Below are 180192 nucleotides of genomic sequence, written 5' to 3'. Positions count from 1 at the left end.
GCTGTATGTTAATAAAGGTTAAATATTGTTTAAGATAGCGTGTGGTGTGCTAACTATATTTTGAATTTGCTCGTGGTTAGATAATTTAAATGTAGTGATTAAATAAAATTCAACGTCAATGTGTGTGGTAAAGTCATTATCCTAGCTAGGCGTCTATGACAGAGGACGTTGCGATGTTTTATCTGAGTTTAAGTTAGTTTTTTCCTCATTTCTGCTAGTAATCAAGCGCTTTTATGAAGCTGGTAGCTTGATATAAAACATGATTGTGAGAAAGAAACCTGAATCTCAAAATAGCGTTGAATTTAAGTGCTGAGTAGTCGCAGTATAAGATGGAAAAGGTATACTACAAAATCGATTTCTCTTTTGATATTAGATAGTATAAGTCGTATGTTCTAATAGACCCCTTGAGTAGGTAAACGCCTGTTGAAAGGATAGCAGGTCTCCTATGACTGCTGGAAAAAAGTCTAGAGCTAATGCCTTATATCAGCCGACCATAACAAATGTTTTACGTTGAACACGATAAGGAAACAGTACGGTAGCATGGAGAAAAAATTCTTCACTGGACATCCTTATAAAGCCTAATAGTACTTATAGAACTTTGTTTGTACGATATAGTACAAACAGGTAAATAAATGGAAAGGATCGTTGATATGATCAAACAGACACCTGGTACGGCGTCATTTAAGGTCAATAAAGTCGCTCAGCAGGGCAGTTTGTCTGTTCATGTGGCGGATCAGTTAGAGGCGCTTATCACACAAGGCAAGGTGGCGGTAGGCGATAAACTGCCAACAGAAAATAGCCTTTGTGAATCCTTTGGTGTAAGCCGTACCGTTATCCGAGAAGCCATTACTCATCTAAAATCATTAGGGTTGGTAGAAACCCGACGTGGTGTAGGTACGTCCGTTCTGCGTTCTTCTAAATTGAAGGCGCTTCCAGCAGAGCGTATCAATCCCACTACGGTGGAAGATATTTTGCATCTTTTGGAGCTGCGCTTAACATTGGAGCCTGCGGCTGCCGAGTTGGCAGCCCTGCGCTACGATGAGGAAGACCGGCAGCGCTTGGAATTCCAACACCAAGCGTTTGCCAATGCTTATGAAACCAAGTCCCAGGCTCGGGAAGAAGACTATCTATTTCATTTTGCAATTGCTACGGCGACTAAAAACCCTTTTTTTCAATCGTTCTATGAGCAGTGGAGTCAAAGCGTGATTCCACGAGCCAAGCTTCTGAGTAATGATATTAATCCGCTTTCTTCTCAGCGCTATCTGGAGCGGGTGCAAGAGGAGCATGTCCAAATTCTCAATGCTATTTTATGCCGTGATGGCAATGCCGCACGAGAAATGATGCGTCAGCATCTTGGCCGGGCTCGAGATACCTATGCCCAGTATCGTGATTTAAAATAGTGCAGAGCATATCTATCGGCTCTTTCTATCTCACTCTATGGGCTGCAACTATGTGGCGTAACTGCCAGCGCGCCCATGGCAAGTGTCTATCCTTTACTGGGGCAGCGTTATGGTATGGGGAACGTGGCTGCCGGTGCATTGATGGCGAGCACGCTCATGTCCTTTGTCACCATCAGCGCCATCGTTGGGTTGATGACCTATTCTGATGTGTTGCCTTGATTGCCATTGGCGGCAATAAACGCTTTGGCTCTTGGATCCTGCAGATAGGCGATATTCAGGCGCAGCCATGACGTTGTTTGATTGTCAGGGAAAAACAAGTGGCTGGGCGATAGCATAATGTCAAAACGGCGTGCGCTTTCCATTAGTGCTTCCTTCTCCACCGGCGATTTAGCCCATACAAACATGCCGCCTGCCGGTTCAGTGAATACCTCCCAACCGACTTGCTTGAGCTGTGTAAGCGCCAGTGCCATCTGGTTGGAGAGCCGGGTTCTTAAGCGTTCAGTGAGCTTTCGATAGCTGCCGTTTTGAAGCAGCGTGATCAGCACCTGCTCAGCAAAGCGCGAGGAGGAAATGCTGGTTAACATCTTGATATCCACAAGCCATTGCACTAGTGAAGGCGGGGCGGCTATAAAGCCGACCCGCAGCGATGAGGTGAGCGTTTTGGAAAAGCTGGACAGGTAAATAACTCGTTTAAGACCATCCAGTGCGGCGAGCCGTGTGGTCGGGGTGTGCTGAAAGTCAGCGTAGATATCGTCTTCTATAATCGTGAAATCGTACTGCTCGGCGAGCTGTAAAACGCGATGTGCAATCGCCGGTGTGAGCGTACTGCCGGTAGGGTTTTGAAACACGCTGTTCACGTAAAAAAGCTTGGGACGGTACTCTGCTAAGAGGGCTTCCAAACGGTTAATATCCGGCCCATCAGCAAGGCGCGGTATTCCTATCACGCGAACGCGCTGTAAATGCAGCAAGCCGAATAGGTTGTAATAGCCCGGCGATTCCACAAACACCACGTCGCCGGGTTCAAGCAGCATTCTCACCAATAAATCCAGTGAATGGCTGCCGCCGCTGGTCATGACAATTTGCTCAGCACTTGCTGATATTGCGAGGGGGCGCAAGCGCTCCTGGATCAAGCTGCGAAGCTCCTGCAGTCCTTGGGGCGTGCTGTATTCAAAAATTCCTGATTGGCTTTTACGCGCCACTTGGCGAATGGCGTAGGTCAGGTCTTCACTCTCGCGCCAAGCATTAGGCAACCACCCGCAGCCCAGTTTTAACGAGTGCTCATTAGCGCTAAAAAGCCCCCACAGCCCATTGGTAACTTCTTGAAGAGGGATAGAGGCTAACGATGGTTGGGGGGTAACGGCAGTGCCATCAGCGATAAAGAATCCGGAGCCGGGTCTTGAGCGAATCAGGCCAATAGCCACCAACCGTTCGTAGGCGTCAATAACCGCATTACGGCTAATATCGAGCTCTGCCGCTAGGCGGCGTATGGAAGGTAAGCGACGCCCGCCCGCTCCATTCTCTTGAATCCAATGGCGAATACTCTCTTCAAGCTGCTGCGCAATTGGGGAAGCGGCATGTCGGTCGAGCTGAAGTTTCATAAACATCTCTGCTGCCGGCCACTGTTCTCAAAAATGCAGGAACAGTGCTTGGGTAATGATGGGTAAGTGTACCTTACCTCTAGGCGGGAAGGATGCGAGCGTAATGGCTTAACCCATGCCCCGTTTAGGAAAAAAGATGGACCGATATAACGCGCCCCGGTTGGCTTTTGCACTATGTATGATTACCACTGCGGTTAATTTACAGGCACCGCTTTACGATATCCTGGCGGCGAAAGCAGGCGTCGGCGTGGGCGCAGCCACTCTCGCGTTTGCCTGTTACGTCGCGGGTGTCATGCCGGTATTGCTGGGGCTTAATGGGCTGGCGGATCGGGTGGGTCCTAAACCGCTAATCATTGTCGCACTTCTGCTCTGTTTAAGTGCCACTGCGCTAACCCTATTAATGCCTGGCTTGATAACGCTGGGGGCTGCGCGCTTTTTATTAGGCGTTGGTACCGGGCTGACCTCAGCCGTCGCGCCTGGATATATGCATCGGTTACTTAATAGTGACGACAGTCGCATGGCAACGACGTACGTAACGTCCAGTACAGCACTTGGGTTCGGTTTGGGTGCGGCGGTTACCAGTTTGTTTATTCTCCATACGCCCAGTGTGACGCCGCCAAGCCTATGGCTGTATCTGGGCGTAGGCACCATTGCGTTAGTTGCAGTGATGCCACTAAAAAATATCGCACCTGCTGCTACCCAAAGTGCGATGTGGCGACTGCCAGGTTATCCGCCGGGAACACTGAGCTTTGGGCTGGCCATTTTACTTGCATGGGCAACCGTAGGGTTGGTGATTGCTGTATTGCCCTCTACGTTAAGCCAGCACGGTTTAACACCCTGGAGTGGTTTTGCCACGTTTGGCATTTGCAGCTGCGGAGTACTGTTTCAGCCTTGGGCACGCGCCTTGGTGCCCGTGAAGGCCACGATGCTGGGGTTGATGATTTTACCTCTCGCCTACGGATTAATTGCCTGGGGCGCCCTTCAGGGAAGCCTGGTAGCTGTGTTACTGGGAGCAGTTGCGGCCAGCAGCGCCTGCTATGGGTTTATCTATTTGGGTGGCTTAAGCGGAGTGCTAGCCATTGCTGGCCCGTCTTCTACCCAGGCAAGCGCTGGCTATTTTTTGATGGCGTATGTGGGATTTAGCCTCCCGGTAATGACAACGGGCGCCCTTGTTGATTCAGTCGGGCATGTAGCCGCATTGACGCTATTTGGCGTGGCGTTACTGGTGGGCGTCATTGCCACGGTTAGTTTGCTGCTCATCGGCCGGAACAAGCCTTCCAAGCGGTTGACGGCCATTCGCCAGCCATAAATCGTGCGCTTTGCTTACGTGTGTCGCTCAATCAGCAACCCACAAGAGGGCGCTGCCCACAGCGTGTCTGCGGTAAACACCACATCGCACACGACCGGTGCATAGCAGCGCCGCACCTGCTCATCAATCCGTGCGCGTAGGTCATCCTGAGCGGTTAACGACGTGGTGACGCCTTCATCAGGCAGCACCACGTGCACCATAACGTAAAGCAGGCGCCCTGGGCGTACCATACGCACACGGACTTCTTGGGTATGCGTTTCTGCCAGTGCCCGGGAAATAGCGTCGCGCACAGGGGCAGCAATGGCTTCTTCGGGCGTTTTATTGAGTAACTCCTTCAGCGCTTGGGAGGCCATGCGTACAGGCACGCCCAAGCACAGCACAACGACCGCAATAACCAGTACCGAATCGATATACGGCACTAGCGTGTTCAAATTTAACTGCTCAAGGAGTACTACCAGGCAAAATGCCGCGAGAACTGCTGCGGAAATCACGCTATTGACGATCCAGTTGAGTTTGTCGGCCGCGATCAGAGGGCTTGCGGTATAGCGTTGGCTGCGGTGCATTACCCAAGCGGTCAGCGAGCAGGCAAGCGTGGCAAACAGGGCATAGATGACCGCAAGGCCCGCTGCAATCTCTCGCCCGCCAGAGAGGAGTGCGACAATGGCATCGACCAAAGCAAAGATGGAAACACCCAGAATTAATAACCCTTTACACAGGTTAACCAGCGACTCGAAGTAACTGTATCCAAATGGATAAGATTCACTATCAGGACGGCTGGCTAATTTACTCACCTTGATCGTCACTAAAGCTACACTAAAGTAGATTAGGTTAAATAACCCATCGAGCAAAATAGCCTGGGAATTGGAGGCGAGTGTAGCGGTAATTCCGGCACAGCCAATCAAGAGCGCCATAAAGGCGGAAAATGCCAGTGTACGCGTTTCTGTTTTCATGGATATTTGGCCCCACCGCCAGTGATATAACCCGCAAGCATAGCAACATTTTTCATCTTTGAACCAACGAAAGCTATGCATTAAGGCCACAAAGGCGAGTGACAAAGTACTCACAAAGAGAAGGACGTTATGCGTCATGCCAAGGACTTAACCTTTTCGCTATTAACCCCTGAAGACGCTGTCGACCTGTTGGCGTTTGAAACCGCCGAACGTGCCTGGTTTGAGCAGCATATTGAAGCGCGTTATAGGCATTTTTATACGCCTCAAGGCGTCTCACAGCATATTGTTGAGTGCCTTTCCTTGAATGCCCAGCGTCGAATGAGCCCGCTGTTGATACGCAAGAGAGGAATGCTTATCGGCCGCGCCAATTTGCGCGATATTGACGAACACCAAGCGAAGGTAGGTTATCGCATTGCAAAAAGTGCCTGTGGTCAAGGAGTTGCTTATAGGGCGCTTAAGCATCTAATGGAGGAAGCGCGCGGTGTCTATGGTCTCACTACGCTAACGGCGATTGTTTCTGTCGAGAACGATGCCTCTCAGCATGTGTTGCAGAAAGCCAGCTTCGATGCCATGGATATCTTGCCAGCGCACTCCCAAGTGGCCGACAAGCGCGTTGATTGCCTGGTATATCAGTGTGCCTTGAAGGCAGTCTGCTGAAAGCGGCGTTATAAAGCCCAGCAATGCTCTGTGCTGCGTACCTTGGTAACGTTAAAAAGCGTGTACTACCTTGAAGGCATGCCGTTGATCAATACGCAGCCAATCAGGAGGGGCTAACGATGCCAGTGTTAAGCGCGGGTACAGAACAGGGAACGCCGGTAGAGATTTATTACGAGGTATACGGTGCAGGCAAACCTGTGGTGCTTATCCATGGATGGCCATTAAGCGGTCGTTCCTGGGAAAAGCAGGTACCAGCGCTAGTGAAGGCGGGTTATAAAGTCATTACCTATGATCGCCGCGGGTTTGGCAAGTCGACTCAGGTAGATGGTGGTTACAATTACAATACACTTGCGAGTGACCTGAAAAAGCTGATTGATAAGCTTGATCTCCACGATGCCACGCTAGTGGGTTTTTCCATGGGCGGTGGCGAAGTGGTCCGCTATCTTGGAAGTTACGGCACTAGCCGCGTGACAAAATGCGTATTTGCCGCTGCCGTTCCGCCGTATCTTTATAAGGCAGACGACAACCCGGAGGGTGGGTTGGATGACGCGACCATTAACGGGTTTTTGGAAGGTGTTCGCGGTGACCGGATCGCTTTTCTGGAAGACTTCACCAAAGATTTTTTCTCAACCTCTGATAACAGCGATTTGATCAGTGAGCCCAATCGGCTCTATCATCGCGATATCGCCGCCTTTGCCTCGCCGCTAGCCACCTATGAGTGTATTAAAGCGTTTAGCTATACCGACTTTCGCAAAGACCTGCCCAAAATCGATGTGCCTACATTGATACTCCATGGCGACGGCGATCAGATTGTTCCATTTGAGGTCAGCGGGAAACGCGTCGCCGAGCTTTTACCCAAGTCCCAAACGCATGTTATTAAAGGCGGACCGCATGCGATTAACACAACCCACGCTGACGAGTTTAATAAAGCGCTGATCGATTTTCTTAATGCTTAACGGTTAATGGTTGTAAAGCGCTTCTAACGCCGCCTATCAGGCGGCGTTTTCGTTGGGAAAACCAACAGGAGATTTCTTCAAAACAGAAAATCGGCTAAAACACTATATTGTATTTTTGGTTAATAAAGTGCAATTATGGCGCCTGAGATCGACTCATCAGTTAATAACGACAATCGTCAGATACGGCGGCATGAACTATGCACAAGCTTGAGAAGCTAACCCACTACACGCATGGCTATTTGACGTTCAAGGGCCATGATTACGCGATTATCGAACTGCCCAAATTACTCGGCGAGACGCTTCACAAGCTGCCCTATGTGCTGCGCCTTCTGCTTGAAAATATTATGCGTAATACGACGGGGGAGGAGCGCAAGCGCAGTGCTCAAGCGCTGTTGAGGTGGCTGGAAAACGGCACGAGCAGTGATGAAATCGCCTTTCAGCCGGGGCGGATATTGATGCACGATACAACGAGTACACCTGCGTTAGTGGATATTGCCGCTATGCGTGACGCGATACGTGAGGCAGGGGGTGACCCTGAAGTGCTTAAACCGCATTTACCGGTAGATGTTTCAGTAGATCATTCGCTTGCTGTAGAGGTGTTCGCCAGCAGCAGCGCCTCAGAAGACAACCTTCAGCATGAAATGCGCCGTAACCACGAGCGGTATCGTTTTTTACGCTGGGCCTCTAGTGCACTTGAAGGCGTGACCATTCATCCGCCGGGCACCGGTATTATGCATACGCTTAACCTTGAGCAACTGGCCACCGTCGTAACCACTCAAGAGCGTGGCAGCGAACGCTGGATGGTGCCCGATACGATGATAGGTACTGATAGCCATACGCCAATGATTAACGGCATTGGTGTATTGGGCTGGGGAGTAGGTGGCCTGGAGGCGGAAACGGTAATGTTTGGTGTCCCCACCATGCTACGCATTCCCGACGTGGTGGGGGTTAAGTTGACAGGCACACTGGCGCCGCAAGCACAGGCCACCGACTTGGCGCTGATAGTTACTCAGCGCTTGAGGGCGCTAAACGTAACGGGCAAGTTCGTTGAGTTTTTTGGGCCGGGCGTGGGCACCTTAACGGCCGGTGATCGTGCTGTCGTGGCTAATATGGCGCCTGAGTACGGTGCCACTACTGGTTTTTTTGCGGTGGATGAGCAAACCCTGCGCTATCTTGACCAAACAGGGCGTTCAAGAGAAGCCGTTGAACGGGTAAAGCACTACTGCAAAGCGACAGGGCTTTGGTTTGAAGCCGATGAGCAGCCTACCTATACACAGTGTATAGAGATTGATTTAAGCGGTATTGGTGTACAGGTCGCCGGGCCTACGCGACCCCAGGATGTGCATGACTACACCGATGTGGGAGAAGTGTTGTCACAGCTTGAATTTACGCCAAGTGCAGCACCTCACCGCGCAGTTTCAAACCTGCCCCGCCACCCCGTAGCGATTGCTGCCATTACTAGCTGCACCAACACGAGCGATCCACGCCTTATTATCACCGCAGGGCTATTGGCCAGAAAGGCTCGCCGCTATGGATTAACACCGCCTGCTTGGGTAAAAACCTCGCTTGCTCCAGGCTCACCAGCAGCCGCTACCTATCTCAAACGGGCAGGGCTAATGGAAGATCTGGCCGCTATCGGTTTTGATATCGTCGGGTATGGGTGTACTACCTGTATCGGTAACTCGGGGCCATTGCCCCCAGGGATCAGGCAGGCACAGGAAGCAGGCAACTGCCGTGCAGTAGCGATGCTGTCGGGGAATCGAAACTTCCCAGGACGCGTGCACCCAGATCTTGACCTGGGGTTTATCATGTCGCCTGCGCTGGTCGTGGGTTTTGCCTTGGCCGGTAATGCCGAGCATGATTTCAAAAAGCCACTGGCGGAGTATGAAGGTAGGAGTATCTACCTGCGTGACCTATGGCCTGCCAGGGAAGACGTCGATGCCGCGTTAGCCGAGGCGCTGAACGCTGCCGATTTTGCAAAAGATTTCAAACAGGCAAGCCGTAACACCCGTTGGGAGGCTCTGGATGCGCCTAAAACAGCGACCTTCCCATGGGAGGAAGCCTCTAACACGCTGCGCCGCCCACCGTTTGCTGCGGTATCCGAGGGCAGTCAGCTAGGCCATTACACTGCTTACCCGCTGCTGATAGTCGGTGATGATGTCACGACCGACCATATCTCACCTGCCAGCGCCATTCCGGCTGATAGCCGTGTCGCTGACTATCTGGTTGAGCGTGGTGAACGTCGTGACGATCTGAACGTTTTTGCCTCGCGCCGGGGCAATTGGGAGGTCATGGTAAGGGCCGCCTTCCACAGCAAGACGTTAAAAAACTATCTTGCCCCTGGTGCGCCGGTTGCACACACGCGTCATCTACCCAGCGGCGATGTTATGCCTCTTTTTGAGGCAGCCAGGCGCTACCGTGAAGCCAATGAATCCGTTGTGATCGTCGCGGGTGAGCGCTACGGTATGGGGTCATCGCGAGACTGGGCTGCAAAAGGTCAGCGGTTGCTGGGCGTTCGTGCGGTGCTCGCCACAAGTTTTGAGCGTATTCACCGCTCAAACCTGATCGGCATGGGAATTTTGCCGCTGAGCTTACCCGCGGGCGTTAGCTCAACCACGCTGAATATTGAGCCGGGTGATCAAATCGAGATTCAGGCGCAGGCCGATACGCTAACCCCTCGCGCTCGGATTACGGTTAATATTTTCAGAGAGCAAGGCGAGGTAGAGACGCTAATGGCTATCGCCCAGGTCGATACGCAGGCAGAAATTGCACTGCTTAAAGAAGGCGGCGTTATTCCCTCGCTACTGAAAAAAACATTGGCCTGAGTAATACTGGCCAAGCCTTTCATAAGGAAAGTGATAAGTGAACGATATTGACCGGTTAAGAGATCTAATGGCGCCCACCGGCGTGTTGCGCACCACTATTAACGTGGGTAACCCCATTTTGGCCGGGCTCGATGCCGATCAGCAGCCCTATGGTGTTTCGGTTGATTTGGCAAAGATGATCGCGCACCGGCTGGGCGTTGAGCTTGAGCTTCAAGTATATGCCTCCGCCGGTGAGGCCGTTGCCGTTGTCAGCGATGAAAAGGCCGATATGGGTTTTTTTGCGCTAGACCCCAAGCGTGCTGAAAGTATTCAATTTACCGCGCCCTATGTGCTGATTGAAGGCTGCTATCTGGTACGCGAGGACTCGCCAATTACTGATCAGCAAGAGGCTGACCGCCATGGTCAGAAGATCGTGGTTGGTAAGGGCAGTGCTTATGATCTTTACCTTAGCTGCGCTATTCAACACGCCGAGCTGGTTAGAGCACCTACTTCTCCGAAAGTGGTGGCGTTTTTTATTGAACACAAGCTGGATATCGCCGCAGGCGTGAAGCAGCAGCTGGAAGCGGGTATTGAGGAGTTTGGTGGTTTGCGGCTGTTGCCTGGGCACTTTATGACGATCCAGCAGGCGATGGGCGTTCCGAAAAACCGGCCTCAGGAAGCCGCCGCTTTTCTATCCGCGTTTATTGAAGAGGCAAAAGCGGAAGGAGAGGTCGCTCGCTTGTTAGCCAAGCATAATATTCAGGGTGCCTCGATCGCGCCAAGCGCTTAAAGGATGGGTCGTGGTTAATAGTGCATCACCTCTTACCGCTGAGCGTTTGGCAAAGCGTATTCACACGTTGATTAATGAAGAGGCTATACCCGTAGGGAGCCACCTGACGGAGGCGAGCTATGTAACGAAATTGAAGGTCTCGCGGACGCCCATTCGTGCGGCCTTCCAGCTTTTGGAAGAGCAGGGGGTGGTGAAGCGCCAGCCTAATCGCGGCTTCTTTTTAGTGGATACCAAGCGTGGGCTTTTTGCCGATGCTGACGAGCCGCTAGAGCAAGGCTCTTCAATCTCGCCACTGTGTTTTACGATTGGCGTCGATTATTTAAATAATCAGATTGCCGGAAAAATTACCGAGGCGGAACTTGCCAAAACATACACGCTTGGTCGCAGCACGATTCTTCAAGCGATGCATGCCATGGAAGCCGAAGGCTGGGTGTCCAGGCTGTTGGGCTATGGCTGGGAATTTAATGAGTTCTTAACCTCTCAGGCAACGTATGATCAGTGTTTTCGTTTTCGGTTACTAATTGAGCCCGCCGCGTTAAGAGAGCCTGGCTACCAGATTAATAAGAAAGTCTTCAAGCAGTTAAGGGAATCGTTAACGGAGGCCGTGTCTGAAGAAGGAAACACGATCTCTGAGCGTCAAATGTATATAAACGGCACCTACTTCCATGAAAGCATCGTTAATGGCTCAAATAACCAGTTTCTGATTGAGAGCCTTAAACGCGCTAACCGGTTGCGTCGCCTGATTGAATACCACGTTTATGCCCGGCGCGAATCGCCCGTGCCCGAGTATAAAGAGCATTTGGCGATTCTTGACCTGCTGGAGGCGGGAGATAATCAACAAGCGGCTGTTTATCTAACGGAACACCTGGAGCGCACGCGTCAGGAAAAAATGCGCATTGCCCAAGGTATTTTTGCCCGTTAACGGCACGGCAGAGAAAGATGAAGCTGCTTCTTGCATGGGCATCATCGCCTATGTGGCTGATTCCTCAATCCACACATCAGCTCCTTTAAAGCTCACCTTCCAGGTAGCTAGCGTGACGCTGCCGTCTTCCACGCACTGGCCATCTTCCAAACGAAAGTGCTGCTTGTAAATGGGGGAAGCCACCACGGCGGCGCCCTTTATATCGCCCACAATTCCGTGGGCAATCACATTGGCGTTGGAAAACGGGTCGTGGTGATCAATCGCGTAAAGCTCACGCTCAAAGCCCGGCAAGTAAAATAGCGCGACTTGCGTCGGCCCCTGTGGCGTTTCAAGCCACGCAGCAACCCCGGAAAACGCGACCAGGTCGGCTTTACTGCACAGTTTCTGGCCGGTCGGTGCCTTTCTGCTTTGTGTAACTGTTGCTTGCTTCATTGCGGTAGCGGTCATGGAGTAGCCCCTTTAAAGTGATGTCGATTAGTCTTTGTACGAAAACTGCTTGCGCTCGACCATACGGCGTTAAAAATCAGCTCAAAATACTCATTTACACTCGTAAACTCCGTTTTTTCGCTAATTTTTGCCTTGTCTGGTCTTCGCTCAGCGACTTTTCGTAACAAACCCTAGGCAGGCCGTAGCTGGCCGCGCTCACTGGTCATGATGATCGATGGATCTGGGCGGCTGTCGTTGACGTAGCTTCTAAAGCGCTTGAGCTTATCCGGGTCACTGATGGCGCCCGCCCATTCGCACTGATAGTTATCCACCACGGCTTGCATTTGGCGCTCGAGTTCCTCGCCCATGCCCAGGCGGTCGTCGAGAATTACCTCTTTCAGATACTCCAGCCCGCCTTCCAGGTTTTCCCGCCATACCGAGGTGCGCTGTAAACGATCCGCCGTGCGCACGTAGAACATCAGGAAGCGGTCGATGGTGCGGTAGAGGGCTTCATCGTCAAGATCGGTGGCAAACAGCTCCGCATGGCGTGGGCGCATGCCGCCGTTGCCGCACACGTAGAGGTTCCAGCCGTTTTCGGTGGCTATAATCCCGATATCCTTGCTTTGCGCTTCGGCGCACTCACGGGTACAGCCTGATACGCCAAACTTGATCTTGTGAGGTGCACGAAGGCCCTTGTAGCGGTTCTCAAGTTTGATCGCCATGCCCACGCTGTCCTGCACGCCGTAACGACACCAGGTGCTGCCCACACAGGATTTCACCGTACGCAGCGACTTGCCGTAGGCGTGACCGGTTTCAAAGCCGGCTTCGATCAGCTCGCCCCAGATCTCAGGCAGGTCTTCCAGGCGGGCGCCGAAAAGATCAATCCGCTGGCCGCCAGTGATCTTGCTATAAAGGCCATACTTTTGCGCTACCTGACCCAGCACCACCAGTTTATCCGGTGTGATTTCCCCGCCTGCGATGCGCGGTACCACCGAGTAGGTGCCGTTTTTCTGCATATTGGCCATGAAGGTATCGTTGGTATCCTGAAGCGGGATATGCGCAGTATCGGTAATCGGCTCGTTAAAGCAGGAGGCGAGAATAGAACCGACCGCAGGCTTGCAGATATCGCAGCCCAAGTGGTGGGTGCTAGGCGCGCCGTGCTTTTCGATCAACTCGCTGAAGGTCTTGATGCCCTCCACGCGCACGATGTCGTAAAGCTCTTGGCGGGTGTGCTGAAAGTGCTCGCAAATCGACTTGTCTACCTCAACGCCGCGTGCGGCCAGCTCATGATCCACCACGCTTTTCAAAAGCGACGCGCAGCCACCGCAGCCGGTGCTGGCGCGGGTGTCACCTTTCACGGATGCCAAGTCGCTGGCGCCTGCGTCAATGGCCGCGCAAATGCTGGCCTTGGTGACGTTATGGCAGGAGCAGATCATCGCTGTTTCCGGCAGGGCATCCGGGCCAAGTGCCGGGGCGGCGCCGCTTTGCGGTAAAATCAATGAGGCGGGCTCTTTGGGCAGCTCGATACCGTTGGCGTAGTACTGAAGCAGGGTGTCGTAGACGCTGTTATCGCCCACCAGCATGGCGCCCAGGAGCTTCTTGCCGTCGCTTGAGACCACCATCTTGCGGTAAATCTGGGTAAGTGGGTCAAGGTAGCGAAACATCCGCGCGCCGGGGTTTTGGTTGCCATGGGCATCGCCAATCGAGCCGACATCCACGCCTAACAGCTTGAGCTTGGTGCTCATATCAGCACCGGTAAAAGAAGCGTCGCCACCGGTGAGCGTCGAAAGCGCTGTCTTGGCCATCTGATAGCCAGGCGCCACCAGGCCAAAAATGCTCTGATTCCACAGCGCCACTTCGCCAATGGCTAAAATCGCCGGGTCGCTGGTTTGGCACTGATCGTTGATCACTACGCCGCCGCGCTCGCCGATTTCCAGGCCACACTCCCGGGCCAACTGATCACGCGGGCGAATACCCGCCGAGAACACGATCAGGTCGGTTTCCAGTATTTTGTCATCCTGAAAGACCATGCGATGGCGGCTGGTTGCGCCATCTTCAATGCGCTGAGTGGCCCGCTCGGTGAGTACCTGAACACCCAGCGCTTCGATCTTTTCGCGCAGCAGCTCGCCGCCCTCGCTATCCACCTGCATGGGCATCAGACGTGGGGCGAACTCGATCACCGCGGTTTCCAGATTTAAACCGCGCAGCGCGTTAGCTGCTTCCAGACCCAACAGGCCGCCGCCCACCACAACGCCGGTGGCCGCACTTTGCGCCGCCTCGCGGATGGCGTCCAGGTCGTCCAGCGTGCGATAGACTAGGCAGCCTTCGCGATCGTTACCGGGAATGGGCGGCACGAACGGGTAGGAGCCGGTGGCCATTACCAGCTGATCATAGGCGTAATGGCCGCGCTCGGTGGCTAGCGTTTTTGCCGCGCGGTCGATGGAGACCACCGCTTCGCTGCTGTTGAATGTCACGCCATGGCTTGCGTAGTAGTCGCCATCGCACAGGGCCAGCGCTTCGGCGTCGCGGCCCTTGAAGTATTCAGAAAGGTGCACGCGATCATAAGCACGGTGGCGCTCTTCGCCAAACACGGTGACGCTCATCTGCGACAAGGCGCCGTTTTCAACCAACTGTTCGACCAGGTGGTGGCCGACCATACCGTTACCAATAATAATTACGTTGCGTTTAGAGGTGGTGGACATGGCTAAGCTGCCTCCAGCGTCGATGAGGGAGTGGGTGGGGTATCAAGAAGCAGGGCGTTGGCATCGGCTTCACCGAACAGCAACGCTTGGCGGCAGGCGCCTAGATTGGTTTTGGCCAGCGCTTGGGCGAAATACCAGGGACCGGAATGGGTATCGCCATACAGCACCGCGCCTTCAAGTCTTTCGTTACGCAGTAACAAACGGCGGTAATCACCGCTTTCCGGGTCGCTGTAATGCAGTACTTCGTGTTCTGGCGCAGCCTCGGTGGGGCCAAACGCGTAAAGGGCCACGCCGCTGATTTTAAGCTTGGTGGCGGTCGGCGCCTCACTATAGCGGGCGCTGCCATCGCCACACAGCGTGTTGGCTAACACATCTACTTGGCGCCAGATTGGCTCGACCAGGCCGTAGGTGTGCTGCTCGAACTGGCAGCACTCACCCAATGCGTGAATACGCGGGTCTGAGGTGGTGAGCGTGTCATCAACCATGATGGCGCGCTGCGTTGCCAGGCCTGCCAGATGGCCCAGTTCTGCGTTAGGTGTAATACCGGTTGCCACGATGACGCTCTGAGCAGGCAGACGCTGGCCATCCCCGAGTACAACAGCGGCTAAGTTGCCTGCGCCATCGTCTTCAAAATGGCGGATGCGCGCATTGGTTAAGATGGTCAAGCCACGCAGGGTAAGCGTCGTTTCAAGCAGCCCAGCGGCCATGCTATCCAGCTGACGATTCATCAATCGCTCGCTGCGCTGTAGAACGCTGACGCTGGCACCCCGCTTGCGAAGCCCTTCGGCGGCCTCCAGGCCCAACAAACCGCCGCCGATTACGACACATTCGCCGCCCTGTAGGGCAAGCGTTGCGAGCGTGTCGGCATCTTGCAGGGTACGAAACCCATACACGCCGTTAAGGCCAATGCCGGGAACCTCGGGCAGCGTTGGGCGTGAGCCGGTGGTAATCACCAAGCGGTCATAGGTCAGCGTGCGGCAGGTAGTGACAACACGCTGCTCTTCGCGGTTGATCTCCAGCACGCATTCATTCAGGTGGAGGGTGATACCTTGCTTGGCGTACCACTGCGCATCCCGCAAGGTGAGGGCGCTAGGCGGCATTTCATCGGCGAGCAGTGGCGATAGCAGTATCCGGTTATAAGCGGGAGATGCTTCTGCACCAATCACCGTTATCTGCTGGGGTCGGTGAGGCAATTTAACGACCGCCTCTAGCAGACGCTGGCTCGCCATGCCGTTGCCGATAATGACCAAGTGATCATCAGACGAGCACCGAGAGATAGCGATCATAGGTTGCTCCTTACAGTTTAGCGCTTGGCTACAAATGCCTATCCACAAATACTCGGCAGCGCTGAAGAAAAGCCAATAAAAAAAGCCCCTGAGTCAGCGTCCCGGGCAAGTGGATTACCAGGAAAACCGTATCAGGGGCTTCGTTGCCCGGTAGCTGAGGCCAAACCCGTTTGTTGGGTTTCGCACAGAGCAGCCACCGTTGGCTGCCCGCTAAGCTTAAATTTATCTAACCAGTACAGGGCAATTAATCAGCCAAATATCGTTAATTATTTATTTTTATATTGATTATCAATGCTTTGGTTTAAAGAGGTAGATTGAAGGCAGCGCCTTTTCAGCCGCTTACGCTCAGCCTGCGCACGCTATTGGTGCGCTAAGCGGTAAGAATGCACCGTGAGTAGTCAACGTTAGCAAAAAACCTGCCTACAAGATAAGTCGAAAGATATTTTATTGGTTATTAACCTTCTGTTTAATTTGGTGTTTTTGTTTTAATGGGTTGGTTGGCGTAGGCCTTGCTATTACCTTGGCAACAAGCAACAAAGCACAAATGGGTTTATCGGCACAATAAAATGCAGCCATCGAGTTTGAGGGGCAAATAACAACGCTAACGCCATCAGACGACAGGCCATTAATAAGTATGTCCAATCCCAGCAGTGCGACATTTGGCACCGGTGCAGGTGTCCCTGAGACAACGGCGTCCAGGCAGGCTTTTTGTGAGGCTCGCTTGGGCGCTTTTTGCTTTTAAGCGGGAGGAAATCAGTATGTCCCAGGCCACACGCTCGGCTTGTAAAGCAAACACAACGTGCCCTTATTGCGGTGTCGGCTGCGGCGTAATCGCCACTGTGGCTAGCGGCACAATCAGCGCCGTTGAAGGCGACCGTGACCACCCCGCCAACTTTGGTCGGCTATGTGTGAAAGGCTCGGCACTTCACGAAACCCTCGGCCACCATGACCGGCTCACCACGCCCTGGGTCGATGGCCAAGCGGTTGACTGGAATGTGGCGTTAACCACCTTGGCAGAGCGGTTGCAAACAACTCGCGCAACTTACGGCGCTGAGTCAGTCGGTGCCTATCTTTCAGGCCAGCTATTGACCGAAGATTACTATGTGGCCAATAAGCTATTTAAAGGCTTTTTAGGCACGCCGCACCTGGATACCAACTCACGGCTCTGCATGGCCTCTGCCGTGGCGGCGTATAAACGTTCGTTGGGCGCGGATGCCGTTTCCTGCAACTATGAAGATATTGAAGAGGCCGAGCTGGTGGTGCTGGTGGGCTCGAATCTGGCCTGGAACCATCCAGTACTCTATCAGCGCTTGAAGGTCGCCAAAACGCGCAATCCGCTGATGCGGGTGGTGGTCATCGACCCACGCGTGACCGACAGCTGCGAAATTGCCGACCTTTACCTCGGCATCGCACCCGGCAGCGATGCGGTGCTGTTCAACGGTCTGCTGGCCTGGATGGCTGAGAATAACAAGCTGGATCAGCTCTATCTGGACCGCCATACACAAGGTTTCGACGAAGCGCTACTGGCCGCGAGCCACTGCGACATTAATGGCGTGGCGGCGATATGTGATATCGACCCAGAGCGGCTGGAGACCTTTTACTACTGGTTTGCCAGCCAACTCCATGTCGTGACGCTCTACTCCCAGGGCGTCAATCAATCCACAAGCGGTACTGATAAGTGCAACGCGATCATCAACTGTCATCTGGCGGGCGGCAAAATCGGCTTGCCGGGGGCGGGGCCTTTCTCGATTACCGGCCAACCCAATGCCATGGGCGGGCGTGAAGTGGGTGGGCTTGCCAACCAGCTGGCCGCGCATATGGATTACCACACGCCCGGCGCCCTCAGGCGAGTCACCCGCTTCTGGGCGACGGAAACGTTAACGCCTGAATTGCCCCAGGCGCCTGGCTATAAGGCGATTGAGCTTTTTGAAGCAGTTGAGCGGGGCGACATAAAGGCGCTGTGGATAATGGCCACCAACCCGGTGGTCAGCTTGCCGGATGCCGCCCGCGTGCGGCGTGCGCTTGAAAAGTGCCCACTGGTAATTGTGTCTGAGTGCGCCAGCCATACCGACCTGCTGGCGTACGCCGATATCATTCTGCCCGCGACGGGGTGGTCTGAAAAAGACGGCACGGTGACCAATTCCGAACGGCGTATTTCGCGCCAGCGTGGTTTGCTACCTGCGCCTGGCCAAGCGCGTCACGACTGGTGGATTATCTGCGAAGCCGCCAAACGGTTGGGCTTTCATGAGGCGTTTGACTATAGCCATCCCCATGAGATTTTTGATGAGCACGCGCGCCTTTCCGCCTTCGAGAATGAAGGGACGAGCAAACGGCTATTCGATATTTCCGGCCTGGTGGGGCTTGGGCGCGAGGGCTACGACGCGCTGGCGCCTATTCAGTGGCCGGTTACGTCTTCAGCACCTCACGGAACGGCACGGTTGTTTGACGACGGTGAATTCGCCACGCCTAATGGGCGAGCCAATTTCATCGCCATAACGCCGCGCTTGCCGGAGCAGCGCTTAAGTGACGACTACCCGCTGCGCCTGAATACCGGGCGTATTCGCGACCAATGGCACACCATGACGCGCACGGCACGCGCGCCCAAGCTAATGAATCATCGCCATGAGCCGTTTATTGAACTCCACCCAATCGACGCCGCGCGCTATGGCATTGGCGACCAGCAGCTGGCAGTATTGTCCGCCGCCAGCGGCGAGTACCGGGGGCGCGTGCGAATCTCGAATGCCCAGCGGCGTGGAGAGGTGTTTATTCCCATGCACTGGAGCGATGCGTTCAGTAAATCGGCGCGTAGCGGTGCCATGCTAAAAGCTTTGACCGACCCTGTGTCAGGCCAGCCAGAAGCCAAGCACGGCGCTGTGGCGCTGGCACCGCTTGAATCAGCCTGGGAGGCAACGCTGTTGATTGCCCATCCATTAGGGGATAATAGTCAGGAAGTGCCCCCGTGGTGCAGAAGCGATTATTGGGCACGCGTACCCATGCAGGGCTGTCAGCGTTGGCAGCTGGCTGATGCAAAGCCGGTACATGATTGGCTGGCGCTACTCACTACGTGGCTACCCGAAGGGGCTTCTTTGTGGTGTGAAGACAGCGGCAATGGCCGCTTGCGCGCTGCGGCTATTGTGCGGGGCAAACTGCGCTGGTGGCTGATGGTCGGCCCGCCGCGCGAATTGCCCGGGCTTGCCTGGCTTGAAGCGCGTTTTAACGAAACAGCCATCAGTGATAAGCAGCGGCGCCGGCTGTTGGCGGGGTGCGAAGATGGCGCTGCGGATGCCGGCCCCGTAGTATGCAGCTGCCAGCAGGTGGGCCAAGCGGCGATTGTTAATGCCATTCGGGCCGGCGATACCAGCGTTGAAGCATTGGGCGCACGGCTTGCCTGCGGAACCCAATGCGGTAGTTGTTTGCCTGAATTGAAGTCCCTGATTGAAGAGGAGCGTTCACATGCGCGTGCTAAGCAAGCGTCTACTACAGAAGTGGCCTGAGGCCACGTTGTGCTTTACGCAGCGCGTGCTGTCGCCGTTCCAGCGCTCCACGCGCAGCGCCTCAAGCACTCCTTCGCTTAAGCTACGCGGCGAATGCACGGCTGGGCATGTGTATCTGGTTGGTGCGGGCAGTGGTGATATGGAGCTGTTAACGCTGAAAGCTGCCCGGCTGTTAATGCAGGCCGATGCTATCGTGTATGACCGTTTGGTGGGTGACGATGTGCTGGGGCTGGTTCCGCTTTCCGCCGAGCGCTACTACGTCGGCAAGGCCAGCGGCCATCACAGCATGCCGCAGGCGGAAATTGGCGCTTTGATGGTCAAGCTGGCGACCGCCGGCAAATCGGTGGTGCGCCTTAAAGGCGGCGACCCCGGCATATTTGCGCGTATGGGTGAAGAGCTTGCCGCGCTGGCGGGCGCCAATGTGCCCGCGCACATCGTGCCTGGCATTACCGCGGCGTCTGCTGCCGCCGCAAGCCTGGGGATTCCGCTCACCGATCGGGGGCACTCTCAGCAGCTGCGTTTTATTACCGCCCAGCTATGCCGTGAGGGCGGCGCCCCCGACTGGCAAACCCTGGCCCGTCGCGATGAAACCTTGGTGTTTTATATGGGGCTTTCCAAGGTAGAGGCCATTTGTGCAGGGCTACGCCAGGCCGGGCTGCCCGATGAGTGGCCGATCATGCTGGTCGCCAATGCCAGCCTGCCCGAACAGCAGGCGTTGGTGGGTACGCTTAAAGATATGCCCCAACGCCTGGCGAATCATCCGCTGCCGTCACCCTGCGTGATTCTGGTAGGCAGCGTGGTGAGTATGGTCGCGAGCAGCCCCGCGAATGCGCTTGCTCCAGCGGGCATCATCGAAGCGGTCGACCCGGCGTAGCGTTGGGAACAGACGCATCCACAGGCCGACCACCGCCAGCGTGCCTACGCCGCCAATCACTGCGGCGGGCACTACGCCAAATCCGGCGGCCATGCTGCCCGCGCGAAACTCGCCCAGCTCGTTACTTGAGCCAATAAACAGCATATTGACGGCATTCACCCGGCCGCGCATTTCATCCGGCGTGGCCAACTGAATCACAGTGGTGCGTACATAAACGCTGATCATATCGGCCGCACCCGCGACCAGCATGGCGATCATCGACACCCAGAACAGGGTAGAGAACGCGAACACTAGATTCGCCAACCCGAACACGGCCACGGCGGCAAACATCACGTGCCCGGCGCGTCGCTTGATACCGCGAAAGCCAAGATAAAGCCCCATCAATAGCGCGCCCACCGCAATCGCGCTGCGCAATGCACCTAGCCCTTCAGGGCCCACATGCAAGACTTCCTGAGCGTAAATGGGCAGCAGTGCCACGACGCCACCCAGCAGCACGGCAAATAGATCCAACGAAATGGCGCCCAGAATAATCGGCTGATAGCGGATATAACGAATACCTGCGGAAAAACGCTTCCAGGCGGTACTTTCCAATACCTTGGCTTTCTCGACATAACGCACCGGTACCAGCACCAGTAAGGCAATCGCGACGATAAAGCAGCCCAAGCACACGGTATAGGCCAGGCTACCGCCGCCCATGGCGTAAAGCACCCCTCCCAGCAGCGGCCCGCTAATCACGGCGACTTTCATGATCGAGCTATTCAGCGCAATGGCCTGGGCAAGCTGAGCGCGGGGCACAATATTGGGCAACATGCTTTGCAGCGTGGGGCCGGTAAAGGCTCGGGCGCAGCCAAACAGGGCCAGCACGGCATAGAATTCAATAACGCTGCCATGGTTGGCCTGCGCCAATAAAAGCAGCAGGGCGCTACAAATACCCTGTACCGCCCAACTGAGTTGTAGGATGCGCTTGCGCGGAAAGCGGTCAACCACATCGCCTGCGGGCAGCAGTAAAATCACCATAGGCAGAAACTGTGCAAGCCCTACATAGGCAAGCGACATAGCATCGCGGGTAATGTCATATACCTGCCATGCCACCACAATGGCTTGAATTTGCATGGCAAAAACGGCTGCAAGGCGGGAGAGAAGAAAGCTTAAAAAGCCCGGCTGGCGGTGAATGGGAAGCAGCGGGGCATCGGTCGCTGCAAGCGTGTTGTTATCTGGGGGCATGATGGGCGTCTTTGTTAGCAAGCGAATTTTTATAATTCTATCGTTTTATAGGGCTGAACGTGGATCAAAATCCGAATCAATAGTCATTGTTTAACGCGCTATGAGTTCGAAGATTGACGTGCACCCTTTCCGACAAAACCACAATGAGTGCTGAGGAACCTTAAGCTTCTTATAATGTCTTAACGGTGCCTGTTTTAGCAGGCACCGTTTTTATAAATCCGCTTTACAGGAAGACTCCATGAAGCAACACAAGATTCGCGACAACGCGCTCAAAGCGCAGCTACGAACCCCCATGTTCAAGATGCAGCAGCAAACGCCTAAAAAAGGCAAAGGCAGCTACTCCCGTAAAGGGCGCAAGGCCCTGCGGGGGTATCGCCAAGCCGCTTGATCAAGCGTTTTGGCAATACCACTGCTTGGCTTTATCAAAACAGAACGCCCCGACCACTTCCTGTGGCCGGGGCGTTGGCTATGTCAACCGGCTCCCGCAGTGGGGACACGTTTCATAAGCATTGCGATTGTCAGCCTGATGACGCTGTGTGCGGGCGGCCGCTTCTTCTACTCCATGAATTGAGACCAGTTGGCCGTGCTCCCAACGTAAGCCGATATCGTTAAGCAGGTGAGCATCGTGTAGACGCAGGTCTGTAGGCAGGCGGCGCTGTATGCGGTGCTTTCTTATAATTTTTAACAGGTTACGGGTAAGAGTGATTGCCATGAGTTCGGTCTCCATACATTCATTGGGAGGCCGGACGGGCTTGCGGTCAGTCGTTAAGCGAAGGGCTGGTTTTAACTGAGACTGGCCGCGAGATCGTCGCGGCCAGTGATAACTCTCTTACTCTGGCGCACGATGACAATAAGCACTCGCCACGTTATGCATAACGCGGGGTAGCTTATTGGATCGTGTGACGCGGATTTGCCAGCGCATGATAGTTTCTCGGTTAATACAGCGAGTTAAAACAAAGAGGTTGCCTGCAGAAGGCAACCTCTTTGTTTTAACGTATTGATAAAAATGCTGCAACATTTACTTAGCGATAACCTTTCGCCTGAAGCTGAAATAAATGCGCATAACGACCATTGATAGCCAGTAACGCCTCATGCGTGCCGCGTTCAATAATTTCTCCTTGGTCAATAACCAGGATGAGATCCGCATTGCGGACGGTTGAGAAACGGTGCGATATGAGAATCGTCATTTTATTGTGGCTATGCTGCCGAAACCTTGTAAATACGTCGGCTTCAGCGGCGGCGTCCATCGCAGCGGTGGGTTCATCCAGCACTAAAATATCGGCCTCTTCGCGCATGTAAGCGCGCGAGAGCGCTATCTTTTGCCACTGCCCGCCAGAGAGTTCTTGTCCATCCTTAAACCAGCGGCCCAACTGAGTGTTATAGCCTTGAGGCATGCGTTTGATAAAACTGTCGGCCATGCCATTGCGAGCGGCCCGCTGCCAGCGCGCTTGATTATTAAACGCCTGGGTGTCGCCCACGCCCAGATTTTCGCCAACCGGCAATTGATAGCGGACAAAGTCCTGAAAAATAACCCCGACGCGTTTGCGTAGCGCACTGTTTTCCCAGTCACGAAGATCACTGCCATCCAGCAGAATTCGCCCCGTTGTAGGGTGATAAAGCCGCGTTAAAAGCTTAATGAGGGTGGTTTTTCCAGAGCCGTTTTCGCCGACCAGGGCAAGGCTTTGACCGGGAGACAGGTGTAGTGAGATATGCTGCAATACCTGCTTGCCGCCTGGGTAAGCAAAGCTTACATCTTCAAAGCGCAGCCCGTCGCCGGGAAGCGTGCCTTGCAAGCGCGTGCCGCCTTCCTGCTGGGTAGGTTGTTCCAGGTACTCGTAGAGGTTGGAGAGATAGAGATTGTCTTCGTACATGCCACTGATGGCGGTAAGGCTTGCAGAAAGCGCAGACTGGCCCTGTTTAAACACCATCAAGTACATGGTCATCTGACCCAGCGTGATAACACCAGCAATCGTTTCAACCACTACCCAGCCATACGCGGCGTAGAACGTTAGCGTGCCCAACAAACCAAGTAAGAAGCCCCAGCCCTCACGGCGGAGTGTCAATCGCCGGTCTTCGCGAAATAGCCGGTTGAAAATATCGCGATAACGTTGCAAAAAAAGCGGCTCAAGGCCAAACAGTTTGACCTCTTTAATGCTGTCTTCGCGGGCCAGTACGGTTTCCAAATAGCCCTGCATACGCGTTTCAGGTGAGCGCCTGCGAAACAAGCGAAACGCATCACCTGAAAACTTGGCTTCTGAAACAAACACCGGCAGGGCGCCTGCCGCTAGAATCAGCAGCGCCCAAGGGGAAAACTGCACAAGCAGTACACTAAAACTGACCAGTGAGATGGCGTTTTGTAGCAGCCCGAAGGTTTTATTAACCAGCGCTAAAGGCCGCGTGGAGGCTTCACGGCGAGCACGTGTTAATTGGTCATAAAGCTCTGAGTCCTCGAACTGGCTTAATGATAGCGTGCCTGCTTTTTCTAAAATCATGACATTGACTTTCTGGCCCAGCAGGGCGCGAAGCAGCGACTGCTGAGCAGAAAGCCCGCGTTGGGCCAGTGCGATCAAGGCGATGATGAGAGCCTCTAACGCCACAAGCTCAAGCACCGGCATAATAATAACCGTCAGGTTAGCGGAAGGGTTGTCGCGATAGGTGTCCATTGCATTGACGACGCCATCAACGATCAGTTGGCCCACCCAGGCACCCGCCGCAGGCAACACGCCAGCCACCAGCGTGCAAAGCGCCAGCCCGAACATCATCCAACGGGAGGTTTCCCAAACAAGGCCCAGGGCTCGCTTGCTGTAGCGAAACACGTTGAAAAAACCGTTAACCGACGGGGCGTTACCAGAGGTGGAAAACAGTGGAGGCATAGGGAGTTAGCATGAACCGAGAGCGAAAGAAGCTATTATGATGCGTGGGTTGCGTCGCAATAGCCACTTCAACCGCCGGCGCTTTAATAGCGCGCGACGGTTGAAGCAAAATAAGAAGATGAACACAGGCTCTTTTTGTACAAACCTTAGGGAAGGATAAAGGCACCGTACACAAGCGCGCCCATCACCACAAACGCAGGATGAACGCTGAACCGTACCAGCGCAATCGCGGCAATGGCGCCGATAATCAGCGTATGTACCCACCCCGCGCCATTAACGCCTTCAAGGAAAAAGCCCAACGTTAACCAAGCCATCATAATGGCGATTACTGGGCGTACCCATTGGCTCATACGCTTGACTTGGGGCGACTCGCGATGGCGGTACAAAAGCCCTAGTGCGGCAATCATCAGCAGTAGCGAAGGCACAACGGTTGCCGCTATCGCGACGGCGGCACCGCCGATGCCGGCCACTTCATAACCCACGTAGCCGGCCATTTTAGTAGCAATCGGGCTAGGCAGCGCGTTTCCAAGCGCAAGCGTTTCCGCAAACCCTTGAGACGTCATCCAGCCATAGCGGCCGACTACTTCGGCTTCAAGCAGGGGGATAATGGCTGGGCCACCGCCGTAGCCAACAATGTTCGGGACAAAAAATGCCAGGAAGAGCTGCCAATAAATCATGCTGAGCGCTCCGCTTTTTTAGCCGTGGAAGGGCGTAACAGCGCCGCCAGCAAAATCGCGCCAATAATAAAACCGGGGTGAATGCCCAGCCAATAAATCAATAGGCCAGCGGTAATCGCCATTAGACTACTGACAAGCCAGCCTAGCGCCTTTTGCGATTTATCAAAAAAGTCCCAGGCCAGTTGCCCCATCATCACCATGACGACGGGCACCACGGCTTGCCCCATCCCTCGAATCCAGGCCACATCCCGGTACCGACTAAAAACGCCCAGCATGACCACCATGGCAACTATCATAGGGAAGCAAACAGCAAGTACCGACGCTATACAGCCACTAATGCCGCCTACACGATAGCCGATATAACCAGGCATTTTAGTTGCGATAGGACCAGGCAAGGTGTTGCCAATGGCTAATACGTCGGCAAACTCTTCGTCCGTCAGCCATTGGTGGCGTGTAACGACTTCTGCATGTACCAGCGGTATCATTGAGGGGCCGCCACCGAAACCAAAAATACCGACGCGAAAGAAGGCCCAGAACAGGGCTGTCTGTTTCATCAGCGTGTCACGCTATGGTAGGCAGGCCGAAAACGGTAGTAGAAGCGTTGAAAAACCATATTTTCTCTTTATATCGTTTATATGTAATAAAATCGATTATTTTTCAGGGTAGAATAATATAATCAAGAGCGTTAGCAGGCGTCAAACGGAATAAGTGATATGCGCTCACCGGTGGATGAAAGGACCCTACCATGAACCAGTACGTTCAGCCCTCCACAACAACAGCATCTAGCCGTATTTACGATATTTTACGCAAAGACCTGGTTAATGGGCGTTTTGCTGCTGGCGAAAAGTTGGCAATCAATGCGCTTAAAGAGCTGTATCAAGTGGGCTTAAGCCCCTTGCGTGAAGCGTTAAACAAGTTGGCCGCCTATGGCCTGCTGATACAGGAAAATCAGCGCGGCTTTCGGGTGCCAACTCTTTCACGCAGTGAACTGGATGATATTGTAAAAACGCGCTTGGCCTTGGAAGGCATGGCATTTGAACAGGCAATTTCGCTGGGGGATGCGGCGTGGGAGGCAAACCTTCTCGCGGCAGAGCATCGCCTGAAATGTGCCGACATGACGCTGGATAATGACGATGAGTGGGAGCGATTACATACCCAGTTTCATCGCACGCTGGTCGCATCGTGCGGCTCTATATGGTCGCTGCGGTTTATTGAACAGCTGCACGATCAATTTGATCGGTACCGGCGCTTGGGCCCCAAAATGCCGGTCATTCGCCAGGAGTTGGATCAGCAGCACCATGAGCTAGTGGTGCTCGCTTTAAAGCGCGATGTAAAAGCAGCGCGAAAGCTTCTTGATGAGCATATCCTTAAATCCTATGAGGCTGCGCTAACGTGCTTTGCGCAGCACGGCTAAAAGCATCAGCTAAGCCATCAGCGATCAGTGTACACTGGCGTGTACTAAACACGATAAAGCGGATGTAAAAGAGCGATGCAATATTCAGATAGTGATGTCATTGAGCAAACGTTGAGCTGGGTGCGCAACTTTATTGTGGCTGAAAACGTATGTCCCTTTGCTCAGCGAGAAGTAGAGCGTGACACTATTCGTGTGGGCGTCGTACGCTCAAAAAAGCTTGAGGTGGCATTGGAAGAACTGATGGTCGAAGTGCAGTGGTTGGATGAGCATCCGGAAACAGAAACCACGCTGCTGGTCTTTCCCACGCTTTTTAAGCACTTTGACCACTATCTGGACTATGTAGAACTGGCAGAAAGCATGCTGGCCGAACAGGGCTATGAAGGTGTTTATCAGCTGGCGACTTTTCATCCGGACTACTGCTTTGAGGACGCCACGCCAGAGGACGCCTCGAACTATACCAACCGCTCACCCTACGCAATGGTGCACCTATTGCGCGAAGCGAGCGTTGAAAAAGCCATTGAGTTTTATGGTGATACCTCGGTCATCCCGGAACGCAATGTGGCCCATTTGACCACGATGGGAAGCAGTAGGGCAGAGCGCTATCTTCAGGATGCGTTAGCGCAACGGGCATCTCCGGGTAAAACGCCATAACGCCTTATTCGCGTTGTTTATGTAAAGCTCAAACGCCCTTGCTTTGGATCGATTGTTGCGCTTTTCTCTGCGGGTATTCCAAGCGCCGCCACTACCATCAACATGACAACGAGAAAACCTAATGCACCTGCCAGAGCGTGGTTCATTGGAGTGGTTGTGGTATTGATAAAACGTTATGAAAATTAATATGTTAGTCGAATAAGTTATAAGAATTTATGCATCACGTAGCTGTCTACGAGTCCTTGTGTTGCGTGACAATAAGCTTTCGGCACCGTACCCACAATACTAAATCCTAAACGCTGCCAAAGCGCTACCGCTGCCTCGTTCGTGGCAACGACAGCGTTAAACTGCATGGCTTTAAAATCATGGGTGCGGGCTAGTTGCTGAGAGTGTTCACACATCGCGCGCGCAACGCCTTTACCGCGGGCGGCAGCGGTGACCATATAGCCACAGTTACACACATGGCCACCCGGGCCTGCGGCATTGGCTTTTAGGTAGTAGCTTCCCACCAGTTCGCCTGCTGAATCTCTCACGGCATACGTGGCTTTGGGGGCTTGGCACCATAGTGAGTAGGCCGCCTCGTAGCTAATGTCGGGGTCAATGGCATAGGTGTGTTGTTCCGCCACAATCGCCTTAAAAGTGGGCCAGAAAATAGCGAAGTCGTCTTGCGTCATCAAGGTGAAGGTAAGTGTAGACATGGTTAATACCTGGTAGAGATAAGCCGAGTAGCATATGAGGGGCGTTAATGGTACCAGGCCGCAGCGATGCCTGCGGCTGTCAACATGGAAGGGGCATCTGCGCTTGAAGCCCCTTAAGTGGCTGTACGTTGCGCTTATTTTGCTACGTGAGCAACGATTTCGTAGCTGCGCACGCGGTCGGCATGATCAAAAAAGTCACTATTAATCATTAACTCATCGGCGCCTGTACGTTCCTGAAAGTCTTCAAGTCCTGCTTTAACTGTTTCTGGACCACCAATAATCGCGGCACCCAGGAACTGGTTGACTTGCGACTGCTCCATGGGTGACCAGTCCAACTGCTCTACCGGAGGCTGCGACTGAGTCGGCTTGCCACGGATCAGGTTCAGAAACTTCTGCTGGGCGGAGGTAGCAAGGTAGTGCGCCATGGCATCATTCTCTGCGGCCATCACCGGCAGCCCGACCATGGCATAAGGCTTATCCAGATGCTCAGACGGGCGGAAGTTATCGCGGTAGAGGCGTAACGCTTCAAATAGGTAGCCGGGTGCAAACTGCGCCGCAAATGCAAAGGGCAGGCCCAGCCTGGCGGCCAGTTGGGCGCTGTAGCCGCTTGAACCCAACAGCCAGATAGGCACGTTAGTTCCTTGGCCAGGTACCGCTTTCACCTGCTGGCCGGGCTCTGCATCGCCCAGGTAGCGACGCAGCTCGCTTAGTTGCTCGGGGAAATCATCTACGCCCGCATGCATGCTGCGCCGCATGGCACGCATAGTGGCACCGTCAGAACCGGGCGCCCGCCCAAGTCCCAGGTCAATGCGCCCAGGGTAGAGCGTTTCCAGCGTGCCGAACTGCTCGGCAATCACAAGCGGAGGATGATTAGGCAGCATTACCCCGCCCGAGCCCAGCCGTATAGTGGAAGTGTGGCCTGCCAAATGGCCAATCAAAACGGACGTGGCGGCACTGGCGATTCCAGGGATGTTGTGATGTTCGGCAAGCCAGTAACGGGTATAGCCTAACTGCTCGGCTCGCTGTGCCAGTGAAACGCTATCCCGAAACGTTTCAGCAGCGCTGCCGCCTTGGCGTATAGGGGCAAGGTCGAGTACAGAGAGCGCGGTCGAAGAGAGTTGGCTCATATTTCACCTACTAATAAAGACGTGGAGCATGCTTAAAGATTTGGACGCGTAGGCAATGAGACGGCACGCGGTTAAATCATTAGCACGCTTGTTAGTAGAGTGTATGCGGGCTATGAAGGCCAAATGCAAGGAGCAGCCCTTTTGGGCTGCGTAACCTGTTTGATCGGTTAGTCACTCGGCGGGGTGGGGCGAACCAGGATCTCGTTAACGTCGACATGAGCCGGTTGAGAGAGCGCATAAATAACCGCGTTGGCAATATCGCGAGCTTCCAGCGCCGTTTCAGGCGGTTCATCAAAAAAGGGCGTATCGACCATGCCGGGCTCAATCAAACGAGGTGACATCAGTGGATGGCCCGTTTAGCGTGAGTATGCTGGAGCCTCTTTGAGCATGGAGGAGAGGTCGAGAATGGCTTGCGCCATGTCTGCCATGCTTTTACTTTGATCCATTGATGTCTTGCGAAGGAAGCGGTAAGCCTCCTCTTCACTCATTGATTGGTGCGCCATAATAAGCCCTTTAGCGCGTTCAATAAGCTTGCGCTCGCGCAGTGCCTTACGGGTATTTTCCAGCTCATCGCTTAATCCTTGTAGGCGGCTGGACTGGGTCTGGGTTAACGCTATCAGGGAGCGGCCAAGCGGTGAGGTCAGCGCGCTGGCCGTTAAATCACCCAGCGGCTGAGGATGGTTAAGGGCCAGTAACGGTTCGCAAGGCGCAGGCTTATGCGCGCCATGCCCGGCTTTGGTCTGCTCAAGCGTTGCTTCTGCTTGGTGTATTTTTCGATAGCAAAGCGCGGCTAGCTGTGCGTTTAACGTATCTTCGACGCTTTTGATTGCGTCAATACGCAGCGTGGTTAGCTCGTACCAGGTTTCACCCAGCGGGTTAGACGCTATGTGCGGCGACGCTGGCTGGCAGGCAGCCTCGCGCAGCTGTTGAATGCCGGTTAGCGTGCTGGTTGAAACGGCTTGCTGCCAAGCCAGCGCGGCGTCTGGCGTAGCAAATTCGATAAAAGTGTCAAAACAGCGCTGCTGGTCGTTAACCAGTTGGCCGAGAAGTTGGCGGTGACTGTCATCAAAATGGCCAAGGGTATAGCCAAAGGCGCCACAGGCACGCTCTTGTCCGGCCAGCTCCTTGCCTTGCATGAGATGGAAAATAGCCACCAGCGCGAGGGTAATATCTGGATCGTCTGAAGTGTCGGCAGCTTCGAAGACAATCGCTAACAAACCGCCAATAAGGTGATTAAAGGCTTGGGTGGCGGCATCGGGAGAAATAGCAACGTTATCAATGGCGCTGCGCAGTGCGCTTAAGTCGTCCAGGGCGTTCCACATGGCGGCTATTCGGCGCAGCAGGCGCGCCGCTGCCTGTGGGCGTGCTTCCTGGCTTAGCGCCTCTAAGCGCCTGCGCATCAGCGCTTCGGCCTCTTTGCTCTTGTTAATATACGTCTGGCGGCGTGTTTTAAAGCGCTGACCTTGAGAGGCAAGGTAAATCGTTGAGGCACCGCGTTCGCGCTGAAGCACATGGATAAAACGGCTAATATCCGCAACGATTTCCGAGGCCGTCGCTAAATAACGAAAATTGTCGATATCGCAACGAATGGCGGTTAAGAGTAGCTGCTGGGCAGATGACATAACGATTTCCTTTTACTCGCCGCGTTGCCCCTTCTCTCATGGCTGGCTTGCGCCGGAGAGTAGGGGGCTGCTTGAGCATAATGCCTGGCGTTAACTTAATGCTTAGCGTTAACGTAATGAAAGGGCCCCCGCACCGGTATCATCGCCCACGGCGTTACGGTAAGCGTTTGCTTCTTGTGCTTCCGTTACGTCATTAAACCGGACGACTAATACACACGAGGCCAGTACCAGAACGGTCACGCCCAGGTAAAATAGCCCTTGTTGATAGCTTAAGCTTTCACTGCGAAACAGAAAGGCTGCCGAGACGGCGCCGACATTTCCGCCCGCACCCACAATCCCGGCAACTGCGCCCAAGGCTTTTTTATTGAGAAACGGCACGACACCGAACGTGGCGCCTTCGGCCATTTGTACGAAGAGGCTAAACACCAGCATGATGCCAATGGCCAGGCTTAGAATGTGCATTTGCGAAAAGGCGACCAGCGCAATGCCTTCACAAACCAGCGCAATAAATAGCCAGCGCACACGCCCTTTTAACCCGCCCTGTTTGGCGAACAGATCCGAGAAAACACCACCCAGCGTGCGGGCAAAAATATTCATCAACCCAAAAAGCCCTGCAATCATGCCAGCCATTGCCAGCGTTAAGTCGAATTTGTCGAAGAAGTAGATAGCCGCAATATTGTTGATCGTAAGTTCAACACCAAAACAGAGCCCATAAACGACAAACAGTGCCCAAACGCGGATGTCTTTCGCTGCTGCTAAAAAGCATTGAGTGGCGCTGTTCTCGCCCGTTGCCTCGGGCAATTCGCCTCGTGCGCGCAGGTCACTAAAGTTGCCGTCAGGCGCATCCTGCGTGAGAAACCAGTAACCGAGCCCGGTGATAAACATCACAACGCCGGGCACGACCATGGCAAGACGCCAGCCGAGCGCTTCGTTAACACCCAGCATCAGCATGCCCGCAAAGATAAGCGGCATAAGAATTTGCGTGGTACCGCCGCCCAGATTACCCCAGCCCGCACTCGTTGCATTAGCGGTGCCCACGACATTCGGTGCAAACATCATGGTGGTGTGGTACTGCGTAATCACGAACGAGGCACCGATAGCGCCAATAGCTAAGCGGGCAAGCAGGAACGTCTCAAAACTATTGGCAAAGCCGATGCCCATGACCGGAAGGGAACCTAAAATGAGCAGGCCCGTGTAGGTTTTGCGCGGTCCTAACCGGTCACACAGCAATCCGATCAGGAGCCGTACGATAACGGTAATCGCGACAGACGCGATGATCGTGTTGCCAATTTGTGTCTGTGTCAGGGAAAGGTCATCGCGCACCACCGCCATAAGTGGTGCGATGCCGAACCAGCCAAAAAAACAGATATGAAAAGCAAACCACGACAAGTGGAAGGCACGCATCTGAGGCGTGGAGAACGTTAGCAGTCGAATACGATTGGCTTTATTGCGTATGTCCATGGGATGGCCTCACAGGATCTTAACCAGTTGAGCATCACGCAACGCCAAATCGCTCTGTTGCGTTACGTGTTCACGAGAACATGCCTTCGTCATTGAAGGTCAGGCTCGACGCACTCGTACCCGGTTGGGCCTGGTCTACGCCTACCATCACAAGAGATAGTTAAGCAATTAATTCGCCATCGGGGATTTTTATAAGCCTTATCAGTTGGTTACTTTTTATAGGCCGAAGATTTACAGAAAGAGGAACAGCCCCATGCGCTGTTGATGGGCATGCCGTAGGCGGCATGCATCACAATAGTGCTGTTTAGTCGTGCAGGTAAACGGCGTCGATATCCAGCGTTGAGTGGTTGCCGATTGCCTCGAAGTGCTCATCCAGCCAGCGCTGCGCGGCGTCTCGGCCTTGTTCAAAAAGATGTGAAAGAAACGGCCATTCCGAATTCATCTTGCTGGAAACGGAAAGGTTTTCCAGCGCTTGCTCGCCGCTAATACGGTGAAAGAGTGCCTGCTGGTAACAGTTGTTGATCCCTTGCTCTTCCAGGGCGTGTTGCAGCAGCGCAATCATACGTATCTCTTTAATCAGTGCGGCGTTAAAGGTAATTTCATTAAGTCTGTTCAGGATGGATGACGCACAGGTCGGCACTGAGTCGCGGCTAATAGGATTAATTTGTACCAGCAGGATATCGCGTGAACTGCACTCCTCCATTAAGGGAAACAGCGCAGGATTGCCCATGTAGCCACCATCCCAGTAGGCCTCGCCATCAATTTCAACGGCCTGGAACACCAAGGGTAAACAGGCAGAGGCCATCACAGCATCAAGACTCATCTCTTCACGACGAAAGACACGCTGTTTGCCCGTGCGCACATTGGTAGCCGCCACAAACAGCTTAAGCTGCTCGCATTGGCGCACCCGCTCGAAATCAATGTGTGCATCAACGATGTCACGCAGTGGGTTAACGTTTAACGGGTTGAATTGATAGGGCGAGATCAGGCGCGTCATAAGGTCCATCGCGATATAGCCTGGCGAATGATCAAGGCTCCAGTTGCCGGTCCAGACATCCATCGGCGAACGACGTACCGGGCTTGCCATACCCGCGCGACTGACCGCCTGCCAAAAATCCGTCAGTGCTTGCCTGGCTAACGGCTTGCCGCCCCTGGTAAGGGCATCGGCCATCACCACGCCATTCATGGCACCGGCACTGGTGCCGCTAATACCTTCTATTTCGATGCGCTCATCTTCAAGCAGGCGGTCAATGACGCCCCATGAATAAGCGCCGTGTGCCCCGCCGCCTTGCAATGCGAGATCCAACTTCTTGACTTGAGTCATAAGGCCTCATGCGTTAGTTAGCTTATTCATGCTGCACTGCTTCTCAGCATGGCATAAGAACCGACACATGCCACCAGGCGCGAATTTAACGTTGCGCTAAATGGGGGGCACTTGGCGTTTGGCAGCGTAAGAAATTTGAGCTGGCGAGCCACTCCTCATCGGGGTAATAGGCAAACACATACTGATCATCTCTTAAGCTATCAATCAGCGGGTAAGTGATATCCTGGCGTACAGCGGGGCAGCCATGGCTGCGGCCGAGGCGGCCTGTTTGCGCGATAAAGTCATCGCTAACATAGTCGGCTCCGTGAATCACAATGGCACGCTCGTAGGCGAGGTCATTGACCTCGGGTTCCAGCCCGTTAAGCCTAAGGGAGTAGCCGTTGCGTCCGTAATAGCTATTCATGGTACGAAACAAGCCAAGACTTGATTGATAGCTTTCGGGGATATTCGAGAAGGCGTCGGCTTGCGCATCACCAGAACCCTGGCCATGGGAAACCAATTCCTCAAACAGCAGCGTGTGCTGGCGCAGATCAAAGACCCACATGCGCCGCTCGGTGGAAGGCAGTGAATAGTCGATAACTGCCAGCCGCTCGACATCGGGGTCCGCACAGCTAAGCGCTTGGGCGGCAAGGCGCAGCGCTTCTGGGGTAGCCGAAGGCGCTAATTGAAGCAACTGATGATTAAGCGATAACACACCGGGAGGGGGCGTTGAGGCGACATCAGAAAAGAAACTGCTCGCGTATAAAGGGAGGCTAATGAACGCGAAAGGTAAACAGCATGACAACGATAGTGGGCGCAAACGGGTTACCATACAGAGCAATCCTGCTGACAAGAGCGACGACGAAAAACAGTAAACGGCTATGATGAAAGTAAGCATGCCGCGAATGGGAATTCATAGTAACGCAAGGAGAGGGTGATGAACGAGATGCAGTCACTAAGACAATGGGCGATAGGGGCCGCTCTAGGTCTAGCACTGTCCCATATCCCTTTCGGTTTAACACCGGCGTATGCGGCCTCTGAGCCGCTTAAACAGGCACTTATACAGCGCTTGGCGGCTGAAGATCAGGCGTCGCTGCCGATCCGTGAATTTTATCAATTGCGTAATGAGCAGCTAGCCTGGCGCGAGGCTTCATCGGTTGAGGCGTTAGCCAATGCGCTTAACCTGCTTGAAAGTGATGGTTTGACCCCTAGTGACTACCGTGCCGATAGATTGTTGAGCGCCTTCCAGAGTAGCCAGAACGCTGGAGAGTCCGCTCAGGCTGCGTTTGATATTCAGGCAACGTCGTCGCTGTTGTTGGCGCTCGATCACCTGGAGCGTGGCAAGGTCAACCCGCGTGACGTTGAGCCGAATTGGGATGCCCCACGCCCTGAGCGTCGCTACTCGCTGGCTCGCGTTGCTCAGGCCGTTGATGACCAGGCATTGGAGCGCGCCTTTGAGCTGGCTCGTCCAGCCTCAAGTGAGTATCAGCAGTTGCGAGAGGCGCTCAGCCGCTATCGTCAGATGGCCACGCTAGGCAGCACCCCGTATTTGCCGTCGCGCGAAGACTCGCTGCGCCCGGGTGATAGGGATGATGACGTAATCCTGCTGCGCCAACGCCTGGCGATGTGGGGAGAAGATGGCCTGGTCTCGGCAGACAGCAGCGCCTATCCCATGATTGGCGTTCAGGCGCCAGGCGGCGATAGACGCACCTTTGATACTGAACTCGAAATGGCCGTAAAACGCTTTCAACGGCGCCATCAACTAACCGCCGATGGCGTCGTGGGCGATCGTACTCGCCTAGCGCTTAATGCACCTGCCGCCTCACGTGTTGATCAGTTGCGGGTTAATCTGGAACGTGCCCGCTGGATAGGCCCCCAGCAGTCTAGTGAGCCGCGGGTCTGGGTAGATATCGCAGGCTACCAGTTGCACTATATTCGGCCAAACGGCCAGCAGTGGAATGCCCGGGTGGTCGTTGGGTCGCCGCGCCGTGAAACGCCTATTATTCACTCATCCATCAGCCACCTAACGATCAATCCCAGCTGGACGATTCCGCCTACCATCCTGCGTGAAGATGTTCTGCCCCGGATACGTCAGAACACCGACTATTTAGCCCAGCATAATATGCAGGTGATCAATATGTCCGGTGCGCAGCTAGACCCCGCCGAGGTCGATTGGCAACGCCCTGGGGGCGTTATGTTGCGCCAGGTAGCGGGGAGCAGTAACCCTTTGGGTCGGGTAGTGGTGCGCTTTCCCAATAATGACATGATCTATTTACACGACACGCCAGCACAGGGGCTTTTCCAGCGTGATCAACGGGCATTGAGCTCGGGCTGCGTACGCGTCGAAGGGGTGCGCGAATTTGCCCAAATGCTTTTGCAAGATAGTGGCAGTCGTTACCAGCTCAGCACGCTAATAAATAGTGGTGGCAGCGACCGTAATGTGAACTTGCCTCAGCGCATTCCTGTCGCGCTACATTACTTAACCGCATGGCCCAACGCCCAAGGGGAAGTGGAGTTTCGCACGGATATCTACCGGCGAGATGCGTCACTATTGGCAGCACTCCAGCGTTCTGTATGAACGTAGAGGAGCAGGCCCGCGAGTAGATAGCGCAAGGTGCGTGGCTACCGTTCAGAGGGTAAAAACGACAATGCCGCCCTTGGGGGCGGCATTGTTATAGGGTGTTAAAGCTTGGATTACAAAACTTGGATTACAAAAAACCGGATTACTCAGTATCGCTTTCTGATTGATAGCCCGCCACGCTAATCGTGCCGGTTTCGCCACTTTCAAGCGCAGCAAGCATCGGCTCGGCCTGGCGTTGGAAGGCAATTAGTGTGTCGCCGTTTAAGCCCATGTTTTCAGGCAGGTCTATCGTCATTGCATTAACGGGCGAGTTATTAACGATGACCTCGTAATGCAGGTGAGGGCCTGTACTGCGGCCAGTGTTACCCGAAAGCGCGATGCGCTCGCCCATGGTGACGCGTTGGCCCTGGCTTACCAACTGCCGGGACAAGTGCAGGTAGCGCGTACGATAGCCATTGTCATGGCGGATAATAATATAGCGGCCTGCGGCTGGATGGTTGGCAATTTTCTCAACACGGCCATTGGCGGGGGCAGTCACCGGCGTACCAATAGGCATTGCAAAGTCAGTACCGTTGTGCGGGCTGATCCGACCCGTTACCGGATGTTTACGGCGTGGATTGAAACCGGAGCTAAGGCGGTAACTACCGTCAAAGGGGTAGCGTGCAAAAGAGGGATCCAGGCTATTGCCTTCGGGCGTATAGAAGTTATTGTCGGTGGCATTACGTACGACAGTGAGGTCCATGCGCTCTCCGGCATACTTTACTGCTAGTACGCGGGAGCCCAGCGTTTCTCCATCAATCATGTCGGACTCAACCAGCACCTGGAATTGGTCGCCACGGCGACTGTCCCGGCGAAAATCAAGTTTCTTCTCTAGCAAGTGAGTAAGCTCGGTAACCGAGCTACTGCTCAAACCAGTTGCCTGAGCTGAGCGGGCGAAACTACCGCTAACACTACCCGCAAAAAGGCGTTGAACCGGCTCACCCTGTCGCTCAATAGACGTAATGGCGAAACTGTCAGTATCGCTTTCTATTAATACCCCGTCGCGCATGTTTTTCATCATGCGAAGCGCAAGCAGGCGGCCGTCCTCATCTAGCTGGTAGTCGAAGCTGTGGCCTGCACGCCAGTTTGTCAGCATTTGAGATTCTGGCATGTCATCCAACAGTGCCAGTACTTCGCTATAGCCTAGCCCCAGCTCATCTTGTGCCAGAACGGCAAAGGTTTCACCTGGCTCAACAAGGTGGGTCTTCCATTCAGGGACATAGGGCTCTTCAGCAGCCAGTTCCAGCTCAAGAAAAGAGACGTCATCGAACAGATCAATGCCGTAATCTTCATAAGAAGTAGCATCTGCGATTTCGACAGAGGACGACGGATCGATATCGAGCATGCCGCTTGAGAGTGTGCCTACGACAATCGACATATGCAGTGCGCCGTTATCGATTGCGCTATCGTTGAGTACTGCACTGGGCGGCTGGTGTTCTGCTACCGCCGCATCCGCACTAGAGATAAGATCAAGATCAACGATTTCTGTTGCCGCTAAATCGCTAAGGGGAATATGTTCGCGGGTGGCATCAATGGCCCTTGAGGCGCGATTGATGGCATCAGCAACCGGCGCTCGTTCCTGACCAAGGGAAGGAAGACCTGGCGCTGAATCGCTGGGAAGCGGTACTAACACGCTTTCAAGCGGTGTATGGGGTTGGTTTAAATCGTGATACGTTGTAATTAATTTTTGTGCGCCCAGCACAGTGACCATTGTAGCCACAGGTAACAGTAACAACTTATGCGTGCGGGGCAGCGAATGAAGGATTCGCAACATGGGTAAATAGACCGCCGAGTTCGTGATCGAAAACGAATATGAAAGTAAACAAACCCCGGAACCATACCCCATGGAGCAAAAGGTGCATAGACTGTATATCTATACATAAAAGATACTTTTGCTATATGAGCATAAGTAAATGGCAGATATCACTGTTTGTGAACACTGTTTGCTAACAAAGGTAAATAAAAGCTTGGATAAAGCGAGTCGGCTACCTCTGTGTATTGCATACTTCTGATCATGAAAAACATGAGAATTACTAACCTAGTCATAGACAGGAAGGGAATGGTGTAGAGGTTTTGTGGCGGTTAGGAGTGTCGGGTAAGTAAGGTCTAATAGGAATTATTATTATTGTTGTTTGAAAACAAGCGCTTAAGCTATTGTTAATATTAGTTAAGAATTTTTAGGTTGGGCGAAGATAATACCGTGAGCCGTGGATACTGTCTGTCAGACTTAAGGCGGGGTTAATCTTGACGTTTTTTTTGTAACAAAAGGTTAATTGCGGGTTTTTTTAGCGTTTTAACGTGGTTAGGGCGTTGGCCAGACGAGCAATAGAGCGCGCTGCGTATTTGAGCGACGCAGATAAAACCAACATGCACTGGCAGGCCGGCTGTATTGTGCCGGATGGCGTAAATAAGCACTGAATAAGCGGTACTTTTTATTGATTACTGGCATTCTAGTGAGATTTTTTCGAAGATTAAGCGGATTGTATCGCTGTATAGCATCGAGGAAATCGAAATGTCCCGGGTAACACTTGCGCAATGGCAAATGCTGGCAGCCGTGGTAGACCATGGAGGATTTGCGCGTGCAGCGGAAGCGATCCATAAAAGCCCCTCTACGTTGAACCATGCCGTTCATAAGCTGGAAGAGCAGTTAGGTGTTCAGGTGCTTGAGCCGGTTGGGCGTCAGGTACGCTTGACGGAGGCTGGTGAGTTACTGCTGCGCCGCGCACGTCAATTGGTAGAAAGCGCAGCCTCTTTAGAAGATGTGGCGTCAAGGCTGGCGGCAGGCCTGGAAGCTGAAATTATCGTGGCAATCGAGCAGATATTCCCAGCGGCGGTCCAGGCGAAGGCACTAGAGCGTTTCTCGGAAGAGTATCCTCAAGTACGCGTGCAGCTATATGAGAGCGTACTCCACGGTGGAATTGAAATGCTCTATGACGGCCGCGCAGACCTCGTGGTTTCGGGTATATCGGCGCAGGGGTTTTTAGGTGAGCCTCTGGTGCTCGTTCGCTTTATTGCGGTTGCCCATCCGGACCATGCTCTACACCAGTTGGGGCGGTCATTGGACCTTCGCGATCTGGCACAGCATCGCCAGTTGGTGGTTCGTGACTCAGCCTTGCGTCAGCCTTTGGATGCAGGGTGGTTAAAGGCCGAGCAGCGTTGGACGGTAGGTCATTTGAACACCTCTCTGGATATGTTAAAGCGTGGCCTAGGGTTCGCTTGGATGCCTGAATCCCATATTACAGAAGAGCTAGCGCGTGGCGAGTTAAAGCCATTGCCGCTTCCGGCGGGTGGCACACGCGAAGTGCCTGTTCAGATGATTTTTCGGGATCGTGATCGTGCAGGGCCTGCCGCTCATGCTATGGCGGCTGCGTTAAAGCAAGCGGTCGAAGAGCTCTATTCCCATGGTTCGATTATCTCGAATGAAGCACCGTAAAACATCCGCTTGAGCATCTGCGCACCGGGGGTATGCTGAAGGTAGCGTCGTCAGATATTTATTACCCTTTTAGGAGATGCCTTATGGGCTTGCTTGTTAATGGTGAATGGCACGACCAGTGGTACGACACGAAAAAGAGCGGCGGTGAATTTGTCCGTGAGTCTGCTCAGCTGCGTGATTGGGTCGGCGATCAACCGGAAACTGACGGGGCCTGCTATCCCGCTGAAAAGGACCGCTACCATCTATACGTTTCGTTAGCCTGCCCTTGGGCGCACCGCATCCTCATAATGCGTAAGCTAAAAGGGCTGGAGTCGTTGATAGGTGAGTCGCATGTGAGCCCTTTGATGCTAAATAAAGGGTGGACCTATGAGCAGAATGAAGGCTCAAGCGGTGATGCCGTTAACGGCGTTGATTACCACTATCAGCTATACACCATGACTAACCCCACCTATACCGGTCGGGTAACGGTCCCGGTGCTCTGGGATAAAAAGCGAAGTGCCATCGTTAATAATGAGTCGGCCGACTTGTTACGTATATTGAATGTCGCGTTTGATGATCTTACTGGCAACCATTTGGATTTTTATCCGGAGGATTTGCGCGAACAGATCGACCAAGTGAATGCCGATGTCTATGACCATATTAACAACGGCGTTTACAAGACCGGTTTTGCCACCGAGCAGAATGTGTATGAAAAGCATGTTCATGCGCTGTTTGAAGCACTAGAGCGTGTGGAAAAACGTTTGGGTAACCAGCGTTATCTGGCGGGTGAGTGGCTAACAGAAGCGGATATCCGCCTGTTTACGACGCTGATTCGTTTTGATGCCGTGTATTACGGCCATTTCAAGTGTAATTTCAAGCGTATTGAAGACTTTCCCAATTTGTCCAATTATGTGCGCGAAATCTACCAATGGCCGGGGGTGGCTGAAACGATTGATATGGGCCATATAAAACGTCACTACTACTACAGCCACGATACGATTAACCCAACACGTATTGTACCTGCTGGGCCGCTGCTTGACTTTGAACGCCCCCATGATCGAGAGCGCCTGCCAGGGCGTGGGGTACGTTCTAAGCAGAGCGCTTAGGCAGCTTGTTCAGCACAGCCGGCCGCTGCAAACCAGAAGACCGCCGAAAAGGCGGTCTTCTGTTATTACGTTAGCTGATGATGGACGGTGTTAATCGTGATTTGATATGGCTTCACGTGTTGATTGCCAAGCGCTTTGTGCGCCATCGCGGGTAGTCTCCCACGCATCACGAGCATTTACTTTCGTTTGTTCCCACCAGTCATGGTTGTAGGTCGGAAATTCTTCAACTTCTTCGTGGGTTGCATCAAGAATAATGCGGTGCTCGGTATCCCCGTCGCTCTCAGTGTGGGTTTCAAGCGAGAAGTAGTCAGTGCCTACAACGATCTCACGACCACCAAGGCCTAATACGGCGCCACTCTCAATGACCAGCGCATTGATACGCATCTCTTCATCGAACAGGATATTATCGACTTCACCGATCTCATCGCCGGACCCGTTGTTGAAGTAGACGTCAGCGTCAAGGATATCTTTGGCGGAGTACATGCCTTGGGGCTCTTCTGACGCTTGCACTCCGAAGGCCAGGCTGCCTAACAGGGCGGTACCGATAGCGGTGGTTAACATTGTCTTACGCATAGCTTCTCTCCATGTGGCTAAAATACAGAATGGTCAACATTGGCTGCCCATTCATCGCTAGTCGCCAATAACTTGCAACGTTTGACTAAAACAGAAGTGAGTAGGCTTATGACGCTGACGGGTTATAGCGTGTTGGCCCAATCATCAGCACGTCTTTCAGCTTCTTCACGCGTCAGACCATATTTTTGCTGAAGCTTGCCCACTAGCTGATCTTTCCTGCCACCAATCTGATCAAGCTCATCATCGGTGAAGTCGCCCCAGCTAGTGCGTGCTTTACCTTTCATTTCCGTCCACTTGCCTTCAATTTGATCCCAGTTCATACATCACTCCTTGAATTGCTGAACGTGTTGAGGCATCTAATTAAGTTAGACGATATTTACACAAGTGCAAATGATGATGTTTGTTTTGGGTGAAGTAAAAAAGGTGTAGTAAAAAGGCTGGCCATTCATTATTTGAGGTGTTAGGATGCGCGCTCCTCGCATGTGTTGACCCCTCCATCACGACGATAAGCGATGTCTACGTAGTTTTATATTTGATGCGTAGCAAGGCTTGCGGGAACATCTCGCTGATTGCAGATGTTCATTGCTGTGAAGATGGCGCGCCTCCAGCATTTCACCAAACGGGTGAAATCGGCGCAGAAGGTCGCCACAGCGGTTGGCCCTTTGAGAATATATAGGTTTGCCAACCGTATGCCAGGTGCGACCGGCGTCTCCGACTCCACTGATGACATTATCCGCTTATTGACGGAACCTGTTTTTCGATGCTGCTTTTTAGCGCAACATCGTTGTCAGAGTCAGAGACGCTTACGATGCTCTTTTGCCGGTACTGCCGGCCTACCAAGGTGTGATTAATGACCTCGACTTCTGTCGCCTCGCCGAGCTTCGGCGATCTGGCTCTATTGCCTGCCGTTCTGTCTGCTGTTGAAGCACAGGGCTATGTAACCCCTTCACCTATCCAGGCGCAAACTATTCCTGCGTTGCTGGAAGGTCGCGATATGCTGGGCCAAGCACAAACCGGTACCGGTAAAACCGCAGCATTTGCTTTACCGTTATTGTCACGACTGGATCTTCAGCGTCGTGCTCCTCAAGTATTAGTCATGGCCCCAACCCGCGAGCTTGCTCAGCAGGTTGCAGCCTCATTTAGTAAGTATGGTCAAAACCTGCAGGGCCTTGAAGTGGCCATCCTGTGTGGTGGCCAAGAGTACCGTGAACAGTTAGGCGCGCTGAAGCGCGGTGCCCAGGTTGTTGTTGGCACCCCCGGCCGTATTATTGATCACCTGGACCGTGGCAGCTTGAAGCTGGACGGCCTGTCAGCACTCGTATTAGACGAAGCTGATGAAATGCTGCGCATGGGCTTTATCGACGACGTAAAACGCGTGGTCGCCGATACCCCGAAAGATGCACAGCGTGTGTTCTTCTCGGCCACACTGCCGACTGAAATTGAGCGCATTGTTAACCGCTATCTGGTTGACCCGGTAAAAGTGGCGATTGAGTCGCGCACGACCACTGGCGAAAACATTGAGCAGCGCATTGTACGCGTTGACGGCGGTGCCAAGCTTGAAGCGCTGGCGCGTATTCTTGAAGTCGAGCCGGTCGATGCCGCTATTGTCTTCGTACGTACTCGTGCCGCTTGTACTACCCTGGTTGAGCAACTGACGGCTCGTGGTGTCAACGCCGCTGGCCTGTCCGGTGACCTGGACCAAAGCCTGCGCGAGCGTACGATTACTCGCCTGAAGCGTAGCAAGGTTGACGTACTGATTGCGACTGACGTTGCTGCCCGTGGTCTTGACGTGCCGCGCATTACGCACGTTATCAACTACGATCTTCCGCAAGATGCAGAAGCGTATACGCACCGTATCGGCCGTACTGGTCGTGCTGGTCGTAGCGGCATCGCGATTACCTTTGCTGGTTTCCGTGAAGGCCGTAAAGTAGGTTGGATGGAGCAGGCAACTGGTCAGAAAATGGCCGAAATGCCGCTGCCGGACGAAGCTGCTATTCGCGCTCACCGTGACGAAGTGTTCCACCACCGTGTGGTGGCAGCGCTTACCAAAGGCGCCGAAGAGCAGCAGGCACTGGTAGAGCGTCTGGTAGAAGAAGGTCACGACGCTATTCAACTGGCCTGCGCCTTTGCTGCCATGGCACGTGCTGATGAAGCGCCGATTGGCCGCTTGCAAGCGCCGCGTAAAGAGCGTGCCCCGCGTGAAGGTGGCAGCGCCAAGCCAGGTGCTCGCCGTGAGCGTGGCGAACGTGGCGAGCGTCCGCGCGCACCTAGCGAAGGCATGACTCGCTACCGTGTATCCGTTGGCCATAAAGATGGCGTTAAGCCAGGCCAACTGGTTGGTGCGTTGGCGAATGAAGGCGGCATTGAAGGTGCGCGTATCGGTCGTATCGATATCCGTAACGCCTTCTCAGTGGTTGAGCTGCCTAGCGGTTTGCCTTCCACTATTCTGACCAAGATGGCCCGTGCTCGTGTCGCCGGTCGTCCGTTGGAAATCAGCGAAGACCGTGCGCCTGAGCGTGCTCCGCGCCGTCGTCGTGATGATGGCGATGCGCCGATCCGTCGCCGCGAAGCGTAATCGCTTAAGCATGCGATAGCGGTATTAACCGCGCCTAAAATGCCCTCGTACCGGTTTCCGGTGCGGGGGCATTTTTTTGCTACGCTAAAAGATGACACGCCAAAAAAGCGACAGGGAGTCGACAGTGAAAGCAGCCTTGCATGAATGGAACCTGGCGCCTAAAGAGGCTATCGCGCTTCAGAAAGAGCTTGCTACACGGTTAGAGTCTGATGACCGTATTGCGCCGGTAACGCACATCGCCGGGATGGATATTGGCTTTGAAGACAACGGAGATACCACGCGGGCAGCCGTGGTGGTGCTCAAGTGGGACCCACAAACAGCACCTGACTTAACGCTTGTTGAGCGCGTTGTTCATCGTGAGCCGACGCGAATGCCGTATATTCCAGGGCTGCTCTCTTTTCGCGAAATACCGGCGGCACTGGGCGCCTTTGAACGGCTCAATATACTGCCCGAATTAATCATGGTGGATGGCCAAGGGATCGCCCACCCCAGAAGGCTCGGAATCGCCGCGCACTTGGGGTTGTGGCTGGACCTGCCTACCATCGGCGTTGCCAAATCACGCCTTTACGGCAAGCACGATGAGGTAGGCGAGGTACGTGGGGATTGGGTGCCACTGCGAGCCGGTGACGAGACGATTGGCGCCGTCCTGCGCTCGCGTGACAAGGTGAAGCCGGTATTTGTCTCGCCTGGCCACCGAATTAGTCTTGAAACATCGCTTGATTGGGTAATGCGTTGCCTGGGGCGTACCAAGTTGCCAGAGCCTACCCGCTTGGCCGACAGGTTGGCTTCAAGGCGCGACCAGCATGTCAAAAAGCCACAGAATTCGCTGTTTTAAGATGTCTGGCTCACGTGACCATGTGATGAGCGTTTTATAAAAGCGTGATAAAGCGCTTGAGTAAGCTTGTAGCCTCCTGTGTTTCAACCACCTGAGCGGCAATTGCCTCTGCGTCTTGTTGCTGTTCAAGCAGCACTTCGCGCTGATGCGCTATATAAGCGCGCATGACAGGTACAGTGAACTCAGGGTGAAACTGCACGCTCCACTGGCGCGGTCCGTAACGCAGTGCTTGGTGCGCATCGTGGGAATTACAGGCCAGCACCTGGGTATTGGAAGGCAACCCTAACACAGACTGCGCATGGGTCAGGTGGGCCATAAAATGCGCGGGTAGCTGGCTAAACAGGGGGTCTTGAAGGCCCGCATCCGTCAGCGTAACGCTATGCGTACCCAGCTCACGCCCCTTGGGGTGGAAGTCGCTGACACCTCCAAAAGCCGCTGCCATTAACTGATGGCCGTAGCAAACGCCTAACATGGGAATGTCCGCTTGAAGCGCCTCCTGTAGCCAGGGTTTTAAGCGTTCGCTCCAGGGCTCTTGGTGGCTCACCATGCTGTGCGAACCGGTAATCAGAATGCCTGCCAGCGCGTTTAGCGGTAGCGGCGCAGACTCCTTTCGGGCGTCCCATACGCGAAGTGTTAAATGCTCAGGCAGCGTATCGTTTAGCTGTTGCTCAAAGAGGGTTTCAAAGTCACCGTGCTGTTCGACAACGTCAGAAAATGCATCGCCGGTTTTGATAATGACGACAGAGGCCATATTGATTCCTGTGAAAAAAGGCAGCTTGGTGCGCACACTGTTGATGCGAGCATCAAGGGGATAAAGCATGTCATTATGCGACAGGGCGAATAGGATGTAACCGCCATTCAGTGAGTAACGCCAATAATGAGCGATCCTGCTCATTAAGCTTTAACAAGGAGATGACAATGCAACACGTGACGCGTGCCGGTGAACCGATGGATGTAGCCGGGGTAATACCTTCCGTTGATCAAGCCGCGCCAGAGATGGTATTAACCGATGGCAATCTTCAAGACGTAACGCTGGATACCTACGCAGGCAAGCGGAAAGTCCTCAATATAATTCCCAGCGTCGACACGCCGACCTGCGCCATGTCGACACGGCGTTTTAATGAGCTTGCTTCTAATTTGGACGATACCGTGGTGTTGGTGGTGTCAGCTGATTTGCCCTTTGCCGCTCAGCGATTTTGCGGTGCGGAAGGGTTGGACAATGTTAAAACGCTTTCCACCTTCCGCCATCCCGAGTTTTTAGAAGCCTGGGGTGTCGCGCTGCGTAATAACCCTATGGAGGGCTTATGTGCACGTGCCGTGGTGGTGCTGGATAGCGATAATCGCGTACTGCATAGCGAGCTGGTCAGCGAAATCAAAAATGAACCGAACTACGATGCGGCACTGGCCGTACTTACGGCGTAGCTGACTGCTGACAACGTTTAGCGGCCTCCAGCAGCGCACTAATCAGGCGCTGCTGGGGTCGGTTAAATATCAGCCATTCGGGATGCCATTGAACCCCAATTAAAAAATCATGTTCGCGCGATTCGATGCCTTGCACCAGGCCATCACGGTCACGCGCGACAATCTCTATCCCTTGGCCCGCTTGGTTAACGGCCTGATGATGAAGGCTATTTACCCGGCACCAGGTGACGCCGAGTAGTTGATACAGTTGGCTTGCCCCCACGATATCGACCGTCTTACGGGGAAGTACCGTGCGTCGACGTTTTAAGCCTTCGTGGGTGGTGTAAATATCGGGGTCCAGCGTGCCGCCTAAATGCACGTTGATTAATTGCGCACCTCGGCAAATACCCAAAACGGGTGTGTTTAAGGGAATGAATCGTTCAAGTAAGGTAAGTTCCAAGGCGTCGCGTGCTGGGTCAAGGCGTACATCCAACTGGAGTTCACCGCCGTAAAGGGTCGCCTGAATATCATCGCCACCGCCAATAATTAACCCATCCAGATACGCTGGTAACGGGCGGGAAGGGGATAGCCGCAAGGGTTTTCCGCCATGCCGCCATACGGCAAACCAGTCAAACCACCAGGCAAGGTGGCTTTTATAATCCGAGGTGGTAATTCCAATAAGCGGCCGTTGCATTCAGATAGGTTCTCTTGAGTCGTCAAAAATAGCCGTGCTGCTGACATGGAACGCTGTCTTAACGGCGCATCCACGTTGTCAGTTTGTCTTTTAAGCGCATCATGAACGGTCGATTTTGCTTGGCGATATATTCATCGCAGCGTGTTTGAAGAAGCTGAGTGTCCGCCGCGAGTTGTTCCACTTCAACCCAGCGGTTCCATTCCACTACTGCCCCCCAGCCTGGCTGAGAGAGCTGTGCATTGGGTAATCGGTAATGAAACGCGGGACGCGGTTTTATAAGTTTGGTATGCAGCAGCGCGTGAGGATGCTCTGGACACAAATATGCAAATAATGGCAGTAGGTCAAACTCACGATTGCGCGTGGCGTTATAGTGCAGGTAATCGTTAATAAACGATGCAAGGTCTGGCTGGTAGCGCCTATCCAGCACCTTTAACGCGTACTCCTTGGGGAAAGGGTTAGCATGGGGCAGCACTTCACGGGTGATATCCACTTTGATCTCATCGCGCAGCCAATGGGCCAGCAAGAGATAAGCACGCAGCACCGCCAGCAGGTAGTCAACGTCCAGACGCGCTACCTCCAAATTAAGGTGCAAACCAAAACCATACAGCAGACTAGCATCTGTGCCTTTTGCACCCTGGTCGCGTAATGCCTGAAAAATAGTATCCAGCTCTTTAAGTTCATTCCACGGCACCGGCGGACAAATAAGCTCGGTGGGCACCAGGCCTGTTACCATGTCGCCAATAAATTCGCGGGTCTTTTGGTGAAATTCCAGGCGGCGCTGGTGCCGATGCCGCTCCCATTCGCTATCCTGGTTGGCCTGCTCTTCAAGCAATGCCTGATCGGGGTGGGCATACTGGGTGTCAAGCTCAATGCCAAATACACCCCAGCGGGTTCCCTCAACCAGTAGCCGGTGGGGGCTTACCACGTTAAGCTCACCTTTAAACAGATCGCGAACCACTAATGCAGTGTCGTGGGGTGGCAAACCGGCAAATTCGATCTCAATGCCCACACGGCGTGCCTTGCCGTCGCTATTTAACCGATTCGGGGGAGCTTGCAGCGTCATCTCGGCATCCTGTGAGGTGAACGTTTAGACTATCAGCCTATCATAGTCGCGCAGGTAGGCTGAGCGGATTCCGGGAGGCGAGAGGGAGTAGGCGCGGTGTCATTTTTGAATCCATTTTAGGAGCATGGTGTGCGACAGCACTGGATAATTAACACTGCCATTTACATTGCGTTAACGGTACTGGTCAGCGTAATGGCGACTCAGGTTCAGGCCCAGGTCGTCTCGCTTTCCGGTTTGAGTGGAAATGAGCCGAACCAGGAAGAAGAGGTCAGCAGTGATGAATTCCAACGCTCGCTGAATGATGTTATCGCCATGCTCGACAATGAAGAGCAGCGTACGGCGCTGCTTAACTCGCTGCGCGAGCTACAGGTAACAACGGATGCTACTCAAGAGGAAGGCATCGTACGCCAAGGGCTGCTGGGCGCACTTGCCGACACGCTAACGGATCTCGGCGAACAGGCCCAGGCAGGCAACTCACCGATTGATGAGTGGTCACGGCAACTGGTGCAAGGGGCCGCTGATCTGCGTGCCTTAAATGCTGGCACGGACCGCGGGCAGGCGATCCGTGAAGTTGTTGACGGCGCAGTGATGGGGATTATCTGGGTCACGCTGCTGGTACTGATGATTGCCTTTGGCCGCTTGGTTGCGACGCGCCGAGAGTGGCCCCTGGATTTGCCTCGTGATCCCAAGGCGTGGCTGCTGGCGGCGCATTTTCTACGCCGCATGCTGCCTTGGGCACTGGCCTTTGCGATTATTCTGGGCATTGCCCAACTGCTGCCCTACAGCCCAGGGCGCACGGTGGTGTTGGTTATTGCGTATGTCTGCCTGTTTGGGCGTGCGTTATCGGTAGTGTTCGAGACCGTCATTGCCTTCTTTAGTCGAGGGCACCGCTTTACCGCTGTGCAGTTGTTGCAGCAGCAGGCACTGCGTGGGCTGTTTGTGATCGGGGCGTTGATCGCTTTGGGCGATGCGGTAAATTCAGCGCGCCTGGTGGATCTACTGGGGACCGAACTCTCAAGCCTTGTCTCGATGCTGTCCAATATGCTGGCCGCGCTGCTGGCTGCGCGCTTTATTATCAAGTTCAAGCAGCCAGTACGTCATCTCATTTGTAATCGGCCCTATAAGCAGCGCCGGGAGGCCAGCACGGCCGTTGAGATGGTGCGTACCTTGGGCGGCTTATGGCATATCCCGGCACTGCTACTGGTGGGCGGCTCGTTATTGGCGATTTTTATCACCGTGGGCGATGTCGGGACCGCGCTGGCACGTTCGATAATTTCTGCGAGCTTGCTGGTACTTACCTTGGTGATTACCGGGTTGATACGCCGTCAATCCGAGCGCTTGAGTAAGCGTCGTCGTCGGCGCTTTAGCCAGTACCGAAAACGCCTCGAGCGCTTTGGGTTTGTGTTGGCGCATATCTGTTCATGGATGGTATTTGCTGAACTCTCCATGCAAGTGTGGGGAGGATCGCTGTTTGGGCTAGGTCAAGAAGCGGTGGCCAGTACGCGTATCGGCCAAGCGCTGGTTAGCCTGGGGGCGACAATTTTGTTGGCATGGTTGGTGTGGATATTTGCCGACACGGCCATTCAGCGGGCACTGACTTCCTCGGGCCGCGCTCGTGGTCGGCGGGTTAACCAGGCGCGGGCGCAAACCATCACGCCGATGATCCGTAACGTAATCTTTGTCGCCATTTTGATTATCGCGTTTATTGTCGGGCTGGCTAACCTGGGGGTGAACGTGACACCGCTGCTGGCGGGTGCCGGTGTGATCGGCTTGGCGATAGGTTTTGGCGCACAGACGTTGGTTCAGGATTTGATTACCGGCATCTTTATTCTGATTGAAGATTCGTTGGCGGTAGATGACTTTGTGCGCATCAACAACCATATGGGGACGGTAGAAGGGCTGACTCTGCGTACCGTGCGGTTACGCGACCTGGATGGCGTGGTACATATTATTACCTTCAGTCGTATTGAGTCGATCCACAATATGTCGCGTCAGTTTGGTATTGCGCTAATGCGGATACGCATTCCCTATGACATGAAAATTGATGATGCCATTACGCTAATGCAGGAAACCGCCCAGGAGCTGCGCAATGACCCGATGATGCGTCATTACATCTGGTCGCCGCTTGAAATGCAGGGGGTTCAGGGATTTGAAGAGGGCTGCCCTATCTTGCGCATGCGCTTTCGGACCGCTCCTGAAATGCAATGGGATGTTTCGCGGGCCTTTAATCTACTGCTTAAACAGAGGATGGAAGCGCAGTCCATCGATTTGGGTGTGCCGCGTCTAAGTGTCAGCATGGAAGCGCGCTCAGAAGACCGTATGGAGCCGACCGGAGGCACCGACCTATCGCTTGATAATGGGGAAGCCACAACGGGTGAGCACGAGGCCAATAAAAAGCCTGCACCGCCCAGGCCCGCCCCGCAGCCTACTCAAGCAGAGATAGAGCGTGATGAGGGGGGGACGTATCGCGGCTCACCTTAAGCCGCAATCGTCTGGCTCAAGGTGAGTCCCAGCGCAATCCCCAGGCCTGTACCGATGGTGAAAATCGCAATGAGTAGCCAAGCGCCGCGCAAGCCACGCCAACGGTTGTAGAGTTTTACGACGTGGCTGACGCGGTCGACCAATTTATCGTGACGGGAAACTATCTCGTCAGGCGGTACTGAAAAATCGTTGGCAACATCATCCTGCCAATGGGCGCCGTGGGTTAGCCCAAGCTGAGTACGCAGCTGCCCAATGTCGCTCAGCGTGGCGTGCAGCTTATCGTAGTCTGCACGCCGCTTGGCGACGGCGAATGCGGCTTCCGCATCCTGGCGCAAAGCGCTGTTGGGGCAGCGAGCAACGGCTTGCTGTAGCTCTTCATCGTTTGCTTGGGGTGGAACGTTAAGGCGTTGGTACAAATCCCGCATAGGTGCATTGTTCTTTTAGGGTTGGAGGTTAACACCAGAGAGTGTGCCTATTTTACCGATAGGTTTGCATCAAGTAATCATAGGCGCTTTTTATACGTTGAAAACGTGCTGAAGCAAGGGCAATTTGATGTTCACTTTGGGTATAGAAGCGATCCGGATGGTGTAGCTGTGCCATGCGCCGGTAGGCACGGCGCACTTCTGCTTGGGTAACGCCGGGTGATAACTCCAGTACCGCCAAAGCGCGAGTGGTGCGATCAGGTGGCGGCGGTGTGGACGAGCGCTGTTGATGGCTGTGCTGATAGCCCTGGCGTGAACCCTGGTATGAGCCCTGCTGTGAGCCTTTTTGCGAACCGCTTTTCGAGTTTTGTTGCTGGCGTTTTGCGCGCTCACGCTCCTCTTTTTTGCGCCGAGCATGTTCCTGCTGCTGTTGGGCCTTTTCGTTGCGCGCTTGGTCTTTACGCGCTTTGTCGTCACGAGACTTGTCGCTGCGGGCTCTCTCACGCTCGGCCTTTTCCTGGGCTTTCGAATGCGCGCGTTGGGCCTCTTCTTCCTGGCGCCTTTTTTCCTGCTGTTCGGCTTTTTCCTGAGCCTCGCGGGCTTGGCGGGCAGCCTCTTCAGCCTTGCGTGCTTGCTGTGCGTAATAGTCAGCGTCATGGACACGCCAATAGGCGTCGCGGCTGGGATCTTCCGGCAGAGCGAGCGCGCGTCCTGTAAGCTCTTTAAATAGCGTGCCAAGTGTTGTGGGCAGCACATTGAGCAAATCTGCCACGAACCGCAATATATAATGGTTCGACAGAGAAAGGTCGCCATTGTCGGTTGCCACCGTGATGGCTTGATGCATGATGCCAAGGCTATGCTCTTCAGAGCACTCCTTGCGAATGACTTCAGCGGCAAGCTGAATAGCCTTGAGGTCGCGCTGCCGCGCAATATGCATGACTGGCGCCAGTTCATGCCCATGGCGAAAGTGCGCGCACACCTGGGCCAAACGGCGTCGCCGTTGACCTTCTGAAACGTGTTGGCGGTGCACCAATATCCAGGCCAACAGCAGTAGCTTTGCCGTATCCACTTGGCTGCGGCTTTGCAGTAGCAGCAGCTCAAAGGGGGAGAAACGGGCAATGGGCATTCCCAGGCTCCAAAGGGTAAAAGTAAACCATCCCCGCACGAAGCGGACCACCATGACAATTGGTGTCATGGTATATCATCGCTCAAGGCAATGAAGTAGGAGATTGACCAGGTGATTAACGTCGAGCGTAAAAATAGCTACCAGCTACGCCTTACACGGCGGCTCAAGGAAGAGACATCGCATAGGCTTGACGTCTATCTTTTTGTACCTGGCGAGCTGGGTTTAAATGCTCACGTCATCTCGGAAGAGGCATTTTATCACTCATCCATTAGTGTCTCGCGGACGTACTATAGCGATGCCTACCACCTGCCGCTAGTGCATAGCCGGCTCGCCAGCCGTAATCAGTTGGGCAGCGAATCTTACCGATTAAGCTTAAGTCTTTATGCGTATCAGTATGTGACTGCCATGGAGCGGACGACTCAAAAAATGCTGGTCCGCGAGCGCAAACTGCGTAGCGAGCGGCAAAAAGAGTCCAGCGATGTGCAGACGCTAAGAGAAGAGCTGTGTGAGCAACTGAATGAAATGCAGAAACTCAGCGAAAGCATTTTAAGGAAGATGCGCCGCAATCAACCCACGGATGAGCGTTTATACAAATATTTTGCCAATATCGACAACTATCTCTCCTGGTTTACTGAGCAGCAGCTGCTTTCACTAGTGGCCTATATGCCAAGAGGTGGCGAGTTTAGTGATATCAAGCGCCAGTTTATCAATGTGTGCGAACGTGAAAGTGAGTATCGACGCGAACAGAAGTACAACTCAGAGCGTGTGATGGAAGACCCGACACGCATGTCGAATAAAATGCGCTTGCTACGCCGCTTGATTGAATATCCGATTACCTTGAAGCAGGAGGCGCTGGAGTTAGGCGGCGGTGAGCAAAAAGCCGTAAAAGCGTTGGCAACCGCACTGGTAATGGCCTGTGTCACGCTGGGAGTATTGCGCGTACGCGAAGTCGTTGGCGATATTACGGCGCTGTTTGTGCTTGCCATGGCGCTGCTGTATGCCTTGCGTGAAGTGTTTAAGGATGACCTGCGCAATACGCTTTGGCGCCTGCTGCGTCGGGGACGGCCAAAATGGCGTCGCCAATACGTTGACCCCACGCGTAATGCACTGGTGGGGCGTCAGCTTGAATGGTTTGATTACAAGCGCTACACCGCCCTGAATGAAGACATCAAGCAGATGCGAAGACGGACCGTGGCTGAGCGGGAAGAGGATGTGCTGCATTACCGCTCCAGTTCGCGTATGTCGCCCACGCGGTTTTTGAGTGGTTACGAGCATACGCGAGAGACGCTGTATATTGATCTCTTGATGCTGACCCGCTTAATGAGCAAAGAGAAGCATCATATCTTTCGGTTAAAAGATGGCCAGGCCGTACGTGAAAGCGTTGAGCGGCGCCATTTGTTCAACCTGGTGGTGCGTGAAACCGGCAGTGAAGATGCCCCCTACCTGGCGCGCTGGAAGGTGGTGGTTAGTCGTTCAGGCATTGTCGATGTCGAAAAAGTTGCTGAAAGCGGCGCCTCAGAAGGCACATCCAGTGAGCTCAGCCCTTGAAGCCATTTCTTAAATTCAGTTCTTAATTCAGTCCTTACATACAGCCTCTGTGCATCGAGTGCCAGCCAGCTGCAAGCGATTCACTCAGAGGCGCCCGAAAAGACGCCTCTGAGCGGATATAGTCAGCGTTAAGCACTGTGTAACGGCTGATTAATTGAACGAATTAAGAGCCTTTTCCAGGTTGTCCACGCTGCGTTTAGTGTGATGCAGTTTATCCAGCCCAAACAGGCCGATACGAAAGGTCTGGAAGTTATCACCTTCATCGCACATTAAGGGCACGCCGCCCGCCACTTGAACGCCTGCTTGGGCAAACTTGCCGACAAGCCCGGCGTCGTCGGTGTAGCTGACCACGACACCCGGCGCTTCGAAGCCTTCAGCGGCAACGCTGATAAACCCGTGGCGTGCGAGCATGCCACGAACGCCCTGACCAATGGCCTGCTGCTCTTGCTTCACCTTGGCAAAGCCGTATTCACGAGTCTCCTGCATGATATCGCGCAGCTGGCGCAAGGCATCCGTTGGCATGGTGGCGTGGTAGGCATGCCCACCGTTTTCGTAGGCCTGCATGATCGCGTGCCATTTGGCTAAATCGCAGGCAAAGCTATTGCTTTGCGTTTCGCTTAAGCGCTGTGTGGCGCGCTCAGAAAGCATGACCATGGCGCAGCAGGGCGAGCCGCTCCAGCCTTTTTGCGGTGCGCTGACCACCACATCGATGCCCAAATCCTGCATATCCACCCACAGGGTGCCTGCGGCAATGGCGTCCAGCACAAACAGGCCGCCCACCTCGCGCGTCGCTTGCGCCACGGTGCGAATATAATCATCGGGCAGCAGTAGACCCGCAGAGGTTTCTACCTGGGGGGCAAACACCACGGCGGGTTTTTCCTGGCGGATACGCTCGGCGGCTTCTTCCGCAGGTACGGGCATAAACGGCGACTGCGGGTCATCAGCCGTCACGCGGCGTGCTTTGAGCACCGTGTGTTGGTCGGTTAAACGGCCCATCTCGATAATCTGCGTCCAGCGGTAGCTGAACCAGCCGTTACGGATCACCAGGGTTTTCTGATCCAGGGCGAACTGACGTGCGACCGCTTCCATGCCAAACGTCCCGCTACCGGGAACAATGGCCGTTGCATGGGCGTTATAGACCTCTTTCAGCGTGGTCGAAATATCGCGCATGACGCTTTGAAACTGCTGCGACATGTGATTGAGCGAACGGTCGGTATACACCACCGAGTATTCAAGCAGTCCGGTGGGATCAACGTTGGGCAGTAGGGCCGCCATGGCGTTCTCCTTAATGAGTAAGCGTACAGTTCACGCGAGATAAAGTGCCTTACAGGGTTTGAGGAAATAGAGCCCGAGGAAATAGAGTACGAGGAATTGTTAGGCGAGGCCAGTGCTGGCAGCGTGGTTCGCAAGGCAATAAAAAACCGCCGTCATGAAGACGGCGGCAGAGTGACAACCAGCCTGATGCGGCTAACCGCAGTAATGAATGCGGCCTAGCGTTGAGGCAATTGCTCGGGGCCAAAGGCGTCCGGCAGTAATGTTTCCATGGTGTAGGTTTTGAGCACCTCGCCCTGGCGGGAGATAACCATGATTTGCGTATCGGGGGTAGCGAACTCACGAATACGCTGACGGCAATCCCCACAGGGCGTGCACAGGTGCTCGCCTGGCCCCATTACATACACCTTGGCAAGCTCGCGCTGGCCAGCGGTTACCATCGCGCTAATGGCCGATGCTTCTGCACAAAGCCCCTTGTAGTGAGCAACTTCGACGTTAGCGCCTACAAACTGCTGGCCGTCCGGGCACTCCATGATGGATGCCACCGGGTGGTCGGAGTAAGGGACGTAGGCATTGTTCAGTGCATCAAGCAGCGTGTTGACCAGCGCAGAGTCTGCTTGGCTCATAAGCGATTCCTCGGTGTGGCCCACTTAGGCGTTGGCGGCGTCGTCACGCAGGACGGTATCCAGCGCGATGACCATCATATCGTTGAAGGTGGTTTGACGATCGGCGCTGGAGAGCGCTTCACCTTTCAAAATATGATCCGATACGGTGCAGATGGTCAGCGCGCGGGCACCGAACTCGGCGGCAACGCCGTAAAGGCCAGCCGCTTCCATCTCAACGCCTACAATGCCGTAGCGCTTCATCAGCTCGGCCATATCGGTCTGCGGGTTGTAAAACAGATCGGCGGAGAAAATGTTACCCACTTTCACTGGCACGTGTTGCGCTTTGGCGGCGGCCACGGCGTGGCTTGTCAGCTCAAAATCCGCAATCGCGGCAAAGTCGTGGTCGTTAAAGCGCATGCGGTTCACCTTGGAGTCCGTGCACGCACCCATGCCGATCACCACATCACGAACGTTAACGTCGTCGCGTACCGCGCCGCAGGAGCCTACTCGAATAATCGACGTCACGCCGTAATCGGTAATCAGCTCTTTGGCATAGATGGACACTGATGGAATACCCATGCCGTGGCCCATCACGGAAATTTTGCGGCCTTTATAGGTGCCGGTATAGCCCAGCATGCCACGCACGTCGTTCACCTGACGCACGTCATCAAGGTAAGTTTCGGCAATGTACTTGGCGCGCAGCGGGTCGCCGGGCATCAACACCGTATCCGCGAAATCACCCTGTTCAGCATTAATATGCGGAGTAGCCATGTGGTTTCCTTATGTCTTGTTAAATAGCGCCATCAGGCAGCATAAGAGAGAAAGCTTTTGCCATCGTCCATTGCGGGAAGGGCGAAGTAATCCGCCAGTGTCTGGCCAATATCGGCAAACGTATCGCGTGCGCCCATCGGCCCTGGCGCAAACCCCGCGCCGCTGACCATCACAGGAATGTATTCGCGCGTGTGCTCAGTACCTTCCCAGCTTGGGTCGCAGCCGTGATCGGCGGTAAGAATCAGCAGATCGTCACTGTTCAACGCAGCCAGCAGCTCCGGCAGGCGAGCATCAAAGTGCTCAAGGGCGGCCGCGTAGCCCGGCACGTCACGACGATGACCGTAGACCGAGTCGAAATCGACAAAGTTGGTCATGATCATGGTCGGGCGGTCGCTGGTTTCAGCAGCGGTGCGCGCCACTTCACCCAATGTCGCGTCCATCAGCGCATCGTGGCCGCTGGCTTTGACCTTGTGGGTAATGCCGCAGTGGGCGTAGATATCGGCAATCTTGCCAATCGATACCATTTCACCACCGGCATCGGCGAGCTTTTGCAGTACCGTGGGCGAAGGCGGCTCTATGCTGTAATCGCGACGGTTACCGGTACGCGCAAAGCTTGTGCTGTCTTCACCTATAAACGGGCGGGCGATAACCCGGCCGATATTGTAAGGCTCCAGCAGCTCACGCACGGTTTCGCACAGCGCGTAAAGGCGGTCCAGGCCAAAGTGCTCCTCGTGGGCGGCAATCTGGAAGACCGAATCCGCTGAGGTATACACAATCGGTTTGCCGGTTTGCACATGCTCATCACCCAGCCGGGCGATGATCTCGGTGCCTGAAGCATGGCAGTTGCCGATCACGCCGGGCAGGTCGGCTGCCTGAACAATCTTGTCCAGTAGCTCTTGTGGAAAGCTTTCAGCCTTGTCGCTGAAGTAGCCCCAATCAAAACGCACCGGCACGCCAGCGATTTCCCAGTGGCCGGACGGGGTGTCCTTGCCGCTGGAAATTTCCTGGGCGTGGGCGTAGGCGCCTTCAAGCACCTCGGGGAGGGCAACGCCTTCGGCAACCGTGCCGGTGCTATCCCGGTGGGCATGAAACAGGCCAAGTTTGGCCATGTTGGGCAGCTTCAAAGGACCCGAGCGCTCAGCCGTATCGGCGTCGCCACGCGCGCAGGCGGCAGCGATATGGCCCAGGGTGTCCGAGCCTTCATCGCCGAAGGCGGCGGCATCGGCGGCGCTGCCGATGCCGAAGGAGTCTAGTACCAGCACAATTGCACGTTTCATGGCGTTTTCCTCGTCAGATGGTGCTAATTAAAGCGCTTCACCGCGATAGGTTTCCTGGAGCAGTGAATCAATCGTTGCTTCACCCGTGCCAATAGTGATCGCTGCACGCAGCTGGGCAGCGGCGCGGTCAGCTGCTTCATCGCTACGTGCGTGAACGAAGGCCAGCGGCTGCTGGTTATCCACCTGGGCGCCCAGTTCGGCAATCGCACTAAAGCCCACGCTATGATCGATACTGGCATCGTTACGCAGGCGACCACCGCCCAGTTCCACCACGCTCATGCCTACTGCGCGAGTATCGATGCGCAACACATTGCCCGACTGCTCGGCATACACGGGTTTGACCACGTTGGCTTTGGCAAGGTAGCTGTCAGAGCGCTCCATAAAGTCACCCGGGCCGCCCAGCTCACGTACCATGCGTGCGAATACTTCGGCGGCGGCACCCGAGGTCAGGGCTTTTTCAAGCTGGCTTAGGGCATCTTCACGGCTTTTCGCCAGTTTGCCCGCCATGAGCATTTCCACGGCCAGTTCACGGGTAACCTGCATTACGCGGCTGTTCGGGCGCTCACCGCGCAGCAGTTCCAGCGTCTCGACGATTTCAACCGCGTTGCCCGCGCACGGTGCCAGCGGCTGGCTCATGTCGGTGAGAAGTGCGGTCGTCGGCGTACCGGCCTGGGTGGCCACCGTGGCGATACTTTTGGCAAGCTCGTGGGATTTTTCGGTGGTGGGCATAAACGCGCCACTGCCGACTTTGACATCCATGACCAGCGCATCAAGGCCAGAGGCAAGCTTTTTACCCAGAATGGAGGCGGTAATCAGCGGAATGGACTCAACCGTGGCGGTGACGTCACGCACGCCGTAAATGCGCTTATCCGCCGGTGCCAGGTTGCCGGTCTGGCCGATGATCGCCACACCGGTAGATTTCACCACGTCGCTGAAGCGCTCAGGGGCAGGGTAAGGGTCGTAGCCGGGAATCGATTCAAGCTTGTCCAGCGTGCCGCCGGTGTGGCCCAGGCCACGGCCTGAAATCATGGGAACAAACGCGCCACAGGCAGCGACCCACGGGCCGAGCACCAGAGACACCAGATCACCCACGCCGCCGGTGGAGTGCTTATCGACCACTGGGCCGGGCAGGTTGAGTGAGTCCCACTGCATCACGTGACCCGAGTCACGCGTGGCGGTGGTTAGGGCTACGACTTCCTCACGGCTCATGCCGTTAAGAAATACCGCCATGGTGAAGGCGCCAATCTGAGCGTCGCTGATGCGGTCATCGGCAATGCCTTGAATAAACGTTTTGATATCCGCAGCTGCCAGCGGGTTGCCATCACGTTTTTCGCGAATTAATTCCTGCGGGAGCATATTAGTAGCCTTCCTGTGGTGCTGCGCTTTCTACGCCGCCCAGTGTGTTTAATAAATTGGCTAAAAGACTGGATGCGCCAAAGCGAAAATGTGCCGGTGTAATCCATGCACTGCCCATGATGTTGCTTGCCAGCGCCAGGTACTCAGCGGCTTCTTCTGTGGTGCGCACGCCGCCTGCGGCTTTAAAGCCAACGTCTTTGCCGCTTGCTTTAATCGCGTTCAGCATAATTTCGGCGGCTTCCAGCGTGGCGTTGGTGGCCACTTTGCCGGTAGACGTTTTAATAAAGTCGGCGCCGCCTTCAATAGCAAGCTCGCTAGCACGTTTGATAAGTGCTGGGTCTTTGAGTTCGCCTGATTCGATAATGACTTTTAACTGGGCCTGATCTGCGCAGGCGGCTTTACACATTTCAACCAGCTCAAGGCCGGTTTCTTCGTCACCTGCCATCAGCGTGCGGTAGGGGAACACCACATCGACTTCGTGGGCGCCGGAGGCAACTGCGTCACGGGTTTCACGGGCAGCCGCCATAATGTCATCGCCGCCATTAGGGAAGTTGGTAACGGTCGCGATTTTTACCAGCTCGTTGAGTTTGTGGGCGGTCAGCGCACGCTGAGCGGTAACAATAAACTGCGGATATACGCAGACGGCCGCCGGATTACCGTGAGGCGTTTTAAGCTGCTGGCAAAGCGCTTCAATCGTGCCGTCGGTGTCGCTGTCATTCAGGCTGGTCAAATCCATTAAGCTCAGCGCTTGGCGGGCGGCCTGGATGACGTGGGGAGAGGCTGTCGCGGTCATTGGATTCTCACAAAATTGATAAAAGACAAAACGGGCACTGCGAGATAAAACAGCAGCGCCCGTTGCATGGTGTCGTACTCGCTGCGTTAGGTCGTAATACTGCTCAGCGAGATGAAGAAGCCAGCAATGGTGGCTGACATTAAATTGGACAGTGTACCGGCCAGAACGGCTTTGCCCCCAAAGCGGGCAATTTCAGCGCGACGGCTCGGCGCAATACTGCCTAAACCGCCCAACAAAATAGCGATTGAAGACAGGTTGGCAAAGCCGCACAGGGCGAAAGACAAGAAGGCCGTGGTATGAGGCGTCATTAATTGACCCGTCGCGGCAACCACCTGCTCCCCATCAATGTAGGGGGCCAGGTTAATAAAGGCGACGAACTCATTAACCACTAGCTTCTGGCCAATAAAGGAGCCAGCAACGGTGGCTTCAGCCCATGGCACGCCCAGCATGAAAGCCAGCGGGGCAAACAGCCAGCCCAGGATCATTTCAAGGCTCAGCGACTCAAATCCAAACCAGCCGCCAACGCCTCCTAAAATGCCGTTGATCAGTGCGATCAAGGCAATAAAGGCCAGCAGCATGGCGCCAACATTGGCCGCCAGCATCAGGCCAGAGGTGGCGCCCGAGGCCGCAGCATCCAGCACGTTGGCGGGTTTGTTTTCCTGCTCTTGAAGCTCTTCCTCGACTTTAGAGATGCTGTCGCTGTCAGTCGCATCCTGGGTTTCCGGCATGATCAACTTGGCGAAAAGCAGACCACCCGGGGCTGCCATAAACGACGCAGCAACCAGATACTCCATGGGAATGCCCAGCTGTGCGTAACCGGCAAGTACTGAACCCGCTACTGAAGCAAGGCCGCCACACATAACGGCAAACAGCTGCGAGGGCGTCATGCGAGCAATAAACGGACGTACCACCAGCGGCGCTTCGGTTTGGCCTACGAAGATATTGGCTGTCGCAGAAAGCGACTCCGTACGCGATGTGCCGAGTGCTTTTTGCAGCCCGCCACCCAGAATACGAATCACCCACTGCATGATGCCCATGTAGTAAAGCACGGCGATCAGCGAGGAGAAGAAGATAATGACCGGCAGGACCTTGATCGCGAAGATAAAGCCAACATTATCAACATCAGCCAGACCACCAAACAGAAAGCCAATACCGTCGTTGGCATAAACCAGTACCTGGCTTACTCCCATGGAAATGGTTTGCAAAAAGGTTTGTCCAAACGGCACATAGAGGACAAACGCCCCGATGGCTGCCTGGATACCAAAAGCGCCCAGCACGGTACGCAAGCGAATTGACTTACGGTCGTAAGAAAAAATCAGAGCGATGGCCACCAGAGTGACCATGCCAACCAAGCTCATAAGGAGTGTCATATGGGAATCCTTTGAGTCCGCTAGGGGGGCTCGTTTAAAGTTAAGTTGAGCCTGTTTAAAGTATGTTGAGCTTGACAGAGTAAATCATCGCGTTTTGATAAGCATTCGGCGTGCCGAGCTTATTCTCCGAGTAGCGATACTGAACGCCCGTTGTGATCAAATCGCTGGGGTGCCACCAAAGGCTCAGCGCACCGTTGGTGCCTACGCTTCCGGCTTTGCCATCTACATAGTTCTGTTCCAGGTAGTCACTGTCGCGGCCAAACGTTTGCTCGTGCCAGTTGGTGACGCTGAAGTTTTGATTAAGGGCGGCGAAGTCATAGCCCGCGACCCAGCCCGCCATGTAGCCATTCATGCCAGTATAGCTTTCGCTCTGAACGCGTGCTGCGCCAATAAAGGGTTTAAACCATAAGCCGTTGGCGAATGTTGTGCGGTAGCCCAGGCCCAGGATTTGGTCTTGTTCGCGGCTGTTATAGCCGTAGTCACGGAAGTCGTACACGTGAGCGTAGAGCGACAGCGGGGTATCCCCCAGATAAATGTGTGACGTTACCTTGCCTGCCGTGCGGAAGTTATCTTTACCGCCGCTTGATTCATCGAACCGGTCGTTGGTCGGGTTTTCGAAATCAAAGAAACCGTAGAACTCGCCCCAGCTAAAGCCCGCACCGCCTTCTATCTCTACGTAGGTGAAGTCGCTTTTTGCCGCGTTGGAGGCCGTGCGACGTTCGGTACCGTTAGACCAGTCGAGGTAGTTAACCGAGACATTGGCAAAGGACCAAAGAGGTGTCGTCGGTTGGTGCGGCGCATCGGCAGCTATTGCTGGTGTTGCCAGTGCCAAGCCAGCGGCTAAAACGCCAACGCTGGTAGTGAATGAAAAAGTACGCATTGAGATCGGAGCAGTCATGTAAGCCTCAAGAGGGATTGCCACAGTTTGGCCGTCGTTAGAATTATGTGGGCTGGCGAAAATGTTATAATTATAACATTGCATGTTATTTTTTTAACGCCCATTTGCAATAAACTCAAACCACCGCTTCTTGGATGCCTCTATCGGGGTGTCGCAGGAAGGCATGGAGTTAACCGAACGTCTAAGGCCAGGCTTGCATGTTCCAGACGTTAAGCTTGTGGCTTTAACGTCACGGCCATAGGCTAAGTACGCCGTTGGATATAAGTACGCCGTTGGATAACAGTGGTCATGGCACGAGCCATACACGACATATTATAAAGTGAATAATAACGGTATTGAGGAGACGTCTGGTATGAACGACCGTAGCGCCCAACGGTTGGCATTGCTTCAGGAAACGCTTGCCGGTGGTGGTACGTTGCATTTACGTGACGCCGCTAGTTTATGCGGTGTTTCAGAAATGACCATACGCCGCGACCTTTCAACGCAGCCTTCTGCGTTAGCGCTGCTGGGCGGAAGGTTGGTAATGGCAAGTTACCCAAGTAGCACTCCTGCGTACGATTTGGCGGAGCAGCAAGCCAACGACTATCCGTTAAAGCACTTGCTCTGCAAGCGGGCCGCAAGCTTTATTGAAGAGGGCGATACGCTATTTATTGATTGCGGCTCAACGCTGGTGCCTCTTTTGGGGCAGCTGGGGAATTTTCATGAGCTAACGGTGGTGACCTATGCGTTAAATGTCGCCACGGCGGTGTCGGCTCTACCCAATGTGCGTTTGGTGCTATTGGGCGGGCTGTTTTATGCGTCATCACAATCGTTTGGCAGCGATGATATGCGCGCTGCCATTGAGCGTATCGGTATCAATAAGGCATTTATTTCAGCTGCTGGGGTTGATTGCACGCGTGGCGTTAGCTGTTTTCACTTTCATGAAGTAGCCCCCAAGCAGGCGGCTATTGCCTGTGCTTCGCAGCGCTTATTAGTGATCGACGCGAGTAAAATCGGCATGATTCGCCCCGCCTATTTCGCGTCATTGAACGATTTTGACATTGTTGTGACTAATGAGGGCGCTGCGCCCGCGTTATTTACCCATTTTACGGGGCGTGTGCTTACCCACCTTCCTGTTCCATCTTCTTTTGAGCAATCGTGTTAGGAAGTTACGGCCAGGTGCGTCAAATCGTCGCTTTGATTCGTTGCTTGGATCAAAGGAAGATACGTCGGTTAGAGCGGGCCTCCTTCATGTTAGGATGTCGGTTCAATCCGCTACCTGCTTCCAATCCCGGTAGCGCATATTTTTCCCGGAGCACAGGCAGTACCTCTGGCAGAGTGTTTTGGGAAGGGTATGGGGTGTTAGTTAGCTGACATATGGCATATCGTTTGGCTTGCTGTTTGACGGCTAGTTTTGTAACGCAACTCTGACGAGATCGCACCATGCAACAACCTTCCTACTGGCGCAGGTCAGGCACTCTGGTGCTCATTGCGCTATGCTTGCTGCTTGCAGGCTGTAGCTCGGCCTTAATGGACCCAAAAGGTGTCGTTGGTGAAACCCAGCGTTCACTGATCCTGAGTTCATTTGGCTTGATGCTGATCGTGGTCATCCCCGTTATTGTTATGACGATAGTGTTTGGCTGGTACTATCGCCGTAGCAATACGATGGCTGAATACCTACCTGATTGGGCGCACTCCAACTGGATCGAGGCCATTGTTTGGCTGGTTCCTGTCGTAATCGTCGCTATTTTGGGCGTAATTACCTGGAAAAGTTCACACGACCTTGACCCCCATCGCGCACTTGAAAGTGATACTCCTGAGCTTGAAATCCAGGCCGTGGCACTTGATTGGAAATGGCTGTTCATTTATCCCGAGCAAGGTATTGCAACGGTAAATGAAGTGGCATTCCCGGTTGATACGCCCGTCCGTTTCCGAGTGAGCTCCGGTTCGGTGATGAACTCTTTCTTCATTCCTCGACTAGGCAGCCAGATTTATGCCATGGCAGGAATGGATAATGACGTTTATCTCGAAGCTAATGAGATCGGTACCTATAGCGGTCGTTCGACCAACTATAGCGGTGCAGGTTTCTCTGGAATGATCTTCGATGCTCACGCGACATCAGATGAAGACTTTGATGCGTGGGTAGAAGAGGTTCGGCAGTCACCACAAACGCTGACCTACCCAGAAGGCTACTCACAATTGGCTGAGCGCTCTTCGTTCAACCCCGTTGAGTACTTCGCAAGTGTTACACCTGAGTTCTATGAGCGTCTGGTCTCCAGCTTCCATACTGGCAGCGATCCTGAAACCGACACTCAAGATGCGCCCCGCGCACCAGCTATCGATAGCAATGAAGCCTATCAAACGACCGACAACCAAGCGAGTGGCGAGGCTGAAGAAGGCCAACCTGTGAGCAATGAGGCGGGAGAGTAACCGTGTTCGGTAAATTAACCCTAGAAGCAATTCCCCTTCACGAACCCATTCTGGTTCTTGCGGGTCTCGTGGGGATTCTAGGCGGCGCGGCGTTGTTAGGCGCGTTGACCTATTTCCGTAAGTGGGGCTGGCTATGGAACGAGTGGTTCACCTCCGTTGACCATAAAAAGCTCGGTATCATGTATTTCATCGTGGCGCTTATCATGCTGCTGCGCGGTTTTGCTGATGCCCTGATGATGCGTGTACAGCAGGCGATAGCCGCAGGCGGTTCGACAGGCATTTTGCCGCCTGACCACTACGACCAGATCTTTACCGCCCACGGCGTTATCATGATCTTCTTCGTGGCCATGCCTATGGTTATCGGCCTGATGAACCTGGTTGTTCCGTTGCAGATCGGTGCGCGCGATGTTGCGTTCCCGTTCCTGAACAACCTGAGTTTCTGGCTGTTCGCGGTTTCTGCTCTACTGGTTAACATTTCTCTGTTCGTGGGTGAGTTCGCTACCACTGGTTGGTTGGCTTATGCGCCGTTATCGGGGATAGAGTACAGCCCCGGGGTAGGGGTCGATTACTGGATATGGGCGTTGCAGATATCCGGGATAGGTACCACGTTAACGGGTATTAACTTCTTCGTTACTATCCTGAAAATGCGTACCAAGGGCATGACCATGTTCCGCATGCCGATCTTTACCTGGACGTCGCTGTGCGCCAACGTACTGATCATTGCCTCTTTCCCGATTTTGACCGCTACTATTGCCATGCTGACGCTGGATCGTTACCTGGGGATGAATTTCTTCACGAACGATATGGGCGGCAACATGATGATGTACGTCAACCTTATCTGGGCGTGGGGTCACCCTGAGGTTTATATTCTGATTCTGCCGGCCTTCGGTGTGTTTTCAGAAGTTATCGCGACCTTTGCACGCAAGCGTCTGTTCGGTTACCACACCATGGTATGGGCAACGATCGCGATCACGATCCTGTCATTCATCGTTTGGTTGCACCACTTCTTTACCATGGGCGCAGGTGCCAACGTCAATGCCTTCTTCGGCATCATGACAATGATCATCGCCATACCGACTGGGGTGAAAGTCTTTAACTGGCTGTTCACTATCTTCCGTGGACGCTTGGAAATGACCTCGCCGACCCTCTGGACGCTGGGTTTTATTATCACCTTCGTCCTCGGTGGTATGACAGGCGTTATGCTGGCGCTGCCGGCGGCAAACTTCGTGCTGCACAACAGTCTGTTCGTTATTGCCCACTTCCATAACGTTATCGTTGGTGGCGTGGTCTTCGGCATGATGGCGGGTCTGACCTACTGGTTCCCGAAAGCCTTTGGCTTCACGCTTGACGAGAAGTGGGGCAAGCGCTCGTTCTGGTTCTGGGTGTCAGGTTTCTACGTGGCCTTCATGCCGCTATACGTACTGAGCTTCTACGGTGCTGTGCGCCGCATGAACTCTTACCCGAACGCTGAATGGCAGCCCTGGTTTATCGTTGCCTTGGTCGGTGCACTGCTGATTGCTGCGGGTATCGCTTGTACGCTCATTCAGTTCTACGTAAGCGTGCGTAACCGCGATAAGTATGCTGATGTGACCGGCGACCCATGGGATGCCCGTACGCTGGAGTGGGCAACCTCTTCACCGCCTCCGTTCTACAACTTTGCGCGCCTGCCCGTCGTTGGTGATATCGACAGCTTCTGGTCACAAAAGCAGCGTGGCAACGAGCAGTTGAACGATGCGCCTTACACGGATATTCATATGCCGAGGAACACGGTGGCCGGCCCCGTCATCAGTGTCTTTGCGATGATCTTTGGTTTCGCCATGGTATGGCACATCTGGTGGCTGGCTGGGTTCAGTGCAATCGGCATGCTGGTGAGCTTCCTGATGCGGGTATCTAACGACGATATCGATTACTACGTGCCTGCTGCAGAGGTCGAGCGAATCGAACGTGCTCATCAACAACGTGTGGAGGCCCAGGCGTAATGGCTACTGAATCCCTACATCACGATGCCCATGCTGAAGAGCATGAGCACCACGATGCCGGTCCTACCAAGGTATTTGGTTTCTGGGTCTACCTAATGAGCGACTTAGTGATCTTCGGAACACTATTCGCCACCTACGCCGTGCTCATGAGGGGCACGGCAGGTGGGCCGACCGGCGCGGATATTTTTGAACTACCTTTGATTCTCTTCGGCACCTTTGCACTGCTGATCAGTAGTTTCACCTTCGGCATGGGCGTTCTGGCAATGAATGCCAATCGCGTCGGCCAGGTGAAAATGTGGCTGGGCATTACGTTCGTGCTGGGCCTGATGTTCCTGGGGATGGAGATCTATGAATTCTATCACCTGATCCATGAAGGTTTCGGCCCAGACCGCAGCGCCTTCCTGTCAGCGTTCTTTACACTGGTAGGTACCCACGGTCTGCACGTGACCTTCGGTATGATCTGGATTCTGGTCATGCTGGTTCAGTTGTCGACCAAGGGCCTGAATGATAAAACGCGTCCGCGTATCCTGTGCTTGAGCTTGTTCTGGCACTTCCTGGATATCGTCTGGATCTGTGTCTTCTCCTTCGTCTACTTGATGGGAGTGCTGGTATGAGTTCTTCTAGCCAACCGTCCGGTCACGGCACCGTAAAGTCCTATGTAACGGGTCTTGTGCTGTCGTTAGTCCTGACTGTCATTCCATTTGGCGCGGTTATGCTGGGTTCGTTCAGCTTACCCGTGAACGTGGGAATCATCACTGTGACGGCCGTTTTGCAGGTGCTGGTTCAGCTTGTGATGTTCATGCACTTGGACTTCAAGACTGAAGATGGCTGGAACATGCTTTCCTTCGTCTTTACGGTGCTGATTCTCGGCCTAGTGGTAGGAGGTTCGCTGTGGATCATGCAGCATCTACATCTCAACATGATGATCGGCTAACCAGCATGCCCAATCGGTGGCACGATCTGCTTGAGCTAACCAAACCAGGAATCATTGGCGGCAATCTCATTGCCGCCCTTGGCGGCTACTTTCTAGCCGCGCACGGTGAATTCGATCTGGTGACGTTTGCTTCGGTCATGTTGGGGATCGCGTTAGTGATCGCCTCAGGCTGTGCCTGTAACAACGTGATTGATAGGGATATTGATGCTCTGATGGCGCGCACGCGCCATCGTCCTCTGGTTAGGGGAAGCGTCTCTATCACGCAAGCATTGGGCTTGTCGGCGTTTCTGGGTATCAGTGGTGTGGTCTGCCTGGCATTGGGCACCAACGGGTTGACGGTGGCCTTGGCTGTTATCGGATGGGGCGTGTATGTGGGGGTGTATAGCCTCTATATGAAGCGCAACTCCGAATACGGCACGGTAGTAGGCAGCCTGTCAGGCGCTATGCCGCCCGTGATTGGGTACTGCGCCGTGACGGGTACCTTTGACAGTGGGGCGATGGTTCTGCTGTTGATCTTCTGCCTCTGGCAGATGCCGCACTCCTATGCCATTGCGATTTTCCGCTATGCCGATTACCAGCGCGCTTCGATTCCCGTTCTGCCTGTTGTTCACGGGATCAAGCGCGCAAAGCATCACATCCTTGGCTACATTGTGGCGTTTATTCCCGCCTCATTGGCTTTGGTGCTGGCGAGTAAGGCAGGTACTGGCTACCTGTGCGTCGCACTGACCATGGGGGGCTACTGGCTCTACCTGGCGATTTGCGGCTACCGGCTGGATGATGATGTACGCTGGGCCAAACGCGTATTTGGCGTCTCGATTTTGACCATCACCGCGATGAGCCTGGTGATTGTGTTGGAATCCATGGTGCCAATAATGTGGGCGTGATTGACCCACACCGCTAAGTGGTTGAATTAGAAAAGCCCCGGGTAGTTAAACTGCCCGGGGCTTTTTCTTGTCTTAAAGCTTACTTACCATTGATCGCACCTGCGAAGCTTATCAGGTGCGATGACGGGTTTACGCTTCTCGCTGGCTTGCCTGAATAGCGGTCAGCGCGATGGTGTAGACGATATCATCCACCAGCGCGCCTCGGGAAAGGTCATTCACCGGTTTGTTTAAGCCTTGCAGCATGGGGCCGACGCTGACTACGCGGGCACTACGCTGCACCGCTTTGTAGGTCGTGTTGCCGGTGTTCAGGTCCGGGAATACAAAGACGGTGGCGCGGCCCGCTACGGGCGAATCTGGCGCTTTCTGCTTACCCACGCTCTCAATGGCGGCTGCATCGTACTGAAGCGGGCCATCGATCAATAAGTGCGGGGCACGCTCTTTGGCGATGCGCGTAGCTTCACGCACTTTATCGACATCCGCGCCGGTGCCTGAATCTCCCGTTGAGTAGCTGATCATGGCCACGCGCGGCTCAATGCCAAACGCTTCTGCGGAGCGGGCGCTTTGCAGGGCTATTTCAGCCAGCGTTTCGGCATCCGGGTCCGGGTTCACCGCACAATCGCCATACACCACTACCTGCTCTGGCAGCAGCATAAAGAAGATTGACGATACCTGGCTATATTCTGGCGCGGTCTTTATCAGCTGAAACGCCGGGCGCACGGTGTTAGCGGTGGTGTGGATAGCACCCGAGACAAGGCCATCGACTTCATCCAGCTGGAGCATCATGGTGCCAAGCACCACGTTATCCTGTAGCTGGGCCTCAGCGGTGAGTTCGTTAAGCTTGCCACGCCGACGTTCTACCATGGGCGCGATATAGTGGGCACGCGTGCTTTCGGGGTCGATAATCGTCAACTCGTCAGGCAGTGCTAAACCGCGGTTACGCGCCACTTCCTCGATGTTTTCACGACTGCCCAACAGCACGCAGTTGGCAATGCCGCGCCGCTGACAAATAATCGCTGCCTCCACCGTGCGGGGCTCGTCGCCTTCCGGCAGTACGATTCGTTTTTTTGCGTGCTGAGCCTGTTTAACCAACTGATAGCGAAACGCCGAAGGAGATAAGCGCCGTGCATAGCCGTGGCTTAACTTATCTTTTAGCCATTCAAGGTCGATATGGGCAGCGACAAAGCGCGCCACCTGCTCGGCACGCTCGAAATCATCAACGGGGATTTCACTGCTAAGCTGGCTCAAGTTTTGAGCCGTGGTCAGGCTGTCGGTTTCAACCGCCAGCACGGGCAGGCCGGTTCTAAGCGCTGGGCGACACATCTCAATCATATTGTCGTTAGGCAAAAAACCGTTGGTCAGCAATATGCCCGCCAACTGAGTGCCGTTCATGGTAGCGAGGGCGGACGCCAGCACGACGTCGTCACGGTCGCCAGACGCCACCACCAGACTGCCGGGTGTAAAGATATGCAGCGCATTCGCCGCGCTACGCGCACACAGGCTTGTCGACATTACCCGGCGGCTTGCCGCATCGCCTTCATTCAGCACCTTGGCACTTAGTGCCCGTGCCACGTCCAGCGTGCGGGGCGCATTGAGGGTTTTGCTGTAAGGCACGATGCCGATTAGGTGAAAACTGTCGGTGGCTAGTGACGGTGAATAGCCGCGAAGCTCGTTAAGCACCGACTCTTCAAGCTGCGGTTTAATGGTGCCCGGCGCTGCCGAAAGGTCATCTTCCTGGCCGTAAGGCAGGTTCTTCATGCGCATCAGGATGCCGCCCAACGTGCGGGTCGAGCTAACCCCGCCAAAGCTTCTGGCGTGCATATCCAGCTCTTCAGCAAGTGCCTGTGGCTCGTTTAAATCCCCGGTGCCAACCAGAATGATTCGGGCATTAAGTGCATGCGCCAGTTGAGCATTGGTTTGCGTCGCGTACGTGGTGTACTGGGTAGGCACTACGCCTTCCACTACGACTAAATCCAGCGCATTACCGTCCCGCTCAGCCTGTTGCATTACCTGCTCATAAAGCTCGACCACATTTTCCATTAGCTCATCGGTTTGGTCATCGCGCAGCAGGCGCTCCAGCCGGGCTTGTGAGATCGGCGAAGGCGGGCGCAGGTTGAGCGTGCGAGACACCAGTGCCGTTGAGCGATCAAGGCCCGGGCCGTTCAGCTCTTTTTGCATAAACGGCTTCAAAAACCCGGCTTTAAGGCCAATGGTGTCGAGCGCCTGAATCAAGCCTAAACAGGCTGAGGTTAATCCGGCCCCCATGCTTGTGGGCACCAGAAGAATGGCTTGAGGTTGAGAGGGGGACGAGCTCATGCTTGGGCCTCCAGGCATTGACGTGTTTCCATCGCGATACGGCCTTCTTCGTCGGTAGGAATGACCCAGGCTTCGGGACCCTGGTGATTTGCCCTGTCCAGCTTGCCCTCTTTACCGCGAATCATCACGTCATTGCTCGCCTCATCAAGGGCAAAGCCAAAGTGAGGCAGTAGGCTGATAACGCGGCTGCGTACAAGAGGAGAGTTCTCGCCGATGCCACCGGTAAAAATGACGCCATCAAGCGTCGGCAGTGCGCAAGAGAGAGCAGCAAGCGACTTAGCAATGCGGTAGCAAAATACATCCAGCGCCAGCATGGCGCCTTCATGACCCTGCTCTGCTGCTTCCTCGACTTCACGCATATCGTTGGTTAAGCCAGAAAGCCCCAATAGCCCGCTTTGCTTATTCAGCACATCATCAATCTTGTCCATCGACCAGCCCAGCTGGCGGTGTAAATGGGCGTGCAAGCCTGGGTCGACGTCGCCGCTGCGCGTGCCCATCACCAGGCCTTCCAGCGGGGTAAGGCCCATGCTGGTGTCCAGGCTTTGATTATTCCACACCGCTGCGGTGGAACAGCCGTTGCCCAAGTGGGCTGTTAACCAACCGCCCGCACCGCGAGGGCTAAGCTCGGCCGCACGCTGGCTAACAAAGGCGTGGCTAGTGCCATGAAACCCGTAGCGACGAATGCCGTGTTCAGCGTAGAGGCTCTCTGGCAGGGCATAGCGGTAAGCTTTTACGGGGAGGGTTTGGTGAAACGCGGTATCGAATACCGCAACCTGAGGTAGTGCTGGAAATATCTTTTGAGTAGCGCTGATGCCTGCCAGGTTGGCAGGGTTATGCAGGGGCGCCAGCGCGGCGGTGGCCTTAATCGCACTGATAACATCACTATCAATCAAGGCGGCCTGAGTAAACTTCTCTCCGCCATGAACAATGCGATGCCCAATAGCGCCAGGAATGCGTCCTTCCAGGCTGTTTAAAATGGCGTTGAGCGCTTGAGTATGGTCAGCATTGGGGAGTGCATGGCTAAAGCTTCCCCCCGCGCTATTTATTCCTTTTAAACGGGCATCGGCGCTGCCTAAGCGCTCTGCCAAGCCTGCTAAGCGCGGGGCATCAGGGGCCGGATCGATCAGTGCGTATTTAATAGAGGATGAACCACAATTAATAACCAGCACCGGTGCATTCATAAAGAATCTACCAAAAGAGTAAAGGTTTAGTTTGTACTTTAGTGTGGCAGGCGGCAAGGGGCATTAACGTAGGCGGATATTTGTTTAGCCATTCGACTCAAATCCGGGCATGCTTGGCGGTTAACGTTCTTTTGCTGCCTGGAGCCTATGACTACGTCCTCGTTACCCAACCACCTTCCGCGCCACTTGGCCATTTTGCTGCTAATGACCGTTGGCACCATGTTCGCTGCCAACCATGTATCGGCCAGGCTTGCCTTTGATAACGGTACAGGGTTACTGCTGGCCGTATTAACGCGTTCCGGGGTAGCCTGTTTGATCCTGCTCGCCCTTGTGATCGTTCAGAAGAAACGCTTATGGCTGCCTTCGGGCACTTGGCCTTGGCAACTGGTGGTAGGCCTTCTTATCACCATTCAAAGTGTCAGCCTTTATTCAGCGGTTGCGCGGCTTCCTGTCGTTATTGCGCTACTGTTGGTCAATACCTTCCCCATTCAGTTAGCACTATTGAGTTGGGCGCTGGGCGGGCCGCGTCCAACGCTTCGCAGCTGCCTTATTATGGGGACCATTTTAATCGGGCTGTTGGTCGTGCTGGATATTCCTGCGTGGCTTTCCAGTGCTGACAGTATGGGGCCGGAATGGGTCGCCGGTATTGGATTTGGGTTGCTGGCCGCGTTCGTTTTCGCCTGCGCGCTATGGGTTACCGAGCACCGTTTATCCCAGGTAGGCAGCACGCTGCGCAGTCTTTTAACCATGCAAACCGTGTTTTTCGCCATGGTAATCGGCGGGGTTTTAGGTGTCGTGCCAGGCGGCATGAGCCTACCTGACAATAGCCAAGGCTGGGTGGGTTTGGGGCTTTTGGCGCTGCTCTACGCCACCGCGTTCTCGACACTGTTTATTTTTGTGCCGCGCCTGGATATGGCGCGCAACGCCCCGGTCATGAATATCGAACCTGTCGCCTCTTTGGTGATCGGCTATTTCGTATTAGGGCAAACGCTAAGCCCAGGCCAGTTATTGGGCGGGGCTGTTGTGGTGGGTGGTATTGTCGCACTTAGCCTATCCAAGGGGCGGTAAACGTTGCGTTCTTTCCGGACATGTACCACAATGAATCTGTGTAAGGAAACACTGTTTTTTAACGGAGGTACATGACGATGAAGATGACCGTATTATCACTCACTTCTGCGGCACTCTTGGTCGGCGCGGGTGCATTCGCTGCATCAGCCCAGGCACAGCAATCATTGGGTTACCCTGAAGGTTACGTGGCGGGCGACGCCATGTTTTGGAACCTTGACCCTGACCGCGGTTCCTCACGTAACGACGTAGGCCTGCGTTTACGCGGTGGCGCGCAGTTCAATGATTACTTCGCGCTCGAAGGGCATCTGGGTACCGGTGGCTCCGATGGTGATACCAAGCTGGATTACCTGGTAGGTGCTTACGCAAAAGGCATCGCGCCTATTACCCCCAATGCGCGCCTTTATGGTCTGGTCGGTGTCACTGAAGTGGACTTCGACCACGACAGAGAAAGCGGTTTCTCCTATGGCGCGGGCGGTGAAATTGATGTCGCCAACAATCTGGCCATCAGCGCTGATTACATGCGTTATCTGGACAAGTCTGCCTACGATTTCGATGCCGCAAGTGTGGGCTTAAAATACCGTTTTTAATGATTAACGCTTAAAACGCGTTAGTGGTGTATCCAACCCCAGGGCCTTTTGGCTCTGGGGTTTTTTTATAGGGTTTTTCTGCAGGCAGCCAAGGACGCTACTCAATAACGTTCATAAAGCAGAAGGGTGGCTTATTGTTAGCTTGCTAATCATTTGCTAAAATACGCTATTCCATTAAGCATGCGCTGGCCATAAGCGCTCTGCGCGTACGCAGAAGGTGCGCAAATCAACGAGTAAAACTTCATGTCCCCTGATCAAAAATTCGCCCGCTGGGTGAAGGTAGCGCTGGCTGCCTTTGCACTGCTGTTTATCTATTTCTTGATAGCTGACAGCTTCATGCCCATGACGCCCGAGGCCAGGGTAATGCGCCCGGTTGCCCGTGTGGCGCCAGAGCTCAGCGCGCCAGTGAAAGAAGTGGCCGTGCGTGACCATCAGCAGGTTGCTAAAGGCGATGTGCTGTTTCGTCTGGACCCCGAGCCCTTTCAGCTTGCCCTTGATCAAGCGCGGCTAAATCGTGAGCAGGCTGAGCGCGAAAACACGCGCCTTGAAGCAGAGCTTGCCGCCGCCCGGGCGGTGCTGGCCTCTGCCCAGGCCGTTGCGGAGGAGCGCAGCAGCGAGCGGCGCCGTGGCGAAACCCTGGTGGGGCGGCAGAGTATTTCACGCCAGCAGTACGAGCAGCAGGTAGCGGCTGAGCATACCGCCCTGGCAGACGTGGCTTCCGCCGAGGCGAACATACAGAGCCTGGAAGTACAGCTAGGCGAGAACGGAAATACCAACCTGCGCTTGCGCCAAGCCGACAACGCCCTTGAGAAAGCGCAGTTGGACGTCGAACGTACCGAAGTGCGGGCGGCAGAGTCAGGCCAGGTGACGAACTTGCAGCTTCAGGTGGGCGACTATGTTCAGGCAGGGCAGCCAGTGATTGCACTGGTGACTCAGAACATGGATATCGTTGCCGACTTCCGTGAAAAAAGCCTACGCCACGTACTGCCCGGCGACTCGGCTGCGGTGATCTTTGATGCCATGCCTGGGCATATCTTTGAAGGGCAGGTCAGTGCTTTTGATGCTGGCGTGCGGGAAGGGCAACTGACCGCTGATGGGCAGCTGGCGGATATTCCTACCTCTGACCGCTGGGTGCGCGATGCGCAGCGTTTGCGTATTCATGTTGCCCTCAACGAACCCATTGCGGCGCTGCTGCCAAGTGGTGCCCGGGCAACGGTGCAACTGCTGCCGGGAGAACATGCGCTGGCGCACCCCTTTGCATGGCTACAAACGCATCTGATCAGTTGGCTACATTATGTCTACTGATGCGGGCTCTACTACTGCAGGGCCCGCTGATACAAAACCGGCGGATGCCAGCACGTGGTCAATCAGTCACGTGTTGCGTAGTTTTTTTAAGCGCACGCCCCGCCGTAGCGGCGCTGGCCCAGAGGCACCTGCTTACCATCGCCTGAGTGAGAATGCCCTTCGCCAGTGTTTGCGGGTGGCTGGTGGTGGCACGCTCGGATTTATTATCAGTCAGTTAATGGGTTGGAACTACGGCGTCTTCTTTACCGTTTTTCCGATGTTTTTGCTGGGTATGGTGCCCATTCTGAATATCAGCATTATTCGCCAGTTTTTAGGTAACGTATCGGTGAATGCGCTGGAAGTCAGCCTGGTGGTCGGCCTACTTAAACATATGCCGGTGGTGATGACGCTGGTCGTGTTGGGTATGTTCCTGTTTCGGTTTAGCTTGATGGCAAAAGGCCCGTTGTTTCTGTTTGGGGCCAATGGCGTATTAACCTTAAGCATCCTGCTGCATTTTGCGAGCTACCCCAGCGTCGATCTAGCGGATTTGTTGGCCTCCAATTTTGTGGCCAGTGTGCTTGCCGTGTTCATCGCCATGCTGATGTACACACTTTTCCCCGACGTTGAGCCCCGCCAACCGCCGCCCAAAAGCACCAAGACGAAAGCGCAGATGCGCCATGAAACGCTGATGGGCGGCATTACCGCGACACTTTCCTTTGTCGTTTTTCAGGTGTTTGACCTGCAGGGGTCGCTCTCGGCACAAATGGCGACCATTCTGGTGCTGTTCGCGATGGGGTATGCCGGTGCGCGCGTATCCGCTCGCAAACGCGCCATCGGCACGCTGTTGGGGTGTAACCTGGCGCTGATAATGCAGCTTCTGCTTTATACGCAAAGCAACCACTTCCTGCTGGCGATTGTGCTTTATTGGTTGGGGCTATTGCTGTTTGGGCGCGAACACATACTTGAAGGCGGTGGTTCCGGCATTGGGTTTGGCGGGATGACCACTTTAGGCATTCTGTTTGGGCAATCATTAGGCCCCAGTCAGGACCTTGTCTATAGCGCGCTGTATCGCTTCTCATCCATGAGCGTGGCGCTGGTAGTAACGCTACTCGTTATGGCTTGCCTGCATTATTTGCTTAATCTTTGGGAGCCAACGCGACTACCCGAAAGTTAGCGTAACACGTCGACAACAGGGGCTTTCAGGCCCCTGTTTGCGTTTAACCCTTGAGTTTTTAAACCGCTTTACACTTCCTGGTACAGCTGGCTTCCCGTTTGGCGAAATTTCTCCGCCTGCTCTTCCATGCCGCGCTTAACGGACTCCGCGTCGTTAGTGCTTTCTGGCGTGCGGTCGCGGTAGGTGTCGCGCACTTCCTGGCTAATCTTCATCGAGCAGAACTTGGGCCCGCACATGGAGCAAAAATGCGCGACCTTCGCGGAATCCTTGGGCAGGGTTTCATCATGGAATTCCCGCGCGGTGTCCGGGTCGAGGCCCAGATTGAACTGGTCTTCCCAGCGGAATTCAAACCGCGCCTTGGAAAGCGCGTTATCACGCCGCTGTGCTGCCGGGTGGCCCTTGGCGAGATCCGCCGCGTGGGCGGCAATTTTGTAGGTAATAATGCCGGTCTTGACGTCATCTTTATTGGGCAGGCCCAAGTGCTCTTTTGGCGTGACATAGCAGAGCATGGCACAACCAAACCAGCCGATCATCGCCGCCCCAATGCCCGAGGTAATATGGTCGTAGCCTGGTGCGATATCCGTGACCAACGGGCCGAGCGTGTAGAAGGGCGCCTCGTCGCAGTACTCCAACTGCTTGTCCATGTTCTCCTTCACAAGATGCATGGGCACGTGGCCGGGACCTTCAATCATTACCTGCACGTCGTGCTTCCAGGCAATGTGGGTCAGCTCACCCAGGGTTTTAAGCTCGGCCATCTGCGCTTCGTCATTGGCATCGGCGATAGAGCCTGGGCGCAGGCCGTCACCTAGCGAGAACGCCACATCGTACTGCTTACAGATCTCGCAGATCTCCTCGAAGTGGGTGTACAGAAAGCTCTCCTGATGATGGTACAAACACCATTTGGCCATAATCGAACCGCCGCGTGAGACGATGCCCGTCACCCGGTTGGCGGTCAGCGGCACATAGCGCAGCAAAACGCCTGCGTGAATGGTGAAGTAATCCACACCCTGTTCGGCCTGCTCGATCAACGTATCGCGAAACACCTCCCAGGTCAGGTTTTCGGCCACGCCGTTGACCTTCTCCAGCGCTTGATAGATGGGCACCGTACCGATAGGCACTGGCGAATTACGCAAAATCCATTCGCGGGTTTCGTGAATGTTCTGCCCGGTGGAGAGATCCATGATGGTATCCGCGCCCCAGCGAATCCCCCAGGTCATTTTGTCGACTTCTTCTTCAATCGACGAGGTGACGGCCGAGTTACCCAGGTTGCCGTTAATCTTGACCAGAAAGTTACGCCCGATAATCATCGGCTCACTTTCGGGGTGATTGATGTTATTGGGAATAATCGCCCGCCCACGAGCAACTTCATCGCGCACAAACTCCGGCGTAATCTCTTCTGGGATGCTGGCGCCGAAGCTCTGGCCGCGATGCTGGTGGCCCAGGATTCGCTCTACCTCGGCATCGCCCAGCGCTTGGCGGCGCTGGTTCTCGCGCAGGGCGATAAACTCCATTTCCGGCGTGATAATCCCTTGGCGGGCGTAGTGCAGCTGGGTAACGTTCTTGCCTTCTTTTGCCCGACGCGGCGTGCGTTTCAAATCAAAGCGCAGCTGGGCCAGCATGGGGTCGTTGGCGCGGCGTTTGCCGTACTCAGACGTATGGCCTTCTAAAAACTCGGTGTCGTCGCGCTCCTCAATCCACGCACGGCGAAGCGCGGGAAGCCCACGGCGTAGATCAATCTGGGCGTTGGGGTCGGTGTAGGGGCCAGAGGTGTCGTACACCAGCAGCGGCGGATTCTGTTCATCCACGCTGGTCGTTTTGGTCGGCGAGAGGCTGATTTCCCGGAACGGCACGCGGATATCCGGGCGCGAGCCTTCAAGATACACCTTGCCTGAACCGGGCAGCGGAGAAATCGCGGCGGCATCCACTTGGGCGGTTTCGGCAAGAAAGCGGGCTGTCTTCTGGGTAACGGTTTTGTTCACGGTTATATCCTTGTTATTGGAATTAATGGGAAAGGTCCAGGCCCATCTGCCAGAAGTCGATTTCCAAGCGCGTGGCATCGCGGAAAATTTTGCTGAGCTCATTAAAGCGGGCAGGGGTGACGTCGGCGAGGCGAGCATCCAGCCATTCAAGCTCGGCCTGCATGGCGGCCTGAAACTCCTCGCTTTCGTACATCGCTATCCAGGCATCGAACGGGTTATCGCCGCCACGCACTGTGGAGGATTGCGCGTTCAGCCAGTTGGCGATCTCGCCATAGCCCACCAGGCAGGGGGCAAGTGCCACGTGTAAATCCAGCAGGTCGCCACGGTTACCGGTATCCAGCACGTAGCGGGTGTAGGCCATGGTCGCCCGAGCTTCTTGTAGCTCGGCAAGTGCCTCCTCGGAAATACCCCACTCGCGACAAAAGCCCACGTGCAAGCCCAGTTCCACATCCACAATGGTTTTCAACCCTTCGTGGGCCTGGCGCAAATCGGCAAGCGTAGGGCTTTTGTAGGCGGCCAATGCATAGGCGCGAGCGAAGTGAATCAGAAACAGATAATCCTGCTTCAGGTAGTGACGAAATGACGCTTCAGGCAGCGTGGCGTTGCCCAGCTGGCGCACAAAGTCGTGCTCAATGTAGGCGCGCCAATCGTCATGGCAGGCAGTGGTTAAATCAGTAAAGCGGTAGCCCATACATCCTCCGGTGGTGGTGATCCGAAGGGCAGGCGAAAAGATCGAGGAAATGGCACGGAAGGGTGGCGAGCGATTGTGGGAGAGAGCTAGCCGGCGCCATCGCTTGATCCCTACGCCGGTACCCGCGCTACATCAAAAGCAGCGCATTAGCCGGATCAGGTTCAGCGGGACCAGCGCTTGGCAGCAAAATTGCTACGCCCTGCGCCATCTCAGCCGGATATCACCGGCACCCCGTCAAGCATTCAACTCAGCGAGTCTAGGTGGCGGTGGAAGGAGATGCAAGGGGGCGAACGACGGTGCTACGTGTTAATTTGAATCGATTATGTCTATCAACACTCACCACCACAGCATGATGCGATCAGGAAGTACTGACATTGACCACCGATAACAAAACGGGTTGGGAAGCCTTCTATCGCGCCAATCAAACGCGAGCCGCCTCGCCGCTGTTACGCCGCGCTTTGGGGGATGAGTGCTTAGCCAAAGGCAACGGCCATGCTATCGATTTAGGATGTGGAGGCGGCATCGAAACCGCGCTACTGCTGACGTCGGGGTGGAAAGTCTTGGCGATCGACAAAGCGCCCAACGCCATTGCGCGAATCGAAACACTGAAAGCTAAATTACCCGGCGCTGATCTGAAAGTGATGGTTTCGCGCTTCGAGGAATTGAAAGGCCTGCCATCGTCTGCCCTGATCCACGCGGGGTTAAGCCTACCGTTCTGCGAGCCAGCGCACTTTCCCATTCTATGGAACATGATCCTTTCAGCGCTTGAACCGGGAGGGTTATTTGTCGGGCACCTCTTCGGAGACAGGCACGATTGGGCCAAGCATCCAGCAATGAGCTTTCACTCGATGCAAGAAATAGAAGCGCTGTGCGATGGTCTGAAAATTGAGCTTTTACGCGAAAGCGAGGGGGAGGGTGGGCTGGAAAAGCACCACTGGCATCGGTTTGATCTGATTTTAAGAAAACCAGTGATTTAACCGAGACGCTGCTTATTTGTGGCAGCTGCCTCGCGCTTTCCTATCGTCAAATACTCCAGGAACTACTCCACCTCTATACCTTTAACCATAGCTGGCTGGCACTTGTCATGAAAACGAATCCAGTAGCAATACGTTTTCTCAGTGCGAAGGCTATAGCGTTTTACCCGCAAGGTAGCCCGGACCCTATCCTTTGGCTTCATGGGGGTATCCCTTTGCATGAATATTTATATGTATTTATATACAGCATTATTGAGGATGGCAAATCGTGCCAGCACGCGAATTTTGGATAGGCAGCCAAAATTTGCTTTGCTAGCAATAGAATCAATGAGGTAGATTTGATCAGAGCGGCTGCATAACCTCAATGAACGCGCCAGCACGTTCATTGAGGTTATGCAGCCGACTATATAATCACTGTTGTAGCCCTCTTTTCAAAAGGAGTTCCACATGACAGATGAAACAACAAACGCAGAGCCCGCGCCGTTCGCCGTTCCGCACGACTGGTTCCTTCAGTCATTGGTAAACATGGCAAACGACGGCATTGAAGTCGGAGTTACATTGCAGGTCAGCGGCCTCCTTGTCTCCGGTATCCTCGCGAGCGGAAAAGCTTACTTTGAAGGTTTTGCGGAAGACTTCTCCAGCGGCCTTAACGATCCAGAGGCGGCAGAATCTGTGAGGGATTCCTTTGCCAAGTACGGTGAGATCTACAAAAAGGAAGGCGACGATGCGCCCCCTCCACCGCAATACATACATCTTAAAAACGCTCGCTTTTTCAATACTTCCGGCCACCCAATCCCCGGAAACAAAGGGGTTTGGTGGCGAGGCCGCATTTCAGAAGTCGCAGGTTTCACGCTGGGCAGCCTCGGGCAAGCAGCGGGCTAACCCATCATTCCAAGGGACGCGCCGCGATGAAGCCGCGTCGCGCCCCTGAATTCAGACGTTAGGCACCTATGACACATATGGATATCTGCAAAGCCAACATTGCACTGGGTCAGGAAGTGCATGATTTTATGGTCAATGTGCCAAATGTTAATGAAGAGTCCGTTACGGATTTTCTGATTTGGCGGTGGCGCCAGTTGGACAGCCGCTTTAAGTACTTGTCCGCCAAGACTTTTACGAAGCATCAAGAACACCACTTAACTGGAGCCGATTTTGAATTGGAGCTTTGGCTGGTAGGGCGGAAGAAAGCTATTCCGTTGTTGTTTCAGGCAAAGAAATTCATAAAATCCTTCGATTCCTACGTGCGCAAGTTTAATTATCCAAGCAATAGCCAAAGTCAACTTGCCACCCTTCAGAATTATGCAGCCTCACGTTCGATGTTGCCGTTTTACGCAATTTATAGCCCCAATGCTGGAGGGGCCAAAGCATTGTGCGGTGGTCGTCGATTACAACCTGATTCTGGCGTTTTTATGTTGCCGGCCTCAGATGCAAAGGCTTTTGGTGACGCTAAATTTGGCAAGCGGCTTGGGTTACAAACCATACTCAATAAGTCCAATCCGTTTCACTGCATTTTCTGCTGTCCGTTGAGGCGCAGAGGTCAATATTTCAGCCGCTACTTCGGCACAGAATTAGATGGAGTCGTTCGGGATTCCGAGGAATTGCCACCGTATGTCCAAACCCTCTTGCACTCTGAAAATTCTAGCGGTAGGGAATCTTGGCCAGAAGAATGTTCACGTATAAAGGCAATCGGCGTGTACGATCTGAGGGAGGAAGAGTAGGTGCCTAACAAATCGCTGCAGGTGACGCTTGACCCGCCAGCCGTTTTTGCTGTCGCAAAAGCAACTGTCGCCACAAACGCACCTGAGCTCAGGAGTTAGCGAAAAACTCGGGCCGCATCAATTGGGCGCCATCACTATTCGATATGGAGAGTTCTTGCTTGACGTCATACCGGACCAACTTAAAAGTGCAACAGGCCAACTCCTTCTACAACTATACAGTTGGCCTTGACGTCACGGATGTGGACCTTGTCAAAACCGCCACTAATCTTCTCAAGTCCAAAATAGCCCGGACTGTTTGCTTCTCTGACTTGAAGTGCGTCTACCTTGATGTGGATGGTTGCGTCCAGCTTGAGTGGCTTCGGCCGCAAGGGCGGCAGTGGGATTCCCATTGGAAAGTCAAATTTAGTGACAACCTCCCAAGGCATACAGCTGCCGATCTCCTGTTCTGCCTAGAACTTTCATTCCTTGAACAACGCATCGAAAGTCCAGAGGCAAGGCAGATACCGTCGCATCTCCGAGCAGCGCTACCACCTCTGGTCTTAGAGCGCGACGGCTTGACTCTTCCAATCCACCCGTGGCTTAAGCTTTATTCTGACGGAATATTGCTCATTAGCTTCCAGCTAGATGCCGCATGGTCTGGATTGGATGAGGGTGATTTCATTCAAGAAATAGTGAACCTATTTCAACAATATTTTGATCGGGTCTGGGTTCAGGAACACCTTCAGCGGATAGATGCGGAACAGGAGCTACTTAGTGACTTTGGAAGCGAGCTTTCGATTGGTGGGCAGAGAGTTGCCAGCCGAAAGACCCAAAGGCTGGTAAAGAAGATACGTCGAGATGGGCGAGCGGTGCTCGAAGAATCCCTTGGAAAGTGTGGGCGAGCCTTCGATATCAGCGGGGAATCTTGCGTTCTTCACCAAATCGCTGGCTCCGAGGGGCAATCAGATTGGGAGGCGACAATTGACCTTTGTCGGTCCATCTATGTTCGTGCTGTCGCAAGTTTGGTCGCGGTGAGCGGCCGAAGGGGGGGGCGGGCACCACAAGCACAGCTGTGGCAAGGCCGCCCCTCGATTTCATTGATGCGTTTTGTGGATCAGCCGGATTCGAAGGAGGAACTGCTAGAAAAGTTCGGTCCATCTATATCCCGCGTACTAGGACGACATGGCGAATTAGAGGACCCTCCGGCCTTGCCACCCGATTTGCGGCTGTTCGGAGATTACTGTTTCCATGGGGATAGAGCGCTCCTCCTTTGGACTTGGCTAAGAACGCCAGATCAGCCGGACAATGTTTGGGAGGAAGATAACACCCAGGGTCGTCTGTTGGAGAACCAGGCCAGAGCAGAGCACTTCGAGTACCACAATTTGCGAATTGCGCGTGCCTGCGCGACCGCGAGCTCTCCCCAATCAGATGAGGACTTGGTCGAGGCGTACAGTGTACTGGCGGGGGCTGAAGCTGTAATTCACCATTCGGGTCAGGCGGGGGAAATCACAGATGCGCTTGACTACTTGCTAGCAGCGGCGGGAACAAGGGGTCTTATAGCTTCGGGCAAAGAGCAGGCACGGTGGCATCTGGACGAACGCCGATACCGAGCGGAGAAGAAGCGAGGGCGTGTTGACCGTTGGTTGACAGGAGTATTCGGGCTAGTAGGAGTTGCCGGTTTTGCAGACCTTGTGGTTCAGCCGCTCCTCACTGATATGTATCCCGAGAATGGCGAGGCCTGGACAGGATTGTATGCCTTCGCCCTGTCCTTCGCGGTGGTCGGCTTCGTGGCTGTGCTCATTTCGATTATCAATATACTACGTCGCTAATTAACTGGATATCGAAGCAGCAAGATGCTAACGAGTGAATGAACCCGACAAACTCTTCCGTTCGCTTCGCGCGCTCCAGACTTTGCGGGTTATTCTGGCGTTATTGACCATAAATCAATAATGATACCTAAGCTGCGCAATCAGTAGCGCATCATCCGCCACCTTGTAAACGATCCGATGTTCGTCGTTGATTCGTCGAGACCAGTAGCCGGAAAAGCCGTGTTTGAGTGGTTCGGGTTTGCCTACGCCCTCGAACGGCTGCCGCTGAATCTCTTTGATCAGCTTATTGATGCGGCCGAGAACCTTCTTGTCGGTTTTCTGCCAGTACAAGTAGTCTTCCCAGGCATTCTCGGCAAAGATGAGCCTCACTCCAGGAGCTCCTTCTCTTGGCCACCACCTTGTTCCAGCTCGGCCATGGCGTCGATCAAACGGCGCGCGTTGTGGGGTGAACGCAGTAGGTAAGCGGTTTCCTGTAGCGCCTCATAATCTTCCAGCGAAAGCATGACCACCGAAGGTGCCTTGCTGCGCGTGATGATGACAGGTGAATGATCTTCGCAGACCTGCTCCATGGTCTTGGCCAAGTGGCTTCGGGCGGCGGTATAGCTAATAGCATCCATAATAATACTCCTGTACGTAATGTTGTACTGTACAGATTATTGTACATGGAAAGGCGGTAGACAACAACTTTCTACTCACGCGCCTGCTTTAACGCCAGTCAGACGTTTTGCTTGGGGCGCTTGATCATTCAGCGGCCCGAGTCGATTTATCCCCCGGGCTGGTACCGCCCCAACCACCCAAGCGTCATGAGCACGGCAAACTGCACCGCGAGCCCCGCCTATGTCGTATTTCCATCGCCGCCGAAGGTGGCTAGTTAGGTACCGCGTTACGAGTGGTAGACCTGGCTGCGGCCGCCATCAATCAGAATGTCGGTGGCATTGATAAAGCGTGCTTCGTCGCTGGATAGAAACAGCGCCGTGTTGGCGACCTCATCGGCCTCACCGATGCGCTGGCACGGTAGCAAGTCTATCTGTTGCTGACGTTCGGCTTCGCTTAAGCCGTCCAGCCAGGCTTGTGCGGGCGGCGTGCGGATTAGGCCGGGTGAGATAGAGTTGACGCGGATGCCGCGCGCCGCATATTCGATGCCCAGTGAGCGGGTCAGACCGATCAGGCCGTGCTTGGCGACCGGGTACGGAAAGGCGCCGGGAATAATCTTGTGTCCGTGAACTGAAGCGATGTTGACGATATGGCCATACTTGCGGGCCAGCATGCCAGGTAGCGCAGCCTGAATGACCCGCCACGCGCCTTCCAGATTGATCGATAGGCAACGCCGCCAAGTGGCTTCATCGGTTTCGAGCGGGTCTGAGAAAACATTGACGCCAGCGGCATTGATCACAATGTCGATTCGGCCCAAGGCATTGCCAACCTCCGCAACTGCGCGATTTATCGCGGTCGTCTCGGCGACATCGGATTCCACTCCCAGGACAGGGCGGCCAATTTCGCGCTCAAGCCGGGCGCACTCCCTGGCGAGCGCATGGCTATCCCGGTCTAGCAATGCCACGTTCGCGCCTTCGGATAGAAAACGCTCAGCCGTTGCCAGCCCGATGCCGCTGGCCCCGCCGGTAATGAGTGCTGTACGTTGTTTGAGTCTCATGCGTGGTAATCCCGCTATTTATAATTGAGCTGATAGGTAGAGTGCGTCAGGAAGGCATGGCTGCCTTTTCTATAATAATTATTCCGTCCAACGCCATGTTCGGTCGTTCATGGTGTTAAGTCCATGATTGAAGCAGGATAGGTTTCAGCTTCGCCCTGTGTTCATCCGTGGGTGTCAGCCGGGGCACGGCAAGCGCGCTATCTATTGGCGTAGGAACCTTTCTTCTGTGAGCTTGCCCCCTGCCTGGCTAAATCTTATTGTCGAAACGTCAACAGAGCCCAGGAAACAAGAGGGATGACCCTTAACCAAGGCAGCTGCATCATCGCTGTTATGTGTAAGCATGGAGATATTAATGACACAAAAACTATTTTTTCCGGTGATTGAGACCGAGCGATTGACCATTAAACCGTTAGTAACAGATGACGCGGATAGTTTACTGGAAATTTTTTCTGATCCTGAGGTCATGCGGTATTGGCACACTGCTCCCTGGGCAGCGATTCAGGATTCACTTGAATTTATTAATGACAGCCACGATTCGATGCAGCGTCAAGAGTCTCTTGTACTTGGTGTGTACCTGAAGTCTACAGGCGAGTTGGCTGGTAAATGCATGCTATTTAGCTACGACAAGGAATCCAAACGAGCCGAGATCGGTTTTGGGTTAGGCCGTTCTTGTTGGGGTAAAGGCTATGTATACGAGGCGGGAGAGGCGTTGATTCAGTACGGGTTCAACTCATTGGGACTTCGGAGAATTGAAGCAGAGATCGACCCAGACAATCAATCTTCTGCGAAAACGCTAGAGAATCTTGGATTTTCTCAAGAAGGGCTTCTAAGGCAGCGTTGGGAGGTCAATGGCATCGTCTCTGACTCGGCAATGTATGGGCGGCTGATAAGCGATCACCCTGCATAGCCAGGCGCCTGTTGTGGACGTTAGACCAAGAGTAGATTCTGAATATGACAATCCCAGAGATAACAAACGAAGCAATACAGGCACAGTTAGTCGTAGAAGACGTCCTGGGTGATTCGATCATCGGTATTTATCTCTTCGGCTCTGCTGTCGTTGGCGGTTTAAAGCACGAAAGTGATGTAGATATTTTAGTCGCCGTCTCAAGGCCTCCTGGCTTATGGCAAAGAAAAGCCCTGGTTGCTCGGTTGATGGGCGTATCCGGTGCGATTGGGAATTCCCAAGCCATCAGGCCGTTAGAGCTGACGGTGGTGACAATTTCTGATGTTGTTCCTTGGCAATTTCCGCCTCGGGCTGAGTTTGTTTACGGGGAGTGGTTGAGAGCGAAATTCGAGGCCGGAAGTGTTCCGAAACCAGCCCGTGATCCTGATCTTGCCATTGTTCTGAAGAAGGTAAGGGATAACAGTCTTTCGCTGTACGGAAGAAGCGCCGCTGAGGTTTTTGAGCCTGTGCCTATGGCTGATATTAGACGGGCAATGTGCCACTCCTTGCCCACTCTTCTGGCCGACGCTGCGGGCGATGAGCGTAACGTGGTTTTAACCTTGGCACGCATGTGGCGGACAGCGGCCACTGGCGATATTGTTCCTAAAGATGCTGCGGCAGAGTGGGCGGAAGGGCAAGCACCACCTGACCATGCAATGCTATTGAAATATGCTCGGGAAGGTTATCTGGGGATAATTGAGGATAGATGGCAGGATAAGCATGAGGACGTTGCAGCGCTTGCCTCCTATTTGAAAAATTCGATTGAGGGGTGCCTCGATACCCCGTAAAACAATCCTCACATGCCTTTTTGCCCAAGTGGCGTTTGATGGAGGGGGGCTCTTGTACCTGTTGTCGTGCCGTTGAGACTACGAGTGGTTTCAGCCCTGCTGTGACAAGCGACGCCGTCGCTTTCATTGCCCCAACACTTGCGGGTTAAGCTGCCACACGCTCCAGGTCAGCGCGCAGGCCAGGCTCACCCAAGCGAGGTAAGGCACCAGCAGTAGACCCGCCAACGGCTTGAGTCGCCAGAACATCACCAGCGTCATCAAAATCAATACCCAAAGCGCGGCCACGCCGATAAAGGCGAGAGCGCCCAGCTGCCAAGCGAAGAAGAGCCAACTCCATAAGGCGTTGAGCGCCAGCTGTATGGCGAACATCACAAGCGCGAGCTGGGCGCCGGGTTCACGCCAGGCAAGCCAGGCGGCAACGCCCATAAGGCCGTAAAGCGTCGTCCACATCGGCCCGAATAGCCAAGCGGGCGGTGCCCAGGGCGGTTGCACAAGCTCTGCGTAGAAAGAGGCCGCGTTGATGGAGGCCACTGATCCGATGGCGGCGGCAATATAGGCCAGTGCCAGCCAGCCAATCAGGCCCAGAATCTGTTTTTTGCGGGAAAGTGCACGCACGTGAGCCTCTGCTGTAAAGTATGAAAATCACTTCAAGCGTAGTGTAACGCAATGGGATCGGCCACGGCGGCGGTTGCGAAAGAGTGAAGCATGGTTGAAGCGTGGCAGGCGAGCTAGATAAGGCGGCATTAAACAAAGGGAGTGCAACGTGACTGAATCGCTACAAACGCTGTTACTTGAACTCGAGCAGTTTGGTGTAAGCAACGATAGCGCCATCACCGACCGGCCTCGCCGCATGTTGAACATCACCCGTGACACGGGAGAATTCCTTTCCGTGATGGTTCGGGCCACGAATGCTCAACGCGTGCTTGAAATTGGAACGTCTAACGGTTACTCAACACTCTGGCTGGCTTGGGCCGCAGCGGCAATTAACGGCCATGTGACGACCGTTGAACAATCCGATTTCAAACGTTCGCTTGCGGCGAAGAGCTTCGAACGTTCAGGCCTTGCTCCGTTCATTACCCAGGTTCATGGTGAGGCGGGTGCCGTACTTGGTCGCTGCTCTGCATCAAGCATCGATCTTCTCTTTCTCGATTCTGAGCGTTCTGAGTATCTGGCATGGTGGCCCGACATTAAGCGGGTTCTTCGTGAAGGAGGGCTTCTTGTGGTTGATAATGCCACGTCTCATGCTGAAGAGATGTCGCCTTTTGTGACAGTAATTTCCGCAGACCCTGATTTCGCCACGTGTACCGTGCCTGTCGGAAACGGCGAGTTTTTGGCTACAAGGAGCCGATAACATGAAAGACTTACCCGTCAATGTTTCTCCCTATAAAAGAACGCCAGAATTCACCGAAGAGAGCGTTCCCACAGGGTTGTTGAATGACCACACAACCAAAGAGGGGGTGTGGGGAAAAATAGTGGTACTTGAAGGCTTGTTGGAGTACACCATTCAAGAGCCAGCACTGGATATCATCGAGCTAAGCCCAGAGCAGTATGGTGTTGTAGAGCCAACGATAAAGCATCATATAAAGCCGTTGGGCCCGGTAAGATTTTTTGTTGAGTTTTATCGTTGATAGGGAAGTACCTGCCAATCTGCTTACTCCCCTGATATTTCCTCACCTTGAGCGGATAGCTGCTGCCTGGCGTTTTCAATCGTTGGCTGCAGGTGATAAAGGCAGTTGCCGTTCCGGTAGATATCGGCTGGCCCGGTAAGGCGTTCGAGATCATTCGTAGTCAGAGTCGTTTGGCACGTTAGGTCATCTTGCGGCTGAGTCGTACCGAGTAGCATCAAATGGCCGAGCAACAGCCAGTCGCCATCGTGCTCGCCATACGCCTTGCCCACCGCGCTATAAGGTTCATAAACCAGCCACTGGAAGGGCGTGCCGCTGCTGATCTGTAGGGTCTGGCAGGGTTCCGTCTGGCTTAAACAGGCGGAATTCTGCTCAACCAACAGGTTCAGCAAGGGCTCTGGGAGAGTGGCGCCGTTAGGGCTTGCCCTGAACTGTTGGGCGACGTCAGCCAGGTTCTGAGTATCCACCAGTGGTTCCTGGCTCCAACGTTCGGTTTGCCTGAGCGAAAGCTCAATACGCCGAGCTAACTCAGGCTGCGATTGGGCAAATTCGCTCTCTACCAAGGCTTGCAAGGCTAGGGTGCCCGGCTGGCCGAGTTGGTAGCGCAGGTAGTTAACATCAAACGTCTCGGCTGTTGTGCGGCCATCCAGCAACCGCTTGATTTGCTGCTCGGCAACCCAGTGGCGCATATCTGCTAGCGGCGTGTTAACCACGATCAACACAAGGGCCACCAGCAAGGCCAAGCCAACGTTGGCGCGCTGTAGGCTGGGAAGTGCTGCCTGGCGGCGCCACAGCAGAAGCAGACTATAGCTTACGGTAAATGCCGCTGTTAGCACTTGCAGCAGGACAGCCCACAGCCTGTCCAGGCTAAGGCCGTATTGATCTATACGCAGCCAGAGCGCCCAGGCGGCCAGCACGCTACCCACCGGCAGCAGCACAACGGCCAGCAGGATGATGCGGCGTAGCCAGGTGGGATAGGGGGGTAAGCCATGCGCTTGATGAAAGACCGCGTTGAAGAACAGCAGCAGAGTTAACATCAGCGCCATTAATATGGAGGAGGCTCTGCCTGTATCCCAGACGGGCTGCACGCCGGTAAAAAGGAGCATGGAAAAAAACAGCAGAATGATAAGGGCTACCAGCGGCAGTAACGCTTTGATAAGTGCCTCGCTCATCTGCCGCACGCTTTGAATCAGGCGAAAGCGGTTACGAATCATCACCAGCGTTAAACCGATCACCAGCCAAGTGACGGGGTAAATAAACACGGGTTCGCTGAAAAGCGTCTCAAAAAAGCGCACGCCAATAGCCGAAAACAGCGTTGCCCCCAGTAATAACAGGCCCCAGAACACACCAATAAACAGCGTCAATAGGGAAAGCGTCTGGGTGAATTCCCAAGAGTAATTCAGCAGCGGTGAATAGGCGGTAGGCCAGGTTCTGCTAGTGGCGCTACTCCGAAAAAACAGTGCCAGAATGAAAAGCGCCACGCCAAGCGACATGCAAAAGGCAAACATGAACGGGTGCCGCACCCACTGCTGTTGCTCGGGTGTTTGCTCTACCCAGCCAAGGTGCCAGCCCAGCCAAAACAGCAGTGGGGCCAGCAATAGCGGCAGAAAATTGAGGCGATCACGTAGCCGCTCCATGCCGATTAGATAAAGCGCGGGCAGGGCGATTGCTACGGTATAAAGCGCCTTGAGCCAGCGCTGGTCCGCGGCCAGCCAGTGCTCATGCTCGATCGCCAGATGAAGGGCCAGCAGCGCAACCCCTTGTACCACGGCCAGCAAAATCAAGCCCGTACGGGTGGGCTTGTCCAGCGTGTTTGCGCGATGATCATCCATGACAGTTGTCCGTAGGTGGAGTCAGCTTAATCAACATTGACGTTGCTTTAAAAATAATCAGGGTAGCGTTGGATTAAATAACAACATCACCATGACAGGGAAATGGAAATGTATCGAATATTACTGGTTCTTTGCAGAGGAGTACGCTGCCAATGGCGGAACGCTATTCCGCCGTGCTTTCTTAACTGCCTCTGTTAACATTCGTGGCTTGTCGCCTGCCATATTAGAAGGGGCGTTTGAAATAACACCAGGAATTACTTGATGAACCATCCACAACCCAATAATCCGTTACATGGTTTAAGCCTTGAAAAGATCTTGACGCGGTTGGTTGAGCGTTACGGCTGGGACGGCTTGTACGCAGAGATCAACGTTAACTGCTTCTTCAACGATCCTTCTATTAAGTCGTCGTTGAAATTCCTGCGTAAAACGCAGTGGGCACGGGATAAAGTAGAAGCGCTGTATATCAATACCTTTACGGATTAACGCAGAAATAAGTGTAGCGGCGGAGTGGGCTATGAGGTTTACGCTCCTCGCGCCGTTTATGCGGCCATTGAGAATAAAAAAATACATCGTAGCTTGTCGATTTCTCTCACGCTCGAACGACTAGTGATAGTTCGCTTATGCAATCACAGACCGTTTGAAGTATCGGCTTTCGTGAGGAAATTAATGATGATTACGATGTATGGATTTGGAAAAGTAACGCCGCAAGTGGTGGGGATTACGAGGGATTTACGTGTGCTGTGGGCACTAGAAGAGTGTGAACTGCCTCATCAGGTTAATGGGCTTGATGATGTCGCTGGGGAGCTACATAGCGCTGATTATTTGGCAATCAATCCCTTTGGCAAAGTACCCGCAATTGACCATGATGGCGTGATCATTTTTGAGTCAGGGGCTATTGTTATCTACTTGGCGGAGCAATCAGGGAGGCTTCTGCCGACGAGTGAGTCAGAACGCGCTAAAGCCCTGCAATGGACGTTTGCTGCCCTGGATACAGTGGAGCCACCGATGACGCAAATTGCCGTGATTGATTTATTTGAAGCGGATGCCGAGTGGGCAAAGCTGCGGCGTCCGGCACTCGTGGAAATGGCTAGGAACTGCCTCGCAGTGCTCGAAGATGTGCTTATCAGCAAGCACTATCTGCTTGGCGACCAGTTTACCTATCCAGACATTCTAATGGTTGCTGCGTTAAGCCAAATACAGCATACAAATCTTCTAGATGAGTTTCCTAATGTGACTTCCTATTTAACGCGCTGTCACGACCGGCCAGCGTGGCATAAATGCCTTGATGCCTACAATCGGCGCTTGGCAGCGTGAGTGATCAGCATCCCGTACGCTAGCACTTCGGCGAAGTTTATCAGTGTTGGTGCGGATCGACGGAACACACCGGAGAGAAAAACCATGACTACCACTAAACAACCATTGCCGAGTGTCGTATCTTTGGAGGAGTGGAAATTAGCGCTGGATCAGTTTCTCGTAAAAGAGAAAGCGCTAACCCGCGCGCGTGACGCACTGAGTGCTGAGCGTAGGAAATTACCTGTAGTGAAGGTGATTAAGCATTATACGTTTCAGGGCGAAAACGGCCCAGCGTCTCTGCTCGATCTGTTTGAAGGGCGCCGCCAACTCATTGTGTATCATTTTATGTACGCACCTGACTGGAAAGCGGGCTGTGAAGGGTGCTCGTGGGTCGCTGATGCCATGACTCACCCGGCTCATCTGCATGCTCGCGATACCTCGCTAGTGATGGTGTCACGCGCCCCCTTGGAAAAACTTAATCAGTATAGGTCCCGTATGGGATGGGCTTATCCTATCCCATGGTACTCGTCTTATGAGAGCGACTTTAACCATGATGTTGGCGTAACGACTGCGGAAGGTGAGAGGCACGGCGTCAGTGTATTTATTCGTGATGGCAACGCCATATATCGCAGCTATTTTACAGGGGCGCGAGGCGTCGAATATCTTGGCAGTCTCTGGACCTATTTAGACTTGACCCCGTTTGGCCGTCAGGAAACCTGGGAAGATTCTCCAGAAGGCTGGCCACAAACTGAGCCGTATGGCTGGAATCGTCGCCACGACGAGTATGACGTATAAGACTCGCCTGAACTGGGGGTGAAAAAAAGGGCATACACTCAGGGAGGCCATTGACGTTATTCTTGAAAACTTTCCTGACGTGGGTTGAGTGATGACGCATTTGACGTATCGGCGCTAAAAAGCCACCTCACGGCAATCCTTTGCCACTCCTGCTTCCTTGCCTGTTTGCATTGCCACTATTCAGCGATTAATTACTACGTTACACCAGTCCCCGCTTATCACGCCGCGCCGCAAGAATGTCTTTTAGTGTGGCCAGGCCGATGACGCCCAGTACGGAGAGTGAGATTAGCGGCCAGATCAATACATATAACGCCAATATAAAAGTTTGCATGTGTTTTCCTAATGTTTGGCTGGTGCGCTATGGCGCACCAGCGGATGAAGTGATTTCAACGTCTTACACAGGGCTTATTGCCCAGCCCTTGTCACAGAGCGCTTAGGCCCGAGTAGCAGGCTTAGCCGGGTCATAGTTGATGACGTCCTGATTAATCTGCGCGAAGTCGAACTTGCTTGAGCTCATCAGGCTGACGCTGATGCACACAATCGTGCTGACACCGTAGGCCATTAATGAAGCCATTAGCACCGTGTAGTCCCGCAGGAAGCCAACACAGAAGTAGGCCAAAACAAGAGTGCTGAGTGCGCCGACAATCAAACCGGCACGGCGACCGCAGAATCCAAAGGCCATCAGGCCAAGCACTACACCTCCGCCTACGGAGGCCAGCAACTCAAATAGCCCTGCGGTTAGGCCGACCATAGGCAGCAGTTCAAATCGTGCGATGCAGAACATCACCAGGCCTGCGATTACCGCCGAGGTAAACGCCGTGTTGGTGACCCGGCTCCAGAAACAGCTGGCGATCACCGGGAAGACAATTGCGCCCCAGAGCGCGCCAACGAAAATCAGCATGATAAGAATGTCCATGGAGAAGCTGGCGAGAATCACCCCAATCAGCGTCGCCACAATCATGGTCAACCTGCCAATAAACAGCATCCTGGTCGGGTCGGGCTTGTTTTTCGCAATGTTCTTGCCATAGATATCGGCCATGACAATCGCAGACATGGCAGAAAGGTCCGAGTCAGCGGTTGAGGAGAGCGAGCCGATCACAAGAATAAAGAACAGTCCAATAAATACCGGCGAGAGGTACATCGAGACCATCTGCGGGATCAGGTTATTCATGTCGCCATTCATGGGCTCCATGCCGGTCATCAGCGCCATCAAGCCAATCATGCCCAAGCCGATAACAATCGCACCGTAGCCAATGGTCGCGGTGATAAAGGTCGGTTTGATATGGTCTTCACGCACGGCGAACAGGCGTTGGGAGATAGTCTGGTTACCAATCGCGTAGGCCAGCACCGCTACAAAGAAAGGGGCGCCCTGATTGAGGATGGCGTCCACCGAGAACAGATTTGCCTGTTCTGGAGTGAGCAGACTCATGCCGTTCAATAGCGTTTCCGGCCCGCCGATTGCGAACATCACTGCGGGGATGATTAGAATGGCGATGGCCATCATCGCCATCAGTTGGGCAAAGTCAGTAAGGACCGAAGCGCGGAACCCCGACCATAGCGTGTAAGACAGCACCCCAACGCCTGCGATCACCACCCCGGCTTGAAAGGAGAGTGGTGAGAGCACTGAGACCAGTGCGCCGGACGCCGTGAAGTTGACCATCAGGCTGATGATACTGCCGAGTATGTTGGAGGAGGCAAGAATCAACTGGCTGGAGGCGCCATGCCGGGCGTGGATCAGCTCACCCAGAGTGTGCGCATTGGGCGCCAGCTTGCGAAAGCGACGGCCAAAGGGGTAGATGAACAGGATCATCAACGCGCCCCACAACCCGTAATGCAGGGGGCCTGAGATGCCATAGGTATAACCCGAGGTCGCAGCGGCGTAAAAGGAGGCAGCCCAGATCCAGGTGGCGGTCATGCTGGCGGCGCCAAGGCCAAAGCCGATCTGATGGTTAGACACCATGAAGGCGTCGGTATTTTCCTTTTTCTCCTTGATCAGTAGGGTCAGCAGATAAGTGCCGCCGTAAAAGAACACCAGTAAAGCGAGGACCGTCAGGGTCGAGAATTGATAGAAGTTTTCGTTGTACATGGAATACCCATAGGTTTTGCAGCCCAGCATCCTAAATAGCAACCAGCGTTCCGTTGTCGGAAAGGTCGCCACAGGACGTGAGCAAAAAAACAGAACATCTTTCTAGGTATGTCTGTAGCGAGATAAGACTGCGGTTGGCAGTCTGGCCTTGCACTTGCAAGCGTCAGGTGCTGGAAACACCTTAAGCCCTAGATAGGGGGGCCAGGTCAACGCTTGCCATGATGCGTAATAGCGAACGCAATAAAGCGGTGGCAAGGTCGAACCGAAGAGGTACCTTACGCCTTTACGCTCGAACAGTACAGGTTGACGCCCACGCCGACATGTGATAGTTGAAGTGAGGCGCGAACATATCCGCCCCAGGTTGGCTCACTAAAAACAGAAGGCTTGGGACGGGCCGCTAATTTGGCACTGGGTGGTATTTCAGCGCATCAATGGGCAGCCTGTGGTGCTGGATTCCGCCAGCTATCTGTCCGCTAATATCCGCACAGATTTTGATGCTATGCATCCTGCCTGGTGGATTGAGGTCCTTGACCCATGCTCAAGTGACGATAAATAACGCCACTCGCGCCGACTATCCTGCGCTTCTGAAAATATGGGAGGTCTCGGTTCGTGCCACCCACCCTTTTCTGGCAGAGAGCGATTTGCTATTACTAGCTTGTGAGCGCATATAAAAAACGGCCCGAAGGCCGTTTTTTATGCCGTGGCTAGCTGCTTGGCTAACCCTTATACGCTATAGCTTATCCTGGGTTTTATGCTCAAAGTCGCTGGCATCGTGGCGTTCATGCAGCTGTTCGCTGGGCTCGCCAAATGTGCGGTTAACCATACGGCCCCGTTGTACGGCAGGGCGTGCATCAAGTTCTTCTGCCCAGCGGAGCATGTTTGTATACGTGTGCGCTTCCAGAAATTCAGCCGCTTCGTAAACGCGGTTTTTCACCAGGGCGCCATACCAGGGGTAAATCGCCATATCCGCAATGGTGTACTCATCGCCCGCCATATAGCGGTTATTGGCCAAATGGCGGTCAAGTACATCGAGCTGGCGCTTTACTTCCATGGTGTAACGGTCGATAGGGTACTGGTACTTTTCAGGAGCGTAAGCGTAGAAGTGACCAAAGCCACCGCCGAGTATCGGGCCGCTGCCCATCTGCCAGAATAACCAGGAAAGGCACTCGGTACGCTTGGCTGGGTCGGTGGGCAAGAAGGCGGAAAATTTTTCAGCCAAGTAGAGAAGAATAGCGCCTGACTCAAAAACGCGCTGAGGCGGGTTAGTGCTGTGGTCCATCAACGCCGGGATTTTGGAGTTGGGATTAACGTCTACAAATCCGCTGCCGAACTGATCGCCTTCACCGATTTGGATCAAGTAAGCGTCATACTCAGCGGCTTCGATGCCTTTTGCTAATAGCTCCTCAAGCATGATGGTCACTTTAACGCCATTGGGGGTGGCCAATGAGTAGAGCTGAAGCGGGTGTTTACCAACGGGCAGCGCTTTATCGTGAGTAGGCCCCGCGATAGGTCGGTTAATGTTGGCAAATTTACCGCCATTGCCCGGTTCCCATTTCCAAACGCGCGGTGGGGTGTAAGACGTATCGCTCATCATGGCCTCGCTGTGACGTGTCGCGGGCAGCGCCCGGTGGTAAAAATAATCAATTCAAACGTAATAGGTACTCTATGAGGGTAGTAAAACGCAGGTACAAGGGGCGAGAATAATTAGCCGTGTAATAAAATGACGGATAAGTCACCAGGGAGGCAATCATGCAAACCATTGGGGTGCTGGGCGGAATGAGCTGGGAGTCCACGCAAAGCTATTATCGCGCCTTGAACGAGGGCGTAAAACACGCGCTGGGCGGTCTCCACTCGGCCAAAATTGCCATGGTGAGTGTCGATTTTGCTGAGATTGAGGCGCTGCAAAAGCAGGGGGATTGGGAAACCGCTGGAAAAATTCTTGCTGAGGCGGCGTACAATATTGAGCTAGCAGGCGCTGACTTTTTACTGCTGGCCACCAATACCATGCATAAAGTGGCACCCGCGATTGAGCACGCTATCAGCATCCCGCTGTTACACATCGCTGATGCGACCGCTGAGCAGCTGCGAAAGGACGGTATAACGCGTGTTGGCTTGTTGGGTACGCGCTTTACGATGGAACAGGATTTCTACAAGGCGCGTTTGCGGGACACATTTGGCATTGAGGTCGTGGTGCCAGAGGAGGGGCAACGCGAGACGGTTCATCGCATTATTTTCGATGAGCTATGCCAAGGGAAGATCAACGATGACTCCCGTGAGCACTATCTGAAGGTGATCGCCAGCCTGCATCAACAGGGCGCTCAGGCGGTCATTCTAGGCTGTACAGAAATTGCCTTACTGGTAGAGCAAGCACATACCGCTGTGCCGCTTTACGATACCACTGCCCTGCATGCTAGCGGAGCAGTGGAGCGTGCGCTTAATAATTAACGGGTGGTTAACGCTAAAACGTTAAGCAAGCGTTAGGGTAACGTCGATATTGCCACGGGTAGCGTTGGAGTAAGGGCATACGATATGGGCCTTGTCGACCAGATCCTGAGCGATGCTCTTGTCAATGCCGGGAAGGCTGATTGTTAGCTCGACTTCGATACCAAAGCCGGTAGGAATGGCACCAATACCTACACTGCCTTCAATGGTGGTATCCTGGGGAAGCGTTACTTTTTCCTGGCTGGCAACATGTTTTAGAGCGCCTAAAAAGCAAGCAGAGTAACCTGCCGCAAACAGCTGCTCCGGGTTGGTACCCTCACCGCCTGCTCCGCCCAGCTCCTTGGGAGTGCTGAGTTTGACGTCCAGCGCGCCGTCAGACGACTTGGCACTGCCTTCACGGCCACCGGTCGCGTGGGCATGGGCGCGGTAAGCAATTTTTTCGATAGACATAGCAGTTTCCTTTTTGGGACGAGTAATAGGGACGTCTTTTAATGATGATCAAGTTCCAGCTCACTGCACGGCTCTAGCCTACAAGGTTCTAGGGTTTGTCTGAAAAGTCGACGAGCGAAGACAAGACAAGGCAAAAATTGGCGAAAAAACGGAGTTTACATGTGTAAATGAGTATTTTGAGCCAATTTTTAACGCCGTATTGTCGAGCGCAGACACTTTTCAGACAGAGCCTAACGCGGGCATGTCGGCTCCCTACTTGATGCAATGGGTTAATGTAGCGTGTCATACGCTCGCTTACCAGCGCTAGACGTTGGTTGTAAAAGGGCGGTTTTGCTTTGACACGCTTGTGCTGGGTCTTTTAATCTTTAAGCAATTGTTACCGGTAACAGCACGGTATTCAGGCTGTAGATATCCATTCAATCCACACCCTGCCAGTCATCCTGACAACAATGGTTGTGTGCCCTCGCAAATCAGGCCTTAAGCTCGGAGAATTTATCTAATGAACCCTACTTCTTATCGTATTTTGGTGATGGGTGCCTCCGGCTGCGGAAAATCCCACATTGGCCAGCAGTTGGCAGCCGCCATGAATGCTACGTTTATTGACGGTGATGATTATCACCCGCCTGCTAACGTAGCCAAAATGGCGGGTGGAACGCCGCTTAATGATGATGATCGTCAGGAGTGGCTTGAGAAGCTGTCGTCACTGTTTGCTCACTACCAGGCCCGGAATGAAACGGCGGTGATTGCGTGTTCGGGCTTAAAGCGGCGTTATCGGGATTGTTTGCGCAAGGGCGATTCAGCGCTGCAAATTCTGTACCTGGAAGGAAGTGCTGAGCTATTGCGTGAGCGCCTGGCCACCAGAGAAGGGCACTTCTTTAAAGGAGATAACATGCTGGCCAGCCAGCTTGCCGATTTACAACCGCCGGGTGATGATGAGGCCGTTAGCCTGTCCATTGCGCTCTCACCAGAGGAGATTGTGAGCCGATTTACTGGCACACTCAATGTGTGGCTACCTTCGCCATCCAGCTAATCGTTGTTATAGAGGCAGTATCCCGTTTGAAGAAAAAACGCCCAACGCTACAAACTATTGCTGACCAGGTCGGGGCAACCAAAATGACGGTGAGTCGTTGCCTAAGAGACCCGGAAACTGTTTCAGAAGGCTTGCGCGAGCGTATTCTTAGCGTGGCCGAGCAGGTCGGCTATATTCCCAACCGAGCGCCGGATCTACTTTCGCGTGCTACCAGCCACTCTATTGGCGTACTGGTTCCTTCGCTGACGAACCAGGTCTTTGCTGATGTCATCGTGGGAATTGAGAAACGTACCGAGCCTGCCGGTTATCATCTTATGCTGTCTCACTATGGGTATAGCCCGGCCGTTGAAGAGCGAAGCTTGGCATCGGTGCTTTCTTACAACGTGGATGGGGTGATTCTTTCGGACCATCATCACACTCCCCGCACGCTGCGAATGCTGGAAACCGCTGGTATTCCTGTGGTGGAAATCATGGACACTCATCATAAGCCGTTACAGCAGGCGGTAGGCTACGACAACGTCGCCGCGGCGTTTGATATGGTGAGTGAAATGATTCGCCATGGTCGGCAGCAGATTATTTATCTGGCTGTGCGGCTGGATGAGCGCACGCTGCAACGTGAGCAGGGCTACCGCCAGGCGATGGAGCAGCACGGTCTAACACCGGTAACGCTGCATAGCAGCCAACGCTCCTCTTACAGCGTAGGGGCAGCGCTTCTAGAGCAAATTTTAAACGACTACCCCCATACGGATGGTATTTTCTGCACCAACGATGACGTGGCCGTTGGGGCGTATTTTGAGTGTCAGCGCCGTGGTATTAACGTGCCTGGGCAGATGGCGATTGCGGGTTTCCACGGTCACGACGTGGGGCAGGCAATGACGCCAAAGCTTGCTAGTGTCATCACGCCACGCCAAGCCATTGGCGAGGCTGCCGCGCAAGCACTGCTGGCCAGGATTCAGGGCGAAGCGGTGGCTGATCATACGGTCGACTTGGGCTATCGCATAGAGACAGGCGCCACGCTATAGCAGGTTTTCATCGGGCTATTAAAGAGAAGCCGCACTGGTGATAAGTGCGCTTGCTGGTTAGAGTAACCATTTTCGTTTGTATCGAGGCTATCGTGCATATCTCCGAGCTCAATATTTATCCGGTCAAATCTTTAAAGGGTATCAGCCTTACCCGCAGTGAACTGCTGCCCACCGGCCTTGCATGGGACCGCCGCTGGATGCTGGTTGATACGCAGCAGCGCTTTGTGACTCAACGCCAGCGGCCTGCGTTAGCCACGGTAGAAGTGGCCTTAACCACCGACGCCTTGGTACTTTCGCACCCCAATGTTGAGCCACTTTCGATACCGCTTGCAGAACCGAGCGGCAACCTACGTATCGTTCAGGTCTGGAATGATCACTGTAAGGCGTGGCCTGAAAGCAGCGACGTTTCAAGCTGGCTGGAAGCTGCTTTAGGTGAACAGGGCAGTGGCCTGAGCCTGGTCCGTTTCGACACGCAGTTTAAACGTCCGATAGAAACGGCGTTTTTAAACGGGGATGACGCCGACACGCTTTTTGCTGATGGTTACCCCTTTCTGATTGCTTCAACCGGCTCTCTCAATGCGCTCAACCGTGCCCTTGAGGAGAGTGGTTGTCAGGCTATTCCCATGAACCGTTTTCGGCCCAATATTGTGGTCGAAACCGACAAGCCATGGGCTGAAGATGGTTGGCAAGCGCTACAGGCTAGTAATGGAGCATTTGAACTTATTCTGCGAAAACCATGCAAACGCTGCAAAATTACCACGGTAGACCAGCAAACGGCCCAGATACCTGAGCCTGCCGAGCCGCTTAAAACGTTAATAGGCCTGAATACCCAGCCTGAATTAAAAGGCGCTTATTTTGGACAGAACGCGACGCTGCATCGTGGTGAAGGAAGCATTATTCATGTGGGGGATACGCTGGTGGCTGAGGCGCGTGGCGCTTGAGCCGCAGCAGTCGGGTGGCCACAGCCGTGCCGAGCAGGGTAATTACCATGCCTATAACGATCTGAAGGCTAAGCGTCTCACCCAGGAGTAAATAGCCCCACAACAGGGCGCTAACGGGTACCAGGAATGTAACGGTTGATGCGGCCGTGGCACCTGCGCTGGCTAACAAACCAAAATAGAGTAAAAAAGCCAGCGTAGTGCTGAATACAGCAAGTGCTATGGCGTTGCCCCAGGCAAGCGGGCTAATCGGCTCGCTGGGCCAAAGTAAAATGCCGGGGATAAGAAGCACCAAGGCTGACATTGCGCAGCTGCCTGCGGCAAGTACCCGAGGCGGCAAATGGCCCAAGCGTGTTTTGGAGTAATTGCCCGCCATGCCGTAGCAAAAGGTTGCCCCTAATACGGCAATGATAAACCAGCCATCGCCGCCCAAGGCAAAGTCCAGCCTATTAGCAGAAAGCACATAGACTCCCGCCAAGGCAAGCGCCAGCCCTAAATACTGCTGGCGCTGTATAGGCGTGGCAAAGAACAGCGCGCCTAATAGAGCCGTAAAAATGGGCGTGGTGGCGTTAATCAACGAGGTAAAACCAGCCTCCAGCCGTGTTGTTGCCAGCGCCAGCAGCGAAAACGGCAGCACATGGTTCATGATGCCTAGTAATAGCAACGGCCCTTTATGCTGCCAAATAAGCCGCAAATAGTGAACGCTGAGCAGCAGCGGGATAAGCAACAGCGCCCCAACGCCCATGCGCACTAAAACAAGCGGGATAGCGCCAAACTCCGGCGATGCAACGCGCATGAAAATAAACGACAGGCCCCAAAGTGAGGAGAGTATGACCAGGCGCAGCGCATCCGCTGATGACATGACGTGTCCTTGACGTTGGCGTACAGAGTGCTTTCGGCTTGCTGATTTCACTCTGCTGGGTAGCATAAGAGGGTTAGCGCGGCCTGGGAAGCACTCATCATCTGAGTTCGGCACGGTGCTAAAAATCAGCTACGCTGAACGGGGTGGTTAGTTGCTCTATGCGAGTGACCATTCAACCTTTTTTGATCATATCAGTATCCACTGATCAATCAGGTCTTTCGCTATCACTGATAAGGAGTTTTTCATGGATCGTAAAGCTAGCGCACGTTGGGAAGGTGGACTGAAGGATGGAAAAGGCACCGTTTCAACCGAAAGTGGCGCTCTCAGTGCTAATTACTCCTTCAAACAGCGTTTTGAAGACGAAAAGGGCACCAATCCGGAAGAGCTGATTGGCGCCGCGCATGCCAGCTGCTTTTCAATGGCGCTTTCCAAAGTTTTAGGCGAGGCTGGTTATACCGCTGATGCTATTGATACCACTGCCAGCGTTAAGCTTAAGCAGGATTCAGCAGGCTTTAGCATTTCTAACATTCATCTGGATGTCACCGCTGAAGTAAGTGGTGCCGATGAAGAGAGCTTCAAAGAGGCCGCTCAAAAGGCCAAGGAAAATTGTCCCGTATCAAAAGTGCTCAATGCTGAAATCAGCATGACGGCCCAGCTAAAAGGCTAGCACTTTATTGATTAGCGCTACGTTTAATAACGTAGCGCTTTTTTAATAGCCAAAATTTTATAATGGGTGGTAGGTCGAAATTATAAAACAATAAAACGCTAGTGCATGCCGTTTAGTGTGTAGGCTGATATAGCGGAAAGGTGAAGAGAGTGAGCTTTATAAGGTGTCTGAAAAGTAAAAATATTTGATGTTGTTGATTTTATACTAAGCGCTTGGTGTGCATGTTTGACTGCGTTATAGCGCTCAAATATACACTATATTTTAAACGCTAGATAAAATAAAAAGCCTTAGCAGAAGCTAAGGCTTTTAGAACTAGTGTACGAAGGTTGCTTTATGCGTCTACTTCGTCACGCTCAAATTCAGCGGCTTCTTCAAGCGCTTCTTTTGAAGCGTTAACGCGGACATCATATTTGTTACCTTCCGCATCCCAGATCAGTTCGAGTGAATCCCACTCGATGGCGACATCTTTTTCACCCATGCCAAGGAAGCCGCCAACACCGATGATCACAGCGGTCACTTGACCACTCTCATCAATAATCAGGTCGTGGATAGTGCCGATATTCTCGTCATCTTCGACGGTGCTTTTAACATGATGGCCCTTAAGGGAGTCTGAGTAGAAAACGTTTTCTGGCACACTGGTCAGATAGGTTGCTTCAACTTCAACGGTCGTTGATGTTGTTTCTTCGGCACTTACATTACCCGCTGCTAGCATGAAAGCAGGAACCATTAGTGTACCAATGACGGCTGATTTGATCATTTTCATTCCTCTTGCTCCTTGATAAGGCTCAGTATCTTACGTTGGTGTCTAAATCAAATAGTGGAAGTTAACGATTCAGAGCGATCCAGTTTATGAACCAGGCAGTGATGCTTGAACCGCTGCCTTTGCCTTTCCTTAAAATGCAGAATATACATTAGGTGTCAAAGGCTTGATGATCAGTTGCAAAGTATGCTTTAAGCGTTGTTTGCAATTAAAAAGCCTTGTTACGGTTGTGTGAAGCTCCGTATCTGACACAATATCAATGTAGTCGTTGTACTCTGTTTTTCAATAGTATTATTAATATATTTTTTAAATATCGGATTTTTAAGGACGGTTGGCAAGGCTTTACAATCAATGGAAAGTTCGTGGTGCTAGTTAACTGCGGCTGTGTCAGGGTGGCATGGAAGCCTGCCTCTTTTGAGAAGACTTCTCTGGGGTATGTATGCCGCTTTGATAGGGGTTAAGTAGCAGTTTTCGTACAAAGCCTAGCGGGCAGGGTCCAGTACACCGCCTAGCGAAGCATTACGCCTAAACCAGCCAGCAATGCTGGCGCGTGGTTGGTGGGTGGGAAGCACCTCGTGAGGAACGGTTTCTGACAAAAAGCAGGCAAACGTTCCGGCTTCCGGTACAACACGGGCAACTTCCTTGCTGGCATCATCAGGATGATAGATCACCATTTCGCCGCCGCCATCGCTTGGCCATTGAGGATTTAAATAGCCAACGGTAGAAATTACCCGGTTGGCGCGGCCGCGAAAGCTGTCCAAATGGCGCTGGTAAAAAGCGCCCGCCGGATAGTGGGCAAAATGCGCTTCATACTCAAAAAGGCCTAAAAACAGCGCCTGGTTAAGCGACTGCTGTAGCTCGCCCATTGCATCAAGATAGTGGCGTTGGGCTTCACTTTGACGGTCCAGCCAGTGGATGGCATCACCGCGAATATCCTTGCGCAAATGATGCTGCTGACCTCGGCCAATCCCGGCTTCTTCAAGCGCATCATGCTCGGCCATGTGCGAAAGCTCACGGTGTAAGGCGTGGCAAAGATCAAGATTGATCGCCGCGCGCCCCACATACCAGCCTTGCTCCACCAGCGCATCAACAATCGCTACTTGTACAGCGGGCGTTAACACGGGCGACGTGGTGAAGTTTGAAAGCATCATTTGCGTATACTCTTCGGCATCGCCGGGTGGCGGTCAGCGGGCAGTCGGCTGGTACGTTCGGGATAGTGCCGTAGTATACCTGGGGGTTGTTGATATAAGTCGATGGGCATGCCAAATCCTTCGGCTAACAACTCGACAAGCATCATCGCTGAAAGCCCCCAAATCACATGGCCATCCACGTGGTAGCTAGGCACGTAATGAGGCACGCCATCGACAGGAATGACATCTGTATGGGTACGTTGGTCCTCTAAAAAGTGGCTAAGTGGGACTTCAAAGATAGCGTCTAATTCACCGAGGTCTGCGACCAAAGGCAAATCCGGTGGAATAATGCCCACCCACGGAGTTACCCGCAGGCCATGCAGCGAAATCACATCTGAAAGTCGGCCTAGCGGCTCGACCACCGCTGGGTCAAGAGCGATCTCTTCCTGAGCTTCGCGCAGCGCTGTGGCGTAAAGATCCGTATCTTCCGGCTCGCGTTTGCCGCCGGGAAACGCAACCTGACCGCTATGGGTAGCTAAGTGGCTTGCCCTGCGTGTAAACAGCAAGGTAGGCGATGCGCGATCAACCACAGGAATCAGCACAGCGGCTTCGCGCATCTGAAATTGGTCCAGCCTTTGAGGGTTGAGCTGTTGCAGCCGTTTGCGTAGATTCTCTAACATGGGGTATCCCGTCACTTTGTCCCTTTTACCCAGCAGTGGTTATGTGCGTCAAGCATCGATAACGTGTGCCATTTAGCCGTAGGAATATGCCATGAATTTTTGCAGCCAGTGCGGCGATAACGTACGTTTCGCGGTCCCCGAAGGTGATGACCGGCCGCGCTACCTATGCGATGCCTGCGGTACTATTCACTACCAAAACCCGCGCATTGTCGCTGGAACGCTACCCGTCAGTGGCTCCAAAGTCTTGTTATGCAAACGTGCCATCTCACCTCGTAAAGGCTACTGGACGTTGCCTGCCGGGTATATGGAAAACGCGGAAACGACGCAACAGGCTGCCGCCCGCGAAACCCGTGAGGAAGCGCATGCCGAGGTGCTCCTGGGCGACCTTTATACCCTGATTGACTTACCGCATATTAATCAGGTGTACATGATTTTTCGCGCAGAGCTTGTCGGTGGCTTTAGCGCTGGTGTTGAAAGCCTTGAGGTCGCCTTGTTTGATGAGCATGAAATCCCTTGGGATGAGATTGCCTTTCCAACCATTGAGCGAACGCTGCATCATTTCTACCGGGACCGGCTCCACCATCACTTTCCGCTACATACGGGCACGATCACATCTGAGGATCGTGAACGTTACTTTGGTAGCGCCTGATTGAGCAAGCGTTAAAGCTCGGCAAGCTGCCAAACATCATAAGCGACTTCTTCATAAGGGTGGGCAAGCTTAAGCGCGGCGATAGCCGCGTGTATGCAGGTGTCTTGGCAAACGAGCTCCACCTTAACCTCTTCAATGTGCTCGAGTGTTCCGACTGCGCCGATATGCGGGGCAGCACCCGAAAGCGGACGAAACTGACCGGTGCCACGGGTTTGAAAGCAGCAGGCTTCATAGTTGCCGATTCGCCCGGCGCCCGTCTCGAAAACGGCTTCTTTAACGCTTTCGGCATCGTCAATGGGCACAAAAAACGCAAGCTTATACATGCCATACTCCTGTTAAAAACGTGTCTTTAAAAAAATGGCGCTTAAAGCACAGCCTAGTGACATATTAGCGAACAGACGGCTTCTGGTCGCATGATTAGCTTTGTATGATGACGCTTTTGTGAATATGGTTATCGTCACGTTATCAATAAAGGCAGGATGCCAACCGATGGATAAATTTGAGGTGAAGTTGGACCAAGCGGCCAGAGCCGCCTGGATGTCGTATGTGGGCGGCCTAACGCAGGATGAAATCGCAAGCCAGTTGGGTGTTTCCCGGCCAGGCGTACAGCGTCTGTTGGCGTTTGCGCGCCAGGAAGGGTTGGTGAAGGTGCATATTGACCATCCTATTTCGAGCTGCATGACGCTTGGTCACACGCTGCGTGAACATTTTGGGCTGACCTTTTGCGATGTAGTGCCCGCTGAGACGGTATCTTCGGAAAATGCCACGCACTACCTGGGTGTTGCCGGGGCAGAGCGCATCGGCAAGTTGGTTGAGCGTAGCGAGCCGTTGACGCTATCACTGGGTAGTGGACGCTCTGTGCGGGCAGCGGTAGAAGCGCTTGATCGAACGGAGCGGCCCCAGCACCGGTTTGTGTCGCTGGTGGGGAATGTCGCCCGGGATGGCTCGGCCAACCGCTACGACGCGGTGATGTTATTGGCTGACAAAACCGGCGGCGAGCGGTTCTTACTGCCAGCGCCGGTGGTGGCCGAATCGATTGACGAGAAAAACGCAATGCTTTCCCAGCGCCTGTTTCAAGCTATCGCCAATGTGGCTCGGACGTCGGAAGCCGCGTTTATTGGGGTGGGGCGAATCGACCGCCAGGCGACGTTGTTCCAGGACCACTTTATTAGTGAGCGCGAGCTTGATGAGTTGTTGGGCTTGGAAGCCGTGGGGGAACTGCTCGGCTGGCCGTTAAATAGCCAAGGCGAAGTCATTGACTGCTCCATTACTCGGCGCGTGACAAGCTTGCCGCTTGAGCATTTTGGAAAGCATCTTATGGTCGCGATAGCCGGTGGCTACGATAAAGCGTTAGGCATTCATGCGGCGCTAAAAGGCGGCTGGTTAAAAGGATTAATCACTGATGAAGTGGCGGCACGGCGCATTGTTGAGCGGTTACATTCCCGCCAAGCGTAGCGCGTTAAAAAGAGGCGTAACCATAAAGTCTAAGCCGTAGGGCTTTGATTTTTTTTGTCCTACGTACGATCATTTGTTCGAAACATGATCAAAATGATCAGGCGATAATAATGCCAACATTAGCCAAAGGAGAGTTATATGCGACTCGCGCGTCACTTGCCCGTCACCACCTTAGCAGCGGCCATTGCTGTGGCAGGCCATGCTCAGGCACAAACTGAAATCACGGTCGCCACCGTTAATAATAACGATATGGTGATCATGCAGAGCTTGACCGATGCGTTTGAAGAGACGCATCCCGATATCAAGCTGGACTGGGTCGTGCTGGAGGAGAACGTTCTTCGTCAGCGCATGACCACCGATATTGCCACGGGTGGTGGCCAGTTTGATGTTATGACGATTGGCGCTTATGAAGCACCTATCTGGGCGGAGCGCGAGTGGCTTGAGCCCTTGAATGACCTGCCTGATGAGTACGCCGTAGACGACTTGTTGACCTCCGTACGCGACGGGCTAAGCCTTGATGGCACGCCATACGCGCTGCCGTTTTATGCGGAAAGCTCGATGATGTACTACCGCAAAGACCTCTTCGAGGAGGCTGGGATTGAAATGTCCGAACAGCCGACCTGGAGCGAGGTACGTGACTGGGCCGAGCAGCTCCACGGCGCGCAGGAAGGGGTGGCGGGTATCTGCCTGCGTGGCAAACCCGGTTGGGGTGAAAATATGGCCTTCGTCTCGACGCTGGTAAACACTTATGGTGGCCGTTGGTTTGATGAAGAGTGGAATCCTGAACTCAATTCTGAACCCTGGGTGAATGCCATCGAGTTCTATGTGGACCTGCTAGGTAACTATGGCCCGCCCGGCGCCAGCTCCAACGGCTTTAATGAAAACCTGGCGCTATTCTCACGGGGAAACTGTGCGATGTGGGTGGATGCTACCTCCGCCGCGGGAACGCTTTATGATGGCGACGAGTCCAGCGTAGCCGACAACCTTGGTTTTGCCCCAGCGCCCGTGGCACAAACGCCCAAAGGCTCGCACTGGTTATGGACCTGGGCGCTGGCGATTCCTGCCTCCTCCGAGCATAAAGATGCTGCTAAGCAGTTTATCACTTGGGCGACATCACAAGAGTACATTGAGCTGGTTGGCGAAACTCAGGGTTGGACCAACGTACCGCCGGGCACTCGCGAATCCACCTACGCCAATGAGCATTACACGGAAGCGGCGCCTTTCGCTGATTTTGTGCTGAGCGCGATTCAAAATGCCGACCCGACCGACTCCACGCTAGAGCCGAACCCTTATACCGGTGTGCAAATTGTCAATATTCCTGAATTCCAGGCGATTGGCACCCAGGTAGGGCAGAGCATTGCCGCTGCGTTAACCGGTGACACCACGGTAGAGCAAGCGCTAAACAGCGCTCAGCGCGCCACTGAGCGCACTATGCAGCGAGCGGGTTACAACGACTAATAAGTAAAAGCGCCTACCCGTTACGCGGGTAGGCGTGTTGTAACGGTTTCTCGTTGGTTTTTTCGCGCAGGTATTCCCATGACTAAAACACGTGCTTCTGGCCGTACGGTTGGCGGGCTAAGAACGTTATCGCTTCAAGCCCCCGCTGTGACGCTGCTGTTGTTATGGATGATCATACCGTTAGGCATGACGATATGGTTCTCCTTCCAGTACTACAACCTGCTAATGCCAGGCATGAGTGGCTTTGCCGGGGTTGAAAACTACGAGTATTTGCTAACCGACCCCGCACTTTGGAAGGCAATGGGCAATACCTTGCTGCTGGTAGGCTGGGTATTGGCGATTACCGTAGTGGGCGGCACGCTGCTGGCCGTTCTTTTTCAACAAGACTTTGCTGGTCGCGGTATTGCCCGAGTGCTGGCAATTTCACCCTTTTTTGTAATGCCCACCGTGAGTGCGCTGGTGTGGAAAAACATGATGATGCACCCCTCCAACGGGGTGTTGGCATGGTTGGCAAACTCGCTTGGCCTGCCTGCCGTGGATTGGTTTTCAGCGCTCCCGTTAACGTCCATCGTGATTATTGTGGCGTGGCAATGGCTACCCTTTGCGCTGTTGATTCTGCTCACCGCCATGCAGTCCCTGGATGAAGACCAGGTGGAAGCCGCACGAATGGATGGTGCAGGGCCGATCGCGATCTTCTTCTTTATAACGCTCCCTCACCTTAAGCGAGCCATCAGCGTGGTGATCATGATTGAGATGATCTTCCTGCTGACTATTTTTGCTGAAATTTTTGTGACCACCTCGGGCGGGCCTGGGCTTGCGACCACCAATTTGGCCTATCTGATCTACATGCGGGCGCTGCTTGATTTTGATGTGGGGGTTGCCTCAGCAGGCGGGGTCATCGCGATTATTCTTGCCAACATCGTGGCGATTTTCCTGGTGCGGATGGTTGCGAAAAACCTTGAAGATTAGCGCTTTGGGCACTTGGAGAATATAAATGTCATTATTACGTTCTACTACGCCAGCTCAAAACGTGTCGGGGGTGGGTACCGCCCGCGGGTCAGCCGGCATGAAAACGCTCGTGATTACGCTGGTGGGCTGGTCGGTAGCGCTGGTGATTTTCTTCCCGATTTTATGGATGATACTCACCGGGTTTAAAACCGAATCGGCCGCAATTGCCGACCCAAGCTTTATCTTTACGCCCACGCTTGAAAGCTATGAAGCCGTGCAGGCGCGCTCAGGCTACGCACGCTTTGCGCTGAACAGTGTCGCTGTCGCCTTTGGCTCGACGTTTCTGGCGCTGTTAATTGCTATTCCTTCGGCTTATGCCATGGCCTTTCTGCCCACTAAACGTACCAAGGGTACGTTGCTCTGGATGCTCTCTACCAAGATGCTGCCGCCTGTTGGCGTGTTAGTACCGATCTACCTTATTTTCCGCGATGTCGGGCTGCTGGACACCCGCACGGGGCTGATCATTATTTACACACTAATGAACCTGCCTATTGTGGTGTGGATGCTTTACACCTTCTTTAAGGACATGCCCAAGGACATCCTTGAAGCCGGGCGAATGGACGGTGCCTCGACGCTACAAGAAGTGTTCTTCTTGCTCTTGCCGCTCACTCTGCCAGGCATTGCCTCTACCGGTTTGCTCTCGGTTATCTTGAGCTGGAACGAAGCGTTCTGGAGCCTCAATCTCACCTCTTCCAAGGCAGCACCGCTAACCGCTTATATCGCCTCGTTCTCAAGTCCTGAAGGGCTGTTCTGGGCCAAGCTCTCGGCGGCTTCTACCATGGCCATCGCCCCTATTCTCATTCTTGGCTGGATGACCCAAAAACAAATGGTGCGTGGCCTGACCTTTGGCGCCGTCAAGTAAAGGAGTTTTGCATGGCAACCTTACAACTTAACAATATTACCAAGCGCTTTGGCGACACCTCGGTCATCAAAGGGATCGACCTTGAAGTTAACGACCGCGAGTTTGTCGTGTTTGTGGGGCCTTCCGGTTGCGGCAAATCAACGCTGATGCGCATTATCGCGGGGCTTGAAAGCGCCACTGATGGCGACATCGTGATTGATGGCCAGCGAATGAACGATGTGGGGCCTGCCGACCGTGGCCTGGCGATGGTGTTTCAAAGCTATGCCCTGTATCCGCACATGACGGTAGAAGGCAATATGGGCTTTAGCATGCGCCTGGCCGGTGTGCCCAAAGAGGAGCGCCGCGCCAAGGTGCTGGAAACCGCTAAAATACTTCAGCTTGAGCCGCTGCTTGACCGCAAGCCCAAGGCGCTTTCCGGCGGTCAGCGCCAGCGCGTGGCGATTGGTCGAGCTATCGTGCGCAACCCGAGTATTTTCCTGTTTGATGAGCCGCTTTCCAACCTGGATGCCGCGCTGCGCGTACAGATGCGTATTGAGCTTGCCCGCCTGCACGAAAAACTCAACGCCACTATGATTTACGTGACCCACGACCAGATTGAAGCCATGACCATGGCCGATAAAATTGTCGTGCTGCATGACGGCGTGGTTGAGCAGGTCGGTTCACCCATGGCGCTCTACCATCACCCGGCAAACCGCTTTGTGGCCGGATTTATTGGCTCTCCAAAAATGAATTTCTTTGATGTTGAATTAATCAGTACCTCGCCGGAAGGTGTTCAGGTTCGCTTGCCTGGTGGTGGCGAGTGCACGGTGCCCGTCAACGCCCAAGCACTTGAAAACGCGTCTTCTGAAAACACACCTATCGAAAGCCAGCCAGCCCTTGAGCTGGGCATTCGCCCCGAGCACCTGGTGCTTGATGAGGCGGGTGCGCTCAGTGGGCAAATTGAAGTGCTTGAGCGCTTGGGTGGGCAAACCTCGCTGTATGTACGTATGGGTGACCTGTTGGTAACGCTGATGACGGATGGGGATGTGGCCTATCGCGTTCACGAGACCATACGCTTTGGCTTCGCCCCTGATCGAGCACACTTGTTTGCGGCCGATGGCTGCGCGTTGCCCAGCCTTGCTCAGCATCCTCTGGCCGGGCTTACGCGACACGATAACCGCACATCAGGTGATGCTGAGGCGCTGGCATGAAGGCGGTTATATTTGATTGCGATGGCGTGTTGGTCGATAGCGAAGCACTGGCGGAAGGGGTGCTGGAGGAGTATCTCGGTAGGTGGCTACCCGATTTGAACATTGCCGAGCGGCTTGGCCAGGCGTTGGGAATGACCACCGGCGATATTCTTAAGCATCTGGAGCAGCACAGCGTGTATACGCTACCTGATAACGCCACTGAGCAGGTGGACGCGACTATTGAGGCGCGCTTGGCGCGTGAGCTTACCCCTGTCGCGGGCGCGCACGATGCCGTGCTGGCAATTCCCTTGGCCAAGGCGGTGGTATCCAACAGCCGCCGTCAGCGGGTTGTAGCGTCACTTGCATGCACCCAGCTGGCCGATGCCTTTGGCAAGGACACGCCTATTTTTACGGCGGACCAGGTAGCCAACCCTAAGCCAGACCCCGCGCTTTACCTGCTGGCTGCCACGCAGCTGGGCTATCTCCCCGGTAATTGCCTGGTCATCGAAGACAGCGTGGCGGGTGTCACCGCCGCCCACGCGGCCGGTATGTGTGTCATTGGTTTTGTAGGTGCCAGCCACGTGGATGCCGAACAGCCAGCACGGCTTTTAGACGCAGGCGCATGGCGTATTTTGGAGCACATGCAGGGGCTGAACGCGCTGGTGAATGAGTGGCAAGTACGCATTGCTAGCTAAGCAGGCGGCTGTTAGCACTCAACAACACTCAAATAAGACGGGGCGATAATGAAACTGACCGATAAAGTGGCGGTGATTACCGGGGGCGCACGGGGCATCGGCTTGGCAATTGCGAAACGCTATTTGGAAGAGGGGGCCAAGGTGGTGGTGGCAGATATTGATGCCGCGGCCATTGAGGAAGCGCTTGCCGTGCTGCATCAGGAGGCTCGTGGGCAGGAGACGTTAGGGGTCGTGCTTAATGTCTGTCAGCGTACCTCTATTGATGCCATGGTGGAAAAGGTCGTGGTGCATTTTGGCGGTATCGATATTTTGGTCAATAACGCCGCAGTTTTTGATTTGGCACCGGTGCTTGAAGTGACTGAGGAAAGTTTTGATAAGCAGTTTGCGGTGAATACCAAGGGGCTTTTCTTTACGCTACAGGCGGTTGCTCAATGGATGGTTGAGCAGGGGCGGGGCGGCAAAATTATCAATATGGCCTCCCAGGCGGGTCGACGCGGCGAGGCATTGGTGAGCGTTTACTGCGCCAGCAAAGCCGCCGTGATTAGCCTGACTCAGTCCTCTGGCCTGGACTTAATCAAACACGCGATCAACGTTAACGGCATTGCCCCGGGCGTCGTCGATACCCCGATGTGGGAAGCGGTGGATGCGCTGTTTGCCCGCTATGAAAACCGCCCCTTGGGCGAGAAAAAGCGCCTGGTCAGTGAAGCCGTACCCTTTGGCCGCATGGGCTTGCCGGAGGATCACACCGGTGCTGCGGTCTTTTTGGCCAGTGCCGACAGCGATTACGTTGTTGCTCAGACGCTCAATGTGGATGGCGGTAACTGGATGAGCTGAGGTGGTTATGACACCGGAACTTGATAGTCTTGCCCGCCAAATTATTGGTTCAGCCGAAGGCGCTTCACGCTATCTGGTTGCGCTTGCAGGGCCGCCGGGCGCAGGTAAGTCCTATCGTAGCGCTCTGCTTTGCGAGGCCATTAATCAGCTGCTTCCAGGCCAAGCGGGGCTCGTGCCTATGGACGGCTACCATTTCGACAACGCCATGCTGGGCAAGCAGCAACTGCCGATAAAAGGCGCGCCTCATACCTTCGATGTGGACGGGTTGCGCAGCGCCCTTGAACGTATTCGCCAAGCGCAGCATCCGGTCGCGGTGCCTGTCTTTGATCGGCCGTTGGATTTAGCGCGGGCAGGAGGGCGGCTCATCACCCTTGAGCAACGCATTGTGATTGTCGAGGGCAACTACTTGCTGCTCGACCGATCCCCCTGGCGTGAGTTACGCCCGCTGTTTGACTGGGCGCTGTTTCTGGACGTCGACGATGAGACATTGGTGGACCGGCTAATCCAGCGCTGGCTGGAAATGGGCCAGGACCACGCGGGGGCGCTGGAGCGCACCCACTGCAAGGATATGCTCAACGCGCAGCTCGTCAAACGCTGCTCTTTACCTCCTGATCAACGCTGGCACTAATGCCAATGCGCTGCTTCACCCTCTTTTAACCGTTTTCAAATCTACCCATCGCGCCAAGCAGGTTTTGGCTGGAGAGTACCCATGACCCGACTTAATAATCACAACCTGGGCAATCTAAACGGCGATGTCGCCACACCATGCTATGACCGTGCGAAGCTAACTCCTGGCATTGTGCATGTCGGCGTGGGCGGCTTTCATCGGGCTCATCAGGCCATGTACCTTGATGAGCTGATGCAGCAAGGGCTGGCGCTTGATTGGGGCATTGTGGGCGTTGGCGTTATGCAGGGTGATAAACGCATGCAGCAGGCGCTAGCCGCGCAGGATTACCTTTATACCCTGGTGGTTAAGCATCCTGACGGCCAGTACGCGCCTCGGGTTATCGGCAGCATGGTTAATTACCTGTTTGCCCCGGAGGACGTGGAGGCGGTCATTGAGCAGATGGCCGACCCGGACATTCGGATTGTGTCACTCACCGTGACGGAAGGAGGCTATAACTTCCATCCGGTGACGGGCGAATTTAATCTGGAAAATCCCCAAATGCGTGAGGATCTTGCGCACCCTGAAAAGCCCTCCACCAGTTTTGGCCTGATTGTCGAGGCGCTGGTACGCCGCCGTGAGCGCGGCATTGCTCCGTTTACCGTAATGTCGTGTGACAACATTCAGGGCAATGGCGACGTGGCCAGGCGCATGTTCACCGCCTATGCCCGTGCCCGCGATAACCAGCTGGGCGAGTGGCTTGCGTCAGAGGTTGCGTTTCCCAACGCCATGGTAGACCGCATCACTCCCGTTACCGCACAGGCGGATATTGACGAACTGTCCCAGCGCTTTGGGGTAGAAGACGCTTGGCCGGTCGTATGCGAGCCGTTTACGCAGTGGGTGCTGGAAGATCACTTCCCGCTGGGCCGTCCGCCGTTTGAGCAGGTCGGCGTGCAGGTGGTTGAGGATGTCGAGCCCTACGAGTTAATGAAACTGCGGCTTTTAAATGCCAGCCATCAAGCGCTCACCTACTTTGGCTATTTAGCGGGCTATCGCTATGCCCACGAGGTTTGCCAGGACCCCTTGTTTGTGGATTTTCTGCTCGGCTATATGCGTGAAGAGGGCTCGCCCACGTTGGCGCCTGTGCCCGGTGTCGACCTGGAAGCTTACCGCTTAACGCTGATTGAGCGGTTTGCCAACCCCGAAATTAAGGATACGCTAGCACGGCTGTGTGCCGAAAGTTCAGACCGTATCCCCAAGTGGCTGGTGCCGGTGATTCATCATCAGCTTGCTCACGGAGGCGAGATCGCGCGCAGCGCAGCGGTAGTGGCCAGCTGGGCACGCTACGCTGAAGGGGTTGATGAGCAGGGCGAGCCTATCGAGATTGTAGATCGCTTAAAGGAAACGCTGACTGCAATTGCCGCTGAAAACCGTACCCGCCCCAGTGCGTTTATCGACAATCGTGAGCTGTTCGGCAGCCTGGTCGACCATCCGCGCTTTTATGAGGCTTATGTCCAAACACTTAATTCGCTGCATAAGCACGGCGCACGGGCTACGCTTGAGGCGCTTGTGGCATCCAAAGGAACGCTGTGATGTATATTGGTGTGGATTGCGGTACCCAGAGTACCAAGGTCGTAGTGGTTGATGTGGAGCGCGGCGTTATCCTGGGTGAGGCAAGCCGCCCGCATCGGCTGGATGAAGGTGAAAACGGCCGCCGTGAGCAGGCGCCTTCTGAATGGTTGGCGGCTTTAAAAGGTGCCTTTTTTAGTGCCCTGGAGCGCGCTGGGGTCAATGCCTCACAGATTCGCGGTATCGGTGTTTCAGGTCAACAGCATGGCATGGTGGCATTGGATGCTGATGGCGTGCCGGTTTACCCCGCCAAACTGTGGTGCGATACCGAAACCAGCGCCCAAAACAGTGATCTTGTCGCCCGCTTGGGTGGTGAAGCAGGGTGCCTGGAAAAGTTGGGGCTGGTGCTACAGACCGGCTATACCGCCTCTAAAATCGCTTGGCTGCGCGAGCATCAGCCGGATGCCTACCGGCGCATCGATAGCCTGTTATTACCTCACGATTACCTGAATTTTTGGCTGACAGGCGAGCGTGTGACCGAAGCGGGCGACGCATCGGGCACCGGTTATTTTGATACCCGCACGCGGCGCTGGCAGCTGGAGGTGTTTGCTGAAATAGCCCCTGAGCTTGACCCGCAGCGCGTACTGCCACGCTTGTTGGAGGCTCATGAGCCGGCAGGGATTGTGCGCCCACTGATTGCCCGCGAGTTGGGGCTTGGCGATAACGTGGTGGTATCTTCAGGCGGTGGCGACAACATGCTAGGGGCAATTGGTACCGGCAATATTACCCCTGGTCTGATAACCCTTAGTTTGGGCACCTCCGGCACCGTTTGCGCTTATTCGCCTGAGCCTATTCTCTGCGATAACGCCATGGTGGCTAATTTCTGCTCAAGTACCGGCGGGTGGTTGCCGCTTATCTGCACCATGAACGTGACATCGGCCACCACGCGGATACGTGAACTGTTTGGTTTGGATTTAACAACGTTTAGCGACCTAGTGGCCAGCGCACCGGTAGGTGCTGAGGGCGTTACCGTGCTGCCGTTTTTCAACGGCGAGCGCGTACCCATGCTGCCGGATGCATCGGCTGATTTTTTGGGCTTGAACAGTATCAATACCCACCAGGCAAACCTGTGCCGTGCGGTGGTTGAAGGGGCCACATTGGGTTTGCGCTATGGGCTTGAGCTACTGGGCGATTTAACCGCAGGTGCCAGCCAAATCCGGCTGATCGGCGGCGGTGCCAATAGCCCGGTATGGCGGCAGATGGTGGCCGATATTACGGGTACGGAAGTGATATGCCCTGAGATTACCGATGCCGCTGCGCTAGGTGCTGCCATTCAAGCTGCATGGTGTGATCAACGTGCACAGGGCGTAACGCTTGAAGCGTTATGTAACCGCCTCGTACATCTTGATGCGCAATCACTTGCTGAGCCGAACCTTGCACGCGTTGAAGCGTATCAAGAGGTCTATGCGCGCTATACACAAGCGCTAAAGCAGCGTCATCAAAATGTATAACGACCTATAACGTTTTTAAAAAAATCGACGTACGCAGGGGTTAGCAGGCACACTGGGAGAATACTACCCAGCGGAGATGGCGATGGATGCTACCCTGCGAAGGCTACTCGACGCCCAGACGATACGGCCTACCGGTCAGTTACAGCCGCTTGGCGGTGGAGATAGTGCGGCGGTATATGCACTTGAAACCTCCCAAGGGCAGAGCGTGGCTGCCAGAGGCGCCCGCAAGCCTTTTGCATGGCGACTTATGGTCGGGCAACGTATTGATAACTACCCGTGGCCCTGCCTTGATCGACCCTGCCGTTTATCGTCATTATTCCGATGTGGATATTGCCATGCTGACGCTGTTTGGTTCGCCGGGTAGTGGCTTTTTTGATGCCTACTGGGAGGGTAACGCCCCGCCTGACTGGTCAAGGCGTGAGGCGCTGTTTCAACTGTGCCCGCTGCTTAATCATTTACTGCTTTTTGGAGCGACCTACCGCACCGATATTGAGCAACGCGTAGCCATACTTGAAACATACGCTCAATAAGCTGAAAGCGAAGTGGCAGTAATAGATGTAGCAAAAGAAGTAGTAATACAGGGATTACCCACTAAAGTATAAACAAGTAAGTATAAACAAAGGGGTAGGGCGATAGCGTGAAGACTAGCAGTGAAGCAGTGCCTGAAAATCCTGATGTCATGCTTTGGTCCAGGCTAACCGGATGCGGCTTGACAAGCTCGTTATTCATACAATTTTCTAGACTTCAAGTCTAGCATACATACATGAATGTAACTATAATGCCATCTTTCATAAATAGTTTACTAATAGTACCCCCATCATTGACACCTAGAGGCACCTACATGCGACTGGCACACTGGGCAGTCAATGCCCCTTTACGACCCCTATTACTGGCCGTTTTCACTGCGTCTATTGCGCTGCCTGCTCAGGCGGCAGACCTGATAACGGTCACGCGTGAAGCGCTGAGCAATAACGCCACGCTAAATTCAGCTCGTGCTCAGTACTCTGGGGTCGAAGCCGGTCGGGATGTTGCGAGAGGCGCGCTGTTGCCGCAGGTGAATGCATCAGGCAACGTGGCGCACCATGAACAATTTGAAAGTCAGTCAACGCGCACCATACCGGGCGCAGGTGGGGGTGCAGGTGTTGGAGGGGGAGATGATCGCTATAACAGCGTATCGCTGACCCTGGAAGCCACTCAAATGCTGTTTGATGAAGTGGCGCGCCAGCAATTCAATCAGGCTGATCGCGAAATCGACCAGCAGTTCTACCTGCTGGCTGCGACCGAACAACAGCTGCTTTTTGATGTTGTTAACGCCTATTTCGATATCCTTCGTGCGCATGACGTACTGACCACCCGACAGGCCCAAGAGCGTGCTATTGAACGCCAGTTGGAGCAGGCCAGTGAGCAGTTTGAAGTTGGTTTGATTGCCATTACCGACGTCGAAGAAGCACGCTCAAGCTATGATCAGTCGCGTGCTAATCGGCTCGCCGCTGAGAGTAACCTGCAGGTGGCTTTTGAGGTGCTTGAGCAGTTAACCGGTCAGCGTTACCCGAACATCAACGCGCTAGGCGATGCGATGCCGGTGGTGAAGCCTTCAAGCAATCGTGACTACTGGGTTGAACAAGCGATTGAGCTTAATCCTCAAGTCCTTGCTCAGCAGGCGGGCATCGAAATTTCACGCGTGGGCGTTGATATTGCCCGTGCCGGTCGCCTGCCCACGTTCCAAGCATTCGCCAACTATCAGCATGCCGATAATGATCGCGATGCGGTTAGCGGTTATGACGCCTCCGGTCAGGTCGGGATATCGGCCAATCTGCCTATTTATACCGGTGGCAGTACCAGTGCGAGTATCCGCCAAGGCACTTACCAGTTGGAAAGTACGCAGTACGAGTTTGAGTCTCAGCGCCGTACCACGATTCAGCAAGTGCGCTCGCTCTACACCCAAGTCAGCAATAACGTTGAAACGGTAGAAGCGCGTCAGCAAACTATCGTATCGGCGCGAAGTGCGTTGGAAGCCACGCAGGTAGGGTATGAAGTCGGCACACGTAATATCGTCGATGTGCTGAATGCCGAGCAGAATTATTACGACGCCATTGCTGATTATGCTGAGTCACGTTACGACTATGTCGTTAACTTCCTTGGGTTGCGCCAGCAGGCAGGGTTGTTGGATGTACCGGCGATCGAAGAAGTGAATGCCTGGCTAACGGATGATCAGGTGACCTTTGCAATACCTGATACCGATGGTGGCAGCTATGAGCGTGCCATGAATATTGGTGCGCCGCCTACGCCGGATAGGTAATCACAACGAATAGCCGTTGCTTTTAAAAGATAGCTTTTAACTCATGGCTTTACGGGTAAGTCGCCTGCACTTGAATAAAGCGTCATTTGTAATCAAGGCAGCCGCCAGCGCCGTCAATCAACGTTTTGAAAAGATCAAGGGAACCCACGCATGAGAAAAATGATTCACTCACGCCGAGCGAGTCTAGTAACGCTGATTGCCGCGCTAGTGTTGACGGCCTGTGGCCAGGACCAATCGCAAGAGCAGCAGGCCGAGCAGCAAGAGGCTCCGCCTCATAAGGTGGAAGTGGCGGAAGCGGTACGTCAGGATATTCCGTTAAATAAATCGTACCCTTCGTTACTGCGTAGCGATAGTGAAGTGACGCTGGTGGCACGTGTTAACGGTTATCTTGAAGAGCGTCACTTCCAGCCTGGCCAAATGGTGGAAGAGGGTGATTCGCTGTATACCATTGAGCCTGACCTTTACCAGTCAACGGTTAACCAGCGTGAAGCTGACCTGCAAAGTGCCCGTGCCGAATTATCCCGCGCCCAGCGCGATGCGCAACGCTTTGAACAGTTGCTCAGCCAAAACTCTGTAAGCCGTCAGCAATATGACCAGGCGCAGGCAGACCAACGTGTGGCACAAGCCAACGTTGCCCAAGCCGAGGCTGCACTACGCAGTGCTAACCTGGACCTTGGTTATTCAAATGTAACGGCCCCTGTGTCGGGCATGATCAGCTTGAGCCAGATTAACGTTGGCAACCTGGTTACCTCAGGAACAGAGCTTGCCACTATCACCCCGTTGGACCCGCTTGAAGTGCGTTTTCAACTGCCTCAGCGTGATGCCTTTGAGCTACGCCGCCAGTTACGTGAAGAGGGCGATACGTCCATTACCGCGCTGTTAAGCGTGCCCGGCGTAAGCGGTGCCAGCGGGTCTGAACTTGAAGGCCAGCTCGACTTCCTGGGCTCCCGCGTGGATTCCGGTACCAGTACCGTTCAGGCGTCTGCCAGCTTTGCTAATCCGGATGGCGCTATTCTGCCCGGCCAATTTGTGCGAGTACGTCTTGATGGTCTGCGCCGTTTTAACGTGATGGCAGTACCTGAAATTGCGGTCACTCAAGGCTTAATGGGCCCTCGCGTGTTTGTCCTGGATGAAAATGACCAGGCGCGCGAGCGCACGGTGCAGTTAGGCGATGTCGCTGGCCCTTGGCAGATCATTGCTAATGGTCTTGAAGAGGGTGACCGTGTGATCGTGGGCGACCCGGCGGGCATTGAGCCTGGAATGGCTATTGATCCACTGCCGTTTGATGGCGACGCCGATGAAGTAGTTGAGCGTGTTGAAGAGGCTGAAGCTCAGGAGCAACAAGAGCAAGCCGCTGCCGCTTCCCAAATGACAGAAGGTGCTGGTGATGTGCCTGCAGGGGAAGAGGAAGAGGGTACTCAATAATGAATTTCTCCAACTTCTTTATCAGCCGGCCGATTTTCGCCACGGTACTTGCGATTATCCTCACGCTGATAGGTGCCATGGCCATGCGGATACTGCCCATTGAGCAGTATCCAAGTGTGGTGCCGCCCACCGTGTCCGTACAGGCTCAATTCCCAGGCGCTGACGCTGAGACGGTCGCCCAGACGGTCGCTGCACCGCTGGCTGAGGCGATTAACGGCGTAGAGAACATGCTTTACATGACCTCTAACAGCGCTGATAACGGCATTATGAGCTTGAGTGTGGCGTTTGATATCGGCACTGATGGTGATATCAACACTATTAACGTGAATAACCGTGTTCAGGGGGCGCTTTCTCAGCTGCCCGAGCAGGTTCAGGCTCAGGGCGTTAACGTTTCACTGCGCTCTGACTCGATCCTTATGTTGATCGCCCTAACGTCCCCGAACGGCGATTACAACAACGTGTATATGCAGAACTACGCCACGCTTAATATCCTCGATGACCTACGCCAGGTGCCTGGCGTAGGTAATGCCGAGGTGCTGGGGGGTGGTGAGTTTGCCATGCGTATCTGGATGGACCCTGACAAGCTGGCGCAATACGACCTCACGCCGAGTGAGGTAGCTAATGCTATCCGTTCACAAAATACCGAAATCCCTGCCGGTAATTTAGCCGCCACGCCGCAAGGTAGCCCGCGCGCTTATACGTATACCATCACTGCCGGTGGCCGTTTATCAGATACGGATGATTTCCGTAATATCTATTTGCGCACTAACCCTGATGGCTCATCGCTACGCCTGGAAGATGTGGCACGCATTGAGCTCGGTGCTTCATTTTACGGCATTGACGCGCAGCTAAATGGTTCAACGATGACGCCCATCATCATCAACCAGCAGCCGGGCGCCAATGCGCTGGCCACTGCAAATGCGGTGCGCGAAACCATGGCAAACCTTGCCAGCCGCTTCCCGCCAGGGCTTGAGTATGTCACGCCGTATGACACCACGCAGTTTATCGATGCGTCGGTAGAAACGGTATTGCATACCTTTATTGAAGCCTTTCTGATCGTTATCGTGATCCTGTTTATCTTCCTGCAGAACTGGCGCTTTACCGTGATTGCCATGTCGGTGGTGCCGGTGTCGGTGATTGGTACCTTTGCAGGCTTTTACCTGTTTGATTTTTCTATCAACCTGCTAACGCTATTCGCCCTGGTGCTTTCAATCGGGATAGTGGTGGATGATGCGATACTGGTGGTGGAGAACGTTGAGCGTGTATTAGGCGAAGATGACGAGGTTACCGTTAGAGAAGCAACGGTTCGTGCCATGCGCGAGGTTGGCGGGCCGGTTATTGCCACCTCACTGATCATGGCCGCTGTTTTCGTGCCTGTTGCGTTTATGGGCGGCTTTACTGGGCAGATCTATCAGCAGTTCGCGATTACTGTCGCGATCTCGGTAGCGCTGTCAGCGCTAATGGCGTTAACGTTTACACCGGCGCTTTCCGCCATCTTCATCAAGCATAACTTGCACCATTCACGCCAGTCAGCATTCAAGCGGGCGATTACTACGCCTCTGCGTCTATTTGATCGCTTGTTTGCAGGTATCACCGCAGTTTATATGTGGTTTGTGGTGCGCCTGGTACGCTTTTGGGTGCTCGCCTTGGCGCTGACGATCGCGACCGGTGCCGGCTCCTACTGGTTGTACGCCAATACGCCCTCAACATTGGTGCCGGAAACCGACCAGGGCATCGTGCTGGTCAGCGTGTCGCTACCCGATGCCGCCTCGCTTGACCGCACCGAGAACTACATGGCAAAGCTTAGCTCCGCTATTGAGGATATTCCCGGGGTGCAATACTCCTCGGCGATAGCGGGCTACGATATTCTTGCAGGCTCGGTTAATACGGCGCGCGGGATTATCTTTGTCAATATGGTGCCCTGGGGGGACCGTGATCTAACGGCAGCGAGCCTGGTGGGGCAAATTATGCAGCTGGGGGCCAGTATTGATGGCGGTACTGCCATGGCCTTTAACGTGCCGCCGATTATGGGGCTTTCTACCACCGGGGGGTTCACCGGCTATCTGCAGTCGTTTGACGGCGCCTCACCTCGCGAGCTTTACGAAGCCTCACTACAGATTATGGGCGCGGCGAATCAGCACCCAGCGTTAAATCAGGTCTTTACCACCTTTAACGTGAACGTGCCTTCCTACCGAGCTGAAATCGACCAGCAGAAAGCGCTTAGCTATGGCGTGGCACTGGAGAATATCAACTCGGCGTTATCCAACACCTTTGGTAATGGCTTTGTGAACTTCTTTAGTTACCAAAACCGTAACTTCCAGGTGTATCTACAAAACGAGGATCAATTCCGTAAAACGCCTGACGACTTAAATAGTGTCTTCGTGCGGGGTGGCAATGGCGAGCGTATCCCGCTCTCCGAGTTCGTAACGCTGGAGCGCCAAGTAGGCCCATCGGTCGTATCACGCTTTGGCGTGTACACCGGCGCCCAGTTCCAGGGCGGCGCGGCGCCTGGCTATAGCTCTACCCAAGCCATTGAAGCCATGAATGAAGTCGTCATGGATACGCTCGGGCCTAACTGGGGCATGGGCTGGACCGGTACGGCTTACCAGGAAGCAAACATGGGTAATACAGCGATGCTTGCCATTGTGTTTGGTATCTTGATGGTCTTCCTGATCCTGGCGGCCCAGTATGAAAGCTGGTCGTTGCCCCTGGCGGTACTTACCGCAACGCCGTTTGCCTTCCTGGGCGGGATTGGGGGCATCGCGTTGCGAGGCCTGGATACCAGTGTGTATGTGCAAATCGGTATGTTGGTGGTCGTAGGGCTTGCGGCGAAGAACGCGATCTTGATCGTGGAATTTGCCGAGTTGCAGCGTAAAGAGCAGGGCAAAACGATTCGCGAAGCAGCGATTACTGCCGCTGAGCTTCGTTTCCGTCCTATCGTCATGACATCGCTTGCGTTTATTTTCGGTACCTTGCCACTGGCCTTGGCGACCGGCGCCAGTGATGTAAGCAGCCACCATATCGGGACAACCGTTGCGGTGGGCATGGCCTCTGTGGCCGTTCTGGGAAGCGTGTTTATTCCCAGCTTCTACGCCATGATCGCCACTGTATCCGACTGGCTCTATCGTAAACGCCATCCGGACCGTGATAACCAGAAACCGGCACTGGAGCACGACCAACTGTAACCGCGTTTCACCACTAATGAGCGGGCACTACCGAAAGGGAGTGCCCGTTTTTTTATGGCGTGATGAGCCGCATCAAGGTAGTTAAGAGCAAAAAAGAATAATTTGGGCTATGCTAAAAGAGACCACACGTTTTTAGCCTGGATCAATAATATAATCCCAGGCGGAAACAGCACCGGACGAAATGTCTGGAGGAGGACACGCCATGCAACCTGTTATTTCTGCTGCGCTACAGTTTCCAACCATTGTGTTTACGTTTCTACTGGGACTGTTAGTGCTTTATTGGATGTTGGTGCTGCTTCGAATAGCCCCTCTTGAGTTATTTGAGCGCGACAGCCTGCGCGATGATCACATGGCCAGTACGCTGGTGTCGTTAGGGTTTGCAGGTGTGCCGGCAACGCTTGCGCTGACGTTTCTTGTCGTGATTGCGGGGAGTTTTGCATTAGCGGTAGAGCTTTTAGTGCTGCGTTGGCTATCGTTGGGGATGTTGCGTGTGCCGGTAGGCGTACTGATCCTGTGGGTATCCTTTGCTGTTGCTTCACCCATTGCCGCCGCCTTATGCCATAGCTTGCACCGGGGCTTGCATCGCTATCAGCCCTTTACGCGGCGCTGCCTGTTGGGTTCGGCGGTCATCGTGTCCGGGCGTCAGGACGATGGATTTGCCATGGCAGTGATTGAAAACGAGCCTAATAGCCATGTCAGGCTGCACTGTAAAGAAGGGGATTGCCCACAAGAAGGTGAGCGTCGCGTTTTGGTGAAATACCTCGCTGGTGAGAGCGCTTATCGCAGCGTAATGGAGCAGACCTATCTGGATACTCGGGTACGTTTAAATAAGCTGCGTCTTCGCTATCACCACCAGGATGAAGGCTACTCAACCTAACGTTATTAGCGATTAACGTTCACTACTCGCACCAGCGCCGCCACTGTCTTGTTAGCCATTGCCTTATGGATGACGTGTCAGTGGCGGCGTGGCTGCATCCAACGTGTTGAATGCTTGCCACTAATCATCACAATGGTGGGTCATCCCAGCATAGGCAGGTTGCTGCATTGCAGCGAATGGCGTGGATTCGGGTTTGTATGAAAAGTTGCTGAGCGAAGGCTAGACAAGGCAAAAATCAGCGAAAAAACGGACCGAGCTCGCGCACGAGTTTACATGTGTAAATGAGTATTTTTATCGGACTCGCGCACGAGCTGATTTTTAACGCCGTATGGTCGAGCGTAAGCAGTTTTCGTGCAAAGCCTAGCGTTGCATAATGCGTATCAATGTATCAATCATCTCGCCGCCACGTTGACGTATGGAGAACGCATTCGGTGTGCGCAGCCAGTCGTGGAAAAGGCCTCCCAGTGCCGACTGCATCATGCGTGTCGCGACTTCTGGCGTTACATCTTCACGCAGCAGCTGCTGATGCTCCGCTTCTTTGAACACAATCAGCATTTCTGAATAACACTCTTCACCAATATCATCCTGCATGGCAAGTGGATTGATATCGCTAAAAAACTCGCAGCGGTGGAGCAAAATGGAAAGAATCCGCTGGTGAGAAGGTTGCTCAAGACGCGCCAGACCTGCATGACAGGCAAGCCGGATGGCTTCCATCGGAGAGATAGTTTCATCGGCCTTGCTGACAGCTTCCATTAGCGACTGGAACGGCATGTGTACACGCTCCACCAGTGCCATAAACAAGTCGCCCTTGTTTTTAAAATGCCAGTAGACCGCGCCACGGGTTAATCCCGCATGGCGAGCAACCTGCTCAAGAGATGTTCGTGCAACACCCTTTGCAAAAAATACCTCTTCGGCAGCATCCAACAACGCTTCCCGGGTAGCAGCAGCTTCCGCTTTGGTCTTTCTCGCCATGGAAACGCAACCTCATTAATGACACAAGATGAGCATATTTTATCCGATATGGTGTAATTTTTACATTCAAAACTGTATGGATAGATGATTAAACGCATGGCTTGTGTTATCAAAACCTCATGTCTCGAAACCGCTGGGACTCACTGCGTGCGATAGGCGCATCGCCAGGCCCTCATTAACGTCATTTGCTTAGTGGTTAATCACGCTAAAAAAAGGAGACTCAGGATGGCGCGAGCACCTTTTCAACTTGCCGGGCACACCATACCGCCTGGCCAGCGTTCGCAAATTGATGTGCCGGTGGCGCGTCTTTACACCCATACACCCCTGCATATTACGGTCGAAGTGGTACACGGGCGAAAAGAGGGGCCCGTTATATTGGTGTGTGGCGGAATCCACGGGGATGAGATTAATGGCGTTGAAATTGTACGTCGCCTATTGCGCTCAAAGGCTATCAAAAGCCTAAGAGGCACCTTGATTGCCGTGCCGGTGGTTAACGTTTTCGGCTTCTTGCAGCAAACGCGTTACCTGCCTGACCGTCGCGATCTTAACCGCTGTTTTCCGGGCAGTGAGAACGGCTCCCTCGGGGGGCGAATCGCGGCGCTATTTCGCGAACAGATTGTCGATCAGGCAACGCATATTATTGACCTTCACACCGGCGCAATTCATCGCACGAACCTTCCCCAGATACGCGCTCAGTTAAGCCCAGGCAGTGAAACCGAGCGCATGGCCAATGCCTTCGGCGCGCCGGTGATTCTGAATGCAGAGCTGCGCGAAGGTAGTCTGCGTCACTATGCACAAACGCGTGGAATCCCTGTGCTGACCTATGAGGCGGGGGAAGCGCTGCGCTTTGATGAGTGGGCCATTGCCCCGGGTGTACGCGGCATACTGCGCGTAATGCGTCGATTGGATATGCTCACCGGCGAACAGCGCCGCCGCTCTCCCGCGCCTGCCGAGCTTGCTAATGGGTCCAGTTGGGCGCGTGCACCTATCGACGGGATATTAAGACCCAAGGTGCGCTTGGGCGCGCGAGTCGCCAAGGGGGAGGTGCTCGGTATAGTGGCCGACCCATTTGGCAATCAAGAAGGCGAGGTCAAGTCGATGGCCGATGGCATTGTGATTGGCATGAGTCGCCTGCCGTTAGCCAATGAAGGCGAAGCGCTTTATCACATTGCTCGTTTTGATGAGATAGAAGAGGCCGAAACGGCGATTGAGAGTTTTCAATCAAGCCTGACACCGCCCCCTGACGCACTCTATTAAATATCTGATAAGCGCGATAAAAAAAGGTTATTAGCGCAATAGCCAAGGAGTACATGAGATCGCTGGCGGGAAGCAGCTCCTTTGACTATACCTGTGAGGGGGGCAGTTATCCTAAATTAAAAATAATAAGCAAAAACGTATTATTTGTTTTTATAAAGCGGTGCCTTGAGCACCGCGCCAGCCGTGACATGGAGGAAAAGCGATGACGAGCGATAAACCCAGACATACGACGACAGGGGCTGGCATTCCGGTATCCAGCGACGAACACTCTCTTTCGGTAGGTCCGGATGGCCCGATTGTACTGCACGATCATTTTCTGATGGAGCAAATGGCGGCTTTCAACCGGGAGATGATCCCCGACCGTCAACCGCATGCCAAGGGCAGTGGCGCTTTTGGCCACTTTGAAGTCACCCATGATGTCAGTAAGTACACTAAAGCGAAGTTTCTGAAAAAAGGCACAAAAACCGACGTGCTCATTCGCTTCTCAACGGTCGCGGGGGAAGGCGGCAGCCCTGATACTTGGCGTGATCCACGTGGGTTTGCGGTGAAGTTCTATACGGAAGAGGGCAACTTCGACATGGTGGGTAACAATACCCCCGTGTTCTTTGTCCGTGATCCGATGAAATTCCAGCACTTTATCCATTCGCAAAAGCGCCGCGCCGATAACGGCCTGCGTGATCACGATATGCAGTGGGATTTCTGGACGCTGGTGCCGGAATCTGCCCACCAAGTGGCTTGGTTAATGGGTGACCGTGGCGTGCCCGCTACGTGGCGGCACATGAACGGTTACTCCAGCCACACCTATATGTGGGTGAATGACGAGGGTGAACGGTTCTGGGTGAAGTACCATTTCAAAACCGACCAAGGCATCAAGTGCATGACCCAGGAACAGGCCGACCAGATGGCCGGTAGCGATGCGGATTACCACCGCCGTGACCTGTTTGAAGCTATCAAACGCGGCGAGTATCCCACCTGGACACTGCAGATGCAGATTATGCCCTTCGAGGATGCCAAAACGTATCGCTACAACCCTTTTGATCTCACCAAGGTGTGGCCCCACGGCGACTATCCGCTGATGGAAGTGGGCAAGCTAACCCTTAATGAAAACCCCACCGACTTTCATAGCCAAATCAATCAGGCCGCCTTCGAGCCTAACAACATGGTGCCCGGTACCGGCCTTTCACCCGACAAGATGCTGTTGGCGCGCTCTATTTCCTATGCCGATGCGCACCGGGCTCGCTTGGGTGTGAACTACAAGCATATCCCGGTGAATACGCCCAAGTGCCCGGTCAATAGCTATACCCAAGGCGGGGCGATGCGGATGCACCATGCAACGGACCCCGTGTATGCGCCGAACAGTAAAGGCGGCCCCAAAGCCGATGGCGAGCGTTTCCCGGAAGATGCCGTATGGGCGACTAGCGGCGAGTTTGTGCGTACCGCCTATACGTTACGCAAAGACGATGACGACTGGAGCCAGCCGCATACATTGGTACGTGAGGTAATGGATGACGCCGCGCGTGACCGGCTGGTATCCAACGTGGTGGGGCACTTGTCGGGTGGCGTAACCGAGCCAGTGCTGGAGCGCGCCTTCGAGTACTGGCGCAATATTGACCAGGAAGTCGGTGAGCGTATCGAAAAAGGCGTGCGCGGCAACTAAGCCCACGAGCGTGGATTAATCGCCGCACACTAAAGCCCGCTACGTTAAGACGTGGCGGGCTGTTCTTGTTCTGGCATCGGCGCTTGTGATGGCTCGTTAACCAGCCCGATAGCATCATCAAACAAGCGTAACCCGGCGCCTTCTTTATGTGCGTGCTCCGATAGAAGACGCCGAAAACGCCGACCGCCTGGGCAACCCTGAAAAAGCCCCAGCAGATGGCGGGTAATATGGTTAAGCTTCGCGCCTTCATCTAACCGCTGCTGAATATACGGGCGAAATGCCCGGGCCGCCTCAACCCGGCTAGCGGCTGGGCCGGGCACGTCATAAAGCAACGTATCTACCTCAGCCAGCAACCAAGGATTTTGGTACGCTTCACGGCCAATCATCACGCTATCCACACGCTCAAGCTGTGCCTGACACTCTTCAAGCGTTTTAATCCCACCGTTGATGCCGATATGCAGCTCAGGGCGGTCCTGCTTTAAACGATGCACACGCGGGTAATTGAGCGGCGGCACGTCGCGGTTCTCTTTGGGCGATAGACCTTTCAGCCACGCCTTGCGCGCATGCACAGTAAAAATCTCACAACCGGCGCCCGCGACTATGTCGATAAAGCGCGCCAAGTCGGCGTCTTCATCCTGGTCATCAATCCCGATACGGCACTTCACCGTAACCGGAATCGAGACCGCCGCCTGCATGGCGCGCACGGTATCGGCGACTTTTTCCGGGTAGCCCATCAGGCAAGCGCCAATCATGTTGTTCTGCACCCGGTCGCTTGGGCAACCTACATTCAGGTTAACCTCGTCATACCCCCACGCCTCAGCAATCGCCGCGCACTCGGCAAGCTCCCCGGCATCGCTACCGCCAAGCTGTAAGGCAATGGGATGCTCCACATCGCTATAACCCAAAAACCGCTCACGCGGCGAGCCATGCAAAATAGCGCCCGTTGTCACCATCTCGGTATACAGCAGCGCCCGCTTGGTTAACGTGCGTGCAAATGCCCGGTAATCGCGGGTTGTCCAGTCCATCATGGGCGCGACGGAGAAAGTTCTATCCAGCTTAGGGCGGACGATGCCAGACTTCATGCGGGGTTGCTGTGTTGTGCTATTATTCATAACTGTTCATATTTACAGTTGTTTGACCACGTTTTAAGCAAATTAGTGTCACAAATTTGGCACCACATGGCACTTTTATTTGTCACATTTTCGAGGCTGTAATGGCGACGATCGTGAAGCGTCCAAAAAGGGACGGCAGTTTCTCATACCTAGCGCGTATTCGCATTGCGCGTACGGGTCAACCTGACTACCCAGAGTCCAAAACATTCCCTAAAAAGGCAATGGCCGTTGAGTGGGCGAAGCATCGGGAACTGGAGTTGGCCGCGCCTGGTGGCGTGCTGACTGCTAAATGGAAGGGCGTTACTTTACACGATGCTATTGAACGTTACCTACATGAATTTGCTGACGGTGCTGGCCGTAGCAAGCGAGCCACTATTGAGCAACTGCAGCGTTTCCCCATTGCTCGCGTCAAAATTACCGAGCTTGGTAGTGAGAAGGTCATTGACCATGCGCAAATGCGGCGCCGTAGTGGTGTTAAGGCTTCTACCACGGCACTAGATATCACCTGGTTAGGCATCATTTTAAAAACAGCGGTAGCTGCCTGGCGTATGCCGGTGAATCTAAATGAGTTTGAATCGGCGAAGCTGCTTTACGAGAGTTGGGACGTTTTGAAAAGGTATACGCACTTACGTCCAGAAACTCTAAAACTACGTTGGCGTTACTATCAGTGTGTCCTGCCTTCCAATTGGCTTGACTACTTTATTGAGAAGGTAACAAATGTCCTGAAAAATAAAATTAAGAGCCCTTTCTTTGTTTCAATTTTTTCTTGCTCCAACGTTCTGCCAGCCACTCGAACTCTTGAAAAGCGGTAGGACTGCTAGTTTTATCTCTAACACCTTCTATAAAGGGCTTCGCCCAGACATAAGTTTTTGTAATTATTGTGAATTGTGACTTTCTGAGCATGCCTTCATGGTATATGCCTGCTTGAAGCCCAACACTAAGTCTTTCGTAATGATTCAGGATATATCTAATATCCTGTACTTGCTTCTCCTGATCCTCATTCTTGCAATCATGTTGTGGGTCAGCCCATAGCCGTATGTTGTTATCCGAATCGTGAAGCTCTTTCAGTGTCCTAGAAGCATGGATGAGCCGATCATCGGAGCGGACAGCGAACAACAAGTCGGCAGTTTGTTTCTTCTTTGCAGTGCTTTTCACACTGAGCACAGAAACTACGGCTACAAGGACGGCTAAGGCCATCACTCCAGTGCGAACGATTTCTGGCATTGTCCAAATCGCCGGTGTGAGGTCTTCCATCTGTGCGAACCTTTTGTACGGATGCAGAAAAGGCGCTATGAGCGCCTTTTCGAAGTTGGAGGGGAATAGCTAATCATGGCCAAGAATCGTTATCAGTTCTTAATAACCATCGTTCTCGTCCAGGATTTGCAGGGTTGCATAAACGTTTGTGTTTGCAATCATTTTTTTTCCTCTCTCTATGGGACATGCTACGTGCACATCCAAGACCCGTATGGCTTTCGACTATCGTTCTGTTTTGTTATTACAGATCGCCATACTATGTATTTCACACTACACCAAATTTTGCGATATCGCCATACACCAAATTTGCGAGAAAACACGCTTCTGTTAGGCTTTTCAAAATAATAGGGATGAGTTTATATAGATTTATCCACAGCTTTTCAAGAGTTGAGACGGAATCTCTTCTTGAATTTTGACGCTTCACATACCTAAGCCCGTGCACAGGCAGCATCCGCGTAGGGGGGGGGCTTGCATCACTCATTCACCATCTTCCATTGCTCCCTTGCCTCGGCTCGCCTCCTGTCTCACCACGTTATACGCCAAGAGTAGCCCCCATACTTCCTGATAGATCAGCTCAACTTTCTTGCTGCGCAGGATGACGGCATTATTCTGCAGTGAGGATTTGATGTCTCGAAAGCCCTCGGTATTTCGTTGCATGTTAAAGCGTCGTAAGGCAGGTACCCGCATCATAATACTCCCTGTCTTTTAATGAACTGCATCCTGATCGCTGGATGAGTGTCCAGCTTTGGGGTGCAGTTCACTTTACGGGCTTCTTTGCCACGATGTTGGAGCCGTTAAGGTTGCAAGCGTAAACTACTCGCTTCCTTTGTATAATGTACCCCGCCCATATCGCCGCCCCACCACGCATCAGTTACCTTCCATAGAAAACGGATACCATAAACACTTGGCCAATGGATGGCCGAGTGTTTATTTAAAGAACTCATGTGCTCTTACGGGCTCTAGTCAGTTCTGCCATAGCGACGCGCGCAAGAAAACCGCTTCGCGTTTTATCCCCGGGGTGGCTGGCCACAAAGTCATCAATTTGCTTGAGCAACAGGTCGGGCAGAGTGACGTTGATTTTGTGACTTTTGCCGAGGTAGGGGGTTAGGTCGATATCCACCACAGCCCAGATCCAACCCTCGAAATCCGGGTTATCCATATGATGCTCTATGGACGTAGCTTCGGGAATGGGATCGCCATATTCCACGGCCACTTCCAGCCAACCCTCGATCGACTCCTTGGCGTTAATCATCGCCTCTTCAAACGTATCGCCTGCTGAGTGGCAGCCGGGCAAATCGGGCACTGTCACGCCATAGGCATGATCTTTGTCGCCGCGTTCAATGGCAATGGGAAACAACATGCATTGACCTCCGTTAGTAGGGGCAGTAGTGGCCAGTCTCATTCAAGGCCAGCACTTTTTCTGATTCCTTTAACCAGCCCGATTTTTAAATCCTTTTTAGGGTGTGGCACGGTCACTGTGCCGGGCTTGGCCGGATGTCTGAAGTGGTGGTGGCTGCCTTTTATTCTGACAAGCTCCCAGCCATCCGCCTCCAGTTCCTTGATCAGCTCCCTGCTATTCACCTCCTGCCCCTTTATTTTGAACTCGGGGTTATTGTAACCCCGAGAAGCCATTAGGTCGAATTTATAACCTGATAACTACAAGGTCTTGAAGTTGTGCGTGATCTTTGATCGCCGTACCAGCCCATGGTCTGTAGTCGCTAACAGTCGGTGGTTCTGGCTGAATGCTTACCCGCCCCATTGTGAGCGTCAACCCAGGCTCTGCAAGGTACTATTAAAGTAGGTGTAACGATTACGCCACTACTTACGCAGATACTAAAGTCACCCAAACATGCTCATAAGCGATAGATAGCGCGACGCCCATCAACAGCACCGCCATTATCTGATTAAAGCGTTTAAAGAAGGCGGGGTTGTCAATTCGGTTACCGACCAGGCTACCTATCCACATGTAGCTTCCGGGGGCGCCTGCGGCCAGTAGCGCTAATCCCATCGACCAAACCACCAAGCTAGGCCCTTGAATGCCCGCAGCGGGAAACTGCAGTGTGGCGATGGGGAGTGTCGCCATGATTCCTTTGGGGTTCAGCAGTTGCAGAATGAATCCGTCACGATAGCGAAGTGTGAGTGGCGAGCTGGATACGGCATTAACGTCAACGCGCGCTCTCGCAATGTGTATAGCCAGATAAATAATATAACCACAGCCGAAAACACTAATCGCGATGAGTAAGTGCCCATCAATCCACGCGGCACCCGCCCAGCCGAAGAGTAAAAACAGTAATAGCATCGCCGTGCCTACGCCCAGGCAGAAACCCAGCGACGTTTTTGCCTGCCCATTAACGCCTGTATTTAACCCCATCAGGTTCACAGGCCCAGGCGAATACATGATGCCCACGGCATAAGCGATAATAGCTAACATAAAAGCTCTCTGGTTAGTCGTTAAGATGGTGCTGGTATTGGTGGGGAGTAAGGCCATAAATACGCTTAAAGCGACGGTTAAAATGGCTAAGGTCGGTAAAGCCGTAGCGAAACGTCACCTCGCTAAGCGGTGCGCCTTTTTCAAGTGCGCTGCACGCCGCATTAACCCGGCAGTTGATGACGTACTGATAGGGCGTGATGCCCAACTGCTGACGAAACAGCCGCAAGAAATGAAACTTGGAAAGGTGCGCCGCTTGGCTAATCGCTTCAAGCGAGAGATCGGTGTCCAGGTGCGCGTGGATATACTCTTTGGCAAAGCCGAGAAGTGCATCGGGCCTGCTAGAGGTATGCCCAGGCTGGTAAGCACCGCCTAGTTGGGTGATTCGTTCGACAACTTGATAGAGCGCGTTTTCCTGGTCGATTTGGCTGCCGGTTGATGTGGTAATCAATCGGGCAACGTTTGTTATCCGCTCGCGTAGTGCCATGTCTTGCACCAGCGTACTGTCGAATCGAAAGTGGGATGCTGTTTCCTGCCCCAGGGCGTCGTCAAATAGGGCCTTAACTTGAGCGGGGTGAGCGTACAGCATGACGTAGTCGAGCGTGCGGTCGCCGCCTGGTTGGCCGTCGTGAACGTCATCCGGGTTAAAGATAATTACATTACCTGGTGGGCTACGGTGATATTGCCCACCGCTGAAAAAGTCCTGACGACCTGACAGCGTCACCCCAAAGGCGTACTCCTCATGCGCATGAGGGTCATAGCGAAAATCGAACATCGCTGCCTGTAGCGTTTTCAGCGTGGGGATGTGCTGGCTTTTAGTGAACTGAAAGCGGCTTGCCGATTTTCCCATTGCTAAGCCTCCGTCTATCCAAATGTCATTGCGCTAGTTTAACGCTCACGTGTTAGCGCAGCTTGTACAAAATTGCGCTTTATCAGTGTCGGTTACTCCTTTTGAACGGTTGAATCTTGTTAATTAATAATAAAGTCAGCAGAGCCTTTGTTTTGACTTGAGCAGTGGGTGCTACGCTTGGTCGGTAAACGTTAAATCCAGCACTGCTCAAGACAGGGAGGTTACGGTGAAACCAATCAACGCGTTTGATCCTTCACGCCGTCAGGTTGTCGGTGGGTTAGCGACCAGCATGGCGGCTGCTATTGCCGCCCCCGCTTTTGCTCAACCATCCACTTCCCAGCCTGCCGTCAGTAATGGCGCGGCGGGTGCAAGCGCTAAAGGAGGCTCCATGCCACACAAACAGGACCCGACCAGCCAATATCCCGCACCGCCGTTTTCTGAACAGCCGCAGGAGTGGCCGGGGCTTGCCAGCAAGATGGACCCTCGGCCTGACCACGGTGAAGAGAGCTACCGAGGTAGCGGTCGTTTGCAAGGCCGAAAAGCCTTGATTACTGGTGGCGACTCCGGTATTGGTCGGGCAGCCGCTATTGCCTATGCTCGTGAGGGGGCTGATGTAGCGATCAACTATCTGCCTGAAGAAGAGTCCGATGCGCGGGAAGTGATTGAGTTAATCGAAACCGAAGGACGCACCGCTGTAGCGATTCCTGGCGATATTCGTGATGAAGCGTTTTGCAGTGAACTGGCCGAAACGGCCGTGCAGCAGTTGGGTGGGTTGGATATCCTGGTCAATAACGCCGCCCGTCAGCAGTGGAAGCCGTCGATTACCGACCTTAGCCACGACGATTTTGACGCCACCATGAAAACCAACCTGTACGCTATGTATTGGATTACCCAGGCGGCGATGCCGCATCTGGAAGCGGGGGCGTCGATTATCAATACCACCTCGGTGGTGGCTTACGATCCGCCTAAAATCCTGTTGGATTACTCAATGACCAAAGCGGCAATCGTGGCATTTACCAAGGCGCTGGCCAAGCAACTTGCCGAGCAGGGCATTCGTGTTAATGGCGTTGCCCCCGGCCCGTTTTGGACACCACTTCAGCCCAGCGGTGGTCAACCGCAAGAGGCCGTACAAAGCTTTGGTGAAGACGGGCCACTGGGTCGCCCAGGCCAGCCGGTAGAGCTTGCCGGTGCCTACGTGCTCTTGGCCTCGCAGGAATCCAGCTTTACCACCGGCAACATTTATGGCGCTGGCGGTGGCAATGGTCATCCTTGATCAGGTTTAATCATTCCCGGCCCAGCGGCATGTATAACGCTGGGCCGGGCTTCTTTCAATCCTCCCGCCTGCCCATTCTCGTCCCGCTACCCTCATGCCGTGTTGTCTGGTAATTTCAGACTTATCTACTAAGCCTTCGTTAAAAGGATAGCTTCCCATGTTTACCGGCCTGAGTGCATTTCCATTAACGCCCATGCACGAGCAGGGGATTCGTGAAAACGAGTTTTCCCGTTTAGTGGAACGTTTGGCCGAGGCGCGGGTGGATTCTATCGGCGTGCTGGGTTCAACTGGAAGCTATGTATATCTCAGCCGGGAGGAGCGGGCGCGCGTTACTCAACTGGCGGTAGAAAGCGCAGGCGATGTACCGGTGATTATCGGTATTGGCGCAGTGCGCACACGGGACGTGTTGGCGCTTGCCGAAGACGCCCAGAAAGCGGGCGCTAGCGGCGTATTGCTGGCGCCGGTTTCCTATCAAACGCTGACCGATGACGAAGTGTTTAGCCACTATGAAACGGTCTGCCGTTCATTAAGCGTGCCGCTGTGTGTTTACGATAACCCGGGCACAACGCACTTTACGTTCAGCGATGAGCTGCATGGACGTATTGCCCAGTTGCCTCAGGTCCGCTCGATCAAGATTCCACCGGTCAGCATGAATCTCAACGCTGCTCGCGAGCGGGTTGATCGCCTGCGTGTTTTGATTCCAGAGGATGTCACCTTGGGGATAAGCGGTGACGTCGTCGCGGCCACCGGCCTAACGGCGGGGTGCGATAGTTGGTATTCCGTGCTGGGCGGGTTATTTCCTGAAACGGCGCTGGCGATAACGCGAGCAGCCCAGGCGGGTGACTTTAAAATAGCGCAGCGCCTTTCTGATCAGCTAGAACCCTTCTGGGCGCTTTACCGTGAATACGGGGGAAGCTTGCGGGTTATCGCCACCGCCGCCGAGATCCTGGGCAAGGTCAGCACGCCTTGCTTGCCGCTGCCGCTAAACACGTTCCAAGGCAGTCGGTGCACAAGAGTCGAGCAGGTGATTGAAGAGCTCGAACTACGTTAGGCGAAAGCATCAAAACGCCCGGTAAACGCTGGGCAAATGTGCATTGAGCACATTACTCGATAAGCTCAATCAGCCGATCCGGGTAATCGGTAAACAAGCCGTTCACGCCCCAGTCGATGAGTTGCTGCATATGATCGGTATCGTTCACTGTGTAGATGTGTACCGCCAAGCCGTTATCCTGAGCCTGGCGAATGAACGTTTCGTCGATCACCTGCTCGCCTTCATAACGGTAGTTCGACCCCAAGCCTACTGCGTAATCGGCCACGGCTTGAAAGTGCTCGTCGGTGATGTCCGGTGCTCCCGGCGTAGTACCTCTCCACTCCACCAGACGTTCACTGTCCTCTTGGCTGGGTGAGTACCATACCAACTGAATCAGTGGGATATCGTCGTTCAGTTCGTGAATCTTGAGCAGGCTCTCCTGCTCAAACGACTGAACCAGCACGCGTCCGGTGTTGATCATATCAAACGCTTCCAGGCGCTTAACAAGCGCCGCTTCAACGCCAGGGTTCAACTGGGGCGACTTGGTTTCCAGGTAGTAGCGGGCGTTCTGACCAAAACGGTTGAAAACCTCTTCAAGCGTTAATATCTCGGCACCCATAAACGCCTCATCCGCCAGGTCAGGGTAAGCGTCGTTAAACCAGGCGCCCGCATCCAGGTTCTTGAGTTCGGCAAGCGTATGATCGTTGATGCGGCCTTCGCCGTTGCTGGTGCGCTCAAGGGTATTATCGTGAAAGGCCACCAATTCGCCATCGGCGGTCATCTGAATATCCAATTCCAGATAGTCCGCTTCCCATTCATGGGCCAGCGCCAGTGCCGCCATGCTGCTTTCCGGGGCATGGCCGCTTGCGCCGCGATGGGCAATCACCTGAAACGACACTAGATCTTTTAGCTGTTGCTCCAGTGGATACGTTTCTGCTAATGCAGCCGAGGTGGTAACACCAGCGAAAAGACCTAATGAAACGGCAGTAAATAACGAAGCAGGATGCATAAACGTTCCTTTTAGTGAATGTTCTGCTCATTACCCTACGTCGTTTACTACTCCACTCCAAATGATGCTGCGTTAAACATCGTGGTCTACATCAAGCTTATTTTAAATAAGAATATAAAATAGTTTTTTTATGCTTTTTTGTGAATTGTGAATGCTCTAATATAGCCACCTTTTTTACGCTGGACCATAGGCAGGGCCTGCGTTGGCCCGTTAGCGATTGATAGGGAAGCCACCATGGGGGAGCAAATGAGCGAGCAACAAGGCGCGCACTTCAAGCGCAGCATGCAGACGCGCCACTTGGTAATGCTCTCGTTAGGGGGCGTGATTGGCACCGGGCTGTTTTTAAGTTCCGGCTATACCGTGCAGCAGGCAGGGCCGATTGGGGCCGTGCTGGCCTATCTGGTGGGTGGCATCGTTGCCTGGTTGGTGATGATGTGTCTGGGAGAGCTTGCCGTACACATGCCGGATTCCGGCGCGTTCAGCGCCCACGCCAGCCGCTATATTGGCCCTGGCACTGGCTATATGGTGGCTTGGATGTACTGGCTCACCTGGACGGTGGCGCTGGGGTCGGAGTTTACTGCGGCTGCGGTGTTTATGGGACGCTGGTTTCCGGATATCCCCGGCTGGTACTGGAGCGGGCTGTTCGCAGCCATTGTGTTTGGCGTGAATGCGTTTACCTCACGCTTCTTTGCCGAGTCCGAGTTCTGGCTGTCGTTGATCAAGGTAATCGCGGTGGTGGTGTTTGTGATCGTCGGGGCAGGCGCGATTATTGGCTGGGTGCCGCTGCAGGACTCAAGCGGCGCTGCGGTGGCATCGCCGGGGCTTTCGGCCTTTTGGGGCGAGGGCGCCATGTCGCCGAGTCTGTTGGCCATCGGCACTACGTTACTGGCGGTGATGTTCGCGTTTTCCGGCACGGAGCTTATTGGCATTGCCGCCGGGGAAACCGTGGACCCGGCGCGCAATGTGCCCAAGGCGATCCGCGCCACGCTGTGGCGGCTGATTCTCTTTTTTGTGGGTACCATCATCGTGATTGCGGCATTGCTGCCTCAAAGCCAGGCCGGGCTTAGCCAAAGCCCCTTCGTCGCGGTATTCCAGCGGTTGGGCGTGCCCGGGGCGGCGGACATCATGAACTTCGTGATCATCACCGCGCTGCTCTCGGCGGCCAACTCCGGGCTTTATGCCTCATCACGCATGCTTTGGACGCTTTCGGATCAAGGCACGTTGCCCAAGTCGCTGGGTCGGCTTAACAAGCGCGGTATCCCGATGAATGCACTGCTCCTAAGCATGATCGGCGGCTTCGGCGCGCTGTTTTCAAGCGTCTACGCACCGGAAACGGTCTACCTGGTACTGGTCTCGATCTCTGGCTTGGCCGTGGTAGTGGTGTGGATGGCGATTGCGCTCAGCCAGCTCAACTTCCGCCGCCACTATCTGCGCGAAGGCGGGCGGCTTGAAGACCTAGTCTACCGCACGCCGTTCTACCCTTGGGTACCGCTGATCGCGTTTGCGGCTTGTCTGGCGGCGTGCATCGGCATTGCGTTTGATCCGCAGCAGCGCGTGGCGCTCTACTTCGGGGTGCCGTTCATTGGCCTGTGTTACCTAGCGCATTTTCTGCACCATCGTAAGGCCGTTCAATCCCCTGTCCACCTGAATACCGCCGCTGAGGAGAAAAGAGTATGAGTGAATCGAATCCGATCAAGGCCCTGCTGGCGGACGCACCCTTTATGGTGATTGACGGGGCGCTTGCCACTGAGCTGGAAGCGCTGGGCTGTGATCTCAATGATAGCCTGTGGTCGGCGCGCCTGCTGGCCCAGGCGCCGGAGAAGATTCGCCAGGTGCATCAGGCGTATTTCGAAGCCGGTGCCGACTGCGCCATTACTGCCAGCTACCAGGCCACGGTGCCTGGTTTTATGCAGGCGGGAATGACCGCCCAGCAGGCGCGGGAGCTGATTCAGCGGTCGGTCACGTTGGCGCAGCAGGCTCGCGATGCGGTGTGGCAGCCGGGGCAAACCGACCGCCCCAAACCGCTGGTGGCCGCGTCCGTTGGCCCCTATGGCGCTTATCTAGCGGATGGCAGCGAATACCGCGGCGGCTATGACCTGGATCGTGCCGGGCTGGTTGAGTTTCATCGCGAGCGGTTTGAGCTGCTGCTGGCCTCGGGCGCTGATCTGCTGGCAGCAGAAACCTTGCCCTCGCTAGAGGAGGCGCTGGCAATCACTGATCTGTTGGCTGAACACCCCGGCGCCCAAGCCTGGGTTACCTTCTCGGCCAAGGATGGTGAACATATCAGCGATGGAACGCCGATTGAGGCGTGTGCCGCAGCACTGGCTAACTGCCCGGGCGTGGCAGCGATTGGCATAAACTGCACCGCGCTTGCACATATCGAGTCATTGGTCGCGGCGATCAAACGCCAGTGTGACCTGCCTGTGCTGGTGTACCCCAACTCGGGCGAGCTGTATAACGCGGCGACCAAAACCTGGCACCCGGCACCGTGTGATCACACCGCCACGGGGCCTTCTGGCTTGGCCCAAGGGGGAGAGCAGTGGTTGGCAGCAGGGGCTGCGGGTATCGGTGGCTGCTGCCGTACAACACCTGATGATATTCGGGCACTGGCCCAGTGGCGGCAGTCGCTTTAGTTGGCTAGGGGGTTGGGCTTTTCCCGCGTTATGAGCTTGAAGCGCCCAGCTCTCGCTTAAGCCATTCGGCCAACTGCTCACTACGTTGGCTGTTGTGGTGGCGGGGTAGCCAGAGGCAGAGCTTGGCGGGGGTTTCGATAAATCCCCAGGGTGCGGTGAGCCGTCCATTTTTCAGGTCATCTTCTACCAATAGCCTTGGCGCAATCGCCACGCCTAAGCCTGCCACGGCGGCTTCGATTAAATAGTAGAGATGATCGAACCCCTGGCCTTTACCCAAAGCCTCTTCAAGAGTCGTCAGTTCAAGCCCTTGGGCGCGGCCCCATTGTGGCCATGCCTGGGGGCGAGAAGCGGTGTGTAAAAGCTTGCTGGAAAAGAGCGTATCCGGCTGCGCTGGGTCGAGCTTTGCTTCCAAGTGAGGGCTTGCCACCGCGCAAATCTGCTCGGCCATTAGTTCGACGACGTCTACCTCCGCTGGCCAGGGCGGCTCGGAAAAGGCCAGAGTAGCACTGATATTTTCCTGCTTGGCGGGCAGTTCACTTTCGCTCACTACGACCTGCAATTTGAGCTGGGGCAGGTCGCGTTGCAGACGGTCCAGCCTGGGAATCAACCAGCGCGCCAGCAGGCTGCCGGGGCAGGCCAGCGTGAAGGGCGCTTTTTCCACATCACGCTTGAGATCCGCGCAACTATCACGCAGGCGAGTAAACGCTTCGCCAATGCCGTGATAAAGCCGTTCGCCATGGTGAGTCAGTTCAATGCCACGGCCCGCTTTAGCAAAAAGCGCCACACCAAAATGTTCATCCAGACTGCGCAACTGGCGACTAACGGCACCGTGGGTCACGCTTAGCTCATCGGCTGCGGCCGTCACGCTGCCTAGCCGGGCGGTGGCTTCAAAGGCGCGCAGGGCACTTAAAGGGGGCATGCTTTGTTGCATCAACGGTTGACTCCAGCTCACATATTGATGACATCTTATCGATTTTTATCTCCGCCTGCTTGCGCTACTTTCAATGCAACTGCTACTCCGCTTTGAGAGGTCATCATGAACCAACCTGCGCTCCAGCCTGATATTAACGGCCTGTTTGGCCAATTCGGCGGCCGTTTTGTTGCCGAAACGCTAATGCCGCTGATTCTTGAGCTGCAAGCCGAATACGACGCTGCCAAAGACGACCCCGAATTCCAGCGCCAGCTCGCCTACTTTCAGAGCGACTACGTAGGGCGCCCCAACCCGCTCTACTTTGCCGAGCGGCTGACCGAACACTTTGGCGGCGCGAAGATCTATCTCAAGCGTGAAGAGCTTAACCATACCGGCGCGCACAAGATTAATAACTGCATCGGCCAAGTGTTGCTGGCCAAACGCATGGGCAAAAAGCGCATCATCGCTGAGACCGGCGCCGGTATGCACGGCGTGGCTACGGCCACGGTGGCGGCGCGGTTTGGTTTGTCCTGTGTGATCTACATGGGCTCAACGGATATCGATCGCCAGCAGCCCAACGTATTTCGCATGAAGTTGCTGGGCGCTGAAGTGATCCCGGTCACTTCCGGCACCGGCACGCTGAAAGATGCCATGAACGAAGCGCTGCGTGACTGGGTCACCAACGTGGATGACACCTTCTACATCATTGGCACTGTGGCTGGGCCGCACCCGTATCCCGCCATGGTGCGCGACTTCCAGGCAGTGATTGGCCACGAAACCCGCGCGCAAATGCAGGAAAAAGAGGGTCGCCTGCCGGATTCGCTAGTGGCTTGTATTGGTGGCGGCTCCAACGCCATGGGGCTGTTCCATCCGTTTTTGAACGATGCCTCGGTCGAAATGATTGGCGTTGAAGCAGGCGGCAAGGGCGTTGAAAGCGGCCAGCATGCGGCAAGCCTGAACGGCGGTGCGCCGGGCGTGCTTCACGGCAACCGTACCTATCTGTTGCAGGATGAGGACGGCCAGATTATTGATGCCCATTCGATTTCGGCGGGCCTGGATTACCCCGGCATCGGCCCGGAACACGCCTGGTTGCACGAGCAGGGGCGCGTTGAATATGTATCGGCCACCGACGATGAAGCGCTTGAAGCCTTTCAGACGTGCTGCCGTCTGGAGGGGATTATTCCCGCCCTTGAAACGGCCCACGCGTTAGCTGAAGTCGCCAAGCGGGCACCGAAACTACCCAGCGACCACCTGATGGTGGTTAACCTGAGCGGGCGCGGTGACAAAGACATGATGAGCGTAGCCCACTACCTGGGAGAAAAATTCAAATGAGCGCATCTGTTCAAAAGAGCGAATCTATTCACCAGAGCGCACATAAGGAGACTGCTATGAATCCCAACTCGCGTCTTGCAGCACGCTTTGCCGCGCTCAAAACCGAAAACCGCCCGGCGCTGGTGAGTTATCTCACCGCAGGCGACCCAGATATGGCGACATCGCAACGCATTCTTGAGGGCCTGCCCGCTGCTGGTGTGGACGTGATTGAGCTAGGCATGCCGTTCAGCGACCCCATGGCCGATGGCCCCGCGATCCAAAAAGCCGCGCTGCGTGCCCTAAAAGAAGGCCAGACCCAAGCTAAAACACTGGAGATGGTGCGTATCTTTCGCGAAAAAGATACTACTACGCCCATCGTGCTAATGGGCTACTACAACCCCATTTACCGCTATGGCGTAGAGCGCTTCTTAACCGATGCCGCTAGCGCCGGCGTAGATGGCCTGATTGTGGTCGACCTGCCCCCGGAGCACGACGACGAGCTTTGCCAGCCCGCCGCCCAGCACGGCATCGACTTTATCCGCCTGGCCACGCCCACCACGGATACCAAGCGCCTGCCCAAAGTGCTGGGTAACGCCTCCGGGTTTATCTACTACGTTTCGGTGGCAGGCGTTACTGGCGGCAGCGCACCCACGCCCGAAAAACTTGAGCGCTCAGTCAGCCAGCTACGCGAACACACCCAGCTTCCCATCGCCGTTGGCTTTGGTATTCGCACCCCGGAACAGGCCGCGATTATTGGCCGATTCAGCGATGCGGTAGTGGTTGGCTCCGCGTTGGTAGATTGCATCGAGCACGCCGCAACGCCTGATGAAGCTGTTAAAGGAGTGCATGATCTTGCACGTGCACTGGCTGAAAGCGTTAGGGAGTGCCGCGAGCTGGGCGAGCCGCAAGTCAGTTAAAACAAGCTAATTAAAACCAGGTTGTTTAAACCAGGTCATTAAGAAACGGTTAAACGATGCCGCCATTGGCACGCAGGGTTTGGCCGTTAATCCAGCCGCCTTCAGGCGAGGCGAGAAAAGCCACGACGCTTGCGATATCGTCCGGTTGGCCGAGTCGCTCCAGTGGCGGCATCTTGGCCATCCGCTCGACCAGTTCGTCAGATTTACCCTCAAGAAACAGATCTGTCGCGGTAGGGCCTGGTGCCACGGCATTGACGGTGATCGAGCGGCCACGCAGCTCTTTGGCAAGAATCGCGGTTAAGGTCTCAACGGCGGTTTTGGTGGCGGCGTAGACCGCGTAGGTTTCAAGTTTCAACCCAACAACGCTGGTCGATAGGTTAATAATCCGGCCACCGTCGCTCAGGCGGTTGGCCGCTTCGCGCATGGTATTGATCGAGCCTTTCAGATTGATATCAATCTGAGCATCCACCGCATGCGCCTCCATCTGCGCAAGCGGGGCAAGTTTCATGATGCCTGCGTTATTGACCAGCACATCAATGTGCCCCCACTGCGTTTCAAGAGTGTCAAAAAGCTGACGCACCGCTTGGGCATCGGCTATATCAGCTTGAATAGCCTGCGCTTTACCACCCGCCGACTCAATCTCTTGAACCACGTGGTCAGCGGCTTCTGCATTGCCTGCGTAGTTGACGACCACCGTAAAGCCATCGCGCGCCAGCTGTTTGGAAATAGCCGCCCCAATCCCCCGGGAACCACCCGTTACAAGCGCAATTTTCTGTTCTGCCATCGTTTTTCTCCTTCTGCGTAGGGAGTCGGTGAATACCTGACGTATGCAGCATAAAAGACAAAGCGTGCTCTATAATCAGGCTTAACCTGTCATCACTATTCGGAAAGCGTGAACAATGGACCGACTTGATACGATGCACGCGTTTACGCGTATCGTCGAAAGGCGAAGCTTTACTCACGCCGCGCAAGACCTGAGTATTTCCCGCTCAACGCTGACCGAGGCCATCAAAACATTGGAGGCACGCCTTGGCGTAAGGCTGTTGCAACGTACCACGCGCTCGGTGCACCCAACGCGGGATGGCGACGCTTACTATCACCGCTGTTTGAGTATTTTGGCCCAGGTTGAGGACGCGGAAGGCGCGCTAATGAATGCCAAGCCCAAAGGCGTGCTGCGGATAGACGTTCACGGCACGCTAGCCCGCCATTTTATATTGCCGAAGCTACCCGCGTTTCTTAACACCTACCCAGGTTTGGAGCTTCACATGAGCGAGGGTGATCGTCTGGTCGATCTAGTAGGCGAGGGCATCGACTGCGCATTGCGCGTCGGTATGCCCCAGGACAGCGATATGCACTCCCGGCGAATCACCACACTTGATGAAGTCACGGTCGCCTCGCCCGGATACCTGGCAAAGTACGGAACGCCGCATTCAGTCGCTGAACTTGGCGGGCACACGATGGTGGGCTTTCACTCCAGCCGTGCAGGCCAGACGCTGCCCCTTGAGTTTACTGTTAGCGGAAAAGTTGAATATGTAGCGTTGCCCGCCAGCGTGACCACAAGTGCAGCAGAAAGCTATTACGCGGCCGCACGACTAGGGCTCGGCATCATTCAGGTGCCCCGTTACCATGCAGAAGATGATCTACGAACTGGCCAGTTGATCGAAGTCCTGCCCGCCAACCCGCCCACAGGATCACCCGTTTCCATTCTGTACCCAAGCAACCGTCAGTTATCCTCCCGCGTGCGAGTATTTATCGACTGGGTGGTTAGCGTGTTTGATGAAGGTGATGAGCTTGCCAAACTTGTGGAAGAGCGCCGAGGTGAAAAGGATAAAGCGGTGACGGTGTCGCTGGATAATCTATAAACTATGGGGCTGCCTGAATCTATGGTTGTACCTGTTGGGATAAGCATTTGCCTAATTGTTTCTACTTCTTATATCAGGTCGTTTGATAATCCCCGAGTACACGAGCTATCACACCATGCGGATGGAAGATGATGGCATTGCCATGGTGGCAACTACCCAATTCTTTAATCACGAGGCCATAATGCGAAAACTCTTTACGCTGATAGTAGTGCTGGCGCTGGGCTATACCGGGGTGTACTTCTATTACGGCCATGCCGTTAAACAGGCAGTCCAGCAACAGCTGGATAACCGTGGCCTTTCTGCGGTTAGCGTCAATAACGTTGAGTACGGTGTGTTGGCGCCCGTTAGCAGCTCTGCAAATCTTACGGTAAGCATTACTTATCGCGGCGCTCAAGCGGAGCTGGACCTAACCGTGGAAGGCCACCCCATGTTTTCTGATGAGGTAAGCGTTCAGTTTGATGGCCTGCAAGCGCTGCGGTTGGGCATTGGTCTGGGGATGTAGTAACGCTCCAACGTGACAAGGCGAGAGAGCTCCCGTTTAAGCACTTTCGTTACAACCCAGCCTTTCAAAGCGGGCCGGTATAGGCGGATTGGCATATCCTATTTGAATAGCACGTTGTAAACGCATTGGGACGCGTAGCGACGTATGTTCTTGGCTATTCACTTGTGAAAGATAAGGGAAACCATGTATCCGGTATCTATAAAAGGGGTATTACTCCTGCCCGCCAACAAGGTCGTACTGGCGCTCAACGACCGCGATGAGTGGGAGCTGCCTGGTGGGCGTATCGAGATAGGCGAAGTACCGTCAGAATGCCTGGAGAGAGAGTTCGAGGAAGAGCTGGACGTAAAGGTCGTTGGTCAGGAAATTATCGATAGTTACCTGTTTGAGGTCATTCCCCAAAAGCATGTATTCATCGTCACCTACGGCTGCCGTCTTGTGAGCGACTTCAGCCCAAAGGTGAGCCACGAATATTCCCTAATTGATACGTTTCCTATTGATGACTTGCCCCATAACTTACCTGCAGGGTATGTGCAGTCGATTCATACATGGTGCGCTACCGATGCTGAGCTGCTTGGCGCACTTTCATCGTCACGTTGAGGCGATAACGTTACCGCTGAGTTGTAACTGAATACCTTTACGCCGTACTGAGAGGTAAACATGCACTACCGCCCCATGACGATTGAAGATTACGACGCCGCCGTGGCGCTATGGTTGAGTACCGAAGGCGTGCGGTTGCGCGATGCGGATTCCCGCGAAGGCGTTGCCCGTTATTTGCAGCGTAACCCCGGTTTAAGCTTTGTGGCGGAAGCAGAGCGAAACGTAGTGGGCACGATTATGAGCGGCCATGATAGCCACCGGGGCTTTATTCAACACCTGGCAGTCGCGGCTTCACACCGCAACATGGGTGTCGGCTCACAGCTGGTGGCGCTTTGCCTGGAAGCGCTTAAAAATGAAGGCATCCAAAAATCCCACTTGATGATTCTGGTAGAAAACGAAGCCGGTAAACGCTTCTGGAGCAACCTGGGTTGGGAGTTTCGGAGTGATATCGCGCTCTACTCGTTTAGTGGATATTAACGCCTGAGCTTAACCGGCAGTCTTAATCAGCAGCGTGTGTAGAGCAGGGCACATCATAATGCGGGTGGCATGGAGCGATAGGGTGTGCCTTGTTTTAAAGCAACTGCTCATTTAATTATCAGATAGACAAGTAAGGTTATACCGACGGGTTGTTAGTGCATGACTGCAAAAATATCCGGAAAGAAAAATGCCAGTCAGGCTTACCAGACTGGCACTACCGCCTTGGCGGGATGATGCGTGAAAGCGAGACGCTGAAAGTGGGGATGATCCCACCGAATTACACAAATAAATTACTCGGCACCGATCTCATCGAGCCCGGCACGGGCGCAAGACGCGTCGATATCGCCCGATGGTGCACCACCTACACCAATACCGCCGACCAGCTCACCATTGATTCGTATCGGCAGACCACCTGCCTGAACCACCATCCTGGCATCCATGTTGTGCATCCCATCATTCCCCGGATTGCCACCGATAAATCCGGCCAGGCCAGCCGTATCACGCCCCATGCTGGCCGAAGTGAAGGCCTTGCCTATGCTACTGTTGATGGTATGCGGCCCAGCATTGTCGGCGCGTAACAGCACTTTCGTTTCACCGCTACGAGCAGCGATAGCAACGCTGACATTGTGGCCTTCGGCAGAGCAGGCATCCAACGCAGTCTGCGCAGCAGCGAGGCTCATGTCGAGCGGCAAATAAGGCGCTGTTGGAAGATCTTGCGCCATAACGGAAACAGGAGCCATCAACACGGCAGCCAAAGTAAGATTACGAATCATTTTACGTCCTCGGTAAAATTAATATTCATATTGATGCTCTTAACCTATAGCAATGTTTAATAAATATTCAAAGTTTAAATTACTTTGTGGTGCTCTCAAGAGCACCTATGCAGGCCGAACGCGTTAGCGGGCGTGCTGACGCTGAGGATTTTCGTCGCATGCTATAAGCCCGGCAGCTATTCAGTGACGCTGCCTTTTCAGCCATTACTTTTAAAGGTGCCCCATGGCGTTGAACCCCCACTTCTGGGCAGAAGAACTACCGCTACTGCATGACCACCTTTGGGCGCGCCTGACCCAAGGTGCCAATGATCGCCACGCACCGGCGCGTTACCTCACCCTGGCCACCGTTAGCGAAAGCGGCATGCCGCAAGCCCGCACGGTAGTGCTCCGCAGTGCCGACAAGCAGGCGGCAACGCTTGCTGTCTACACCGATATTCACTCAGGAAAGATCAGCGCCCTGTGCGCTAACCCTATGGCCGCGCTGCACGTATGGGATGCTGCTGAGCAGCTGCAAATACGCATAGAAGCCAGCGTCACTGTTCTGACCGGCGAAGCCGTAAGCGAGCAGTGGCAAAGCCTGCCGGAACACGCCCGCATCGCCTATAGCAGCGGGCTGGCGCCGGGCGAATCGATTGCGGCTTCACTGGATTACACCAAAACGCCGGACGAAAGCGCTTTTGCAGTGTTGTGGATGGACATTCAAGCGGTAGAAGCGCTGCACTTGGGGCAGCGCCACCGTCGTGCCGTATTCTCGCGTGGTGACGGTTGGGCGGGGCAGTGGCTGGTGCCGTAATGGCCGCACATCCGCTGCTTTTAAATGCGGGGTTGGTACCCTCGGGCACCGAAGAATGAATCCAATCGGAGCGAAAATGACGACCTTACCCACCTTTGATACCGCTCGTCTTAAAGTGCGACCACGGACGCACGAAGACCTTTCAGCCTGCTTGGAAATGGATCGCGACCCTGAGGTGACGAAGTTCGTTAAAGGCCCATGGTCTAACCCTAAACGGCACGAGGCCTTCGTGCGTGAGCGGATCGATACTAACTTTGGCGAGGGGCTCGGCTACTGGTCCGTGTTCTTACGTGAGCTTCCTGATCAATTTCTCGGCTGGATTCTTTTAATTCCCTACGATGGCGTCGGGCCTGAAGTTGAAATCGGTTGGCGGTTCAATCGAAAAGCGTGGGGAAAAGGCTTTGCAACCGAGGCGGCCACGCCAGTGCTAAAGCATGCGCTTGAAACACTCGCACTTCGCCGTGTTGTTGCTGATATCGATGCTGACAACGTGGGGTCCATCCAAGTCGCTATTAAAATTGGCATGTTGGATGAGGGCATGAAGGAGCTTAATGGCGTTACCTATCAATCATTTGTGGCGCGTCAATAAATGTTCACAAAGGGTATGATGGCAGCTCTTACGTGTTTGGCACTGGCGATCTCTCGGTGTTTGATGCGCGCGCCGCTAGCGTTTGAGCAGGATATGATTGTGGTGGCCGTGGATTACCGGCTCGGCCTGCCATCGGCACAAGCGCTGGTATCCCATGATGATGCGTTTCTGGAAAAACCTTGCCCTGACAGATAACCTGCAGGCAACCGAACCAGGATGGCATTTGGAGCCTCAATCCAGCTGAGCTTCTATTGCGGTCTTGTCGATCACCGACCAGACTTCCTGAATCTTATTATCACGGAAGAGGTAGAACGCGTTCTCGCAAAACGTCACTTTTTTGCCGTCCACCGCAAGGCCGAGGAAGCTACCTTTCGGGGTTACATCGAATCGCAGCCTGCACGCAACATGGGGTGAATCAACGGCCAAAAGCTCAATATTGAAGTGAAGATCCGGTATCTGCTCATAATCGGCTTCCAGCATGGCGCGATAACCATCAAGCCCTAGGCGCCTGCCGTTGTGGTGGACATTGTCATGTACGAACTGGCCAAGGCTCGTCCAGTCCTGATGATTGAGGCAGGTGATGTAATCACGGTACGCCGCTTCCAAGTCACGTTTGTTCATCCTGGTTCTCCTTTCCTGGGCTGGCGTGAAGGTATTCGCCAAGGGTACACAGGCTCAGTATCATAAGCAGCCTAAACCAAGCCACAGAAGTCATCGTTCATGTCGTGCCCACCGTGCCCACCGTGCCCACCGTGCCCCCATTGCCAATCTGAATTCGTCTATCAGGATCAAAGCCTGTTCATCTGCCCCGAGTGCGCCCACGAATGGAACCCTTCTGAGGCTGAGGCGGAAGACACCGTGACGGTAAAAGATGCCCACGGCACGCTGTTAGCGGAGGGCGACAAGGTAACGATGATCAAAGACCTCAAGGTCAAAGGCAGCTCACTGGTCATCAAGGTAGGCACCAAAGCCGTTATCAAGTGGCTCGTGGATAGCAAGGATCACCAACTGGACTGCAAGGTCGATGGTGCAGGCGACATGATGGTAACCGCTCATTTTGTGAAAAAGGCCTGAATAAGAGCCGGAATTCCTCTATCCACATCACGACGCCGTAAGCTGAGGCTCATCCACTTCCGCCGCGCCACACAACGTTTCAGCAAAGCTTGCCAGGGCAGGTGTCCAGGTTTCCGGTTCGGGGGCGACAAAATAGGTATCGATGTGGGCAATAGAAGCGGGCAGCGCCAGTGTATGAATCCCGAACCGGTGCTGGTGAGCGTCAACCGTGCCACGCGGTAATACCGTATAGCCCATCCCGGCAGCGACGCAGCCCAGCATCGCATCCAGCGAGCCAAACTCGAATATCCGACCCGCATTGACGCCATAGGAAGCCAGCAGTAGCTCGATACGCTGGCGGTAGCTGCACCCTTGGCGAAACGCCATGAAGGCAGACGCCAGCAGCACTTGTGAAGAGGGCATCGTTGTCATGGGCATTGAGCCCACCAGAACAAGCTCCTCGCTGAATGCTTTAAGCACGTGGTAGCGGCTATGCTCAAGCCGCCCAGCCACGAAGGCACAGTCCACCTGGCCATTTAGCAGCAACTCGACCAGCTCAGCCGTTGGCCCGGTCTTCAACTGGATATCAACATCAGGCTGCGCTGCGTGATACGCCGCTAGTATTGGGGGAAGGCGCAATGCCGTCGTGGTTTCCATGGCGCCTATCCGTAGCCGCCCACAGGCCTTCTCCTGGCCCTTGAACAGCGATACCGCTTCGTCATGGGCCGTCAACATGCGCTCAGCGTACTCCACCAGCACCAAACCAGCGCTTGTCGGGCGAACACGTCCCGCACGATGAATGAGCTGTACGCCTAACTCCTCCTCAAGTTTCTTGATGTGAGTCGTCACGTTGGATTGCACCGTGTGCAAGCGGTTTGCCGCTGCCACGAAACTGCCTGTCTCGGCCACCGCCATAAAAAGTCGCAATGATTTAAGCTGCATACTCACCTTTCTGCCAAGCCAGCGTTATCTCAAAAAAAGATAGTAGCTATCAAAACAAATCGTTTCTAGAAATAGTTCCTCGCGCGTAGTCTGGCTGTGCACTACCGCGCTGCCCACCTTGCCCGAAAGGCGGCACAAAAAGGACACAACCTGATGAGCCGAACATTTACTTCCCACGATTTTCCCGCCCTGATGACCGGCATAATGGCGACCCTGGCGGGGATCGGCATTGCTCGTTTTGCCTACACGCCGCTATTACCGGCGATTATTCAGGAAGGCTGGTTTACCGCAAGCCAAGGCGCCTACCTGGGGGCAGCCAACCTGCTGGGCTACTTTATCGGCGCGCTTGTCGCCCACTCCCTGAGTGAGCGCTTTTCTACACGCCACGTAATGGCGGCAAGCTTTGCAGGTATCGCTTTAAGCTTTGTGCTTTGCGCTGGGGAAGGCGGTTTCACCTGGTTCTTCTTCTGGCGCCTGGTGTCGGGCATTGCGGGGGCCATCTTAATGGTGGTTGGCCCTTCGCTGGCGTTGGCGGCCACGCCCACAGAAAGGCGAACCCGTGTCGGTGCCATGGTGTTTACGGGGATTGGCCTGGGCGCTCTGCTTTCAGCCTTCATCGTGCCGTTGCTGCTTGAATTAAGTCTCGCGTTGACGTGGGGCGCGTTGGGGCTGCTCTGCATGATGGCGGGGATTTTATGCGATCACGGCATCACTCGGCTGGCGTTACCTGCCACGGCCAGCTCAACGGCCAATAAATCCAGGGAGTATTCGGGGGTAAAGGTCGTCGTGTGGCTGGTCATTAGTGCGTACGCCCTGGATGCGGTTGGGTTTGTGCCCCATACCGTGTTCTGGGTGGATTATCTCGCTAGGGAAAACGCACTAGGTAATCAGGCCGCTTCATTTCAGTGGGGGATCTTCGGTTTAGGTGCCGTGTGCGGGCCGCTCATGGTCGGCGCCCTGGCGCAGCGGGCAGGTTGGCATTATGGTTTGGCGATTGCTTTTGTAGCGAAGGCTGCCGCTGTCCTGCTGCCGGTGTTCTCGCTAGCGCTGATTAGCCAATCGGTTTCCTCTTTTATGGTAGGGGCGATGATCCCCGGCATTGTCGCACTCACCTCGGGCCGCCTTGCTGAGCTGGTAGGGCCAACCGCGCACAAGAAAATCTGGGGGCAAGCCACCGCCGTTTTTGCTGCTGCCCAGGCAGTGGCTGGCTATGCCATGTCGGCACTCTATGGCGTTTGGGGCACTTACTCGCCGCTGTTCGCCATCAGCGGCCTCATGCTCGTCGCTGGCTTTTTGCTGGTACTGCTTAGCCGTGGTTTGCAGCAGCGCAACGCGGCGCTTACTGCTCAAAACAGGAGGTAATAATGGAACTCTACCTAAACGCTACATCGCCCTACGCGCGCCTGGTGCGCATCGTGCTACTGGAAAAAGGCCTGAGTGATGCCGTCACGCTGAAATGGTGTGACCCCTGGGCCGACGACCCCACGCTATTACAGGCCAACCCCGCCGGGCGTATTCCTGTGCTAGTCACCGAGGAAGGCACCACGCTCAGCGAATCGATGCTGATTGCTGTTTATCTGGATAGCGCTTATCCGGAGAGCCCCGTGTTGCCACCATCTCACTTAGGCGAGGTGATGCACTTGGCGGGATTGGGACAAAACCTCATGGAAGCGGCTTTTACGACGGTGATTGCCAGAAAGCACAATGGAAATGAAGTCGACAATAGCGTGCTGGGAGCACGGCGCTTGCGGGCGATTCAGCGGCTGCTCGAACAATTGAACTGCGAGCTTGGCGAAGCGCCAACGGCCTCGACCCTTAGCCTCGGTGATATCGCCGCCGCTGTCGCGTTGGATTACCTCGCTTTCAGATTACCGGAGGTGGCGTGGCAGGAAACCTATCGACCGCTTGCTTCGTGGCACCAAGGTGTGATCGCACGTTCGAGCTTTCAGGCGACAGCGTTTACCACATCTTAACGATGATCCAGCGACGAGGAGAAAAGGCCACTGCAACGCCAACGCTACCGACTAAAAAACTAATCCGCCGCGATGGGATTAATCTAAGTTAACTGCTAGTCTCAGAATATTAGAGCGAGAAACGCCGCAGGGAACACACGATGCAGAATGCTTGCCAACGGTTCACCCTACCAAGCAGCTCATACAAGGGCAGGCCAACGGCATTCTACTGGCCGTCTCTCTGGACGGTTGCCCCCCGCGAACGCGACTATCTGCCACGCCACTACTTTTCATGCAAAAACATGCCGGTAGACGACTTATTCAGCGTTTCAGAAGCCATGACTTATCGCCCTTTTAAAGGGCATACAGTATGTTTTTCGCTGGGTAAGAGTAAGGGTGTTGCTTGGAGTTATGAGCAGTCGGCTGAGTTTATGGCGGGCGGGATAGGATCTCTTGAGTCAATTGATAAATGCCACCTTTCGGCCCTAGGCGGTCATAACGGGAAATGCAGCAGGCGCGCAAGTTTTGAATATATATCCTAATTAAAGTTATAATTTATTTATATCAATGAATTATGGTGTATTTTATAAACTGTATTTGTCGGATAAACTTGCCAGCAGGTTTATCCAATCATAGGTTGAGCAGTCTAATACCTGTTACATGGCTGGTGCACAATTAGCTTGAGGGGATATTAATTGAGGCTACCGTTTACCTGTATGACATGTGCTTTTGAGAGGGGGGGGGATTCTTTCCCGCCGTATCCTAAATATGTCGAGCTCAGAGATGATGGTCGATATGAGTTTATATGTGAGCAAGGTCATAAAACCATAACAGTGATGCAAGAGCAAAAATTTGAAGTTCTTTTTGATTTAGGTGCATACGCGATACTTGACGGTTACTATCGCGAAGCTGTCGCGTCTTTTACATCAAGCCTTGAAAGATTTTATGAGTTTTTTGTAAAAGCGTATTTATTTGAATCAGGGCTAAACAAAGAGATTTTCGATAAGGCCTGGAAGAATGTTTCTCAGCAGTCAGAACGGCAGTTGGGGGCATTTATTTTTATGTATTGTAGAGCATTTTATGACTCCCCAGAGTTACTCCATCAAAATCAAATTAAATTTCGTAATGATGTGGTTCATAAGGGTAAAATTCCAACTAGAGATGAAGCTATCGCTTATGGTGAGTCAGTCTTAAATGTGATCAGGCCAATAATCATGCGTGTTAAAAAAGAATTTACTAAGGGCGTCCAGAATACGGTCATTACCCATCTAATGGAAAATCGTAAGGAAAATGAAGGGCAGCAAGTTGGTACTATGAGTATAGCTACAATTATTAGTCTCTCGAGTGGCGAGGACAAAGAGGCCACCCTTGAAGAATCTTTGGAAGATAAAATGTGGTGGCGCGAGCGTTGGTGACATGTCATGTAACTAATACGGTCAGTGGACTCGTACTTCGCTGCTGCCGAAGGCGTTAGGAGCACTAGATATGGAGATATCTTTGGTTACAGAGATTGGCAGTTGGTTGATGTTGGGACTCGGCGTGATTGGTGGGATAGTGGCGCTACTTACCTACTCCCGGGGGGCAGAACCAGCGCAGGCTAGATAATAGCTTCCGTATGATCCAGCTTTTTCGAGATAGCGTACCAGCACAGGATTTTGAGCAGTGGATTAAGCATATTAAATGCTGCGTCTGAGTCAACTGGCACTAAGCCAGGCCATTTTGTTTCCGAGGATGGACGTCAAACTCCATTTTCAGCCTTGTATACGGAAGGGCCGTCCGATACCGGGGCAATAGACCGAATAGCTCAGGTTTTAGATTTAGTTTCAGAGCAAGCTTTAAAACGTACGCTCAATCTTAGAATATTCTACCGTGACTATGGTCAACTAATGGATACGATACATTCATGGCTTTCAGCAGATGTTGGAATAGATAGTAAGTCTTTGGTTGAAGATCTCTATCAGAATTTCAATTTTCTGTACGTAAAACACAAGATCGCGACGGACTGGAATTGCCGTAGGTATGTGTATTGCGGCTAGAGGCAGGGCTTCTAACTAGTCGCTTCAGTTAGCGGCCGATGGGCGCCGATGAGCTAAGCGTTATGTACAAAAATTATATCATTGCCAGGAATCACGATTATGAGTATTACTCCACGCGGGATGAGTGTCCAAGAGGCATACCGACTTTTTCGCGATGATCGATTAATAGTTAATCGAAAATACCAAAGGAAACTCGTTTGGACTTTGGCGGAGAAGCAGTATCTGATTGACAGTTTGATCAAGGATTACCCAATTCCACTGATACTACTAGCCGATGCCTCTGACGGAGGTTCGACTTATTACGAGATCATGGACGGAATGCAGAGGTTGAATGCGATTTTTTCATTTATTGATAATTCTTACCCTTTAGACAATAAGTACTTTGATATAAGAGAGTTCTCAAGAGCGAAGCAGGCTGCAGATGCCGGGGCCTTTATGCCTGTGAACACAGAAGATAACGAACTACTATCGCCCTCGACCTGCGCAGATATTTTGGATTATCAATTGGCCGTAACTATTTTTCCAATCGAAACGGAAGATCAGGTTACCGATGTGTTTGGACGTATCAACTCCGGAGGGCGCCAGCTTAGCGCTCATGAAAAGCGACAGGCTGGAATGGTAGATGAGTTTTCAATGCTCATTCGTGAACTTGCTTCTGAAATCCGTGGCGATTCATCAATGGATAGATTGCCTCTTTCTGGGATGCCTGAAATCAGTATCGACTCTACCAGGACTGACATGGGGTATGCATTGAAAGCAGAGGATATATTCTGGTGTAAGCAAGGTATTCTTTGGACAAAGCAACTGCGTGATAGCGAAGATGAAGAGATGGTTGTTGATATTTGTGCATCAATCGTTCTCGATGAGCCCATAGCCAGAAGCAAAGAGTACTTTGACAAGATCTATGACGAGAACAACTCAGAGTACGAACATTTGCGCCGTGAGTTTTACCGATATGGTCGTGATCGCTTAAAAGAAGAAGTAAAGGTAACACTTTCCGTCTTAAGAACAGTCATTGAGGACTTTAGTGGTCAATCAAATGCTTTGAGGGGTGTGGTTAGTCCTGGTGCTAGAAACCCTATAAAAGGTTCTTTCTTTTCGATATTTATGGCATTTCATAAACTTGTAGTAGTTGAAGAAAAAACACCAGAAGATTATCCAAAAATAATGAAGTCGCTAGAGGGTCTTCAGAAGTCAATGATTGTTAGTGCAAAATTCTCCACTACTGAAGATAGAGTGAAGAATGTTGACAGAACCACCGGGCTTATACAGAGATATTTTGTTAAGAAAGATCCTCCTATGTTAAGGCATGGTGCCGGGCTCGCTCTCGATATGGAGAACTCTCTTCGAAGGTCCAGATTGGAGACCTCGCGTTACGAGTGCAAGCAGGGTTTGGTTGATCTTTCGCCAAAGAGAAAATTTGATTCAAGCTTGCTTGTGCGAATTGCAGAGACGATATGTGGAATAGCGAATGTCGGTCCCGACGCTGATGGGTTCATTTTTATTGGAGTTGCGGATAATAAGAGAGACGCGGAGAGAGTATCTGAACTCGATGGAATTAAACCCTTAGTTGTGGGAGCTCGCTATATTGTAGGTTTGGATAGGGAGATGCAGAATTTATCAATCAATGAAGAGCAGTACTTGGAGAAAATTATTGGCTTCATCAGAGCTTCTGAGTTATCAGAGCCTTTGCGGAGTCAGGTGCTTGCACAGTCGGACTATGTGGATTACAAGGGAATGTCTGTGCTAAGAATTAGAATTCCAGCCCAAAAGCAAATATCTTTTTTTGGGGAAAAGGTGTTCGTTAGAGAGAACTCATCAACTATCGAAGCCACGGGGAAGAAACTTTTGGCAGTAAATTCATTGTTTACATAGCAAGTCCCTGTTGTCGGGCAATTTTCCACCGCTCCGTGGCTCCAAAATTGTCGCAAGGTTCTGCGTTATATCTGTACCACTTTAAAGACCGCTATGGCCGACACAAGAATTACCGTGCATAGGTGCTATCGACCCTAGGCGGTCATAACGGGAAATGCAGCAGGCGCGCAAGTTTTGGATATATAGCCTAATTAAAGTTATAATTTATTTATATCAATGAATTATGGTGTATTTTATAGACTGTACTTGTCGGATAAATGTGCCAGCAGGTTTATCCAATCATAGGTTGAGCAGTCTAATATGCTGTTATACAGGTAGTAATAGAGACGATTGATTGAATTCGTCAAAAACGTAAGGAAGAAGGGAATCAGCTTTACTCGAGTCACGAGACTGAATGTAATCCAGATTTACTATCATTGTTGAAGTGATTAAAACTAAGTACATCAATGTTCTAAAGCAGTTTTTTTTAAGTAAATTTCTGGTTTTATCAGTTGTTTTGTTCATGCGCACCTCCTTAAGGTTAACTGGGGGATTGCATTCACTCTCGCAAGTTACCAAACGACCACGCAAAGCAATTTCCTGCTGTTGTGTGACCTCGAGAATCGAGTAAAGCTGACTAGCTAGCCATGGTAGCGATATCTATTGCATTTGTCAATACATTGTGCTGTCGGTGCATAATAGGGCGGACAATCTGACGGCTTTTCCCTCATTTGGCTTATGCGCTTATCGCTACGCTAGCGGAACACCAATCAACTACAAGGCCGCAGCTTACGCGAGGCGTTAATCAGAACCTCCTTAAAGACCGCTTTTGGCCGAGGATGTGTGAAAACGTTAGATGAGTCCTGAGCCAGCCAAAAGTGATCACGAATGGTGCTCTCTCGCTCATTCTGAGGCTTCTCCATTATAAAACTGCTCTAGTGTTCGCGTACGGCAACTCTATTCTGTAACGTTCGGGTGTTTTCACACAGCCTCAACCGATAACTGACAATGCTAGAACCGGTGATATAAATTTTAATTAGCCTCCATCCCGCTAACCCGCATAACCTCCCTAACCACCGCATCATTCAAAATCCCCCGTTTGGCTTCCACTAGGGTCAGCCATTCGCGGGCGCGGGTGATGCCGGTGTAAATCAGCTCCCGCGTCAGAATCGGGTTGGGCGTTTGGGGTAGCAGTAGTGCGGTGTGCAAAAATTCCGAACCCTGGGATTTGTGTACCGTTATCGCGAATACTGTTTCTACCGCGTGCAGGCGGGAAGGCAGCACCCAGCGGATGGGGTTTTTCGTATCGCTGGTCGGAAAGGCGACTCTATATAAGGTTCTTCCTACGCCGCGCGGGTCGGGTACTGCTAGCGTAATGCCTATATCGCCGTTCATTAGCCCCAGGCTGTAGTCGTTTTGCGTGACCAGCACCGGGCGGCCTTCATACCAGCCTTTCTCTAGTTCGATATCGCTTGCGCTTAATAGCGTGTGGCTGCGCAGTACCTTGGCGATGCGTAAGTTCAAGCCTTCTACGCCCCACGGCCCTTTGCGCAGTGCGCAGAGCAGTTGGAAGTGGCCGTAGGCGTTTAGTACGTCTCTGGCCCAGGTGTCGTAGGCGCCTTTGTTTTCCTCAAAGGCTAGCGTTACCTCGGGGCGCTGTTGATCCAAAACCGTAAGATAGTGCCGGTAGCCCGTGGGCGGCGCTATTTCTTTATTGGTTTTCTTATCAAGGCGGCCTTTACCGGCACAGGGGAAGCGCTCTGGGGAGCCGGTCACCACCAGGCGCTCCAGGGCGCTGTCATTCTCCCCGCCTAGCACCAAATGATGCAGGTCGGCGTAGCCGTGGCGCAGGGCGCTGTGTACGGCGTTCTGTTTATCGCGCTCGCTAAGCGTGGCGCTTAACGGCTGGTTAATCGCCTCGGCCAACTGACCAATACCGCTGGCGGCGTCAAAGCGGTGACTTACCCGCAGCATGGTAATCGCTTGGTCGAGGGGTTGGCCGTTGGGGCTGGTTAGTGCTTCGGGCAGCGGGTGGCCGGTAAGTTTGGCAAGCCACTCGGCGGTTTCTGGCGTGTAGTGGGCGGCCTCGGCGCGGCGGCATAAGTCGCCGAGCACGGCACCGGCTTCCACAGAAGCCAACTGGTCTTTATCGCCCAGCAGCACCAGCTTGGCGTGGGCGGGCAGGGCGCTTAACACGGCGGTCATCATTTCGATATCGACCATGGAGGCTTCGTCGATCACCAGTACGTCCAACGCCAATGGGTTGTTGGGGTTGTGGCGGAAGTGGCGGGTGTCGGGCCTGGCGCCTAGCAGGCGGTGTAGGGTGGTGACTTCGGTGGGGATGGAGGCACTTAGTTGTTCAGTGCATGAATCTTCGCCGAATGAATTCGGCTCCCACAATTCACTCTGCTCCCATAGCGCTGCAAGGTCTTCGATAGGCAACTGGCTTACCTGCCCGGCAATGGATTCATTAAGGCGGGCGGCGGCTTTGCCGGTGGGGGCGGCTAAGCGAATGCGTAGCGCCTGCGTTGGCGAATGGGCCAGTTGCAGGGTTTGCAGAAGGGCGAGCAGGCGCACAACGGTGGTGGTTTTGCCGGTGCCGGGGCCGCCGGTAATAATCGCAAAGTGGCTGCGCGCCGCCAGCGCGCAGGCGACCTTTTGCCAGTCCAGTGTGCCGTTGTCGGGGAACAGGGTGTTCAGGGCTTGTTGGAGTAAATTGGGGTGACTAGCGTCACCCTTCGCCCAGTGAACTGGGCTCCCACAAGAGCTGCTTAGTGCAGCATCGTCTTCAATGGCAAGCCGCGCTTTAATTTCCTGGTGCAGGGTTTGTTCGTACTGCCAGTAACGGCGTAGGTAAAGCCGGGTGGTGTGCGGGGTGTCAGCGCGTACCAGCGGCGTGTTGCCGTGGCCGTTGCTGATCAGCGTGGGGTGCTCAAGCGCGGCCTGCCACTCGGCAAGCGTTAGCGTGGCTAATACCTCGCTGGGTAGCGGCGGCGGGTCGCTTAGGTCATCGCCTTCGGGCGGTAGCGAAAGGGCGAAATCCGGTGCGTTCAGTGTGGCGTTTAAGTCCAGGCACACATGGCCTCGGCCCAACTGATGGCTGGCAAGCGCGGTAGCCAGCAGAAGCAGCGGCGGCACCTGGCCTCCCTCGCGGGCGAAGAAGCTGACCAGCGCGCGGTCCAGGTCGCGTAGCCAGCCTCTGGCGACCCAGCGCTCGCAAAGCGCCATTAGGGTGTCCGTATCGTTCAGCGCAGGGTGCCGTTGGTGGCCAGGTGCTACTGTGCTGTTACGCGGTGTGGCAGGCACAGACTCGTTTTCGCCGAACAGGTCCAGGGTTTGTGAATCTTTCATGCCGTTTCCTTAAGGCCAGCGCCGTTGGCCGTGCCTGCAAATAACGCATCCAACGCTTCAATCAGCGCCACCGGGGCGGGCTCGGGGTGTACGCCGCGTGCAGGCGTACGGCTGCCACGCAAAAATACGGTCAATGACCCGCCCAAATGGACGTGTGGGTCGTAGTTGGGCAGGCGGGCTTTTAATAGCCGGTGCAGCGCCAGCAGGTACAGCGCGGCTTGTAGGTCGTAGCGTTTTTCCAGCAGTGCGGCACTCAAGGCATCAACGGTGTAGGCGCTGTCGTCTGCACCCAGGTAGTTGGATTTCCAGTCCAGCACATAAAAGCGCCCATCAAATTCAAACGCCAAGTCGATAAAGCCTTTGAGCATACCGTTAAGCGTATCGGCATCCAGCGCGGGCCGGGCAAGGCCGGGAAGTAAGTGCTGGCTAACCAGCGCATCCAGCGCCTGCGTATCCACCTGATGGGCAGCAAACCAGAACTCTAGCTCTACCTGATAACCGCTTAGCTGTTGAAGCGCCACGGCACTTTGCTGGCCGGGAAGCGGCAGTTGAGTGCCGAGCAAATCCTCAAACCAGCCTGCCAGCGGTTCATACCACGCTTGCCAGCCGCGCAGTTGCAGGCGGCGGCGCAGAGTGTCTTCACGGGCGGCGGCGTCTTCAAGCGCCTTGGCAAAGCCCAACTGGCCTGCCCATTCCAACAAGCCGTGTAGAAAGGTGCCAGGGCCGGGGCCGCGAGGGAAACGGTGCAGGTGGCTTGCGTTTGCACTCGGCTGGTCGCTGTCAGCGGGCAATGGGGAGTGAGTGGTTACACTCGCCATGGGCTGCCCGGTCAATGGAGAACCTTGCAGCAGGTCTTGCGGTTCATCCAGCACTTCAAACGTGGTGGCTTCCTGGGGCGTGGTGGGTTCCGGCGTGGGGGCAGCGGTGGATAGCAGCCCTGAAATGCCGCCCGTGGTGCGCAGCGCCGAGTAGCTGGCGATCCACCACTGCTCGCGGGCCGGGCGCGTGGGCGTGCGGGCTTGCCCCAATGCTTCTTGCTGCTGGGCGGGCGTAAAGCACAGTGCAGTAGGGGCTGGCGCAGGCTCTAGGGCGATGTCGCTTTTATGGACCAGCGCGGCAAGCGCTTCGCCGAATATATTGGGCGCAATGTAGTTACCGCCGTTAAGCAGGTAACCCAGGGCGCTGCCTTCGCCATCCTTTAACGGCGCAAGCCCCAGCCAGGTGGCATGGCGGGCGCGGGTAAGTGCCACGTAAAGCTTGCGTAAGTCTTCGCCTAAACGTTCGCGGTCGGCGGTGGCGAGTGTTTCTGCATCGGCGCTTAGGCTTAGCTGTAAATTGCCTTCGCCATCGTGCCAGCGCAGCGGCACATCGCCTTTTTTGGTGGGGCGATGGTTGGCAATAAACGGCAGAAAGACCAGCGGGTACTCAAGCCCCTTGGATTTATGGATGGTCACGACCTTGACCAGGTCCGCATCGCTTTCCAGGCGCAGTTTGTGGCTGTCGCCGTGGCTTTCCGGGTCAGCAATCGCTTCCGCCAGAAAGCGAATCAGCGCGTGCTCGCCATCCAGTTCCTGGCTTGCCTGCTGAAGCAGTTCGCCCAGGTGAAGCAAGTCGGTTAGCAAGCGCTCACCTTCGGTCAACGCAAGCAGTCGGGCAGGAATGTCGAAGTCCACCATTAGCTTGCGCACCAGCGGCAGCACGCCCTGGCGCTGCCACAAGCGGTGGTAACGGCTGAACTGCTCTACCCGGGCCTCCCAGGCAAGCTCACTCTCGTTAAGGTGATCAAGCTCGCTAAGGCTCACCCCAAGCAGCGGCGTGGCAAGCGCTGCGCGCAGCTTGGCTTCCGCCTGGCGGGAGTTGGCCTGGGATTCCGCACAGGCGCGCAGGCAGGTTTCCACTTGCTGGGCGATAGATGAGCTAAATACCTTGTCGTGATCCGAAAGATAAACGCTTTTAACCCCACGGCTGGCAAGCGCCAGGCGAATAGCGCGGGCTTCCTGCAGGCCGTTCACCAGCACCGCCATATCTGAAGGCTTGAGTGGGGTGAGTTCGCCCTCGGTTTTAAAACCCGCTTGCCGCTTGCGACCCGCTTCCAGCAGGGCGGTCATGTGGGAAGCGCAGCCTTCGGCCATTTCAAGCTGGTAGGCGGTTTTGGAAAGCGGCTCGTCAGCCGCCATTTGCCACAGCGTCATGGCGGGCAGCGGCGCGTCGTTCAACACCAACTGGTCGGCGCGGCCTTTGGCGTCTACCGGTAAAAACGGCAGGGGGTTCTCGCCGCCTTGTTCACGAAATAAAAACGCGCCTGCTTCGTGCTTGTCGGCGTAGTTAAAGCAGTGGTTAACCGCGTTGACCATCGCAGCACTTGAGCGAAAGTTAGTGCCCAGCGTAACGTGGCGGCCATCGGTGTCGTGGCGGGCTTTCAGGTAGGTGAAAATATCTGCGCCACGGAAGGCGTAAATGGCCTGCTTGGGGTCGCCAATCAGCATCACGGCGCTGTCGCGGCGCGGTGTAGCAACGTTATACACCGCGTTAAAAATGCGGTACTGGATTGGGTCGGTGTCCTGAAATTCGTCAATCAGCGCGACCGGGAACTGGCGCTGGATTTGGGCGGCCAGCGCTTCTTTATTGGGGCCTTGAAGGGCGCGGTCCAGGTGCGTGAGCAGGTCGTTGGGGCCCATTTCAGCGCGGCGCTCCTGCTCGCGCTCCAGGCGCTTGCGGCACCACTGCACGGCGTGAATTAACAGGTCGTTGCGCGGCTCGGGCAGGGCATTAAGCTCGCCAGGCAGGTGGGCGAGCGCTTCCCACACCGCTGGGCAGGGCGGCGTGCCCACTTTCCAGATATCGGCCATGCCCTCAGGCGTCATGCGCCGCCAGGCGGCATCGGTAAGCTGGGGGCGGTCGGCATCGCTGGTGCACCAATCGCGCAGCGCTCCTAGCCAGTTGGCGCGGCTTTTGGCGTTAAAGCTTTGGCCCTTAAAGGCTTTTTGCTGGGCAGCTTCTTCCAGCGCGGGCACCACATCGTTCAGCCATGCCGCCCAGGGGGCTTTTAACGCGCTGAGTTTGGCGGCTCGGGCGGCCTGGCAGTTCGTCAGCGTTTGCAGAGGTGCCGGGCGTTGTTCGCCCAGCGCGTCGCACTCGGGCAGCAGGCGCTGCAAGCTGGCGTGCAGGTCGTCGGGGGATTGCCAATAGCTAACAATGCTTTCCAGCGCGTCGCTCTCAAGGGCGTAGTAAAAGCTGCGCCAGTAGTCGCGCACGACGTCTTGTTCTAGCTCGCGTTGGTCGTTCTCCAGGTTCAGCGAGAACAGGCTGCCGCTATCGAAAGCGTGTTCGCGCAGCATGCGATAGCACCAGCTGTGAATAGTGGAAACGGCGGCTTCGTCCATCCACTCGGCAGCCAGTGCCAGGCGCCGTGCGCAGGCGGGCCAGGCCGAGGGTGGGTACTCACTGCGCAGCTCAAGCAGCAGTTTATCGCCTGCGTTTTCATCACTGCGAAAAATCTCAGCGGCTTCCACCAGCCGGTTACGAATCCGCTCGCGTAGTTCCTGGGTCGCGGCGTTGGTAAACGTGACTACGAGAATTTCCGGCGGCGTGAGCGGGCGGATAAAGGCGTTGTCATCCTCTTTGCTGCGCCCACCCAATACCAGGCGCACGTATAAAAGCGCGATGGTGAAGGTTTTGCCGGTACCGGCGCTGGCTTCGATCAGGCGGCTGCCGTGCAAGGGCAAGCTCAGTGGGTTGAGTGGGGCGGGATGGCTCATCACTGGTCTCCAGGAGCAGGCGCTAGCAGGCACAAAAACAACACGCCCCGGATGGGGCAAATAGGGGCGGCTGGAGAACTATATCGCGATGACCCTTAGGGAGCAAAAAGCAGCGAGCAAAAGGCACAAGCGAGCGGGTTGGGCTGGGAGCCAGCGCCATCACCTGATAATCTTGTCGGCTAGCCACTTTGCGGGCGACCGGTTTACGCTACCGCGGCTTCTGTTCACGTTGATGATGAGACTTCATGCTGACCTCGCTTCTGGATAACGACTTTTACAAAATCACGATGCAGAATGCCGTGATTAAACGCTTCCCGTATGCCCATGCGCGCTACGCTTTTATTAACCGTGGCGCGCATGCCTTTCCAGAAGGGTTCGGCGCTGCATTACGCCATGAAGTCGATAATATGGCGGCGCTTCGCTTAAACGACGAAGAGAAGCGCTATCTCGAAACAACCTGTCCTTATTTGGACCCCACTTATCTCGATTTTCTGGCCGGGTTTCGTTATGACCCCAGCGAGGTCATTATCGAGCAGCAGGGGGCGGACCTTTCCGTGGTGATTGAAGGCCCGTGGTATCGCACCATCCTTTGGGAAGTGCCGTTGATGGCGCTGATCAGTGAGCTTTGGTATCGGTTGCGTGGTATTACGATTACCCCTGAAGCGGATGCGATGATCGAGCAGAACGCCCAGGAAAAAATCGAGCTTTACCACCGCATGGGGCTCAAAATCGCTGAGTTTGGTACGCGTCGGCGTTTCTCTTTTAATGTTCACGACCGTGTGGTGGGCGCGCTTCGCCATCACGGCGGCGAGTCGTTTACCGGCACCAGTAATGTGCTGTTGGCGATGCGCCATGACGTGAAGCCGATTGGTACGCACGCCCATGAGTGGTTTATGTTCCACGGTGCCCGGTTTGGTTTCAAAATGGCCAATAGCCTGGCCCTGGAGCATTGGGTGGATGTGTACCGGGGCGACCTTGGCATTGCGTTAACCGATACGTTTACCTCGCAAGCCTTTTTCGACAGCTTCGATAAGAAGTTTGCCAAGCTGTTCGATGGCGTGCGCCACGATAGCGGCGACCCTATCGACTTTGCCTCACAAACCATCGCGCACTATGAGCGCCTGGGCATTGACCCGCTGAGCAAGACGATTATCTTTTCCGATGCGCTCACTCCGGAAAAAATCGAGCGCATTCATGCGTTCTGCAAAGATCGTATCGGCATGGCGTTTGGTATTGGCACCAACTTCACCAATGATGTGGGCGAGGAGCCCATGAACATGGTGATCAAAATGGTCGAGGCGCGCCCTGAGGGCCAGGGCTGGCTGCCGGTCATCAAGCTTTCCGATGTGGCCGAAAAGAACACCGGCGACCCCGAAATGATCTCGCTGGCCAATCGAATACTCCTGGTTAACCACCCGCATTAAGCGAAGCGCACCTCCTTTTACCGAGCAGTGCTACTCTTTCACCGCACGGTAGAGCGGCAGGTAAAGGGCATCTGCCAGGGCGGAGAAGCGGAGGGCGGGGTTAGCCCCTTTCTGGTTACCCTCGTTAAACAGCGCTTCAAAGTTGGGCCATTGGCGGGCGAGGTAGGCGCTTTGCGCTACTTCGCCGGTTTGAAAGCGCCCGCCTTCATAGGTGCTTGCCGCTGCGCTAAAGGCGTCGCTATCGGCGGTGCTGTCCACCGTTCCCTCTTTACTCAGCCAGGCAAATGCTGCTTGCGGAGCAAGGGGCAGCGGCATGGTCATTCCTTCTTTCCAGCACTGCAAAATAGTCGCTAGATGGCCCTGGGCGGTATCCGCTGCTAGCGGTTCAAAGCGCGCATGGCCCGCCTTGGAAAGCAGTTGTGTGGTCATCGGCGAAACCGCATTGGCAGCCAGGTGGGCCACCCAAGGGCGCAGTAGATGCTGCCAACGGTACTGCCCACGGCCACGTGCATTGCTAATCAAGCTGTTACTCACCAGCAGCAGGCGGCAGCGCTTGCCGCTCTCATCCGTGCGCAGTTCGTTAATCCAGTCGTTGACCGAAAGTTCGAGGGCGTTAAATGCGACCGCTTGAGGGGCTTCTACTGCAATGGGCCACTCTTCGAGCGCTTCCCGATAGGCATCAAACAGCGCTTGCATGGGCTCGGCCAGCGATTCGCTCATGCGCTCGCCAAAAGCGCCTACCGCTAGCACGCCTTGGCCCTTGATGCGCTCAAGCGCGGCAAACATGGCGTCTTCACGCGGCTCGCCGTTGTCTACCGCGTGGCGCTGGGCGGCAATCAGTTGGTCCTGCAGTTGCCAGTGCTGTAGGCCGTTAAGCACAAATGGTTCCACGTCCAGCTGGATCAGCACCTCCTGCTCAAAATACACGCCCAAGCGGGTGTTGAAGAACGCCTTGGCCGGTTCGCGCAGGAAACTGCCTAGCTGGGCAAGCGTTAGTGGAACGTCCTGGTTAAATTCGAGCAGGGCGCTTTGCTGTTTATTTAGGTTTTCCTGTGAGGCGAGCAGCGCGTGCTGTTCGTGGGCATCGCGCCATTCATGTACATAGGTAAAGAGCCGGGCCTGGGAGGCTGAACTACCGGGCTGGGTAAAATAGCGATGGCTAAACGGTTGCAGTGGATGCTCGGTGGTCAGCGCTTCAATCAGTGGCTCGTCAGCCTGGCGTTGGCTTACCCAGCCTGCCGTCAGGTGATCGCGCAGTTGGCCGACCAGTACGGAAGGCGGCATGGGGTTGTTGTCGATCTGGCTGCGGCCCACCCAGCTGATATAGAGCTGCTGGCGCGCCGACAGCAGCGCCTCCAGAAACAGGTAGCGGTCATCCTCCCGGCGCGAGCGGTCGCCGGGGCGGTAGTCGCTGCCCATCAGGTCAAAATCCAGCGGCGGCTGGGAGCGTGGGTATTCGCCGTCGTTCATGCCCAGCAAACACACCCGCTTGAAGGGAATGGCGCGCATCGGCATTAACGTGGCGAAGTTGACCGCCCCGGCTAAAAAGCGCTGAGAAAGGCTGTGCTCATCAATTTGCGAGAGCCAGTGCTCACGCACCATGGAAAGCGGCAAATCGTCATTCAATTTGGCCTCTTCGGTGCTGTCGAACAGTTGCTGAAGCGCGCCTTCCAGCTTGGTCAGCATCACGCTCTCTGCTGCGTCATCGGTAAGGAAGTAGGTTTCCAGCAGTTCACGCAACCGAATGACCCAGTTGGCGGCGGTGGTCGGCTGGCAAAAAATCTCCCACGTGGTTTCCAGCTTCTCAAGCAGTGTTGCCAGCGGCCCGGCAAGCGAGGCTTCAAGCCCGCCGATGTCATCAAACGGCTCGATACCCTGCCACGCATCCGCCACGCCCACGGTGTAGCCCAACAGTAAACGGCGCAGGCCAAACGCCCAGGTGTTCTGGCTTAAGCCCTGGGGCAAATCAAGCCGGGTGCGCTGCTGGGCGTTTAAGCCCCAGCGGATGCCCGCACCCTCAATCCAGCGGTTTAGTGTGGGCAAATCGCGCTCTTCAATGCCAAAGCGAGCGCGCAGGGCGGGCACGTCTAACAGGTCGAGCAGGTCGCTCACTGAGAGGCGCAGCTCGGGCAGGCGCAAGAGCTTTTCCAGCGCAATCATCAGCGGCAGGCGGTGGCGGCTGGCCTGGTCTGAAAGGGTGTAGGGAATATAGCGCGGGTCGTCGCGGCCAAGCGTGCGGTAGCTTGAGCGGTACTGACCAAACACCGCTTCAATATGCGGCGCGTAGCGGTCAATGTCCGGCACCATAACGATGATATCTCGCGGGCGCAGCTCGGGGTCGGCGCTGAACGCAGCCAGCAGCTGGTCGTGAAGAATCTCCACTTCGCGCTGGGGGCCGTGGGCGATATGAAACACAATGGAGTCGTCGTGGGTTGCATCAACCGCAGGCCAGGTCGTTTGGGTTTCGGCCACTGGGCGCAGCTCGCGAATATCATCCTGAAGCTGGCTGAGCAGGCAGGCGTGTTCGGGCGTGCTGAACGGCTCGAACATATCAATACGCAGCGCCTGTTGCTCAAACAGGGTTTGGTAGTTGCCCGCATCGTCATGCTCATCCAGCAGGCGCAGATAGTCACGCCCCTGCTTGCCCCAGGCTGCCAACAGCGGTTGGGCATGCAGATGCAGCGCGCTATCTACATCGCCGTCGCCGAGTACGTCCAGCGCTTCGGGCATGCCCGTTTTACGCTGTTGGCGGTAGCGGTTGGCGCGCAATAAATCCTTGTGTTCGATGATGTCCGCCCAGTAATACTGGCAGGGGTTATGCACGCACAGCACAATTTGGCAGCAGCGCGAAAGTGCTGCCAGGGCTTCCAGCGTTTGCTGGGGCAGCGAGGAAATCCCAAAAATAATCAGCCGACGCGGCAACCCCGGCGGGCACGCCTGGCCTTCCAGCTGTTCGGCAACCTCTAAAAAGCGGCTATGCACTTGGGCACGGCTGCTATTAAGCCCGGCCTCGCCCTGGGAGGCGGCAACATCATCACGCAGGGCGCGCCATAGCTCGGGCTGCCAGCGCTGGTGTTCATCCAGCGGGCGCGCTTCGCCGCGTGCAGTAATGAGTACATCTTCGCCCCGTGCCCAGGCGTCTAGCCAGTCGGCGCGGTACACTTGGTATTGGTCGAATAAATCCGCCAGGCGCTCGGCCAGTTGATAGTGCTTGCGCTGGTCGCGGTCGGTTTCCAAAAAGCGCGCCAGCGGCGCAAAGGCGGGCTTCTCAGCGAGGCTGGGCAGTAAGCGCAGCAAGCGCCAAACCAGGCGCGACTTATCAAACGGTGAGGTTTCAGGCACCGCTTGGGCATCACCGGTAATATGCGTTAACACCGTGCGGTAGGCCTGCCATAAAAAGCGCGCAGGCAGGGTAACGTTCAGCGCCGCCGCAATGCCCGCGCCGCCCTGTGCCTGGTCTTCCGCCAGTGCCAGCTTCAACCACTGCCCGATGCCGTTGCTCTGCACCAGAATCGTCTCGTTCTCAAGCGGCCCTAACGGATGAAGGCGCATCCACTCCACCGCTAACCCGCGCAGGTCTTCAAGGCGGTTGGCATGCACCACCATAAAACCCGGCGTAAGAGACGATGTATTGGCAAGCAGCGAGGGTGACGACATGCGGCGGTATTTCCTTCAAGGCAGTAGCGATAAGGTACAGTGCTTAAGACACAGTACTTAAGACTACTATGGTGCCATAGGTTAAACGTATTGCGAGATGCTGAATAACACCTCAAGCTGTGTTTCTTAAATCGTGAATAACGCAAGAGAGTCCCCCATGACCGATACACCAAACCATACTCGCCGCCATTCTGCCCCGGTGGTCGATGGCGTGGGTAAAGCCGCCAGCCGTGCCATGCTGCGCGCAGTAGGATTTAACGACGCTGATTTTAAAAAGCCCCAGGTGGGCGTGGCCTCTACCTGGAGCATGGTGACGCCGTGCAACAGCCATATTGGTGAGCTTGCCGAGCAGGCCCGAGAGGGTGCCGATGCCGCAGGCGGTAAAGGTGTGGTCTTCAACACCATCACCATTTCCGACGGTATTGCCAATGGCACCGAGGGCATGAAGTACTCGATGGTCTCGCGGGAGGTGATCGCGGATTCCATTGAGACCGTTGCGGGCTGTGAAGGCTTTGATGGCCTGGTGGCAATTGGCGGCTGCGACAAAAACATGCCGGGCTGCGTAATGGGGCTGGCACGTTTGAATCGCCCCAGCGTGTTTGTATACGGTGGCACCATCATGCCGGGCAAAGGGCACACTGATATCGTCTCGGTGTTCGAGGCCATGGGTGCTCACTCGCGGGGCGATATGGATTTGATTGAGCTCAAGCAGATCGAGGAAACCGCGATTCCTGGTCCCGGTTCGTGTGGCGGTATGTACACTGCCAATACCATGGCATCGGCCATTGAAGCGCTGGGCATGAGCCTGCCGGGCAGCTCGGCACAAAACGCCATTTCCCAGGAAAAACGTGACGACTGTAAAGCGGCGGGCGAGGCGGTGCTTGAGCTGCTGGCGCGGGATATCAAACCTTCCGATATCATGACCCGTAAGGCGTTTGAGAACGCGATTACCGTGGTGATTGCGTTAGGCGGCTCTACCAACGCGGTGCTGCATCTTATCGGCATGGCGCGCACTATCGATGTTGAGCTGACGCTTTCCGACTTTACCGAGATCGGTAAACGCGTGCCGGTAGTGGCAGATCTTCGCCCCAGCGGCCACTACATGATGAGCGAGCTTGTGGCGCTTGGCGGTATTCAGCCGCTGATGAAAAAACTGCTGGAAGCTGGCCTTCTACACGGCGACTGCCTGACGGTCACCGGGCAAACACTGGCGGAAAACCTGGCAGGCGTTGAAGCCTATCCGGATGACCAGAAAATTATCGCGCCGCTGGATAAGCCGATTAAAACCGAAAGCCATCTGCGGATTCTTTATGGCAACCTGGCGCCGGAAGGTGCGGTCGCTAAAATTTCCGGCAAAGAAGGCACGCGCTTCTCCGGCACGGCGCGGGTGTTTGGTTCTGAAGAAGAAGCTCAGGCGCGCATCAATGATGGCACCGTGGTGGCAGGCGATGTCGTGGTTATTCGCTACGAAGGCCCCAAAGGTGGCCCGGGTATGCGCGAAATGCTCACACCGACGTCGGCCATTATGGGGCGCGGCTTGGGCAACGACGTCGCGTTGATTACCGATGGCCGCTTTTCAGGCGGTAGCCACGGTTTTGTGGTCGGCCACGTAGCACCGGAAGCCTTTGATGGCGGCCCGCTGGCGCTGGTGGAAAATGGCGATCTCATCACCATTGATGCCGAAGCGGACACTATTGAAGTGCAGCTAAGCGATGAAGAATTGGCAACCCGCCGTGCCGCGTGGCAACAGCCCGCACCGCGCTATACCCGCGGTGTATTGGCCAAATATGCACGGCTGGTAAGCTCAGCAAGCACCGGTGCCGTTACCGACCAAAGCGAGTAAGTGACGCTGGCGGCCCGGCCATTCGCGCCGCGCCGTCGTTACGGAACACGCCTATATGCGGTTTGGTGGCGTGCGACGATACGTTTACCGAATTTTGTAGCGCGTGGTAAGCGCCAGCGCACCCGCGGATGCAGCGCGAAGCGGTGCTGGGGTTAGGTGGCATGGCCCGGGTGGCTTGTCATCACTGCGTAAAATGCAGCGGGTAGCCTAGGCACTTTCTATTACGCAAAAGAGCCTTCCGCTATGGCTGAAGAGAACAATTTACGCACGCGCGTCAGTGAAGTCTTTAAGGTTTTTCTATGGCTTGGCCTGACCTCTTTTGGTGGGCCGGTGGCGCATCTGGGCTATTTTCGGGCTGAGTTTGTGGAGCGCCGCCGTTGGCTTTCGGAGGCTGCCTATGCGGACCTGGTCGCGCTTTGCCAGTTTTTGCCAGGACCCGCCAGCAGCCAGGTGGGTTTTGCGCTTGGGCTAATGCGCGCGGGCCCCTGGGGAGCCGCGATGGCGTGGCTGGCCTTTACGCTGCCTTCTGCCATTGTGCTGGTGCTATTTGCGTTCGGGGCGACGGTGCTGGATGGCCCGATTGTCAGCCGTATTATTCATGGCTTGAAGATAGTGGCTGTGGCCATTGTGGCCCATGCGGTATGGGGGATGGCGCGTAACCTGTGCCCGGATAAAACCCGCACGGGCATCGCGCTACTGGCCGTGTTCACGGTGTTGTTGGTCAGCGGGCCGCTAGGGCAGGTGGGCGCCATTGTGTTCGGTGGCTTGGCGGGGTTCCTGCTATGCCGCGAAGCTGTGACTGCCACGCCAAGCGAAACACTCCACTTTGCTGTGTCGCGCTCAGTTGGTGTTATCGCACTGGGGCTGTTCGCTGGGCTACTGATTGGGTTGCCGTTGCTTGCGGGAAGCGCCGTTTGGCTTGATATTGCCGATGCCTTTTATCGTTCAGGCGCGCTGGTATTTGGCGGTGGGCATGTGGTGCTACCGCTCTTACAAGCGGAAGTGGTGGAGTCAGGCTGGATAACGCCGGATGCATTTTTAACCGGTTACGGAGCGGCACAGGCCGTGCCGGGGCCGCTGTTTACCTTTGCCGCGTATCTTGGGGCGTTACTGCCTGGCATTAATGGCCTTGTTGGGGCGCTAGTGGCCTTGCTGGCTATCTTCATACCGGGATTTTTACTGCTGGTGGGCGTGCTGCCCTTCTGGAATCGCTTTCGCCAATGGGGCAGCGCTCAGGCATTAATGCGTGGTGCCAATGCCGCAGTGGTGGGGATTCTGGGCGCTGCGCTTTACCAGCCGGTGTGGACCAGCGCGATTATCGGACCGTATGAATTTGCCTTGGCGCTTAGCGGCTTTTTACTGCTTTCCGTGTGGAAGCTGCCTGCCTGGGCGGTTGTGATTGTGATTGCGCTGGGCGGTCTTTTGATACCGGTTTAGTAGATAATGAGCCAAAACCATACAAAAACGCCTCGCTTAAGCGAGGCGTTCGTGGTTTAAAGGGCTAATGGCTGCTCCTATGGCGCCTCCAGCTCTAACGTGCGGCGCAGAACATTGAGCTCGTCAATGTTCAGGTGCTCAAGCCTGCCGGCGAGCAAGTCGCTAATCTTCTGTACTGGAAGCCCTGCCTGGCGGGCAATTTCCCGGCTTCCTAGATCTGATACTGCAATTAAACGCGTGATAATGCGCATTAGGCGCGTGCGTTTTTCTAATTCCCTGACATCGAGGTCAGGGCTGCTTCGCGGAGGATCCAGCGTTTCTGCGTGAGCAGTTGAGTATGCCGTACTCATGAGACTCCATCAGTCTGAAATGACAAGGACACAATGCCGCCAACGCAGGTGCATTTCAATATTTAATTTGATGAAAATTTCGCGACACTTGCGAACACCCGCTTGCGGCTTGGCTCTGGTAAACTATGTGCCTTATTTTAGCGTGCACGGCTGCTTCTGGCGTGCGGTACTTTATCGTTTTTTTATATGGCCACTGGCCGGGGAGAAATGGCATGTCGTCGAATAGCGCACCCAAAGTGGGCGTCATTATGGGGTCCAAATCGGATTGGCCGGTGATGGAGCATGCGGTGACGATGCTGGAGCGCTTAGGCGTTGCCTATGAAACGCGTGTGGTCTCTGCCCACCGAACGCCTGACCTGTTGTTCGACTATGCGAAAAGTGCCGCTGAGCGCGGTTTACAGGTAATTGTGGCCGGTGCAGGCGGTGCCGCCCACCTGCCCGGTATGGTGGCCTCACAAACGCCGCTGCCGGTACTGGGTGTGCCGGTTGAGTCCAAAGCGCTTAAAGGCCTTGATTCACTGCTCTCGATTGCGCAGATGCCCGGCGGTATCGCCGTAGGCACACTGGCGATTGGTAAGGCCGGTGCGACCAACGCGGGCCTGCTGGCCGCACAGATTGTGGGCCTTCAGGATAGCGCTGTGCGTAACGCGGTTGAGGCCTTCCGTGCAGAGCAGACTCAACTGGTACTGGATAACCCGGACCCGCGCCCCGCGCCGGATGCTGAGTAAAAGGAGCCCCCATGAACTCTGGTACGACAAACATCGGCGTTTTAGGCGCAGGCCAACTGGGACGTATGCTGGCGCTGGCGGGCTACCCGCTAGGCAATCGGTTTACGTTCCTGGATACCACAGGTAACCCAAGTGCGGGCATCGGCGAGGTCATTGTCGACCCGGATAATCAGCACTTGGCTGAGTTTCTCGCCAAGGTGGATGTCGTGACTTACGAGTTCGAGCATCTGCCGGTGACGCTTGTGCAGGAGATCGAAAAGCACAAGCCGGTGTATCCGAGCAGCCGAGCGATCGAGGTCTGCCAAAACCGGGTTGAAGAGAAAACCTTGTTTGATCGCTTGAACATCCCGACGCCTGCTTACCGTGTGGTTGAGAGCGCAGAGCAACTGGAAGCGGCCGCTCGCGAGCTTGGCTGCCCGGTGGTGGCAAAGTCCGTCACGGAAGGTTACGACGGCAAAGGTCAGGCGGTTTTAAAAGCGCCAGAAGAGGCGGCTAACGCTTGGCAGAGCATTGGCCATACGCAGCTGATCGTTGAAGCGTTTGTGGATTTTGTTCGCGAAGTTTCGATGATTGCTGTACGCGGTCGCGATGGCGAGGTGGTTTTCTACCCCATGGCGGAAAACCAGCACGTAGGCGGCATTCTGCGTTACTCGGTGGCGCCGCTGCCCGACCTGGACGCCCAGGTGCAGCAAACGGCTGATACGTATATTCGTGCGCTGCTGGATGAGCTGGATTACGTGGGCGTGCTGGCGCTTGAGCTGTTCCAAACCCGCGACGGCAGCCTGCTGGCTAACGAGATGGCGCCACGCGTGCATAACTCCGGCCATTGGACGATGGATGGAGCGGTTACCAGCCAGTTCGAGAACCATCTACGCGCGGTTCAAGGATTACCGCTTGGCAGCACGGCGGCCATTGCGCCCACCTGTATGGTCAATGTGATTGGCCAGGAAGGCGACAACGTGGCCATGCTCAAGCTTGCCAATACCCATATGCACCGCTACGACAAAGCCGAGCGGGCAGGGCGCAAGCTGGCCCACGTTAACGTGGTGGCGGCTACCCACGCTGAACTGCTGGAAAAGGTGCGCGCCTGCCAGGCACTGATACCTGATGCGCCGGCGGTTGAGTGGAGTTTTGAGCGCTCATTATAGATAAGCGTTAATAAGTCACTGAAAAGGCGCCCCACGATGTAAGGCGCCTTTTTTTATTCCGGTGTTAAGCTCTTTTTTAAGACCGTTTTAAGCTCTGTTTAAAGTCTCTCGAACCAGCTTGAACGTTTACCAACCCAGCACAATACGCCCGCTCAGCAATAGCCACAGCGCGATTAACGCAAAGTGCCCAGGGTACCAGGCCAACCAAAGCCTGCGAGGCATGGCAAACGTTACCACAGGCACGCGTTGAGCCAAGCCAGCAGCCAGTATCAGGACCACGACACAGGTGCCCACCGTAAACGATTTTGCCATATCCGAGGCGTTCATTTGTCCGGCAACCCAGAGTACGGGAAAGGCGGCTAAGCCTGCCCAAAGTCGCGCCTGAAAATGGGTGCCCGCTTGGCTAAGTGAATGCATGGCAAACATGAATAGCGGAATCAACAGTAGACCGTTGTGGCCGTACTCCACCCAGAAACCGAGCAGGTACCATACCGTGACGCCCACCGCTGTGCCCAACAGCAGCCAGCCAAACCCCAGCGTTTGCTGTTGGTAGTGCTGCCAGCCTTGGCGCGCCAGTGTGCCCAAGGCCAGGCCACTGGCCAGCGTAAAGCAGACGTTAAAAATCAACGCATCCGATGCGCGTGGCATCATCATATAGGGGAGTTGCGCTACCAGTCCGATAACCAGAATACGCCGTGAATAGCGCATTGGGTTACGGGTATTAAACAGCCCGTGCCAGGCGACCATGGCGGCAAACAGCGGAAAGGCAATCCGGCCAATAGAGGAGCCTGCCCAGCTAAAATCCCCAGGCAGTACATAGCGGGTAAGGTGGTCTACCGTCATGGTAATGAGCGCGAGCCACTGGCCCCAGCCTGTCCAGTAGGAAGACGGGCGTCGGTCGATGTCTGGTGTGGCGCTAAGGGTTGCTGCCATAAAACCTCCCTGTTTTTATGACTAAATTACGGTGATAGCGAAATGACGTTTCATCGCTATATGGGTTATATCGGCTATATGCACATGGAGAATGATACAGAGACTCTTTCACGCTGACCTGGTTCATTCCAAGGGGCAGCGTACTTGTTAATGGGCCTGCGTACCTGGTTTTTAAGCCGCTGATGAAAGGAGAAAAAAAGGCAAGGGCATAAATAAATCACCCCGGCAAAGGCCAGGGTGATGGGGCAGTCACTACGTTATGTGATTACTCTTCGCCAAAGTAGCGAGCGTGAATCTCATCGTAGGTACCGTTTTCTTGAAGCGTTGCGAGGGCTTCGTTGAATTTTTCAGCAAGCGCTTCATCACGCTGGCGGAAGGCGATACCAAAGCCGTCACCAAAGTACTCTTTAGGCTCAGTGATTTTTTCGCCCACAATGGTGTAGTTGGCGTCTTCGTTTTCAACCAACGTTGACTGGCCGATTGGGAAGTCGAGGAAGACGATATCCAGACGCTGCGCGTCCATGTCCAGCACCATATCATCGGCGGTGGAGTAGCGGCTGATATCGGCCACGCTGCCGTAGTTATCTGTGACGTAGTTGTCCTGAAGTGTGCCGCGTTGAACGCCGATGGTCAGGCCTTCAAGGGTTTCTTCATTGGCTTCGTCGATATCCAGGTCGCTTGCGGCAAACCAGGCAGACGGCATGGTGATGTAGGGGTCAGAGAACAGCACCTGCTGGCGACGCTCATCGTTGATGGTCATGGAGGACATGACGGCGTCGTAGTTGCGTGACAGAAGACCCGGAATAATGCCGTCCCACTCCTGCTCGATCCACTCGCAGGTCACGCCGATCTCTTCACACATGGCGTTGCCCAGCTCGATATCAAAACCGGTCAGGTCGCCTTCAGGGGTGCGGAATTCCATTGGGACATAAGGTACATCAACACCAATACGCACCTGATCATAATCACGTGCCTGGGCGGAAGAGGCCGCAGCAACAGCCAAACCAATTAAAGAAACTGATAGCAACTTTTTCATTATTTAACTCCGTTGTAAAACAGGTTCACCCGAGGTGATCCTCTTTAACGTAACCCAGGTTGGGGCCGGCGGAAAGAGGAAAACGCCCTGTGAACCAACGTTTGTTTGACGTTCGCTCGTCATCGAACCGTTTACGGGGTTTGTGGCTTTAAGTGCGCAAGTAATTTCTTCTCTAAAAAGCGGAAGAAAAACAGAATGGCAAACGTTAAGCACAGGTAAATAGCCGCGACAAACAGGAAGGGCTCAAACGGCGTATAGAACCGCGAATAGACATAGCGAGCCGCTCCGGTCAGGTCCATTAAGGTGACCACGCTGGCTATCGCGCTGGCATGAAGCATGAAAATCACTTCATTGCCGTAGGCGGGCAGAGCGCGACGAAATGCGCTGGGGATAATGATCCGGCGCATCATCAGGCTTTGGGACATGCCGTAAGCGCGTGCCGCTTCAATTTCACCCTTGGACGTTGCCTTGATAGCACCCCGGAAAATCTCTGTGGTATAAGCCGCCGTGTTAAGGGTGAAGGCGATCAGTGCAGGGTAGAAGGCCTCACGGAAGATCGGCCACAAAAAGCTTTCCTGGATGCCATCAAAAAACACCACGCCATAGTAAATAATATACAGTTGGACCAGCAGCGGCGTGCCACGAAACACGTAGGTATAGGCATACACGGGCAGGCTGATCCATTTACGCCGTGAGCTGCGCATAATGGCAAGCGGCACCGCCAGCACCAGCCCGATTACCAGCGACAGAAACACCAGCTGTGTGGTGGTGACAAGCCCTGTCCAGTAGTAGCCCATTGTAGTGGGGGTGAAGATCAGATTGCCGGACAAAAGGTCATTAAACCATGCGGAAATATCTAGCATGTCACTGCTCTCCAAAGCCGATGTCGTAGCGCTTTTGTAGCCGGGCAAAAATCCACTCGGAGACGCTGGCAATCAACAGATAGGCAACGGCTACAGGGATTAAAAACACAAACGGCTCATGAGTCGCTCGGGAGGCTTCAGCGGCCACGCGAACCATATCGGTCAGGCCGATTACCGAGACGAGCGCGGTGGTTTTCAGCAGCACCATCCAGTTATTGGAGAGCCCGGGCAGCGCATGGCGCATCATTTGCGGGAAACGAATGCGGCGAAAGACCAGTGCGCTGCTCATCCCGTAGGCTTTGCCTGCCTCAATTTGACCGTTATCGACGGCCATAAAAGCGCCCCGGAAGGTCTCGCCCATATAGGCACCAAAAATGAAGCCAATGGTCAGTACGCCCGCGGCAAAGGCGTTGAAATTAATGTAAATATCAATGTCGTAGCTGTAGTAAAGAATATCACTAATCGCGTTAACACCGATTTGGCCGCCGTAAAACAGCAGCATCATCAAGACAAGGTCTGGCACGCCGCGAATCAGCGTCGTGTAAACGGTTGCCGTGCCGTGCAATAGCCAGTGGCGCGACATCTTGGCTGTGGCGGTGAGAAGGCCTAGCGCGATGGCTAACAGTAGCGATAAAACCGCTAGTTGAACGGTGACCCCGGCACCTTCGATCAAACGGGGGCCGTACCCTTGCAAATCCAGCATGGTCGCCTCGCAGATCAGTAGTTAGGAGTAAGAAACTGTTTCAGTCGGGACGATTGGGGGTTGCCTAATACATCATCTGGCGCCCCGGCTTCCTCTACCAAGCCCTGGTGAAGATAGATCACCTTGCTTGAGACATCGCGAGCAAAACTCATCTCATGGGTAACCACCACCATGGTACGCCCTTCATTGGCCAGGTCGCGCATGACTTTCAGTACGTCGCCGACAAGCTCCGGGTCCAGCGCCGAGGTCGGCTCATCAAACAGCATAACCTCTGGGTTCATGGCCAGTGCCCGAGCAATCGCGCCGCGCTGCTGCTGGCCACCTGACATTTGCGCCGGGTAGGCGTTGGCGCGGGCGGTTAGCCCCACACGCTCAAGCAGCGCGTGGGCTTGTTCGATCGCCTCTTTTTTAGGAAGGCCGAGCACATGGATAGGCGCTTCAATTATATTTTCAAGCAGCGTCATGTGTGCCCAGAGATTGAAATTCTGAAACACCATGGAAAGCTTGGCACGCATTTGGACAACCTGTTTCCAATCGGCTGGCTCGCGTCCGTGCCGGGTCACCTTAAAGCGTATCGGGTCGCCGTGAAGGATAATCTCGCCCTCATCCGGCTGCTCTAACAGGTTCATACAGCGCAGAAAGGTACTTTTACCCGACCCTGAAGCGCCAATTAGCGTGATGACATCACCTTTTTGGGCTTCGAGTGAAAGGCCTTTCAGAACTTCCGTATCGCCGAAGCGCTTTTTAATATTACGCACTTCCAGGGGAGTAGCGGCCATAAACATAGGCTCCAGTACAAAGTTGCCGCGGTAGCAACGTGTTGAGTTAACGTAGGCTAAATGCGGCTGGCGCGAAAAAAGTGGCGATTCTATCAGGCTCAGCGAAAAATGCGTGCTTTCCTTATACGATAAATGTAGGAAGGTGGCCGTAAGTGATACGCGTGTGCCTCGATATTATCTCCATGTTGTTGTTATTAAATAACTATTAAACTTATTTTGCGGTTTGACTTGAGGAGTGAGCCGGGACCACCAAAAGCGCCGCCCGCGCACCCAACGCCACGTTGGCATTAGGAAATACGACATGTAGCGGCGTCTCGCCCACCACGAAATCGCCTGCCACGCTATCCTGGGCCAAACGCGTGCCGGGCTCAAAACGGCTGAAGTTGGGCATGTCAGCATCAACGTAGAGCGTAAAGTCCTCCGCTTGGCGCTTAAGCTCATGCTCTACCTGAAAGAATACCATGCTCGCGGGGTCTTGCTGGGCAGGCGTTTCGCCTTTGCTGAGCGACGTAAGCAGCGCGCCCATGGGGATTAGCGATGCCCTGTCATTTTGCCCGAAAGGGGCGACGCGGCCTAGCTCAAAAGTAAACGCTTGAGCGCCATGGTAATGCTTGCTGTAGTGCGAGAAGGTCCAGCTTGTCTGGTGTTGATGAAGCACGGCCTGCATGCCCGCAGCCGCAAGCCACTGCCACTGCTCCGGCAGGGTTGCAGTGTTAGCAAACGGCTCGACAACAAAAATCGGGTAGAGGCTTTCACGAATGGCGGTGTGCAAGTCGTAGTGCAACCTGGGCCGCGCGGCATGAGTTTCATAAAATTGGTCTACCGCAGCCATTAGTTCACGTGCGCGTTCTGGCTCCTCACCGCTGCCCGTTAAATTACGCTTAAAGAGGCGGTTAAGGTTGGTTGCTATAAACCGTTGCTGAGCGCGTAGGGCGGGGATATTACCAAGGATGACCAGTACGGGAGCACCCAGTGGGGTAGTGCCTGCTTCCAGGGCGCTTAGCCACTCACCGAGTAGTTCAACCGGGGCCGTTTCGTTGCCATGAATCGCCGCTGAAAAAACGCAGGCATAGGCCTCTGGCTGCGGCGTATGGGGGATAAGCTCCATAATGCCGGGGGCATGAAACCGATAAGTACCGCTTGGAAATTGGCCGCTACGCTGTACGGGAGGGTGCCCATCAAGGGTCCAGTCAAGCCAGTGATTCAGCATTATCGGCCTCTTGTTATTGGTTGGAAATTCACACGCTATCTTTAACATGCTCAAAAACGTGAGCAAGCATTAGCGTCGTGGTTATGAAAATGGCGGGCGCTCGAGTGTAAGACGGTACCTAAAACGCTCACGGTGAGTGGGCGTTTTAATAGGAAGGGCGCTTTGCCGCGCACTTTTAGGATTCAATGCGAGGAACCAGCCGCTGCTTTGTATCAGCGTAAGGTGAAAATCGAAGAGAGCAGGGGAAAACATTCGCTTTTCGCTGCTGCAGGCTAGGCTATGTTGTAGTCATTCCCTAACCGGAATGCCATTAACGTAGCTAAAACGCAGTCCAAAGGAGTAAGCAATGACAAAGGTACTGGTACTTTACTATTCCATGTATGGGCATGTTGATACTTTGGCCAAGGCCGTTGCAGAAGGGGCAAGGAAAGTTGAAGGCGTAGAGGTAACCGTTAAGCGAGTACCTGAAACCATGCCCGCAGATGCTTTCAAAAATGCCGGCGGTAAGCAGGATTACGATACGCCCGAAGCGACTCCCCAGGAACTGGCCGATTACGATGCGATTATTGTTGGTACCCCAACCCGCTTTGGCAATATGACCGGCCAAATGCGCACCTTTTTTGACCAAACCGGCGGCTTATGGGCTAACGGCACCTTGCGTGGCAAAGTGGCGAGTGTGTTTACCTCAACAGGTACCGGCGGTGGCGATGAGATGACGATTACCTCCACGTGGACGACGCTTGCCCACCACGGCATGGTGATTGTGCCCGTCGGTTATGGCATTGAAGAGCAGTTTGATATTTCCGAAGTCAGCGGCGGTAACCCTTACGGAGCGGCGACTTTGGCAGGTAGTGACGGCTCCCGCCAGCCAAGCGAGCGTGAACTGAAGCTTGCGCGCTTTCAGGGCGAGCACGTTGCAAAAATTGCTGCGAAGCTGGCGGAGTAACCAACCGCCAATAAAAAGCCACCCCGTCGATAATTATCTGCGGGGTGGCTTTCCTATGGCGAAGGGATTACTGGCTTAAACGTTTGGCAATCGCGCGGCCCAGGCTTTCCGTGGTGCCTTGGCCGCCAACATCACGGGTGACCACTTGGCTGTCACCTTCGCGAAGCACGTCTTCAATGGCCGTCACCATCGCATCAGCGGCTTCTTTATAGCCCAGGTGCTCAAGCATCATGGCACCAGACCAAATTTGACCAATTGGGTTGGCGATACCTTTGCCTGCAATATCCGGTGCGCTGCCGTGTACCGGTTCAAACAGGCTGGGGAATTTGCCTTCGGGGTTAATGTTGGCCGAAGGGGCAATGCCGATAGTGCCGGTACATGCTGGCCCCAGGTCGGAAAGGATATCGCCAAACAGGTTGCTGCCGACGACCACGTCAAACCAGTCCGGATGCAGTACAAAGTTGGCGGTCAGAATATCAATATGGAATTTATCGACATCAATCTCCGGATACTGCTTGGCCATTTCCAGCACGCGCTCGTCCCAGTAGGGCATGGTGATAGAGATACCGTTGGATTTGGTGGCCGAGGTGAGCTTTTTACGCGGGCGGGTTTGTGCCAGATCAAACGCGTACTTAAGCACGCGGTCAACACCTGTACGCGACATCACGGTTTCCTGGATGACAATTTCGCGCTCGGTGCCTTCAAACATCTTGCCGCCGATGCTTGAGTATTCGCCCTCGGTGTTTTCGCGCACCACGTAAAAGTCGATATCGCCCGGTTCACGCCCAGCAAGCGGGCTTTTAATACCGGGCATTAACTTGCAAGGGCGCAGGTTGATGTACTGGTCGAACTGGCGGCGAAACTGCAGCAGCGAGCCCCAAAGGGAAATATGGTCGGGCACTTTGTCGGGCCAGCCGACCGCGCCGTAAAACAGCGCATCGAACCCTTTTAGCTGTTCAAACCAGTCGTCCGGCATCATTTGGCCGTGCT

The 180192-nt window shown here is 54.4% G+C and carries 164 protein-coding genes, 3 pseudogenes and 1 riboswitch (1 of these 168 only partly in view); of the genes and pseudogenes, 90 read left to right on the top strand and 77 right to left on the bottom strand.

Annotation, left to right across the window (positions count from 1 at the left end):
• Positions 1–650: 650 nt before the first annotated feature.
• Both ACT3T7_RS01385 and ACT3T7_RS01380 read left to right on the top strand, forming a co-directional pair.
• Positions 651–1400 (top strand): FadR/GntR family transcriptional regulator, encoded by a 750-nt coding sequence (locus ACT3T7_RS01385; protein ID WP_172118067.1) that lies wholly within the window; start codon positions 651–653, stop codon positions 1398–1400.
• 75 nt (positions 1401–1475) lie between these two features.
• Positions 1476–1619, top strand: coding sequence for a hypothetical protein (locus tag ACT3T7_RS01380; RefSeq protein ID WP_444629840.1), 144 nt, complete (start codon positions 1476–1478; stop codon positions 1617–1619).
• Here ACT3T7_RS01380 and ACT3T7_RS01375 read toward each other — a convergent pair.
• Positions 1598–2998, bottom strand: coding sequence for an aminotransferase-like domain-containing protein (locus tag ACT3T7_RS01375; protein ID WP_444629839.1), 1401 nt, complete (start codon positions 2996–2998; stop codon positions 1598–1600). The two genes, ACT3T7_RS01380 and ACT3T7_RS01375, sit on opposite strands and share 22 nt — an antisense overlap.
• Before the next feature lie 136 nt (positions 2999–3134).
• Between ACT3T7_RS01375 and ACT3T7_RS01370 the strand changes: the two genes are divergently transcribed.
• Positions 3135–4307 (top strand): MFS transporter, encoded by a 1173-nt coding sequence (locus ACT3T7_RS01370; protein WP_444629838.1) that lies wholly within the window; start codon positions 3135–3137, stop codon positions 4305–4307.
• A 14-nt stretch (positions 4308–4321) separates the two neighbouring features.
• Here ACT3T7_RS01370 and ACT3T7_RS01365 read toward each other — a convergent pair whose 3' ends face one another.
• On the bottom strand, positions 4322–5257 hold the full coding sequence (locus ACT3T7_RS01365; RefSeq protein ID WP_444629837.1) for a cation diffusion facilitator family transporter: 936 nt from the start codon (positions 5255–5257) through the stop codon (positions 4322–4324).
• Positions 5258–5386: 129 nt separating this feature from the next.
• On the opposite strand from ACT3T7_RS01365, the gene ACT3T7_RS01360 reads away from it, so the two are divergent.
• The 5 genes from ACT3T7_RS01360 to ACT3T7_RS01340 all read left to right on the top strand — a co-directional run bounded on the left by ACT3T7_RS01360 (position 5387) and on the right by ACT3T7_RS01340 (position 11386).
• Positions 5387–5914, top strand: coding sequence for a GNAT family N-acetyltransferase (locus tag ACT3T7_RS01360; RefSeq protein ID WP_444629836.1), 528 nt, complete (start codon positions 5387–5389; stop codon positions 5912–5914).
• Between the two features lie 119 nt (positions 5915–6033).
• Entirely contained in the window at positions 6034–6870 is an 837-nt protein-coding gene (locus ACT3T7_RS01355; RefSeq protein WP_444629835.1) for an alpha/beta fold hydrolase, read from the top strand.
• Positions 6871–7067: 197 nt separating this feature from the next.
• Positions 7068–9695 carry an aconitate hydratase AcnA gene (acnA, locus tag ACT3T7_RS01350; RefSeq protein WP_444629834.1) on the top strand — a complete coding sequence of 876 codons (2628 nt, stop codon included), beginning with the start codon at positions 7068–7070 and terminating at the stop codon, positions 9693–9695.
• 37 nt (positions 9696–9732) lie between these two features.
• A complete protein-coding gene (locus ACT3T7_RS01345; RefSeq protein WP_444629833.1) occupies positions 9733–10464 on the top strand; it encodes an ABC transporter substrate-binding protein in 732 nt (243 codons plus the stop codon).
• Positions 10465–10474: 10 nt separating this feature from the next.
• Complete coding sequence (locus tag ACT3T7_RS01340; protein WP_444629832.1) at positions 10475–11386, top strand: GntR family transcriptional regulator; 912 nt, start codon at positions 10475–10477, stop codon at positions 11384–11386.
• A gap of 48 nt (positions 11387–11434) precedes the next feature.
• On the opposite strand, the gene nirD is transcribed toward ACT3T7_RS01340, so the two are convergent.
• The 3 genes from nirD to ACT3T7_RS01325 all read right to left on the bottom strand — a co-directional run bounded on the left by nirD (position 11435) and on the right by ACT3T7_RS01325 (position 15800).
• Positions 11435–11833 carry a nitrite reductase small subunit NirD gene (gene nirD / locus ACT3T7_RS01335; RefSeq protein WP_444629831.1) on the bottom strand — a complete coding sequence of 133 codons (399 nt, stop codon included), beginning with the start codon at positions 11831–11833 and terminating at the stop codon, positions 11435–11437.
• Positions 11834–12003: 170 nt separating this feature from the next.
• Positions 12004–14514 carry a nitrite reductase large subunit NirB gene (nirB, locus tag ACT3T7_RS01330; protein ID WP_444629830.1) on the bottom strand — a complete coding sequence of 837 codons (2511 nt, stop codon included), beginning with the start codon at positions 14512–14514 and terminating at the stop codon, positions 12004–12006.
• 2 nt (positions 14515–14516) lie between these two features.
• Positions 14517–15800: an NAD(P)/FAD-dependent oxidoreductase gene (locus ACT3T7_RS01325; RefSeq protein WP_444629829.1), complete on the bottom strand. Its 1284-nt coding sequence runs from the start codon at positions 15798–15800 to the stop codon at positions 14517–14519.
• A 758-nt stretch (positions 15801–16558) separates the two neighbouring features.
• Between ACT3T7_RS01325 and ACT3T7_RS01320 the strand changes: the two genes are divergently transcribed.
• The gene (locus ACT3T7_RS01320; protein ID WP_444629828.1) at positions 16559–19294 is read left to right on the top strand and encodes a nitrate reductase; all 2736 of its coding nucleotides are present in this window, start codon (positions 16559–16561) and stop codon (positions 19292–19294) included.
• Positions 19254–20168 carry a uroporphyrinogen-III C-methyltransferase gene (gene cobA / locus ACT3T7_RS01315; protein WP_444629827.1) on the top strand — a complete coding sequence of 305 codons (915 nt, stop codon included), beginning with the start codon at positions 19254–19256 and terminating at the stop codon, positions 20166–20168. Before ACT3T7_RS01320 ends, cobA begins: the two co-directional genes overlap by 41 nt.
• On the opposite strand, the gene ACT3T7_RS01310 is transcribed toward cobA, so the two are convergent.
• Complete coding sequence (locus ACT3T7_RS01310) at positions 20064–21392, bottom strand: MFS transporter (RefSeq protein ID WP_444629826.1); 1329 nt, start codon at positions 21390–21392, stop codon at positions 20064–20066. The genes cobA and ACT3T7_RS01310 overlap by 105 nt on opposite strands.
• 238 nt (positions 21393–21630) lie before the next feature.
• On the opposite strand from ACT3T7_RS01310, the gene arfA reads away from it, so the two are divergent.
• Entirely contained in the window at positions 21631–21780 is a 150-nt protein-coding gene (gene arfA, locus ACT3T7_RS01305) for an alternative ribosome rescue factor ArfA (protein WP_172118049.1), read from the top strand.
• A 78-nt stretch (positions 21781–21858) separates the two neighbouring features.
• Here the strand turns inward: arfA and ACT3T7_RS01300 are convergent, their stop codons facing one another.
• The 4 genes from ACT3T7_RS01300 to ACT3T7_RS01285 form a co-directional block, all read right to left on the bottom strand.
• Positions 21859–22104 (bottom strand): hypothetical protein, encoded by a 246-nt coding sequence (locus ACT3T7_RS01300; RefSeq protein ID WP_444629825.1) that lies wholly within the window; start codon positions 22102–22104, stop codon positions 21859–21861.
• 310 nt (positions 22105–22414) lie between these two features.
• Complete coding sequence (locus tag ACT3T7_RS01295; RefSeq protein ID WP_444629824.1) at positions 22415–24265, bottom strand: ABC transporter ATP-binding protein; 1851 nt, start codon at positions 24263–24265, stop codon at positions 22415–22417.
• Between the two features lie 146 nt (positions 24266–24411).
• Entirely contained in the window at positions 24412–24942 is a 531-nt protein-coding gene (locus ACT3T7_RS01290) for a chromate transporter (RefSeq protein ID WP_444629823.1), read from the bottom strand.
• Positions 24939–25496 (bottom strand): chromate transporter, encoded by a 558-nt coding sequence (locus ACT3T7_RS01285; protein ID WP_444629822.1) that lies wholly within the window; start codon positions 25494–25496, stop codon positions 24939–24941. The genes ACT3T7_RS01290 and ACT3T7_RS01285 overlap by 4 nt, the downstream gene beginning before the upstream one ends.
• Positions 25497–25687: 191 nt before the next feature.
• On the opposite strand from ACT3T7_RS01285, the gene ACT3T7_RS01280 reads away from it, so the two are divergent.
• Together ACT3T7_RS01280 and ACT3T7_RS01275 are read left to right on the top strand one after the other, a co-directional pair.
• Positions 25688–26356 (top strand): GntR family transcriptional regulator, encoded by a 669-nt coding sequence (locus ACT3T7_RS01280; protein WP_444629821.1) that lies wholly within the window; start codon positions 25688–25690, stop codon positions 26354–26356.
• Positions 26357–26431: 75 nt separating this feature from the next.
• Positions 26432–27007 carry a DUF1415 domain-containing protein gene (locus ACT3T7_RS01275; RefSeq protein ID WP_444629820.1) on the top strand — a complete coding sequence of 192 codons (576 nt, stop codon included), beginning with the start codon at positions 26432–26434 and terminating at the stop codon, positions 27005–27007.
• A gap of 203 nt (positions 27008–27210) precedes the next feature.
• Here the strand turns inward: ACT3T7_RS01275 and ACT3T7_RS01270 are convergent, their stop codons facing one another.
• The 7 genes and pseudogenes from ACT3T7_RS01270 to ACT3T7_RS01240 all read right to left on the bottom strand — a co-directional run bounded on the left by ACT3T7_RS01270 (position 27211) and on the right by ACT3T7_RS01240 (position 34050).
• Complete coding sequence (locus ACT3T7_RS01270; RefSeq protein WP_444629819.1) at positions 27211–27705, bottom strand: GNAT family N-acetyltransferase; 495 nt, start codon at positions 27703–27705, stop codon at positions 27211–27213.
• A 134-nt stretch (positions 27706–27839) separates the two neighbouring features.
• Entirely contained in the window at positions 27840–28832 is a 993-nt protein-coding gene (locus ACT3T7_RS01265; protein ID WP_172118041.1) for an LLM class flavin-dependent oxidoreductase, read from the bottom strand.
• Positions 28833–28999: 167 nt separating this feature from the next.
• A pseudogene (locus tag ACT3T7_RS01260) lies at positions 29000–29173 on the bottom strand (short-chain dehydrogenase); the annotation flags it as partial.
• 15 nt (positions 29174–29188) lie between these two features.
• Positions 29189–30454 (bottom strand): nitrate- and nitrite sensing domain-containing protein, encoded by a 1266-nt coding sequence (locus ACT3T7_RS01255; RefSeq protein WP_444629818.1) that lies wholly within the window; start codon positions 30452–30454, stop codon positions 29189–29191.
• Between the two features lie 108 nt (positions 30455–30562).
• Positions 30563–31915, bottom strand: coding sequence for an MFS transporter (locus ACT3T7_RS01250; protein ID WP_444629817.1), 1353 nt, complete (start codon positions 31913–31915; stop codon positions 30563–30565).
• A 304-nt stretch (positions 31916–32219) separates the two neighbouring features.
• Positions 32220–33239, bottom strand: a complete 1020-nt coding sequence (locus ACT3T7_RS01245) for a patatin-like phospholipase family protein (protein WP_172118038.1) — start codon at positions 33237–33239, stop codon at positions 32220–32222.
• 85 nt (positions 33240–33324) lie between these two features.
• Positions 33325–34050, bottom strand: coding sequence for a murein L,D-transpeptidase catalytic domain family protein (locus ACT3T7_RS01240; protein ID WP_444629816.1), 726 nt, complete (start codon positions 34048–34050; stop codon positions 33325–33327).
• 105 nt (positions 34051–34155) lie between these two features.
• On the opposite strand from ACT3T7_RS01240, the gene ACT3T7_RS01235 reads away from it, so the two are divergent.
• Positions 34156–35796, top strand: a complete 1641-nt coding sequence (locus ACT3T7_RS01235) for a L,D-transpeptidase family protein (RefSeq protein WP_172118036.1) — start codon at positions 34156–34158, stop codon at positions 35794–35796.
• A gap of 145 nt (positions 35797–35941) precedes the next feature.
• Here the strand turns inward: ACT3T7_RS01235 and ACT3T7_RS01230 are convergent, their stop codons facing one another.
• Positions 35942–37612, bottom strand: coding sequence for a peptidoglycan DD-metalloendopeptidase family protein (locus ACT3T7_RS01230; RefSeq protein ID WP_172118035.1), 1671 nt, complete (start codon positions 37610–37612; stop codon positions 35942–35944).
• Positions 37613–38350: 738 nt separating this feature from the next.
• On the opposite strand from ACT3T7_RS01230, the gene ACT3T7_RS01225 reads away from it, so the two are divergent.
• Together ACT3T7_RS01225 and ACT3T7_RS01220 are read left to right on the top strand one after the other, a co-directional pair.
• Positions 38351–39271, top strand: coding sequence for a LysR family transcriptional regulator (locus tag ACT3T7_RS01225; protein ID WP_172118034.1), 921 nt, complete (start codon positions 38351–38353; stop codon positions 39269–39271).
• Positions 39272–39354: 83 nt separating this feature from the next.
• A complete protein-coding gene (locus ACT3T7_RS01220) occupies positions 39355–40356 on the top strand; it encodes a glutathione S-transferase family protein (RefSeq protein WP_172118033.1) in 1002 nt (333 codons plus the stop codon).
• A gap of 90 nt (positions 40357–40446) precedes the next feature.
• Here the strand turns inward: ACT3T7_RS01220 and ACT3T7_RS01215 are convergent, their stop codons facing one another.
• Both ACT3T7_RS01215 and ACT3T7_RS01210 read right to left on the bottom strand, forming a co-directional pair.
• Positions 40447–40929 carry a PRC-barrel domain-containing protein gene (locus tag ACT3T7_RS01215; RefSeq protein ID WP_172118032.1) on the bottom strand — a complete coding sequence of 161 codons (483 nt, stop codon included), beginning with the start codon at positions 40927–40929 and terminating at the stop codon, positions 40447–40449.
• 122 nt (positions 40930–41051) lie between these two features.
• Positions 41052–41249: a CsbD family protein gene (locus ACT3T7_RS01210; RefSeq protein WP_087108335.1), complete on the bottom strand. Its 198-nt coding sequence runs from the start codon at positions 41247–41249 to the stop codon at positions 41052–41054.
• Positions 41250–41779: 530 nt separating this feature from the next.
• Between ACT3T7_RS01210 and ACT3T7_RS01205 the strand changes: the two genes are divergently transcribed.
• Together ACT3T7_RS01205 and nfi are read left to right on the top strand one after the other, a co-directional pair.
• Complete coding sequence (locus ACT3T7_RS01205; RefSeq protein ID WP_172118031.1) at positions 41780–43504, top strand: DEAD/DEAH box helicase; 1725 nt, start codon at positions 41780–41782, stop codon at positions 43502–43504.
• A 124-nt stretch (positions 43505–43628) separates the two neighbouring features.
• Positions 43629–44339, top strand: coding sequence for a deoxyribonuclease V (nfi, locus tag ACT3T7_RS01200; RefSeq protein WP_172118030.1), 711 nt, complete (start codon positions 43629–43631; stop codon positions 44337–44339).
• A gap of 34 nt (positions 44340–44373) precedes the next feature.
• Here the strand turns inward: nfi and ACT3T7_RS01195 are convergent, their stop codons facing one another.
• The gene (locus ACT3T7_RS01195) at positions 44374–45090 is read right to left on the bottom strand and encodes a glutamine amidotransferase (protein WP_172118029.1); all 717 of its coding nucleotides are present in this window, start codon (positions 45088–45090) and stop codon (positions 44374–44376) included.
• A 167-nt stretch (positions 45091–45257) separates the two neighbouring features.
• On the opposite strand from ACT3T7_RS01195, the gene tpx reads away from it, so the two are divergent.
• The gene (tpx, locus tag ACT3T7_RS01190; protein WP_087108345.1) at positions 45258–45761 is read left to right on the top strand and encodes a thiol peroxidase; all 504 of its coding nucleotides are present in this window, start codon (positions 45258–45260) and stop codon (positions 45759–45761) included.
• Here the strand turns inward: tpx and ACT3T7_RS01185 are convergent.
• Complete coding sequence (locus ACT3T7_RS01185) at positions 45751–46434, bottom strand: gamma-glutamyl-gamma-aminobutyrate hydrolase family protein (RefSeq protein ID WP_172118028.1); 684 nt, start codon at positions 46432–46434, stop codon at positions 45751–45753. The genes tpx and ACT3T7_RS01185 overlap by 11 nt on opposite strands.
• A 58-nt stretch (positions 46435–46492) precedes the next feature.
• On the bottom strand, positions 46493–47497 hold the full coding sequence (locus ACT3T7_RS01180) for an amidoligase family protein (protein ID WP_172118027.1): 1005 nt from the start codon (positions 47495–47497) through the stop codon (positions 46493–46495).
• A 129-nt stretch (positions 47498–47626) separates the two neighbouring features.
• On the opposite strand from ACT3T7_RS01180, the gene ACT3T7_RS01175 reads away from it, so the two are divergent.
• Positions 47627–49978 carry a mechanosensitive ion channel family protein gene (locus tag ACT3T7_RS01175; RefSeq protein ID WP_444629815.1) on the top strand — a complete coding sequence of 784 codons (2352 nt, stop codon included), beginning with the start codon at positions 47627–47629 and terminating at the stop codon, positions 49976–49978.
• Here ACT3T7_RS01175 and ACT3T7_RS01170 read toward each other — a convergent pair.
• Positions 49975–50403 carry a hypothetical protein gene (locus tag ACT3T7_RS01170; protein ID WP_172118025.1) on the bottom strand — a complete coding sequence of 143 codons (429 nt, stop codon included), beginning with the start codon at positions 50401–50403 and terminating at the stop codon, positions 49975–49977. The two genes, ACT3T7_RS01175 and ACT3T7_RS01170, sit on opposite strands and share 4 nt — an antisense overlap.
• 52 nt (positions 50404–50455) lie before the next feature.
• Positions 50456–51526 (bottom strand): DnaJ domain-containing protein, encoded by a 1071-nt coding sequence (locus ACT3T7_RS01165; protein ID WP_444629847.1) that lies wholly within the window; start codon positions 51524–51526, stop codon positions 50456–50458.
• Between the two features lie 111 nt (positions 51527–51637).
• On the opposite strand from ACT3T7_RS01165, the gene ACT3T7_RS01160 reads away from it, so the two are divergent.
• Positions 51638–53074 (top strand): hypothetical protein, encoded by a 1437-nt coding sequence (locus ACT3T7_RS01160; RefSeq protein WP_172118024.1) that lies wholly within the window; start codon positions 51638–51640, stop codon positions 53072–53074.
• Positions 53075–53224: 150 nt separating this feature from the next.
• Here ACT3T7_RS01160 and ACT3T7_RS01155 read toward each other — a convergent pair whose 3' ends face one another.
• The 8 genes from ACT3T7_RS01155 to ACT3T7_RS01120 form a co-directional block, all read right to left on the bottom strand.
• Entirely contained in the window at positions 53225–54349 is a 1125-nt protein-coding gene (locus tag ACT3T7_RS01155; protein ID WP_444629814.1) for an aminotransferase class V-fold PLP-dependent enzyme, read from the bottom strand.
• Positions 54350–54564: 215 nt separating this feature from the next.
• On the bottom strand, positions 54565–54972 hold the full coding sequence (gene cdd / locus ACT3T7_RS01150; RefSeq protein ID WP_018919042.1) for a cytidine deaminase: 408 nt from the start codon (positions 54970–54972) through the stop codon (positions 54565–54567).
• Positions 54973–54996: 24 nt separating this feature from the next.
• A complete protein-coding gene (gene deoD / locus ACT3T7_RS01145) occupies positions 54997–55722 on the bottom strand; it encodes a purine-nucleoside phosphorylase (RefSeq protein ID WP_444629813.1) in 726 nt (241 codons plus the stop codon).
• A gap of 32 nt (positions 55723–55754) precedes the next feature.
• The gene (locus ACT3T7_RS01140) at positions 55755–56999 is read right to left on the bottom strand and encodes a phosphopentomutase (RefSeq protein WP_444629812.1); all 1245 of its coding nucleotides are present in this window, start codon (positions 56997–56999) and stop codon (positions 55755–55757) included.
• 27 nt (positions 57000–57026) lie between these two features.
• On the bottom strand, positions 57027–58355 hold the full coding sequence (deoA, locus tag ACT3T7_RS01135; protein WP_192526702.1) for a thymidine phosphorylase: 1329 nt from the start codon (positions 58353–58355) through the stop codon (positions 57027–57029).
• Between the two features lies 1 nt (position 58356).
• Entirely contained in the window at positions 58357–59148 is a 792-nt protein-coding gene (gene deoC / locus ACT3T7_RS01130; protein ID WP_087108367.1) for a deoxyribose-phosphate aldolase, read from the bottom strand.
• Positions 59149–59234: 86 nt separating this feature from the next.
• On the bottom strand, positions 59235–60518 hold the full coding sequence (locus tag ACT3T7_RS01125; RefSeq protein ID WP_192526703.1) for a NupC/NupG family nucleoside CNT transporter: 1284 nt from the start codon (positions 60516–60518) through the stop codon (positions 59235–59237).
• A gap of 55 nt (positions 60519–60573) precedes the next feature.
• The gene (locus ACT3T7_RS01120; protein WP_407647898.1) at positions 60574–61416 is read right to left on the bottom strand and encodes an outer membrane protein OmpK; all 843 of its coding nucleotides are present in this window, start codon (positions 61414–61416) and stop codon (positions 60574–60576) included.
• Between the two features lie 352 nt (positions 61417–61768).
• On the opposite strand from ACT3T7_RS01120, the gene ACT3T7_RS01115 reads away from it, so the two are divergent.
• The 6 genes from ACT3T7_RS01115 to cyoE all read left to right on the top strand — a co-directional run bounded on the left by ACT3T7_RS01115 (position 61769) and on the right by cyoE (position 67622).
• Positions 61769–62560, top strand: coding sequence for a DeoR/GlpR family DNA-binding transcription regulator (locus tag ACT3T7_RS01115; protein WP_192526704.1), 792 nt, complete (start codon positions 61769–61771; stop codon positions 62558–62560).
• A 278-nt stretch (positions 62561–62838) separates the two neighbouring features.
• The gene (gene cyoA / locus ACT3T7_RS01110) at positions 62839–63825 is read left to right on the top strand and encodes a ubiquinol oxidase subunit II (RefSeq protein WP_192526705.1); all 987 of its coding nucleotides are present in this window, start codon (positions 62839–62841) and stop codon (positions 63823–63825) included.
• A gap of 2 nt (positions 63826–63827) precedes the next feature.
• On the top strand, positions 63828–65804 hold the full coding sequence (gene cyoB, locus ACT3T7_RS01105) for a cytochrome o ubiquinol oxidase subunit I (RefSeq protein WP_192526706.1): 1977 nt from the start codon (positions 63828–63830) through the stop codon (positions 65802–65804).
• Entirely contained in the window at positions 65804–66418 is a 615-nt protein-coding gene (gene cyoC / locus ACT3T7_RS01100) for a cytochrome o ubiquinol oxidase subunit III (RefSeq protein ID WP_192526707.1), read from the top strand. Before cyoB ends, cyoC begins: the two co-directional genes overlap by 1 nt.
• Entirely contained in the window at positions 66415–66738 is a 324-nt protein-coding gene (cyoD, locus tag ACT3T7_RS01095) for a cytochrome o ubiquinol oxidase subunit IV (protein WP_087108378.1), read from the top strand. Before cyoC ends, cyoD begins: the two co-directional genes overlap by 4 nt.
• Complete coding sequence (cyoE, locus tag ACT3T7_RS01090) at positions 66696–67622, top strand: heme o synthase (protein ID WP_087108380.1); 927 nt, start codon at positions 66696–66698, stop codon at positions 67620–67622. The genes cyoD and cyoE overlap by 43 nt, the downstream gene beginning before the upstream one ends.
• Before the next feature lie 129 nt (positions 67623–67751).
• On the opposite strand, the gene pta is transcribed toward cyoE, so the two are convergent.
• Both pta and ACT3T7_RS01080 read right to left on the bottom strand, forming a co-directional pair.
• On the bottom strand, positions 67752–69935 hold the full coding sequence (gene pta / locus ACT3T7_RS01085; RefSeq protein WP_441678420.1) for a phosphate acetyltransferase: 2184 nt from the start codon (positions 69933–69935) through the stop codon (positions 67752–67754).
• Entirely contained in the window at positions 69932–71116 is a 1185-nt protein-coding gene (locus ACT3T7_RS01080; RefSeq protein ID WP_444629811.1) for an acetate/propionate family kinase, read from the bottom strand. The genes pta and ACT3T7_RS01080 overlap by 4 nt, the downstream gene beginning before the upstream one ends.
• A gap of 147 nt (positions 71117–71263) precedes the next feature.
• On the opposite strand from ACT3T7_RS01080, the gene ACT3T7_RS01075 reads away from it, so the two are divergent.
• The 4 genes from ACT3T7_RS01075 (at position 71264) to ACT3T7_RS01060 (ending at position 75229) form a co-directional block, all read left to right on the top strand.
• On the top strand, positions 71264–72184 hold the full coding sequence (locus ACT3T7_RS01075; protein ID WP_172118009.1) for an EamA family transporter: 921 nt from the start codon (positions 71264–71266) through the stop codon (positions 72182–72184).
• Positions 72185–72261: 77 nt separating this feature from the next.
• Complete coding sequence (locus ACT3T7_RS01070) at positions 72262–72771, top strand: porin family protein (RefSeq protein ID WP_441678414.1); 510 nt, start codon at positions 72262–72264, stop codon at positions 72769–72771.
• Between the two features lie 243 nt (positions 72772–73014).
• Entirely contained in the window at positions 73015–74076 is a 1062-nt protein-coding gene (locus tag ACT3T7_RS01065) for an HlyD family secretion protein (RefSeq protein WP_172118008.1), read from the top strand.
• A complete protein-coding gene (locus tag ACT3T7_RS01060) occupies positions 74066–75229 on the top strand; it encodes a DUF2955 domain-containing protein (protein ID WP_172118007.1) in 1164 nt (387 codons plus the stop codon). The genes ACT3T7_RS01065 and ACT3T7_RS01060 overlap by 11 nt, the downstream gene beginning before the upstream one ends.
• Positions 75230–75297: 68 nt before the next feature.
• On the opposite strand, the gene thiC is transcribed toward ACT3T7_RS01060, so the two are convergent.
• Both thiC and tenA read right to left on the bottom strand, forming a co-directional pair.
• A complete protein-coding gene (gene thiC / locus ACT3T7_RS01055; RefSeq protein WP_444629810.1) occupies positions 75298–77208 on the bottom strand; it encodes a phosphomethylpyrimidine synthase ThiC in 1911 nt (636 codons plus the stop codon).
• Positions 77209–77230: 22 nt separating this feature from the next.
• Positions 77231–77899 carry a thiaminase II gene (gene tenA / locus ACT3T7_RS01050; RefSeq protein WP_172118006.1) on the bottom strand — a complete coding sequence of 223 codons (669 nt, stop codon included), beginning with the start codon at positions 77897–77899 and terminating at the stop codon, positions 77231–77233.
• A 90-nt stretch (positions 77900–77989) separates the two neighbouring features.
• Positions 77990–78143, bottom strand: a riboswitch (TPP riboswitch).
• A gap of 130 nt (positions 78144–78273) precedes the next feature.
• On the opposite strand from tenA, the gene ACT3T7_RS01045 reads away from it, so the two are divergent.
• Positions 78274–78876 (top strand): class I SAM-dependent methyltransferase, encoded by a 603-nt coding sequence (locus tag ACT3T7_RS01045; protein ID WP_444629809.1) that lies wholly within the window; start codon positions 78274–78276, stop codon positions 78874–78876.
• A gap of 62 nt (positions 78877–78938) precedes the next feature.
• On the opposite strand, the gene ACT3T7_RS01040 is transcribed toward ACT3T7_RS01045, so the two are convergent.
• Positions 78939–79076 (bottom strand): phage integrase N-terminal SAM-like domain-containing protein, encoded by a 138-nt coding sequence (locus ACT3T7_RS01040; protein WP_444629808.1) that lies wholly within the window; start codon positions 79074–79076, stop codon positions 78939–78941.
• Between the two features lie 244 nt (positions 79077–79320).
• On the opposite strand from ACT3T7_RS01040, the gene gvpU reads away from it, so the two are divergent.
• The 3 genes from gvpU (at position 79321) to ACT3T7_RS01025 (ending at position 82399) form a co-directional block, all read left to right on the top strand.
• Positions 79321–79755, top strand: coding sequence for a gas vesicle accessory protein GvpU (gene gvpU / locus ACT3T7_RS01035; protein ID WP_444629807.1), 435 nt, complete (start codon positions 79321–79323; stop codon positions 79753–79755).
• A gap of 68 nt (positions 79756–79823) precedes the next feature.
• On the top strand, positions 79824–80591 hold the full coding sequence (locus ACT3T7_RS01030) for a DUF6615 family protein (RefSeq protein WP_444629806.1): 768 nt from the start codon (positions 79824–79826) through the stop codon (positions 80589–80591).
• Positions 80592–80749: 158 nt separating this feature from the next.
• Positions 80750–82399 carry a hypothetical protein gene (locus ACT3T7_RS01025; protein ID WP_444629805.1) on the top strand — a complete coding sequence of 550 codons (1650 nt, stop codon included), beginning with the start codon at positions 80750–80752 and terminating at the stop codon, positions 82397–82399.
• 114 nt (positions 82400–82513) lie between these two features.
• Here ACT3T7_RS01025 and ACT3T7_RS01020 read toward each other — a convergent pair whose 3' ends face one another.
• From ACT3T7_RS01020 to ACT3T7_RS01010, 3 genes are all read right to left on the bottom strand, one after another.
• Entirely contained in the window at positions 82514–82768 is a 255-nt protein-coding gene (locus tag ACT3T7_RS01020; protein WP_444629804.1) for a Txe/YoeB family addiction module toxin, read from the bottom strand.
• A complete protein-coding gene (locus tag ACT3T7_RS01015; protein ID WP_444622804.1) occupies positions 82765–83016 on the bottom strand; it encodes a type II toxin-antitoxin system Phd/YefM family antitoxin in 252 nt (83 codons plus the stop codon). The genes ACT3T7_RS01020 and ACT3T7_RS01015 overlap by 4 nt, the downstream gene beginning before the upstream one ends.
• Positions 83017–83282: 266 nt before the next feature.
• Positions 83283–84050: an SDR family oxidoreductase gene (locus tag ACT3T7_RS01010; protein ID WP_444629803.1), complete on the bottom strand. Its 768-nt coding sequence runs from the start codon at positions 84048–84050 to the stop codon at positions 83283–83285.
• A 352-nt stretch (positions 84051–84402) separates the two neighbouring features.
• On the opposite strand from ACT3T7_RS01010, the gene ACT3T7_RS01005 reads away from it, so the two are divergent.
• Both ACT3T7_RS01005 and ACT3T7_RS01000 read left to right on the top strand, forming a co-directional pair.
• Positions 84403–84957: a GNAT family N-acetyltransferase gene (locus ACT3T7_RS01005; RefSeq protein WP_444629802.1), complete on the top strand. Its 555-nt coding sequence runs from the start codon at positions 84403–84405 to the stop codon at positions 84955–84957.
• Positions 84958–84992: 35 nt separating this feature from the next.
• Entirely contained in the window at positions 84993–85781 is a 789-nt protein-coding gene (locus tag ACT3T7_RS01000; RefSeq protein WP_444629846.1) for an aminoglycoside adenylyltransferase family protein, read from the top strand.
• A gap of 123 nt (positions 85782–85904) precedes the next feature.
• Here ACT3T7_RS01000 and ACT3T7_RS00995 read toward each other — a convergent pair whose 3' ends face one another.
• Positions 85905–86396 carry a TspO/MBR family protein gene (locus ACT3T7_RS00995; RefSeq protein ID WP_444622717.1) on the bottom strand — a complete coding sequence of 164 codons (492 nt, stop codon included), beginning with the start codon at positions 86394–86396 and terminating at the stop codon, positions 85905–85907.
• A 148-nt stretch (positions 86397–86544) separates the two neighbouring features.
• Between ACT3T7_RS00995 and ACT3T7_RS00990 the strand changes: the two genes are divergently transcribed.
• Together ACT3T7_RS00990 and ACT3T7_RS00985 are read left to right on the top strand one after the other, a co-directional pair.
• Positions 86545–87132 carry an O-methyltransferase gene (locus tag ACT3T7_RS00990; protein WP_444629801.1) on the top strand — a complete coding sequence of 196 codons (588 nt, stop codon included), beginning with the start codon at positions 86545–86547 and terminating at the stop codon, positions 87130–87132.
• Between the two features lies 1 nt (position 87133).
• Positions 87134–87409 carry a DUF1971 domain-containing protein gene (locus tag ACT3T7_RS00985; RefSeq protein ID WP_172115986.1) on the top strand — a complete coding sequence of 92 codons (276 nt, stop codon included), beginning with the start codon at positions 87134–87136 and terminating at the stop codon, positions 87407–87409.
• Between the two features lie 23 nt (positions 87410–87432).
• Here ACT3T7_RS00985 and ACT3T7_RS00980 read toward each other — a convergent pair whose 3' ends face one another.
• Entirely contained in the window at positions 87433–89238 is a 1806-nt protein-coding gene (locus tag ACT3T7_RS00980; RefSeq protein ID WP_444629800.1) for a DUF4153 domain-containing protein, read from the bottom strand.
• A 261-nt stretch (positions 89239–89499) separates the two neighbouring features.
• Between ACT3T7_RS00980 and ACT3T7_RS00975 the strand changes: the two genes are divergently transcribed.
• The 3 genes from ACT3T7_RS00975 (at position 89500) to ACT3T7_RS00965 (ending at position 91326) form a co-directional block, all read left to right on the top strand.
• Positions 89500–89721, top strand: coding sequence for a VF530 family protein (locus ACT3T7_RS00975; protein WP_444629799.1), 222 nt, complete (start codon positions 89500–89502; stop codon positions 89719–89721).
• A gap of 183 nt (positions 89722–89904) precedes the next feature.
• Positions 89905–90552: a glutathione S-transferase family protein gene (locus ACT3T7_RS00970; RefSeq protein ID WP_444629798.1), complete on the top strand. Its 648-nt coding sequence runs from the start codon at positions 89905–89907 to the stop codon at positions 90550–90552.
• 84 nt (positions 90553–90636) lie between these two features.
• The gene (locus ACT3T7_RS00965; RefSeq protein ID WP_444629797.1) at positions 90637–91326 is read left to right on the top strand and encodes a DUF899 domain-containing protein; all 690 of its coding nucleotides are present in this window, start codon (positions 90637–90639) and stop codon (positions 91324–91326) included.
• A gap of 199 nt (positions 91327–91525) precedes the next feature.
• On the opposite strand, the gene ACT3T7_RS00960 is transcribed toward ACT3T7_RS00965, so the two are convergent.
• The 3 genes from ACT3T7_RS00960 to yghU all read right to left on the bottom strand — a co-directional run bounded on the left by ACT3T7_RS00960 (position 91526) and on the right by yghU (position 95003).
• Entirely contained in the window at positions 91526–91657 is a 132-nt protein-coding gene (locus ACT3T7_RS00960; protein ID WP_216657919.1) for a putative transporter small subunit, read from the bottom strand.
• A gap of 102 nt (positions 91658–91759) precedes the next feature.
• A complete protein-coding gene (locus ACT3T7_RS00955; protein WP_444629796.1) occupies positions 91760–93412 on the bottom strand; it encodes a sodium:solute symporter family protein in 1653 nt (550 codons plus the stop codon).
• A gap of 730 nt (positions 93413–94142) precedes the next feature.
• Complete coding sequence (gene yghU / locus ACT3T7_RS00950) at positions 94143–95003, bottom strand: glutathione-dependent disulfide-bond oxidoreductase (protein ID WP_087111718.1); 861 nt, start codon at positions 95001–95003, stop codon at positions 94143–94145.
• A gap of 158 nt (positions 95004–95161) precedes the next feature.
• On the opposite strand from yghU, the gene ACT3T7_RS00945 reads away from it, so the two are divergent.
• Positions 95162–95857 carry an aspartate/glutamate racemase family protein gene (locus ACT3T7_RS00945; protein ID WP_444622711.1) on the top strand — a complete coding sequence of 232 codons (696 nt, stop codon included), beginning with the start codon at positions 95162–95164 and terminating at the stop codon, positions 95855–95857.
• 21 nt (positions 95858–95878) lie between these two features.
• On the opposite strand, the gene ACT3T7_RS00940 is transcribed toward ACT3T7_RS00945, so the two are convergent.
• Positions 95879–96304: an organic hydroperoxide resistance protein gene (locus ACT3T7_RS00940; RefSeq protein WP_444629795.1), complete on the bottom strand. Its 426-nt coding sequence runs from the start codon at positions 96302–96304 to the stop codon at positions 95879–95881.
• A 499-nt stretch (positions 96305–96803) separates the two neighbouring features.
• Here ACT3T7_RS00940 and ACT3T7_RS00935 point away from each other — a divergent pair, with 499 nt between their 5' ends.
• The 3 genes from ACT3T7_RS00935 (at position 96804) to ACT3T7_RS00925 (ending at position 99297) form a co-directional block, all read left to right on the top strand.
• Positions 96804–97334 carry a gluconokinase gene (locus ACT3T7_RS00935; protein WP_444629794.1) on the top strand — a complete coding sequence of 177 codons (531 nt, stop codon included), beginning with the start codon at positions 96804–96806 and terminating at the stop codon, positions 97332–97334.
• A gap of 26 nt (positions 97335–97360) precedes the next feature.
• Positions 97361–98356, top strand: coding sequence for a gluconate operon transcriptional repressor GntR (gntR, locus tag ACT3T7_RS00930; RefSeq protein WP_087111728.1), 996 nt, complete (start codon positions 97361–97363; stop codon positions 98354–98356).
• Positions 98357–98448: 92 nt separating this feature from the next.
• Positions 98449–99297 carry an MOSC domain-containing protein gene (locus ACT3T7_RS00925; RefSeq protein WP_444629793.1) on the top strand — a complete coding sequence of 283 codons (849 nt, stop codon included), beginning with the start codon at positions 98449–98451 and terminating at the stop codon, positions 99295–99297.
• Here the strand turns inward: ACT3T7_RS00925 and ACT3T7_RS00920 are convergent.
• On the bottom strand, positions 99251–100156 hold the full coding sequence (locus tag ACT3T7_RS00920) for a DMT family transporter (RefSeq protein ID WP_192528437.1): 906 nt from the start codon (positions 100154–100156) through the stop codon (positions 99251–99253). The genes ACT3T7_RS00925 and ACT3T7_RS00920 overlap by 47 nt on opposite strands.
• Before the next feature lie 244 nt (positions 100157–100400).
• On the opposite strand from ACT3T7_RS00920, the gene ACT3T7_RS00915 reads away from it, so the two are divergent.
• Positions 100401–100823 (top strand): OsmC family protein, encoded by a 423-nt coding sequence (locus ACT3T7_RS00915; protein WP_192528438.1) that lies wholly within the window; start codon positions 100401–100403, stop codon positions 100821–100823.
• Positions 100824–101154: 331 nt separating this feature from the next.
• Here ACT3T7_RS00915 and ACT3T7_RS00910 read toward each other — a convergent pair whose 3' ends face one another.
• From ACT3T7_RS00910 to ACT3T7_RS00900, 3 genes are all read right to left on the bottom strand, one after another.
• Complete coding sequence (locus ACT3T7_RS00910; protein WP_087111734.1) at positions 101155–101586, bottom strand: PRC-barrel domain-containing protein; 432 nt, start codon at positions 101584–101586, stop codon at positions 101155–101157.
• Positions 101587–102065: 479 nt separating this feature from the next.
• A complete protein-coding gene (locus tag ACT3T7_RS00905) occupies positions 102066–102734 on the bottom strand; it encodes a 2OG-Fe(II) oxygenase (RefSeq protein WP_192528439.1) in 669 nt (222 codons plus the stop codon).
• The gene (locus tag ACT3T7_RS00900; protein WP_176372256.1) at positions 102731–103393 is read right to left on the bottom strand and encodes a CoA pyrophosphatase; all 663 of its coding nucleotides are present in this window, start codon (positions 103391–103393) and stop codon (positions 102731–102733) included. Before ACT3T7_RS00900 ends, ACT3T7_RS00905 begins: the two co-directional genes overlap by 4 nt.
• Before the next feature lie 91 nt (positions 103394–103484).
• Between ACT3T7_RS00900 and ACT3T7_RS00895 the strand changes: the two genes are divergently transcribed.
• Positions 103485–104042: an NUDIX hydrolase gene (locus tag ACT3T7_RS00895; protein WP_192528441.1), complete on the top strand. Its 558-nt coding sequence runs from the start codon at positions 103485–103487 to the stop codon at positions 104040–104042.
• Between the two features lie 11 nt (positions 104043–104053).
• Here ACT3T7_RS00895 and ACT3T7_RS00890 read toward each other — a convergent pair whose 3' ends face one another.
• Positions 104054–104365 carry an NGG1p interacting factor NIF3 gene (locus ACT3T7_RS00890; protein ID WP_444629792.1) on the bottom strand — a complete coding sequence of 104 codons (312 nt, stop codon included), beginning with the start codon at positions 104363–104365 and terminating at the stop codon, positions 104054–104056.
• Positions 104366–104531: 166 nt separating this feature from the next.
• Here ACT3T7_RS00890 and ACT3T7_RS00885 point away from each other — a divergent pair, with 166 nt between their 5' ends.
• The 15 genes and pseudogenes from ACT3T7_RS00885 to ACT3T7_RS00815 all read left to right on the top strand — a co-directional run bounded on the left by ACT3T7_RS00885 (position 104532) and on the right by ACT3T7_RS00815 (position 122993).
• The gene (locus ACT3T7_RS00885) at positions 104532–105497 is read left to right on the top strand and encodes a sugar-binding transcriptional regulator (RefSeq protein WP_444629791.1); all 966 of its coding nucleotides are present in this window, start codon (positions 104532–104534) and stop codon (positions 105495–105497) included.
• Positions 105498–105635: 138 nt separating this feature from the next.
• Positions 105636–106955 carry an ABC transporter substrate-binding protein gene (locus ACT3T7_RS00880; RefSeq protein ID WP_192528444.1) on the top strand — a complete coding sequence of 440 codons (1320 nt, stop codon included), beginning with the start codon at positions 105636–105638 and terminating at the stop codon, positions 106953–106955.
• Positions 106956–107033: 78 nt separating this feature from the next.
• Positions 107034–107924 (top strand): carbohydrate ABC transporter permease, encoded by an 891-nt coding sequence (locus ACT3T7_RS00875; RefSeq protein ID WP_018918706.1) that lies wholly within the window; start codon positions 107034–107036, stop codon positions 107922–107924.
• Positions 107925–107949: 25 nt separating this feature from the next.
• Positions 107950–108825, top strand: coding sequence for a carbohydrate ABC transporter permease (locus ACT3T7_RS00870; protein ID WP_192528445.1), 876 nt, complete (start codon positions 107950–107952; stop codon positions 108823–108825).
• 11 nt (positions 108826–108836) lie between these two features.
• Complete coding sequence (locus tag ACT3T7_RS00865) at positions 108837–110015, top strand: ABC transporter ATP-binding protein (protein WP_444629790.1); 1179 nt, start codon at positions 108837–108839, stop codon at positions 110013–110015.
• Positions 110012–110689, top strand: a complete 678-nt coding sequence (locus ACT3T7_RS00860) for an HAD family hydrolase (RefSeq protein WP_444629789.1) — start codon at positions 110012–110014, stop codon at positions 110687–110689. The genes ACT3T7_RS00865 and ACT3T7_RS00860 overlap by 4 nt, the downstream gene beginning before the upstream one ends.
• Before the next feature lie 48 nt (positions 110690–110737).
• The gene (locus ACT3T7_RS00855; RefSeq protein WP_444629788.1) at positions 110738–111523 is read left to right on the top strand and encodes an L-iditol 2-dehydrogenase; all 786 of its coding nucleotides are present in this window, start codon (positions 110738–110740) and stop codon (positions 111521–111523) included.
• A gap of 7 nt (positions 111524–111530) precedes the next feature.
• Complete coding sequence (locus tag ACT3T7_RS00850) at positions 111531–112151, top strand: nucleoside/nucleotide kinase family protein (RefSeq protein ID WP_444629787.1); 621 nt, start codon at positions 111531–111533, stop codon at positions 112149–112151.
• 81 nt (positions 112152–112232) lie between these two features.
• A complete protein-coding gene (locus ACT3T7_RS00845) occupies positions 112233–113720 on the top strand; it encodes a mannitol dehydrogenase family protein (RefSeq protein ID WP_444629786.1) in 1488 nt (495 codons plus the stop codon).
• Entirely contained in the window at positions 113720–115207 is a 1488-nt protein-coding gene (gene xylB, locus ACT3T7_RS00840; RefSeq protein ID WP_444629785.1) for a xylulokinase, read from the top strand. Before ACT3T7_RS00845 ends, xylB begins: the two co-directional genes overlap by 1 nt.
• A 206-nt stretch (positions 115208–115413) precedes the next feature.
• Positions 115414–115737 (top strand): annotated as a pseudogene (locus ACT3T7_RS00835) (fructosamine kinase family protein); the annotation flags it as partial.
• Between the two features lie 311 nt (positions 115738–116048).
• Positions 116049–117506 carry a TolC family outer membrane protein gene (locus tag ACT3T7_RS00830; RefSeq protein WP_192528451.1) on the top strand — a complete coding sequence of 486 codons (1458 nt, stop codon included), beginning with the start codon at positions 116049–116051 and terminating at the stop codon, positions 117504–117506.
• A gap of 150 nt (positions 117507–117656) precedes the next feature.
• A complete protein-coding gene (locus ACT3T7_RS00825; RefSeq protein WP_192528452.1) occupies positions 117657–118931 on the top strand; it encodes an efflux RND transporter periplasmic adaptor subunit in 1275 nt (424 codons plus the stop codon).
• Positions 118931–122116, top strand: a complete 3186-nt coding sequence (locus ACT3T7_RS00820; protein WP_444629784.1) for an efflux RND transporter permease subunit — start codon at positions 118931–118933, stop codon at positions 122114–122116. Before ACT3T7_RS00825 ends, ACT3T7_RS00820 begins: the two co-directional genes overlap by 1 nt.
• A gap of 202 nt (positions 122117–122318) precedes the next feature.
• Positions 122319–122993, top strand: a complete 675-nt coding sequence (locus ACT3T7_RS00815) for a hypothetical protein (RefSeq protein WP_444629783.1) — start codon at positions 122319–122321, stop codon at positions 122991–122993.
• Between the two features lie 360 nt (positions 122994–123353).
• On the opposite strand, the gene ACT3T7_RS00810 is transcribed toward ACT3T7_RS00815, so the two are convergent.
• Positions 123354–123965, bottom strand: coding sequence for a TetR family transcriptional regulator (locus ACT3T7_RS00810; RefSeq protein ID WP_444629782.1), 612 nt, complete (start codon positions 123963–123965; stop codon positions 123354–123356).
• A gap of 225 nt (positions 123966–124190) precedes the next feature.
• Here ACT3T7_RS00810 and ACT3T7_RS00805 point away from each other — a divergent pair, with 225 nt between their 5' ends.
• Complete coding sequence (locus ACT3T7_RS00805) at positions 124191–125222, top strand: succinylglutamate desuccinylase/aspartoacylase family protein (RefSeq protein ID WP_444629781.1); 1032 nt, start codon at positions 124191–124193, stop codon at positions 125220–125222.
• A 202-nt stretch (positions 125223–125424) separates the two neighbouring features.
• A complete protein-coding gene (locus tag ACT3T7_RS00800) occupies positions 125425–126879 on the top strand; it encodes a catalase (RefSeq protein ID WP_192528457.1) in 1455 nt (484 codons plus the stop codon).
• A gap of 44 nt (positions 126880–126923) precedes the next feature.
• Here ACT3T7_RS00800 and dusA read toward each other — a convergent pair whose 3' ends face one another.
• Entirely contained in the window at positions 126924–127961 is a 1038-nt protein-coding gene (dusA, locus tag ACT3T7_RS00795) for a tRNA dihydrouridine(20/20a) synthase DusA (RefSeq protein WP_444629845.1), read from the bottom strand.
• 131 nt (positions 127962–128092) lie between these two features.
• Here dusA and ACT3T7_RS00790 point away from each other — a divergent pair, with 131 nt between their 5' ends.
• Entirely contained in the window at positions 128093–128803 is a 711-nt protein-coding gene (locus ACT3T7_RS00790) for a hypothetical protein (RefSeq protein ID WP_444629780.1), read from the top strand.
• Here ACT3T7_RS00790 and ACT3T7_RS00785 read toward each other — a convergent pair.
• The 6 genes and pseudogenes from ACT3T7_RS00785 to ACT3T7_RS00760 all read right to left on the bottom strand — a co-directional run bounded on the left by ACT3T7_RS00785 (position 128727) and on the right by ACT3T7_RS00760 (position 132523).
• Entirely contained in the window at positions 128727–129245 is a 519-nt protein-coding gene (locus ACT3T7_RS00785) for a DUF4760 domain-containing protein (RefSeq protein WP_444629779.1), read from the bottom strand. The two genes, ACT3T7_RS00790 and ACT3T7_RS00785, sit on opposite strands and share 77 nt — an antisense overlap.
• Before the next feature lie 507 nt (positions 129246–129752).
• Positions 129753–129884, bottom strand: a pseudogene (locus ACT3T7_RS00780) (IS4 family transposase); the annotation flags it as partial.
• 301 nt (positions 129885–130185) lie between these two features.
• Positions 130186–130605 (bottom strand): type II toxin-antitoxin system HicB family antitoxin, encoded by a 420-nt coding sequence (locus ACT3T7_RS00775; protein ID WP_444629778.1) that lies wholly within the window; start codon positions 130603–130605, stop codon positions 130186–130188.
• 38 nt (positions 130606–130643) lie between these two features.
• A complete protein-coding gene (locus tag ACT3T7_RS00770; RefSeq protein WP_444629777.1) occupies positions 130644–130826 on the bottom strand; it encodes a type II toxin-antitoxin system HicA family toxin in 183 nt (60 codons plus the stop codon).
• A 241-nt stretch (positions 130827–131067) separates the two neighbouring features.
• Positions 131068–131676 carry a LysE family translocator gene (locus tag ACT3T7_RS00765; protein ID WP_444629776.1) on the bottom strand — a complete coding sequence of 203 codons (609 nt, stop codon included), beginning with the start codon at positions 131674–131676 and terminating at the stop codon, positions 131068–131070.
• A 13-nt stretch (positions 131677–131689) separates the two neighbouring features.
• Positions 131690–132523: a helix-turn-helix domain-containing protein gene (locus ACT3T7_RS00760; RefSeq protein WP_444629775.1), complete on the bottom strand. Its 834-nt coding sequence runs from the start codon at positions 132521–132523 to the stop codon at positions 131690–131692.
• 226 nt (positions 132524–132749) lie between these two features.
• Here ACT3T7_RS00760 and ACT3T7_RS00755 point away from each other — a divergent pair, with 226 nt between their 5' ends.
• On the top strand, positions 132750–133796 hold the full coding sequence (locus tag ACT3T7_RS00755) for an SDR family oxidoreductase (protein WP_444629774.1): 1047 nt from the start codon (positions 132750–132752) through the stop codon (positions 133794–133796).
• A 157-nt stretch (positions 133797–133953) separates the two neighbouring features.
• A complete protein-coding gene (locus ACT3T7_RS00750; protein WP_444629773.1) occupies positions 133954–134847 on the top strand; it encodes a dihydrodipicolinate synthase family protein in 894 nt (297 codons plus the stop codon).
• Between the two features lie 52 nt (positions 134848–134899).
• On the opposite strand, the gene ACT3T7_RS00745 is transcribed toward ACT3T7_RS00750, so the two are convergent.
• On the bottom strand, positions 134900–135835 hold the full coding sequence (locus tag ACT3T7_RS00745) for a glycerophosphodiester phosphodiesterase (protein WP_444629772.1): 936 nt from the start codon (positions 135833–135835) through the stop codon (positions 134900–134902).
• A 246-nt stretch (positions 135836–136081) separates the two neighbouring features.
• Here ACT3T7_RS00745 and ACT3T7_RS00740 point away from each other — a divergent pair, with 246 nt between their 5' ends.
• On the top strand, positions 136082–137512 hold the full coding sequence (locus tag ACT3T7_RS00740; RefSeq protein WP_444629771.1) for an amino acid permease: 1431 nt from the start codon (positions 136082–136084) through the stop codon (positions 137510–137512).
• The gene (gene mmuM, locus ACT3T7_RS00735) at positions 137509–138468 is read left to right on the top strand and encodes a homocysteine S-methyltransferase (protein WP_444629770.1); all 960 of its coding nucleotides are present in this window, start codon (positions 137509–137511) and stop codon (positions 138466–138468) included. Before ACT3T7_RS00740 ends, mmuM begins: the two co-directional genes overlap by 4 nt.
• Positions 138469–138496: 28 nt before the next feature.
• Here the strand turns inward: mmuM and ACT3T7_RS00730 are convergent, their stop codons facing one another.
• On the bottom strand, positions 138497–139399 hold the full coding sequence (locus tag ACT3T7_RS00730; RefSeq protein WP_444629769.1) for a LysR family transcriptional regulator: 903 nt from the start codon (positions 139397–139399) through the stop codon (positions 138497–138499).
• A gap of 105 nt (positions 139400–139504) precedes the next feature.
• On the opposite strand from ACT3T7_RS00730, the gene trpB reads away from it, so the two are divergent.
• Both trpB and trpA read left to right on the top strand, forming a co-directional pair.
• A complete protein-coding gene (gene trpB, locus ACT3T7_RS00725; RefSeq protein ID WP_444629768.1) occupies positions 139505–140710 on the top strand; it encodes a tryptophan synthase subunit beta in 1206 nt (401 codons plus the stop codon).
• Positions 140711–140766: 56 nt separating this feature from the next.
• Positions 140767–141606, top strand: coding sequence for a tryptophan synthase subunit alpha (gene trpA / locus ACT3T7_RS00720; RefSeq protein ID WP_444629767.1), 840 nt, complete (start codon positions 140767–140769; stop codon positions 141604–141606).
• Positions 141607–141655: 49 nt separating this feature from the next.
• On the opposite strand, the gene ACT3T7_RS00715 is transcribed toward trpA, so the two are convergent.
• On the bottom strand, positions 141656–142390 hold the full coding sequence (locus tag ACT3T7_RS00715) for an SDR family oxidoreductase (RefSeq protein ID WP_444629766.1): 735 nt from the start codon (positions 142388–142390) through the stop codon (positions 141656–141658).
• Between the two features lie 115 nt (positions 142391–142505).
• Between ACT3T7_RS00715 and ACT3T7_RS00710 the strand changes: the two genes are divergently transcribed.
• The 4 genes from ACT3T7_RS00710 to ACT3T7_RS00695 all read left to right on the top strand — a co-directional run bounded on the left by ACT3T7_RS00710 (position 142506) and on the right by ACT3T7_RS00695 (position 145044).
• Positions 142506–143468, top strand: a complete 963-nt coding sequence (locus tag ACT3T7_RS00710) for a LysR family transcriptional regulator (RefSeq protein WP_444629765.1) — start codon at positions 142506–142508, stop codon at positions 143466–143468.
• Between the two features lie 181 nt (positions 143469–143649).
• A complete protein-coding gene (locus ACT3T7_RS00705) occupies positions 143650–143970 on the top strand; it encodes a hypothetical protein (RefSeq protein WP_444629844.1) in 321 nt (106 codons plus the stop codon).
• A gap of 183 nt (positions 143971–144153) precedes the next feature.
• Positions 144154–144567 (top strand): NUDIX domain-containing protein, encoded by a 414-nt coding sequence (locus ACT3T7_RS00700; RefSeq protein ID WP_444629764.1) that lies wholly within the window; start codon positions 144154–144156, stop codon positions 144565–144567.
• 60 nt (positions 144568–144627) lie between these two features.
• Positions 144628–145044 (top strand): GNAT family N-acetyltransferase, encoded by a 417-nt coding sequence (locus ACT3T7_RS00695; protein ID WP_444629763.1) that lies wholly within the window; start codon positions 144628–144630, stop codon positions 145042–145044.
• A 290-nt stretch (positions 145045–145334) separates the two neighbouring features.
• On the opposite strand, the gene ACT3T7_RS00690 is transcribed toward ACT3T7_RS00695, so the two are convergent.
• A complete protein-coding gene (locus ACT3T7_RS00690; protein WP_087111822.1) occupies positions 145335–145817 on the bottom strand; it encodes a GlcG/HbpS family heme-binding protein in 483 nt (160 codons plus the stop codon).
• 223 nt (positions 145818–146040) lie between these two features.
• Here ACT3T7_RS00690 and ACT3T7_RS00685 point away from each other — a divergent pair, with 223 nt between their 5' ends.
• The 3 genes from ACT3T7_RS00685 to ACT3T7_RS00675 all read left to right on the top strand — a co-directional run bounded on the left by ACT3T7_RS00685 (position 146041) and on the right by ACT3T7_RS00675 (position 147394).
• Positions 146041–146610 carry a pyridoxamine 5'-phosphate oxidase family protein gene (locus ACT3T7_RS00685; RefSeq protein ID WP_444629762.1) on the top strand — a complete coding sequence of 190 codons (570 nt, stop codon included), beginning with the start codon at positions 146041–146043 and terminating at the stop codon, positions 146608–146610.
• A 76-nt stretch (positions 146611–146686) separates the two neighbouring features.
• Entirely contained in the window at positions 146687–147199 is a 513-nt protein-coding gene (locus ACT3T7_RS00680; protein WP_444629761.1) for a GNAT family N-acetyltransferase, read from the top strand.
• 18 nt (positions 147200–147217) lie between these two features.
• On the top strand, positions 147218–147394 hold the full coding sequence (locus ACT3T7_RS00675; RefSeq protein WP_444629760.1) for a hypothetical protein: 177 nt from the start codon (positions 147218–147220) through the stop codon (positions 147392–147394).
• Positions 147395–147430: 36 nt separating this feature from the next.
• Here ACT3T7_RS00675 and ACT3T7_RS00670 read toward each other — a convergent pair whose 3' ends face one another.
• Positions 147431–147820, bottom strand: a complete 390-nt coding sequence (locus ACT3T7_RS00670; RefSeq protein WP_444629759.1) for an ester cyclase — start codon at positions 147818–147820, stop codon at positions 147431–147433.
• Between the two features lie 99 nt (positions 147821–147919).
• Here ACT3T7_RS00670 and ACT3T7_RS00665 point away from each other — a divergent pair, with 99 nt between their 5' ends.
• The gene (locus ACT3T7_RS00665) at positions 147920–148273 is read left to right on the top strand and encodes a zinc ribbon domain-containing protein YjdM (RefSeq protein WP_444629758.1); all 354 of its coding nucleotides are present in this window, start codon (positions 147920–147922) and stop codon (positions 148271–148273) included.
• A gap of 27 nt (positions 148274–148300) precedes the next feature.
• Here the strand turns inward: ACT3T7_RS00665 and ACT3T7_RS00660 are convergent, their stop codons facing one another.
• Positions 148301–149194 carry a LysR substrate-binding domain-containing protein gene (locus ACT3T7_RS00660; protein WP_444629757.1) on the bottom strand — a complete coding sequence of 298 codons (894 nt, stop codon included), beginning with the start codon at positions 149192–149194 and terminating at the stop codon, positions 148301–148303.
• A 153-nt stretch (positions 149195–149347) separates the two neighbouring features.
• On the opposite strand from ACT3T7_RS00660, the gene ACT3T7_RS00655 reads away from it, so the two are divergent.
• The 4 genes from ACT3T7_RS00655 (at position 149348) to ACT3T7_RS00640 (ending at position 155057) form a co-directional block, all read left to right on the top strand.
• Positions 149348–150556 (top strand): YbfB/YjiJ family MFS transporter, encoded by a 1209-nt coding sequence (locus ACT3T7_RS00655; RefSeq protein WP_444629756.1) that lies wholly within the window; start codon positions 149348–149350, stop codon positions 150554–150556.
• Between the two features lie 2 nt (positions 150557–150558).
• Positions 150559–151167 (top strand): glutathione S-transferase family protein, encoded by a 609-nt coding sequence (locus tag ACT3T7_RS00650; protein ID WP_444629755.1) that lies wholly within the window; start codon positions 150559–150561, stop codon positions 151165–151167.
• Positions 151168–151841: 674 nt separating this feature from the next.
• Positions 151842–152561 carry a hypothetical protein gene (locus ACT3T7_RS00645; protein WP_444629754.1) on the top strand — a complete coding sequence of 240 codons (720 nt, stop codon included), beginning with the start codon at positions 151842–151844 and terminating at the stop codon, positions 152559–152561.
• A gap of 720 nt (positions 152562–153281) precedes the next feature.
• Positions 153282–155057, top strand: coding sequence for a GmrSD restriction endonuclease domain-containing protein (locus ACT3T7_RS00640; protein WP_444629753.1), 1776 nt, complete (start codon positions 153282–153284; stop codon positions 155055–155057).
• Between the two features lie 1011 nt (positions 155058–156068).
• Here ACT3T7_RS00640 and recD read toward each other — a convergent pair.
• Both recD and recB read right to left on the bottom strand, forming a co-directional pair.
• Positions 156069–158387, bottom strand: coding sequence for an exodeoxyribonuclease V subunit alpha (recD, locus tag ACT3T7_RS00635; protein WP_444629752.1), 2319 nt, complete (start codon positions 158385–158387; stop codon positions 156069–156071).
• Positions 158384–162145, bottom strand: coding sequence for an exodeoxyribonuclease V subunit beta (gene recB / locus ACT3T7_RS00630; protein WP_444629751.1), 3762 nt, complete (start codon positions 162143–162145; stop codon positions 158384–158386). Before recB ends, recD begins: the two co-directional genes overlap by 4 nt.
• Before the next feature lie 245 nt (positions 162146–162390).
• Between recB and pncB the strand changes: the two genes are divergently transcribed.
• Positions 162391–163569, top strand: a complete 1179-nt coding sequence (pncB, locus tag ACT3T7_RS00625; protein WP_192528190.1) for a nicotinate phosphoribosyltransferase — start codon at positions 162391–162393, stop codon at positions 163567–163569.
• 30 nt (positions 163570–163599) lie between these two features.
• Here pncB and recC read toward each other — a convergent pair whose 3' ends face one another.
• Positions 163600–167226 (bottom strand): exodeoxyribonuclease V subunit gamma, encoded by a 3627-nt coding sequence (gene recC, locus ACT3T7_RS00620; RefSeq protein WP_444629750.1) that lies wholly within the window; start codon positions 167224–167226, stop codon positions 163600–163602.
• Between the two features lie 157 nt (positions 167227–167383).
• Here recC and ilvD point away from each other — a divergent pair, with 157 nt between their 5' ends.
• Both ilvD and chrA read left to right on the top strand, forming a co-directional pair.
• A complete protein-coding gene (ilvD, locus tag ACT3T7_RS00615; protein ID WP_193057069.1) occupies positions 167384–169069 on the top strand; it encodes a dihydroxy-acid dehydratase in 1686 nt (561 codons plus the stop codon).
• Between the two features lie 243 nt (positions 169070–169312).
• Positions 169313–170506 (top strand): chromate efflux transporter, encoded by a 1194-nt coding sequence (gene chrA / locus ACT3T7_RS00610; protein WP_444629749.1) that lies wholly within the window; start codon positions 169313–169315, stop codon positions 170504–170506.
• 77 nt (positions 170507–170583) lie between these two features.
• On the opposite strand, the gene ACT3T7_RS00605 is transcribed toward chrA, so the two are convergent.
• A complete protein-coding gene (locus tag ACT3T7_RS00605) occupies positions 170584–170856 on the bottom strand; it encodes an XRE family transcriptional regulator (RefSeq protein ID WP_018918645.1) in 273 nt (90 codons plus the stop codon).
• Positions 170857–171068: 212 nt separating this feature from the next.
• Between ACT3T7_RS00605 and purE the strand changes: the two genes are divergently transcribed.
• Both purE and ACT3T7_RS00595 read left to right on the top strand, forming a co-directional pair.
• A complete protein-coding gene (gene purE, locus ACT3T7_RS00600) occupies positions 171069–171584 on the top strand; it encodes a 5-(carboxyamino)imidazole ribonucleotide mutase (RefSeq protein ID WP_087108461.1) in 516 nt (171 codons plus the stop codon).
• Positions 171585–171595: 11 nt separating this feature from the next.
• On the top strand, positions 171596–172732 hold the full coding sequence (locus ACT3T7_RS00595; protein WP_444629748.1) for a 5-(carboxyamino)imidazole ribonucleotide synthase: 1137 nt from the start codon (positions 171596–171598) through the stop codon (positions 172730–172732).
• 126 nt (positions 172733–172858) lie between these two features.
• Here ACT3T7_RS00595 and ACT3T7_RS00590 read toward each other — a convergent pair whose 3' ends face one another.
• The 6 genes from ACT3T7_RS00590 to ACT3T7_RS00565 form a co-directional block, all read right to left on the bottom strand.
• Entirely contained in the window at positions 172859–173665 is an 807-nt protein-coding gene (locus tag ACT3T7_RS00590) for a TraX family protein (RefSeq protein ID WP_193057386.1), read from the bottom strand.
• A gap of 265 nt (positions 173666–173930) precedes the next feature.
• Entirely contained in the window at positions 173931–174701 is a 771-nt protein-coding gene (locus ACT3T7_RS00585; protein WP_444629747.1) for a transporter substrate-binding domain-containing protein, read from the bottom strand.
• Positions 174702–174832: 131 nt separating this feature from the next.
• Positions 174833–175564, bottom strand: a complete 732-nt coding sequence (locus ACT3T7_RS00580; protein ID WP_193057385.1) for an ABC transporter permease — start codon at positions 175562–175564, stop codon at positions 174833–174835.
• 1 nt (position 175565) lies between these two features.
• Positions 175566–176267, bottom strand: a complete 702-nt coding sequence (locus tag ACT3T7_RS00575; RefSeq protein ID WP_087108472.1) for an ABC transporter permease — start codon at positions 176265–176267, stop codon at positions 175566–175568.
• A gap of 14 nt (positions 176268–176281) precedes the next feature.
• Positions 176282–177052: an ABC transporter ATP-binding protein gene (locus ACT3T7_RS00570; RefSeq protein WP_407647909.1), complete on the bottom strand. Its 771-nt coding sequence runs from the start codon at positions 177050–177052 to the stop codon at positions 176282–176284.
• A 205-nt stretch (positions 177053–177257) separates the two neighbouring features.
• Positions 177258–178256, bottom strand: a complete 999-nt coding sequence (locus ACT3T7_RS00565) for a succinylglutamate desuccinylase (RefSeq protein ID WP_441678250.1) — start codon at positions 178254–178256, stop codon at positions 177258–177260.
• A 346-nt stretch (positions 178257–178602) separates the two neighbouring features.
• On the opposite strand from ACT3T7_RS00565, the gene wrbA reads away from it, so the two are divergent.
• Positions 178603–179202, top strand: coding sequence for an NAD(P)H:quinone oxidoreductase (gene wrbA, locus ACT3T7_RS00560; protein ID WP_087108478.1), 600 nt, complete (start codon positions 178603–178605; stop codon positions 179200–179202).
• A 67-nt stretch (positions 179203–179269) separates the two neighbouring features.
• On the opposite strand, the gene ACT3T7_RS00555 is transcribed toward wrbA, so the two are convergent.
• Positions 179270–180192, bottom strand: the 3' portion of a protein-coding gene (locus ACT3T7_RS00555; protein ID WP_193053912.1) for a tartrate dehydrogenase. Its footprint extends 151 nt past the window's final position; only the last 923 of its 1074 coding nucleotides appear in the window; its start codon lies beyond the right edge, outside the window; the stop codon is at positions 179270–179272.

Origin of the sequence: Halomonas sp. 111 (genome assembly GCF_052379685.1) — a bacterium.
GTDB classification, from domain to species: Bacteria; Pseudomonadota; Gammaproteobacteria; order Pseudomonadales; family Halomonadaceae; genus Vreelandella; species Vreelandella citrativorans.
Note: the sequence above shows the minus strand (reverse complement) of the source record. Positions and strands in the feature narration are given on the sequence as shown.

Coding starts and splice junctions, on each gene's coding strand:
- ACT3T7_RS01385 (WP_172118067.1), top strand. CDS start 651: ATGATCAAACAGACACCTGGTACGGCGTCATTTAAGGTCAATAAAGTC.
- ACT3T7_RS01380 (WP_444629840.1), top strand. CDS start 1,476: ATGGCAAGTGTCTATCCTTTACTGGGGCAGCGTTATGGTATGGGGAAC.
- ACT3T7_RS01375 (WP_444629839.1), bottom strand. CDS start 2,998: ATGAAACTTCAGCTCGACCGACATGCCGCTTCCCCAATTGCGCAGCAG.
- ACT3T7_RS01370 (WP_444629838.1), top strand. CDS start 3,135: ATGGACCGATATAACGCGCCCCGGTTGGCTTTTGCACTATGTATGATT.
- ACT3T7_RS01365 (WP_444629837.1), bottom strand. CDS start 5,257: ATGAAAACAGAAACGCGTACACTGGCATTTTCCGCCTTTATGGCGCTC.
- ACT3T7_RS01360 (WP_444629836.1), top strand. CDS start 5,387: ATGCGTCATGCCAAGGACTTAACCTTTTCGCTATTAACCCCTGAAGAC.
- ACT3T7_RS01355 (WP_444629835.1), top strand. CDS start 6,034: ATGCCAGTGTTAAGCGCGGGTACAGAACAGGGAACGCCGGTAGAGATT.
- acnA (WP_444629834.1), top strand. CDS start 7,068: ATGCACAAGCTTGAGAAGCTAACCCACTACACGCATGGCTATTTGACG.
- nirD (WP_444629831.1), bottom strand. CDS start 11,833: ATGACCGCTACCGCAATGAAGCAAGCAACAGTTACACAAAGCAGAAAG.
- nirB (WP_444629830.1), bottom strand. CDS start 14,514: ATGTCCACCACCTCTAAACGCAACGTAATTATTATTGGTAACGGTATG.
- ACT3T7_RS01325 (WP_444629829.1), bottom strand. CDS start 15,800: ATGATCGCTATCTCTCGGTGCTCGTCTGATGATCACTTGGTCATTATC.
- ACT3T7_RS01320 (WP_444629828.1), top strand. CDS start 16,559: ATGTCCCAGGCCACACGCTCGGCTTGTAAAGCAAACACAACGTGCCCT.
- cobA (WP_444629827.1), top strand. CDS start 19,254: ATGCGCGTGCTAAGCAAGCGTCTACTACAGAAGTGGCCTGAGGCCACG.
- ACT3T7_RS01310 (WP_444629826.1), bottom strand. CDS start 21,392: ATGCCCCCAGATAACAACACGCTTGCAGCGACCGATGCCCCGCTGCTT.
- arfA (WP_172118049.1), top strand. CDS start 21,631: ATGAAGCAACACAAGATTCGCGACAACGCGCTCAAAGCGCAGCTACGA.
- ACT3T7_RS01300 (WP_444629825.1), bottom strand. CDS start 22,104: ATGGCAATCACTCTTACCCGTAACCTGTTAAAAATTATAAGAAAGCAC.
- ACT3T7_RS01295 (WP_444629824.1), bottom strand. CDS start 24,265: ATGCCTCCACTGTTTTCCACCTCTGGTAACGCCCCGTCGGTTAACGGT.
- ACT3T7_RS01290 (WP_444629823.1), bottom strand. CDS start 24,942: ATGATTTATTGGCAGCTCTTCCTGGCATTTTTTGTCCCGAACATTGTT.
- ACT3T7_RS01285 (WP_444629822.1), bottom strand. CDS start 25,496: ATGAAACAGACAGCCCTGTTCTGGGCCTTCTTTCGCGTCGGTATTTTT.
- ACT3T7_RS01280 (WP_444629821.1), top strand. CDS start 25,688: ATGAACCAGTACGTTCAGCCCTCCACAACAACAGCATCTAGCCGTATT.
- ACT3T7_RS01275 (WP_444629820.1), top strand. CDS start 26,432: ATGCAATATTCAGATAGTGATGTCATTGAGCAAACGTTGAGCTGGGTG.
- ACT3T7_RS01270 (WP_444629819.1), bottom strand. CDS start 27,705: ATGTCTACACTTACCTTCACCTTGATGACGCAAGACGACTTCGCTATT.
- ACT3T7_RS01265 (WP_172118041.1), bottom strand. CDS start 28,832: ATGAGCCAACTCTCTTCGACCGCGCTCTCTGTACTCGACCTTGCCCCT.
- ACT3T7_RS01255 (WP_444629818.1), bottom strand. CDS start 30,454: ATGTCATCTGCCCAGCAGCTACTCTTAACCGCCATTCGTTGCGATATC.
- ACT3T7_RS01250 (WP_444629817.1), bottom strand. CDS start 31,915: ATGGACATACGCAATAAAGCCAATCGTATTCGACTGCTAACGTTCTCC.
- ACT3T7_RS01245 (WP_172118038.1), bottom strand. CDS start 33,239: ATGACTCAAGTCAAGAAGTTGGATCTCGCATTGCAAGGCGGCGGGGCA.
- ACT3T7_RS01240 (WP_444629816.1), bottom strand. CDS start 34,050: ATGGTAACCCGTTTGCGCCCACTATCGTTGTCATGCTGTTTACCTTTC.
- ACT3T7_RS01235 (WP_172118036.1), top strand. CDS start 34,156: ATGAACGAGATGCAGTCACTAAGACAATGGGCGATAGGGGCCGCTCTA.
- ACT3T7_RS01230 (WP_172118035.1), bottom strand. CDS start 37,612: ATGTTGCGAATCCTTCATTCGCTGCCCCGCACGCATAAGTTGTTACTG.
- ACT3T7_RS01225 (WP_172118034.1), top strand. CDS start 38,351: ATGTCCCGGGTAACACTTGCGCAATGGCAAATGCTGGCAGCCGTGGTA.
- ACT3T7_RS01220 (WP_172118033.1), top strand. CDS start 39,355: ATGGGCTTGCTTGTTAATGGTGAATGGCACGACCAGTGGTACGACACG.
- ACT3T7_RS01215 (WP_172118032.1), bottom strand. CDS start 40,929: ATGCGTAAGACAATGTTAACCACCGCTATCGGTACCGCCCTGTTAGGC.
- ACT3T7_RS01210 (WP_087108335.1), bottom strand. CDS start 41,249: ATGAACTGGGATCAAATTGAAGGCAAGTGGACGGAAATGAAAGGTAAA.
- ACT3T7_RS01205 (WP_172118031.1), top strand. CDS start 41,780: ATGACCTCGACTTCTGTCGCCTCGCCGAGCTTCGGCGATCTGGCTCTA.
- ACT3T7_RS01195 (WP_172118029.1), bottom strand. CDS start 45,090: ATGGCCTCTGTCGTCATTATCAAAACCGGCGATGCATTTTCTGACGTT.
- tpx (WP_087108345.1), top strand. CDS start 45,258: ATGCAACACGTGACGCGTGCCGGTGAACCGATGGATGTAGCCGGGGTA.
- ACT3T7_RS01185 (WP_172118028.1), bottom strand. CDS start 46,434: ATGCAACGGCCGCTTATTGGAATTACCACCTCGGATTATAAAAGCCAC.
- ACT3T7_RS01180 (WP_172118027.1), bottom strand. CDS start 47,497: ATGACGCTGCAAGCTCCCCCGAATCGGTTAAATAGCGACGGCAAGGCA.
- ACT3T7_RS01170 (WP_172118025.1), bottom strand. CDS start 50,403: ATGCGGGATTTGTACCAACGCCTTAACGTTCCACCCCAAGCAAACGAT.
- ACT3T7_RS01165 (WP_444629847.1), bottom strand. CDS start 51,526: ATGCCCATTGCCCGTTTCTCCCCCTTTGAGCTGCTGCTACTGCAAAGC.
- ACT3T7_RS01155 (WP_444629814.1), bottom strand. CDS start 54,349: ATGGCGGCCCTACTGCCCAACGTTGATCCCACCGGACTGCTTGAATAC.
- cdd (WP_018919042.1), bottom strand. CDS start 54,972: ATGAGCCAAGCAGACTCTGCGCTGGTCAACACGCTGCTTGATGCACTG.
- deoD (WP_444629813.1), bottom strand. CDS start 55,722: ATGGCTACTCCGCATATTAATGCTGAACAGGGTGATTTCGCGGATACG.
- ACT3T7_RS01140 (WP_444629812.1), bottom strand. CDS start 56,999: ATGAAACGTGCAATTGTGCTGGTACTAGACTCCTTCGGCATCGGCAGC.
- deoA (WP_192526702.1), bottom strand. CDS start 58,355: ATGCTCCCGCAGGAATTAATTCGCGAAAAACGTGATGGCAACCCGCTG.
- deoC (WP_087108367.1), bottom strand. CDS start 59,148: ATGACCGCGACAGCCTCTCCCCACGTCATCCAGGCCGCCCGCCAAGCG.
- ACT3T7_RS01125 (WP_192526703.1), bottom strand. CDS start 60,518: ATGACACTCCTTATGAGCTTGGTTGGCATGGTCACTCTGGTGGCCATC.
- ACT3T7_RS01120 (WP_407647898.1), bottom strand. CDS start 61,416: ATGACTGCTCCGATCTCAATGCGTACTTTTTCATTCACTACCAGCGTT.
- ACT3T7_RS01115 (WP_192526704.1), top strand. CDS start 61,769: ATGAACGACCGTAGCGCCCAACGGTTGGCATTGCTTCAGGAAACGCTT.
- cyoA (WP_192526705.1), top strand. CDS start 62,839: ATGCAACAACCTTCCTACTGGCGCAGGTCAGGCACTCTGGTGCTCATT.
- cyoC (WP_192526707.1), top strand. CDS start 65,804: ATGGCTACTGAATCCCTACATCACGATGCCCATGCTGAAGAGCATGAG.
- cyoD (WP_087108378.1), top strand. CDS start 66,415: ATGAGTTCTTCTAGCCAACCGTCCGGTCACGGCACCGTAAAGTCCTAT.
- pta (WP_441678420.1), bottom strand. CDS start 69,935: ATGAGCTCGTCCCCCTCTCAACCTCAAGCCATTCTTCTGGTGCCCACA.
- ACT3T7_RS01080 (WP_444629811.1), bottom strand. CDS start 71,116: ATGAATGCACCGGTGCTGGTTATTAATTGTGGTTCATCCTCTATTAAA.
- ACT3T7_RS01075 (WP_172118009.1), top strand. CDS start 71,264: ATGACTACGTCCTCGTTACCCAACCACCTTCCGCGCCACTTGGCCATT.
- ACT3T7_RS01070 (WP_441678414.1), top strand. CDS start 72,262: ATGAAGATGACCGTATTATCACTCACTTCTGCGGCACTCTTGGTCGGC.
- ACT3T7_RS01065 (WP_172118008.1), top strand. CDS start 73,015: ATGTCCCCTGATCAAAAATTCGCCCGCTGGGTGAAGGTAGCGCTGGCT.
- ACT3T7_RS01060 (WP_172118007.1), top strand. CDS start 74,066: ATGTCTACTGATGCGGGCTCTACTACTGCAGGGCCCGCTGATACAAAA.
- tenA (WP_172118006.1), bottom strand. CDS start 77,899: ATGGGCTACCGCTTTACTGATTTAACCACTGCCTGCCATGACGATTGG.
- ACT3T7_RS01040 (WP_444629808.1), bottom strand. CDS start 79,076: ATGAAGCCAAAGGATAGGGTCCGGGCTACCTTGCGGGTAAAACGCTAT.
- gvpU (WP_444629807.1), top strand. CDS start 79,321: ATGACAGATGAAACAACAAACGCAGAGCCCGCGCCGTTCGCCGTTCCG.
- ACT3T7_RS01030 (WP_444629806.1), top strand. CDS start 79,824: ATGACACATATGGATATCTGCAAAGCCAACATTGCACTGGGTCAGGAA.
- ACT3T7_RS01015 (WP_444622804.1), bottom strand. CDS start 83,016: ATGGATGCTATTAGCTATACCGCCGCCCGAAGCCACTTGGCCAAGACC.
- ACT3T7_RS01010 (WP_444629803.1), bottom strand. CDS start 84,050: ATGAGACTCAAACAACGTACAGCACTCATTACCGGCGGGGCCAGCGGC.
- ACT3T7_RS01005 (WP_444629802.1), top strand. CDS start 84,403: ATGACACAAAAACTATTTTTTCCGGTGATTGAGACCGAGCGATTGACC.
- ACT3T7_RS00985 (WP_172115986.1), top strand. CDS start 87,134: ATGAAAGACTTACCCGTCAATGTTTCTCCCTATAAAAGAACGCCAGAA.
- ACT3T7_RS00980 (WP_444629800.1), bottom strand. CDS start 89,238: ATGGATGATCATCGCGCAAACACGCTGGACAAGCCCACCCGTACGGGC.
- ACT3T7_RS00975 (WP_444629799.1), top strand. CDS start 89,500: ATGAACCATCCACAACCCAATAATCCGTTACATGGTTTAAGCCTTGAA.
- ACT3T7_RS00970 (WP_444629798.1), top strand. CDS start 89,905: ATGATGATTACGATGTATGGATTTGGAAAAGTAACGCCGCAAGTGGTG.
- ACT3T7_RS00965 (WP_444629797.1), top strand. CDS start 90,637: ATGACTACCACTAAACAACCATTGCCGAGTGTCGTATCTTTGGAGGAG.
- ACT3T7_RS00960 (WP_216657919.1), bottom strand. CDS start 91,657: ATGCAAACTTTTATATTGGCGTTATATGTATTGATCTGGCCGCTAATC.
- ACT3T7_RS00955 (WP_444629796.1), bottom strand. CDS start 93,412: ATGTACAACGAAAACTTCTATCAATTCTCGACCCTGACGGTCCTCGCT.
- yghU (WP_087111718.1), bottom strand. CDS start 95,003: ATGAGCGATACGTCTTACACCCCACCGCGCGTTTGGAAATGGGAACCG.
- ACT3T7_RS00945 (WP_444622711.1), top strand. CDS start 95,162: ATGCAAACCATTGGGGTGCTGGGCGGAATGAGCTGGGAGTCCACGCAA.
- ACT3T7_RS00940 (WP_444629795.1), bottom strand. CDS start 96,304: ATGTCTATCGAAAAAATTGCTTACCGCGCCCATGCCCACGCGACCGGT.
- ACT3T7_RS00935 (WP_444629794.1), top strand. CDS start 96,804: ATGAACCCTACTTCTTATCGTATTTTGGTGATGGGTGCCTCCGGCTGC.
- ACT3T7_RS00920 (WP_192528437.1), bottom strand. CDS start 100,156: ATGTCATCAGCGGATGCGCTGCGCCTGGTCATACTCTCCTCACTTTGG.
- ACT3T7_RS00915 (WP_192528438.1), top strand. CDS start 100,401: ATGGATCGTAAAGCTAGCGCACGTTGGGAAGGTGGACTGAAGGATGGA.
- ACT3T7_RS00910 (WP_087111734.1), bottom strand. CDS start 101,586: ATGAAAATGATCAAATCAGCCGTCATTGGTACACTAATGGTTCCTGCT.
- ACT3T7_RS00905 (WP_192528439.1), bottom strand. CDS start 102,734: ATGATGCTTTCAAACTTCACCACGTCGCCCGTGTTAACGCCCGCTGTA.
- ACT3T7_RS00900 (WP_176372256.1), bottom strand. CDS start 103,393: ATGTTAGAGAATCTACGCAAACGGCTGCAACAGCTCAACCCTCAAAGG.
- ACT3T7_RS00895 (WP_192528441.1), top strand. CDS start 103,485: ATGAATTTTTGCAGCCAGTGCGGCGATAACGTACGTTTCGCGGTCCCC.
- ACT3T7_RS00890 (WP_444629792.1), bottom strand. CDS start 104,365: ATGTATAAGCTTGCGTTTTTTGTGCCCATTGACGATGCCGAAAGCGTT.
- ACT3T7_RS00885 (WP_444629791.1), top strand. CDS start 104,532: ATGGATAAATTTGAGGTGAAGTTGGACCAAGCGGCCAGAGCCGCCTGG.
- ACT3T7_RS00880 (WP_192528444.1), top strand. CDS start 105,636: ATGCGACTCGCGCGTCACTTGCCCGTCACCACCTTAGCAGCGGCCATT.
- ACT3T7_RS00875 (WP_018918706.1), top strand. CDS start 107,034: ATGACTAAAACACGTGCTTCTGGCCGTACGGTTGGCGGGCTAAGAACG.
- ACT3T7_RS00870 (WP_192528445.1), top strand. CDS start 107,950: ATGTCATTATTACGTTCTACTACGCCAGCTCAAAACGTGTCGGGGGTG.
- ACT3T7_RS00865 (WP_444629790.1), top strand. CDS start 108,837: ATGGCAACCTTACAACTTAACAATATTACCAAGCGCTTTGGCGACACC.
- ACT3T7_RS00860 (WP_444629789.1), top strand. CDS start 110,012: ATGAAGGCGGTTATATTTGATTGCGATGGCGTGTTGGTCGATAGCGAA.
- ACT3T7_RS00855 (WP_444629788.1), top strand. CDS start 110,738: ATGAAACTGACCGATAAAGTGGCGGTGATTACCGGGGGCGCACGGGGC.
- ACT3T7_RS00850 (WP_444629787.1), top strand. CDS start 111,531: ATGACACCGGAACTTGATAGTCTTGCCCGCCAAATTATTGGTTCAGCC.
- ACT3T7_RS00845 (WP_444629786.1), top strand. CDS start 112,233: ATGACCCGACTTAATAATCACAACCTGGGCAATCTAAACGGCGATGTC.
- xylB (WP_444629785.1), top strand. CDS start 113,720: ATGTATATTGGTGTGGATTGCGGTACCCAGAGTACCAAGGTCGTAGTG.
- ACT3T7_RS00830 (WP_192528451.1), top strand. CDS start 116,049: ATGCGACTGGCACACTGGGCAGTCAATGCCCCTTTACGACCCCTATTA.
- ACT3T7_RS00825 (WP_192528452.1), top strand. CDS start 117,657: ATGAGAAAAATGATTCACTCACGCCGAGCGAGTCTAGTAACGCTGATT.
- ACT3T7_RS00820 (WP_444629784.1), top strand. CDS start 118,931: ATGAATTTCTCCAACTTCTTTATCAGCCGGCCGATTTTCGCCACGGTA.
- ACT3T7_RS00815 (WP_444629783.1), top strand. CDS start 122,319: ATGCAACCTGTTATTTCTGCTGCGCTACAGTTTCCAACCATTGTGTTT.
- ACT3T7_RS00810 (WP_444629782.1), bottom strand. CDS start 123,965: ATGGCGAGAAAGACCAAAGCGGAAGCTGCTGCTACCCGGGAAGCGTTG.
- ACT3T7_RS00805 (WP_444629781.1), top strand. CDS start 124,191: ATGGCGCGAGCACCTTTTCAACTTGCCGGGCACACCATACCGCCTGGC.
- ACT3T7_RS00800 (WP_192528457.1), top strand. CDS start 125,425: ATGACGAGCGATAAACCCAGACATACGACGACAGGGGCTGGCATTCCG.
- dusA (WP_444629845.1), bottom strand. CDS start 127,961: ATGAAGTCTGGCATCGTCCGCCCTAAGCTGGATAGAACTTTCTCCGTC.
- ACT3T7_RS00790 (WP_444629780.1), top strand. CDS start 128,093: ATGGCGACGATCGTGAAGCGTCCAAAAAGGGACGGCAGTTTCTCATAC.
- ACT3T7_RS00785 (WP_444629779.1), bottom strand. CDS start 129,245: ATGGAAGACCTCACACCGGCGATTTGGACAATGCCAGAAATCGTTCGC.
- ACT3T7_RS00775 (WP_444629778.1), bottom strand. CDS start 130,605: ATGTTGTTTCCCATTGCCATTGAACGCGGCGACAAAGATCATGCCTAT.
- ACT3T7_RS00765 (WP_444629776.1), bottom strand. CDS start 131,676: ATGTTAGCTATTATCGCTTATGCCGTGGGCATCATGTATTCGCCTGGG.
- ACT3T7_RS00760 (WP_444629775.1), bottom strand. CDS start 132,523: ATGGGAAAATCGGCAAGCCGCTTTCAGTTCACTAAAAGCCAGCACATC.
- ACT3T7_RS00750 (WP_444629773.1), top strand. CDS start 133,954: ATGTTTACCGGCCTGAGTGCATTTCCATTAACGCCCATGCACGAGCAG.
- ACT3T7_RS00745 (WP_444629772.1), bottom strand. CDS start 135,835: ATGCATCCTGCTTCGTTATTTACTGCCGTTTCATTAGGTCTTTTCGCT.
- ACT3T7_RS00740 (WP_444629771.1), top strand. CDS start 136,082: ATGAGCGAGCAACAAGGCGCGCACTTCAAGCGCAGCATGCAGACGCGC.
- mmuM (WP_444629770.1), top strand. CDS start 137,509: ATGAGTGAATCGAATCCGATCAAGGCCCTGCTGGCGGACGCACCCTTT.
- ACT3T7_RS00730 (WP_444629769.1), bottom strand. CDS start 139,399: ATGCAACAAAGCATGCCCCCTTTAAGTGCCCTGCGCGCCTTTGAAGCC.
- trpB (WP_444629768.1), top strand. CDS start 139,505: ATGAACCAACCTGCGCTCCAGCCTGATATTAACGGCCTGTTTGGCCAA.
- trpA (WP_444629767.1), top strand. CDS start 140,767: ATGAATCCCAACTCGCGTCTTGCAGCACGCTTTGCCGCGCTCAAAACC.
- ACT3T7_RS00715 (WP_444629766.1), bottom strand. CDS start 142,390: ATGGCAGAACAGAAAATTGCGCTTGTAACGGGTGGTTCCCGGGGGATT.
- ACT3T7_RS00710 (WP_444629765.1), top strand. CDS start 142,506: ATGGACCGACTTGATACGATGCACGCGTTTACGCGTATCGTCGAAAGG.
- ACT3T7_RS00705 (WP_444629844.1), top strand. CDS start 143,650: ATGCGAAAACTCTTTACGCTGATAGTAGTGCTGGCGCTGGGCTATACC.
- ACT3T7_RS00700 (WP_444629764.1), top strand. CDS start 144,154: ATGTATCCGGTATCTATAAAAGGGGTATTACTCCTGCCCGCCAACAAG.
- ACT3T7_RS00695 (WP_444629763.1), top strand. CDS start 144,628: ATGCACTACCGCCCCATGACGATTGAAGATTACGACGCCGCCGTGGCG.
- ACT3T7_RS00690 (WP_087111822.1), bottom strand. CDS start 145,817: ATGATTCGTAATCTTACTTTGGCTGCCGTGTTGATGGCTCCTGTTTCC.
- ACT3T7_RS00685 (WP_444629762.1), top strand. CDS start 146,041: ATGGCGTTGAACCCCCACTTCTGGGCAGAAGAACTACCGCTACTGCAT.
- ACT3T7_RS00680 (WP_444629761.1), top strand. CDS start 146,687: ATGACGACCTTACCCACCTTTGATACCGCTCGTCTTAAAGTGCGACCA.
- ACT3T7_RS00675 (WP_444629760.1), top strand. CDS start 147,218: ATGGCAGCTCTTACGTGTTTGGCACTGGCGATCTCTCGGTGTTTGATG.
- ACT3T7_RS00670 (WP_444629759.1), bottom strand. CDS start 147,820: ATGAACAAACGTGACTTGGAAGCGGCGTACCGTGATTACATCACCTGC.
- ACT3T7_RS00665 (WP_444629758.1), top strand. CDS start 147,920: ATGTCGTGCCCACCGTGCCCACCGTGCCCACCGTGCCCCCATTGCCAA.
- ACT3T7_RS00660 (WP_444629757.1), bottom strand. CDS start 149,194: ATGCAGCTTAAATCATTGCGACTTTTTATGGCGGTGGCCGAGACAGGC.
- ACT3T7_RS00655 (WP_444629756.1), top strand. CDS start 149,348: ATGAGCCGAACATTTACTTCCCACGATTTTCCCGCCCTGATGACCGGC.
- ACT3T7_RS00650 (WP_444629755.1), top strand. CDS start 150,559: ATGGAACTCTACCTAAACGCTACATCGCCCTACGCGCGCCTGGTGCGC.
- ACT3T7_RS00640 (WP_444629753.1), top strand. CDS start 153,282: ATGAGTATTACTCCACGCGGGATGAGTGTCCAAGAGGCATACCGACTT.
- recD (WP_444629752.1), bottom strand. CDS start 158,387: ATGAAAGATTCACAAACCCTGGACCTGTTCGGCGAAAACGAGTCTGTG.
- recB (WP_444629751.1), bottom strand. CDS start 162,145: ATGAGCCATCCCGCCCCACTCAACCCACTGAGCTTGCCCTTGCACGGC.
- pncB (WP_192528190.1), top strand. CDS start 162,391: ATGCTGACCTCGCTTCTGGATAACGACTTTTACAAAATCACGATGCAG.
- recC (WP_444629750.1), bottom strand. CDS start 167,226: ATGTCGTCACCCTCGCTGCTTGCCAATACATCGTCTCTTACGCCGGGT.
- ilvD (WP_193057069.1), top strand. CDS start 167,384: ATGACCGATACACCAAACCATACTCGCCGCCATTCTGCCCCGGTGGTC.
- chrA (WP_444629749.1), top strand. CDS start 169,313: ATGGCTGAAGAGAACAATTTACGCACGCGCGTCAGTGAAGTCTTTAAG.
- ACT3T7_RS00605 (WP_018918645.1), bottom strand. CDS start 170,856: ATGAGTACGGCATACTCAACTGCTCACGCAGAAACGCTGGATCCTCCG.
- purE (WP_087108461.1), top strand. CDS start 171,069: ATGTCGTCGAATAGCGCACCCAAAGTGGGCGTCATTATGGGGTCCAAA.
- ACT3T7_RS00595 (WP_444629748.1), top strand. CDS start 171,596: ATGAACTCTGGTACGACAAACATCGGCGTTTTAGGCGCAGGCCAACTG.
- ACT3T7_RS00590 (WP_193057386.1), bottom strand. CDS start 173,665: ATGGCAGCAACCCTTAGCGCCACACCAGACATCGACCGACGCCCGTCT.
- ACT3T7_RS00585 (WP_444629747.1), bottom strand. CDS start 174,701: ATGAAAAAGTTGCTATCAGTTTCTTTAATTGGTTTGGCTGTTGCTGCG.
- ACT3T7_RS00580 (WP_193057385.1), bottom strand. CDS start 175,564: ATGCTAGATATTTCCGCATGGTTTAATGACCTTTTGTCCGGCAATCTG.
- ACT3T7_RS00575 (WP_087108472.1), bottom strand. CDS start 176,267: ATGCTGGATTTGCAAGGGTACGGCCCCCGTTTGATCGAAGGTGCCGGG.
- ACT3T7_RS00570 (WP_407647909.1), bottom strand. CDS start 177,052: ATGTTTATGGCCGCTACTCCCCTGGAAGTGCGTAATATTAAAAAGCGC.
- ACT3T7_RS00565 (WP_441678250.1), bottom strand. CDS start 178,256: ATGCTGAATCACTGGCTTGACTGGACCCTTGATGGGCACCCTCCCGTA.
- wrbA (WP_087108478.1), top strand. CDS start 178,603: ATGACAAAGGTACTGGTACTTTACTATTCCATGTATGGGCATGTTGAT.